We start from the raw sequence: 225,238 nt of genomic DNA, 5'->3' as shown, positions 1-225,238 counted from the left end.
GAGTGCGCGCAATTTCTCCCGGGTGTTTGCCCGTGAGGCGCGCATCACCCCGGCGGAGTTTGTCGAGCGGGCGCGGGTGGATGCGGCGCGGGTGATGCTCGAAAGCAGCCCCGCGCCGCTCAAGACCGTGGCCTACCAATGCGGGTTTCGCGATGCCCAGCACATGCGCAGCGTGTTCAACCGCCGGCTGGGCGTGACGCCGCAGCAGTTCAGGCTTAACTTTGCGGCGCTGGTTTGAGCGTGTCGTAGGCTTCCAGGGCGCGCAGTGAGTAGATATATGCCGCGCCCGCGTTCATGGAAATTGCGGTGGCCAGGGTCGCGGCCACTTCCTCGCGGGTCGCGCCGGCTTTGATCGCCGCATCCGCATGCACGCCGATGCAGCCGTCACAGCGCGTGGTGATAGCCACGGCGATGGAAATCAGCTCACGGGTCTTGGCGTCGAGCACGTTGTTTTCCTCGGCAGCCTCGTCCAACGCCATGTACGCTTTGACCATCTTCGGGTTGCTCTTGCCCAGCGCGCCAAAGGCTTTCTTTACGGTAGGCAGCAAGTCGGACCAGTTATTGAACATTGCGGTAACTCCTGAACAGGTTGGGTGTGAAGCCAGTCTGTGCTGTTCGGGGTTAGGGGCATTGTTCAATCCGCTCATCTTTTTGACCGATGTTCGCAAATGAATTCGATCGACACCCTTATCAAGATGGCCAACCTGCGCGGCAGCCTGGATTTGCGTTGCCAGTTCCAGGGCGACTGGGCGCTGGATCACACGCCGGAGAATTTGGGCGTGGCGCCGTATCACATTGTGCTCAGCGGCACCTGCCGCGCCGAGTTAACGAGTGGGCAGCACGTAACGCTGGGGGAGGGCGATATCCTGCTGATGCCCGGTGGCGCCACCCATTTGTTGCGCAGTCCAGGTTTACGCATCCAGCCGATGCCACCGACGGTGATTGAGGGCGGTTTACTTCCGGTTCATCGCCTGGGTGGCGAACGGGTGGACTTGGACATGCTCTGCGGCAGCTTTCACTACAACCGGCAGTCGTTGTTGTTTGCCGCGTTGCCGGAGTATCTGGTGGTGTCCAGTCGGCAGTGGCAGGGCGATGGGCAATTGGCTGCGTTGATTGCTTTGTTGCGCAGCGAAGCGGATGGGCAACAACTGGGCGCCCGCTCGTTTATCGATGCACTGTCGTCGGCCTTGTTCACCCTGATCCTGCGCACCTGGCTGACCCTTCAGGCGCCGGTGGCCGGCACCTTCGCCTTGCTCGCCGACAAGCGCCTGAGCAAGGCCTGGCAGGCGATGCTGGCCGAGCCCGGCCATGAATGGACCATCGACAGCCTGGCCTTGGTTGCGACGATGTCGCGAGCGACCTTCATGCGTACCTTTGTGAAGGTGGCGGGTGTATCCCCGTGGGTGCTGCTGACCCAGTTGCGTATGGAGTTGGCGTTCAATCTGCTGCACCAGTCACGCCTGAGCCTGATGGATATCGCCGCCCAGGTGGGTTATCAGTCCCAGGCAGCGTTCAGCAAGAAGTTCAAGGAAACCTATGGCGAGGCGCCGGGGCGCCTGAGGGCGCGGTAGCCGTCACAACCAAGATCAAATGGGTGAGCTGGTTTGCCCTGCGATGGTGGTGCGTCAGTCGACAGATGAGTCGACGGACATGGCCTCATCGCAGGCAAGCCAGCTCCCCCATTGACCGGGTTTCCAGGCGGTTATCTGGCAGGCAGTAATTTCAGCGTGCCCCGCGTATTCGCCGTCACTTCCTCATCACTGAAATGCGCCTGCTCGTACCCGCCTTCAATGTAGGTTTCCGCTTGGTCGCCATAGTGCGAGTCAAACGGCACACCGCTTTGCCCCACCGGGTTGATGGTCAGGGCGTGGGCCGGGTCGGCGAAGTCGATCAGGCGGCGGGTCGATGGGCCGTAGGTCACCGGCCATGGCGCGGGGCCAATCATGGCTGTCTGGTTGTTCGGTACTTCGTGGCTGCCAGGGGCGGGGAAGGGGCCGACGTTGAAGACTATATCCAGCGGCTTCTGCATACCCAGCGGGTGGCCGTGGGTCAGGGTGTGCGCCTTGCCCCACTGCCATTGAGTCGGGTCATCACCGAAGGTGGCTTTGAGGTGTGTCAGGCTGTTGTCCCAGGCGAGCTTGACCGTGTCGGCGCGCTTGCCGTTCCACCAGGGCGAGTCCGGCGAGGCGGCCAGGCGTGGCAGGGCGGCATCGATCACCCGCGTAGTCAGCAGGGTCTTGAACATGGCATCGCCCAGTTTCGGGTGGAAGGCCGCGTCGGCGAGGTTGAACAGGAACTGGTTGAACAGCGTGGCGCTGGTGGAATCCAGCGGGTAGTCACCCTTCCAGCTTGCAAGCTGCTCCACCAGTTTCAACTGTGCCGGGTCCTTGACCACCTCGCGCAGCACCGGCAACAGCGGCGCCAGCAGGCGTGGGCCGTAGGCGGTGGTGGTGCCCAACTGCAAGGCCTGGCTGTTGGTCACGTCCCACTTCACGCTTTTGTCGCTCAGTTGCGTGTTCAACTGCTGGCCACGGTCGGCGAGGTTGTAATAACCGGGGATTTCCATGCCGGTGGGCGAGACCGGCTGGGCATTGGCCGACACCACATAACTGCGCGCCGGGTTTTCTTCCTGGGGGTTGGCGCTGAATGGGTAGAAGCCCAGCTTGTCGGCCTGGGCGGTGCTGCCATCGAGAATAAAACCGGCATTCACCCCCGCCGGGCGGATTGGCAACTGCGCCGCCGCCCACCAGCCGATGTCGCCCTTGGCATTCGCCCACACAATGTTCAGGCCCGGCGCCGAGACCTTGGCCGCTGCCGCGCGGGCCTTGGCCAACGTGTCGGCGCGGTTGAGCTGGTAGAAACCTTCAAGGATCGGGTTTTCGGTGTCCAGGAACGCCCACCACATCGCGATCGGCGTCTTGCCGGCATTTTCGCCGAGCACGTCATTGATGATTGGGCCGTGGGGCGATTGGCGCAGCGTCAGCGTCACCGGCGCCTGGCCCTTGACCGCGATCTGCTGCTCGCTGCTGGTCATGTCGACCCATTGGTCGTGGTACCAGACTTGGTTGGGGTTGTCCGGGTTGACCTTTTCGGCGATCAAGTCGAGGTCGTCGTTCTGGAACATGGTCAGGCTCCAGCCGAAATCCAGGTTGTGGCCCAGGAACGCTACCGGCACCAGCGCGTTGTGATAGCCGTAGAGCTCAAAGCCCGGCGCCGACAACTGCGCCTCGTACCACACCGACGGCACCGAGAAGCGAATATGCGGATCGCCCGCCAGCAATGGCTTGCCACTTTTGGTGCGGCTGCCGCTGATGGCCCAGGCGTTGCTGCCTTCGAACTGCGGCAAACCGTTGTCGGCCAGGGCCTGATCGCTCAACGAGGCGAGGGCGCCGAGGGTTTTCCAGTCGCTGGCGGCAAGGTTGAGCGCGCCTTTGGGCTGCCAGTCCAGGTCGAAGACTTTCAGGTAATCGCTGCCCAGTTGGTCGCGTACGTAAGTCAGCAGCGGCTCGGTACGAAATGCGGCGGCAAAGCTGTAGGCCATGTACCCGGCAACGCTGATGGTGTCCTCGGCAGTGAACGGTCGCTTGGCAATGCCCAGCACGTCGAACTCCATCGGGCTGGCGTGGCTGTCCTGATACTGGTTGATCCCGTCCAGATAGGCTTGCAAGGCCTTCCATGCCTTGGAGTCGTGGTCGGTGTGTTCCACGTAACTCAAGGCACGCTCGCGAATACGCAGGCTGCGAAACAGCTTGTCGGTGCTCAGCAGCTTGGGGCCGAGCACTTCAGCCAGTTCACCACGGGCCAGGCGCCGCATGATCTCCATTTGGAACAGCCGGTCCTGGGCATGCACGTAGCCCAGGGCGCGATACAGGTCGGTCTCGTTCTCGGCGCGGATGTGCGGCACGCCACGGTCGTCGTAACGCACCGTGACCGAACCTTGCAGGTTGGCCAGTGTTTCGGTGCCCTGGCGGGTCGGTTGCTTGCTGTAGACATACCAGCCGGCGCCAGCCAAGAGGGCGGCAATCAGCAGAGCGAGCACGGTCAGGCTGCGTTTCATGGACGATCCTTGGTCATTCGCCTTTTAGGTCAACGGAGTCTAATAGGTTTGGTGAGGGCTGAGGGAAATGCTGATAACGCGCCGATGTGCCTCGCCGACAGCCGAGGTTCAAGTGACCGGCAAGTCAAAAGGCTAGTATTGCGTTGTCATCTATGAGCTTTTTTCCATGACTTGCGCCACGCAACCATTGCCAGAACCCAGCCGCGCCGAGGCGACTTACGCGTGCTGCTTGGAAGCGCAATCGCTGATCAAGCGCTTTTTGCAGCACCCGCCGGAGGGCTTCGACGCCCGGCTATCCGAGCAGGGCCTGCCGTATTTTTTCACGCCATTCGACCTGTTGACCACCGCCGACGATGGGTTCGAGCAGCGCGTTCGCAACTGGCCGGGGTATCGGTTTTGGCGTTCGTGGCTGCGTATCGACAGCTGCTTCGTGGGCACTACCGTCAGTGAGTACTCGCCGTTTCCCCAAGGCGTGTCGCCCCAGGACCTCGCGCAGTGGCTGCAATATGAATGTGCACCGCAGCGCAAACTCACCGTGATCAAAGACGTGCCGTGCAACTCGCCGTTGCTCAGCGACGCGGACAACCTTTACGCGCAAGCCTTGATCGACGATTGCACCCGGCGTGGCTTCATCAGCCTGGAAGGCCAGGCGCTGGCCTATGTGCCGATCAACTTCACCAGCATCGACGAATACTTGGCGCGCTTGTCCCACAGCCGTCGGCGCAATATCCGGCGCAAACTGCGCAGTCGTGAAGCGATGCGCGTGGAAGTCCTGGAGACCGGCGATGCGCGCTTCAACGATGACGCCTGGCTCACGCACTTGTACGGGCTGTACAAGGCGGTGTACGACCAGAGCGAGATCCACTTTGACCTGCTCACCCCTGAGTTTTTCCGTGGCTTGTTCCGCGACGCCAGCAGCAATGGGCGCGTGTTCTGCTACTGGCACTGCGATGAACTGATCGGCTACAACCTGTGCTACGTGGAAGGCGACAAGCTGCTCGACAAGTACATCGGCCTCAATTACCCGCTGGCGCTGGAATTCAACCTGTACTTCGTCAGTTGGTTTGTAAACCTTGAGTACGCGCTGGCCAATGGGCTGAAGTTTTACGTGGCTGGCTGGACCGACCCACAGGTCAAGGCCAGCCTTGGCGCCGACTTTACCTTCACCCGCCACCTGGTCTGGGTGCGCAACCCGCTGCTGCGCAAGCTGGGCAGCCGGTTCCGCCATCACTTTGAAAGCGATGCCCAGTGGCAACAGGAGCACACCTCATGAGCCTGGCCCGACCGCCGCTGATTCTGGATTTCGATGGCGCCGTCAGTGACATCCCCGGCGCGACCACCTTAGCGCTACAGGCCTGGCAGGAAAAAATCCGCTTCGGCTGCCGGTGGGCGCAGTTCAAGGCGCTGGAGACGGCCCTGCACGCGCAAATGCCCGGTGACTACGGCTGTGTGTTTACCGGCAGTGGCGACTATCACCACCTCAGCCAGTTGTTGCTGAACCGACTGCCAACGCAGCAGAAGTTCCAGTTGATCATTTGCGACAACCACCCCGACAACATGCGTTACCCGTTCGGCATTCATTGCGGCTCGTGGGTCTATTGGGCCAGCCGCTTGCCGCAGGTCGAGCATGTGCATGTGCTGGGCATCGGCTCGCAGGATATCGGCCTGGGCCACGCCTGGGAGAATCACTGGTCGCCGCTGCTCAAGCGCAAGCTGACCTACTGGAACGTCAACGTCGACACGCGCTGGATGAACTGGGTCGGCGCCGGTCGCAGCAATCGCGCCTTCAGCAACCCGGACGATTTGATGCGCGCGTTCCTGGCGCAGTTTGACCGTTCGCTGCCGGTTTACCTGTCCATCGACAAAGACGTGTTGAGCCCCGAGGTGGTGAACACCAACTGGGACCAGGGCGAGTTTCTGGAGCAGCATTTGAACGACCTGATCAGCGCCTGCCAGGGCCTGATCATCGGCGCGGACATTACTGGCGACGTGTCGGCGTACCACTATGAAAGCAAGTTCAAGCGTTGGTTGAGTGCTTCCGATGGCCAAGAGGCGCTGCCTGAGGCGCAAGTGCAGATTTGGCAACAGCAACAGAACGCGCTGAATGGCCGTTTGGTGGACCGTATCAATCAGGGCTGGCGACAATAACCTTGAGCTGAGCCAGTACCTGTTCGAAGTGTTCGTCCGTCAGCCAATGGCTGTTGCTGATCGACAGTGTGCGGGCGGCGAAGGCTTGGGCCTGGGTAAGGTCGCCGCCTGGCTGCAACAGCGGAGCCGCCGCCGGATAGTCCGGCAAGGTGTGGATAAACAGGCGGGTCACGCCCAGCCCTGAGGTCCACAGCTGCGCCATCGCCGCATCACGTGTCTGTGCAGACGGCATCATCACCATCAAAAAAGGCCAGGTGCCTTGCTGCCCGGGCCGGTCCATTACCACCGAGACGCCGGGCAAGGCATTTAAGCGTGCTGCACGGCGTAAGGCGCGGGTTTGGCCCTGTTGCAAATAATCCGGCAGGCGCGCAAGCGCGGCGGCCCCGACCTTCTGGCGATAGCCGCCGAGACGGTGCAATGGGATGTCGTTAACCGAAAAGTCGTCGCCCACGGCGGCCACTTCATCGCCTTGGGCCAACGCTTTGCGCAGCGCCTTGCCATACACGTAATGCAAGCCACGCGGCTGATAGGCCAGGGCGTAACCCCACAGTTCGGCGCTGCGTTGCAGCTCCCAGCGCAGGCTGAAGGGCAGGTCTTGCCGGCACTGGCGGTGCAGCGCCTGGTGCAACACCGGGTCGCGACTGAACAGCACACCGCCTTCGGCTGTCGTCAGGCCTTTACCCAATGCCAGGCTGAAAAAACCTACGTCGCCTTTGAGCCCAACGCTACGGCCATCGTCAAGGGCGCCCATGGCTTGCGCGGCGTCCTCGATGACTGCCGCACCGACGGCGTCGGCAATACGCTTGGCGGCACCCACATCGGCCACGCGCCCAGCCAGGTGAGTGACCACCACCGCCAGCGTGCTGTCGTCGCACAGGTGCGCCAGTTGCTGTTCATCGAGGTCAATGCTGTTGGGCTGCAAATCACAGGGCACTACTCGCAGCGGCGGGCAGTAATGCGCGGCCAATGCCACCAAGGGGCAGGTGTAGGCGGGCACGATGAGGCGCGTGCGGCCGGGCATACGCTGCTGCAAGGTGCGCAGGGCGATGATCAGCGCAGCGGTGCCGGAGCAGGGCAGCGCCGGCCGTGGAATCGAGAATTGGCGGGCCAGCGAGTCGGCCAGGCCGCCCGAGAAACCGAGTAAATCCCGCCAGCGCAAAGGCAGCCCTGCGGTCGGCGGGATTTCCCATGGGTGTGTCATGACACCGGGGCCTGCGCCGGCTCGACCTCGACCTGTTTGCTCTCTTTGTCTTCGCTGCGCGCCAGGCAGAGGATCCCGGCGATAATCAGCGCGCCACCGATGATTTTAGGCAGGGTCAAGGTGTCATCGAACAGCCACACGGAGATCAGCGTCACACTGATCAACTCCAGGTGGGAAGCCGCAAACGCCGGGCCCACGGGGGCGTATTTGAGCAAGGTCATCCAGGTGAAGAAGGCGCCGATATAGCCCACAAAGGCGCCGTAGATCCACGGTGCGCCAAACACCCGGACCAGCCAGGCGACGTCCATGGTCAGCGGTTCGGCATGCACCGAGGCGAATTTGAAGCTGACCTGCGCCAAAGTGTCGAAAATGATCAGCGCCAGAAAACCCAGGATATAGAAACGTTTCATCATTCAAACCCTACGACAGTCACGCCACAGGCGATCAGCATGATGCCGATCAAGCGCCATTTGCTCAGGTTCTCTTTAAACAGGAAACGCCCGGCAATCATGATCACGACAATATTGATGGAGCCCAACATCACACCAACCGACAGGGGTACGAGTGTCAGGAACGCCAGCCACAACACGAATTCGAAGACATAACAGATCACGCCCAGCCAGATCCACGGACGCTTGAGCATGTGCTTCCAGTGGGCCAGACCGTCATGTTCGGCGCTGGCTGAGGCGGCGGCTTTAAAGGCCAGCTGGCCGGACGTATCAACGATAACGTTGAGCATCCAGAGGATGATGGTTAACTGGCTCATGTATTCCTACGCTTACAATCTCACTGAAAACGTACGATACAGCAGGCTGTGAATCGGGTAATTGGAGTTTGCCAGTTGAACAGCCTGTGTTCAGTTTGACGCCTTGCTCCACGCGCAATAACAGCCCACTGCCAGGGTGTGGGTGGCGTCTACTTCGCGTCCGGCCTCAAGGGCTTGCAGGATCGGCTCAATGAAACTGTTGCTGGAATTACACGTGAGCCCTTCGCTATAGGGCCCGAAATACGCGAGCTTGCCCGTGCGATCCCAAATACCCACGGCAGGCGTGGCCGGTACCTGATCGGCGCCGGGCAAGGCGTTGAGGGTTTTCATCTTGCGCAGGTTGTCGGGCAACTGGCCGTGGCTGCCGGCTTTTTGCAGGGCGTAGAACTCGACGCCTTGGGGCGCGTACTGCTCGATCAACTCGCCCAGGTGCTGTTGGTTGCCGACGTTGCACGGGCAGGCCGGGTCCCAGAAGTGCACCAAGCGGATCGGGCCGGGGCCTGAGAGTTCGGCGGGCAGGCGCAGGGCATCGCCGGAGAAGACGGCCGTGTGTTCGCTGAATGCGCGCAAGTAGCGACCCTGGAACCAGTCATACGCCGCCCACAGCACGCCGGCGCAGATGATCAGGGTCAGGCTGGCGAACAAGGCGGAACGGTAGGGCTGTCGCATTCAGAACTATCCTCACAGGTCGCGTAGCTTGCCATGCTTGCCCGGACAGATGAATATCGCAGCTCGATATTCATCTTCACCGCAAGTCTGGAACCTTTTATGCCTGTCAGCTTTGACCCCGATCATCTGCGTGAAAGCTTGCGGCCACTTGTGGACGCGCAACCGCTCAGCGCCGAGGCGCGGGTCTACCAGCGTTTCTACGGGCTGGACCTGGCCGCGCGCAAAGTACCGGCGGTGAGCCGCCTGGGGTGTTTTGAGGTGGACGGCTTCGAGGTTGTCGCCCAAGTGTGGTGGCCGCCTGTGCCTGTGGCGACAATGTTCATGTTTCACGGCTTCTACGACCATATGGGCCTGTACCGCAACGTGGTGGACTGGGCGCTGGACCAAGGCTTCGTGGTCATCGCCTGCGATTTGCCGGGCCATGGCCTGTCGAGCGGCGCACGTGCCAGCATCGACGATTTTGCGGTGTATCAGGACGTGGTGCAGGCGCTGTTCGCCCAAGCCAAGGCGCTGCAACTGCCACAGCCTTGGCACCTGTTCGGGCAAAGCACGGGCGGCGCGGTGGTGGTGGACCATTTGCTCCATCACGGCGCCGACAGCCCGGCGCAGGGCAAGACCTTCCTGCTGTCACCCTTGGTGCGCCCGCGTGCGTGGGGGTGGTCGCAGGTCAGCTATTACCTGCTGCGGCCCTTCGTCAAAGGCATCGCCCGGCGGTTCAGCGAGAACACCAACGACCCTAAGTTCAAGCCGTTCCTGGAAGCTGACCCGCTGCAGCCGCGCCAGTTGCCCACCGCCTGGGTTGGCGCACTGGCGCGCTGGATCAAACGCATCGAAGCCGCCCCGCGCAGCCCGCGGCGGCCGGTGATTGTGCAGGGTGAGGAAGACATGACGGTGGATTGGCAGCACAACTTGCAGGTGCTGCGGGGCAAGTTTGATCAGCCTGAGGTGTTAATGATCCCGCGTGGCAGGCATCACTTGGCGAATGAGATTGCGCAGATTCGTGAGGAATACTTCAAGTACCTCACCGACCATCTGAAGTAATACGGACTAAATGTGGGAGCAGGCAAGCCAGCTCCCACAATGATTACGGCGCCAGGCTTGAGGTGCTTTGGCCGACCGCCAAGCCTGCGCGAATGGCTGCAAGCGCCGCTTTGTAATACGTCCGACCCTCCGGCGACTCGGCAAACGTGGCGAATTCTTCCAGCTCCGGGTCAGACAAATCCTGATAGACGTACAGCAACGTGTTGTTCAGGTCATTGCCAATCTGCTGCATCAGCCGCTCACGCTGGCCATTCAACATGCCTTGAGCCTGACCACCGCCCAACAGGCCCGGGATCATCTGGCTTAGGCTATCGGCCGCCACACCGGCAATCGCCAAGCTGACTTCCGCGCCGGCTTCACGGGCGGGCAGCGCCTGGGCCAGGTGGCCGATGATCAGGCTGCGGGTGGCGTCGGCTTCGATGTGCGGCAGGCCCTTTGAGTTTTTTGCAAGTTGGTCGCGGCGCGTAGCCAGCAACTCGGCGGCGACAATCTTGCGGCCCAACGGCGATTGGAAAAACGCCAGGGCCGGTTTCGGGTCCGTGAGGTTCTTACGCAATTGCGCTTCGGCGCGTTGGTCCACGGCTTGGGCGGCAAAGCGTTTATTGCTGTTGTCCACCAGCGCCTGGTACACCGCCGGCGGCAGGCTATTGCGGTAGCGTTGCTGGGCGGCACTGAGGGCGTCATTGAAATGCGCACGTTGTTCGGCCCAGCCGGCGACCTTGTACAACTGGTCATGGCCGTCTGCCCACGCGGGCAAAACGCAGAACATCAGCATGGAAAAAAACAAACGACGCATATGGACTCCTGTCAGTCGGCCACTATTGTCCGTGTCGGGCGTAGGATTTGTCGAGAAATCCTATCGGTCACCTGACTAAAGTGTATTCAGACGCTCGGCGGCTCTGTCGGATTCACAGGCGTATGGATACTATGCGCGCCATGCAAATACCCCTTGATCATCCCCTGCTGCAACGCATCGTCGACGACCTGGCCGAAAAAGGTTGGTCGCAGCAGAACGGCTTCCTGCCCCAGGCTCTGACCCTGGAACTGGCGGCTGAGTGCCGTAAACGTGCGGCAGAGGGTGAATTGGCGCCTGCAGCCGTAGGACGCGGCCCGGCCCAGGAGATTCGCGAGGGGATTCGCGGTGACCATATCCAGTGGCTGGAAGAGGGTGATGCCGCAGTCTGCGAGACCTACATGGGCGTGATGGACAGCCTGCGCCAGGCGATGAATCGCGGCCTGTTTCTGGGCCTGGAAGACTTCGAAAGCCATTTCGCGATGTACCCGCCGGGGGCGTTTTACCTCAAGCACGTGGACCGTTTTCGCGACGATGACCGGCGCATGGTCTCGGCCGTGGTGTATTTGAACGATGCCTGGCTGCCCGAGCATGGCGGCCAGTTGCGCATGTACCTCAAGGGCGGCGTCGAACATGACGTGGTGCCCACCGGCGGCAGCCTGGTGGTGTTCCTGTCCGGGGAGGTGCCCCACGAAGTCCTGCCCGCCACGCGCGAACGCCTGTCCCTGACCGGCTGGTTTCGCCGGCGGGGTAACGAGCCTTTTTAACCATGCAAAAGATTCTGATCAGCCGCTGCCTGCTCGGGCACAAGGTGCGCTACGACGGCGGAGCCAGTGGCCCATTTGATCAATTGGCGGCGTGGCAGGCTGAAGGCCGCGTGGTTGCCATCTGCCCGGAAGTGTCGGGCGGTTTGCCCACGCCGCGTCCCTCCGCCGAGATACCGGGCGGGCAGGGCATCGATGTGTGGGAAGGCCGCGCTCAGGTGCTGACCGCAGAGGGCGAAGACTTCAGCGCCGCCTTTCTCGATGGCGCCCGCCAGGCGTTGGCGCTGGTGCAGCGCCATGACATCCGCATCGCCATTCTCAAGGCCAATAGCCCTTCCTGCGGCAACCTGTTGACTTATGACGGCACGTTCACTGGTGTAAAGGTGAGCGGTGAAGGGGTGACGGCGGCGTTGCTCAAGCGTCACGGGGTGTTGGTGTTCAGTGAGCTGGAGCTGTCCGAAGCGGCACGGCATCTCTCAAGCCTTATATAGATCAAAAATGTGGGAGCTGGCTTGCCGGCTATAGCGGTGTGTCAGTCACACATTAGGTGCTGACCCGTCGCTATCGCAGGCAAGCCAGCTTCCACATTGACCGAGTATTTATTCGGCCTTCGTATCGTTCTCAAACCACTTCTGCGCCAGCGCCTTCAGTCGACCATCGGCCTTCACGTGCTGTAATGCCTTGTCCAAGCTGCTTTTGAACGCCGGGTTGCCCTTCTGGAACGGAATCACCAGCTCAGGCTTTTCCCGATAAGGCTCACTGAAATCGAAACGATCCTTCAGCTCGGCAGTCATAGCGATATGGTTGATGGCCACGTCGTACTTGCCGGTTTCCACGCCCGGCAGCAGGTCAGTATCATCGGTGGTGATAAACGAGGGGCGCACGTCCATTTCCTTCGCCAGTTGCTCGCCCAGTTCCACTTCAAAACCGGTGAGCTTGTCGCCGTCCTTGAAGTTGAATGGCGGCGTGTTGGCCTCCAGGGCGATGCGCAGTTCGCCGCGATCAAACACATCATCGATCAATTCGGCGTGAGCCAATGGGCTCAGAAGGGGCAGTAAAAGTACAAGGCCAGGCGAAAAGCGCATGGTCGCTCCTAAAGAATTCGTCTGTGCGAGGCGCCGCTCAGCATCGCTTTGCTATGGTGTTCAGTGCCTTGGACAGCAATTTGTCGCGAAGTTGTCATAACCCTACAGATTTCATAGAAAAACTGGAGAAGCGAATGAAAGCCTTTTTGTCCCGTGCCACCCTGGCCAGCCTGTTGCTGGGTGCTTCGATGCTGGCTACTGCGGCTGACGGTATTCCGCGCAGTGCGCCACCTGAAGGTGCCAAAGTGTTTATCGTGTCGCCAAAAGACGGCGCCACCGTCGATAAAACCTTCACCGTCAAATTCGGCATGGAAGGCCTGCAGTTGGCCCCGGCGACCAGCCAGGACCCAGGCACCGGCCACCACCACCTGCTGATTGACCAGAAAGAGCTGCCGGACGCCAGCGTGCCGATCCCGGCCACCGACACCGTGATCCACTACGGCAAGGCCCAGACCGAAACCCAGCTGACCCTCACCCCAGGCAAGCACACCTTGCAACTGGTAGCTGGCGACAAACTGCACATGCAGTTCAACCCTACTGTAGCCTCGAAAGTGATCACGGTTAACGTTAAGTAAGATTTGTTCAGACAAAAAAATGGGAGACCCCTGCGGGCCTCCCATTTTTTATGCAGCGTTTAAAGCCTTAGAACAATACGCGGCTACGAATCGTGCCGTTGATGTGCTGCAGCTTCTCTTGCGCCAGGTCCGAGTACTCGGCGTCGACGTCGATCACCACGTAGCCGACCTTCTCGTTGGTCTGCAGGAACTGACCGGAGATGTTGATGCCGTTTTCCGCGAAGACCTTGTTGATCTCCATCATCACGCCAGGGATGTTCTGGTGGATGTGCAGCAGGCGGTGCTTGCCAGGGTGAGCCGGCAGCGCCACTTCCGGGAAGTTGACGGAAGACACCGACGTACCGTTGTCGCTGTACTTGACCAGTTTTTCCGACACTTCCAGGCCGATGTTGGCTTGGGCTTCAGCGGTGGAACCGCCGATGTGTGGAGTCAGGATCACGTTGTCCAGGCCACGCAGCGGGCTTTCGAAGATGTCGTCGTTGGAGCGTGGCTCCACCGGGAACACGTCGATCGCGGCGCCGATCAGGTGCTTGTCCTTGATCGCGTCGGCCAGGGCGTCCAACTCAACCACGGTGCCACGTGCAGCGTTGATCAGGATGCCGCCTTTCTTGATGGCGCGGATTTCCTTCTCGCCGATCATCCACTGGGTCTCAGCGGTTTCCGGAACGTGCAGGGTGACGATGTCGGACATGCCCAGCAGCTCGGTCAGGCTCGACACCTGAGTGGCGTTACCCAATGGCAGCTTGGTCAGGGTGTCGTAGAAGAACACCTGCATGCCTAAGCCTTCGGCCAGTACCGACAGTTGAGTGCCGATCGAGCCGTAACCGACGATACCCAGCTTCTTGCCGCGGATTTCGAAAGAGTTGGCCGCGCTTTTGATCCAGCCGCCACGGTGGCAGGAAGCGTTTTTCTCTGGGATACCGCGCAACAGCAGGATGGCCTCGGCCAGCACCAGTTCAGCAACGGAACGGGTGTTGGAGTACGGTGCGTTGAACACCGCGATACCGCGCTCACGTGCAGCGTTAAGGTCGACCTGGTTGGTGCCGATGCAGAAACAGCCGACAGCCACGAGTTTCTTGGCGTGGTCGAAGATCTCTTCGGTCAGCTGAGTGCGGGAGCGAATGCCGATAAAGTGCGCGTCGGCGATCTTTTCCTTTAACTGGGCTTCCGGCAGAGAACTGGTGATGTACTCAATGCTGGAGTACCCAGCGGCTTTCAGTACGTCGACAGCCGATGGGTGGACGCCTTCCAGAAGAAGGAACTTGATCTTGCTCTTATCGAGAGAAGTCTTGCTCATCTGCGTAAACCTGTATCCCGGAGAAAAATGGCAGGGAATCGAGCAGTTAGTGCCTTGAATCAGTGCACAAGAGCTGACCCGGACGGCAGGAAAGCCGTCACCGCAGAACGCCCTTGGGCTCTGTCCTGCGGGGGCGGTATGCTAGCATACGCGCCCCGCTAAACACCTATTCCTGCGACGTGAAGCGTTCTCAGGATGACCATGAATTGTTCGAGAGTTCTGTCGATGACCCATCCTGCCCTGATTGATGAGCTGAAGACCCTGGTTGAGCCTGGCAAAGTGCTGACCGATGCAGACTCCCTGGAGGCTTACGGCAAGGATTGGACCAAGCACTTCGCGCCCGCGCCTAGCGCCATCGTGTTCCCCAAGACCACCGAACAGGTGCAAGCCATCGTGCGTTGGGCCAATGAACACAAGGTGGCACTGGTGCCGTCGGGTGGCCGCACCGGTCTGTCGGCTGCTGCTGTGGCGGCGAATGGCGAAGTGGTCGTGTCGTTCGACTACATGAACCAGATTCTCGGCGTGAACCTCACTGACCGCACCGCCGTGTGCCAGCCGGGCGTGGTCACCAAGCAATTGCAGAACGTCGCCGAAGAGAAAGGCCTGTACTACCCAGTGGACTTCGCTTCGTCGGGTTCGAGCCAGATTGGCGGCAATATCGGTACCAATGCCGGCGGGATCAAGGTGATTCGCTACGGCATGACCCGCAATTGGGTGGCCGGCATGAAAGTGGTCACCGGCAAAGGTGATGTGCTGGAACTGAACCGCGACCTGATCAAGAACGCCACCGGCTACGACATGCGCCAGCTGTTTATCGGCGCCGAAGGCACCCTGGGTTTCGTGGTGGAAGCCACCATGCGCCTGGACCGTGCGCCGAAAAACCTCACCGCCATGGTGCTCGGCACCACTGATTTCGACTCGATCATGCCGGTGCTGCATGCGTTCCAGAGCAAGCTGGACCTGACCGCCTTCGAATTCTTCTCCGACAAAGCCCTGGCCAAAGTCATGGGCCGTGGCGACGTACCCGCGCCGTTCGAAACCGACTGCCCGTTCTACGCGCTGCTGGAATTCGAGGCCACCACCGAAGAAGTTGCCAACCACGCCCTGGAAACCTTCGAGCACTGCGTCGAGCAGGGCTGGGTGCTGGACGGCGTGATGAGCCAAAGCGAAACCCAGCTGCACAACCTGTGGAAACTGCGCGAGTACATCTCCGAGACCATTTCCCACTGGACCCCATACAAGAACGATATTTCGGTCACTGTCTCCAAAGTGCCGGCGTTCTTGAAGGAAATCGACGCGATCGTCGGCGAACACTACCCGGACTTCGAAATTGTCTGGTTCGGCCACATCGGCGACGGCAACCTGCACCTGAACATCCTCAAGCCGGAAAACCTGAGCAAGGACGAGTTCTTCGCCAAATGCGCCACCGTCAACAAGTGGGTGTTCGAAACCGTTCAGAAGTACAACGGCTCGATCTCCGCCGAGCACGGCGTAGGCATGACCAAACGCGATTACCTGACCTACAGCCGCTCACCGGTTGAAATCGAATACATGAAGGCAGTGAAGGCGGTGTTCGACCCTAACGGGATCATGAACCCGGGCAAGATCTTCGCTGTTTAATCGCCCCTGAAGGAGTCGTTCCATGAGCTACCAGCACAAGTATGTCGACGGCACCAACATCCACTTTCCCCTGGGTAAAGTGGTGTGCATCGGGCGTAACTACGCCGAACATGCCAAGGAACTGGACAACCCGGTGCCGACCGAGCCGCTGCTGTTCATCAAGCCGGGCAGCTGCGTGGTCGCACTGGAAGGCGGCTTCACCATCCCTACCGAGCGCGGTTCGGTGCATTACGAAGCGGAAATCGCGGTGTTGATCGGCAAGCCCTTGTCGACCAAACCCAGCCGTGAAGAAGTGCTGGACGCCATCTCCGGCTTCGCCCCGGCCCTGGACCTGACCCTGCGCGACAAGCAGGCCGAGCTGAAAGCCAAAGGCCTGCCGTGGGAAATCGCCAAGTCGTTCGACGGCGCCGCTGTGATTGCCCCGTTTGTGGTGAGTAGCACCTTTGCGGACGTGACCGACATCGGCATCCGCCTGACCATCAACGGCCAAGTGCGCCAGGACGGCAACAGCGCGCAGATGCTAAACCCGATCATCCCGATGATCCAGCACATGGCCGGCTGCTTCTCGCTGCAGGCCGGCGACGTGATCCTCACCGGCACCCCGGCGGGTGTGGGGCCGTTGAATGTTGGGGATGAGCTGGTGCTGGAGCTGGCGGGCGTGAGCCGCTTCGAAAGCAGCGTTCGCTAAAGGCTGGATGCACTTCAAATGTGGGAGCTGGCTTGCCTACGATGCGGACACCTCGGTGTATCAGTGATACTGAGGTGATGCTATCGCAGGCAAGCCAGCTCCCACATTTGATTGAGTACATCCTCAGAATCCCAGGCTTTTGCATTTTTTTCACACACCATCCGGATAATTCCAGCCTCCTGCGCGCAGGCCTGTTGATCCTGTGCTATCACCTAACGCTGACTTTCCGGAAAAGCGCTCAATGGCCGTGACCTTGCCCACCGCGACACCCAAGCCCCGTTCACGTTTTGCCCTGCGCTGGTATTCCTGGCTGTTCCTCGCCGGGGCGATTGTGTATGGCGTTGCCTGGCTCATGCACTGGGACGATCGTGGTGCGCTGTGGGTGGCGGAGCGCTTTGAGACGCCGGCCGAACAACAAGCCAGTGTGTGGCTGCCGGACTATCACGCGGTCATCGACGGCAAGTTGCTGCCCGGCATGGAGAAGGACGAGGCTTCGGACCTGGCCTACAACCCGCAGACCAAAACCCTGTTTTCTGTGATGGGCAAAAACCCGTTCCTGGTTGAGTTGAGCCTGCAAGGCGACGTGCTGCGCAAAATGCCGCTCAATGGCTGGAATAACCCGGAAGGCCTGACGGTGATGGAGAATGGCTTGATGGCCATTGTCGATGAGCGCATGCACACGCTCACCGTGGTGACAGTCGATGCCGGCACTCAACAACTGAACATCGCTGACTTCAAGACCTACGACCTCGGCCCGTCCAAGGACCAGAACAAAGCGTTTGAAGGCATCGCCTGGGACAAGCGCAACCAGCAAATCGTACTCGGCGAAGAGCGCCCACCTGCGCTGTTTACCTGGAAAAGCGATGGCGCCACGCTGACAGGCGACAAGCAAAAAGTCGCCAGCACCGAGTTGGACATGCGCAACCTTTCGGCCCTGGATGTCGACCCGCGCACCGGGCACTTGCTGGTGCTGTCGGCCGACTCCCACCTGTTGCTGGAGCTGGATGCAAAGGGCGAGCAAGTGAGCTTCATGACCCTGCTCGGTGGCTTCAACGGCCTCAAGCACACCATCCCGCGTGCCGAAGGCGTGACCATGGATGAGAGCGGCACGTTGTACATGGTCAGTGAGCCGAACCTGTTTTATCGCTTCGAGAAACAGAAATAACTGACGATTACGTCGGATACAGCGCTAGGAGCGTCATTCGCCAGGCAGTCGGCTGCGTTTAAGTTTAAATTCAGACAGGCGTGATATTCATTCGCCACTTTTTGACGTTGAGCTTGCCTGATGCGCCGACTTACCCGCCCCAAACCCGCGTTTTTTTTGGTGTTGCTGATCGCCTTGGTCACCGGCGCGGTGGTCGCACAGCAATTTCGCTTGTTCGAACGCGCGTGGTTCAACTGGCAGGCGTGGGGCCAGCCCGCCAATGAGCGCTCCATCGGCCTGGCCGATTACCGTGTCAGCCTGGAAGCCAAAGTGATCGAAGGCCTCGACGATGACGTCTCGGCACTCACTTATGACCCGGTGCGCAAAAGCCTGTTTACCGTCACCAACAAAAACGCCGAGCTGGTCGAGCTGTCCCTGGACGGCAAGATCTTGCGGCGCATTGCGCTGGTGGGCTTTGGCGATGCCGAGGCGGTGGAGTTCATCAGCGACAACATCTACGTCATCAGCGATGAAGCCCAGCAGCGGCTGATCAAGGTGCATGTGAATGACGACACCCAGTTCCTTGATGCTGCCGACGCAGAGCAGATGACCTTGGGTGTGCACATCGGCGGTAACAAGGGTTTCGAGGGCCTGGCGTATGACTCGGTAGGTAAACGCCTGTTCGTGGCCAAGGAGCGCGACCCGATGCTGATCTACGAGGTCCACGGTTTTCCGCATTTCAAGCCGGAAAAAACCTACTCGGTGCACGTGATCAACAACCCTAAGCGTGATGCCGGGCTGTTTGTGCGCGACCTGTCGAGCTTGCAATACAACGAGCGCAGCGGGCATTTGCTGGCGCTGTCGGATGAGTCGTTTTTGGTGCTGGAGTTGGACATCGACGGTCGCCCGTTAAGCAGCCTTTCTCTGCTCAACGGGCGCCATGGTCTGCAAAAACGTGTGCCCCAGGCCGAAGGTATCGCCATGGACGATGACGGCAGCTTGTACCTGGTCAGCGAGCCGAACCTGTTTTACGTGTTCAAAAAGCCCTGATCAAAACATCCACTGCACACCCAGCGAATAGCCGGTCTGGCTGCCTTCGGCATGCCCAAGGCGGCTGTTCACCTCGGCGTAAACGCCCAACTGCGGGGTGATCGCCAGTTGGCTGCCGATTTGCGCGCGGCCAAAGCTTTTATCCACTGAACCCAGTTTGGCGGTGCGCGCCTGGCTGTCGGCGTGGGCGGTCAGGTCGAGGTCATCCAGGCGCCCATCTGCCAGCTCCTTGACCCAGGCGATATCGCCGTAAGGCAGCAGGCTCAAGCCATAGGGCAGGGCGACTGCGCCGCGCACGCGCCAACCGAGGCTGGCTTCCAGGGAATCGAAGGCTTGTTCTTCGTACTCAAGCGCGGTGCGCAGGTTTTGTTTCTCGTGGAATTTATCGATGCGGTAATGGCTGTAATCCAGGCCGGCAAACGGCCCGCTCTTGATCGCGCCGAAATCGAAGTCATAGCCGCCAAGCACCCGCGCGCCCAAGGACAGGGCGTCAGTGTTGCCGCTCAGTCGCTGGTTGAGCAGGATCGGGCCGCCATTGGCCTGGATCAGCAGGTTGCGCTTGGCGTCGAAGCGCGTATGGCCGACGCTCAGGTCGCCGGCCAGCCAGCTTGGGCCGCCGTCATTGAGCAAGGCGTAGGCCGCAGCCTGCCAGGTGTCGCTGTCCAGTTTGCCGCGGTGCTCAAGTTTGTCGCGACCATTGAGGTAGCTCAGGCTGGCGCCGATGTTCAGGTTGGAGGTGAGTTGGTAATCGCCCAGCGCATGCACGCCCAGGCGCCGCGCCTCGGGGTTGAGTGGGCTGTCGAAGCCGCTGTCCGGGTTGTATTCGCCGTCCACACCGATTTCGCCATCGAAGCTTCCCACCTCGCGGCTGGCCGCTTGCAAGGTCAGCCAACGGCGATCATGCAGGCGCACCATGGCTTGGTGCTGGCGCTGCAGGTTGTCCTGCATATTGCGCGCAACGGCGCCGCCGGAGGCGGTCGAGGCCATCAGGTCGGCGTTGGTCAGCTCCAGCACCAGGCGGCTGAGCAGGCGCGAATAGTCGCGCAGGCGCTGGTCGATACGCGCCTGGCCGAAGGCGTCGGTGAGTACGGCTTTGTTGTCCTCGGCCGGGTCGTGCCAGGTGGAGCCACCGGGGATTTTCGGGTTGTTGGTCTGGGTGTAGCCGTCCAGGTCGCCCAGCTCCCAGTTGGTGGCTTCTATGTACAGAATCGGAATTTTCAGCGGTTCGAACGGCTCGCCATCGCTGCAGCAACCGGTGCCCTTGGGGTATTGCGGGTCCAGGCCCGGGTTGGTGAACAGCGGGATGTTCAGCTCCTTGGCGATCTGCAAGGCGTGTTCGCGCAATGAGGCCAGCGCGGGGTTGGCGGTGCTGTTCTGGCCGGCGTGGGCGTACATCATGTCGCCGGTGATCAGGCTGTCGAGGTTGATCATCGCCAGCATGTTCGCGCGCTGGCTGGCGCTGAGTGAATCGACGAAGGCCTTGGAGCCGCGTAGGCCTTCTTCTTCGGCGCCGAAGCCGACGATTTGCAGGCCGTTTTCCAACTGCAAGCCGCCGAGGTTCTTCGCCACCTCGGTCAGCACGCTGGCGCCGGAGCCATTGTCGTCCAGGCCTTGCAGGGCCGGGCGGCCGAAGTAGGTATCGAAATGCGCGCCAATCACCACGTACTGCGGTTTGGTGCCGGCGGCGTAGGCCACCACGTTTTGCGAGGCGCGACTGCCGTTGTTCCAGGTGAAATTCTGGCGACTAAGGCTGTAGGCCGAACCCATCTGGCTTTGCATCCAATCCGCGGCGCCGGCGAAATTGGCGGTGCCGCGATACCGGCCGGGGTAGTCGTTGATCAGCTTTTCCAGGGTGGTGTTGGCATGTTGGCCGTAATCGTAGGCCTGGGTGTGTGTCGACAGCAGCGTGCCGACAACGCTGATCGCGAGGGCTAAGGGCTTTATCACAAGGTCGTCCTTGAGGTGATGGGGATGTTCAAGCCCAGACCCATTGCACAATGCGCGCCTCATTCCGTGGGCGACTGCGAAGTGGCGCATTGTTAAACGCGTGGGTCGCTTGGCTGTAATTTGTAACGGATTTGATACTGATTGAGGTGTGAGATGTCGTGACGTGGCGCACGATTTTGGAGGGGGATGCTGCGAAAAGTAGCGTTTTTGTTACATGGATCTTTCGGACAATGGAATCAAATGTGGGAACTGCGGTGCGACGATTCGACTTGCCTGCGATGCGAACGGCTCGGTGTGTCAGTTAAACCGAGGCGATGCTATCGCAGGCAAGTCGAATCGTCGCACCGCAGCTCCCACACAAAGCCAGGCGGTGAGCTTTAGGCCTTGAGGGTTTTCACGCCTTCAGAGGTGCCCAGCAGCAACACATCAGCCGGGCGCGCGGCGAACAAACCGTTAGTCACCACACCGACGATCGCATTGATCTGGGTTTCCAGCTCCACCGGGTTGGTGATCTGCAGGTTGAACACGTCGATGATGATGTTGCCGTTATCGGTCAACACGCCTTCGCGGTACACCGGGTCGCCGCCCAGTTTCACCAGCTCGCGGGCCACGTGGCTGCGGGCCATCCGGATCACTTCCACCGGCAGCGGGAACGCGCCGAGTACCGGCACCAGCTTGCTGGCGTCGGCGATGCAGATAAAGGTCTTGGCCACGGCCGCGACGATCTTCTCGCGGGTCAGGGCTGCGCCGCCGCCTTTGATCAGGTTCAGGTGCTCGTCGCTTTCATCGGCGCCGTCGACGTAGAACTCCAGGTCGCTCACGGTATTGAGCTCGTACACCGGAATGCCATGGCCCTTGAGGCGCGCGGCGGTGGCTTCGGAGCTGGCCACGGCGCCGTCAAACGCGCCCTTGTGCAGGGCCAGCGCATCGATAAAGCAGTTGGCGGTGGAGCCGGTGCCGACGCCGACGATGCTTTTGTCGTCGAGTTTAGGAAGGATTAAATCGACGGCGGCCTGGGCCACTGCCTGTTTGAGTTGATCCTGGGTCATGCGGGCTCCGGAACGGGCGGGGAATTATCGAGGGCGGCGAGTATAACCCAACAAAACCTCGGGATTCGTGTGGTCGCCCGGCTAAACGCTGGGTTAGACTCCTTGGCCCTGCCCAACCCGCCCAGTGATGCTTTCCGATGCTTGAACAGTACGTCAAAAAGATCCTCACCTCGCGCGTTTACGACGTTGCCGTAGAAACCCCCTTGCAGACCGCGCGCCAGCTCTCCGAGCGGCTGGGCAACAAGGTCTGGCTCAAGCGTGAAGACTTGCAGCCGGTGTTCTCGTTCAAGATTCGGGGCGCCTACAACAAGCTGACCCAACTGAGCGCTGAAGAACGCGCGCGCGGCGTGGTCACCGCGTCTGCCGGCAACCACGCCCAAGGCCTGGCCCTGGCGGCCAAGGTGTTGGGGGTCAAGGCCACTATCGTGATGCCCAAGACCACCCCGGAGATCAAGGTCGAAGGCGTGCGTTCGCGTGGCGGCAAAGTGGTGCTGCACGGTGATTCCTTCCCGGAAGCCCTGGCCTACTCGCTGAAACTGGTCGACGAAAAAGGCTACGTTTACATTCACCCCTATGATGATCCGCACACCATTGCCGGGCAGGGCACCGTGGCGATGGAAATTCTGCGCCAGCACCCGGGGCCGCTGGACGCGATTTTCGTACCAGTGGGCGGCGGCGGGCTGATTGCCGGTATTGCGGCGTACGTGAAATACCTGCGCCCGGAGATCAAGATCATCGGCGTTGAGCCGGACGACTCCAACTGCCTGCAAGCCGCCATGGCTGCCGGTGAGCGCGTGGTATTGCCGACCGTCGGTATCTTTGCCGACGGCGTGGCGGTGGCGCAGATCGGCCAGCACACGTTCGACATCTGCAAAGACTATGTGGACGAAGTGATCACCGTCAGCACCGATGAAATCTGCGCGGCGATCAAGGACATCTACGACGACACCCGCTCCATCACCGAGCCGGCGGGCGCATTGGGTGTGGCGGGGATCAAGAAGTATGTCGAGACCCGAGGCATCACCGGGCAAACCCTGGTGGCCATCGACTCCGGTGCCAACGTCAACTTCGACCGCCTGCGCCATGTGGCCGAGCGCGCCGAGCTGGGTGAGGGCCGCGAAGCTATCATCGCCGTGACCATCCCCGAGCAGCCGGGCAGCTTCAAGGCCTTCTGCGAGGCCGTGGGCAAGCGCCAGATCACCGAATTCAACTACCGCTACCACTCCGGCCGCGAGGCGCACATCTTCGTTGGCGTGCAGACTCACCCGGAAAACGACCCGCGCAGCGCGTTGATCGCCAGCCTCACCAGCCAGGGTTTCCCGGTGCTGGACCTGACCGAGAACGAACTGGCCAAGTTGCACATTCGTCATATGGTCGGTGGGCACGCGGCGAAAGTGAGCGACGAGCTGGTATTGCGTTTCGAATTCCCGGAACGCCCGGGCGCGCTGTTCAACTTTCTTAACAAATTGGGCGGGCGCTGGAACATCTCGATGTTCCACTATCGCAACCACGGCGCGGCCGACGGCCGTGTGGTCGCCGGCTTGCAAGTGCCGGCGGACGAGCGCCATTTGGTGCCGGCCGCATTGGCGCAAATCGGCTACCCGTACTGGGATGAAAGCGAAAACCCGGCCTACCAGCTGTTCCTCGGTTGAGCGACTACGCTGACTGAGCGGCCTATAAGGAATCAAGACCATGGAAACGCTGACCACCCTAAAAGTTATCCACATCACCGCCACTGTGTTGCTGTTGCTCTGTGGCCTGGGCCTGGCGGTACTGGCCTGGCGCAAGCGCAGTGCCGGCCCGGCGGTTACCGTGCAACGCCCGTGGGCATTTGTGTGGCTGCTGATGGGGGTATGCATGGTCAGCATGCCATTCACCGGCTGGTGGCTGGCGCATTTGATCGGCTGGCCGCTGGGGCAAACCTGGATTCTGGGCTCCAGCATCCTCTACACCGTGGCGGCGCTGGCCTGGTTCTGGCTGGTGGCACGGCTTAACCGCCTGCGCCTGGGCGGCGGTGGCAGCCTGAATTTCACCCTGGCGCTGGCCGTGGTCAGCCTGGTGGGGTTTGTGGCGATTGCCGGGTTGATGGGCGCCAAGCCGGTCTAAAGGGGCTTCATGAACGTCCTTCTGGTCGGCGCCACAGGGTTTGTGGGCCGCCATCTGTTGCGCGCCTTGCAGCACGCCGGGCACTGCGTGATCGCGACCTCTCGAACGCCTCAACACCAGAGTTGGCCGGGGGTTGAGTGGCGTTCGCTGGACCTGGGCCGCCTGGCTGTCGACCCCGAGCACTTTGTCTTTCCTGAATCTGTTGATTTATTGATCAATGCGGCGGGCCTGCTCAGCGTGGATGTGGCTGAGTTGAGCCGGGTGCAGGATCAGGGCACTCGCGTGCTGTTTGATCTGGCCGCCCAGCGTGGCGTGCGGGTGTTGCAGATTTCCGCCTTGGGCGCTGCGGCGCAATCCGACCTGCCGTTCCTGGCCAGCAAAGGCTTGGCGGATGATTATCTGCTCAGTCTGGGCATAACCGCTGTGGTGCTTCGGCCTTCATTGGTGGTGGGCGCGGGCGGCACCAGCAGTGCGTGGCTGGCCGGGCTTTCGCCTTGGCCGCTGATTCCGCTGCTCGACCTCAAGGCCCAGGTGCAGCCCGTGCATATCGACGATCTGGTCGGTGCGGTAATGGCCCTGCTGCGCCAGTGGCCTGCTGAATCAATGGTGCTGCCGTTGGTGGGGCCCGAGCCGATGCGGCTGTCGCAGGTCGTTGACCACCTGCGCGCGGCTCAAGGCTGGGAGGCGGGCCGCTACATGCAAGTGCCGCTGCTGAGGTTGGGCGGTTGGCTGGGTGATCGCCTGGGCTGGCAGGTTTTGAACCGACAAAGTATCGCCCTGGCGCAACAGGACAATGTGGCCGACCCCGAGGTGCTGGCCTCGGTCTGCGGCTATACCGCCGCGCCGCTGGCCTCGCGCCTGCAGGATTGGCCGAACGCGGCCATCAGCAGCCAGCGCACTGTCCGCCCTCTGATGCTGGCGGTGATGGTGCTGATCTGGCTGGGCACCGCAGCGGTCTGCCTTGGCCCGGGTTACGACTGGGGCCTGCGCATCATGGCCGAGGCGGGCGTGCAAGGTACTTGGGCGACACTCGCTGTTATCGGCGGTTCGGCCTGCGATGCCCTGCTGGGCCTGGGCTTGCTGGTGAAGCGCTGGCGCAGGCAGGCCCTGACCCTGCAACTGCTGCTGATGGCCGGTTACACCGTGTTTATCAGCTTTGTTCTGCCCCATTACTGGTTTGACCCTTATGCCGCCGTCGCCAAGAACCTGGTGCTGATGGTGGCGACTGTATGGCTTCTTTGGACTGAACCTTTTTTTGAATGAGCCTCGTCGATGAGCGCATACCTGCTGCTGAAAACCCTGCATATCCTGTCCTCGACCATTCTATTCGGGTTGGGCGCGGGCTCGGCTTACTATGCCTTGCGCGCCTGGCGCAGCGGCAAGGTTGAAGTCATCGCCGTGACGTTCAAGCACCTGGTGTTCGCTGACTGGGCGTTTACCGCAACCACGGCGGTGTTCCAGCCCTTAAGCGGGGTTGGCTTGATGCACTTGGCGGGTTGGTCGATGCAGCAGAGCTGGCTGCAATGGACCGTCGGCCTGTATTGCCTGGCTGGGGTTTGCTGGTTGCCGGTGGTGTGGTTGCAGATTCGTGTGCACAAGATGGCGGAGCAGGCGTTGCGCGACGGCACGGCGATGCCAATCAAGGCGGCGACCTATATGCGCTGGTGGTTTGGCCTGGGCTGGCCGGCGTTTTTGGCGTTTATGGTGATTTTCTATTTGATGGTGGCTAAGCCGATGTAGGGCTTGGGACTGAGTCGACTTCATCGCAGGCAAGCCAGCTCCCACACTTGAATGTATTCACGAATCTAGGTGTGGGAGCTGGCTTGCCTGCGATGGGGCCATCAGCTTCGCAGTGTTATCACCGGCCAGCCGCGCTTCTGGGCCTCAGCCCGCAAATTCGGATCCGGATCCACCGCCACCGGGTGGGTCACTTGCTCCAGCAGTGGCAAATCATTCATCGAGTCGCTATAGAAATAGCTGTCTTCCAGGCTGTGCCCGGTTTCTTCCAGCCAACGATTCAAGCGCGTCACCTTGCCTTCACGGAAGCACGGCACATCGGTGCTGCGCCCGGTGTAGCGGCCATTTTCCATCTCGCACTCGGTGGCGATCAGGGTATCGACGCCCAGGCGTGCGGCAATTGGCGCGGTGACGAAGCGGTTGGTGGCGGTGATGATCACCAGCTTGTCGCCGGCAGCGCGGTGCTTGGCCAGCAGTTCCACTGCCTGCGGCAGCATGATCGGCTCGATGCAGTCGCGCATGTAGTCGTTGTGCCATTCGTCCAACTGGGCCATCTCGGTGCGGCCGAGGATTTCCAGGCAGAAGTTCAGGTAAGCGGCGTTATCCAGCGTGCCGGCCAGGTAGTCCTGGTAAAACTCGTCGTTGCGGGCCTTGTAGGCCACCGCGTCGAGAATCCCGCGTTCGCAGAGGTAATCGCCCCAGGCGTGATCGCTGTCACCCCCCAGAAGCGTGTTGTCCAAGTCGAATAAAGCCAGGCGCATTGCAGTTACTCGCTGAAAAGTCTGTAAAAAGGCGTCCAGAATACGGTCTTTTCACAAGAGTGCACATAAGGTAAGAAGCCTCGTTGCCGCTGGAACAACCTTTGTGGAACAATGCGGCGACATGCGTTTGCGAGGTTGTTGCCGTGATCGACCCCGATGGTTTCCGTCCTAATGTCGGGATTATTCTTACGAATGATGCCGGACAGGTGCTATGGGCTCGCCGAATCAACCAAGATGCCTGGCAGTTTCCTCAAGGCGGAATCAACCCCGACGAAACCCCTGAAGACGCCTTGTACCGTGAGTTGAACGAAGAAGTCGGCCTTGAGCGTGAAGATGTGCAAATTCTGGCCTGTACGCGGGGCTGGTTGCGCTATCGTTTGCCGCAACGCCTGGTGCGTACCCACAGCCAACCGCTGTGCATCGGCCAGAAGCAGAAATGGTTTCTCCTGCGCCTGATCTCCAACGAGCAGCGGGTGCGGATGGATTTGACCGGTAAACCGGAGTTCGATGGCTGGCGTTGGGTCAGCTATTGGTACCCGTTGGGCCAGGTGGTGACATTCAAGCGCGAGGTTTATCGTCGCGCTCTCAAAGAACTTGCCCCGCGCCTTTTAGCGCGCGACTGACGACGGAGTTCGACCCCGAGCCATGCTCAATACGCTGCGCAAGATCGTCCAGGAAGTTAACTCCGCCAAGGATCTCAAGGCGGCGTTGGGGATTATTGTGTTGCGCGTCAAGGAAGCCATGGGCAGCCAGGTCTGCTCGGTTTACCTGCTGGACCCTGAGACCAACCGTTTTGTGCTGATGGCCACCGAGGGCCTGAACAAGCGCTCCATCGGCAAGGTCAGCATGGCGCCCAATGAAGGTCTGGTGGGCCTGGTGGGGACGCGTGAAGAACCCCTGAACCTTGAAAACGCGGCCGATCACCCGCGTTATCGCTACTTTGCCGAAACCGGTGAAGAGCGCTACGCCTCGTTCCTCGGCGCACCGATCATTCACCACCGCCGCGTTGTCGGCGTGTTGGTCATCCAGCAAAAAGAACGCCGCCAGTTCGATGAAGGTGAAGAAGCCTTCCTCGTGACCATGAGCGCGCAGCTTGCCGGGGTTATTGCTCACGCCGAGGCGACGGGTTCGATTCGCGGCCTGGGGCGCCAGGGTAAGGGCATCCAGGAAGCTAAGTTCGTCGGCGTGCCCGGTTCGCCGGGTGCTGCCGTTGGTACGGCGGTGGTCATGCTGCCACCGGCCGACCTCGATGTGGTGCCGGACAAGACCGTCAACGACATCGACGCTGAAATCAAACTGTTCAAGACTGCCCTGGAAGGCGTGCGCGCCGACATGCGCAACCTCTCGACCAAACTGGCCACGCAACTGCGCCCCGAAGAGCGCGCGCTGTTCGACGTGTACCAGATGATGCTCGACGACGCGTCCCTGGGTAATGAAGTCAAAACCGTGATCAAGACCGGCCAGTGGGCCCAGGGCGCGCTGCGCCAGGTGGTCACCGATCACGTCAACCGTTTCGAATTGATGGACGACGCCTACCTGCGCGAGCGTGCCTCGGACGTCCGTGACCTCGGTCGCCGTCTGTTGGCCTACCTGCAGGAAGACCGCACCACCAACCTGGTCTACCCCGACAACACCATCCTGATCAGTGAAGAGCTGACCGCCACCATGCTTGGCGAAGTGCCGGAAGGCAAACTGGTGGGCTTGGTCTCGGTACTGGGTTCGGGTAACTCCCACGTCGCGATCCTGGCCCGCGCCATGGGCATTCCGACAGTGATGGGCCTGGTCGACCTGCCGTACTCCAAGGTCGACGGCATCGACATGATCGTCGACGGCCATCGCGGTGAAGTCTTCACCAACCCCAGCGAACTGCTGCGCAAGCAATACGCCGAGGTGGTGGAAGAAGAGAAGCAACTCGCGCTGGGCCTCGACTCGCTGCGCGAACTGCCGTGCGTGACCCTCGACGGCCACCGCGTACCGCTGCTGGTCAACACCGGCCTGCTGGCCGATGTGGCCCGCGCGCAACAGCGCGGCGCCGAAGGGGTAGGGCTGTACCGCACCGAAGTGCCGTTCATGATCAACCAACGGTTCCCGAGTGAGAAGGAGCAGCTGGCGATTTATCGCGAGCAACTGTCCGCCTTCCACCCCTTGCCGGTGACGATGCGCAGCCTGGACATCGGCGGCGATAAGTCACTGTCTTACTTCCCGATCAAGGAAGACAACCCCTTCCTTGGCTGGCGCGGCATTCGCGTGACCCTCGACCATCCTGAAATTTTCCTCGTACAGACCCGCGCCATGCTCAAGGCCAGCGAAGGCTTGAATAACCTGCGCATCCTACTGCCGATGATCTCCGGCACCCATGAGCTGGAAGAAGCCCTGCACTTGATCCACCGCGCCTGGGGCGAAGTGCGCGACGAAGGCGCTGACGTGCCGATGCCGCCGATTGGCGTGATGATCGAAATCCCGGCAGCGGTGTACCAGGCTAAAGAGCTGGCGCGGCAGGTGGACTTCCTCTCGGTCGGCTCCAACGACCTGACCCAGTACCTGCTGGCCGTGGACCGCAACAACCCACGGGTGGCCGACCTCTACGACTACCTGCACCCGGCGGTGCTGCAAGCCCTGCAACACGTGGTGCGCGACGCCCATGCCGAAGGCAAGCCGGTGAGCATCTGCGGTGAAATGGCCGGCGACCCGGCGGCGGCGGTGCTGTTGATGGCGATGGGCTTTGACAGCCTGTCGATGAACGCCACCAACTTGCCGAAGGTGAAGTGGATGCTGCGTCAGGTGAATTTGAGCATGGCCAAGGAATTGCTGGCCGAGCTGATGACCATCGACAACCCGCAAGTTATCCACAGCTCGCTGCAATTGGCGCTGAAAAACCTGGGGCTGACGCGGATGATTAACCCGGCTTCGGCGAAAACCCTCTAGACCGAGGCGCGGCCATTGCAGGCAAGCCAGCTCCCACAGGGGAATGCATTCCAAACTGTGGGAGCTGGCTTGCCTGCAATGGCGCCAGTCCAGTCACCGCTAAATGTTGAGTTCGACTTCACCCAGCCGGCCACCCAACGGCCCGAAGCTGCGCTCCACCATCCGCCGTGTACCGTCGGCATTCACAATCAACGCCGTACTCGCCCGCGTCCCGTAACTGGGGCTGGCAATAAACACACTCGACAACAAACTCTCTGTCGCCAGCCCAACGCCGGTGTCCGGCAAGTCGGCAAACGGCGCGGTCTGTGGGTCGCTCAAAATGTCCAGCAAAGCCTCCGGCTGCGGGTTTTCCAGCACATCACTCAACGCCGCCTTGGCCTTGAGCAGCTTCGGCCACGGCGTATCCAGCCCGGCGTTGGATAACCCATACACCCCGGCTTCGAGCCGCGTAGGGTCGGTTTGGTTGGCGTTGTAGTGCCACAGCTCATCTCGTGTGCCAATCAGCAGGTTAAAGCCGGCATATTCGATCGATATTCCGTTAACGTCGGTTAAATAGTCGTCAATCGGTAGCGATCCACTGAGAAAGCGCGCCACCAACTCGCCACGGGACTTGCGTGCGGGCGGCTGGTGCGGGTCGCGGATATTGGTCAGGGCGGCAAAACGCCCGTCGGCGTTCACCCCAAGCCAGGTGCCGCCTGCTTCCTGGTCGCGGCCGGCGTAGATGTGCGGCGCATCCGGCCACTGGGCCAGCGGCAGGCTGGGGCGGGCGTAGAACTCATCACGGTTGGCCGCGACGATCAGCGGTTGGGCATGGCCCGGCCGCCAGGCGAAAACAATCAGGCACATCAGGCGATCCCTTTTGTGTTTTTCTTCACTCTACCCATACAACGGCAGGCGTTCCATCGTATCGAAGTTGGGCGGCACGCCTTCCATCCGTTAACATGCCGGGCTATTAGGCGCGTGTGGACTTCTTAGTTTAAAAGAGCAGCTTAATTTGAAATTGCGGCTGTAACGCAGGCTTAATCGCACACCGGCATGGTCCGGTGCGCCATGACTATTGATTTAACGAGGAGTCGCAATGCTGCCTTACCCGCAGATCAACCCGGTGGCCTTGGCCATCGGTCCGCTGCAAATCCATTGGTACGGGTTGATGTACCTGATCGGCATCGGCGGTGCCTGGCTGCTGGCTTCCCGGCGCCTGAACCGTTTCGACCCGACCTGGACCAAGGAGAAGCTCTCCGACATGGTGTTCTGGATGTCGATGGGCGTGATCGTCGGCGGGCGTCTGGGGTATGTATTGTTCTACGACCTGTCGGCCTATATCGCCAACCCGACACTGATCTTCGAGGTGTGGAAGGGCGGCATGGCATTCCACGGCGGGTTTGTCGGCGTGATGATCGCCGCCTGGTGGTTCGGCCGCCGCAACGGCAAGTCGTTCTTCCAACTGATGGACTTCGTCGCGCCGTTCGTGCCGATTGGCCTGGGTGCCGGGCGCATTGGTAACTTTATCAACGCCGAGTTGTGGGGCAAGCCGACCGACGTGCCGTGGGCGATGGTATTCCCGCCGTTCAGCGACCCGGCGCAATTACCGCGCCATCCGTCGCAGCTCTACCAGTTCGCCCTGGAAGGTGTGGCACTGTTCCTGATTCTTTACATCTTCTCGCGCAAGCCGCGCCCAACCATGGCGGTGTCGGGGATGTTCGCGCTGTTCTACGGGATCTTCCGTTTCATCGTCGAGTTTGTCCGTGTGCCGGATGCACAGCTGGGCTACCTGGCGTGGGGCTGGTTGACCATGGGTCAGATCCTCAGCATGCCGATGATTCTGGCGGGCCTGGGCCTGTTGTGGTGGGCTTACAACCGCCCGCAAGGCATCAAGAACACCGCGCTTTAAATTCGAATGCCGAGGCTTTTGCATAGCCTCGGCTTCAACGATACGGGTACTCACATGAAGCAATATCTCGAACTACTGAACGACGTCGTGACCAATGGATTGACCAAGGGCGATCGCACCGGCACCGGCACCAAGGCCGTGTTTGCCCGTCAGTATCGGCATAACTTGGCCGACGGCTTCCCGCTGCTGACCACCAAGAAGCTTCACTTCAAAAGCATCGCCAACGAACTGATCTGGATGTTGAGCGGCAACACCAACATCAAGTGGCTCAACGAAAATGGCGTAAAAATCTGGGACGAATGGGCCACCGAAGACGGTGACCTGGGGCCGGTGTACGGCGAGCAGTGGACCGCCTGGCCGACCAAAGATGGCGGCAAGATCAACCAGATCGACTACATGGTCGACACGTTGAAGAACAACCCCAACAGCCGTCGCATCCTGTTCCACGGCTGGAACGTCGAATACCTGCCGGACGAAACCAAGAGCCCGCAGGAAAACGCACGCAACGGCAAGCAAGCGCTGCCGCCGTGCCACCTGCTTTACCAGGCGTTCGTGCATGACGGCCATCTGTCGATGCAGTTGTATATCCGCAGCTCCGACGTATTCCTCGGCCTGCCGTACAACACCGCCGCGTTGGCGTTGCTGACCCACATGCTGGCCCAGCAATGCGACCTGATCCCGCACGAGATCATCGTCACCACCGGCGACACCCACGCCTACAGCAACCACATGGAACAGATCCAGACCCAGCTGGCGCGCACGCCGAAGAAGCTGCCGGAATTGGTGATCAAACGCAAACCTGCGTCGATCTACGACTACAAGTTTGAAGACTTCGAAATCGTCGGTTATGACGCTGACCCAAGCATCAAGGCTGACGTGGCTATTTAAAGACGGCCCCTGTCTAAATGTGAGAGCTGGCTTATGTGGGCGCTGGCTTGCCTGCGATAGCGGAGTGTCAGGCGACATCAATGTCGCAGATCCACCGCTATCGCAGGCAAGCCAGCTCCCACAATAGTATTCGGTTACCAAGCTGAATCAGTGCCCGTGGCTCCTGCCCACATGCGAAGGCTCAGCCTCGCTGGCCGCCACACTCCTGCTGACTTCCAACCGCTGCAAAATCCCGCACTGATCCAGGCCCGGCCCACCGCCGCAGCGTTGGCGAAGGTCCAGCAATTGCTCCTGTAACGCCAACAACCCATCGATCCGCGCTTTCACGTGGTGGATATGTTCGTCGATCAACGCATTCACGCTTTCGCACTGGTCCTGAGGGCTGTCGCGTAGCCCGAGCAGGCTGCGGATTTCCTCAAGCGTCATGTCGAGGCTGCGGCAGTTGCGGATAAAGATCAGCCGCTCGGTGTGCGCCTGGGTGTACACGCGGTAGTTGGCATCGGTGCGCGCCGGGGGCGGCAGCAGGCCTTCTTTCTCGTAATAACGGATGGTTTCCACCTGACAGTCGGTCAGTTTGGCCAATTCGCCGATCTTCATCGCAGCAATCTCCAAATGGGTGCTTGACCCTATAGTGGCTACAGGGTCTTTACTTGGCAACAGGCACCTTTACGGACGCGACAGAATGAGCGATTCCATCCACACCCCCAAACCGCATGATCACCCGCACGACCATGATCATGACCATAGCCACGACCACGGCGCCAAACTGACGCCCGTCAAACAGCATGACCATGCCAGCCATGGCGACGCTTGCTGTTCCAGCAAGGTTGCGCCTGCCGTGGTCACGCTGAGCGAAGCCCCGACCGCCGGCTCGCGGCTGAGCACCTTTCGCATCGAAGCCATGGACTGCCCCACCGAGCAGACGCTGATCCAGAACAAACTGGGCAAACTGGCCGGTGTGCAGCAGCTGGAATTCAACCTGATCAACCGCATCCTCGGCGTCACCCATGACCTGCCGAGCACCGCGCCGATCATCGAGGCGATCAAATCCATCGGCATGCAGGCCGACCCCATCGAAGAAGGCACCCCAGCCGCCGCGCCGCCCGCCAAGAAACACTGGTGGCCGCTGGCGCTGTCCGGTGTCGGCGCGTTGGGCGCTGAAGTGCTGCATTTCACCGGCGTAGCCCCGACGTGGGTGATTGCGCTGGTGGCGTTGGTATCGATCCTCAGCGGCGGCCTCACCACCTATAAAAAGGGCTGGATCGCGCTCAAAAACTTCAACCTGAACATCAACGCGCTGATGAGCATCGCGGTGACCGGCGCCGTGCTGATCGGTCAATGGCCGGAAGCGGCGATGGTGATGTTCCTGTTCACCGTGGCTGAATTGATCGAAGCCAAGTCCCTGGACCGTGCGCGCAATGCCATCAGTGGCTTGATGCAGATGACCCCGGAACAGGCCACGGTGCAGCAGGCTGACGGTACTTGGGTCGAAAAAGAAGTTAAAAGCATCGAGCTTGGCGCCATCGTGCGGGTTAAGCCCGGCGAGCGCATTGGCCTGGACGGTGAAGTCACCGCTGGCCAATCCACCATCGACCAAGCGCCGATCACCGGTGAAAGCCTGCCGATTGAAAAGGGCGTGGGCGACAAAGTCTTCGCCGGCACTATCAACCAGGCCGGTTCCCTGGAGTACAAAGTCACCGCAGCGGCGAACAATTCCACCCTGGCGCGCATCATTCACGCCGTGGAACAGGCTCAAGGCGCGCGGGCGCCGACCCAGCGGTTTGTCGACAGCTTCTCGAAGATCTACACCCCAGCCGTCTTCCTGTTTGCTTTGGGCGTGGCGCTCATTCCGCCGCTGTTCATGGCGGGTGCCTGGTTTGACTGGATCTATCGCGCCCTCGTGCTGCTGGTGGTTGCCTGCCCATGTGCGCTGGTGATCTCCACGCCGGTCACCATCGTCAGCGGCCTGGCCGCAGCGGCGCGCAAAGGCATCCTGATCAAAGGTGGCGTGTACCTCGAAGGCGGCTACAAACTCGATTACCTGGCCCTCGACAAGACCGGCACCATCACCCACGGCAAACCGGTGCAGACCGACTACCTGGCACTGTTCCCGACTGTCGAAGACAGCGCACCGTCCTTGGCCGCCAGTTTGGCCGGGCGTTCCGACCACCCGGTGTCGCTGGCCATCGCCAACGCGGCTGTGGATAAAAACCTGCCGACCCACGTTGTGGATAACTTCGAGGCCTTGGCCGGTCGCGGTGTGCGCGGTGATATCAACGGCGAAACCTACCACTTGGGCAACCACCGCTTGGTGGAAGACCTTGGCCTGTGCTCACCTGAGCTGGAAGAAAAGCTCTTCGCCCTGGAAAAACAAGGCAAGTCCGTGGTGTTGCTGCTCGATAAATCCGGCCCGCTGGCGCTGTTCGCCGTCGCCGACACGGTCAAGGACAGTAGCCGCGAAGCCATCCAGCAACTGCACGAGCTGGGCATCAAAACCCTGATGCTCACCGGCGACAACGCCCACACCGCCAAAGCGATTGCCGCCCAGGTCGGCATCGACCAGGCCCAGGGCGACCTGTTGCCCACCGACAAACTGCAAGCCATCGAAACCCTCTACGGCCAAGGCCACCGCGTGGGCATGGTCGGCGACGGTATCAACGACGCTCCGGCGCTGGCCCGCGCCGAGATCGGTTTTGCCATGGCCGCCGCCGGTACCGACACGGCAATCGAGACCGCCGACGTGGCCTTGATGGACGATGATTTGCGCAAGATCCCGGCTTTCATTCGGCTCTCCAGGCAAACGTCGAGTATCCTCAAGCAGAACATCGCCCTGGCGCTGGTGATCAAGGCGATTTTCCTCGCGGTCACCTTCCTCGGCATGGCGACCATGTGGATGGCGGTGTTTGCCGACATGGGCGTGAGCCTGCTGGTGGTGTTCAATGGCCTGCGCCTGTTGCGCAAATAATTGATGTGAGGGTGGTGTGCTGAGTGCCGAGTTGAAGGCGTTTTTTATGGTCGCCCGCCTGGGCAGCATTACTCAGGCGGCGAAAAAACTCGGCCTGAGCCAGCCCACGGTCACCACCCAGATTCGCAACCTGGAAAGCCAGTACGGCGTTGAGCTGTTCTACCGTGGCGGCCGCCGCCTCACCGTCAGCGACGACGGTGCGCGCCTGCTGCCGATGGTCAAGACGCTGTTGCAGCAGGAAGCGGATATCGAGTTTTTCCTGCGCAACAACGGTCAGGTCCAGGGCGCCTTACGGATTGCCGCAACGGCGCCGTACTACATTCTCGACCTGGTCAAAGCCTTCCGCGAGCGCCTGCCCCAAGTGGACGTGTCGGTGGAAATCGGCAACTCCCAGCAGGTGCTCGAAGCGCTGGACGATTACCGCGTCGATGTCGCCGCGTCCTCACAACTGCTGGAAGACCCACGCCTGATCCGCCGCGTACTCGGCACCGATCCCTTGGTGTTGGCGGTGCATCGCAATCACCCTTTGGCCACGCTTGATCATGTGCCACTCAGTGCGTTGGCCGGGCATACCTTGCTGATGCGTGAGGCGGGTTCCACCACACGGCGCCTGACCGAAGAAATGTTGCAAGGCGCGGGTGTGAGCTATGGGCCGCTGCTGGAAATCGGTAGCCGCGAGTCGATCCGCGAGGCGGTGCTGCGCAACATCGGCATCAGCATCATCGCCCGCCAGGAAGTGCCCCATGACCCGCAGCTGCGGGTGCTGACTATCGAAAATGCGCCGCAGATTCCGGAGTATTTGTACTGCCTCAAAGAGCGCAAAGGCGCGCGCCTGCCGGCTGCCTTTCTGGGGTTGGCGCAGGAAATGTCGCCACTCTGAGGTCTTGTTGATCGTTCCCACGCTCCGCGTGGGAATGCCGCCCTGGACGCTCCGCGTCCGCTCTTGGACGTCGTGACGCGGAGCGTCACAAGATGCATACCCACGCAGAGCATGGGAACGATCGGCTATACCCAAATCCACCAATACCACTATCACTCCCTTTTGCCTTCCTGCCACACCAGGGACTCATTGCCCACCTAGCATGGCCTTCATCAGTTTGATGAGGTGCCCCCATGAACACAGCCCTGACCAACCCCGGCGCGCCCATGACGGTGCGCGGTATCCAGAAACGCTTCGGTGCCTTTACCGCGCTGGATAATGTGTCCCTGGACGTCGCCGCCGGCGAGCTGGTGTGCCTGCTGGGCCCGTCCGGCTGCGGCAAAACCACCTTGCTGCGCTGCATCGCCGGCCTGGAACGCCAGGACAGCGGTGAACTTCGCCTCGGCAACCGCGATGTTTCCCTACTGCCGCCCCAAGCGCGGGACTACGGCATTTTGTTCCAGTCCTACGCGCTGTTTCCCAACCTGACTGTCGAAGCGAACATCGGCTACGGCCTCACCGGCAGTGGCCGCGATGAAGTGCGCAAGCGCGTCGGCCAGATGCTTGAACTGGTCGGCCTGCTGGGCAGCGAAAAGAAATTTCCCGGCCAACTCTCTGGCGGCCAACAACAGCGCGTCGCTCTGGCCCGCGCCCTGGCACCGGCGCCTTCGCTGTTACTGCTCGACGAACCCATGTCTGCCCTCGACGCCCGCGTGCGTGAGCACCTGTGCACCGAGCTGCGCCAGCTGCAACGGCGCCTGGGCATCACCACGCTGATGGTCACGCACAACCAGGACGAGGCCATGTTGATGGCCGACCGCATTGCCGTGATGAACAACGGCAAGGTCGAGCAATACGCCACGCCCCAGGAAATCTACGACCGCCCGGCCACGCCGTTTGTGGCGGAGTTTGTCGGCCAGGGCAACTGGCTGCCGTTTAGCCGCAACAGCGCGAGCCATGCCCAGGTCGGCGGGATGAATATGCGCTTGGCCGACGATGCCGGCGTGGCCAAATCCGGGCGCCTGTTCTGCCGCCCTGAAGCCATCAGCGTCAACCCGCCGGTGCATGAAGAAAACCTGTTCCCAGCCAAAATCCGCGAGATCACCTTTCTCGGCAACCGCTGCCGCATGAGCTTTGAACTGGAGCAATTGCCCGGCCACCCGCTGCTGGCCGAACTGGCCCCCGAAGCCATGCCACGCCTGGGCGCCCAGGACATCTGGGTCGCCTTGCCGCCACGCAGCCTCCAGGTGTTTGCCTGAGATGGCGGCTGAAATGACTGTGCCGGTGCCGCGCCAGGCTTCCCGTGCCGAAACAGGTGATCGCATTTTTGTGCTCGGCGGCAAACTGCTGTGGCTGTTGCTGCTGGGTGTCGCCGTATTGTTGCCGTTGCTGGCGATCTTCTGGCGTGGCTTCAGCAGCGATGCCGGGCAGGGCGGTGGCTGGGTGGCGGCACGGGAGCTGGTGACCAGCGCCAACTTCCACTGGTTGCTGGGCAATAGCCTGAAAGTCTCCCTCAGCGTGGCGGCCATTGTCGTACCGCTGGCTTACCTGTTTGCCTACGCCCTGCAACGCACGCTGATTCCCGGCAAGACGATCTGGCGCGGCCTGTCACTGCTGCCACTGATGGCGCCGTCGATGCTGCCGGGTATTGCGCTGGTGTACCTGTTTGGCAACCAAGGCCTGTTGCGCGGGTTGCTCTCGGACAACATCTACGGCTTCTGGGGCATCGTGCTCGGTGAAGTGATCTACACCTTCCCACACGCATTGATGATTTTGCTGTCGGCACTGTCGCTGGCGGATGCGCGGCTTTTTGATGCGGCATCGAGCATGGGCGCCAGCCCCGCGCGTGCGTTTCGCAGCATCACCTGGCCGGCCACGCGCCAGGCAGTGTTCGCCGCGTTTTGCCTGGTGTTTACCCTGACCATCACCGACTTCGGCGTGCCCGTGGTGGTCGGCGGCGATTATCAGGTGCTGGCGCTGGAGGCCTACAAGGCGGTGGTCGGCCAGCAACAGTTTGGTCGCGGCGCATTGATCGGCATGGTCTTGCTGTTGCCGGCGCTGTTCAGCTTTGGCGTCGATGCCTGGTTGCGCCGTCGGCATGGCGACGCCATGAGCGGCCGCGCCCAGGTGTTCCAGCCGGCGCCATCGCGGCTGCGTGATGGCTGCTACCTGGCCATCGTGCTGCTGATTTGCGCGGTGTTGCTGCTGGTATTCGGCATGGCGGTGTATTCCTCGCTGGTGAAGTTCTGGCCGTACAACCTGTCGTTGTCGCTCAACCACTATCAGTTCGAAGACACGGCCGGCGGCGGTTGGCTGGCCTATCGCAACAGCCTGACTATGGCCCTGTGCACAGCGCTGATCGGTAGCGTGCTGATTTTTACCGGCGCCTACCTGATGGAAAAGACCAAGAGCCAGAAAGGCCTCAACCTGGCATTGCGCATGCTCAGCTTTGTGCCGATGGCCGTGCCGGGCCTGGTGCTGGGCCTGGGCTACGTGTTCTTTTTCAACCTCAACGGCAACCCGCTGCACGTGTTCTACGGGACCATGACCTTACTGGTGGTGTGCACCATTGCGCACTATTTGACCACCGCGCAGATGACCGCCACCACGGCGCTGCGCCAGCTTGATAGTGAGTTTGAAGCCGCTGCGCTGTCCCTAAAAGCGCCGCTGTACCGCCACTATCTGCGCGTCACGGTGCCGATCTGTCTGCCGGCGCTGCTGGACATCGTGCGCTACCTGTTTGTGTCGGGGATGACCACCGTGTCCGCCGCGATCTTCCTCTACAGCCCCGACACCATCCTCGCCGCCGTCGCCGTGTTGAACATGGACGACGCCGGCAACGTGGGCGGCGCCGCAGCCATGTCGACCCTGATCCTGTTCACCTCAGCCGGCGTCTCGCTGCTGCTGGCGTGGGCTTCACGCGGCGCACTGCGCCGCTCCCAAGCCTGGCGCCAGACTGCGCCGGGCCAATAACATCCTTGAAGGAGGTGCTCCATGTTCAAGCCCCTGGCGCTGGTCGCTGCCGTACTCACCGCATTCAGCCTGAATGCCTTCGCCAAGACCGAGCTGACCGTGTACACGGCCCTCGAAGCCGAGCAGTTGAGGACCTATAAACAGGCCTTCGAAAAGGCCAACCCCGACATCGAGATCAAGTGGGTGCGCGACTCCACCGGCATCATCACCGCTAAGCTTTTAGCCGAGAAAGACCGCCCGCACGCCGACGTGGTGTGGGGTTTGGCCGCCTCGAGCCTGGCGATCCTCGACCAGCAAGGGATGCTCGATAACTACGCGCCCAAGGATCTGGACAAGATCGGTAAGAACTACCGCGACCCCGCTAACCCGCCAGCCTGGGTCGGCATGGACGTGTGGGCCGCGACCATCTGCTTCAACACTGTCGAAGCCGAGAAACAAGGCTTGAGCAAGCCGGTGAGCTGGCAAGACCTGACCAAGCCTGAGTACAAGGGCAAGATCGTGATGCCCAACCCGGCATCCTCCGGCACCGGTTTCCTGGACGTGAGCGCCTGGTTGCAGACCTTTGGCGAGAAGCAGGGCTGGCAGTACATGGACGACCTGCACCAGAACATCGGCCAGTACGTTCACTCCGGTTCCAAGCCGTGCAAGCTGGCGGCGTCCGGTGAGTTCCCGATTGGCATTTCCTTCGAGTACCCAGCGGTACAACTGAAACGCCAGGGCGCGCCACTGGACATCATCCTGCCCAAAGAAGGCTTGGGCTGGGACATCGAAGCCACCGCCGTGATCAAGGGCACGCCCCGTGCTGATGCGGCGAAAAAACTCGCTGACTTCTCGGCCAGCGCCGCGGCGATGGACCTGTACAAAGAAAACTTCGCTGTGCTTGCCCAGCCGGGTATTTCCAAACCGCAGACCGAGCTGCCGGCCGATTACGAGCAGCGCCTGATCAAGAACGACTTTGTCTGGGCCTCGAAAAACCGCGACAGCATCCTGGCCGAGTGGCGCAAGCGCTATGACGGGAAGTCGGAGAAACAATGACTGATCGTTCCCACGCTCTGCGTGGGAATGCCGCCCTGGACGCTCTGCGTCCGCTCTTGAAGTCTTGACGCAGAGCGTCACCGGATGCATTCCCACGCAGAGCGTGGGAATGAGAGGAATGCATGAGTAGTGATCTCTTAGTTATCGGCGCCGGTATCCTCGGCCTGTCCCACGCCTATGCAGCCGCCAAACGCGGCCTCAAGGTCAAGGTGTTCGAGCGCAGCGCCACGCCGCTGGGCGCCTCGGTGCGCAACTTCGGCCAGGCACTGGTCACTGGCCAGCCGCCGGGGCCGATGCTTGAACTGGCCCAGCAAAGCCGTGATATCTGGGGGCACTGGGCGCAGGTGGCCGGTCTGCCGCTCAAGCGCAATGGCTCGTACCTGTTTGCCCGCACCGAAGCCGAAGAACACTTGCTGGAAGCCTTCTGCGCCGGTCGTGGCCGAGAGCACGGCTACAACGTCGAGTTGCTGCAAGGCGCGGCGATGAAAGATTTGTATGGCGGCCAGTTTCGCCATCACCGCGCGGCGCTGCATGGCAAGGATGATCAGCAGCTGTATTCGCGCGAAGCGATCCCGGCGCTGATCAACTACCTTCGCAGTGAACTGGAGGTGGAGTTTTATTTCTCCACGCTGGTACGCGACGTCGAGCCGGGCCAACTGCACAGCACGGCGGGCAGCTTTCGCGGCGAGCAGATCATTGTCTGCTCCGGGCATGATTACCAAACCCTGTTGGCCGAGGCGATCGGCGCACTCAACCCGAGCATCTGCCGCCTGCAAATGCTGCGCGCCCGGCCAGCGGTTAACCTGAACCTGCAACATGCTTTGCTCACAGGCCTTAGTTGCGTGCATTACGGCGCGTTCGCTGATTTGCCGCAAGCCGCGCCAGTGCAGGCGCAAATCCTGCGCGATGCGCCGCATTTGCAGGAACATGGGATCCACCTGCTGATCAGCCCCACGCCCCACGGTGAGCTGATCATCGGCGATTCACACGACTATGGCAGCGATGCCTCGCCGTTCAACGCCGAGCAGATCGATGACTGGCTGATCGAACTGGCCGAGCAGACGTTGGGGTGCAAGATCCAAGTGGTGGAGCGCTGGCAGGGCGTCTACGGTTCACGCGGGCCGGCGCCGTTTTCATTCCTGCGGGCGGCACCGGGCGTGAGTGCGGCATTGATGCACAGTGGCGTAGGCATGAGCGTGGGACCGGCGATGGCCGAGCGAAATATCACAGCATTGTGGGGATAAGCGCTATGAACCCTGAGCAGGCGATTGCCGAAGTCTTCGGCTTGTACGAGCAGCACGGCACGGCGGATTACATCGGCGAGCCGGTGTCGCAGATCGAACATATGTCCCAGGCCGCGCAGCTTGCTATCGCTGAAGGCTTTGATGATGAAGTGGTGCTGGCGGCGTTTTTCCACGACATCGGCCACCTCTGCGGCCAGGGCGGCGAGAACATGGGCGGTTATGGCGTGGTCAGCCATGAGCGCCTCGGCGCGGACTATTTACGCCGCGCAGGCTTCAGCGAGCGCATGGCCAAACTGGTGGAGTATCACGTGCAAGCCAAGCGCTACCTGACCTTCAGCCAGCCGGACTATTACGCCCGCTTGAGCGAAGCCAGCCGCCGCACCCTGGGTTATCAGGGCGGCGTGATGACGGCCGAAGAGGCCCGCGCCTTCGAGCAAGACCCGCTCTGCCAAGTCAGCCTGCGCATGCGTCACTGGGATGAGCAGGCCAAGCACATGCATGTGCCGGTGCTGGACCTGGAGCCGTTGAAAGCAATGGCACAACGTCTGCTGATAGCCGGCAGCGTGAATTCATACACGCAGCCCGGAAGCGGCGGCTAGCGAGGTTTTCGTCTGGCTCATTACTCTCATGCGACTTCAACCACGCAAGAGAGCATGTGATGCGTTACTTGAAAGCGACCGCACAGGATCGCAGCGGTAATGGAAAGGCCGATATGGTTGTCCTGCAGATTTTTGAGCAGGCTCCCAACGAACCTGACGAGATGATTCACGAGGCGGTGGCGATTGACATCACCGCTGACGGTGCCGCCGATATTCTGCTGCCGGGAGATATCAATCGCGACGGCTGCAAATCGGCCGAAGATAAAACGCTGCTCAAGCGTTTTACCGACACTTACTTGACGTTGAACTGGTTCAATTGTGGCGACACCTGGGCACGGTATATGACGATACGCGTCATGCACACCGCCAAGAACGGTGCGCCCAATGCGATTCAACTCAGCTTTTATGAATGCAGCGCGTCACGGGGAAAACGCACCTTGGTCTACACCGCGTCCGGCTATGACGGCGATAGCGATGGAGTACTGGAGTCATTCACGAACAGCGACGTGGACCGCAACGGCATTGCCGATCACAGCGACAAGGCGGCCATCAAAGCCCTGTGCAATGTGTTCCTGGCGCTCGTGCGAGAGGGTGCGGCTTGGCGTCATTCAGCTCACCACGGTGATGAGTCGCCAATTCCTACCGCCTTGGTAGACGCCGCATGCTAGTGGGCAAATAGGGCTTCAATTAGCGTAGGGGCCTGTTCTTTAAATGAGACACCCCATGCGCTATTTAAAAGCTACCGCTCAGGATCGCCGCAGCCTGCTGCGCAACCCCATACTGGTCTACCGGGCCGCCGGCTACGATGCCGACGGTAACGGCGTATTGGAGTCATTCAGCGCTAACGATGTAGACCGAAACGGCGTCGCTGACAAAGACGACAAAGCGCTGATCCGGTCCATGTGCAACCACTTCCTTGCGTTCAAATGGTATGACGACGCTCCCCCGCGTTTGAGTGAACGCAAACGAGGAGTGGATCAATGCGCTATTTGAAAGTCATTGCCCAGGACCGCACAGACAGTGGGCAGGCCGATGCGGTGTTACTGAACTTCTATGAGCAACGTGACGGTGCGCAAGACGACGTTTTGCTCAACCAAGCTATTGCGACGGCTCGCATCGCGGGCGGCAAGCTGGATTGCACAGTGGGTGATGTAAACAACAACGGCCGTGAAACCTCCGTCGATCAGCGCCTGTTGGACATCTTCGCGAATAACTACCTCAAGTTGAAGTGGCTCAATCAAGGCCATGGTGTGGAACGCTACATGAAGGTCTTTGCCAGGGATCTTCATGCTGACGGCTCGCCCGACTCAGTGCACCTGGAATTACATGAAGGCGAGGGCGCGAGCAGCGGTAAAACCTTGGTCAGTTGGCATGCGGCATTCGACACGGATAACAACGGCTTGCTGGAAAGTATCGTCTACGGTGACGCCGACCAGAACCAGCATGTGGACGCGGCCGACCGGGCTGTCATTCAGTCCTTGGCCAATGTGTTCTTGAAATTCAACTGGAAGTGAAAACGTCCGTCTCAATGGAGAGGAATCAATCAATGCGTTACTTAAACGTTTTCGCACAGGACCGAACAGGGGCTGGCTAGGCGGAGACTGTGTTGCTTCAGTTCTACCAAAGCACGCCGGGTATTCAAGACAGCTTGGTCAATGAAGCCGTGGCTTACGACTTCTCGGCTGACGGAAAAGTCGACTACAGCAGAGGTGGTATGACGCATGACGGCCGGGAAAGCCGCCACGATAAAGTCTTGCTGGACAGGTTTGCCGCGGCCTATTTGAAGCTCAACGGGTTTAGCCCAGGGACTGCATCAACGCGCTACATGAAAATTTATTCCGAAGACTTCTACAAAGACGGTACGCCCGACACCGTGCGCCTGCACGTGCTGGAGCGGGCGGGGATTATCAACCCACCCACGCTGCTCGCCTGGCCCTAGCTGTCAATCTTCATTGAGCTCCTGCGCCAACGCTTGAATCTGCTCCTGGCGCTCAGCTTGGCTCAGCTTTGGCTGCGGGTTGAGGGACGACCACTGCGGATAGGCGCGGGCCTTGTTCAACGCATCCGGCAACTTGCCTTCACGCCAGGTTTTGTCCTGGGGCGTGTCGACCTTGATGCTGTGCATCGCCGCATGGCCGCGCAGGTTGAGCGCTTTGAGCAACTGGCGTTGGCGCAGGGCGAGCAGGCGTAGCACGCTGTCGTCGACGGTCAGCTCGCGGTGGCCCTTGATCTTGCCCAGCAGACGGCTGCCGTAGCTGCGCGCGGTTTGCAGCGCGCCACCGGCAATCGCGCCGGCAATCGCGGCAGCGCCGAGGGTCAGGCCGCCGACCAGCAGGTCCACACCCGCACCGGCGGCCGCGCCTGCAGCAATTCCACCGCCGACACGCACGCCCAGTTGCTTGAGGGTTTGCGGGTTGAACAGGTCATCGCCCCAGCGGCCGTCCAGCAACGGCAAGTCGCTGGCGGCGGCATCCTGTGGGCGGAAACCGAACAGTTTGAGCAGGGCATCCACGCATTTTTGCTCGCGCTGGCGCACAGCTTTGCGTAAATCGCTGATGGCTTGTTGCTCGTCTTCGGTGACCACGCTGCGCCGGCACGCGGCGCAGTCGATCAACAGCTCGGCGATCAACCGTGCAGCGCTTTGTTGGCGGGCGACGCGCTGGGCTTGCTGGTCAATAATCAAGCGTTCCAGCTGCGGCCGTGCGTTTTCCAACAGCAGCGCCAGGCTTTCGTACAGGCGGCGCTCGCCATCCTCCGGCGGCGCCACGCTGTCGAAACGCACCAGTGCGTGCAGGCCGAGGCGGGCCAGGGCTTCGCGCCAGTCCGGCTCGCGGTGGTCGCTGCTCGAGACAAAATTGAGCACCGGCAGCAACGGTTTGCCGCAACTGGCCAGCACCTGCAGCTCGTCGCGGTATTTGGCCAGCACCGGCTCGCGGGCGTCGATCACATACAGGCCAGCGTCGGAGGCCAGCAGTTGGCGCAATACTTTGGCTTCCTGCTCGAAACGCTGGCGCGCTTCGCTGCCCTCCAGAAACCGCGCCAGGCGGGCCGGGCCGTCGAGGCGTTCGCCGGGGCGGTCCAGGCGTTCCAGGTAATCGAGCAGGGCGATGGCGTCTTCCAGGCCGGGCGTGTCGTACAGCTCCAGCAAGGCTTCGCCGTCGACCGACAACCGCGCGCCTTCCACATGCCGCGTGGTGCTGGGGCGATGGGAGACTTCACCGAAACCCACGTCCCGGGTCAGCGTGCGCAGCAGCGAAGTCTTGCCGACATTGGTGTGGCCGACCACGGCGAGTTTCAGCGGTTTAGTCATGACCGGTCTCCAGCCACGTGAGCGGCGCGCAATCGGCGAAGGGCAATTCCAGCTGTTGCAGCGCAGCGTGCCAGTCGCCCAGGCGTTCGGCGTCCAGCGCTTGGCCGGCTGGGGCTTGCAGCAGCCATACGCGGGTGGCCGTGGCGCTGCGCGCGAGCTCGGCGACCAATGCCAGGCTGCCACGGTCGGGCGAACGGCGCGGGTCACAGGCGATGGCCAGGCGCGCAGGCGGGAAGCGCGTGAGTTGTTCCAGCAGTTTGTTGCGCGATTCGCGGCTGTCGAGGATGCCGGCGTTTTTTACGCTGGCCGGCAGTTTGGGTGGCCAGGCGTGCTGGTCGTCCAGTTCGATGGCCACCAGCAGGGCACCGTCGCTCTCCAATTCGCTGACGCCGCCGCTGATGGCGTGCAGTTGCTCGGGGGCGGCATCGCTGACGCCAAGCCGTTCGCTGCTCGGCATCAGGCGTTCGCGCAACTGGCTGTAGCCGGGCAGGTTGAGGTCCAGGCGCAGGGCCGCGCGCCCGCGTTTCCAGCGCCACAAGCACAGCAGGGCGAGGATCAACCGGGGCAGCAGGCCGTAGACCAGCAGCACGCCTACCAGCCAGGCGGCCCAGGCTTGGCGGGCGCTTTCGATATTCAGCGCCGAGTCGCCGCTGGCGCGGATCATCTCGACCGTCGGCACGTTAAAGCCCAGCAACGCAGGCAGGCTGCCCAGGGCTTGGGTCACGGCGACAAAGGTGTCGGCGCCGAGGAGGGTGGTTTCCCACACAAAGCCGTAGCGCCGCGTGGCCAATAGCGTGAGCAGGATCAGCATGGCGCTGAGCAGCGCCAGTAACCACAGGCTATTGACCAGCACCCCCACGGCCCAGCGATTGAGCTTCTGGCGCTGCAATAACAGCAGCAACGCTGGCGCCAATTGCGCGGCCTTGGCATCGCGGGCGAATTTTTCGCTGAGCCACAACCACAGGCGGCCGAGGCTGGCGCTGTGTTCGCCGGCAAACAGCAGGCCCAGGGCCCAGCTGATTAACAGGATCAGATTCAAGCCGAGCAGGCTGCCCAAGGCCCAGAACACGTTAACCGGCGTCAAACCGTTGCCCAGCGCGGCAAACGCCAGGCCGGCGCCACTGATCACCGCGACCACCGCCAGCAGCACCAGCGCCAAGCGGGCGCCTTGCAACCAGCGGGTGAGGGCGGCGGTCAAACCGTCGCGTTCGGCCAAGTGCAGGGCGCGCTGTTGAATGCGCGTTGGCAAGTCGCCACCGGCCGTACGGGCGAGGCGGTTGGCTTCCAGGTCTTCGAGGGGGCCTGCGTGTTCTTCACGCAGGCGCACGGTTTCTGTCAGCCAGAGTGTGTGCAGCGGGGTCAGTGCAGTCACGCGCTATCCTGTTGAGCCAGTGAGGTTGGAGCATAACCGCTGAGTCGCAGCTCTGGTATTCTCGTCGTCATGAAAAAAACTCTCCCTTTAAGCCTGATCGCAGCCCTCGGTGAAAACCGTGTGATCGGCGTCGACAACAGCATGCCCTGGCATTTGCCGGGGGACTTCAAATATTTCAAGGCCACCACACTCGGCAAGCCGATCATCATGGGGCGCAAGACCTGGGATTCCCTGGGCCGACCGTTGCCGGGGCGCCTGAATATCGTGGTTAGCCGTCAGACCGACTTGGCGCTTGAAGGTGCGGAAGTTTTTCCGTCACTCGATACGGCGGTCGAGCGGGCGCAAGCCTGGGCACTGGAACAGGGCGTGGATGAGCTGATGCTGATCGGCGGGGCGCAGTTGTATGCGCAGGGGCTGGAGCAGGCGGATCGCCTGTATTTGACGCGGGTCGCGTTGAGCCCGGAAGGCGATGCGTGGTTTCCCGAGTTTGATGTGAGCCAGTGGAAGCTGGTGTCGAATATCGAGAATGCGGCTGAGGGTGATAAGCCGGCGTATAACTTCGAAGTCTGGGAGAGGAGCAACTGCTAGCTTTAAGCCACAAGCTGCAAGTTAAAGCGAAGTGCTCTTTCTTGCAGCTTGAAGCTTATAGCGTGCAACTCAGCTAGCTAGCTGCACATGCTCATCGGCATTCAACAGCGTTTTATCCGTCTGCCCCATGATCTGGCTGGTAATCGCGCCCGCCGTCATCGAACCGTTCACGTTCAGCGCCGTACGGCCCATGTCGATCAGCGGCTCAACCGAAATCAGCAGCGCCACCAGTGACACCGGCAAGCCCATCGCCGGCAGCACGATCAGCGCGGCAAAGGTTGCACCGCCGCCAACACCGGCCACACCGGCCGAGCTCAAGGTCACAATCGCCACCAAGGTCGCGATCCACAGCGGGTCGAGCGGGTTGATGCCCACGGTCGGGGCAACCATCACCGCCAGCATGGCCGGGTAGAGACCGGCGCAACCGTTCTGGCCGATGGTGGCGCCGAACGAGGCAGCGAAACCGGCGATGGACTGCGGGATACCCAGGCGACGCGTCTGCGCTTCAATGCTCAGCGGGATGGCGGCTGCGCTGGAGCGGCTGGTGAAGGCAAACGTCAGCACTGGCCACACTTTACGGAAGAAGCGCAGCGGGTTGACCCCAGCCAACGACAGCAGCAGGCCATGCACCACAAACATCAGGCCCAACGCCAGGTACGACACCACCACAAAACTGCCGAGCTTAATGATGTCTTGCAGGTTGGAGCCGGCGACTACTTTGGTCATCAGCGCCAAAACACCGTACGGCGTCAGCTTCATTACCAGGCGCACCAGGCGCATCACCCAGGCTTGCAGGGTGTCGATGGCGTTGAGCACTTTTTGGCCTTTTTCCACGTCATCCTTGAGCAGTTGCAGCGCGGCAACCCCTAGGAACGCGGCGAAAATCACCACACTGATGATCGACGTCGGCTTGGCCCGGGCCAGGTCGGCGAAGGGGTTGGCCGGTACGAACGACAGCAGCAACTGCGGGATATTCAGGTCGGCGACCTTGCCTGCGTAATCACTCTGGATCACTTGCAGGCGCGCCATTTCCTGGGTGCCGGCCACCAAGCCTTCGGCGGTGAGGCCGAAAAGGTTGGTCAGGCCGATACCGATCAGCGCCGCAATTGCCGTGGTGAACAGCAGCGTGCCGATGGTCAGGAAGCTGATCTTGCCCAGGGACGAGGCGTTATGCAGGCGCGCTACGGCACTGAGGATAGAGGCGAATACCAGCGGGATCACGATCATTTGCAGCAGTTGCACATAGCCGTTGCCGACCAGATCGAACCAACTGATCGAGGCCTTGAGCACCGGGTTACCGTCGCCATAAATAGTGTGCAACGCCGCGCCAAACAGCACACCAAGCACCAGTGCAAACAGGACCTTTTTAGCGAGGCTCCAGTTGGTGCGACGCGTTTGTGCCAGGCCCAGCAACAGGGCCACGAACACCAGTAAGTTGAGGATCAGGGGCAGATTCATTGAAGCTCCGTTGAGAAGGCAGCCAATCGCGTGAGCCTGCGATTGCGAACCGGAAAGCCTAACAGCTTGAAATATATTGATTTAATACCGATATGGAATGGTGACTGTCGTTTTTGGAATAAGCATTTGACGCTCAGGCACATGCCCTTGGCGCAATCACGACGCAAGCAGTCGCGCTCGGGCGATAACTGTCACACAAATTTGTTAGCGTCGATGTCTTTCACTCAGGGAGAAACGCTTATGAAGTTCGCGCCAACATTACTTGCCGCTGCCTTCTGCTTCGGCCTCGCCAGCCAGGCATTTGCCGCCACCGAGTTGAAGCACTGGCCGGCGCCTGCGGCCGAGCAATTGAACAAGATGATCGCCGCCAACGCCAACAAAGGCAACTTCGCGGTGTTCGACATGGACAACACCAGTTACCGCTATGACCTCGAAGAGTCCCTGCTGCCGTTCCTTGAGAACAAGGGCCTGATCACCCGCGAGACCATGGACCCTTCGCTCAAACTTATGCCCTTCAAAGACACCGCCGAGCACAAAGAAAGCCTGTTCAGCTATTACTACCGCCTCTGTGAAGTCGACGATATGGTCTGCTACCCGTGGGTCGCGCAGATTTTTTCCGGTTTTACCCTCAAGGAACTCAAGGGCTACGTCGACGAGCTGATGGCGTCGGGCAAGCCGGTGCCAGTCACGTATTTTGAAGGTGACGTGGTGAAAAAATCCGAGGTCCAGCCGCCGAAAGTCTTCACCGGCCAGGCTGAGCTGTACAACAAGCTGATGGAAAACGGCATTGAGGTGTATGTGATGACCGCCGCCTCTGAGGAGCTGGTGCGTATGGTCGCCGCCGATCCGAAGTACGGCTACAACGTCAAACCCGAAAACGTTATTGGCGTGAGTACCCTGCTCAAAGACCGCAAGACCGGCGAGCTCACCACCGCGCGCAAACAGATCGCCGCCGGCAAATATGACGAAAAAGCCAACCTCGGCCTGGAGCTGACCCCGTACCTGTGGACCCCGGCGACCTGGATGGCCGGCAAGCACGCGGCGATCCTGACCTACATCGACGAGTGGAAAAAACCGGTGATCGTCGGCGGTGATACACCGACCAGCGACGGCTACATGCTGTTCCACGATGTGGACGTGGCCAAGGGCGGCATCCACCTGTGGATCAACCGCAAGGACAAGTACATGACCCAGCTCAACGGCATGATGGCCAAGCATGCGGCCGCACAGGCCAAGGAAGGGTTGCCGGTGACGGCGGACAAGAACTGGGTGATCGTCAAGCCGGACGAGATTCAGTAAGAGCGAGGTGCCTGCTTCGCGAGCAAGCCCGCTCCCACATTCGACCGCATGCTTATGTTGGAACACGGTCAAGTGTGGGAGCGGGCTTGCTCGCGAAGGCGGTGTGTCAGGCAGTACAGATGTTGACTGGCTAACCGCTATCGCAGGCAAGCCAGTTTCCACATGTAATCTTCAGTGATTTGGCGAGTTAGCCAGGCAAAAAAATGCCCCGCACCTGGCGGGGCATTTTTATGCGCGAGGCTTACAGGCCGTCGAGCATCGCTTTGTTACGCACGGCACCCTTGTCGGCGCTGGTGGCCAGCAACGCGTAAGCCTTCAACGCGGTGGTGACTTTGCGCGGACGCTTTTCCACCGGCTTCCAGCCTTTCTTGTCCTGCTCGACGCGGCGCGCGGCCAGCTCTTCGTCGCTGATCAACAGGTTGATCGAGCGGTTCGGAATGTCGATCAGCACTTTGTCGCCGTCCTGCACCAAACCAATCGCGCCGCCGGCAGCGGCTTCCGGTGAAGCGTGGCCGATGGACAGGCCCGAAGTGCCGCCGGAAAAACGGCCGTCGGTCAGCAAGGCGCAGGCTTTGCCCAGGCCTTTGGATTTCAGGTACGACGTCGGGTAGAGCATCTCTTGCATGCCCGGGCCGCCTTTCGGGCCTTCGTAACGGATGATGACGATGTCGCCTTCTTTCACTTCGTCAGCGAGGATGCCGCGTACCGAGCTGTCCTGGCTTTCGTAGATCTTGGCGCGGCCTTCGAACACGTGGATGGATTCATCCACACCGGCGGTTTTCACCACGCAACCATCCAGGGCGATGTTGCCGTACAGCACGGCCAGGCCGCCTTCTTGCGAGTAGGCATGCTCGACACTGCGGATGCAGCCGTTTTCACGGTCGTCATCGAGGGTGTCCCAACGGGTCGACTGGCTGAACGCCGTCTGGGTTGGAATGCCCCCCGGGCCTGCCTTGAAGAAGGTATGCACGGCTTCGTCGTCAGTCTGGGTGATGTCCCACTTGGCGATGCCTTCGGCCAGGGATTTGCTGTGCACGGTCGGCAGGTCGGTGTGCAACAGGCCGCCACGGGCCAGGGAACCCAGGATCGAGAAGATACCGCCGGCGCGGTGCACGTCTTCCATGTGGTACTTCTGGATGTTCGGCGCGACCTTGCACAGCTGCGGCACGTGGCGGGACAGACGGTCGATGTCGCGCAGGTCGAAGTCGATCTCGGCTTCTTGCGCGGCGGCCAGCAAGTGCAGGATGGTGTTGGTGGAACCGCCCATGGCGATGTCCAGGGTCATGGCGTTTTCGAACGCCTTGAAGTTAGCGATGTTGCGCGGCAACACCGACTCATCGTTCTCGGTGTAGTAGCGCTTGCACAGCTCGACGATGGTGCGGCCGGCCTGCAGGAACAGTTGCTCGCGGTCGCTGTGGGTGGCCAACGTGGAACCGTTGCCCGGCAACGCCAGACCTAAGGCTTCCACCAGGCAGTTCATCGAGTTGGCGGTGAACATGCCGGAGCACGAACCGCAGGTCGGGCAGGCGCTGCGCTCGTATTCCGCGACCTTCTCGTCGGACGCACTGGAATCGGCGGCGATGACCATGGCGTCAACCAGGTCGAGGCCGTGGGAGGCGAGCTTGGTCTTGCCGGCTTCCATCGGGCCGCCGGAGACGAAGATCACCGGGATGTTCAGGCGCAGGGCGGCCATCAGCATGCCAGGGGTGATCTTGTCGCAGTTGGAGATGCACACGATGGCGTCGGCGCAGTGGGCGTTGACCATGTATTCCACGGAGTCGGCGATGATCTCGCGGCTCGGCAGCGAATACAGCATGCCGTCATGGCCCATGGCAATGCCGTCATCCACGGCGATGGTGTTGAATTCTTTCGCTACACCGCCGGCGCGTTCGATCTCGCGGGCGACCAGTTGGCCCAGGTCCTTGAGGTGGACGTGGCCCGGTACGAATTGGGTGAACGAGTTGGCAATCGCGATGATCGGCTTTTTGAAGTCGTCATCTTTCATCCCCGTGGCACGCCACAGTGCGCGCGCGCCGGCCATGTTGCGGCCGTGGGTGGATGTTTTCGAGCGGTAATCGGGCATTGGAGCTCTCCGGGCGGCTAATCAGGTACTAATCAGGTGCTAAAGGGGAAGTGAGCTTCTATTGACGTCTGGAACACTCAGAAAATGGCCGTGTGTCCAAACGTTGCCACTCGCGTCGCGGGATCGCCGCGTGCTTGGGCCTCGAGCTCATAAACCCGCCGGGGGATGACTGGCGATGAATAGGGTCGATTCTACACCGCTGGCGGCGGGAGGGAATGGGCAGGTGCTAGCGTCGGATGCGTGGGATCGCGGTTTTAGACCGTCTGTCGACGCCGGACAAATCTCTCTCGCTGATAAGTCAGGGCCTACAAGGGGCGATATCTAGCGCAATGTAGCTTGTTTAGACTCGCCCGCTTCGGCCTACACATCGCCCTCAAGGAATAGGAATGCCCGGTCCCCATCGTTTTTTAGGATTTTACCTGCTGATCGGCTTGCTCCAGGGGATCGTGTTCTATCTCTTCGACAAGCTTCATACGCTTGGTGTGCCGCTATTGTTTGTCTTCCTTACCCTGGCCTTGGTAGGGGGTACGACCCTGCAATTGCTCGGAGAAAAGGCCCGGCATTGGCGCTCTATGCTGCCTGCGCTGGTGTTCACCCTGTTGATGGGCGCAATAACACTGTGGATCAGTTACCGCGAGTCTGCAGGAGCCGGCGGTGTGAATGTTTTTGTGTGGCTGTTCAGTCTGCTGCCGCTCAGTTACATCGGCGCCAGCTTTTTGTCTGCATGGCCTGTCACCAAGGGGCAACGCTGGCGGTATGAAGACTTGTTTCATCACGCCTGGAACAGCGTGTTCATTGTGCTGGGCGCACTGATCCTGGTGGGTTTGTACGTGTTGTTGGTCACGTTATGGAGCCAACTGTTCCTGATGCTGGGCATCGAATTCTTCAAGCACCACTTCTGGAGCAATGGGTTCATGTCCATCAGCCTGCCGCTGGTGTTCGCGCTGGGCATGCACATGGGCATGCGCAACGAGAAAGTTATCGGCCAGATGCGCAGCATGTTCTTTGGCGTCTGTAGATTGTTATTGCCGATGATTGCACTGATCAGCCTGCTGTTTACGCTGACCTTGCCGTTCACCGGGCTCGGGCAGATCTGGGCAACTGGCTACTCCACGCCGATTCTGCTGGTGCTGGCCGGAGCTCAATTATTCTTGCTCAACGGCGTGTTCCAAGCGGGCGACCAGCCTCGGCCCTATCCGAAATGGCTGACGCACTTTATCGAGTTGAGCCTGCTGTGCCTGCCGATTCTCGCCGGGCTGGCGTTTTACTCAAGCTGGCTGCGTGTAGAGCAATACGCGTTGTCGCCGCAACGCTTTATCGCCCTGGTGCTGGCCTTGCTGTGTGGTGTGTATGGTTTGGCCGCGGTGTGGGCGGTGGCGCTGCGTTCGCCGGTCTGGCTAAACAACTTGCGCCTGACGAACCCGCCATTGGCGCTGCTTTTTTGTGGGCTGCTGGTGTTGATCCATACGCCGTTGCTCGACCCGGTGCGGCTCAGTGTCGACGATCAGGTCCGTCGCTTGCTCGACGGGCGAACCAAGCCTGAGGCGTTTGATGCGCACTACCTGCGCTTTAATCTGGAAAAGGCCGGTGAGGAAGCTTATGCCAAGCTGCGAATTGACTTGGATCAGGAGCGTATTCTGGACCCGGAAGCGCGTCGCTTATTGCGTGAGCGAATGGAGCGTACGGCGTTGAGTTACAGTGAGCGGTATGCCAAGGCAGAGGCCCAACGACTCAAACCAGAGCTGGAGTGGATCGGTCCTCAACCCACAGAAAGCGCGTATTTTGCTGTAGCCAGCGGGTTCGCTGACTCGCCGTGCAGAAACGGCTGTGTGTTATGGGCGGTCGACCTCGACCAGGATGGGCGTGATGAGGTGCTGGTGGTGTCCCGGACCGATCCGGGTCACAACTCCAAGCCGCCGCGCATTTTTGTGCAGGATGATATGGGCAGATGGAACGATCGCGGCCCGATGTTTTGGACGCAACAGCAGGACGGCTATATAGACACCGAGGCGCTGGTTCACGATATCCGTGACGGCAAGGTCTCGCTGGTCCAACCGCGCTACATGCAATTGCAGTCCAGCGACAGGCTATTCACGCCGGTGATTCGCGAGCCTTAGCGGCGCCCGATCCGCCGGTTAGTGAGCAGCCCCCAAAGGCTGAACCCGATGAAGCTGAGGGCGATGGTCATCAGCAAATGGCTGCCAGTCTGCGCAAGGGCGGCGCTGCTGACGGCGGCGGTGAGGAACATGATGCTATTGCCCGCCGATGCCGCCGTTCCCGCGCTGCTCGAAAACAACAGCATCGCGGCCGAAATGGCGGCAGGCCTTACCAGCGTGACCGCCAGGGCGCTGATCAGCATGGGAAGCAGCAGGGTGATGGTCGTTATGGCCTCGTAGTGAATGATCAGCGCCAGCAGCACGCCTGAAACACTGAGCAAGCCGAGGCCGATGTTGATTTGCCGGGACAGTGAGATGCGTTTTTGCAGATACGAAGCCGCCACGCCACCGAGCAGGTAGGCAATGCCGTACACCATCAGCACCAGTGCATATTGGTATTCGGACAGCTTCAACGCATCCATGAAAATCAGCGGCGTTACGCTGATCAAGGCGAAATAGCAGGCGAACACCAGCGCGGCGATCCACCAGTAACGCAGGAAGACGCGGTTGCTGGCGACGGCTTTCAGCGTGCCGATGATCGACACCGGCGCGCGGTGCGGGCTGGCGGACTTGGATGGCAGGATGCAGAACGCATGAATCAACATGCCCAGTGCCATGAGCGCAAAGCCATAGAAGCTGCCCTGCCAGTCGAAGGTGGTTTGCAGCCATGAGCCGATCAGCGGCGAGAGTGCGACAAACGAGCCACTCAGGGTCATGTAGTAGAGGCGCACGCGGGCGCGGTCTTGTTCTTCGAACAGGTCTTCCACCAGTGCGTGGCCCAACACGAAAAAGCCGCAGCCCATGGCCTGCACCGTACGAAACAGCAGGAAGGTCAGGTAGTCAGACGCCAGCGCGCAGCCAATCGCACCGAGGATCGACAGCGTGATGCAGCCGAGCAGGACTTCCTTGCGCCCCCATTTATCCGACAGCGGGCCCGCGACCAGTTGGGAGATAGAAAACACCAGCGTAAATAAGCTGATCGAGAGCGCGATGTCTGCGGTGGGCGTGTCGAACCGGGCAGCCAGAGCAGGGAACGAGGGCAGCAGAATATTGATCGGGAAGAAGCTGATCAGTGAAATGCAGGTGATGAGGATGAAGCGCGAGCGCTGTTGGCGTTTTACGTCGGCACTGGGCTGGGCGTAGGACTCAGACATTGTTTTTGTTTTCCGGAGTAATTCCAGAAACCGATACTAGTCTGCGAAATGTGGAATTCAATCAAAACCGTTGCGAGAAGCTGCCTCCACTTGCATGGCTTGCGGCAATATTTCTGACACAGCACAAAAAATGTGGGAGCTGGCTTGCCTGCGATAGCGGTGCAACAGGTTAAAAGTCTGTACCTGATACACCGCTATCGCGGGCAAGCCCGCTCCCACAGTTTGATCTGCGCTTATGGCTTAGCTATTAGGCAGCAACCGGCACGTAATGCTCTTGATGTAACGCGTCTCGGCAATCGCCGGGTGCACCGGGTGATCCGGGCCCTGGCCGCCGCGTTCGAGCATCTGGATATTGCGGTCCAGGTGGCGGGCGCTGGTCAGCAGGATGTTTTGCAGGTCGTCTTCCGGCAGGTGCATCGAGCACGATGCGCTGACCAGAATGCCGTCCTTGCTGAGCAGGCGCATGGCTTGCTCGTTCAGGCGGCGGTAGGCGCCTTCGCCGTTTTTCATGTCTTTTTTGCGTTTGATGAAGGCCGGTGGGTCGGCGACGATCACGTCGAAGCGTTCTTCGCTGGCTTTCAGTTCTTTCAAGGCTTCGAAGACGTCGCCTTCGATGCAGGTCATTTTCTCGGCAACGCCGTTCAGCGCGGCGTTGCGCTCTACGCCGTCGAGGGCGAAGGCGGAGGCGTCGACGCAGAACACTTCACTGGCGCCGAAGGCCGCGGCTTGCACGCCCCAGCCGCCGATGTAGCTGTAGAGGTCGAGCACGCGTTTGCCTTTGGCATACGGGGCCAGGCGCGCGCGGTTCATGCGGTGGTCGTAGAACCAGCCAGTCTTCTGGCCCTGGATCACCGGGGCTTCGAATTTCACGCCGTTTTCTTCCAGCGCGACCCACTCCGGCACCAGGCCGAACACGGTTTCAACGTAGCGGTTGAGGCCTTCGGCATCGCGCGCGGCGGAGTCGTTCTTGAACAGGATGCCGCTCGGCTTGAGCACTTGGGTCAGGGCGGCGATCACGTCTTCTTTGTGCGCTTCCATGGTCGCCGAAGCGATCTGGACCACCAGGATGTCGCCGAAACGGTCGACTACCAGGCCCGGCAACAGGTCGGAATCGCCGTAGACCAAGCGGTAGAACGGCTTGTCGAACAGGCGATCACGCAGGGACAGGGCGACGTTGATGCGGTGCACCAGCAGCGACTTGTCCAAAGGCAACTTGATGTCGCGCGACAGCAGGCGCGCGCAGATCAGGTTGTTCGGGCTCATGGCCACGATGCCCAGGGTCTTGCCGCCGGCCGCTTCCAGGATAGCCTGGTCGCCCGCCTGGAAGCCGTGAAGTGGGGTGGCGGCCACGTCGATTTCGTTGCTGTAGACCCACAGGTGGCCGTTGCGCAAACGACGATCGGCGTTGGCTTTGAGACGCAGGCTTGGCAGGGACATGACGTCGCTCCGGAAAAAAGAGCGGGAGTATACCTGTTGCGCAGATATTCATGTGGGAGCTGGCTTGCCTGCGATGCAGGCGGCTCGATGTATCTGACGTACGGTGGTGATGCCATCGCAGCGGTGCGGCGACCCGACAAGCCAGCTCCCACATTTGATCCGGTTTCAGTTCGGTTTTTTGAGGTGTCGGTCAGCTTCCCATAGAGGTTAGAATCCCCGCCTAGCCCAGAGTGTGTACTTATGTCCCAAGAGCTTTCCGCCGAACAGATCCAACAGGCCCTGCAAGGCATCAGCGTGCCGCCCCAACCGCAAATCATGGTGGATTTGCAGATGGAGCAGTACATGCCCGACCCGGACCTGGACGTGATCGCGCGGTTGATCTCCCAGGACCCAGGCCTGTCCGGCGCTTTGCTGAAAATCGTCAACTCGTCGTATTACGGGCTGAGCAACAAGATCGCCTCAATCCAGCGCGCGGTGAACCTGCTGGGCAGCCGTTCGATCATCAACCTGATCAACGCCCTGTCGATCAAGGGCGAGATGAGCGATGACACCATCGTCACGCTCAACCGCTTCTGGGACACCGCCCAGGATGTGGCCATGACCTGCCTGACCTTGGCCAAACGCACCGGCTCGCAAGCGGTCGACGAGGCGTATGCCTTAGGCTTGTTCCACGATTGTGGTGTGCCGTTGATGCTCAAGCGCTTCCCCAATTACATGACGGTGCTGGAACAGGCCTACGCCAATGCCGGCCCCGACTGCCGCGTGGTCGATACCGAAAACAACGCCTTCAACACCAACCATGCCGTGGTGGGCTATTACACGGCCAAATCCTGGCGCCTGCCGGAGCATGTGACCGACGCCATCGCCAACCACCACAACGCCCTGGCGATTTTCAGCGATGAGTCGACGCGCAACCCGCAACTGAAAAACCTGCTGGCGATCCTCAAAATGGCTGAGCACATCTGCTCGTCCTATCGCGTGCTGGGTAACCAGACCGTGGACCATGAGTGGAATGCCATCGGCCATCTGGTGCTGGATTACCTGGGCCTGTCGGACTACGACTTCGAAAGCATGAAGTTGTCGATCCGCGAACTGGGCGCGCACTGACCCTTTCTTCACGAGGTACACATGCCCGAGTTACCAGAAGTCGAAACCACCCGGCGCGGTATTGCGCCGCACCTGGAGGGCCAGCGCGTCAGCCGCGTGGTGATACGTGAGCGGCGCCTGCGCTGGCCGATCCCGGAAGACCTCGATGTACGCCTGTCGGGGCAGCGCATTGTGCTGGTGGAACGGCGGGCCAAGTACCTGTTGATCAATGCCGAAGTGGGCACCTTGATCAGCCACTTGGGCATGTCGGGCAACTTGCGTCTGGTGGAAGTCGGCATGCCGGCGGCCAAGCATGAGCATGTGGATATCGAGTTGGAATCCGGCATGGCCCTGCGTTACACCGACCCACGGCGCTTCGGCGCGATGCTGTGGAGCCAGGACCCGCACAACCACGAACTGTTGATTCGCCTGGGCCCGGAGCCGTTGACCGACCTGTTTGATGGCGAGCGCCTGTTCCAGCGGTCCCGTGGCAAGTCGATGGCGGTGAAGCCGTTCATCATGGACAACGCGGTGGTGGTGGGCGTGGGCAATATCTATGCGACGGAAGCGTTGTTTGCCGCCGGGATTGACCCGCGTCGGGCCGCCGGTGGTATTTCACGCGGGCGTTACCTGAAGCTGGCGATCGAAATCAAGCGCGTGCTGGCGGCCGCCATTGAACGTGGCGGCACCACATTGCGGGACTTTATCGGGGGTGATGGGCAGCCGGGGTATTTCCAGCAGGAACTGTTCGTCTATGGCCGGGGCGGCGAGGGGTGCAAGGTTTGCGGGACCGAGTTGCGCAATGTGGTGCTGGGGCAGCGGGCGAGTGTGTTTTGCCCTAAATGTCAGAGCTGATTGCTGTGTGATGGCTGATGCCGCCATCGCAGGCAAGCCAGCTCCCACACTTGAATGTATTCACACGTCTAAATGTGGGAGCTGGCTTGCCTGCGATGAGGCCCTAATGGGCGCCATAAAGCCTCAGGCCTTACCGGTAATCAACCGATATTTCTCCATCAACTGCTCTTCCGTTTCCGGATGGGCTTCATCCAGCGGAATGCAATCCACCGGGCACACTTGCTGGCACTGAGGCTCGTCATAGTGGCCGACGCACTGGGTGCACAGGTTGGGGTCGATCACGTAGATCTCTTCGCCCTGGGAAATCGCAGCGTTCGGGCACTCGGGTTCGCAGACGTCGCAGTTGATGCAATCGTCGGTGATGATCAAGGACATGGAAACTCCTGCCAGGGCTGTCAGCCAGGGCATCTGAAAACTAATGCGCGCAATTGTGCCGCATTGGCGCCCGCAGTGCGAGTGCACATGACCTGAGGTCAACTGGCATGTCTGTGTGGGCGCTCACCTGTGGCGAGCGCTTATTAGGGCAAGCCCGCTCGCCACAACAAGCCCACTCATCAGAAATTACTTCTTGAAGCGCAGCGTCAGCGCATCCGCGACAGCCGGGTGCACGAACTTGGTGATATCCCCGCCCAAAGCGGCAATTTCACGCACCAACGTCGAGGAAATGAACGAATAACGCTCCGACGGCGTGAGAAACAGGCTTTCCACGTCCGGCGCCAGTTGGCGGTTCATGTTGGCCAGCTGGAATTCGTATTCGAAGTCCGATACCGCACGCAGGCCGCGCAGGAATACATTGGCGTTCTGCTCTTTGGCGAAGTGCGCGAGCAAGGTCGAGAAACCCACCACTTCTACGTTGGGCAGGTGCTTGGTGACCTCACGCGCCAGTTCCACGCGCTGTTCCAGGGGAAACAGCGGGTTTTTCTTGGGGCTGGCAGCGACTGCGATGATCACATGGTCGAACAGGCGAGAGGCGCGTTCGACCAGATCGCCATGGCCTTTGGTAATCGGGTCGAAGGTTCCTGGGTACAACACTCGGTTCATCGCGTCGTCCTGGCGGAGTCCGTTGGGGAACCGGATGGTATCGCAGCCATCCCGGTCGGCCAAGTCAACTTATGCAGAAGAAAGCAGTATAGACATGGCGAATACCGTGTTTTTTCACGCTGTTTTCAGACGTTCGGCCAACGCTGTCGCCAGTTGCGCGGTTAATCCATACACCGACAATTGCGGATTAGCCCCAATGCTGGTGGGGAATAACGAGCCGTCGTGGATCGACAGGTTGCGCAGTTGGTGATGGCGACCGAGGCTGTCGGCCACTGCGGTTTTCGGGTCTTCACCCATGGCGCAACCGCCCATCACATGGGCACTGCCCAGCGTGGTTCGGTGCAGTTCCAGGCTCAGGCCGTCAATCAGGTTGCGTGCCTCAGCCAGGGTGTTCACGTAGCGCGCATCGTGATGCAGCGGCTTGACTGACTTGGCGCCCGCCGCGAACTGAATCTCGGCCATGCTGTGGAAGGCACGGCGCAGGCCGTCCCACGCGTAGGGCGAAACCTGGTAGTCGAGCACCGGCGTGCCGTCTGCGCGTAATTCCACTGTGCCGCCGGGGCTGTCGGGGTGGAAACCGTCGCGCAGCAGCGCGAGCATGGCGTGGGTGTGGGGCAATTGGCTCATGTCGAGCGCGTTCCCTGTGCCGTAGCCGCCGAACAGGGTGCTGGCCAATCCCGGGTGTAACGGCGGTGCCTCCAGCTTGTAGGACATTTTGCCGGTGGTACCGTCCTGCCATTGGAAGTGGTCGGAGTAGATCGACTGCGGCGCGCCGTAGAACGGGTTGATCACGTCGTCGAACAAGCCGGCGGAGAAGTTCACCAAGTGCAGGAACGTTCGCTTGCCCAGCCGAGAATGCGGGTCAGGCGCGTCCGAGCGCATCAGCAGCGCCGGGCTGTTGATGCCGCCGCCCGCGAGCACGTAATGCTTGGCCTTGACCGTAATCTTGCGCCCGGTGGGTGCCACGCAGCGTTCGTCCATCGCCACGCATTCCAGGCTGCTGATGGTGTCGCCGCTGAATTTGAGGCGCTCGGCGCGGGCCAGGTACAGCAGCTCGCCGCCCTTTTCCAGGGTGGACGGGATGGTAGTTACCAGCATTGATTGCTTGGCGTTGACCGGGCAGCCCATGCCGCAGTAGCCCAGGTTGAAGCAGCCACGCACGTTGCGTGGGATCACGTGCCAGCTGTAACCGAGTTTTTCGCAGCCTTTGCGGATCACATCATTGTTGGCATTCGGTGGAATGGCCCACGGGGCGATGCCCAGGCGCTGTTCCATCTTCTCGAACCACGGTGCCATTTCGGCGCTGCTGTGGCCTTTTACTGCGTATTCACTGGCCCAGTGGGAAAGAGTGGCGTCGGGTGTACGAAAGCTCGACGTCCAGTTGATCAAGGTGGTGCCGCCTACGGCCCGGCCCTGCAGGATGGTGATCGCGCCGTCCTTGCTCATGCGGCCGATGCCTTCCTGATAGAGGCTGGCGTAGGCCTCGTCTTCGAGCAGCTTGAAGTCGCTGCTGGTCTTGAGCGGGCCTTCTTCGATCAGCAGCACCTTGTAGCCGGCGGCGCTGAGGACCTCGGCGGTGGTGCCGCCACCGGCGCCGCTGCCGATAATTGCCACATCGGCTTCCAGGGTCAGATCGCCGTCAAGGGCAGCGCCATTGTGGGTTTTCCAGCCGCGGGCCAGGCCGTCGCGGAACAGATCGGGTACGGGCATAGGTGTGCACTCTTATTTTTTTGTACGAAGTGGCAACCAATGTGGGAGCTGGCTTACCTGCGATAGCGGTCTGCCTGCCGATCAATTCATCGCTGGCCCGCCGCTATCGCAGGCAAGCCAGCTCCCACCTGTCTGAATGGGTTATCAACGTCAAATTTTGGGTGGCCCGGGGTAGCCGCAATGCGCCCAGGACTGCGGGCGGAAGTACCAAGCCATGATCACCAGCTTGAGCAGCGAGCCCTGGCCCATGCGCAGCAGGTTCAGGTAGCTGTTTTCCCAGCGGTGCAGGAAGTTGCGGATCTGCTCGCTACTGGCGTTTTCCCAACTGCCCCAGATACCGGTCAGTGGGCCGCGGGTGATGCCCATGCTCAATACGTCGAACAGTTGCTGGGTGAGCTTGAACATTTCCGGCGACAGGTGCTGCAGGCTGTAGTCGAGCTTTTTCAGGGTGTCTTCGATCCCGGCGACCACGTCCTGGGCGCTGGCCGCGCCTTCGAGCAGCACGGGGATTACCGCGCGCAAGAACGGTAAGTCACTGCTGCGCAACAGGGCAAAGCCGCTGGCCGGGGTGCTGCTGGAGCAGCCGCTGAGGCTGGCGCCTAGCCCGGCGGTGGCCAGGAATGCGCTGGCGCACAGGCCGATTTTCAGGACGCCGCGCCGCGACAGCGCAGGTGAATCAGTCAGGCTAGGGTTCATTGTTATTGTTACCCCGAGGTTGGCGGAATCAGCGAATAAACAGTTTTTGAATCAACGTCTGGATCGACTTGCCGTAAGGCGGGTAGATCAGCTTTGCCGCGTTCAGGCGCTGTTTCACCAGTACGCCCTTGGCTTTGCTGAACGTGAGGAAGCCTTCATGGCCGTGGTAGTGGCCCATGCCCGAGGGGCCGATGCCGCCAAAGGGCATGTCGTCCTGGGCCACATGCAGCAGGGTGTCGTTCAGGCACACGCCACCGGAGTGGGTTTCATGGAGTACGCGGTTCTGCTCGCCCTTGTTGTAGCCGAAGTAGTACAGGGCCAATGGGCGAGGGCGCTGGTTGATGTAGGCAAACGCCTGGTCAATGCCGCGATACGGCACGATCGGCAGCACCGGGCCGAAGATTTCGTCCTGCATCACGGTCATTTCATCGCTGACATTTAGCAGCAGGCTGTGGGCCATACGCCGTGCCTGGCCTTGGTCGTACAGCGGAATCAGGGTGGCGCCTTTGTCGGTGGCGTCTTTGACGTAGGCATTCAGCCGTGCCTGCTGCCTTTCGTTGATGATGGCGGTGTAGTCCGGGTTGTCGGCCAGGGTCGGATAAAACCCGCGAACGGCTTTGCTGTAGGCCTCGACGAACCCTTCGACGCGATCTTCCGGCACCAGCACGTAGTCCGGCGCTACACAGGTTTGCCCGGCATTCAGGCATTTGCCGAAGGCGATGCGCTCGGCGGCGTCCTTGAGCGGTACGTCGGCGGAGACAATCGCCGGCGACTTGCCGCCCAGCTCCAGCGTAACCGGTGTGAGGTGCTCGGCAGCGGCGCGCATCACGTGCTTGCCGATGCTGGTGGCGCCGGTAAACAGCAGGTGATCGAAGCGCAATTTGGAGAACGCCATGCCCACTTCGGCTTCGCCCAGCACCACGCATACCAAGTCTTCGGGGAAGATTTTCGCCAACAGCGCCTTGAGCAGTTCACCCGTGGCGGGCGTGGATTCGCTGAGCTTGAGCATCACCCGGTTACCGGCCGCCAGAGCGCCGACCAACGGGCCAATGGCCAAATACAGTGGGTAGTTCCACGGCACGATCACCCCAACCACGCCCAGCGGTTGGTAGATGACTTTGGCCGACGCGGGTTGGAAGGCAATGCCTACGGCGCGGCGGGAAGGTTTCATCCAGCCCTTTAGGTGTTTACTGGCGTAGTGAATGCCATGCAAGCTCGGCATCAGTTCGGCGAACAGGGTTTCGTCTGCGCTGCGATGGCTGAAGTCCTGGCTGATCGCGTTGATCAGGGCTTGGCGTTCGTCGCTGAGCAAGTCGCGCAAGGCTTTGAGCCATTGCTGACGCTGCGCCGCCGGCGGCATCGGGTTGGCGGCATAGGCGCGGCGTTGGGCGTCGAACAGGTCCTGGAGTTGATCCAGCGCCTGGGAATCTTGCAGGTAGGCAACGGTGGCAGACATGGTGCAGTTCCCAATTGTTATAGGTCTGCCTGGATTTTTAGAGTCATTGCTCTAAATTGTCAAATGTCATTGCAGCAACAAGCGGATTTATCCAGACAAGGATAGGCCGTAAGATGCCCCATCACGTGTTTAGAAGCTGATCCCCTATGGCACCACGAGTAAAGACCAGCGAGCGCATTGTGCAAACCAGCCTGGAGCTTTTTAACCAGCAGGGCGAGCGCAGCATCAGCACCAACCACATTGCCGCCCACATGGAGATTTCCCCGGGCAACCTGTACTACCACTTCCCCAACAAGCAGGCGATCATCGCCGTGCTGTTTCGCGAATACGAAGTGTTGGTGGACAGTTTCCTGCGCCCGCCTCAAGGCCGTGCGGTAACCGTTGAAGACAAACGCTTCTACCTGCAGGCCGTGCTGGCCGGCATGTGGCGCTACCGTTTCCTGCACCGTGACCTCGAACACCTGCTGGAAAGCGACCCGGAACTGGCCACCGGCTACCGGCGTTTCTCTCAGCGTTGCCTGATCCAGGGCGGCGCTATCTATCAGGGGTTCGTGGATGCCGGCATCCTCAATATGGACCCGATACAAACCGAGGCCCTGACCCTCAATGCCTGGATCATCCTCACTTCCTGGGTGCGTTTCCTGTGCACCACCAATGAAAACTCCACCCATTTGAGCGCCGAGGCGATCAAGCGCGGGGTGTATCAGGTGCTAGTGCTGGAAGCAGGGTTTGTCACGCCCCAGGCGAAAGAGGCGGTGGACGCCTTGTTCAAAGAGTTTTACGTGCCGTTGAACCAGGCACTGGAAGAAGTGAAGTAGGACCTTTCCCGAATGTGTTCACAGGAGTCCGTCATGCCGCTTGCCCAACTGATCAGCCCCCAGCAATTAGCCGAGCGCCAGCAGGCTGCCGGGCTGGTGATCCTGGATTGCCGCTTTGCCTTGGAAGACCCGGACTACGGGCTTTGCAGCTATGCCGAAGGGCATATTGAGGGGGCGCAATACGCTGACCTGGAGCGCCACCTCAGCGGTCCGGTGACCAAAGGCGTGACCGGCCGACACCCATTGCCAGCCGCGGACACGTTCACCGAGCAACTGCGGGCTTGGGGCATCAACGCCGACACCGACATCGTGTTGTATGACGACGGCCCCGGTGCCTATGCCGCCCGCGCCTGGTGGCTGCTGGCCTGGCTGGGCAAGCGTGATGCTGTGTTTATCCTGGACGGTGGCCTCAAGGCCTGGCACGCCGCCGGTTTCCCGCTGAGCCTGGACGCGCCGGTGGTTGAGCCGGGGACGTTTGCCGGTACGCCGGACAATCACTTGGTGCTGGACGCCGAACACCTGCAAAAACGCCTGGGCGAACCGGGCATGACCTTGATTGATGCCCGCGCCCAGGCGCGTTTCCGTGGTGACGTGGAACCTATCGACCCCATCGCCGGGCACATTCCCGGTGCGCAATGTGCGGCGTTCAATGAAAACCTGGGCAGTGATGGCCGCTTTCTTCCGGCTGAGCAGCTCAAGCAGCGCTTCGCCGCGCAGTTGCAGGGCCGTTCGCCGGATGCGCTGGTGGCGTATTGCGGTTCGGGCGTGACGGCGTGTCATAACCTGTTTGCGTTGAGCTTGGCGGGTTATCCGTTGGGCAAGCTGTATGCGGGGTCGTGGAGCGAGTGGATTACTGATCCGGCGCGGGAAATTGCGACCGGCGACTGAGCTGTCAGGCCTGTAAACCCAATCAAAATGTGGGAGCTGGCTTGCCTGCGATGCCGGTGTGTCAGCTAAAAATCGGCTAACTGATAAGCCCGCTCGCCACGAAAGCCCATCTGCTACAGATTTTGCGCTCACCGAAAGTTGTGTAGATACCTATGCGCATCGCAGGCAAGCCCGCTCCCACATTATTTATCGTGTTTCTCCAGTAGCCACTGGGGGATTCGGCGCTCCAGGTAGTAGCTGGGGCGCTTGAGCGAACCATCGACAAACCCCACATGCCCACCCTTGGCCAATAACTCGAACTCGGTGCATTCCGACAATTCACTGGCCTCGGGCAAGCTGTGGGCGAACACGAACGGGTCATCGGCGGCCTGGATAATCAGGGTGGGGGTGCGGATAGCACCCAGGTAATACCGACTGGATGCGCGGCGGTAATAGTCCTCGGCGCTGAGGAAACCGTGCAGCGGCGCGGTCACCCGCCCATCGAAGTCCCAGAACGTGCGCATCTTCTCCAGCGAGCCCAGTGCCTCCAGGGTTTTCAGCCCGTCAGCCTGGCCATCCTGTAAAAAGCGCCGCTGCTTGGCGCGGATATACGCCAGCATCTCGCGCATAAAGTGCTTCTGATAAACCCGCGAAAAGCCCAGCCCGATGCGATCGGCGCATTGATCCAGCCGAAACGGCACCGACACCGCCGCGGCGCCGTGCAACCCCGAGGCCTCGCCGGTTTCCCCCAAATGCTTGAGCAGCACATTGCCGCCCAGGGAATAACCCACTGCGTACAGCGGCGCCAACGGCCGCTTGGCCCGCAGATGGGCAATCGCTGCCGCCAGGTCTTCGCTGGCGCCCGAGTGGTAACTGCGCGCTAGCAGGTTCGGCTCGCCCGAGCACCCGCGCCAGTTCAACGCTGCGCTGGCCCAGCCTTGAGCCGCGAGGGTTTTTTGCAGGCCGGCCACGTAGGGCGAGTTGGATGAACCCGTCAGCCCATGCAGTACCAGCACTAATGGCGCTTGTGCGTCGTGGGGGCCGTGCCAGTCGAGGTCGAGGAAGTCGCCGTCGTCCAGCCACAAGCGTTCGCGTTGGCGTTCGATATGGGTGGTGGTGCGCCACAGCGGCCCCCACAGCGTTTGCAGATGGGGGTTGCCGAGGCCGAAGGCGGGTTTGAACAGGTCGGAAGAAGGGGTCATGTAACTCTCGGTAGCAAGCTCCCTCGCCACAATTGAAGCCAGGCTGAAAGACTAGGCAGCGATTTCGACCAACCGATGCCACAACGCGTAATACACCCGCCCGGACTTCTGCTCCCGGTGCAGGCGCCAGCTGCCCGGCAGGCCGAGGGTAGACGGGGCGGTCTCACTCTCAGTGTAGATCCACGCATCCGCAGCCAGCCACTGTCGCTCTTCCAGCAACGCACACACCGTCGGCAACAGGTTTTGATTGAACGGCGGGTCGAGGAACACCACGTCGTACTCAGTCGCCGCCTGGGTTTCCAGGTAGCGCAGCGCGTCGGCGGTCTGAACCTGGCCGGTGGTGCAACGCAGCGTGCCCAGGTGTTCCTTGAGGCTGGACACCGCCACATTGCTGGCATCCAGCGCCTGGCCCTGGGCCGCGCCACGGGACAGCGCCTCCAGGAACAGCGCGCCGCTGCCGGCGAACGGGTCCAGCACTTTGGCCCCGCCGATGTACGGCGCGAGCCAGTTGAACAGGGTTTCACGCACGCGATCCGGCGTCGGGCGCAGGCCTACGACGTCAGGGAAGCTCAGCTTGCGACTGCCCCATTCACCGCCAATGATGCGCAGTTGGCCCACACCGTTATGCACGTTGTGGACAGGTTTTTTTGGGCGAGATGAACTGGCCATTAATGCTCCGGAACCCCGAGCGGCTGCTCGGCAGGTTTATCAGTGGGGGGCGGTAGTGGCTTTTGCGCAATCGTCGGGCCGGCGGTCACGATGACCATCTTGTCGGCGCTCAAGTGTTTGTTCAATGCAGCCTTGACCTGCTCTACGGTCAGGGCCTGGGATTGTTTCATGAAATCTTCCAGATAGCTCAGCGGCAGGTTGTAGAAACCCATCGCGCCCAGTTGCCCGGCAATATCGGCGTTGCTGGCGGTGGACAGCGGGAAGCTGCCGGCCAGCTCACGCTTGGCGTCATCCAGTTCCTTTTGCGTCGGGCCGGTCTTGAGGTAGTCGGCCAGTACGTCCTCAACCAGGCGCAGGGTGCCGCCGCTCATTTCGGCGCGGGTCTGCAGGTTGATCATGAACGGGCCGCGTACTTGCATCGGCGAGAAACCGGAGTACACGCCATAGGTCAGGCCGCGTTTCTCGCGCACTTCGCTCATCAAGCGGGTGCCGAAACCACCGCCGCCGAGGATCTGGTTGCCCAGGGACAAGGCTGCGTAGTCCGGGTCGGCGCGGTCGATGCCCAGTTGCGCGAACAGCAGGTGCGTCTGCTTGGATGGGAACTCAATATGGCTCAGGCCGGCTTTGGGTTCGGTCGGTTGGGCGATCTTCGCCAGGGCCGGGCCTTTAGGCAGCGATGCGGAGACCTTGGCGGTCATGGCTTCGGCCTCGGCGCGGGTCAGGTCGCCTACAACGGCAATCACCGCGTTACCGGCGGCGTAAGCCTTGGCGTGGAAGGCCTGCAGCTGCGCGAGGGTAATCTTCGGAATGCTTTCAGGCGTGCCTTCGCTCGGGTGAGCGTAAGGGTGGTCGCCGTACAGGCGCTTGAACAGCTCAAGGCTGGCCAGTTTAGCCGGGTTCTGTTTCTGGTATTCAAAACCGGCAAGGATCTGGTTCTTGATCCGCGCCAGGGAGTCGGCCGGGAAGGTCGGCTTGCCGATCACGTCGTCGAACAGCGCCAGGGCTGCGTCGCGCTTGTCGCTGTCACTCAGGCTGCGCAGGGACACCAGCGCCATGTCGCGGTAGGCGCCATTGCCAAAGTCGGCGCCCAGGCTTTCAAAGCCACTGGCGATCTGGCTGACGCCCTTGCCCGGCACACCTTCATTGAGCATGGCGTTGGTCAGCAGGGCCACACCGGGCGTGTTGCCGTCCTGGCTGCTGCCGGCGGCGAACAGAATGCGCACGTCGAACATCGGCAATTCGTGGGCTTCGACGAACAGCACCTTGGCGCCTTCGGCGGTGGTCCAGGTTTGCACGTCGAGCTTGCGGTTGGTCGGCGCCTTGCCGTCCAGCTCCGCCAAAGATTGCAGTTTGCTGGCCGATTGGGCCTTGTCCAGCGCCTGGCTGGCCACGGATTCGCTCGGGCGCAGGAAATACACGGCGCTGGCGGCGATCGCGGTGACGGCGATCAGGGCTGGCAGGATCAGGCGGCTGCTTTTGCGATCACTCATGAGCGGTCTCCTCAGGCAAAACATGGGCGACGCTCAAACGCTCGCGGGTGAAATAAGTACGTGCGGCCTTCTGGATATCTTCCGGGGTCACGCTTTGCAGGTCGGCCAACTCGGTGTCCATCAGTTTCCAGGACAGCCCGACAGTTTCCAGGGAGCCAATGGCCGTGGCCTGGCTGGTGATGGAATCGCGCTGGTAGACCACGCCGGCGATGACCTGGGCGCGGATACGCTCCAGTTCTTCGGTGGTCGGCGGTTTGGCTTTCAATTCGTCCAGCAGGCGCCACAGGCCGGCTTCGGCTTGGGCAATGGTCTTTTTCTTCTGCTGGTTCGGCGTGGCCGTCAGGGTGAACAGGCTGTCACCCCGGGTGTAGGCGTCGTAGCTGGTGGAGGCGGCGGATACCAGCTCTTCACCGCGTTCCAGTTGCTCGGAAATACGTGCACTGTAGCCGCCATCGAGCAGGGCCGAGAGCAGGCGCAGGGCCTGTACCGAGCGTTTGTCTTCGGCGGTGGCCAGGCCTGGCACGTTGAAGCCCAGGATCACGCTCGGCAGTTGGGTCTGCACGTGCAGGGTCAGCAGGCGTTCGCCAGGCTCGGCGAGCTCCAGTGGGATTTTCGCGGGTGGCACATCACGCTTGGGGATTGGGCCGAAATAACGCTGAGCCAGGTTCTTGACCTCATCCGGGGTCACGTCACCGACTACCACCAGCGTGGCGTTGTTCGGTACATACCAGGATTGATACCAGTGGCGCAGCTCTTCGACTTTCATGCGCTCCAGGTCAGCCATCCAGCCGATGGTCGGCGTGTGGTAACCGCTGGCCGGGTAGGCCATGGCCTTGAAGCGCTCGTAGGCCTTGGACATCGGGTTATCGTCGGTGCGCAGGCGGCGCTCCTCCTTGATGACCTCGATCTCGCGGCTGAACTCATCCGCCGGCAGGCGCAGGCTGGCCATACGGTCGGCTTCCAGCTCGAAAGCGACGCCCAGGCGATCACGGGCCAGTACTTGGTAGTAGGCGGTGTAGTCATCGCTGGTGAAGGCGTTTTCTTCGGCGCCTAGGTCGCGCAGGATCAGTGAGGCTTCGCCGGGGCCGACTTTCGCGCTGCCCTTGAACATCATGTGTTCCAGGGCGTGGGACAAACCGGTCTGGCCCGGGGTTTCGTAGCTCGAACCAACCTTGTACCAGACCTGGGAAACCACCACCGGCGCGCGATGATCTTCGCGCACGACCACTTTAAGGCCGTTATCCAGGGTGAATTCATGGGTGGGTTGTGGGTCGGCAGCCAAAGCTGAAAGGGGCAGACAAACTGTGCTGAACAGCAGGCCTGCAGCGCGGCGGGCTAGAGCATTCATTCGTTTTTAAACCTGTTGGGCTGCCCGCTTGGTCTTAGCGTCGGCGGGCGAGGAGGTTAGGGCGTGTCATTCCTCATTACCAGTACCGCGCCGCAGCCTGCTAGTGTGCAGGGCAAGGCGCGAGGAGCGCGATTTGGTTTTTCCAAATAAGCTCCGAGTAACGCAGCCCAGCACACTAACAGGCCCGGCCCTTCGGGTTGTGCCTAAAAGCAAGCCAGGCTGCGTTTGCAGGCCTGGGCAAGGGAAGCACATTCCCGGCGGCCTGCGCCTTGCCTGGCTTGCTTTTAGGCGGCAACGCGGTACTGGTAATGAGGAATGACACGCCCTAGGATACTGATCCGATTTGGACACGGCCACCATGGCGGTCATCTTGTTCCGGATCCAGTCGTAGGAACGTGGAGGTTAAAGGTGTTTTTTCCCGACAATCTTCCACTTTTCGCCGATTTTATCGCTTCAGTCCTTTATTGAAACGATTTGTTGAGGCCTTTATTTACGCCTTACAAAATGTTGCGCATGAACAAGCGAGCGTTAAAGCAGTCTGTTCTGCATCGAATTTATTTACCGAGGCGCCCTGGCGCATCGCTACTTTGAGATAGCCGTCCTCCATGTTTGGTTCCAACGACGACAAGAAGAGCCCAGCTGCCGCTGGCGAGAAAAAAGGCCTGTTCGGATGGCTGCGCAAAAAGCCGCAGGAAACCGTCGTCGAACAGCCGCAGGTTCAACCTGAGCCTATCCCTGAACCGATAGTAGAAGCCGAACCGGTTGCTGAAATCCCGGCGCCGGTGGTGTTGCCGATGGCCGAGCCGGTGTTGCAGCCGGTGGCTGAAGCCGCGCCGGAACCTGAGCCCGAGCACAAGCCGTGGCTTGAGCTGCCGGTGGCCGAAGAGCCCGTAGCGCTGGTTGACGATGTGCAGGCCGAACATGTCGCGCCGCCGATTCCGTCGGTGGTTGAGCCGGTGGAAGTGGTGGTTGAAGCGCTGCCGGTAGTCGAAGTGCCTGCGCCGGTCGCTGTTGAGCCGACGCCTGTGCCTGTCGTCGTGGCCGCGCCTGCCGTTATCGAGCCGCCTGTCGAACAAGAACCGGTCACCGCTGCTGTCGAAACCAGCAAAACCGGCTTCTTCGCGCGCCTCAAGCAGGGCCTGAGCAAGACCAGCGCCAGCATTGGCGAAGGCATGGCCAGCCTGTTCCTGGGCAAGAAGGTCATCGATGACGAGCTGCTGGAAGACATTGAAACCCGCCTGCTGACGGCTGACGTGGGCGTTGAAGCCACCGCCGTGATCATCCAGAGCCTGACCCAGAAGGTCGCACGCAAGCAACTGACCGACGCCGACGCGCTCTACAAATCCCTGCAGGCAGAGCTGGCTGCGATGCTCAAACCGGTAGAAGCCCCGCTGGTGATCACGCCGAACAAGCCGTTTGTGATCCTGGTGGTCGGCGTCAACGGCGCCGGCAAAACCACCACCATCGGCAAGCTGGCCAAAAAGCTGCAGTTGGAAGGCAAGAAAGTCATGCTCGCCGCCGGCGACACCTTCCGCGCCGCTGCCGTGGAGCAACTGCAGGTCTGGGGTGAGCGCAACAAGATCCCGGTGATCGCCCAGCACACCGGCGCCGACTCTGCCTCGGTGATCTTCGACGCCGTGCAAGCCGCCAAGGCGCGCAACATCGACGTGCTGATCGCCGATACCGCCGGTCGCCTGCACACCAAAGACAACTTGATGGAAGAGTTGAAGAAAGTACGCCGCGTGATCAGCAAGCTCGACGCCGAGGCGCCGCATGAAGTCTTGCTGGTGCTTGACGCCGGCACCGGCCAGAACGCCATCAGCCAGGCCAAACAATTCAACCAGACGGTGCAACTGACCGGCCTGGCATTGACTAAGCTCGACGGCACAGCCAAAGGCGGCGTGATCTTCGCCCTGGCTAAACAGTTCGGGTTGCCGATTCGTTACATCGGCGTCGGTGAAGGTATCGACGACCTGCGCACCTTTGAAGCCGAACCCTTTGTACAGGCACTCTTTGCCGAGCGGGAGCGTTCATGATTCGATTCGAACAGGTCGGTAAACGCTATGCCAACGGGCATGTGGGCTTGCATGAGCTGAGCTTTCGAGTGCGTCGCGGCGAATTCTTGTTCGTGACCGGTCACTCGGGCGCGGGCAAAAGTACGCTGTTGCGCCTGCTGCTGGCCATGGAGCGTCCGACCACTGGCAAGTTGCTGCTGGCGGGCCAGGATCTGGCCACTATCAGCAACGCACAGATTCCTTTCCTGCGCCGTCAGATCGGCGTGGTGTTTCAGAACCACCAGTTGCTGTTCGATCGCACGGTGTTCAACAACATTGCCTTGCCGTTGCAGATCCTGGGGCTGTCCAAGGCCGAGATCGTCAAGCGTGTGGATTCGGCGCTGGAGCGCGTGGCGCTGTCGGATAAAACCGATCTGTACCCAGGCGACCTGTCCACCGGCCAGCAACAACGCGTCGGCATTGCCCGCGCCATCGTCCACCGCCCGGCCTTGCTGCTGGCGGACGAACCCACCGGTAACCTCGACCCGCGCCTGGCGGCCGAGATCATGGGCGTGTTCGAAGACATCAACCGCCTGGGCACCAGCGTGCTGATCGCCAGTCACGACCTGGCGTTGATCGCGCGTATGCGCCATCGCATGCTGACCCTGCAACGCGGCCGCCTGATCGGCGACGGGGAGGCCGGCGTATGAGTGCAACACGCAGCCCTAAAGTCTCCGAACGCGTGGCGCCAAAAGCCGCCGACCCGCAACCGCAGAAGAAAAAACGCGATGAAGACGATGGCCCGGATTTCAGCACACTGCTGCGCGCCTGGATCGAAAGCCATCGCGCCAGCCTGCTCGACAGCCTGCGCCGCCTGGCCAAGCAGCCGATTGGCAGCTTTTTCACCTGCCTGGTGATGGCCGTGGCGCTGAGCCTGCCGATGGGTTTGTCGCTGCTGCTTAATAATGTCGAGCGTCTGGGCGGTTCCTGGCAGCGTGCGGCGCAGATTTCGCTGTACCTGAACCTCGACGCCAGCGCCAAAGATGGCGAAAGCTTGCGCGACGACATCAAAAACCTGCCGGGTGTGGCGGACGCCGAATACATCAGCCGCGACCAGGCCCTTGAGGAGTTTCAGCAGCAGTCTGGCCTGGGCGAGGCGCTCAAGGAGCTGCCGCAGAACCCGCTGCCGGGCGTGGTGCTTGTGACGCCGAATGAAGTCGACAAGCCGGCGCTTGAGGCCCTGCGACAAAAACTCGCAGAGATGCCCAAGGTGCAACAGGCGCAACTTGATCTAGTCTGGGTAGAGCGTCTTGCCGCGATTCTCAAGCTGGGCGACCGCTTTGTGTTCGGTTTGACGGTGCTGTTGGTGTCTGCATTACTTTTGGTGATAGGTAATACCATTCGTCTTCATATTGAAAACCGTCGCATCGAGATAGAAGTGATTAAACTGGTCGGCGGCACGGACAGCTATGTGCGTCGTCCTTTTCTGTACATGGGCGCGCTTTATGGCTTTGGTGCCGGGATTTTGTCCTGGGGCGTGCTAGCGTTTGGCCTTGACTGGCTGAACGACGCGGTAGTCGGGCTTGCCGGCTTGTACGGCAGCGATTTCGCCTTGGCCGGCGTGCCGGTTGCCGATGGTTTGTCACTCTTGCTTGGCGCGGTATTGTTGGGGTATATCGGTGCGTGGATTGCGGTCGCTCGTCATTTACGTGAGTTGGCGCCGAAGTAGTTAATGTCAGATTAATGTGGTTTCGTTTGTATTGACCGTATCAGTGGTTTAGGGAACTTGTCCTACGGTTCCCGGTCAATTTTCGCAGTGCTGAACTGCACGAGTTATGTGAGTCGGAGGTTTTTTCGTATGACCACTTCTTTGCAACCTGCTTATGCCTTGGTCCCAGGTGCGAACCTGGAAGCCTATGTGCACACGGTCAACAGCATTCCATTGCTGACGCCCGAGCAGGAGCGTGAACTGGCCGAGAGTCTCTACTATGAGCAGGATTTGGGGGCGGCTCGGCAGATGGTGCTCGCCCACCTGCGTTTTGTCGTACATATCGCCCGTAGCTATAGCGGCTACGGCCTGGCCCAGGCTGACCTGATCCAGGAAGGCAACGTCGGCCTGATGAAGGCTGTAAAACGCTTCAACCCGGAAATGGGTGTGCGTCTGGTGTCGTTTGCTGTGCACTGGATCAAGGCGGAAATCCACGAGTTCATCCTGCGCAACTGGCGCATCGTGAAGGTGGCGACCACCAAGGCCCAGCGCAAACTGTTCTTCAACCTGCGCAGCCAGAAAAAACGCCTGGCGTGGCTGAATAACGAGGAAGTCCACCGTGTGGCCGAAAGCCTCGGTGTGGAGCCGCGTGAAGTGCGCGAGATGGAAAGCCGCCTGACCGGCCATGATATGGCCTTCGACCCGGCCGCAGAAGCGGACGACGACAGCGCCTTCCAATCGCCGGCCAACTACCTGGAAGACCACCGGTACGACCCGGCGCGTCAACTGGAAGACGCCGACTGGAGCGACAACTCCAATCACAACCTGCACGAAGCGTTGGAAGTGTTGGACGACCGCAGCCGTGACATCCTCTACCAGCGCTGGCTGGCAGAAGAAAAAGCCACGCTGCACGACCTGGCGCAGAAGTACAACGTGTCAGCCGAGCGAATTCGTCAGCTTGAGAAAAGCGCGATGAATAAGCTGAAGTTGTCGATCGCTGCTTAAAGGCTGCGAAAAGACAAAAAAATGCCCCGATCGAAAGATCGGGGCATTTTTGTTTGCATTCGAAAATCTCAAGTCCAACTCGGCCAGCTCCCACAGGGGGATGTGGTGTCAGTCGGACCAAGGTGCCTTGCGAGAGTTGTTCAACTCCACCAGATAACCATCCCCGCCCAATTGGCTCATCTGCTGGCGAATCCACGCCGCTCGCCGCGCCACATACGCGGTCGGATGGCTGGCACTCCACACCCGTGGGTTCGGCAACACCGCCGCCAAATAGCTGGCCTGCTGGCGAGAAAGCGCCTTGGCACTCACCCCAAAGTGATGCCGCGCCGCCGCTTCTGCGCCGAAAACACCTTCATCCCACTCCACGCTGTTGAGGTACACCTCAAGAATCCGCTGCTTGGGCCAGAACACTTCGATCAACCCGGTAAACCAAGCCTCCAGGCCTTTGCGCAAGTAACTGCGCCCGGCCCACAGGAACAGGTTCTTCGACACCTGTTGGCTCAACGTGCTGGCGCCGCGAATCGAACCGCCGCGCTCGTTGTGCAGCAGCGCCGCCTGAATCGCGCCAAAATCAAAACCCCAGTGCTGCGGGAAGCGCTGGTCTTCACCGGCCATCACCGCCACTTTGAGGTCATCGGAGATCTCGTCCCACGCCACCCACGTGCGTTGCAGGTCGATCGGCTCGCCGTCGATCCAGGATTCGACCTTGCGCTCCACCATCAGCGCGGTGAACGGTGGCGGCACGACACGAAACAGCAGCACCAGCAGCACACTGCCGATGGCAAACCATTTCACGACTTTGAGAAAACGCTTGAAGAGGAGACGCAGCATAGAGATGGCTTGGCCGAACCCGTTGAGCGGGCCATTATACAGACCCGGCCCTTTGAGTCTGATTGGAGTTCCTCATGCTGCGTAGCTTTCTGATGCTGGCTGCCTTTTTCGGCTTCACCGGCGTCGCCCTCGGCGCCTTTGCTGCTCACGGCCTGAAAAACCGCCTGAGCGCCGAGTACCTGGCGATCTTCCACACCGGCGTGACTTACCAACTGGTGCATGCCCTGGCGCTGTTCGGCGTGGCGTTGTTGGCTGCGCATATTCCTGGCCGACTGATCGGCTGGGCGGGTATCTCCTTTACTGTCGGCATCCTGCTGTTCTCCGGCAGTTTGTATGCGCTGACCCTGACCGGCATCAGCAAACTGGGGATCATCACGCCATTTGGCGGGCTGGCGTTTCTGCTCGGCTGGTTCTTCCTCGGTCTTGCTGCATGGCGCCTGCAGGCCATCTGACCGAGGGGCTTCTGACCAAGGGGCTTGGGCCGACAACCATGATCGGGCTAGAATGCTGGCCCCTAAAAACGATGGCGGCCCGTGGCATGCGCATTCAGTTGAACGGCGAATCCTTTGAACTGCCCGACGGTGAAACCGTTGCGGCCCTGCTGACCCGTCTGGACCTGACCGGGCGTCGCGTCGCAGTGGAGCTCAACCTGGATATCGTCCCGCGTAGCCTGCACGTCGAAACCGCGCTCACCGAAGGTGATCAGGTCGAAGTGGTCCACGCCATCGGTGGCGGCTAGCCGCCCGGCGCTCAAGGGCGCCATCCCGCATTCTGCAGAACCTCACTCCAATTCGAGGATTTCCCATGAGCATCGTTCGTAGCGACAAGCCCTTCGTCCTGGCCGGTCGCACCTACCAGTCCCGTCTGCTGGTCGGCACCGGCAAGTACCGTGACATGGAAGAAACCCGCCTGGCCATCGAAGCCTCGGGTGCCGAGATCGTCACCTTCGCCGTGCGCCGTACCAACCTCGGCCAGATCGAAGGCGAGCCGAACCTGCTCGAAGTGCTGTCGCCGGATCGCTACACTTTCTTGCCGAACACCGCCGGTTGCTACGACGCCATCGAAGCCGTGCGCACTTGCCGCCTGGCCCGTGAGCTGCTCGACGGCCACAACCTGGTGAAGCTGGAAGTGCTGGCCGACCAGAAAACCCTGTTCCCCAACGTGATCGAAACCCTCAAGGCCGCCGAAACGCTGGTCAAGGAAGGTTTCGACGTGATGGTCTACACCAGCGATGACCCGATCATTGCCCGCCAACTGGCGGAAATCGGTTGCATCGCGGTGATGCCGCTGGCTGGTCTGATCGGTTCCGGCCTGGGTATCTGCAATCCGTATAACCTGCAGATCATCCTCGAAGAAGCCAAGATCCCGGTGCTGGTGGATGCGGGCGTGGGCACTGCCTCCGACGCCACCATCGCCATGGAACTGGGCTGCGATGCGGTGCTGATGAACTCGGCCATCGCCCATGCCCAGCAGCCGATCATGATGGCCGAAGCCATGAATCACGCGATCGTCGCAGGCCGCTTGGCCTACCTCGCCGGCCGCATGCCGAAAAAACTGTACGCCAGCGCCTCCTCGCCGCTGGATGGTCTGATCAAGTAAGAGCCATTGATGACTGAATCAAACGAAACGCCGAACACCGTGGAAGAAGGCGACGAGTCCAAGCACCGCCGCATCAAGAGTTTTGTGATGCGCGCCGGTCGCATGACCGAAGGCCAGCAAAAGGGCTTGGAGCAGGGCACGCCGCTGTTCGTATTGCCATTGGCCGACGCGCCGGTGGATTACGACCAGGTGTTCGGCCGTTCGGCCCCGCGTTCCCTCGAAATCGGTTTCGGCATGGGCCACTCCCTGTTGGAAATGGCCGCAGCCTCGCCGGAGCAGGACTTCATCGGTGTGGAAGTACACCGCCCGGGTGTCGGCGCGCTGCTCAACGGCGTGCTCACCCAGGGCCTGACTAACCTGCGGGTCTATGACTGCGACGCGATTGAAGTGCTCAACCGCTGCATCGCCGACAACAGCCTCGACCGCCTGATGCTGTTCTTCCCGGACCCTTGGCACAAATCCCGTCACCACAAGCGCCGTATCGTCCAGGCGTCCTTCGCGGAACTGGTGCGCAGCAAGTTGAAAGTCGGCGGCATCCTGCACATGGCCACCGACTGGGAACCGTACGCGCAATACATGCTGGAAGTGATGAACGTCGCCCCTGGCTACCGCAACCTGGCCGAAGACGGCAAATGCGTGCCACGCCCGGCTGAGCGCCCGATCACCAAGTTCGAACGCCGCGGCGAGCGGTTGGGGCATGGGGTTTGGGATTTGAAGTTCGAGAAATTGGCGTAACTCGCCACTGATTTGAAATGCAATCCAATGTGGGAGCTGGCTTGCCTGCGATGCAGACACCTCGGTGTATCAGTGATACCCAGGTGATGCTATCGCAGGCAAGCCAGCTCCCACATTTGGTTTTGTGTTGGGTTTGGGGTCAGCGGCGGTCTGCGACGACGCCAATCAACACCAGCACCACCACCAACACGGGTGCCAGGCTGTAGTTATTGAACTGGCTCAGGCCCCGCACAATCCACGGTGTGGCATAGATCAACGCCGCACCGCTACCGATCATGCACACCAGCGCCATCAACGGTACGCGCAATGCACCGGCGATGCTGCCCAGTCGCGCCTCAACCCAGCCTTTGATGTCCGCGCCGAACAGCACCAGCAAGCAGCCGACGAGGGCCAGGGAGATTTCCGACAGGTTGCTACGGCTCCAGCGGGAGACGGTGGCGAGCAGGTCGAGTACCAAATCCATTCGATTTCCTTAAGAGCGATCAGCTCAAAAACGTCTGCAACAGGTCATTGAGAAAGAGTTGCCCGCGGTCGGTCGCCGCCAGGCGTGACGGTTCGACCTGCATTAAGCCACTTTGTTCTGCCTCACGGCGGCCTTCGTCCAGGCTCGCCAGATCAAGGCCGGTGCGCTCGGCGTAGAGCTTGGCGTCAACGCCTTCGGTGAGCCGCAATGCGTTCATCAGAAACTCGAACGGCAGTTCTTCGTTGGTCAGTTCTTTCGCCCCTGCCTGGAAGCTTTTGGCCGGGTTGAGGTAGTCCTTCGGTGCGCGGGTCTTCCAGGTGCGCACGATGCGCCCGTCCGGGTGGCTGAGCTTGCCATGGGCACCGGCGCCGATGCCGATAAAATCGCCGAAGCTCCAGTAATTCAGGTTATGCCGCGCCGGGCGACCCGGTTGGGCATAGGCCGACACTTCATATTGCGCGTAACCGTGTTCGGCCAGCAGCGCCTGGCCGGCTTCCTGGATGTCCCACAATGTGTCGTCTTCCGGCAGCGCGGGCGGCTGGTTCCAGAACACGGTGTTGGGTTCCAGGGTCAGTTGGTACCAGGACAAGTGCGTCGGCTTCAGTGCGATAGCCTGGCGCAAGTCGCTCAGGGCATCGTCCAAGGACTGATCGGGCAAGCCGTGCATCAAGTCCAAGTTGAAGTTATCGAACCCGGCCTGGCGCGCCATGCCCGCTGCGCGCACCGCTTCGTCGCCATTGTGAATGCGGCCCAGGGCCTCGAGCTTTTGCTGCTGGAAGCTCTGGATGCCGATGGACAGACGATTGATCCCCAGCTTGCGGTATGCCACGAACTTCTCTTGCTCGAAGGTCCCGGGGTTGGCTTCCAGGGTGATCTCGATGTCGCCGGCAAACGGGATACGCGCTTGCACACCCTTGAGCAAGCGCCCCAGCGCGGTGGCGCTGAACAGGCTCGGCGTGCCGCCACCGAAAAAGATCGAGCTGAGTTCACGGCCGTAAACCGCGTGCAGGTCTTGATCAAGGTCAGCCAGTAACGCGTCCACATACTCTTCTTCCGGCAGCACTTTGCTCGCGGTGTGGGAGTTGAAGTCGCAATAAGGGCATTTGCGCACGCACCACGGGATGTGGATGTACAGCGCCAAGGGCGGCAGCTGGGGCAGGGCCGCCCGAGGTGTTTGCGCGCCGCCGTGGATCAGCGGCTGCGCAGAGGTGTTTTGGGTCATTTCAGGCTCAGGCGTTGGCGCAGCAAATCCATTGCGCGGGCGCGGTGGCTGATCTGGTTCTTGTCGGCCGGGCTCAGTTCGGCGCTGGAGACATTGCGCTCCGGCACCCAGAACAGCGGGTCATAGCCGAAGCCATGCTCGCCACTGGCTGTATGCAGAATGCGCCCGTGCCACAGGCCTTCGCAGAGGATCGGCAACGGGTCATCGGCATGCCGCACCAGTGCCAGCACGCAGACGAACTGCGCGCCACGTTCCGCATCCGGCACGCCCTTGAGGGCGTCCAGCAGCTTGGCGTTGTTGGCCGCGTCACCCTTGCCGTCAGCGTAACGCGCCGAGTAGATGCCCGGCGCGCCGCCGAGGAAATCCACCGCCAGGCCCGAATCATCCGCCAATGCAGGCAAGCCGGAGATACGCGCGGCATTGCGCGCCTTGAGGATGGCGTTTTCGACAAACGACAGGCCGGTTTCTTCAGGCTCCACCTGGCTGAATTCGCCAATCGAGCGCAATTGCACGGATTCACCGAGCATGGCCTGCAATTCTTTGAGTTTGCCGGCGTTATGGCTGGCCAGTACGAGTTGGGTCAGGTTCATTATTCGGCCGGAAACAGTTCTTGGTTGAATTGGAAGCTATGGGCTTTTCCGCCGGTTTCAACGTTGATGGTAAACGTCTTGTATTCACGCTGCGGCACGGAGTAGGGCGCGAGGTAGTTGATTCCGCCTTTCTCGGTGATTTGCTTGAACGTCAATATCTCGGTCTTGCCGCCCAAATCCTTGATGGTGCCGGTCACTTGCGCCGCCACAGGGGTCACGCCCTTGACCACGGTTACATTGATCAAACCTTTGTTCTTGCTGCGCACAACGCCAACTGCCTGGGCGGTTTCCGGTTGCAGGAAGCTGGAGGTGAAGGTGTTGTAATGCACGGTGATATCGCCGAATTCTTTCTGGCGATTACCGTCGATAGTGTCCGCCGCCATGGCGCTGGCGCCCAGGCACGCAGTGAGCAGGAATACAGCCAAACGACTCATGTTCGTCCTCCTTGAAAATGGTTAGACGGCGATTTTGTGGTCTGTGAGGCCAGGACTGCTGACCCGGTAGATACCAATTTCGCCCAATAGGTTGGGCCATAGCTTACTCGCCCAGCCGTGGCGGTGCTGTTGATCGACAGCAAGGCGGTTGATCACCTTGGCTTCACGCTCGCCGCACAAGGCTTCGAAGTCTTCGAAGGTGCAGAAGTGGATGTTCGGCGTGTTGTACCACGTGTACGGCAGGAAATCCGACACCGGCATCCGGCCCTTGGTGGCCAGGTACCAGCGGCAGCGCCAGTGGCCGAAGTTGGGGAAGGTGATGATGCACTGGCGACCCACGCGCAGCATTTCGTCGAGGATGCGGTCCGGGTAGTGCACCGCTTGCAGGGCCTGGGTCATCACCACGATATCGAAGCTGTTGCTGGCAAAGTTGCCCAGACCCTTGTCCAGGTCCTGCTCGATCACGTTGATGCCCTTGGCCACGCACTGGGCGATGTTGTCCGGGTCGTTTTCCAGGCCATAGCCGGTGACTTGCTTGTTGTCGCGCAGCCAGCTCAGCAGTTCGCCATCACCGCAGCCAAGGTCGAGCACGCGGCTGCCGGCGGGGATCCAGTCTTGGATGATTTCCAGGTCGGCTCTCATGGCGTTCTCACAAAGAAATGCGGTTCATGTAGTTGCGAAAGGCCTGCAAGTAACGCGGGATCGGGATCAGGAAGGCGTCGTGGCCTTGCGGAGCATCGATCTCCAGGTAGCAGACGTCTTTCTTGGCGGCCATCAAGGCATCCACCAGTTCCCGCGAGCGGGCCGGCGAGAAGCGCCAGTCGGTAGTGAACGACATCACGCAGAACTTGGCCGTGGCGCCCTCGAAGGTTTTCGCCAAGTCATCGTTGAAGTTGGCGGCCGGGTCGAAATAGTCCAACGCCTTAGTCATCAGCAAGTAGGTATTGGCGTCGAAACGCCCGGAAAACTCCTCGCCCTGATAACGCAGGTAGCTTTCCACCTGAAACTCGACGCTGTGGAAGTCGTAGTTGAGCTTCTCGCTCTTGAGGCCGCGGCCGAATTTCTCGCCCATAGAGTCATCGGACAGGTAAGTGATGTGCCCGACCATTCGCGCCAGCATCAAGCCACGTTTGGGGATCACGCCCGCTTCCTGGAACGAACCACCGTGGAACTCGGGGTCAGTGAGGATCGCCTGGCGTGCCACTTCGTTGAAGGCGATGTTCTGCGCCGAGAGTTTTGGTGCCGAGGCGATGGCCAGGCAATGGCGTACGCGGTCTGGGTAGGTGATGGTCCATTGCAGCGCCTGCATGCCGCCCAGGCTGCCGCCGATCACCGCGGCCCATTGGCCGATGCCCAGCAGGTCAGCCAGGCGCGCCTGGCTGTGCACCCAGTCTTCCACGGTCAGTACCGGGAAATCCGCGCCGAACGGTTTGCCGGTTTCCGGGTTGAGGCTGCTGGGGCCGGTGGAACCATTGCAGCCGCCGAGGTTGTTCAGGCTGACCACAAAGAATTTATTGGTGTCGATGGGTTTGCCGGGGCCGATGCAGCTGTCCCACCAGCCGGGCTTGCGCTCGTCGGCACTGTGGAAACCCGCGGCGTGATGGTGCCCGGATAAGGCGTGGCAGATCAGCACGGCGTTGCTCGCCGTGGCGTTCAGTTGGCCGTAGGTTTCGTAGATCAGGTCATAGGCCGGCAGCGAACGACCGCAGGCCAGGGCCAGCGGTTCGCTGAAGTGCGCCATTTGGGGCACGACCAGTCCAACAGAATCGGGGGGGAAGGCAGTTGGCATCGACCCTGCTCTCGTTTAAATGAGGCGTAAGTCTAAAGACCACTGCACCCAGCGGCAAGCAAAGGCCGGAGGTTTAGAGAACGTTCCTGCGCGGGTGCGCAGGAACGAATCGCCAATCAGATCAAGCTGTACAGCAGCGGCGGCATGCCGGTGAACTCGGCGAGGTAGGGGACTACCCAGATTTGCAGCAACTGCAGCGCGATAAATGCAAAAATCGGCGAGATGTCGAGGCCACCCAGGTTAGGCACCCATCGACGAAACGGCGCAAGTACCGGTTCGGTGATCTGCTTAACCAGCTCGGCACCCGGGCTGCGGCTGTCCGGAGCGACCCAGGACAAAATCACGCTGATGATCATTGACCAGAACAGGATCTTCAAAAATAGCGACAAGATACCAATCAGCGCCCATGGCACCATCAGCACCGTGTCAGGTCGCGAGCCCTTGAGCACTACGACCACCGCGAAAAGTGCCAGCTGCAACAGGAACGCCAACACCAGTGATGACATGTCCAGGCCAAACATGCTCGGCACGATGCGGCGCAGTGGCTTGAGCAGCGGTTGCGTAGCTTTCACCACGAATTGGCACAGCGGGTTATAAAAGTTCGCCCGCACCACCTGCAGGATAAAACGCATCAGCACGATCAGCAGATACAGGCTGCCCAGGGTCTTGATGATGAAAATGACAGCGTCATTGAGTCCGAGCATCATTGTTTCCTTCGTAAGGGGCGACTACTTGCCCAGTTGTTCGGCCATTTCTGCCGAGCGATGCGCGGCGGCGCCGAGGGCTTTTTCCACCAGGGCTTCAAAGCCCCCGGCCTGGAACGATTCGATGGCGGCCTGCGTGGTGCCGCCCGGCGAGGTTACGCGGCGGCGCAACTCGGCGGCGTCCACGTCGCTGCCAACGGCCATCTTCGCAGCGCCCAGCGCGGTTTGCTCAGCCAGTTGCTCAGCCACTTCGTGTGGCAGGCCCAGTTTCACGCCAGCGGCGGTCATGGCTTCGATCAGCAGGAAGAAGTAGGCCGGGCCGCTACCGGAGACGGCGGTGACCGCATCCAGTTGCTGTTCCTGTTCCAGCCACACGGCGATGCCCACGGCAGACAGCAGTTCTTGAGCCTGGTCACGCTGTTCGGCGCTCACTTCGGACGTAGCGTACAAACCACTCACGCCCTGGCGCAGCAGCGCCGGGGTGTTGGGCATGCAACGCACGATCGGCTGGGCGCCCAGCCAGGTGTTCATGCTGGCACAGGTGATACCGGCGGCGATGGAGACCACCAACTGATGCGGCTGCAGGCTCGGGCGCAGGCTCTCACACACCGCCTTCATGGCCTGCGGCTTGACCGCCAGTACGATCACGTCAACGCCTTGGATGGCCTCGGCGTTGTCGGCAAAGGTTTCAATACCGTGCTCGGTGCTGACGCGGGCGCGGGTGTCGGCGCCCGGGTCGCTGGCGCGGATCTGTGTGGCTTCGAGGCCTTTGGCCCGCAGGCCACCGATCAGGCTGGCCGCCATGTTGCCGGCGCCGATAAAGGCAATACGCGTGTTGCTCATGACAGGTCCTTATTCAGAGGAAAGTCAGCCATTTCACGGCTGGCCGTAGTCGCGGGCACCAAACAGGGCGGTACCGATCCGCACCCAGGTAGCGCCTTGGGCGATGGCTGATTCAAGGTCGTGGCTCATGCCCATAGAAAGTGTGTCCAGGCCCAGGTTCAGGCTCGCTTGCAGGTCGCGTACTGTCGCGAAGGGTGCATCCTGCTCGGCACGGTCGTCAGTCGGTTCGGGGATCGCCATCAAACCACGCAACGTCAGGCGCGGCAGGGCGCTGATTGCGTTAGCCAGTGCCGGCAGGTCGGCGGGCGTACAGCCGGACTTGCTGGCTTCGCCACTGACGTTGACCTGAATGCAGATGTTCAGCGGCGGCAGGTCGGCCGGGCGTTGTTCGGACAAACGTTGAGCGATTTTCAAGCGGTCCACGGAATGCACCCAAGCGAAGTTCTCGGCGATCGCACGAGTCTTGTTCGATTGAATGGGGCCGATGAAGTGCCAACTCAAGGGCAGGTCGGTTAATTCGGCCTGTTTGCCCAAGGCTTCCTGCAGGTAGTTCTCGCCAAAATCACGCATTCCGGCGGCATAGGCTTCGCGCACGGCTTGTGCAGGTTTGGTCTTGCTCACGGCCAGCAGGTGAATACTGCTTTCGTCACGTTGCACGGCGTGGGCCGCGGCGCGGATCCGCTCGCTAACCAGGCCAATGTTGTCTGCTATCGTCGACATTCAAGATGCACCCGTGGATATGGAGTCCGCGGCATTCTACTGGAAATGGAAAGCCCTATGGATATCACTGAACTGCTGACGGCCAGCGTGCGCCGTGGCGCCTCCGACCTGCATTTGTCAGCCGGCCTGGCGCCGATGCTGCGCGTCGATGGCGAAGTCTGGCCACTGGAAGGACCGACGCTTTCGCCTACGCAAGTTGCGGACTTACTAAGCCCTTTGCTCAACCAGCACCAACAAAAGGATTTCGAAACATCTCTTGAAACGGATTTTGCCTTCGAACTGCCCGGCGTGGCGCGGTTCCGGGCCAATGTGTTTCAGCAGGACCGCGGCATGGGCGCGGTGTTTCGCACCATCCCCGCTGAGGTGCAGAGCCTTGAAGGCCTCGGGCTGGGCGAGGTGTTCCGGCGTATCGCGCAACTGCCGCGCGGCCTGGTGCTGGTGACCGGGCCGACCGGGTCGGGCAAGTCCACGACATTGGCGGCGATGATCGACTACCTCAACCAGCACCGGCGCCAGCACATCCTCACCCTGGAAGACCCCATCGAATTTATCCACAGCCCGAAAATGGCCCTGATCAACCAGCGGCAGGTACACCGAGATACCCACAGCTTTTCGGCGGCCCTGCGTTCCGCGCTGCGCGAAGACCCAGATGTGATCCTGGTAGGCGAGTTGCGCGACTTGGAAACCATCCGCCTGGCGCTGACGGCCGCTGAGACCGGGCACTTGGTGTTTGGCACCCTGCACACCAACTCGGCGGCAAAGACCGTGGGCCGGTTGGTGGACGTGTTCCCGGTGGGGGAAAAGGCCATGGTGCGCTCGATGCTCTCGGAGTCGCTACAGGCGGTGGTGTCGCAGGTGCTGGTAAAGAAGGTCGGCGGCGGGCGGGTGGCGGCTCACGAGATCATGCTGGGCACGCCAGCCATTCGTAACCTGATCCGCGAGGACAAAGTGGCGCAGATGGTCTCGGCGATTCAGACCGGTGGGGCGTTGGGGATGAAGACGTTGGACATGAGCTTGAAGGCGCTGGTCAGCGAGGGGCTGGTCAGCCGGGAGGAAGCGCGGGGGCAGGCGAGGGTGCCTGGGGATATCTAAAGGACACTGAGATCGCTGTGGGAGATGGCTTGCACGCGATGACGGTGTGTCAGCTTGCAGAGATGTAACCTGTCAGCCCGCTATCGCAGGCAAGCCAGCTCCCACATTTGATTGCATTTCAAATGGGGAGCTCAGTGCCTATTGGCTTAGCGCTGCACAACCCGCAGGTTGCTGTTCTGCTCTTTCGGCAGAACTCGTTTGGCAATCACGTAGTTCTTGTCCCAGAACGGCTTTTTCAGCGTGTCGATGCTCACCGACTTGCCACGACGCGGTGCGTGGATAAAGCGGTCGTTGCCCAGGTAGATGGCAACATGGTTGACCTGGCGGCTCTTCAATTTGAAGAACAACAGGTCGCCCGGTTTCAGGTCTTTGCGATCAACCTTCACGCCGTGGCCGGCGGCCATGGCGTTGGAGGTGCGTGGCAAATCCACCGCTTTGACGTCGTTAAACGCATATTTCACTAAACCACTGCAGTCGAACCCTTTACTTGGGCTGCTGCCGCCCCAACGATAAGGAGTACCGAGCACATTCACGGCGCGGCTCAAAACGTTGCTGCTTTGTTTGGTGTTGACTGCCATCAGGCCAGGAACTGCTTTACCGTTGTGGGCCTTGCTCACGTGAGTCGGGCGGTTGACGGTCAGCTTTACCGATTTGGCAGTGCTTGGCGTGCTGTGAACTTTAGGGGTGAAACCGTTAACGTTAGGAAGACGTTGCTCACGATTGGTGGCGTGGGCGGCCAGTGGCATTAATAGGCAGATGGTCAGCCATGTCTTGAAAAATGGTCGCATTCGGCGTGGCTCTTTTTGGTTTGCGCGCAACTTTATAACAGCTTTTTGTGTCGTTCTAAGGCCGTTTGTCGACTGAACCCTGGGGTCAAATTCAGGAAAAACGCGACGAATTGCCGCTATTGTCCTACAGAGGTCAGGTGGCATAAGGCTTTGCGGGAAGGAAGATACCATTTGCCGTACGTCGGGCGCCCGTAAAAAAGTCACAAAGAAAATGAAAAAATTTATCTATCGAGGCAAAAGAGGTACTCCATGAACACCTATCGACAGGATGTGATGCAGCAGGACACCCACAGCAAGCTGATCGGTTACCTGCTGTGGATTTTCGGTTTTACTGGGGCGCACCGCTTCTATTACGGCAAGCCTGTGACCGGGACAATCTGGTTTTTTACCTTTGGTCTTTTCGGTATTGGCTGGCTGATCGACTTGTTTCTGATCCCCGCCATGGACCGCGAGGCGGACCTGCGGTTTACCGCCGGGCCTATCGAATACAACGTGGCCTGGATACTGTTGGCGTTCCTGGGTGTGTTCGGCTTGCACCGCATGTACCAGGGCAAATGGATCACCGGCCTGATCTACCTGCTGACCGGTGGGTTGTTCCTGATCGGGGTGCTGTATGACTTCTGGACGTTGAATACGCAGATTTCGATCCGCAATGCCGAGCGCAATAACGGGCGATAAATCGCTCAAGTCATACTGATCGTTCCCACGCTCTGCGTGGGAATGCCGCCCTGGACGCTCCGCGTCCGCTCTTAAGGCCATGACGCAGAGCGTCACAGGATGCATTCCCACGCAGAGCGTGGGAACGATCATTTATCAGGCCTGGTAGCTGATCCGCCCATCCACCAAGGTGTACCGCACCGTCGCTGGCAGGCTATGGCCGATGAACGGGCAGTTTTCACCCTTGGACAACCAGTGCTCTCCGGCAACCGTAGAGCTGGCCGGGTCAAACAGCACCAGATCCGCCGCCGAACCCACTGCCAACTTACCCGCCGGCAGGCGCAGGGCCTCAGCCGGACCAGCGCTCAGGCGCGCGAGCAACGTCGGCAGGTCGAGCAAACCGTCTTCCACCAACGTCATCGCCAACGGCAGCAACAACTCAACGCTGCTGATGCCCGGCTCTGTCGCGCCAAACGGCGCCAGCTTGGCGTCACGCTCGTGGGGCTGGTGGTGGCTGGAGATTGCCGACACCACACCCGACTTCACGGCCGCACGCAACCCTTCACGGTCGGCCAGGGTGCGCAGCGGTGGTTGCACGTGGTAGAGGCTGGAGAAGTCGATCAGCGCCTCATCGGTCAAAATCAGCTGGTACAACGCCACGTCCGCCGTCACCCGCATGCCGCGAGCCTGTGCCTGGGCGATTAATGCCACGCCGCGAGCACTGGTCAACTGGCTGAAGTGCGCACGCACGCCGCTTTGTTCCACCAACAGCAGGTCACGGGCCAGGGCCACGGTTTCAGCGGTTTCCGGAATGCCCGGTAGGCCGAGGAAGCTGGCAACGGCGCCTTCATGGGCCAGGCCGCCTTCGGCCAAGTCGCGGTCCTGGGAGTGGAAGATCACTGTCAGGTCGAAAGTGGCCGCGTATTCCAGGGCACGGCACAGCGTGCGCGTGCTGCGAAAGCTTTCCAGGCCATTGCCGAACGCCACGCAGCCGGCGTCGCGCAGGGCGATCAGCTCGGCGAGTTGTTCGCCTTCCAGGCCTTTGCTCAGGGCGCCGATGGGGAACACTTTGCAATTGCCGGCTTCACGGGCGCGGTCGAGGATCAGTTCGGTCACCGCCGAGGTGTCCAGGATTGGCTTGGTGTGCGGCGGGCAGCACAGGCTGGTGACGCCACCGGCAGCGGCGGCGCGGGTTTCACTGGCGATAGTGCCTTTGCGGCTGTAGCCCGGCTCGCGCAGGGCGACGTTCAGGTCCACCAGCCCAGGCGCGGCCACCAGGCCTTTGGCGTCGATCGTCTGGCTGGCGCTGAAGCCCGCAGGCGCGGCGCCGATGGCGATGATCTTGCCGGCTTCCAGATGAAGGTCGGTGACGTGATCCAGGCCACTGGCCGGATCGATGACGCGAGCGCCAAGTATGCTGAGCTTCACTGGGCGTTCTCCTGCTCGAATTGACGTTGCGCGGTTTGCCCGCTCATGGCCATGGACAACACTGCCATGCGCACGGCGATGCCGTAAGTCACCTGATTCAAGATCACCGACTGGTTGCCGTCGGCCACCGCCGACTCAATCTCCACGCCACGGTTGATCGGGCCTGGGTGCATCACGATGGCATCCGGCTTGGCGCCGGCCAAACGCGCGGTGGTCAGGCCAAACAGGCGGTAGAACTCACCTTCGCTCGGCAGCAGGCCACCGGACATGCGCTCGCGTTGCAGGCGCAGCATGATCACCACGTCCACATCCTTAAGGCCTTCGGTCATGTCGGTGTAAACCTTCACGCCGTATTGCTCGATGCCGATGGGCAGCAGGGTTTTCGGCGCGATCACGCGGATGTCCGGGCAGCCCAGGGCTTTGAGGGCCAGCATGTTCGAGCGCGCCACCCGCGAGTGCAGGATGTCGCCGACGATGGCCACCGAGAGGTTTTCAAAGCCACCCTTGTGCCGACGAATTGTCAGCATGTCGAGCATGCCCTGGGTCGGGTGCGCGTGACGGCCGTCGCCGCCATTGATAATCGCCACGTTCGGGCACACGTGCTCGGCGATGAAATGCGCGGCGCCGGAGTCGCCGTGGCGCACCACGAACATGTCGGCGGCCATGGCTTCCAAGTTGCGCAGGGTGTCGAGCAGGGTTTCGCCCTTGCTCGCCGACGAGGTCGACACGTTCAGTGTGATCACGTCGGCCGACAACCGCTGGGCCGCCAGTTCAAAGGTGGTGCGGGTGCGGGTGGAGTTCTCGAAGAACACATTGCAGATGGTCTTGCCGCGCAAAAGCGGGACCTTCTTCACCGCGCGGCCACCGACTTCGAGGAACGAGTCGGCGGTGTCGAGGATTTCGGTCAGCAGTTCGCGGGGCAAACCGTCGAGGGACAGGAAGTGTTGCAACTGGCCCTGAGCATTGAGCTGCAGCGGGCGCTTGGCATCTAGAGGCGTCATCGCGGGGACTCTGTACAAGGCGGTTTAAAGGGCAAGGTCTTGCAGTTCGAGTTCGAGCGGCGTGGGACCTGACAATTTTACCCGTTGGTGGGCTTCCAAGGACAGGGTGGCGCCGACCACATCCGGGCTGATTGGCAATTCGCCGGCCTCCAGGTCCAGCAGGCACACCAAGGTCACGCTGGCCGGGCGGCCGTAGTCGAACAACTCGTTCATGGCGGCGCGGATGGTGCGGCCGCTCATCAACACGTCGTCGATCAGCACCAGGTGTTGGCCTTCGATCTCGAACGGCAGGGCCGAAGGGCGTACTTGCGGGTGCAGGCCGTTCTGGCTGAAGTCGTCGCGGTAGAAGGACACGTCCAGCGTGCCCAGCGGCGAATCACTGCCCAGTTCGTCCAGCAACGCTTGGGCCACCCACACACCGCCAGTGCGAATGCCGATAAAGCGCGGCTCGCTGATGGCACGGTGTTGCAGGTGCGCCTTGAGGCGAATCGCCATTTGGCTGATCAGTTCGGCGGGATTGGGCAGGCTCATGGTGGCTCCTTCAGGGCCTTGCGCAGGCAAGGTCCGGGCTCAAACGTAAAAAGACGCGGCAAGCCGCGTCAGTCAGGATTCAAATAAAGCGGTGTTTTCATCCAGCCAACCCTGCAACAGCAAGGCGGCGGCGATGGCGTCCACGGGGTTGTCGCGGTAGCTGCCTTTCTGCCCACCTCGGTCGCGACGTTCACCCTTGGCTTCAAAGGTGGTCAGGCGCTCGTCGTGGGTATAGAAGGGCAGGTTGTAGCGGCCATTGAGGCGGCGCGCGAACTTTTCGGCGCGCAGGCACATGTCGCTGGGGGTGCCGTCCATGTTCAAGGGCAGGCCGACCACGACGGCATCGGGCTTCCACTCCTTGATCAGGGCTTCGACCTGATTCCAGTCCGGCACGCCGTTCTGGGCTTTCAAGGTGCACAGCTCGCGGGCCTGGCCGGTAATCACCTGGCCGACCGCTACGCCGATCTGTTTGGTGCCGTAGTCAAAACCGAGGATCAAACGCAAGGCCATCAGGCGTGCCCCGCCTGGGTGGTCAGCAGGCTGAGGTTAACCCGCAGCTTGGCCGCCGCCGCTTCCAGGCGCAGTTCGCTGGCCGTGTTGAACAGAATGTCGGCGTCGAACGGGCAGGTCAGCCAGGCATTGCTGGCCAGTTCCGCCTCAAGCTGCCCGGCTTCCCAACCGGCGTAGCCGAGGGTGATCACGCTTTGTTCAGGCCCCACGCCGTCGGCGATGGCGAACAACACGTCCTGGGAGGTGGACAGCGACACACCTTCGAGGTCCACCGTGGCCTGAAACTTGGGCCCGGTGGGGTGCAGCACAAAACCGCGATCGGTCTGCACCGGCCCGCCGATATAGATCGGTACGTTTTGGCAGCGCGCCGGCGGATCGATCTCAGGGCGCAATTGCTCAAGAATGTCCGCCAGGCTCAGCTCTTGCGGGCGGTTCACCACCAACCCCATGGCACCATTGGCCGTGTGCTCGACGATGTAGGTCAAGGTTTGCGCAAAGTTCGGGTCGGCCATATGGGGCATAGCGATCAGGAATTGGTGCTTGAGGTAGGTCGGGCTGACATTTTTCATGTCCGCTAGTGTGGCGTTGGAGGGGCGAACTGACAAGCTGCGGTGGACGCTAATTGTGGGGGGCGGGCTCGCCACAAGGGCCCGCAGCCTTTGGCAGAGCGCAGGAACGATCAGTTACTGGACAGCCGATCACCCCGGGCAAACTTCCAGGTGCGGATGATTTCCAGGCGGTCGATGTCGTTCAGGTCGCCGGTAAACGGTGCAAAAGGTGCGGCCAGGCGCACGATGCGTTGGGCGGCCTGGTCCAGCAACGGTTGGCCGGACGACTCCAGCACCTGCACTTCATATAACGAACCGTCACGGTTGATCGACACCAGTAAGCGCAAATTGCCATAGATCTGCTGGCGCCGGGCTTCGTCCGGGTAGTTGAGGTTGCCGATGCGCTCGACCTTCTTGCGCCACTCGTCCTTATACCAGGCGCCTTTGTCGCGCATGGTCGAGGCGGCATTCAAGCGGTAGATACGCGGGCGCTTGGCGTACAGCTGTTGTTCGTTGGCCAGTTCGGCTTCGAGGCTGGAAATCTGGTCGGAGAGCTGCGAGCTGTCGAAGGTCGGCGCCGGTTTTACTGGCTCGGGTTGCGGCTCGGTCTTGGCTTTCTCGCGCTGGGTCGGGGCTTTTTGCGGTCTCGGCGCGACGGTGGTCACAGCGGCCTTGGGCTCGGCCTGCTTGACCTCGGGCTTGGGCGTGGGCGGCGGGGTGACTTTATTGACCTTATTGTCCTGGAACGGCGCCACTTCGGTGGTCTTGGGCACGGCTTTCTTGTCGAGGGTGCCGCTGCCTTGCTGATTGTCCTGGGCGAGAAAGTCAGCCTTTTCGGGCTTCTTTTCGCTCTTGAACGTGGCGAGGGTGATTTCCAGGGTTTTGGTGATCTGCTTGGGTTCGACGAAGGTGAAGCCCAGGCCGAGCAACAACGCGAGGTGGATCAGGGCTGCCAGGAACAGGGTAAATCCGAGCCGATCAGCCGGGCGCACGCCGCTGTGGGAGAGTTCGGGGGGCAGATCGGGCGGGAGCGTCATGACAAAAAAACCAACATCGCGCGTTTCACAGGTGCCGCATGATAGCGCAATGTTGGTGTGTGTCCGGCTGTTCTATGTCACTTGGCTTGTAGCTTGCGCTCGATGGCCGCCATGAGCATTTCGCCGATGTTCGTGCCAAATGCGTTGTCGATCTCGCGAATACAGGTCGGGCTGGTGACGTTGATTTCGGTGAGGCTCTCACCAATTACGTCAAGTCCTACGAACAGCAGGCCTTTTTCCCGCAGGGTCGGGCCAACCTGAGCGGCGATCCAACGGTCTTTGTCCGACAAAGGCCGTGCCTCACCGCGACCGCCGGCTGCCAGGTTGCCGCGTGTTTCGCCCGCCGCCGGGATACGCGCCAGGCAGTAATCCACCGGCTCGCCGTCGATCATCAGGATGCGCTTGTCGCCGTCCTTGATCGCCGGCAGGTACGCCTGGCCCATGATCTGCTGGGTGCCCAGCGCAGTCAGGGTTTCCAGGATCACCGACAGGTTCGGGTCGCCGGCACGGTGACGGAAGATCGAAGTGCCGCCCATGCCGTCCAGCGGCTTGAGGATCACATCGCCATGTTTGGCGGCGAATTCACGCAGCACATCGGCGCGACGGCTGACCACGGTCGGCGGCGTGCACTGTGGGAAAAGGGTGGCGAACAGCTTTTCATTGCAGTCGCGCAGGCTCTGCGGCTTGTTGACGATCAGCACGCCGGCGCGCTCGGCCTGCTCCAGCAGGTAAGTGGAGTAGACGAACTCCATGTCGAACGGCGGGTCCTTGCGCATCAGGATCACGTCCAGATCGCTCAGCGGGCTGTCGATTTCATCCGCAAGCTCGAACCACTTTTCAGGGTTGGCGAACACCTGCAGCGGGCGCATGCGTGCGCGGGCTTCGCCGTCACCTTGATAAAGGTCGCGCTGCTCCATGTAGAACAGGGTCCAGCCGCGGGCCTGGGCGGCCAGGAGCATGGCCAGCGAGCTGTCCTTTTTATAGGAGATGCTGGCGATAGGGTCCATGACAATGCCGACGCGAACGCTCATGGGGATTTCCTCTAGCAAATTAGGGCGCATAAAAGTGGCGTCAGAGTGGCGCTGCGGCTGTTGTGGGTCAAGGAAAAACCACCTGGCCGGTTGCTCGATAGATTGCGCCCGGAGACTGTGCTAAAAAGACTCCCACGGTGCAGCAGCCCTTGAATTCCAAGGCTTGCAGCGCTCATCCTGTGCAACATCAGGCAGTACACACCGAAAACCGATTCGCTGTGGCGATGGTAGAGCAGATATGGAACAGCATTCCAACGCCTTGAGAGTGATGGTGATCGACGATTCGAAAACGATCCGCCGCACCGCCGAGACCCTGTTGAAGAACGTGGGGTGCGATGTGATCACGGCCATCGACGGTTTCGATGCACTGGCCCGGATTGTTGATCATCACCCGCACATTATCTTTGTCGACATCATGATGCCGCGCCTGGATGGCTATCAAACCTGCGCGCTGGTGAAGAACAACCCGGCGTTCAAGTCGATTCCGGTGATCATGTTGTCCTCCAAGGACGGCCTGTTCGACAAGGCCAAGGGGCGCATCGTTGGTGTCGATCAGTTTTTGACCAAGCCTTTCAGTAAGGAAGAACTGCTGAGTGCGATCAAGGCCTACGTGCCGGGCTTCGCCGCAGTAGAACAAGCACACTGACACCGCCTCACAAGGGCCGGCGTCCACCAATGTAGTGGGGAAAACCATGGCACGTGTTCTGATCGTCGACGATTCGCCGACCGAAATGTACAAACTGACCGGCATGCTGGAAAAGCACGGCCACCAGGTCCTCAAAGCCGAAAACGGCGCGGACGGCGTGGCCCTGGCCCGTCAGGAAAAACCCGACGCCGTGCTGATGGACATCGTGATGCCGGGCCTCAATGGCTTCCAGGCCACCCGCCAGCTGTCCAAGGAGCCGGAAACCAACGGTATCCCGATCATCATCATTACCACCAAGGATCAGGAAACCGACAAAATCTGGGGCGCGCGCCAGGGCGCCAAGGATTACCTGACCAAGCCTGTGGACGAAGAAACCCTGATCGCCACCCTGAACAAGGTGCTGGCCGGCTAACGGCACGCCATCATGACCGAGTCGCAAACCGCCTTCGAGCTGCTGCTGGACATCGACCGCCGCTGCCGCCTGCTGGCCGCCGACCTGCCGTCCCAGGAAACCCGCCTGCAACGTTGGAGCGGGATCGGTTTTCGCCTGGGGCCGTATTGGTATGTGGCGCCGATGGGCGAAGTCGCCGAGGTGTTGCATGAGCCGCGCTGCACCTTGATGCCCGGGGTCAAACCCTGGGTCAAAGGCGTGGCCAACCTGCGCGGGCGCTTGCTGCCGGTGATGGACCTGGGTGGGTTTCTCGAGCTGGGGCAGTCCAAGGCGGGCAAGCAGCGGCGGGTGCTGGTGGTGGAATTCAACGACTTGTTTGTCGGGCTGCTGGTGGACGAGGTGGTGGGCATGCAGCATTTCGCACAAGACGCATTATTAGCGAGCGCCGCGCCCACTGCGCCGTTTATCCAGGGCCAGTTCGACAGCGACCAGCTGTGGCAGGTCTTCAGCCCCTTCGCTTTGGCCCAGGCCCCAGGCTTCATGGATGTTGCCGCATGACCACCGTTACCACGCCCAAACCGCAAGCCGCCTCGCGCAGCCGTTCGCAGATCATCGTGCTGTTTATTGCACTGATCGTGTTCATCATGCTGCTGTTCGCCAACTTCGCGTACCTCAACACCCAGTCCACCTATGACAAGCAGTACATCGGCCACGCCGGTGAGCTGCGCGTGCTGTCCCAGCGCATCGCCAAGAACGCCACCGAAGCCGCCGCCGGCAAGGCTGCCGCGTTCAAGCTGCTGGGCGATGCGCGCAACGATTTCGCCCAACGCTGGGGCTACCTGAAAAAAGGTGATACCGAGACCGGCCTGCCGGCCGCGCCCAGTGCCGTACGCGCCGAGATGCGCGCGGTGCAGACTGACTGGGAAGCGCTGCTGAAAAACACCGACGCGATTCTCGCCAGCGAGCAGACCGTGCTGTCGTTGCACCAAGTGGCCGCCACCCTCGCCGAAACCGTGCCGCAATTGCAGATGGAATCGGAGAAGGTCGTCGACATCCTGCTGCAACGCGGCGCCCCGGCCAGCCAGGTGGCGTTGGCCCAGCGCCAGTCGCTGCTGGCTGAACGCATTCTTGGCGCGGTTAACACCGTGCTGGCCGGTGACGAAACCGCCGTACAGGCTGCCGACGCCTTTGGTCGCGATGCCAACCGCTTCGGCGTGGTACTCAACGGCATGCTCAACGGCAACCCAGGCTTGCGTATCACCCAGGTCGAAGACCACGACGCGCGTGCGCGACTGGCGGAAATCGCCGAGCTGTTCGAGTTTGTCTCCGGCTCCGTGGATGAAATTCTCGAGACCTCGCCGCAGCTGTTCCAGGTGCGCGCTTCAGCGAGCAATATCTTCAACCTGTCGCAAACCCTGCTCGATGAAGCCTCGCACCTGGCCACAGGTTTTGAAAACCTCGCCAGCGGGCGCAGCTTCGACACCATCGGCGGCTATGTGCTGGGCCTGTTGGCACTGGCCTCGATCATCCTGATCGGCCTGGTGATGGTGCGCGAAACCAACCGCCAGTTGCGTGAAACCGCCGAGAAAAACGAGCGCAACCAGAACGCGATCATGCGCCTGCTCGATGAAATCGAAGACCTGGCTGATGGAGACCTGACGGTGACGGCCTCGGTGACTGAAGACTTCACCGGCACCATCGCCGACTCCATCAATTACTCCGTGGACCAGCTGCGCGATCTGGTCGCCACCATCAACCTCACCGCCGGCCAAGTGGCCGGCGCGGTGCAGGAAACGCAGGCCACCGCCATGCACCTGGCACAGGCCTCGGAGCATCAGGCCCAGCAAATTGCCGAAGCGTCTACCGCGATCAACCAGATGGCTCAGTCCATCGACCAGGTATCGGCCAACGCCGCCGAGTCCTCGGCGGTGGCGGAGCGTTCGGTGGAAATCGCCAACAAGGGCAACGAGGTGGTGCACAACACCATCCATGGCATGGACAACATTCGCGAACAGATCCAGGACACCGCCAAGCGCATCAAACGTCTTGGCGAGTCTTCGCAGGAGATTGGCGACATTGTTAGCTTGATTGACGACATTGCCGACCAGACCAACATCCTCGCCCTCAACGCCGCAATCCAGGCGAGCATGGCCGGGGACGCCGGGCGCGGGTTTGCGGTGGTGGCCGACGAAGTGCAGCGGCTGGCCGAGCGTTCATCGGCGGCCACGCGGCAGATTGAAACCTTGGTGCGGGCGATCCAGACCGACACCAATGAGGCAGTTATTTCCATGGAGCAGACCACCACTGAAGTGGTGCGCGGTGCGCGGCTGGCGCAGGACGCCGGGGTGGCGCTGGAAGAGATCGAAGGCGTGTCGAAAACCCTGGCGGCGTTGATCCAGAGTATTTCCAATGCGGCGCAGCAACAGACCTCGTCGGCGGGGCAGATTTCGTTGACCATGAACGTGATTCAGCAGATCACCACGCAGACGTCGTCGGGCTCGACTGCCACGGCGGAAAGCATCGGCAACCTGGCGAAAATGGCCAGTCAGTTGCGCAGGTCGGTGTCAGGTTTCACCCTGCCACCGCCAAAACAGGTAGACGATTGAAAGGCTATCTGGAGAACACCACAGTCCAACTGTGGGAGCTGGCTTGCCTGCGATAGCGGACTGTCAGTTGATACATCTGCAACTGACCCACCGCCATCGCAGGCAAGCCAGCTCCCACAGTGGTTCTCCATTGTTCTTGGCAATACCAGCAATTCACGAATTCTAAGCGGAGCAGTTATGGTTGATCGGCACGACTACGTGGCCCTCGAATGGGTCAAGGGCGACATTGCCGAAACCCTGAAACAGGCCCGTTCGGCGCTGGACGCGTTTGTCGAAACCCGCGACAGCGACGCCATCGCTGAGAGCCTGGCCGGCATCCACCAAGTGCATGGCGCGCTGCAAATGATCGAGTTCTACGGCGCGGCGCTGCTCGCCGAAGAGATCGAAGCACTGGCCCTGGCCCTGCAAGCCGAGCGCGTCGGTCAGCGCGATGAAAGCATCCGCTTGCTGCAACAGGCCCTCGGCCAACTGCCGCTGTACCTCGACCGCGTGCACAGCGCCCGCCGCGACCTGCCGCTGGTGGTGTTGCCGTTGCTCAACGACCTGCGCAGTGCGCGCGGTGAAAGCCTGCTGTCGGAGACCAGCCTGTTCAGCCCGCAACTGTTGTCGATTGCGCCGTTGCCCGATGAGGCCTTGGCCCAGCGCACGCTGCCGGACCTTCACGAGCAGCTGCGCCAGTGGCACCAACTGCTGCTGCAAGCGCTGGCCGGTTTGCTGCGCGAAGACCACGGCCCCAGCAACCTGGAAGACATGGCGCGGGTATTCGCGCGTCTCGAAGCGCTGTGCCAGGGCGCGCCGCTGCTGCCGTTGTGGCAAGTCACCTCGGCACTGGTCGAAGGCATGCTCACCGGTGTGATTGCCAACAGCCCGGCGCTGCGCAGCCTGCTCAAGGCCAGCGGCAAACAACTCAAGCGCCTGCTGGCCCAGGGCATTGGCGGCATCAACCAACCGGCGCCGGATGAACTGCTCAAGAGCCTGCTGTTCTACGTCGCCAAGGTCACCCGGCCGACGCCGCGCATGCAAAGCCTCAAGGAACGCTACGGCCTGGATGAGGCCTTGCCCGACAGCGCCGTGGTCGATGCCGAGCGCGCGCGCTTGGCCGGGCCGGGCCGCAATGCCATGGGCTCGGTGCTCGGTGCCTTGTGCGAGGAACTGGTGCGGGTCAAGGAACGCCTCGACCTGTTCGTGCGCAGCGACCGCCAACACACCCACGACCTCGATGCCTTGCTGGCGCCGCTGCGGCAGATCGCCGATACCTTGGCCGTGCTGGGTTTCGGCCAGCCGCGCAAGGTCATCATCGACCAGCTCGCCGTGGTGCTGAGCCTGGTCCAGGGCCAGCGCGAACCCAATGACGCCGTGCTGATGGACGTCGCCGGCGCCTTGCTCTACGTCGAAGCCACGCTGGCGGGCATGGTCGGCACCGTCGAACCGGAAAGCCGTGAAGAAAGCCGCCTGCCCACCACCGACCTGACCCAGATTCACCAGTTGGTGATCCGCGAATCCTGCCAGTGCTTGCGCCAGGCCAAAGAGCTGGTGATCGACTGCATCGAAGCCGATTGGGACCGCCAGCGCCTGGAGTCGCTGCCGGAACTGCTGAGCCAAGTGCGCGGCGCGTTAGCGATGATCCCGCTGCCACGCGCGGCGAGCCTGATGCGCGGCTGCACCGATTACGTCGATGAACAGTTGATGGCCAGTGATACCGCACCGCCCGAGGCGCAGCTGGCGCACTTTGCCGACGTGATCAGCAGCCTGGAGTACTACCTGGAACGCATGCTCCAGGACCCCGACGCCGCTGGCGAACGGGTGCTGGAATTGGCCACCCAAGGCCTGGCGGCACTCGGCTATTTGCCCGCCGCAAAACCTTGGCGCCAAGCGCTGGTGGCGCCGGATGGCGCGCTGTCCAGCGAGATCACGCCGAGCCAATCACAGTTCGATGCCTTGGCCAGCCCCACTTCGCGCCTGAACCCACCGGCCCTGCAGCGTCCGGGCAGCCTGCTGCCGCCACCCGCTGGCGAAGAGCCCATCGACGATGAACTGCGCGACGTCTTCCTTGAAGAAACCGACGAAGTCCTCGAAGTGCTGCATCGCTATTTGCCCAACAGCGCCGACAAAACCGCTCAAGGCGAAATGCGCCGTGCCTTCCACACCTTGAAAGGCAGTGGCCGTATGGTCCGCGCCCTAGTGCTGGCGGAGTTGGCCTGGGCGGTGGAAAACCTGCTTAACCGCGTGCTCGAACGCAGCGTGACCCTCGGCCCTGACGTGCAACAGGTGCTGGATGAGGCCGTGGCCCTGCTGCCGGAACTGATCGCCGACTTCGCGGCCGACGACCAGCGCCAGCGCAATGAAGTCGACGCCCTGGCGGCCCGTGCACACGCTTTGGCCAGCGGCACCGAGCCGGCCGCAGAGCCCCACGACCCGATGTTGCTGGAGATCTTCCGCAACGAAGCCCAGAGCCACCTGGAAAGCCTCAACCACTTCCTGCAACAGGCCGCCGAACACGTGCCGCTGCAAGTCAGCGATGAACTGCAGCGCGCCCTGCACACCCTCAAGGGCAGCGCCTACATGGCCGGCGTGTTGCCAATTGCTGAACTGGCGCGGCCGCTGGATCACCTGACCCGCGAATACAAAGCCCACCGACTGCCGCTGGACCTGGATGAAGTGGAGCTGCTGCTGGAAGCCGAGGGCCTATTCCAGCGTGGCTTGCGCCAACTCGACAGTGACCCACTGGTGCCGATCAAGGGCGCGCCAGACCTGATCAGCCGCACCCAAAGCCTGCTCGATCAACAGCTGCAAGCCTTGCTCGACGCGCCCAACACCGGGCTTCGCATCAAGCGCGACCCGCAGCTGATTGCCAACTTCCTGGCCCAAGGCATGGACATCCTGCTGGACGCCGAAAGCCTGCTGCGCCGCTGGCAGCAACACCCCGGCGAGCGACAGGAACTGACTGCGCTGCTGGACGAATTGACCACCTTGGGCGAGGGCGCGCACATCGCCGACCTGCACGCCATCGACGCGCTGTGCGAAGCCTTGCTGGATCTGTATGGCGCCGTGGAGGAGAGCAGCCTGGCGGTCAGCGAACGATTTTTCCATGAGGCCGAACAGGCCCATGAAGCGCTGATCAACATGCTCGACCAACTCGCAGCCGGCCAGGAAATCAACCCGGCCCCGGCGCGGGTGCAAGCCCTGCGCGAACTGCTCGATGAAGCCCTCGACCCGTCCGCCACCGGCCTGATCAAAAGCGACGGCAGCCGCGCCCTGAGTATCTGCGAACTGGGCGCCGCCACGGCCCAGTTGGACCAGGACACGGTGATGGACGACGAGATCGTCGAGATCTTCCTGGAAGAGGCGGTGGACATCCTCGACAGCGCCGGGCAGTCGCTCAAACGTTGGTTGTTGGAGCCGGATAGCACCGCACCGTTGTCGTCGTTACATCGGGATTTGCACACCCTCAAGGGCGGCGCGCGCATGGCCGAAATCGGCCCGATTGGCGACCTGGCCCATGAGTTGGAATGCCTTTACGAAGGGTTGGTGGACCGTCGCTACAGCTACTCGACCGAACTGTCCCAAGTGCTGATGGCCAGCCATGAACGGCTGGCCTTGCAGTTGGATGAACTGCAAGACCATCAGCCCCTTAGCGACTCCGGCGACTTGATCGCCCAACTGCGCGAGTTACGCCAGAGCAGCACGCCCGCTACGCCTACCGCTGCACCGGAAGCGGCGACGGCTGATCCTGAATTGCTGGATATCTTCCTCGAAGAAGCCGCCGATATTCTCGACAGCTCAAGCAGCGCTTTGCTGCGCTGGCAGGCCGAGCCGAGCAACCGCCAGGAAGTGGAAACCCTGCTGCGCGACCTGCACACCCTCAAGGGCGGCGCGCGCATGGTCGAGATCGGGCCGATTGGCGATCTGGCCCATGAGTTGGAGTTTCTCTACGAAGGGCTGTCTGCTGGTTTGCTCGCGCCGTCGCCGGAGCTGTTCGCGTTGCTGCAAGGTTGCCATGACCGCCTGGCGCAGATGATCGACGCCGTGGCGGGCGGGGCGCCGGTGGGGTCGGTGGACAAACTCATCGAGCGCATCAAAAGCCTGGTGCACCCCAGCGATGAATCGCTAGCGCCGGTAGCCTTGCCGGCCGGCAAGGCCGAGGCGGCGGTTGATCCCGCCGCCGACATGGTGAAAATCTCCGCCGATTTGCTCGATGACTTGGTCAACCTGGCCGGTGAAACCTCGATCTTCCGTGGCCGTATCGAGCAACAGGTCAACGACGCTCGCGTTGCTCTTAACGAGGTCGAAACCACCATCGAGCGCATGCGCGACCAGCTGCGCCGCCTCGACACCGAAACCCAGGGCCGTATCCTCAGCCGTCAGCAGGCCGAGGCCGAGCGCCTGGGTTACGAAGAGTTCGACCCGCTGGAAATGGACCGCCATTCGCAGTTGCAGCAGTTGTCGCGTGCGCTGTCCGAATCGGCCTCCGACCTGTTGGACCTCAAGGAAACCCTCGACCGCCGCAACCAGGATGCGCACACCCTGTTGCAGCAACAGGCGCGTATCAACACCGAGTTGCAGGAAGGCCTGATGCGCACGCGCATGGTGCCGTTTGAACGCATGCTGCCGCGCCTCAAACGCATCGTGCGCCAGGTGGCGGAGGAGTTGGGCAAGGACGTTGAGTTTGTGGTCGGCAACGCCGAAGGCGAGATGGACCGCAACGTGCTGGAACGCATGGTGGCGCCGCTGGAACATATGCTGCGCAACGCCGTCGACCATGGCCTGGAGTCCCGCGAGGCACGCGTGCTGGCCGGTAAACCAGAGAAGGGCCGTATCAGCCTGGACCTGACCCACGAAGGCGGCGACATCGTCTTCGACATGCGCGACGACGGTGCCGGTGTGCCGCTGGACGCGGTGCGGCGCAAGGCGATCAAGCGCGGCTTGCTCACGCCTGATCAAGACATCAGCGACCGCGACGTGTTGCAGTTCATCCTGCAGCCGGGCTTCTCCACGGCGGAAAAAATCACCCAGATTTCCGGGCGCGGCGTGGGCATGGACGTAGTGCACGAAGAAGTGCGCCAGCTTGGCGGCTCGATGTTCATCGACTCGACGCCGGGCTCGGGCGTGCACTTTCGCATTCGCCTGCCGTTTACCGTGTCGGTCAACCGCGCGCTGATGGTGCAGTGCGCGGACGACCAATACGCGATCCCGCTCAACACCATCGAAGGCTTGGTGCGTGTACTGCCCCACGAGCTGGCCGGGCACTATCAGCAAGACCCACCGCGCTACGAGTACGCCGGCCAGCGCTATGAATTGTTTTACCTGGGCGACTTGCTGCACACCGTCGCCCGGCCGAAACTGCTGGGCCAGTTCCAACCGGTGCCGGTGTTGCTGGTGCAATGCAACGAGCGGCGCGTGGCGGTGCATGTGGATGACATGGCCGGTACGCGCGAGATCGTGGTCAAGGGCTTGGGGCCGCAGTTTGCCGGCGTGCAAGGGTTGTCCGGGGCGACCATTCTGGGCGATGGCCGCGTGGTGCTGATTATCGACTTGCTGGCGCACATCCGCGCACGGCAACCGGCGTTGCCGGCCCAGTCAGTCGACGCGCCGCTGATCCTCAACGACCCGCTGAAAAAGCGCCCGCTGCTGGTGCTGGTGGTGGACGACTCGGTCACCGTGCGCAAAGTCACCAGCCGCCTGCTGGAGCGTAACGGCATGAACGTGCTCACCGCCAAAGACGGCATCGACGCCATCGCACTGCTCGAAGAACACACCCCGGACCTGATGCTGCTCGACATCGAAATGCCGCGCATGGACGGCTTCGAAGTGGCTATCCAGGTGCGCAACGACCCCCGGCTGATGCGCTTGCCGATCATCATGATCACCTCGCGCACTGGCCAGAAACACCGCGACCGTGCCATGGCCATCGGCGTCAACGACTACCTCGGCAAGCCGTACCAAGAGTCGGTGCTGCTGGAAAGCATCGCCTACTGGAGCAAGTCCCATGCTTGATCACCGCACCAGCCAACTCACCGGCCTGCTGCTGCCCCTGGCCGACCGCCACCTGGTGCTGCCCAACGTCGCCATCGCCGAACTGATCGACTACCAACGCGGCGAGCCAGCCAGCGATGCACCGCCGTGGTATCTGCGGCAAGTGACATGGCGCGACCGGCAATTGCCGTTGATCAGCTTTGAAGCGGCGTGCGGTGAGGCCAGCGTGACCGGCGAGCGCTCGCGGATTGTGGTGTTGAACGCGCTGGGTGGGCGGCCGACGTTGAAGTTTATTGCGATGGTGATTCAGGGAATTCCGCGTTCGTACAAGTTGGATAGCCAATTGAGTTACGTCGACGTGCCGCTGTGCCCGCTGGAGCTGGCGGCGGTGCAAGTGGGGGAACATGTGGCGAAGGTGCCTGACCTTATGGGGCTTGAAGCCTTGTTGGTGGAGTCCGGTCTGGCCTGACTGCGATGATCGTTCCTACGCTCCGCGTGGGAATGCATCCCGTGACGCTCCGCGTCACCTTTGTGCTGAACTTGAGCGTTGCACTGTCTGGCGGGACGCGGAGCGTCCCAGGCGGCATTCCCACGCAGAGCGTGGGAACGATCGAATCAAGCTAGGTGGGTTCCTTCGGATTTTTCCCGCAAGATTTCGGGCTGTGCATGAACTTGTTGCGGGTAGTCATGGCGGCTAGTCTTCGTCCCGTCATCGAAAAAACGGTGACACGGACGTGCAAGTCCGAGAAATCTGTTTAGGCGTTCAAGACGCCTAGATTCAAAGGCGTTCCTCAATGATTCGTTTAGGAACCGCACATCATGTCGAATTCGTCCTCGTCCAATATTTTCACCGTTAACCCCGATCAAAACACCGAAGCTCTACTGGTCAACGCCAGCGAAACCTTATCGTCGCTAAACGCCATGACCTGCAATCTTGCCTTCAACCTGGACACCTCCCAGCGCGCAATCATGCTCGGCATTCAGCAAATGGCCGACTTGGGTCAGTTGCTGGTCGATAGAGCGCTGGAACAAGTCAGCCCTGCACCGGAAGGTTAAATCGGTCCCTGTTTGGGACCGCTATCTAACACCCACCACCCAACAAATGTGGGAGCTGGCAAGCCAGCTCCCACATTTTCAGTCTTTGTTTGGCTCAAGCCCGTATTTGCTCATGGTCCGTTACTCCAACCGTAACGATTCAGCGTTGGGCTTGATTGATACCCCCCAATTTCACTCCTAAGGTACAGCCCACGACAGCAAACCCCGTGGAGCGACCATGACAACAACCATCACCCCCGACTCGCGCTGGACGCGGCGGCGCGACGAGAAGCAGCGGCGTCTCGGGCTGGTCAAAAAATACGCAGACGGGGCGGTGTTGCCCAGCGACAAAATCGTCGAGGCCCTGGAAGCCCTGATCCTCCCTGGCGACCGTGTGGTGCTGGAGGGCAATAACCAAAAGCAAGCCGATTTCCTCTCGCGCTCCCTGGCCAAGGCCAACCCGGCCAAGCTCCACGATTTGCACATGATCATGCCCAGTGTCGGCCGCTCCGAGCACTTGGACCTGTTTGAAAAGGGTATCGCGCGCAAGCTGGATTTCTCCTTTGCCGGCACCCAATCCTTGCGCATCAGCCAGTTGCTGGAAGACGGCTTGCTGGAAATCGGCGCGATCCACACCTATATCGAACTCTACGCACGGCTGGTGGTGGATTTGATCCCCAGCGTCGTACTGTCGGCCGGTTTCATGGCCGACCGCGCCGGCAATATCTACACTGGCGCCAGCACCGAAGACACGCCGGCGCTGATCGAGCCTGCCGCGTTCAGCGATGGCATCGTGATCGTGCAGGTCAACCAGTTGGTGGATGACGTCACGGATTTGCCCCGCGTCGACATCCCAGCCAGCTGGGTGGATTTTGTGGTGGTGGCCGACAAGCCGTTCTACATCGAGCCGTTGTTCACCCGCGACCCGCGCCATATCAAGCCGGTGCATGTGCTGATGGCGATGATGGCGATCCGTGGCATCTATGAAAAACACAATGTGCAGTCGCTTAACCACGGCATCGGCTTCAACACGGCCGCTATCGAATTGATCCTGCCGACCTACGGCGAATCCCTCGGTCTTAAAGGTAAAATCTGCCGCAACTGGACCCTCAACCCGCACCCGACACTGATCCCCGCTATCGAAAGCGGCTGGGTGCAAAGCGTGCATTGCTTCGGCACCGAACTGGGCATGGAGAACTACATCGCCGCAAGGCCGGATGTGTTCTTCACCGGCCGTGACGGCTCGATGCGTTCCAACCGGATGTTCTGCCAACTCGCCGGCCAGTACGCGGTGGACCTGTTTATCGGCGCCACCCTGCAAGTGGATGGCGACGGGCATTCCTCCACCGTAACCCGTGGCCGCCTCGCCGGTTTTGGTGGTGCGCCGAACATGGGTCATGACCCGCGCGGCCGTCGCCATGGCACCCCGGCGTGGCTGGATATGCGCCACGATGACGCGCCGCAAGCCTTGCTTGAACGTGGCAAAAAGTTGGTTGTACAAATGGTTGAAACCTTCCAGGAAGGCGGCAAACCTACGTTCGTCGAAACCCTCGACGCAGTGGAAGTGGCGCGCAAAAGCGGCATGCCGCTGGCGCCGATCATGATCTACGGCGACGACGTCACCCACTTGCTCACCGAAGAAGGCATCGCCTACCTGTACAAGGCGCGCTCCTTGGAAGAGCGCCAGGCGATGATCGCCGCCGTGGCAGGCGTCACCGCCATCGGCATGCGCCACAACCCCAAGGACACCGCGCGCATGCGCCGCGAAGGCTTGATCGCCTTGCCCGAAGACCTCGGCATCCGCCGCACCGACGCCACCCGTGAGCTGTTGGCCGCCAAGAGTGTGGCCGACTTGGTGGAGTGGTCCGGTGGCTTGTACAACCCGCCCGCCAAGTTCAGGAGCTGGTAAATGCGCGCGCTCAAATTGCATGAAATAAGCCTCGCTGATCGCCTGGCGGATAGGGCCGTCGATGCGCTGATCGATGAGGCTGACCTGTCGCCCAAACCCGCCTTGGTGGACCGTCGCGGCAACGGCGCCCACAGCGATTTGCACCTGGGCCTGATGCACGCTTCGGCACTGTCACTGTGGCCGATGTTCAAAGAAATGGCGGAAGCCGCGCTTGAATTCGGTGAAGTCGGTTTACCTCTGCGCGAAGCCCTCGGGCGTATCGGTCGTGAAGGTGAACAGGCCATGCTCACCACCACCCACGGCGTGAACACCCATCGCGGCGCGATCTGGGCGCTCGGTTTACTTACCGCTGCCGCCGCCCTGGAGCCACGCGCCGTCACGCTGACGGCGGCCAAACTGGCCCTGCTCAACGACCGCTACGCCCCGCAGCCCCTGAGCCACGGCGCCCACGTTGCGCAACGCTACGGCGCGCGCGGCGCCCGTGAAGAAGCGCAACTGGGCTTCCCGTCGGTGATGCAACGCGGCCTGCCGCAACTGCACAAAAGCCGCCGGCAAAACGCTGGCGAACAGAACGCCCGCCTGGACGCCTTGCTCGCGATCATGACCGACCTGGCCGACACCTGCGTGCTCTACCGCGCAGGCACCGAAGGCTTGCACGCCATGCAACGCGGTGCCCAAGCCGTGCTGGATGCGGGCGGCAGCGCAACCCTCGCCGGCCGGCGCCAACTGCACGCACTCGATCTCCAATTGCTGGCCCTGAATGCCTCCCCCGGCGGCGCCGCCGACCTGTTGGCCGCCTGCCTGTTTATCGACCGCCTCGACGGAGCGTTGTGATGGAAACCTTATCCTTTGAATTTCCCGCCGGGCAGCCGCCCAAGGGCCGTGCGCTGGTGGGGTGTGTCGGCTCCGGCGACCTGGAAGTGCTGCTGGAACCGGGCACGCCCGGCACGCTGACTATCCAGGTGCAGACCTCGGTGAATGGCGCCGAACAACGCTGGCAGCATCTGTTCGAGCGGATCTTCCAGGCGTACACGCCGCCGGCCTTGAAGATTGATATCCACGACTTTGGCGCCACGCCCGGCGTGGTGCGCTTGCGTCTGGAGCAAGGCTTCGAGGAGATCGGCCATGACTGACTTGCTCAACAAACACAGCTTCGTTGAACTGGGCGCACGGCAGCGGGCCAAGGCCTTGCTGGACGCCGGCTCTTATCGCGAACTGATCGACCCCTTTCAACGCGTGATGTCGCCCTGGCTCAGCCGCCAAGGCGTGGTGCCCCAGGCCGATGACGGCGTGGTGATTGCCAAGGGCAACATCGCCGGATTGCCAGTCGTGGTCGCTGCTATCGAAGGCAACTTCCAGGGCGGCAGCCTGGGTGAAGTCGGCGGCGCGAAAATCGCCGGTGCCCTTGAACTGGCGGCTGAAGACAACCGCAAGGGCATCCCGACCCGCGCGGTGCTGTTGCTGGAAACCGGCGGCGTGCGCTTGCAGGAAGCCAACCTCGGCCTGGCGGCGATTGCCGATATCCACGCGGCGATTGTCGACCTGCGTCAGTACCAGCCGGTGATCGGTGTGGTGGCGGGCAGTGTTGGTTGCTTTGGCGGCATGTCCATCGCCGCGGGGTTGTGCAGTTACCTCGTCGTTACCCGCGAAGCGCGCCTGGGCCTTAACGGCCCGCAAGTGATCGAGCAGGAAGCGGGCCTGGACGAATACGACTCTCGCGACCGCCCGTTTATCTGGAGCCTCACCGGAGGCGAGCAACGTTTTAACAGCGGCTTGGCTGACCGTTATGTGGCGGACGATGTGGCGCAGGTGCAACAGACCGTCACCGCGCTGTTGCAACAAGGCTTGCCCGAACATCAGCGCAGCCGTCAGGCCGATGTCTACCTGGCGCGCCTGGCCGAACTCGACGCCACGCCGCAAATCGACGCGGCCACGGTGCGCGACCTGTATCAAGGAGACCGCTCATGAGAGGGTTGCAGTGGTTCAACGCATTGAGCGCCGGCGCCACGCCTGTGGAAGGGCTGCCGGCCTCGCTGAAAGTCGCCGACGGCGTGTTAGGTGAACAAGCCGTGCGCTTCATCGCCGTGGTCACCGACGCGCAAAACCGTTTCCCGCGTGCGCGCAATGGCGAAGTCGGCTTGCTCGAAGGCTGGGGCTTGGCCAAGACCGTGGACGAAGCCATCGCCCGTGGCGACAAGCGCCCGATCATCGCCATCGTCGATGTGCCCAGCCAAGCTTACGGCCGTCGCGAAGAAGCCCTCGGCATCCATCAAGCCCTGGCCGCCGCCGCCGACAGCTACGCCCGCGCTCGGTTGGCCGGCCACCCGGTAATCGCGCTGCTGGTGGGCAAGGCCATGTCCGGGGCGTTTCTCGCCCACGGCTATCAGGCCAACCGGATGATCGCCCTGCGTGACCCCGGCGTGATGGTGCACGCCATGGGCAAGGCCTCGGCGGCGCGGGTGACCCTGCGCAGCGTCGAAGAGCTGGAAGCCCTGGCCGCCAGCGTACCGCCCATGGCCTACGACATCGACAGTTATGCCAGCCTCGGTTTGCTCTGGGAAACGCTGTCGGTCAGGCAGATTGAACAACCCACGGCGGACGATGTGGTGCGGGTCAGTGATTGCTTGCTGCACGCTATCAACGATGTCGCTGGCCCGGATTTAAAAGGACGCCTGGGCGCCACCCATCGCGCCGCTTCCAGCCACGTACGCCAACTGCTGCGGGAGCAGTGGTGAACGCGCACGATTTGCTCTGGGGCATGGCCCCGGCGCATCTGCCCACCGATGCGCCGGCCTGGGCGCTGGATGTGATCAGCGCCGGCCACCCGGTGGTGGTGCGTCGTGCCATCGCCGAGTCGGGCCAGGTGGCGATCGGCGTGCGCGGGCGTTTGCGTGAGCAGCGGTTTGCGGCAGTGATGCCCGTCGCGGCCGTGCAGCGGCGAGTAACGCCGGAGGCTTTGCGTGGGGTGATCTCGCGTCGGGATCTACCGGCGTTGCGCGCGCTCGATCTACTGCGCCCGGTGTTGGCGCAGGAGGCGTGGGGCGTCACAGGCAGCGCGGGTTTCGAGCTGGCCAGCGGAATTGAAGCGCTGCATGAGCAGAGCGACCTGGATTTGATCCTGCGCACGCCCGAGCGGCTGGCGCGCGGCGATGCCGAGGATCTGCTGGCGATACTGGACACCGCACCGTGTGCCGTGGACCTGCAACTGCAAACCCCATTTGGCGCCGTTGCCTTGCGCGAATGGGCCGGCGGCTCACGCCGGGTACTGCTGAAAACCCTCAGCGGCGCGCATTTGGTGGTGGACCCGTGGCAGGCCGTGGCATGAGCAGCCTTCTGGTGTTTCCGGGGCAGGGCGCCCAACGCACGGGCATGCTCCAGGCGCTGGCGGCTGACATTCTGCAAGAAGCCAGTGATGCCTTGGGCGAAGACGTTCGCACGCTCGATTCGGCGCAAGCCTTGGCAAGCACGCGTGCCGTTCAGCTATGCCTGCTGATCGTCGGTGTCGCCCATGCCCGCCAGTTGCAACACACGCCCGATTACGTCGCGGGCCTGTCCATCGGCGCCTACCCGGCGGCGGTGATCGCGGGCGCCCTGGATTTTGCCGACGCAGTAAAACTGGTCAGCCTGCGCGGCGAACTGATGCAAAGCGCTTATCCACAAGGCTTTGGGATGACCGCGATCATCGGCCCGGAGTTATCCACAGTCGAAAATGTGCTCGCCGAAATCCACAGCCCGCAAACCCCGGTGTATTTGGCCAATATCAACGCCGACAACCAAACCGTCATCGCCGGCAGCGACGAGGCAATGAAGCTCGTCGCAGCACGCATCAAAGGCAACGGCGTTGCCAAGCGCCTGGCCGTCAGCGTGCCGTCCCATTGCGCGCTGCTGGAGGCGCCTGCCCAGGCGCTGGCCCAAGCGTTCGTGACGCTCAAAGCGCCGCGTATTACCTACCTGAGCAGCACCCGCGCGCGGCCGATCCACAACCCTGAGCAACTGCGCGACGACCTGGCCTTCAACATGTGCCGCATTGTCGATTGGCGCGGCACCGTGCAGAGCGCCTACGAGCGTGGCGTGCGCTTGCAAATCGAACTGCCGCCGGGCGCGGTGCTGACCGGCCTGTCACGCCGTGTCTTCGAACAAGGCACGGTGATCGCCTGCGAAGGCGCACGCCTGGACACCTTGCAGGCCCTGCTGCAAGAGGAGGAGCGCCGCCACCGATAAAGCATTACCCAAGGCTTTCGAAGCACAAAAACAACAATTTCGATGAAGCACTTTGAGGAAAAACACGATGATTATTTACGGTGTAGCGTTTCTAGCGTTTTGTACGCTGGTGGGGCTGTTTGTGGGCGAGGTGCTGGGTAAGTTACTGGGCATCCCAGCCAACGTTGGTGGCGTGGGTATCGCCATGTTGTTGCTGATCGGCCTGGGCAGTTATTTGCAAAAACGCGGCCTGTTTGTCGGCAAGTCCGAGCAGGGCCTGACGTTCTGGGCGGCGATTTACATTCCTATTGTGGTCGCCATGGCTGCCCAGCAAAACGTCTACGGCGCGATCAAGGGCGGCCCTATGGCGATTCTGGCTGGCACGCTTGCAGTGGTGCTGGGCTTTGCCTTAGTGCCGGTGCTGTCACGCATCGGCAACCGTGAGCCGCGCGCGGTTGTTCCCACCAAAGAAGCCGGGTGATCGTCATGTACGAATCGATGATGAAAGTGATCACCGGCTACGGCCTGATCAGTGGTTTTGCCGTGATCGGCCTGACCATGTGGGTGTCCTACTGGATCTCCAATAACTTTACCAAAGGCCGTCTGCACGGCTCGGCCATCGCTATTTTGCTTGGGCTGGCGCTGTCCTATGTCGGTGGCGCATTTACCGGTGGCTCCAAAGGGGTGGTGGATATTCCGTTGCTGTCGGGCATCGGCCTGTTGGGCGGTGCGATGCTGCGGGACTTTGCGATTGTCGCCACGGCGTTTGGGGTGAGTGTCGATGAGCTCAAACGCGCCGGCTATGCCGGTGTGCTGGCACTGTTTGTCGGCGTGGGTTCATCATTTATCGCCGGGGTCGGCGTGGCCATGGCGTTCGGTTATACCGATGCGGTGAGTCTGACCACGATCGGTGCTGGCGCCGTGACTTATATTGTCGGGCCGGTCACCGGTGCGGCGATTGGCGCCAGCTCCGAGGTGATGGCGCTGTCCATTGCCGCGGGGTTGATCAAGGCGATTCTGGTGATGGTCATGACGCCGTTCGTGGCGCCGTTTATCGGCCTTAACAACCCTCGCAGCGCAGTGATTTTCGGAGGCTTGATGGGTACGTCCAGCGGCGTGGCCGGCGGGTTAGCGGCAACCGATCCGAAACTGGTGCCGTATGGCTGCCTCACAGCCGCGTTTTATACGGCGCTGGGGTGTTTGCTGGGGCCGTCGTTGTTGTTTCTGATCATGCGTGGCTTGGTGGGTTAGCCGCCCCGATTGGCATACATCCGACACTCGGCCAACAGCGCCAGCAAATTCGGGTCGCGCTCCTTGGCCTTCAAAAACGCCACGCCAATATGCTGCTGCAACCGATACCTGGGTTGCAGCGGTATCAGCTTCACGCGGTTCTCATACACCGCCGCAATCCGCCCCGGCAGCAGCGCATAACCCACGCCCGAACTGACCATGCTCAGCAGCGTGAAGATGTCATTGACCTGCATCGCCACCTTCGGCTCAAACCCCGCCTGCTTGAACACCCGGTTGCCATCCTGATGGGTGGCGAAGCCTTGGGTGAGGGTGATGAAGGTCGCGTCGCGCACGTCGGCCAGGTCGATTTCCTGTTCGCGGTCGAAGGGTGAATCGGCCGGCGTGGCGAGGAATATGTCGTCGGTGAATAGCGCGATCTGTTCGCAATCAGGGTCGTTGGCGCGTTCGTCGAGGGAGATCAGGATCGCGTCCACTTCCATGTTCTTGAGCTTGTAGAGCAGGTCGAAGTTGGAGCCCAGGATCAGGTCGATATTAAGTTCGCTGCGACGGATTTTCAGGCCCATGATCAGCTGCGGTACGGTTTTGACCGTCAGCGAATACAGCGAGCCGAGCTTGAAGCGCTCAGCTGAAAAGCCCGCGGCTTCGCGGGTCAGGCGCACGCTGTCGACCACGTCGGCCACCAGCTTTTGCGCGCGTTCCTCCAACACGTAAGCGCTTTCCAGCGGGGTGAGGTTGCGCCCTTCGTGTTTGAACAAGGGGCAGCGCAGCGCGTTTTCCAGCGAGTGGATGGCGCGGTGCACGCTGACGTTGCTGGTTTGCAGCTCGGCGGCGGCGCGGGCCAGGTTGCCGGTGCGCATGAACGCCAGGAAGATCTCGAGCTTCTTGAGGGTGAATTCTTCGTCGATCAGCATGGCCGTGGCTCTTATTTGAATGCCGTCGATTGTGCCTCTAAAACCAGTTTGCTCCCAGCCATGCACTGCACCGCCACTTGGCATAGGCCAAACCTGCGCACGCGGACATCAATGAGGGGAACAGGTACCGCCTGCACACGGTCACAACCGCACCCGCCAAGCTAAGCAGGCGTCGGCCGAAGAGAATGCCGACGTTGGCGAAGTTGGGGCCCAGGCATGAAGCGAATCATCTATCGGCGTATGCGTTTGGGAAAATGAAAAAAAGGTTGTTACCTGCCGAGCCGCCCAGCGCGTCAGAATGCAGGTAGCACAACCAAGTGGTAACCGTTATTCGAGGTGAGTGACACATGTATCACGGGGAACGATTCAACGCCTGGAGCCATTTGTTCGGGGCGGTTGCAGCTTTTGTGGGGGCAGTGTGGATGTTGGTGGTGGCGAGCCTGGACGGCAGCCCCTGGAAGATCGTCAGCGTGGCGATTTATGGCTTTACGCTGCTGGTGCTGTACAGCGCGTCCACCGTGTACCACAGCGTGCGCGGGCGGCGAAAAGCGATCATGCAGAAGGTCGACCACTTTTCGATCTACCTGCTGATCGCCGGCAGCTACACGCCGTTTTGCCTGGTGACGCTGCGCGGGCCGTGGGGGTGGACGCTGTTCGGGATCGTGTGGGGGCTGGCGGTGATTGGCATCCTGCAAGAGATCAAACCGCGCTCCGAGGCGCGCATTCTGTCGATTGTGATCTACGCGGTGATGGGCTGGATCGTGCTGGTGGCGGTCAAGCCGCTGCTTGCCGCGTTGGGTACGGCGGGCTTTGTGTGGCTGGCCTCGGGCGGGGTGTTGTACACCGTGGGCATCATCTTTTTTGCTCTGGAAGATCGTATGCGCCATTCCCATGGGATCTGGCACTTGTTCGTGATCGGCGGCAGCGTGCTGCATTTTGTGGCGATCATGCATTACGTGCTGTAACAGGCAACGCGGTTAAAAAATGTGGGAGCGGGCTTGCTCGCGAATGCGGTGTATCAGTGACGGATGAAGTGGCTGACACGCCGCATTCGCGAGCAAGCCCGCTCCCACATTAGTTTTGTGGTGTTCTCATAAGCGTTCCAGCAGTTCACGCGCGCGCTTGCCGAAAATCTGCAGCAGGTTCGCCAGCATATGCGGCGGCGGTTCATCGGCGCGGGTCAGCGCGTACAGGGTGATCGGCAGCGGTGGGGTAAGCGTACGGATGCAGGTAGTGGCCGTCGACGCGCCGAGGGCGGTGAACGGGTCGATCACGGTCAAACCGGCGCCGGACTCCACCATGGCCCGGGCCAGGGAATAGGTCTGTACGGAAATGGTCACCCGCGGCGGCGGGTCGACATTTTCCAGGTAACTGTCGAGTTTGGCCGCCAACGGGTCGGCGCTGGACAGGCCAATCAACGGCGCCCCCGCCAGATCGGCCAGTGGCAGTGGTTGGTGCAATTGCGCCTGCGGCCAATAGCCTTTTGAAGCCAACGCCACCAACACCCCATTAGCCAACACTTGCGTGGTCAAGCCGGGGTGGCCGGAGAAGTTGAGGGTCAGCGCCAGGTCGATCTCACGCATCAACAGCTTCTGTACCAACTCGCGGCTGTGGTCGCTGGACAGCTCGCAGGCGATGTCCGGGTAGTCGCGCGTCCACTCCAGAATCGCCGGCGGCAGCAGCGACAGGGCCAGCGCCGGAATGGCGCCTATGCGCACGCTCTGGCCTGGCTCGCGGCGCAAGCTCTTGGCCAGGCGCCGCACACCTTGCAGGCTCTGGGTGACTTTCTCGACTTCGCTTTCCAGCGCCAGGGCTTCCGGGGTGGGCTGCAACTTGCCGCGCACGCGCAGAAACAGCGGGAAACCCAATTGCAGCTCGGCGTGCTGCAACACTTTAGTCACCGCCGGTTGCGAGACGTGCAGCAACTGCGCGGCGGCGCTGACCGAGCCGGTTTGGCGAATAGCCTGGAAGATTTCGATATGACGTAAGCGCATGGCACGTCCATAACCTTTGTTTATAGGTGACCCATCTTTATTCATTGTCGCGGGCCTGTCACCTGGCCCTACGCTTGAGGCCTATTCATTCAACGGTAGGGGCGGGCATGGCCAAGCGCATTTGCATCATCGGCGGTGGCGTCATCGGCTTGGCGACTGCCTACGCGCTGGTGCGTGCCGGGCACGCGGTAACGGTGATCGAGGCGCGCGACAGCCTGGGCAGCGAGACCAGTTTCGCCAACGGTGGGCAATTGTCCTACCGCTACGTCGCGCCGTTGGCCGATAAAGGCGTGCCGCTGCAAGCCCTTGGCTGGCTGCTGCGTGGTGATTCGCCGCTGAAGCTGCGCCCGCGCCTCGACCCGCAGCAATGGCGCTGGATGGCGGCGTTTCTCGGCGCCTGCCGTGGCTCGGTGAACCAGCGTAATGCCGCTCACCTGCTGCGCCTGGCGTCCTTGAGCCAGGCCACCTTGCAACAGTGGCGCGAGGATGACCGCCTGGGCGACTTCGACTGGCGGCGCAACGGCAAGCTGGTGACCTTTCGCAGCGCTGGTACTTTCGACAAGGCACGCAGCAAGGTCACCGATATTCTGCAGCAACAGGTGCTGTTGGCCGCCGACTGCGCGCGCCTGGAACCGGCGTTGGCGGGCGGTGATTTTGTCGGTGGCATCTACACGCCCAATGAAGAAGTCGCGGACTGTCATGCCTTCTGCCAGCGGCTGGCCGCGCGGCTTGAGGCCTCGGGGCTTTGCACCTTTTTGCTGGGGCGCAAGGTCACGCAAATCCGCCACGCCGACGGTGCGGTGCAGGCCATCGTGCTCGGCGATGAAGTGCTGCCGGTGGAACACGTGGTACTGGCGGCCGGGCATCGCAGTGCGCAGTTGGGGTTGCCTGGCCTGTCGCTGCCGCTGTATCCGCTCAAGGGCTACAGCCTGAGCGTGCCGATTGGGGCGCAGCACCAGGCGCCGAGCGTGAGCATCACCGACTATGACCGCAAGATTGTTTATGCGCGGATTGGCGAGCAGCTGCGTGTGGCCGCCATGGTCGATATCGTCGGCTTTGACGCGAGCCTTGAGCCCAAGCGCCTGGCGCTGATCAAACGCCAGGCGCTGGAGACGTTTCCCCATGCCGGCGACTACGCCCACGCTGTCGAATGGGCCGGCATGCGCCCCGCCACGCCAACCGGGGTGCCGCTGATTGGCGCCAGTGCTTATCGCAACCTGTGGCTGAACCTGGGCCACGGCGCGCTCGGCTTTACCCTGGCCTGCGGCAGCGGCCAACTGCTGGCCGAGTTGATCGGCCAGCACGTTCCTTCCATTGATATGCAGGGCCTGACGCCCCGCGCCGCTTGAGGATGCAGCCATGACCATCAACCGAATCAGCAGCAATGAGCGCCTATCTGGCGCCGTCACCTTCAAGGACCTGGTGTTTCTTTCGGGCCAGGTGCCGGGTGAGGGCCAGGATGTGGCCACGCAAACCCGCGAAGTATTGGCCAAGATCGATGCATTGCTGGCGCAAGCCGGCAGTGATAAGGATCACCTGCTCAACGCAACGATTTACCTGAAAAACATCGGTGACGGTTTTGCGCCGATGAATGCAGTGTGGGCCGCGTGGCTGTCGCCAGGCATGGCGCCAACGCGCACGACCTTGCAGGCAGAACTGGCGCGCCCGACTGTGCTGGTGGAAATCAGCGTGATTGCTATCCGTAAATAACCGCAAGACCAACGGAGAATAACAATGAAAAAAATCCTGTTGACCGGCTGCACCCTGGGGCTTTTGTTTGGCGCCCAGGTTCAGGCGACTGAAACCCCGCTGGACGGCACGTTGAGCAAGATCGCCAGTGCCAAGTCCATCACCTTGGGTTATCGCGATGCGTCGGTGCCGTTCTCCTACGTTGGGGATCACAGCGGCAAGCCCATGGGCTATTCGGTCGACCTGGCGAGCAAGATCGTCGAGCGTATCCAGCAGAAAACCGGGCTGGCCAACCTCGGCGTGAAGTACAACCTGGTGACTTCCCAAACCCGTATCCCGCTGGTGCAAAACGGCACGGTGGACCTGGAATGCGGCTCCACCGGCGTGACCGCCGAGCGGCAGAAGCAGGTGGCGTTTTCGTACGGGTTTATCTACGTGAAGGGCCAGTTGCTGACCGCCAAGGACAGCGGGATTCAAGGCTTTGAAGACCTCAAAGGCAAGAATGTGGTGACCACCGCCGGCACCACTAACGAACGCTTTCTGAAGAGCTATAACGCCGAACACAAGGCCAATATGTTTGTGATCAGCGCCAAGGACCACGGCGAAGCCTTCAAGATGCTCGAGACCGGACGTGCGGTGGCGTTTTACATGGATGACGCGTTGCTCTACGGCGAGCGCGCCAAGGCGCGTGACCCGCATCGCTGGGTGGTGGTGGGCAAGGAGCAGTCGCGGGAGATCTACAGTTGCATGGTGCGCAAGGACGACCCGCAGTTTCTCGCGGTGGTCAACGAAACACTCGGCGACCTGTATCGCTCCGGGGAGATCAACGGAATTTACCAGCGTTGGTTTGAACAGCCGATTCCGCCCAAGGGCTTGAACCTGGAATTCCCGATGACGGCTGAGTTGAAGGCGATTATTGCCAAGCCGGTCAGTGATCCGGTGGACTGACAGCCCGGTTCAAAATGTGGGAGCAGGCAAGCCAGCTCCCACAGTTGAATGGGGTTCACACGGCAGGACTAGAAGTCGCCCCAGAGTTGCTGTGCGACGGCCAGCGCCACCACTGGCGCTGTTTCAGTGCGCAGCACCCGCGGGCCGAGGCGGGCGGCGTGGAAACCGGCGCCTTGGGCAGTTTGGACTTCGTTATCGGTCAACCCACCTTCAGGCCCGATCAGGAACGCCAGGCTCGCAGGCTTGGCATGGCTGATCATCGGCTCGGCCACTGGGTGCAGCACCAGTTTCAAATCGGCCTCGGCCTGCTTTAACCAGTCCGCCAGCAGCAGCGGCGGGTGAATCACCGGCACCGTTGAGCGCCCGCATTGCTCACACGCACTGATTGCCACCTGGCGCCAGTGCAGCAGGCGTTTGTCGGCGCGTTCGTCCTTGAGGCGTACTTCGCAGCGGTCGCTGAAGATCGGCGTGATTTCATTCACGCCCAGTTCGGTGGCTTTCTGGATCGCCCAATCCATCCGCTCGCCCCGGGACAAGCCCTGGCCGAGGTGGATGTGCAGCGGCGATTCGGTCTGGCCTGCGAAGCTTTCGGTGAGTTGCACGCTGACACGTTTTTTACCAACCTCCAGCAACGTGCCCAAAAACTCCTGGCCGGAGCCGTCAAACAGTTGCACGGCATCGCCTTCGCCCATGCGCAATACGCGGCTGATGTAATGCGCCTGGGCTTCGGGCAGTTCGTGCTCGCCGAGGCTCAGCGGGGTGTCGGTGAAAAAGCGGGACAGTCTCATTTCTGTTCTCTGGAGAAGGTTGTGCACAGCGGACGCGCAGCGTCTTGGGCTGCATTCCCACGCAGAGCGTGGGAAGGATCGTTGGGACCGTCAGCCTGGATCGCGGAAGCCTGGGTGGAAGTCTTTGGGCACCGCAACGCTGACTTTACTGTTGGTGGCGATATCGATGCCTTCGCTGGCCACTTCGGCCAGAAAGTCGATCTGCTCCGGTGTGATCACATACGGCGGCAGGAAATACACCACGCTGCCCAACGGCCGCAACAGTGCGCCGCGCTCCAACGCGTGTTCGAACACCTTCAGGCCACGGCGCTCCTGCCACGGGTAGGCGGTCTTGGTGGCTTTGTCCTGCACCATCTCGATGGCCAGCACCATGCCGGTCTGGCGCACTTCCGACACGTGCGGGTGGTCCACCAGGTGTGCGGTGGCCGTGGCCATGCGCTGGGCCAGGGCCTTGTTATTTTCGATGACGTTGTCTTCTTCGAAAATATCCAGGGTCGCCAGCGCCGCAGCACACGCCAGCGGGTTGCCGGTGTAGCTGTGGGAGTGCAGGAAGGCGCGCAGGGTTGGGTAGTCGTCGTAGAAAGCGTCGTAGACATCGTCGGTGGTGACCACCGCCGCCAGCGGCAAATAGCCGCCGGTGAGGGCCTTGGACAAGCACAGGAAATCCGGGCGGATGCCGGCCTGTTCACAGGCGAACATCGTGCCGGTGCGGCCAAAGCCCACGGCGATTTCGTCGTGTATCAGGTGCACGCCGTATTTGTCGCAGGCTTCGCGCAGCAGCTTGAGGTACACCGGGTGGTACATGCGCATGCCGCCGGCGCCTTGGATCAGCGGTTCGAGGATAACGGCGGCGACGCTGTCGTGGTTCTCGGCCAGGGTCTGTTCCATGGCCAGGAACATGTTGCGCGAGTGCTCTTCCCAGCTCATGCCCTCGGGGCGCAGGTAGCAATCCGGGCTGGGCACTTTAATAGTGTCCAGCAGCAGTGCTTTGTAGGTTTCAGTAAACAGCGGCACGTCGCCCACCGACATCGCGGCGATAGTTTCGCCGTGGTAGCCGTTGGTCAGGGTCACGAAGCGCTTTTTGTTCGGCAGGCCGCGGTTGAGCCAGTAGTGAAAGCTCATCTTCAGCGCGACTTCGATGCACGACGAACCGTTATCGGCATAGAAGCAGCGGGTCAGGCCTTCGGGCGTCATTTTGACCAAGCGCTCGGACAGCTCGATCACCGGCTGGTGGCTGAAACCGGCGAGGATCACGTGTTCCAGCTGATCAACTTGATCTTTGATGCGCTGGTTGATGCGCGGGTTGGCGTGGCCGAACACATTGACCCACCAGGAACTGACGGCGTCGAGGTAGCGCTTGCCTTCGAAGTCTTCCAGCCATACGCCTTCACCGCGTTTGATCGGGATCAGCGGCAATTGCTGGTGGTCTTTCATCTGGGTGCAGGGATGCCACAGCACCGCGAGGTCGCGTTGCATCCACTGGTTGTTCAAGCCCATCGTCTATCTCCTCGAAGCGGTCCTGCGGCCTGCGCAGGTGAAACAATCGCGCAAGCCTATGCAATGGTCGGCTGTGTCACAACCCATTACGGATAAATTCGTAGTAAACGCAGGACGGTCTGTCACGTTTCTTAGCAATAGTCCTTAATCCATTGTTAACGTACTGTGCATAACCTCTTGATCGTATTTCTCGATATTTCAAAGCGAAATTTTGAGCTTTAATTCGATAGGTAAATCGCTAGTCTTGGGCACAGTTCTTACGGGATTTGGAACATGCAGCTACGTAATTCACCGGCCCGCTATGGCTGGGTCAGTATGGTTTTGCACTGGGGTGTGGCCCTGGTGGTGTTCAGTTTGTTCGCCTTGGGCCTGTGGATGGTCGGTCTCGACTACTACAGCGCCTGGCGCAAAGACGCGCCCGACCTGCACAAGAGCATTGGCATCACGCTGTTCGCCATCATGCTGGTGCGCATCGTCTGGCGTCTGGTCAGCCCACCGCCACCACCGCTGGCCAGTTACAGCCGCTTGACCCGCATGGGGGCCGCGTTTGGCCATGTTTTTCTTTATCTCGGGCTGTTTGCCGTGATGATTGCCGGTTACCTGATTTCCACCGCAGACGGTGTCGGTATTCCGGTATTTGGCCTGTTTGAAATCCCTGCCGTGGTTTCCGGGCTACCGGACCAGGCAGACACCGCCGGCGTGGTGCACCTGTACCTCGCCTGGGTGTTGGTGGTCTTCGCCGGTTTGCACGGCGTGGCTGCGTTGAAACACCACTTTATCGATCGTGATGCGACCCTCAACCGAATGCTGGGGCGCAAAGCCTGATGTTCAACCTCGACTCATAAGGAATAGAAAGCATGTTGAAAAAGACTCTCGCTGCTCTGGCACTTGGTACTGCTCTGCTGTCTGCAGGTCAGGTCATGGCCGCTGACTACAAGATCGATAAGGAAGGCCAGCACGCCTTCATCGACTGGAAAATCAGCCACCTTGGCTACAGCTTCATCCACGGTACCTTCAAGGACTGGGATGGTTCGTTCAGCTGGGATGCCGCCAAGCCTGAAGCCAGCAAAATCGCCGTCGACGTGAAAACCGCCAGCCTGTGGTCCAACCACGCAGAGCGTGACAAGCACATCGCCAGCAAAGATTTCCTGGACGTCGCCAAGTTCGCTGATGCCAAGTTCGTGTCTACCGCGGTTAAATCAACCGGCGAAAAAACTGCTGACGTGACCGGCGACCTGACCTTTCATGGCGTGACCAAACCTGTGACCTTCAAGGCCACTTTCAACGGTGAAGGCAAAGACCCATGGGGCGGCGAACGTGCTGGCTTCAACGCCACCACCACGCTGAACCTGAACGACTTCGGCGTCAAAGGCCCAGGCCCGACTTCCCAGACCGTGGACCTGGACATCTCGCTGGAAGGTGTCAAAGCGAAGTAATTACTTTCGCTGCTTCACACTCAAAACGCCGACCTCAGGGTCGGCGTTTTACTGTCTGCCTGCTTATAAACTGGCCTTATAGATCACCACTTGCTCTTTGAGCCAGGTGTGCAGCGAGGTTAACTGCGCTGAATGTTTACTGCCGACCGGCCAGACCAGAAAGTAGCGTGAAGTGTGCACCGGTTCGATATCGGTGAGCCTGACCAAGTCCCCACGTTGAATCAGTGAGTGAGCAATCGAGCGGCGGGTCAGCGCGACGCCGTACCCCAGCCTGACCGCTTCAAGCATCAACGTAGAGTCGGTGAACTCCAGCGAGGCTTGAGGGCGTTGTTCTTCCGCGCCGGCTGCGCCGAGCCAAATTGGCCAGCTTTCACTGGCGTGCAGCAGTGGCTGCTCCAGGATGGCTTGCGCAGTGTCGGGCAACACGCCGTGATTGAAGTCGCGCGCGGCGACCACCAGCAATGAGTCATCCATCAGCGTTTCGCAATGCACATCGGGCCATTGCCCATGGCCGAAGCGGATGGCGCAGTCGAGCGGGCCCTGCCCGAAGCTGGCGAACTCCATGCCCGACTCCAATCTCAGGTGCAGTTCGGGGTGGGCGCTTCTGAAATCATGCAAACGCGGCAGCAACCAATGCATGGCATAGGAGGGCAGCACCGACACGGTCAGTTGCGGGTGCTTGGTCTTCGCCAGGAGCTTTTCCGTGACGCCTGCGATCTCGCCCAGTGCTTGCCTGATCTGGTAGGCATACACACGTCCCTCATCAGTCAGTATCAGGGAGCGTTTGTTGCGCATCACCAAGGCGATACCCAAATACTCCTCGAGAGAGCGAATCTGGTGGCTGACCGCACTGTGGGTCACATGCAGTTCAATCGCTGCCAGGTTCACCTTGCCCAGTCGAGCCAATGCCTCGAATGCACGTAACGCGGCGAGAGGAGGGAGTTTCATTGTGTGAATTCCTTTCACATAAAAACCCAATAATAGCCGCTATACGTGAAATAAAGGGACTAACGATAATGCGCGACCGGTTATTTATTTAAATAGCCCTGTGTTGAAATCGGGAGTTTTGAATCGTGATAGATGAAATTCAGGCGTTTCTGAAAGACTACTTTGATGTGTTGCAAACCCAGGACTTGAACAAGTTCGATCAGGTGTTTCACCGTGGCTGCGTGCTCTATAGCGCGCAGAATGCGGACGTGGTTGTGCGGCCTTTTGCTGAGTATCGCGCCATGGTTCAAGGCCGTAAGTCGCCCTATGAGGGCGGTTTTCCGCAACTTGATGAAGTGCTGATGATTGACGTGATGTCCTCGGAAATGGCCATCGTGAAGGTGCGCCTGCGCTTGTTCAATAATGTAATGGTCGACTATTTGAATCTTATGAAAGTTGAGGGGCGCTGGATGATCTTCGCCAAACTTTTTCATAAGGCGGGTGACGCGACTGAACAATAACTTAACCGCCGGATGCAAAAACGCCCCGATTAATCGGGGCGTTTTTTTTTTGCCGTCTAAAACTCAGCGGTTGCGGGTGAGCAGCGCTGGTTTTTCACCACGAGGGCGGCCTGGCAACTGATCCAGCTGCTCAGGTGTCGGGAAGCGGTCAGCTTTCGACTCCTTGTGGATGATCTTCGGCGCCGGGCCACCGCGCGGGTTCTGCACGGCGGGTTCGGACAGACTCGGCTGCTCATCACGGGCTGGGCGGCGGTTGTTGCTGCGCGAATCGTCGCGACGAGCTTGGCCGTCACGTGGCGCACCGCTACGTGGACCGCTGCGCTTGGCAGGCGGAGTGCCGGTGGTGCCGCCGCTGCTGTTGCGCGGAGCATTCTGACGACCGCCCTGTGGCTGGCCGCCACGTGGAGCGCCGGAACCTGTGCCCGCGCCCGGCGCTGGTGCACCTGGACGACGGCCACGGCCCTGGGCCGGCTTGGCCTGGGGCACGTAGTCGACGCGGTTACCGAAGTTATCCACGTCGTCGTCGAGGAACTCGTCCGGCGCGCGGTCGGCTGTGGCGCGTGGCGGCTGGCTCGGCTGGCGCTGTTCGCGGGCCGGGGTGCCTTCACGGGGCTTTTGCTCACGGGCTGGGCGTTCGCCACGGCCGTTGGTAGGCGCTTTTTCCTTGCCGCCTTTGTCTTTGCCCTTATCGCGACGACCACCGCCACCACCGCCGCCGTTCGGGCCATCGCCCTTCGGACCGCGTGGGTTGCGTGGGTTGCGCACATCCGGACGCTCGCGCACTTCAGGCTTCTCAGCCTCAACGGCGCTTGAGTCGAAGCCCATCAGGTCGCCGTCGGCGATTTTCTGCTTGGTCATGCGCTCGATGCTTTTCAGCAGCTTTTCTTCGTCCGGTGCGACCAGGGAAATGGCCTCGCCCGAACGACCAGCCCGGCCGGTACGGCCGATACGGTGCACATAGTCTTCGTCGACGTTTGGCAGTTCGAAGTTGACCACGTGTGGCAACTGGTCGATATCCAGGCCGCGGGCGGCGATATCGGTGGCAACCAGGATGCGCACTTCACCGGCCTTGAAGTCAGCCAGGGCTTTGGTGCGCGCGTTCTGGCTCTTGTTGCCGTGGATGGCGACGGCGGTGAGGCCGTGCTTGTCCAGGTACTCGGCCAGGCGGTTGGCGCCGTGCTTGGTGCGGGTGAACACCAGCACCTGTTCCCAGGCGCCTGCGGTGATCAGGTGGGCCAGCAGCGAACGCTTGTGGCTGGCGGCCAGGCGGAAGACACGCTGCTCGATACGCTCAACCGTGGTGTTCGGCGGCGTGACTTCAATGCGCTCTGGGTTGTGCAACAACTTGCCCGCCAAAGCGGTGATGTCGTTGGAGAACGTGGCCGAGAACAGCAGGTTCTGACGTTTGGCCGGCAGGCGCGCGAGGACCTTTTTCACGTCATGGACAAAGCCCATGTCGAGCATACGGTCGGCTTCGTCCAGCACGAGGATTTCCACGTGGGACAAGTCAACGCTGCCTTGGCCGCACAGGTCGAGCAAGCGACCCGGGCAGGCGACCAGCACGTCAACACCGCGGGACATGGCCTGGACCTGTGGGTTCATGCCGACGCCGCCGAAGATGCAGGCGCTGACGAACTTCAAGTCGCGGGCATACAGCTTGAAGCTGTCGTGCACTTGGGCAGCGAGTTCGCGGGTAGGGGTCAGGACCAGTACGCGCGGTTGGCGCGGGCCGTGACGCTGGGATTTGTCCGGGTGACCGTTGGGGAACAAGCGCTCCAGAATCGGGAGGGCGAAACCACCGGTTTTACCAGTACCTGTCTGAGCCGCAACCATCAGGTCGCGACCTTGCAACACGGCGGGAATGGCCCGCTGTTGCACCGGAGTAGGCTCGGTATAGCCCGCCGCCTCGATGGCGCGGACTAAAGCCTCGGAGAGACCGAGGGAAGCAAAGGACATGAGTAATCCTGTTTTAGTTAGGGCTTGGCCCAAAGGGATAATCTTGCCGGGCGTGAATGGCGCTTAGGGGAGCGCAACCCCGTCCGGTCCTGCTGCGTCTGGCGGGCACTCCACTGGCTCGCGCGGGCTGAAAGCTGCGCAGTAGCTAGGTTAGGTGCCTTTTTCAAGACCTCAGCGGCCGGGCGTGAGCCTGGCGGAAAGGTCGGAGTATAACAGAGCAATCACGGCGCGCCGCTTTCCTGCTGCTCAACGGTGTGTTCTGAGGCCGTAATCGCTTGAATTCCGCCATATTTGGCGCTCAAGGCGGCGTAGGTGGGCTCTTGTTTAAAGCGCTTGAGCTCGGCGGCGAAGCGTTGCACCAGCAGGTCCATGCCCGCGCCACGGCGCACGGCGAGAAATTGCGGCTGGCGGCTGACCACGAGGGGCGCCTGGCTGACCTTGCCTTCCAGGCCCATGGCCTTGATCACATGCTGGCCGACCCGGCGGTCCGTGATCACCAGATCGACACGCCCCAGCGACAGTTTGCCGAAGTTGGCTTCATGGCTGGGCGCAGGCTCGCGGTTGAACAGGGTGGAGTCGCTGAAGGCGTCGCCATACAGGTAGCCCGGCGAATTGCCGACAGTCAGCCCGCGCAGGTCGTCGAGGGTTTCGGCCGGGTGAGGGCGGTCGTTGGCGTAGAACAGTACGAACTCGACGTCCGACAGCGGCTCGCTGGGGTAAAGCAGCAGGGCGTCGCGCTCATGGCTGTGGAAAATGTCCAGCGCGCCATCGGCGTGGCCTTGCTCGAGCATGGCCAGGCAGCGTTTCCAGGGCAGGAATTGCCACTCCACGTCCACGCCCAGGCGCTGGAACACGATCACCGTGGTTTCATAATCCAGGCCGCGCATGCTGCCGTTATCGTCGTACACATAAGGTGCCCAGGGCTCGGTGACAATGCGCAGTTTCTCGCCGTAAGCGGTGAAGCTCAGGCAAGTAAAAAGCACAGCGGTCAACAGCTTAAGAATGACGGGCATACCCTGAGGTTACGATGCTAGAGCGCTAAAGAGAAGCTCTGGCACGAGCATTTGCGAGCGAGTCGATGCGGCGTATTTAAAACTAAAAGGCCCTCGTATTGACGAGGGCCCTTGAGTAACGGAGCAAGCCTTAGCGCGGCAGTTTGAGGTTGTTCCAGATGGCCAGGCTAGGCTCAGCCTGGTTCAGGGTGTAGAAGTGCAACCCTGGTGCGCCACCTTGCAGCAGTTGTTCGCACATCTGGCTGATAACCTGCTCGCCGAATGCCTGGATGCTCTTGACGTCATCGCCATAGGCTTCCAGTTGCTTGCGCACCCAGCGTGGGATTTCAGCACCGCAAGCGTCGGAGAAGCGCGCCAGCTTGCTGTAGTTGGTGATCGGCATGATGCCCGGCACGATCGGGATGTTCACACCCATGGCCCGTACACGCTCGACGAAGTAGAAGTAGCTGTCGGCGTTGAAGAAGTACTGGGTGATCGCGCTGTTGGCGCCGGCGTTGGCCTTGCGCACGAAGTTCTGCAGATCGTCTTCGAAATTGCGTGCCTGGGGGTGCATCTCCGGGTAAGCCGCCACTTCGATATGGAAGTGATCGCCGCTCTCTTCACGGATGAAACTCACCAGGTCATTGGCGTAGCGCAGCTCGCCGCTGGCCATGCCCATGCCGGACGGCAAGTCACCACGCAGGGCGACGATGCGCTTGATGCCGGCTTGTTTGTACTGGGTCAGCAGGCTGCGCAGGTCGGCCTTGCTGTCGCCTACGCACGACAAGTGCGGAGCGGCGGGAATTTTGACTTCGCTTTCCAGCTGCAACACGGTGTTGATCGTGCGATCACGGGTAGAGCCGCCGGCGCCGTAGGTGCAGGAGAAGAAGTCGGGGTTGTAGCTGGCCAACTGCTTGGCAGTCGCCATCAGTTTTTCATGCCCAGCATCGGTCTTGGTCGGGAAGAACTCGAAGCTGTAGCGACGGTCTTGGGACATGGTCGTACCTATGGAAACTCAGAATACCGGTGTGAGAGCGGGCTTGCCCGCGATGCAGTCACCTCGGTGTTTCAGTCATACCGAGGCGATGCTATCGCAGGCAAGCCAGCGCCCACAAAAGCCAGCTCCCCTATGGAAGCTGGCACTAGGCCGATCAGTAGCGGTAAGCGTGCGGCTTGAACGGACCTTCGACGGTCACGCCGATGTAGTCGGCCTGGGTCTTGGTCAGTTGAGTCACCACGCCGCCGAAGCCGCGGACCATTTCCAGGGCCACTTCTTCGTCGAGTTTCTTCGGCAGCACTTCCACGGTCAGGCGCTCGGCTTTCTGGGCTGGCGACAGGTCGGCGTACTTCTGGTCGAACAGGAAGATTTGCGCCAGTACCTGGTTGGCGAACGAGCCGTCCATGATGCGGCTTGGGTGGCCGGTGGCGTTGCCCAGGTTAACCAGGCGGCCTTCAGCCAGCAGGATCAGGTAGTCGTCGTTCTGTGGGTCGAAATCACCCGCACCGGTACGGTGAACCTTGTGTACCTGTGGCTTCACTTCTTCCCATGCCCAGTTTTTGCGCATGAAAGCGGTGTCGATTTCGTTGTCGAAGTGACCGATGTTGCACACCACGGCGCGCTTTTTCAGGGCCTTGAGCATGTTCGCGTCGCAAACATTGACGTTACCGGTGGTGGTCACGATCAGGTCGATCTTGCCCAGCAGGGCCTTGTCGATGCTGGCTGCAGTGCCGTCGTTGATGCCGTCGATGAACGGCGAAACCACTTCGAAACCGTCCATGCAGGCTTGCATGGCGCAGATCGGGTCAACTTCGGAGACCTTAACGATCATGCCTTCCTGACGCAGGGACTGGGACGAACCCTTGCCCACGTCACCGTAGCCGATCACCAGGGCTTGTTTGCCCGACAGCAGGTGGTCGGTACCGCGCTTGATCGCATCGTTCAGGCTGTGACGGCAGCCGTACTTGTTGTCGTTCTTGCTCTTGGTCACCGAGTCGTTGACGTTGATGGCCGGGATTTTCAGCTCGCCCTTGGCCAGCATGTCCAGCAGGCGGTGCACGCCGGTGGTGGTTTCTTCGGTCACGCCGTGGACGCGGTCGAGAATCTGCGGGTACTTCTTGTGCAGCAGCTCGGTCAGGTCGCCGCCGTCGTCGAGGATCATGTTGGCGTCCCATGGCTTGCCATCTTTCAAGATGGTTTGCTCCAGGCACCACTCGTACTCTTCTTCGGTCTCGCCTTTCCAGGCATAAACCGCGATACCGGCAGCAGCGATAGCGGCAGCGGCCTGGTCTTGAGTCGAGAAAATGTTGCAGGACGACCAACGCACTTCGGCGCCCAGGGCAACCAGGGTTTCGATCAGTACGGCAGTCTGGATGGTCATGTGGATGCAGCCGAGGATCTTCGCGCCTTTGAGCGGAAGCTCTGCGGCGTACTTGCGGCGCAGGCCCATCAAGGCAGGCATTTCGGATTCGGCGATAAAGGTTTCGCGACGGCCCCAGGCAGCGAGGGACATGTCGGCGACTTTGTAGTCGTTGAAATCTGCAGGCGTAATTACAGCGCTCATGAAGAGCCTCCATTCGTAGTGTGCGAATGGGCGCCGTTGTGCGTTTAGTATCCAGCCAGTAACCAGGCTGGACAACGCCCGATCCGAGCCTGACAGGTTGAACCTGCTGCAGCGCCCCTCGGACAGGTGGCGGGAGAACGGAATAGCCGTTCGAAATCGGAGACGATTATAGCTTTCTTTGTCCGGCTAGTGGCAAGCGACAAGCTACAAGCGGCAAGTTAAAACGATTTGGCTTTTACTTGCAGCTTGTCGCTTAAAACTTGAAGCTGGGGCCATTACTCTATCTCCCAAGCACCTCAACCCCGGAGCCCCCATGAACTTCCACACCCGCAAATGGGTAAAACCTGAAGACCTCAACCCCAACGGCACCCTGTTCGGCGGCAGCTTGCTGCGCTGGATCGATGAAGAAGCGGCCATTTATGCGATTGTCCAATTGGGCAACCAGCGGGTGGTGACCAAGTACATCTCCGAAATCAACTTCGTCAGCGCCTCGCGCCAGGGCGATATCATCGAGCTGGGCATCACCGCCACCGAGTTCGGCCGCACCTCGATCACCCTGACCTGCGAAGTGCGCAACAAGATCACCCGCAAGAGCATTTTGACCGTGGAAAAAATGGTCTTCGTCAACCTGGGTGAAGACGGCTTGCCGGCGCCCCACGGCCGTACCGAGATCAAGTACGTGAAAGACCAGTTTCAAGAAGACGGCATCAAAGACTAATCGTGTGGCTGACCAGTGAACGCTCTTGATGGGCGACAGGTCGTACCTGAACAACACCCCCGTTCAGGTACGACCCATGGCCACGCAAGAAGACGGCAAGACCCCCAACTTGTCGCAGGAAGAGCAACACGACGTCGACAAGAACCAGCCGCCTCGCGCGGCAGTGCTGCACGAAATCATCCGTACCCAGGGCGATCAGGAACTGGAGCGCAGCGTCGCCGCTTTATGGTGGTCGGCGTTGGCCGCCGGCCTGACCATGGGCTTGTCGTTGATGGGGATGGGCCTGCTAAATTCACGGCTGCCGGACGGTGAAGGGTTCAAGGTGATTGCCAGCTTCGGTTACTGCGCAGGTTTTCTGGCGGTGATCCTCGCCCGTCAGCAGTTGTTTACCGAAAACACCCTGACGGCCGTGCTGCCGGTAATGAGCAAGCCCACCCTGAGCAATGCCGGGCGATTGCTGCGGTTGTGGACGGTGGTGCTAGTCGGCAACCTGTGCGGCACCTTGCTGGTGGCCTACGTGATGCTGCACTTGCCGATTTTCGACACCAAGACCGACATGGCCTTCCTCGAAATCGGCCGTAAGGTCATGGAAAACGACCCCGGCCAGATGTTCGCCAAGGGCATAATTTCCGGCTGGATGATCGCCACCATGGTGTGGATGATCCCGTCCATGGAAAGCGCGAAGATGTTCATCATCGTCCTGATCACCTACCTGATGGCGCTTGGGGATTTCACCCATATCGTGGTGGGTTCGGCGGAAGTCTCGTACCTGGTATTTGCCGGCGAACTACCGTGGAAGGACTTCTGGCTGATATTTGCCGGGCCGACCCTGGCGGGCAATATCATCGGCGGCAGTTTTATCTTTGCCCTGATCAGCCATGCGCAGATTCGCAGCGAAAGCAGCTTGCCGGGCAAAGCGGCTGCGGACCCGAGGCATCCGCAGCAGATCAACAAGGGTCAGTGAGGCTCAGGCGTGGCCTGGGGCTCGTCCCGGGTCACGCGCTTGACCAGCTTGCCGATGCTCAACCCCTGCAACAGGATCGACGACAGCACCACGATGTAGGTGATGCTCAGCAACAGGTCGCGCTCCGGGCCCAGTGGCAAGGCCAGCGCCAGTGCCACCGAAACCCCGCCGCGCAAGCCGCCCCAGGTGAGGATGCGGATGGTGCCGCGCGGCACTGTGCGCCAGCGGCGCAGCAGCAGGATCGCCGGGGCCACGGTCAGTAGGCGTGAGAGCAAAATCGCCACGGCCAGCAAACTGGCGGCCAAGACGTGCAGCCAGTTGAACGGCAACAGCAACAGCTCCATGCCGATCAGCGCGAACAGCAGGGCGTTGAGCATGTCATCAAGCAATTCCCAGAAGCCGTCCAGATAGCGTCGGGTCATGTCGTTCATCGCCAGCGTGCGGCCCAGGTTGCCGATGATCAGCCCAGCGACCACCATCGCAATCGGCGCTGAGACGTGCAGTTCGGTGGCCATTGCCGAGCCGCCGATCACCAGCGCCAGGGTCAGCATGACTTCGATCTGGTGTTGCTCGATGCTCTTGATCATCAAGTACACCAAGTAGCCGATCAGCCCGCCGAACACCACACCGCCAATCGCCTCATGGGCGAACAGCATGGCGGTGGCGCCCACGGTCGGTGTTTCGCCTAACTGCGCGATGCCCAGCAGCACGGTAAACACCACCACGGCCGTACCGTCGTTGAACAGTGACTCGCCGACAATGGTGGTTTTCAGCGGTTTCGACGCGTTGGCGGTTCGCAGCACACCCAACACCGCAATCGGGTCGGTGGGCGAAATCAGCGCGCCGAACAGCAGGCAGTAGAGGAAGCTCACGTGCCAGCCAAACAGGGCAAAGATGTAGTACGCCAAGCTGCCGATTACCACGGTGGCAATCAACACGCCGAAGGTCGCCAGCAGGCCGATGGGCCAGCGGTAACTGCGCAGGTCGTTCAAGTTGACGTGCAAGGCGCCGGCGAACAGCAGGAACGACAGCATCCAATTCATCAGCAGGTCGCCGAAGTCGATCTGGCCGATTAACTGCTGGATACGTTCTTCCAGGCCTGGGTAGCCGATAAAACTCAGGCCTTGCAGGAGCAGCGAGAACAGCAGGGCCGTGACCATCACACCGATGGTGGGCGGCAGGCCGATAAAACGGAAGTTCACATACGTGAGCAGGGTGGTGAGGCAAATGAAGGCGGCGACAAGTTCAAGCATCCGGGGTCCTTGGAAGGTGGAGTGAGCGTTAGTTAATGGGTGGATGGACCGCAGCAGTGGCGGGAGGTTGCAAGCCATGGGGCAGAAGGCCGGTAGAACCTTTTGCGGTGGCGTGGTTCATAGCGGTTAAGTGCGGCGTGGCATTTTTAGTGCTAAAACTCTAACCGCTGGCTAAAACTACAAAAGGAATCAGTAATGACGGTGGCTTTCTGGTGTGTGTTGATCGCAATTTTCCTGCCTTACCTGTGCACGGGTGTGGCCAAGTTCAGCGGCGGCAAGTTCGGCCCACGCCAGAACCACGACCCCCGCGGCTTCCTGGCCACGCTCGAGGGGTTCGCCAAACGCGCCCACAATGCGCAACTCAACAGCTTTGAAGTGACACCTGCGTTTTCGGCGGCGGTGATCATTGCGCACCTGGCCGGCACGGCCTCGCTGGTTACCATCAATGTGCTGGCGGTGTTGTTTATCACCAGCCGCTTGCTGTACGTCATTTGCTACCTGGCGGACTGGGCGATGCTGCGCTCGCTGGTGTGGGCGGTGGGCATGGCGTTGATTGCGAGTTTCTTTTTTGTCTCGATCTAAGGCTTAACGCAGCGAGCGGGCTTGTTTGTGGCGAGCGGGCTCGCCACAGCAAGCCCGCTCCCACACTTGATCTTCAGGTTCCGGCAGGCGCATCCGGCACCTGCGGCAACGCCGCGCCCTTCGGCCACAACATCCAGATCTGCCCCTGCTGCTTCATATTCCCGGCCAATTCCCCCGCCGCATCGCCGGTGCCCCAGAACAAGTCCGCGCGCACTTCGCCGATGATTGCCCCGCCGGTGTCTTGGGCGGCCACAGGTCGGGCAATCGGCGAGCCGTCAGGTTTGGTGGTCGACAACCATAGCAGGCTGCCGAGCGGGATCACTTTGCGGTCCACCGCCACGCTGTAGCCGGCCGTCAACGGCACATTCAGCGAGCCGCGTGGGCCTTCATTGCTGTCCGGGCGGGCACTGAAGAATACGTAGCTGGGGTTGCTCGCCAGCAGTTCGGGGATGCGCTGCGGATGTGCCTTGGCCCACGCACTGATCGCACCCATGGTCACGTCTTCTTTCTTCAGTTCGCCTTGCTCCACCAGCCAGCGGCCGATCGGGCGGTAAGGGTGGCCGTTCTGGTCGCCATAACCCACGCGCAGTTGGCGCCCGCTTGCCAGTTGAATGCGGCCCGAGCCTTGGATCTGCAGGAATTGCAGGTCCATCGGGTTGGTCAGCCAGGCAATCGGCTTGGCGCTGGAGCCTTGGCCGTTGATGGTGTTGGCGTCGTCATAAGGTTTGAGCACACGGCCTTCGAGGCGACCGCGCAGGCGCTTGCCCTTGAGTTCCGGGTAGATGCTTTCCAGGTTGACGATGATCAAGTCATCCGGCACGCCATACACCGGCACATGGGCAGTGGCGGTTTCGGTCAGGCTGCCGGGGTACACCGGTTCGTAGTAGCCGGTGATCAAGCCGTTGGGCGTGTTATCGGCCGAACGCAGGCCGAACACATCCAGGCGCTCTTTGAGGAAGCTGCGCACCGCCGGGGCATTACCCGGCACGGTCGCCGCCGCCGCACATGTCGCGCCCCAGGTCGGATCAGCCTTGAGGCGTTGGCAAGCGCTGCGCCAGGATTCAAACCCGGCCAACAGGTCGCTGTCGGAAACAGCCGGCAGCGCGTCCCACGGTGCATTTACATAGGTGGCGACGGCATGAGGTTTAACGGTTTCATCTTTGCCGGCGTCTTTGCCGCCATCGCAACCGGCCAGCAGTGCAATCATCGGCAGAGCCCAGGCCAGGCGGCGGCTCCAAGGTTTCAAGGTGACATTCATACACGCAATTCCTGAAGCGATTGCCCGTGCCGTAGCGCTTTTGGGCAACCCTTATTAATAATAGGGCTATTGGCCTTTACGGGCGGGGCGAGGATACTGGCCGCCGTTTTCCGTGACCTTGAAGCCATGATGACCTTTAAAAAACTGACCCTGGTATTGCTGGCCTGCCTGACCTTGTCCGCCTGTGGCGGTGTTGATCCGAACTCGCCCTTGGGTCAGCGCAAGGCGATTTTCAAACAGATGCTCAAGACCGGCGAAGACCTGGGCGGCATGTTGCGTGGGCGTCTGCCGTTCGACGGCGCGAAGTTCGCCGAAGGCGCGGTCAAGCTCGATGCGTTGTCCCACGAACCGTGGAAACATTTCCCGAGCGTGCGCGAAGAAGATCACACCAGCGCCAAGGACAACGTGTGGCAGCAACAGGCACGTTTCCAGGAACTGGCCCGAAACCTTGAAACGGCCACCGGTGAATTGGTGATCGCAAGCCAGGTGCAGCCTTACAAGGCCAGCAATCTGGGGCCTGCGGTGCAGAAAGTCGAAGATGCCTGCACGGCTTGCCATAAACAGTTTCGGGACCACTGACCGGGCTTACTGGTCGAGTTCTTCGACGGCGTCCTGCAGTTCTTTGCGCGACTGGGCGAGCTTGTCTTTGCGCTTGTTGATCTTGTCCGCATCGCCCTTTTTCATGGCTTTGTCGAGGTCGGCCTGACGGCGGCTGACTTCGTGCTTGGCGTCGAGCACTTTGTTTTCACGCTCTTTACGCAAGGACGCGTCGGTGCAATGGGCGGTGACTTCACTCAGGGCTTTTTCCAGGCCTGCCTGTTGTTCGCTGTTGCCATGGGCCTTGGCTTGCTCGATCTGGGTGCTGATGGCTTGGCGCTTGGCGGCGCAGCCGGCCAGGGGTTGTGCATCTTCAGCGGCCAGCAGTGGCGTAGTCATGAAGCTTGCGACGGTGAGCAAGGCAAGCGGGGCAAGGAATTTCATGTGAGGCTCCAGAAACGCAATTAAATGGCAGGGTGAATTCTGCCGAGGGTTAGAGGTGGCAAGGCCGGGTTTAAAACCCTTCAACCCCCGCCACGCGTAATGTTTCAGCCAAAGCCTGTACCTGCGGGTCGCGAAAAAAAGCGCTCAGTTGCGCTGCGCGGCCCGGGCCGATGCCGTCGGTAGCCAGCCAGGCCTGGGTGTCTTTGGCGACCAGGCTCTGCCAGCCGCCAGCCAGGTCGTTACGTGCCGAAGGCGGTACGCCCAGGGCTTTGAGCCATTGTGCAAAGGGCCGTTGCCGCGCGCTTTGAAGGCTGTTGAGCAATCGCGCACGGCTGCGATCACCGAAGCCCTCAATGTTAGCAAGCTCTGCCGCATCCAGGGTCAACCAATCGAGAATGCCTACGATTAGACCCGCCTGGATCAAGGCGTTCCAGGTCTCGCGGCCGATATGCGGCAAGGACAAGCCCTGGCTGCCGCTTAACCAGGCCAGGCGCGCCAGCAATTGTTCCTCACAACCGGGGTCCAGTTGCCAGCAGCTCAACGCGTGAAAGTCCCGTGCATCGGGCGCTTGGACCTGCACCCTGGTTTCATTGCGCAGGATCACCTGCTCCAACTGTGGGATCACTTGGCCGGCAAGGCTGATGGACACCTGATCGCCGGGCCGGATATCCAGCGTTTGCCAGCGTTTCAGCGAGCCGACGCTGACGCGGCTGATTTGCCGATCGTCCAGTTGTACCGGCTCCAGTTCCAGGATAGGTGTAATGCGCCCGGTGCGGCCGATCTTGAACTGTACCTTGCGCACCAGCGCCAGCGCCTTGGCGGCCGGGTACTTCCAGGCGACCGCCCAGTAAGGCGTGCTGGCTTGCCAGCGTTTGGCGGGTGCGCGCAACGCTTGGTGCAATACCACGCCATCGCTGGCGAAAGGCAGTGGGTGGTTGTACCAGTACGTGCGCCAGTGCGCGGCATCGGTGATGTTTTGGATAGGCTGGCTGTAGCGACGGCTGTCGGTAAAGCCCCAGCGCGCCAAGGTGTCCAGGCGCTCGGTGAAGTCGGTTGGGCCGTCAGGCCAGGCCCAGACGAATAAGCCGATCCTCGCGGCCTCGGTATCGCTCAGCTGCCGGCGGTTCATCAAGCCGGCCACTTTGCTGCGTGCATTCAGCCCGCCATCGGTTGACTGCACATGATCGTCGAGGCGCCAGTAGAGTTCGCCTTGCAGCACCAGGTTGATGGGCTCAGGCAGTTGCTGGAGGATGCCGGGGATCTGCCGTGCGGCAGTTGACCAGTCCTGGCCGAGCAGGCCATTACCTCGGCTGATAAGTCGGCTCAACCGGCCCTGGCGATAGACCAATGTCACTGCAACGCCGTCGACCTTGGGTTGAACCCACACGTCTCGGCGTGTCCTGAGCCAGTCATCGACTGCCTGCTCATTCAACAGCTTTTCCAGACCGGTATGAGCGACCGGGTGCGGTTGCGTACCCCGTGAACTCGCCAGAGGGTTGTCAGCCGCCTTTGGCGTTTGGGTGAAACATTGGCGCCAGTGAGCCAGGCGCAGGCGGGCCTGATCGTAGAGCTCGTCGCTGACCGGGGATTGGCCAAGTCGGTGATAGCTGTCATCCCACAGCTTGATCTGTTCAGCCAGAGTGTCGACCTGTGAGCGGGCTTCTTCGGGGCATTCTTCGGCCCACGCCAAAAAAGGTAGGGCGCTGAGTAAAAGCGTAATCAGTAAACGCACGATGAGCATCCTTGCTCGAGAAGGGTGCCCAGCCTAAGTGATCCACACCGCCATAAAAAAGCCCCGCCAGTGCGGGGCTTTTTACCGGGTGTTTCAGATTACTTGAACAGACCGCCCAGTGCTTTCACGGTGTCGTTCTTATCGGCCTTAGCTTCCTGTGTTTGCTGCTTGGCGTCGACTTTGGCTTGGGTTTCAGCAAGTTTGTTGCAACCTTTGTTGACCTGGTCCTGCGCTGCTTTAAACGCCTTCACTTTCAGGGTGTCGTTCGCGGCTTCGGCGGCATCGATCTTGGTTTGCAGGTCTTTGGCTTGCTGCTGGCAGTTGCCGGAGTTGCCGCCCAATTGGGAGCTCAGGGCGCCACTCAATGCGCTCAGGTCGGCGGCATGCGCCGGCAGGGTGAACAGGCTGAGCAGAAGGGCGGCAGGGGCGAGCGTGGAAATGCGCATGAAAACCTCAATGTTCGATTGCCTGCGCGTTTATCTGTCCCGGGCTGGCGCAGGGCAATATCCAAGTAAGGTGAAGGGCCCGAGAGGGCGCGGATTCTAGAGGGCCATTATTTGGCCTGCAAGCATTGGATCCAAAAACATGAGCGTCGCCGGTTAATCATCCGGCAATAAAAAAGCCCCGCCGGTAAACCGACAGGGCTTTGTGTACCGCGAGCGATTACAGACCGGCAGCCGTGCGCAGGTCGTTGGCGCGGTCGGTTTTTTCCCAGGTAAACGTGGTGAAGGTGTCGTCGCCGACAGTCTTCTGTGCAGGCGTGCGACCGAAGTGGCCGTAGGCTGCAGTTTCCTGGTACATCGGGTGCAGCAGGTCGAGCATGGTGGTGATCGCGTAAGGACGCAGGTCGAAGATCTCACGCACCAGCTTGACGATCTTGTCATCGCTGATCTTGCCGGTGCCGAAGGTATTCAGCGAGATCGACGTAGGCTGGGCCACGCCGATAGCGTAGGAAACCTGGATTTCGCAACGCTCGGCCAGGCCGGCCGCGACGATGTTCTTGGCCACGTAACGACCGGCGTACGCCGCCGAGCGGTCAACCTTGGACGGGTCTTTACCCGAGAACGCGCCACCGCCGTGACGGGCCATGCCGCCGTAGCTGTCGACGATGATCTTGCGGCCGGTCAAACCGCAGTCGCCCACTGGGCCGCCGATGATGAACTGACCGGTCGGGTTGATGTGGAACTGGGTGTCTTTGCTCAGCAGTTCGGCAGGCAGTACGTGCTTGACGATCAGCTCCATGACGCCTTCGCGCAGGTCGGCGTAGGAAACATCCGGGTTGTGCTGGGTCGACAGCACAACCGCGTCGATACCCACGACTTTGCCGCCTTCGTAACGGCAGGTTACTTGGGACTTGGCGTCCGGGCGCAGCCATGGCAGCAGGCCGGATTTACGCGCTTCGGCTTGGCGCTGCACCAACTGGTGCGAGAAGGTGATCGGCGCCGGCATCAGTACATCAGTTTCGTTGCTGGCGTAGCCGAACATCAGGCCCTGGTCGCCGGCACCCTGATCTTCAGGCTTGGCACGGTCCACACCTTGGTTGATGTCGGGCGACTGCTTGCCGATGATGTTCATCACGCCGCAGGTCGCGCCGTCGAAGCCGACGTCGGAGCTGTTGTAGCCAATGTCAGTGATCACGTCACGGACGATCTGTTCCAGGTCGACCCAGGCGGTGGTGGTGACTTCGCCGGCGATGATCGCCACGCCCGTTTTCACCAGAGTCTCGCACGCCACACGGGCGAACTTGTCTTCAGCAATGATGGCGTCCAGCACCGCGTCAGAAATCTGGTCGGCGATTTTGTCCGGATGCCCTTCAGACACGGACTCGGAGGTGAAAAGGGAGTATTCGCTCATCTCGATGTTTTCCTGATATTTACCGATGGTGAGTGTCGCCAGCCGGCCGCTGAAAATGGCGGACCTGAATCTGGAAACCATTACGTAAACCTACATAGAGGCTTTCCCCGGGAACGAGTCCCGCAGCGGTGGCCCAACGGGCCAGATCGTCCTGTTCAAAACCCAACCAGAGATCACCGCAGGCCTCCTTGGCCCAACTCTGGTTGTGGCTGCATAAATCTGTGACCAGCAGGCTACCGCCGGGTTGCAGCAAATTTGCCATCTGCTTGAGGGCGTCGGCAGGGGCGGCGAAATGGTGCAAGACCATGTTCAGCACCACGCAATCGGCCCGCAGGCTGGTGTCATTCAACGCGTCCGCCAGCTGCAGGCTGACGTTGCCCAGTGCTTCGCGCTCACAGAGCTGGCGCGCCAGTTCGAGCATCGCCGGGCTGTTATCCAGCGCGGTGACGTGCGCAAAGCGGCGTGCCAGTTCTGGCAGGAAACCGCCATCACCAGGGCCGACTTCCAGCGCCGTGGCCTCATCACTGAAGCCTAGCTTGTCCAACAGTGCCAGTACGCTTTCGCGGTACTGCGGCAACCCTGCGATCAAGTCCTGCTGGGCGCGAAACTTCTCGGCGACCCGTGAGAAAAAGTCCTGGCTGGCAGCGGCGCGTTGCCCGTGGACTTGGCTGATGCGCGACTGCACTTCAGTCGGCAGGCTCAAGTTGTCCACTTCTTCGAGCAGGGCGGTGTGCAGCTTGCCGCCGAGCAGTTCAGTGTGGGGCAGGGCGCGGCGGTAAAAAATCGCATTGCCTTCACGGCGAGTAGCCACCAGATCGGCCTGGGCCAAGACCTTGAGGTGGTGGCTCATGCCGGACTGGCCGATGGCGAAGATCTGCGCCAGTTCCAATACACCGAAAGAGTCGTTGGCCAGTGCGCGCAATACGTTCAGGCGCAACGGATCACCAGCGGCCTTGCACAAGGCAGCCAGCTCATCGCCGTCGTCGGAACGTAGGGAGGGCACGGGTAGGTTCATAAGGCCAGCAGTCTAGTGACGGGTGGAACTCCCCGCAAGACCAATATCAAAAAGTTTTGATATTGGTCGATAATCGGTAGTTATGAGCAGCCGCTATAACCTTTAGACGAAGCCGGGGCGCTTTTCTGCAAGGGAATGCCGGGCAAACCGCAGGAAAAACACCTACAAGTGACTATCTATCATTGCCCGCAGGCGGTGGCTGAGGGAAAATGCCGGTCCTTTTTTCCGTTTCTTTTATTCAACCCCCTAGGAGATCAGCGATGCCCAGCCGTCGTGAGCGTGCCAACGCCATTCGTGCCCTCAGCATGGATGCCGTGCAAAAAGCCAACAGCGGCCATCCCGGTGCCCCGATGGGCATGGCGGATATCGCCGAGGTACTTTGGCGTGACTACCTGAAACACAACCCGAGCAACCCGTCGTTCGCCGACCGTGACCGCTTCGTGCTGTCCAACGGCCATGGCTCGATGCTGATCTATTCGCTGCTGCACCTGACCGGCTACGACGTCACCATTGATGACCTCAAGAGCTTCCGCCAGCTGCACAGCCGCACCCCGGGCCACCCGGAATTCGGCTACACCCCAGGCGTCGAGACCACGACCGGTCCCCTGGGCCAAGGCCTGGCCAACGCCGTGGGCTTCGCCCTGGCTGAAAAAGTATTGGGCGCGCAGTTCAACCGCCCTGGCCACAACATCGTCGACCACCACACCTACGTGTTCCTGGGTGATGGCTGCATGATGGAAGGCATTTCCCACGAAGTCGCTTCCCTGGCCGGCACCCTTGGCCTGGGCAAGCTGATCGCTTTCTACGATGACAACGGCATCTCCATCGACGGCGAAGTCGAAGGCTGGTTCACCGACGACACCCCGAAGCGTTTCGAAGCCTACAACTGGCAGGTGATCCGCAACGTCGACGGCCACGATCCGGAAGAGATCAAGACCGCCATCGACACCGCGCGCAAAAGCGAGCAGCCGACCCTGATCTGCTGCAAGACCACCATCGGCTTCGGCTCGCCGAACAAGCAAGGTAAAGAAGACTGCCACGGCGCCCCACTGGGTGACGCGGAAATCGCCCTGACCCGCGAAGCACTGAAGTGGAACCACGGCCCGTTCGAAATCCCGGCTGACATCTACGCCGAGTGGAGCGCCAAGGAAAAAGGCCTGGCGACCGAAGCCGAGTGGGACCAGCGTTTTGCTGCCTACTCCGCCGAATTCCCGGAACTGGCCAACGAACTGGTGCGCCGCCTGGCCGGTGACCTGCCTGCCGACTTCTCGGAAAAAGCCTCGGCCTACATCGCCGAAGTCGCGGCCAAGGGCGAGACCATCGCCAGCCGTAAAGCCAGCCAGAACACCCTGAACGCCTTTGGCCCATTGCTGCCGGAAATTCTTGGCGGTTCGGCTGACCTGGCCGGTTCCAACCTGACCCTGTGGAAAGGTTGCAAAGGTGTCTCGGCTGAAGACGCCAGCGGCAACTACATGTACTACGGCGTGCGCGAGTTCGGCATGAGCGCCATCATGAACGGCGTGTCCCTGCACGGCGGCCTGGTGCCGTACGGCGCAACCTTCCTGATGTTCATGGAATACGCACGTAACGCCGTACGTATGGCCGCGCTGATGAAGAAGCGTGTTATCCATGTGTACACCCACGACTCCATCGGCCTGGGCGAAGACGGCCCGACGCACCAGCCGGTCGAGCAACTGACCAGCCTGCGCACCACGCCGAACCTGGATTGCTGGCGCCCAGCCGACGCGGTCGAATCCGCCGTGGCCTGGAAGCACGCCATCGAGCGTAAGGACGGCCCTTCGGCGCTGATCTTCTCGCGCCAGAACCTGCAGCACCAAGTGCGTACCGACGCGCAGATCGCTGCGATCAGCCGTGGTGGCTACGTGCTCAAGGACTGCGTTGGCGAGCCGGAGCTGATCCTGATCTCCACCGGTTCCGAAGTGGGCCTGACCGTTCAGGCGTACGACAAGCTGACTGCCCAGGGCCGTAACGTGCGCGTTGTGTCCATGCCGTGCACCAGCCTGTTCGAAGCCCAGGATGCTGACTACAAGCAATCGGTTCTGCCGTTGCAGGTCAGTGCGCGTATCGCCATCGAAGCGGCTCACGCCGACTACTGGTACAAGTACGTGGGCCTGGAAGGCCGCGTGATCGGCATGACCACCTACGGTGAGTCGGCGCCGGCGCCAGCGTTGTTCGAAGAGTTCGGCTTCACCCTGGAAAACATCCTGGGTCAGGCTGAAGAGCTGCTGGAAGACTAAGTCAGTCTGCGTTGTTTGCACTGGCGCTATCGCGGGCAAGCCCGCTCCCACATTTGATCTCGGTCTAAGGTGGGGGCGGGCTTGCCCGCGATGGCGTCAGAACATTCAACTCCGAACTAACATTGATCGAGAACCCCATGCCCCAACCGCGTCCCTACAAAGTTGCACTCAACGGCTACGGCCGCATTGGTCGTTGCGTCTTGCGTGCTCTGTTCGAGCGAGGGGCGGCGGCCGGGTTTGAAATTGTGGCGATCAACGATTTGGCCGACATGGCCAGCATCGAATACCTGACACGCTTTGACTCCACCCACGGCCGGTTCCCCGGCGAAGTGCGGGTTGAAGGCGATTGTCTGCATATCAATGGCGACTGCGTGAAAGTCTTGCGCAGTGCCACCCCCGAGGGCATCGACTGGGCGGCGCTGGGCGTCGACCTGGTGTTGGAATGCTCCGGTGCTTACCACACCCGTGCCGATGGCCAGCGTTTTCTCGACGCCGGCGCACCGCGTGTGTTGTTTTCCCAGCCGATGGCCAGCGAGGCGGATGTCGACGCCACCATCGTCTACGGCATCAACCAGGATTGCCTGACCGGCGCCGAGCTGCTGGTGTCCAACGCCTCCTGCACCACCAATTGCAGCGTGCCGCTGTTGCGCCTGCTGGATCAGGCGATCGGCCTGGATTACGTGTCGATCACCACGATTCACTCGGCGATGAACGACCAGCCGGTCATCGACGCCTATCACCACGAAGACCTGCGCCGCACACGCTCGGCGTTCCAGTCGGTGATTCCGGTGTCTACCGGCCTGGCTCGCGGCATCGAAAGATTGTTACCGGAACTTGCCGGGCGAATTCAGGCCAAAGCCGTACGCGTGCCGACAGTGAACGTGTCGTGCCTGGATATCACCATGCAAACTGTCAGTGACACCGATGCCACTGAGGTCAACCGGATACTGCGCGACGCCGCCACCAGCGGCCCGCTCAAGGGGCTTTTGGCCTACACCGAGTTGCCGCACGCCAGTTGTGATTTCAACCATGACCCGCATTCGGCCATTGTCGATGCCAGCCAGACCCGCGTTTCCGGCCCACGGCTGGTGAACATCCTGGCTTGGTTCGACAACGAATGGGGGTTTGCCAACCGAATGCTGGATGTTGCCGAACATTATCTGCACATCGCCTCTGCTAAATCAGCCCTTTAAATCAGCCAATTCAGGAACTGCGACCCATGACCGTGTTGAAGATGACCGACCTCGATCTGCAAGGTAAGCGCGTACTGATTCGCGAAGACCTCAACGTCCCAGTCAAGGACGGTGTTGTCACCAGCGATGCGCGAATCCTGGCCTCGCTGCCGACCATCAAGCTGGCCCTGGAAAAAGGCGCGGCCGTGATGGTCTGCTCCCACCTGGGTCGCCCGACCGAAGGTGAGTTTTCCGCCGAAAACAGCCTCAAGCCGGTCGCTGACTACCTGAGCAAGGCCTTGGGCCGCGATGTGCCGCTGGTGGTTGACTACCTGGGTGGCGTCGACGTTAAGCCTGGCGACATCGTGTTGTTCGAAAACGTGCGCTTCAACAAGGGCGAGAAAAAGAACAGCGACGAACTGGCCCAGCAATACGCGGCCCTGTGCGACGTGTTCGTGATGGACGCCTTCGGCACCGCGCACCGCGCTGAAGGCTCGACCCACGGCGTGGCCAAGTTCGCCAAAGTCGCCGCTGCTGGCCCACTGCTGGCTGCTGAACTGGATGCACTGGGCAAAGCCCTGGGCGCTCCGGCCCAGCCAATGGCCGCCATCGTTGCCGGTTCCAAAGTCTCCACCAAGCTGGACGTGCTCAACAGCCTGAGCCAGATCTGCAACCAGCTGATCGTCGGCGGCGGCATTGCCAACACCTTCCTGGCGGCTGCCGGCCACCCGGTGGGCAAGTCACTGTACGAACCGGACCTGCTCGACACCGCCCGCGCCATCGCTGCCAAAGTCAGCGTACCGCTGCCGGTGGACGTGGTGGTTGCCAAGGAATTTGCTGAAAGCGCCGCAGCCACCGTCAAGCTCATCGCTGACGTGGCGGCCGACGACATGATCCTGGACATCGGCCCGCAAACCGCAGCCAATTTCGCTGAGTTGCTGAAGTCGTCCAAGACCATTTTGTGGAACGGCCCGGTTGGCGTGTTCGAGTTCGATCAGTTCGGCAACGGCACCAAAGTACTGGCGCACGCCATTGCTGAAAGCTCGGCCTTCTCCATCGCCGGTGGTGGCGACACCCTGGCGGCCATCGATAAATATGGCGTTGCTGACCAAATCTCCTACATTTCTACCGGTGGCGGCGCGTTCCTCGAATTCGTCGAAGGCAAAGTTCTGCCAGCCGTTGAAGTGCTGGAAACCCGAGCCAAAGGCTAAGGCTCGTGATCCGGAAAAGGAGCATTCCCATGATCAAGTCGTTGGCACTGGTGATCGCAGCGGGCCTGTTGGCCGGCTGCGGCAGCACGCCAAGCGCTAAGCCTGCGGGCGCAGAGTCTGCGCCGGGGCAGAAAAAGAGCTGCTACCAGGCTGACTGGCAAGCCGAAACCATGCCGGTGATCAACAAGCGCATCGGCAACGAACGGCTGGAGCAATACGGCGCCGCGCCCAACGGTCAGGAACAGGGTTGCCCCTGACGGGTCTGATCAACTAACCGACAGCAGTGGCGGCCCTTGGGCCGTCGTTCGAGGATTGGCAATGAAAGGCGTTTTCGCCCTGGCAGCCCTGGCTTTATTGGCCGGTTGCAGCAACATGAACATGTTCAACAAGGCAGAGCCTGCCGACAAGTGGACCACTTGGACCTGCGACAGCAAGGCCGAGGTCAACTGGCGCTTTGCCAACCAGGCTCGTTCCGAAGTGGATGTACGCCTCGGCGGTTCGGACCAGGTTTACCGTCTTAAAGAAGACGTTGCCGCCTCGGGCGTGCTGTACAGCAACGACCAGTTGGCGTTTCACACAAAAGGTGAAGAAGGCCTGATTTACTGGGTCGCCACCGATGATTTGATCGGGCGAGGCTGCAAAGCTCAGTGAGAACACTATCTCAAGATAAATGAGATCTAAATGTGGGAGCTGGCTTGCCTGCGATTGCGGTGGGTCAGCAAAACAAATGTTGTCTGATCTGCCCCTATCGCAGGCAAGCCAGCTCCCACATTGATCGGCTTTTTCAGTGGCGTTAGCACACGGCCATGCCAGCAATAACGATTCAGCAGGCCAAGCCTTAACCCCTTGATCTGCAATAACTTGAATAGCAGCCGCCGCTACGGCAGGCTTGCACGATTAACGACCCTCGATCGGGAGAGACAACACAATGGCACTTATCAGCATGCGTCAAATGCTGGACCACGCAGCCGAGTTCGGCTACGGCGTCCCAGCTTTTAACGTCAACAACCTTGAGCAGATGCGCGCCATCATGGAAGCCGCTGACAAGACCGACTCCCCAGTGATCGTCCAGGCTTCGGCCGGTGCCCGCAAATACGCTGGCGCGCCTTTCCTGCGTCACCTGATCCTCGCCGCGATCGAAGAATTCCCGCACATCCCGGTGTGCATGCACCAGGACCACGGCACCAGCCCTGACGTGTGCCAGCGCTCCATCCAACTGGGCTTCAGCTCTGTGATGATGGACGGCTCCCTCGGCGAAGACGGCAAGACCCCAACCGACTACGAGTACAACGTACGCGTTACCCAACAAACCGTGGCCATGGCTCACGCCTGCGGCGTTTCGGTTGAAGGCGAACTGGGCTGCCTGGGTTCGTTGGAAACCGGTATGGCCGGCGAAGAAGACGGTATCGGCGCCGAAGGCGTGCTGGATCACAGCCAGATGCTGACCGACCCGGAAGAAGCCGCTGACTTCGTCAAGAAGACCCAGGTGGACGCCCTGGCCATCGCCATCGGCACCAGCCACGGCGCCTACAAGTTCACCAAGCCGCCTACCGGCGACGTGCTGGCTATCGACCGTATCAAGGAAATCCACAAACGCATCCCGAACACACACCTGGTGATGCACGGTTCTTCCTCGGTACCGCAAGAGTGGCTGGCGATCATCAACCAGTACGGCGGCGACATCAAAGAAACCTACGGCGTACCGGTTGAAGAAATTGTCGAAGGCATCAAGTACGGCGTGCGCAAGGTCAACATCGACACCGACCTGCGCCTGGCGTCCACCGGTGCGATGCGTCGCCTGATGGCTACCAACCCGAGCGAATTTGACCCACGTAAATTCTTCGGCGCCACCGTGACCGCGATGCGTGATGTATGTATCGCGCGTTATGAAGCGTTTGGTACGGCCGGTAATGCTTCGAAGATCAAGCCGATCTCCTTGGAAGCGATGTACCAGCGTTACCTCAAAGGTGAGTTGAACGCTAAGGTGAACTGAGCCTAAGGCGTTTGAAAAGAAGCCCGCAGCGATGCGGGCTTTTTTGTTGCTGGGATTTGATCAGGCCGCGTCAGGTGTATCGAAGCCGCGGTGCTCAATCACCCGGAACACATCACTCACGTCCTGCACCAGAATGCGCGCGGTGTTGGCCACGTTGTTCAGGTCGCGCTCGGCGAAGTCCGGCAGGCTGGAGCAGGCGATCAGGTTGAGGTGTTCGAGGGCGGCGTTGAGGCGTTCGCGCAGGCAGGCGTGGAGTTCAAGCAGTGGGGCGTCGCTGTCGATTAACAGTACGGGGTAATCGGTTGCGGTTTCGGTGCATGGGGTGAAGCGGCGGGGTGGCAGTTGTGGCGTCATGGCAAATATTCCTCGTATCTAAAAAGGACTACCGCCGTTCGCTGCGAAACGAATGGGTGGCAGCTGTGTGCGGGTTCGCAGACCGAGGATACGAGGAACCCGGCAGACCCGAAGGTCTCCCACACACAGCCACCATAAAATAAACGCCGGGCGCCGAAGCGTCGTCGTTGCATTCATGCTGCTTGGTTACACACGTATCGTTAGGGCTGCGAAACCCTATCGCCAGGCAATGCCAGCGACGGGGGGAACTATAAGCGCCGATCTGGCTTGCCGCAACGGTCGTGTAGGACGAGCACTTAACCCTCAACCGACGCAGGGCAACTGTGGGAGCCGGGCTTGCCCGCGATGGCGGTGTGTCAGCCGCCGCAAAGACTGGCTGATCCACCGCCATCGCGGGCAAGCCGGGCTACCACAGGGACTGGCGGTGCGTTTAAGAGGTTGGATCACCCCATGAATTGTCCTTGGGTTTGCCGGACATTACCTACGAATCGAAACGCTCCTGAGTTGTTTGCAGTCGGAACTGTCCTGAATACTAATAAGTTGATGTTCCGGCGGCGCTACAGCCTTTCTGTTTTATTGGTAGGTCATTGAAAGTGCGCTTTTATCGGCCTTGGATCATTTAAGGTGAGGCCTTGATGATGTTCAATGATGGAGCGTTGATGATGGGTTTTATTAAAGCCGCTGGCGTTATTCTGGCGTTGGCAGCCGCAGGGTCTTTTGCATGCGCGGAAAGTCGGATATTTACCGCCTCTATTGATGATAAAGGCCAGGTCACTGCGCAATCGCCCCAGTGGCTGAAAGAGGTAAAGTTGACTGCGCAGCCTGATTACTTTTCGGAGTACAAAGTCCGCTTCGTGCCCGGCGTCTTTAAACAGCCGCCACGCTTCTGTTCGGTCTCGGTAACCGATGTCAGTACCACTGAGCATGTGTTCTATGGTCATGCGAAGTTGGGCAGTGTGCCCGCGATCAACTACGTGAATGTCTTGACCCTCAAGGTGGGCGATAATAACCCTGCCGGTGATTCATCGATGGGCTTCATGTTGATATGCATTGAATAACTTTCTGTCACTGGCAGGCGTTGGTAGGGCTTCCTTTAGGAGGAGGGTAGGTCACTAAAAACGTGGCTGCCATGCGCTTATTATTTGGTTTTATCAACTGTCAAACTTACCAGTTGTTTTTCAGTGCCGGGTCTCTATGTTCATCGTGTAAACCACCCTGGTTTAAGCATGGTCGCAAGGTGAGGTGCAGGATGCCGCCCAGATATCGCGTACTTTCAGTAGCGCTTGACGGATATTATTCGGACTTTTTTACGGACAGGCTTGAAGATGAGCTGGGCTTTGATCCAGTTAATCCAGCAAACGTTGCCTACGCCAAATATAATAAGCCCTATGCTCGATTTCAATATTTGGGCGGCTTTGGTCTGGCGGTACCCGCCACTGCATTGCCCGTTACGCCACAGCCTGGCGATAAGTGGGACGTTGATATTCAAAATTTAACAACGGGTAGTCCTTCGGCGGTTTTTAATTATTCATACACCTTTTTGTCGGGCAGTGTGGGCCGGTCACTGCGTACATTGGTGGGTATGCCCGCTATGCAAGTGCTCGGTCCGGGCCTAATTGAAATCAACGCTTCATTCACATCAAACGCCGCCAATACGGTCTATATTTTCCAGCCTAAACAGATAACGTTGGTAGCGCCGTAATGATAACGTTCAGGCTAACAAACCATTACGTAGAGATACATCGACCTGTTGGAACTTGGCTGCTTACGTAATGCGAACCCCTATGGGGGCGATGAAAGCCCGCCCCACAGTTGGTCGGCTATGCAATGATCATTGGGTTCAAAGGTTGAGGCTTATGTCGATTGAAGCCTGGCTTACTCGTGATCAATATCCAACTTCGCAAATGTCACCCGCGCGCCTTCTTTATTGTCCCCACTGTTGTCTTGCACATACGCCCCCGCCTTGAAATACAACGGTTTGGCGCCCCACGCGGCACCGATGCGTTCATTCCACTGCCCGTCAGCGGCCTCCACACTCAGCAAGCCGGCCTTATTGAGGTTGATCACATAGGTAAAGCTCTTCTCCAGCGGCACATTGGAGGCCACGATAACCACGCGGCCTTCGTCTTCATCCGGGCGCATGCGCACCTTGGCGATGATGTTGCCAGTCTGGGTTTTTTCCTTGAATTGGTATTCCAGTTTGATCAGCGGTTTTTGGCTGTCATAGGCGTGGATCTGGCCGATCACGACTTTGCCGGAAGAGGGCACCTGATTGACGGCCAGGGTTGCGCGCAGGAAGTTGTCGGCGTCGGGGTAGGTCCAGTTACGCAAACGCCCGTCGGCGTAGGTTTCGCGCAGTTCGCTGCGCGGGTAAACGGCGTTTTCGGTGCGGGTACCGGTCACCGGTGTCCAGAATTGCACGTTGCTGCCTTCGGCCTGGAAATACTGATCCTTGAAGCCGCTAAGCAGTTTCGGCGTGTCGATGGTCGCGGGCGGCGAGCCGACCGGAATGCTCAGGTTCCAGGTGGAAAGGTCGATCATGGTGTTGGCCTTTTACAGAGGGTGAAGGCTTTGGCCCGAGGGCCTTGCAGGTTCTTTATAGGCGGTGATCGTCCGGTTGTTAAACGATTACTGGCAATTTATTGGCGTCAGAGGAGTGCCAAAAAGCCATGTTTCCCATGAACCGTGGCCTGTAGGGCTTGACCGTTAGTCGGCTTCCAGGGCTTTGGCGCAATGATGGCACCCACGTCACTTCTGCTTTTTTGGAACCGGGGCTAGAGTGAGGCCTCATTGTTTGTCCGGTTTTTATATCAGAAGTGACCGGTGCAGCCCCTCAAGGAAGAGACGTAGCATGGATTGCGCTCCACACCCAGGCGATGGCAGTTCGGTACTCTTGGTGGTAGATGACTACCCGGAGAACCTCGTCAGCATGCGTGCGCTTTTGCAGCGTGAAGATTGGCACGTGATGACTGCAGCGTCGGGGCTTGAAGCCTTGGAGCTGCTGCTGGCGCACGAAATCGACCTGGTGTTGCTGGATGTGCGCATGCCCGGCATGGACGGCTTCGAAGTCGCCCGCCTGATGCGCGGCAGCCAACGTACGCGCATGACGCCGATTATCTTCCTGACCGCCCACGCCCAATCGCCCGCCGCGGTGCTGGAAGGCTATGCCAGCGGCGCCATCGATTACCTGTTTAAACCGTTTGACCCGCATATTCTCAAGCCCAAGGTGCAAGCCCTGCTGGAGCACCAGCGTAACCGCCGGGCCTTGCAGCGCTTGAGCCATGACCTGGAATCCGCGCGAGCCTTCAATGCCTCGGTACTGGACAACGCCGCCGAAGGCATCCTGGTGGTGGGCGAGGGCAGTGTGATTGAGTACGCCAACCCGGCAGTTTCGCGGCTGCTTAACGCCACGATGGCGGAGTTGCAGGGCGAGAGCTTCCTGAGTTTCTTGCAAAAGCCCCATGTGCCCGCCTGGCTGGGCTTCCCGATGTACGAGGCGTATCGCAAGGGTGAGACGTGGCGCCAGCACGACGCCATTTTGCGCACCGGGCGCGGCCAGCAGGTGCCGGTGGCGTTGTCCTGCGCGCCCTTGCCCGCCGAGCAGAAGGCCATGGTGGTGACGGTGCTGGACATGTCCGAGGTGCGCCACCTGCATCAGCAACTGGAGTTCCAGGCGGTGACCGACCCGTTGACCGGGCTGCTGAACCGGCGTGGCTTCCACCAGGCGGTGGAGAACATGCTGCTGCGCAGCGAGCGTAACGAGTTGTCGCTGGTGTTGCTCTACCTGGACCTCGACGGTTTCAAGCGGGTCAACGACTCGTTGGGCCACGATGCTGGGGATCGGGTGCTGCGCTGGGTCTCGGAGCAGATGCAGGCGTGTCTGCGTTCCTACGACATTCTCGGGCGCATGGGCGGGGATGAATTCACTGCATTGTTAGAGCTGGAGTTCCCGGAGCAGGCGGCGAAAATTTCGGAAAAACTGATCGAGCGCGTGTCTGTGTGCCAGCAGGTCGACGGTTTGGATGTAATGCTCGGTGTCAGTATCGGCATTGCGACCTTCCCGGACTGCGGCTCGGATTTGAACGGCCTGCTGCGCGCGGCGGACATCGCCATGTACGAAGCCAAGCGCGCGGGGCGTCAGCAATATCGCTATTACGATCAGGAAATGAACGGCCGCGCCCGCTCGCGCCTGATGCTTGAAGACAGCGTGCGTACCGCGATTCAGAACAAGGACTTCACTTTGGTGTACCAGCCCCAGGTGTCGCTGGAGGACGGGCGTTTGCGCGGCGTCGAGGCGCTGCTGCGCTGGCAGCACCCGAGTGTCGGCGATGTGCCGCCGGGCCTGTTTTTGCCGCTGTTGGAAGAGGCGCGGCTGATCAGCCAGTTGAGCGCCTGGATCTACCAGCAAGTCGCCGCCCAACGGCAAGCCTGGCAAGCGAGTTTCCATGAAGAGCTGGTGCTGAGCGTGAGCTTGAGCAGCAGCCAGTTCAACATGCCCAACCTGGCCAGCCAGCTGCAGCAGGTACTCGACCGACATGGGTTGCAGGGGCGGCAGTTGGAGGTGGAAATCAGTGAAGACAGCCTGATGAGTAACCTTGAAGAAACCAACAAGCAGTTCAAATTATTGCGTCAGGTCGGCGTGCGTATCGCGCTGGATGACTTTGGTTTGGGGCAGTGTTCCCTGGCCCACCTGCGTGACCTGGAGTTCGACACGCTCAAGCTGGACCCACAACTGGTGGCGCGCCTGCCGGGCTCGATGCGGGACGCGGCCATGGCCCGTAGCATCATCCAGCTGTGCGGGCATTTTGATGTGCTGGTGATCGCCGAGGGCGTGGATACCCTCGAACAGTCGCAGTGGCTCAAGGCCAATGGTTGCTCATTTATCCAGGGGCCGTGGGCGGCGCAGCTGCTGCGGCCTGAGGAAATGGCCGATTGGTCCCACCCTGGGCCGCTTTGAATTCGCTACACTGGCGGCCATTCGAACCTTGTTGCTGAACTCATGACCGCGCTGAAATACCTCCAGGCCTACCCCGCAGCTCTTCAGGAACAAGTGCGCCAGATGATCGCCAAGGACCAGTTGGGCGCCTATCTGGAACAACGTTACCCCGAACGCCATGCGGTGCAGAGTGACAAGGCGTTGTACAGCTACGCCCTGGCCTTGAAGCAGGAACACCTGCGTAACGCGCCGGCCATCGACAAAGTGCTGTTCGACAACCGCCTGGACCTGACTCACCGCGCGTTGGGCCTGCACACCACGATTTCACGGGTGCAGGGTGGCAACCTCAAATCCAAGAAAGAGATTCGTATTGCCGCACTGTTCAAGGAGGCGGCGCCGGAGTTTCTGCGCATGATCGTGGTGCACGAGCTGGCGCACTTCAAGGAATCGGACCACAACAAGGCGTTCTACAAACTCTGCGAATACATGATGCCCGGCTACCATCAGGTGGAATTCGACCTGCGGGTGTACCTCACGTATCGCGACTTGCAGGGCAAGCCCTAACCTCAGTAGGCGATCAAGCATGGACGTGAGCAAGACCAAAAGCAGTTTCTACCGCCGCCTGTATGTGGCGTACCTGATCGACAGCGGGCAAGCCAGCAGCGTCCCGGCGTTGACCGACGCCACCGGCATGCCTCGGCGCACGGCGCAGGACACGATTGCCGCGCTGGCCGACCTGGATATCGTGTGCGAGTTCGAGCAGGAAGACGGTGCGCGCAACCATGCCGGGCACTATCGGATTCGCAGTTGGGGGGCGATTGATCGGAAGTGGATCGAGGCGAACCTGGCGGGGATCAAGCAGGTGTTGGGTTATCCCTGAATGTGGCGGTGATTGGGCTGACGCTTTCGCGAGCAAGCCCGCTCCCACATTCGACCGCGTTTCAAAGGGTGTACACGGTTAAATGCGGGAGCGGGCTTGCTCGCGAAAAGGGGCTCAAGCGCGCCGCATACCAATATGTGGAATATCATCTTCCAAATATTGCTCACCCTCCACCACAAACCCATACCGCGCGTAATACCCCTGCAAGTGCGCCTGGGCTGACAGAAAGATCGGCGTCTCAGGCCAGATATCTTCAATGCGCTTGAGGGCCTCTTCCATCATCTGATGGCCCAGCCCGGTGCCGCGTGCCACTGGCGCGACGATCACGCGGCCGATCACCACATCATCGTCCTGGGTCTGCGGGTCCAGCAGGCGCAGGTAGGCCACCAGTTCGTCATCTTTCCAGGCCATCAAGTGGTGGGTATCGCCCGAAAGGTCCTGCCCGTCGAGGTCCAGGTAAACGCACTGCTGTTCAACGACAAAGACCTCGCTGCGCAGACGCAGAATGGCGTACAGCTGTTCCTTGCCTAAGTCATCGTGATGCTTGCAGACCCAATCAACCGTCATGGTGTGCTCTCTCAATTAATGGCTGTTGCCGATAGTAAGCGCGACGGGCCCCCCTGTCTAAATTCGTCATTTTTGTGAATGGCGTCAATTTGCCATCATTCAGTGCAATCCCCGCTGAGTTCTTTGTGTAATCTGCAATACAGGCTCATTGATGAGCTACTGTTATCAGGCCACTGCCTGCCCGCCAAGGACTTTAAGCATGCCGCGATTTTCTCGTGCCGTTGCTTTGATAGGAGTGTTGCTGCTGACCACGCCTGCGGTCGCACAACGTCTGCGCCTGGTAGCGGATGCCTGGCCCCCGTTCACCGATGCCACCTTGGTCAACGGTGGGTTGGCCACCGATATCGTCAGCACCGCCTTGGCTCGCGCCGGCTACGCCAGTGATTTCGAACAGGTGCCCTGGGCGCGAGCGCTGATGGGCGTGGGCGACGGGCGTTATGACGTGCTGGTCAATGCCTGGTACGACGATTCACGCACGCAATTGGGGCAGTTTTCCGCGGAATACCTGTTGAACCGTGTGCGCTTTATCAAGCGCCGCGACGATCCCATCGATTATCAGAGCCTGAAACAACTGCACGACCAGCCCATCGCGGTGGTGCGCGGTTATGCCTACTCGGCGGCCTTCGACCAGGATGCGCAGTTGCAGAAAGTGCCGGTGCATAACTTTGCCATGGCCGTGCGCATGCTCGCGGCGCAGCGCGTAAAGCTGACGCTGGAAGATGAATATGTTGCGCGCTATTACCTGGCGCGCGAATCGCCCCGGGTGCGCAATACGGTGGAGTTTTTACCCAAGCCGCTGAGTGAGAACAGCCTGCATATTCTGGTCAGCCTGAAGAACCCTGAGCATGAGCAAATTGTCGCCAGTTTCGACCGGGAGATTGCCAAGATGAAGGTCGATGGCAGTTATGCGCGGTTGATGAAGGCGCACGGGATGTAGGGTGCTTGAGGGCCACATCGCGGGCAAGCCCGGCTCCCACAGGTAACCGCATTCCAATGTGGGAGCTGGCTTGCCTGCGATAGCGATTTAGGCCGCGCTGGTATCTTTGATCAGGTGCGCCGCCAACGTGCGCAATGGCCCCAACTGCCGGCAGATCAACGCCAACTGGGTCTGCACCAACCGTTGCCCTTCATCAATCTCATCCGGCATCTGTTCCAGCTCCGCCGCCAACGCTTCCTCAGCATCGCTCTGAATCGCAACCGGCTGCTTGTTGGCCAGCCCCGTGGCGATCTCGTCGATGCTCGCCGCCAGGCTGTTACCGGCGCCGTCGATCAAATGTTCACGCACCTCGGCCGGCAGTTGCGTCTCGCGGTGCGCGCCCAGCCCCGACAGGTAACTGAGCAAGGTGTGCGACAGCACCAGGAAACGGAAGCCTACGTCAGCCTCTTTGCGAAAGTGCCCCGGCTCCATCAGCATATTTGCCAGCGTGGTGGACAGCGCCGCGTCGGCGTTGTGGGCGTTGCGCCGGGCCAAGCGGTAGGCCAGGTCGTCGCTCTTGCCCGCGGCGTATTGCTGCATGATCTGGCGCAGGTAGATGCTGTTGCAGGTCAGGGTGTTGGCCAGCACCTTGTTCAGGCGGCGGCCTTGCCAGTCTGGCAAGAACAGGAACACCGCGAGGCCCGCGATCAGGCTGCCGAGCAGGGTATCGAACAGCCGTGGCAGGAACAGCCCGTAGCCATCACCCACTTGGTTGAAGCAGAACAACACCATCAAGGTGATCGCCGCCGTGGCCAAGGTGTAGCGGGTGGTGCGGTTGATAAAGAACACCAGCCCTGCGGCGATGGCGAACAGCGATTGCACCACGGGGCTTGGGAACAGGTCGAACAGCGCCCAGGCCACGGTCAAACCGATGGCGGTGCCGATGATCCGCTGGCCGAGCTTGCGCCGGGTGGCGCCGTAGTTGGGCTGGCAGACGAACAGGGTGGTGAGGATGATCCAATAACCCTGGGAGGCGTGAATCGCATGCAAGGTGCCGTAGCCGATGGTTAACGCCAGGGCCAGGCGCAAGGCATGGCGGAACAGCAGCGAGGTCGGCGTCAGTTGCGTGCGCAGGCGCGTCCACATTTCCTTGAGGTTGCGCGGGGCGCGGTCCAGCAGGTTGCTGTCGGTGGCGTCGGCGAGTGCGTCGGGGTTGCTGGCGTCGCCGAGCAGGCGGTCGAGTGTCGACAGGTTGGCCGCCAGGGCGCGCAATGAGCGCAGCAGGCCGCGCCAGGCCGGGTTGCTCTGGACGCGCAGGTGTTCCAGCGAGGCATTCAGGTCGCCGAGGGCTTCGGCGAAGCTGTCGTCGTAAATGAACGGCTGGCGCAGTTGAATCGACTCGCCCAAGGTCTGGCAGGCCTTGCCTTGCTGGCGCAACAGGCGCTGGCAGCGGAACAGCACGTCGCTGTGGAAGAAGGCATCGGCCAAGGCGTTATACGGGTAGTGAGACGAGCTGGCGCGTTCGTGGATGTCCTGGGCCAGGAAATACAGCTTCAGGTAGCGGCTGACCTTGGAGCCTGGGCGGCCATTACCGACGCGGTGCAGGATGATTTCCTTCGCCGCATTCAGCGCCGCCACCACCCGGCCATTTTGCTGGGCCAGTTCCAGGCGGCGCGCTTCTACGTCCAGCTGACGGATCGGTTCGAACAGCGATGATTTGAGCTTGAGGTAACGCCCCAGCTCGCGAAACAGCCGCGCCAGGCTTTGCTGCACTGGCTGGTTGGAAAACAGCGCCTGCCACAGCACCGACAGCACGCCATACCACGCGGCACCGGCCACCAGCAGCAGCGGTTCATGCCAGAAATCAGACACGGCACCACCGCGCTGGTCCACACCGATCATGGTGTACACCGACAGAATCAGCGTCGCCGAGGCAATCGCACCATAGCGCTCGCCCAGCGCCCCGAGCATGGTCAGGCAGAAACTGGCCAGGGCCAGAGCGATCGCGAAGATCCAGGGGTAAGGGAACAGCAGTTCCACCGACAGCGCGGCGATGCTGAAACACACCAGCGTCACCGCCAGGGCATTGAGGCGGCCTTGCCAACTGTCATCGGTCTCGGCCAGGGCGCTGGCGATGATCCCCAGGAACAGCGGGATGAGCAGCGTCATTTCATCCTGATACCAGCACAGCGCCATGCTGCCGGTGAGGGCGATGAATACCCGCACGCTGTAACTGAATTTATCCAGCGCCCACAGGCGCCGCATGGACTGCTTGAACGAGGTCGATGACATGAAGTCTGGTGTCTTCCGGGACGATGCCGTTAAATTGAGCTATCAAGGACGCCACGGCAAGCGTAGCGATCACATCAATTGCGCAAAATAACTTCCAAGCACACCACAAAAGCAATGTGGGAGCTGGCTTGCCTGCGCTAGCGATGTTGGATTCACCACCGCTATCGCAGGCAAGCCAGCTCCCACATTTTGACCGCGTACACCTTTAGGCGTATTGCGCAGCCGCGTAGCCCGAAGCCCACGCCCACTGGAAGTTGAACCCACCCAAGTGGCCGGTCACATCCAGCACTTCACCGATGAAGTACAACCCCGGGCTTTTCAGCGACTCCATGGTCTTGGACGACACTTCGCGCGTATCCACCCCACCCAACGTCACCTCGGCCGTGCGATAGCCTTCAGTGCCGGCCGGCACCAGTTGCCAGCTGCCGAGTTTTTGCGCGATATCGGCGATTTCGGCGTGGGTGTACTGCTTCATCGGCTTGGACACAAACCAGGTTTCCGCCAGCAGGTTGGCCATCTTCTTGGTGAAGATCTCACCCAGCAGGGTTTTCAACTCGCTATTGGGGCGCTCGACCTGTTGCTGTTGCAGCCAGGCGTGGGCGTCGTGGTCGGGCAGCAGGTTGATTTCCACGGTGTCGCCGGTTTCCCAGTACGAGGAGATCTGCAGAATCGCCGGCCCGCTCAGGCCGCGGTGGGTAAACAGGATGTTCTCGCGAAAGCTTTGGTCGTTGCAGCTGACCAGGCAGTCCACCGAGGTGCCGGACAGCTCGCCACACAAGTCCTTGAGCTGGTCGGTGATGGTGAACGGCACCAATCCTGCGCGGGTCGGCAGCAGTTCATGGCCGAACTGCTTGGCCACTTGATAACCAAACCCGGTAGCGCCCAAGGTCGGGATCGACAGGCCGCCCGTGGCAATTACCAAAGACTCGCAGCGCAGTTCACCCAACGTTGTTTGCAACTGATAACCGGCGTCCAGCTTGGCAATCTCCTGGACCGACGTGTCCAAGTGCATGCTCACGCCAACTTGAATGCATTCATCCAGCAGCATGCCGAGGATGTCGCTGGATTTGTTATCGCAGAACAGTTGGCCGAGCTTCTTCTCGTGGTACGGCACGCCGTGCTTGGCCACCAGCCCTATGAAATCCCACTGGGTGTAGCGGGCCAGGGCGGACTTGCAGAAGTGGGCGTTGTGCGAGAGGAAGTTGGCAGGCTCGGTGTACATATTGGTGAAATTGCAGCGGCCACCGCCGGACATCAGGATCTTTTTGCCGGCCTTGTTCGCGTGGTCGATCAACATCACCTTGCGCCCACGCCCGGCGGCGGTCAGCGCGCACATCAAACCTGCGGCGCCGGCGCCAATGATCACAACTTCGGTCGAGCGCAAAACGGTGTCCTCATACAAATTCTGAATTGGAATACAGTCAAATGTGGGAGCGGGCTTGTGTGGGAGCCGGGCTTGCCCGCGATGCAGGCACCTCGGTATGTCAGGTACACCGAGGTGATGCTATCGCAGGCAAGCCAGCTCCCACACAAGCCCGCTCCCACATTTAGATCTCTGTATAGCTTGAGATCTTTACAGGATCCGCACGCGCAACGAACGGCCTTTGATCTTGCCGTCATTCAAGCGCTGCAGCGCCTGCTTGGCGATCCCGCGCTCCACGGCCACGAAGGCCTGGAAGTCAAAGATCGCGATCTTGCCGACCTGGGCACCGGGGATGCCGGCATCACCGGTCAAGGCGCCGAGGATGTCGCCCGGGCGAACCTTGTCTTTACGGCCGGCGGCGATGCACAGGGTGCTCATCACCGGCAGCAACGGGCCGCCGCTCTGAGGCTTGAGGTTGTCCAACTGGTCCCAGTTCAACGGCGATTTGTGCAGCTGCTCGATGGCCTGGGCGCGGTGCGCTTCGGACGGCGCCACCAAGCTGATGGCGAGGCCGGTCTCACCGGCGCGGCCAGTACGGCCTACACGGTGAATGTGGATTTCCGAGTCACGGGCCAGTTCGACGTTGATCACCATGTCCAGCGAGTCAATGTCCAAACCACGCGCGGCCACGTCGGTGGCTACCAGTACCGAGGTACTGCGGTTGGCGAACATCGCCAGTACCTGGTCGCGGTCGCGCTGTTCCAGGTCGCCATGCAGGCCGACGGCGGAAATGCCCTTGGACGTCAGGTGGTCCACAGTTTCCTGCACTTGCTGCTTGGTGAAGCAGAACGCCACGCAAGAGGCTGGACGGAAATGCGCCAGTACCTTGGTCACGGCGTCCATGCGCTCTTCCGGAGAAATCTCGTAGAAGCGCTGCTCGATCTGGTCGTCGGAGTGGAACGCTTCGGCCTTCACTTGCTGCGGCGCGCGCATGAATTTCGAGGCCAGCTGCTTGATGCTCACCGGGTAGGTGGCCGAGAACAGCAGGGTCTGGCGGCGCGCCGGGGTCTTGCTGATGATGTCTTCGATGGCGTCGTAGAAGCCCATGTCGAGCATGCGGTCGGCTTCGTCGAGGATCAGCGTGTTCAAGCCGTCCAGCACCAGCGAACCTTTGCGCAGGTGCTGCTGGATGCGGCCCGGGGTGCCGACGATGACGTGGGCGCCGTGTTCCAGCGAGGCGATCTGCGGGCCGAGGGACACGCCGCCACACAGGGTCAGCACCTTGATGTTGTCTTCGGCACGCGCCAGGCGACGGATTTCCTTGGCGACTTGGTCGGCCAGCTCACGCGTCGGGCACATCACCAGGGCCTGGCAGCCGAAGTAGCGCGGGTTGATCGGGTTCAACAGGCCGATGCCGAAGGCGGCGGTCTTGCCGCTGCCGGTCTTGGCCTGGGCAATCAGGTCCAGCCCTTTGAGGATCACCGGCAAGCTTTGCGCCTGGATCTGCGTCATCTCGACATAACCCAGCGAGTCGAGGTTAGCCAGCATGGCGGCGGAGAGCGGCAAAGTATTAAAAGCGGTGGCGATGGTAGTCACGGGACTGGCTCTGCAAAACAAAATGTCGCGCAGTGTACCAGTCTCGTGGGAATTTCCCTGCAAGTTCTAGACGAGAAGCCTGTTAATGCTCGATGTCGTGCTCGCGGCTGACCACGCGTTTGCCGTCCGTTGGCGACAGTTGCAGGAAGATCGCCGCCGCCAGCATGGCCATGATGCCCACGGTGAGGAAGGTCAACTGGAATGCGCCGAGCACGCTTTCCACGCCATCGTTACCGGCCTCAGCGGTAAAGCCGCCGAGCAACGCACCGGCACAGGCCACGCCCAGGCTCAGGGACAATTGCGCTACCACTGAGAGCAAACTGTTGCCGCTGCTGGCCTGGGCGTCGTCGAGGTCGATCAGGGTGACGGTGTTCATCGCGGTGAACTGCAAGGAGTTGATCGCCCCCAGTACCGCCAGCATCCCCAGTAGAAGCGGATAAGGCGTGTGCTCGCTGACCAAGCCCATGCTCGCCAGCATGATACCCAGTGCCAGCGTATTGCCGGTCAGCACGATGCGGTATCCCAGGCGCTCGATCAGTGGCCGGGCGACTGACTTGGCAAACATCGCCGCCGCCGCCAGCGGCAGCATGCTCATCCCGGCTTGCGATGGCGAGTACCCCAGCGCCACCTGCAACAGCAGTGGCACCAGAAACGGCAGGGCGCCGCTGCCGAGGCGCGCAAACAGGTTGCCGAGAATGCCCACGGCAAAGGTGCGGGTCTTGAACAGCACCGGCGAGAACAGCGGATTATCGATATGCCCGGCGCGCAGCCAGTACGCCGCCAGGCACGCCAGCCCGCCGAACAGCAGCAACATCACGCGCAAATGCGGCAGGTGCAGTTCGCCCAAGCCTTCCATGGCGATGGTGATCAGCACCATCGCCGCACCAAACAGCACAAACCCCACGCTGTCGAAACGTGTGCGCTCGCTGCCGCGCAGGTCGGGGATGAGTTTCCACACGGCGTAGCAACCGATCATGCCCACCGGCAGGTTGATCAGGAAGATCCAGTGCCAAGTCAGGTATTGCACCATCCAGCCGCCCAGGGTCGGGCCGAGCAACGGGCCAAGCAGGCCGGGGATGGTAATAAAGCCCATGATCCGCACGAGTTCGGAGCGCGGATAAGCGCGTAAGACGACCAGGCGCCCCACCGGCAGCATCAGCGCACCGCCCAAGCCCTGGATGACCCGCGCGCCCACCAGCATGGTCAAGCTGCTGGACAGGGCGCACAGCAACGAGCCGATGCTGAACAGCATGATCGCGCCAAAGAAGATTTTCTTGGTGCCGAAGCGGTCGGCGACCCAGCCCGACGCAGGGATCAGCAAGGCGACGGTGAGCATGTAGGCGATCACCACCCCTTGCATGCGCAGCGGGTTTTCCGCGAGGTCCCGGGCCATAGCCGGCAGTGCCGTGTTGAGAATCGTCCCATCCAGCGACTGCATGAAGAAGGCAATCGCCACCACCCAGGGGAGCCAGCGGGCGGTCTTGGCATCGAGAGGGGCACGATTGGGCATGAGCTACCTTTTTGTTAGCAGGCTATGTGTCGGCGATTATGCGCCTTCCGTTACTCCTTTTCCCACTGGCGGTTCGTCTAAGTCTGACAATGTCGCGTGCTCTCCGACGAGGAAATCCAACAGCGCTCGGTGCACCGCCAGCGCCGCCTCGCGGGACTCAAGGTCGAGTAAGTGGCCGGTGTGTTCGGCGACGGCGAAGCTGCTGCGACCGACGTACTTTTTGAACAGTTGGGCTTCGGCAGCTGGGGTGTACTCATCCAACGTACCGTTGAGGAAATGCACCGGGGTTTCGATCTGCGCGAGCGCCGGCAGGTAGTTGCCATCGCCCAGGCCCAGCACCTGGTGGATATGAAAGCGCGCTTGGCGGTACTCGTTGGTGGCCATGCTCGACAGGTGCCGGTGGTTATTGCGCTTGAGGCGGGGCGAGAGGTATTTGCCGACTGTTTCGTTGAGCAAATGGCCGACGGCGGACTTGTCATCGGCCTCAATTAGCACGCGCACGCGCTCCACATAATCGAGCATGGCCTGGTTGAGGTTGGGTGCCAGGGCCATCACCACCGAGCTTTCGATGGAGGGCGGGTTGTGCGCCAGGGTCAGCAATGTGGAGATGCCGCCCCACGAGGCTGATACCAAGTGGTTGACCTGGAAGCGCTCCACCAGCGCGCGCAGGATCTGCACCTCGTCGTCCTTGGTCACCAGGTCAAGGTCGGTGTTGTGCTCGCGCGAAAGGCCGGAGAACGGCAGGTCGAACAGCAGCACGTTGAAGTGTTCCGCCAGGCATTTGCTGGTGCGGGCGAAGGAGCGGGTGGTGGACAGCGCTCCGTTGACCATCAGCACTGTTTTTTTTTCCGGATGCTCTTGTGAATGCTTACCTAGCTGCTCTACGTGCACGTTGTAGTGCTTGTAAAGCTTTTCAATGACAAAACTTCCATGGTCCATGTCAACGCTCCAGCTTGCCCAATCCAGGCAAGGTCATGCATCACGTGCGGGCACGTGGGGTTGGTGGCGGGATGCCACTAACCGTTATAACGAGGTTTTTTGCGGGCGACAACCGGCCGCATGGGGAGAAGTGTGAGATGGGATTTTGCGGTAGGAAGGGGTGAAGCGGGGGGGGCAGAAACGAACATAGAACAGTGTGGGAGCTGGCTTGCCTGCGATGGCATCACGGCGGTCCTACTGACACACCGAGGTATCTACATCGCAGGCAAACCAGCTCCCACATAAGCCAGTTGCCACATTGGGTTTTGTGTTTACAGGGTGAGGGTCAGGCGTTTTACCAACGCGCCCGGCAACAGATTGGACGCCGTATTGCGCTGGCTGTACGTACTGGCCGACAACAACAGCTCCCGCTCAGCGGTCAGCGCTTCAAGCTGCGAACCGAGCAGGCTATAGACGCTGTCATCAAAACGCATGGTGCTCACCGGCGCCTTGATCTCGCCGTCTTCCACCCAGAACGTGGCGAAGCGCGTCATCCCGGTCAGGCGTGCTGCGGGCAAGTCCGAGTAGTTCAAATACCACAGGTTGCTGATGTACAGCCCAGTGCCCAACTGCTTGAGGATATCGGCCTGGGCCAAGCTGCCTGCCGCCATCTGCAAGGCGCTGGGCGACTCGTCGCTGCTGGCGCCGTTGGTGCTCAGGCCGTATTCGGCGGCGCTGCGCGAGTTGATCAACTGGCCGCAGGCGGTGCCCGCGTTAATCAGCGTGACATCCCCGCGCGGGTAGCCTTCGGTGGAAAACGCCTGGCTCAGCGAGCCGCTGATCTGCTCATCGACTTTTACCAATGGGCTCAACGACTGCTCACCGGCATACAGCTTTTGTAGCGAGCTGCCTTTGCTGGCGATGGCCTGGGCGGAAAACCCGCCCCAGGTGATGATGCCGATGATTTCTTCCAACGCTGCCGGGGCGAGGTAGGCGCGGTATTGGCCGGGGGCCAGGTTGTGCAAAGGGCGACCCAGAAATTCCAACTGTTCGCGCGCTTGCTGCAAGCGTGCGGCAAACTCGGCGCTGTTCCAGGTGTGCCCGGCGTAGCTGGCTTTAACCGCTTCGCCATTGGCGTGGAACAGGCTGAAATCGAAATTGAAGCTGTTGGCCTGATGCCAGCCAAACGCGCCGTCCGAACTGGCGAAGCCACGGCTGATCGGGCCTGCGGCATAGAAGCCGACCAAGTCCACGCCGGCGGCGGCCTGGCTGATGTCTTCCAGCACCTGGGCCAGTTCCGGTAAGGGCCGAAGCTGCTCGTTGTGGCTTTGCCAGGCGTTGTGATTAAGCAGCAAATACGGATCTTGCGGCAGCAAGGGCAAGGTTTCGCGCAATTGTTGCAGGCCATCGGCGAGGCGCTGGCGGTCCAGTTCCGGGGAGCCTGCCAAGGTAATGCGGAGGTCCGCATGGCGGCCGTCGTTGATCAGCTTGAGGTTCAGGCTGGCCTGTTGCACCTGGCCGGCTTGGCGTACCTGAGCGTGGTTGAAGCGCACGAACTCGGAGGATTCGTCCGCATAACCCAAGTGAAACTGTTCCTTGTCGGTGACGGCCTGCTTGAGCCATTGCACCAGTGCCTTAAAGTTGTTCATCAGGCATCTCCCCCAAATACGTCGACATCACTGAATACACACGCAGGTGACGCGTGGCCCACGCGGATCACTTGGTTAGGTTCGCCTTTGCCGCAGTTCGGCGTGCCCAATACCTTAAAGGTGCTGGCATCGCCGACGGCGCTGAGCTTGCGCCAGAACTGCGCGGAAATGGCACGGTAGTTGGGGTTTTTCACCACGCCTTTGAGCTCGCCGTTTTCGATCAGTTGGCCCCACTCGCAGCCGAACTGGAATTTATTGCGCGCGTCATCAATGGACCAGGAGCGGTTAGTACTCATCAGAATGCCGTGCTCGATACCGCTGATCAGCTCGGCCTGAGTCTTGTCGCCGGCCTCGATGTTCAGGTTGGCCATACGGTCGATCGGCGCGCGGTTCCAGCTGCACGCGCGGCTGTTGGCGACGCCGCCCAGGCCTGAGCGAAATTGCGACAGCGCGCCGCCCAATGGCTTGAGCAGCAGGCCGTCACGGATCAGGAACTGCTTGGTGGCGCGGGTGCCGTCGTCGTCATGGCTGTAGCTGGCGAGCTGCTCGGGGATGTCCGGGTCGAAGGTCACGTTGAGCAACGGCGAGCCGTATTGCAGGTGGCCGAAGTCGCTGGCTTTCACAAAGCTGGTGCCGGCGTAATTGCGCTCATCGCCCAGGATGCGGTCCAGTTCCAGCGGGTGGCCGATGGACTCGTGGATCTGCAGGATCATCTGGTCGGGCATCAGCAGCAGGTCGCGCGGGCCGTGGGGTGTGTTTGGCGCGAGCAACAGTTGCAGGGCTTCATCGGCCACTGTGCGGGCGGCGCCGGCCAGGCCGAAGCGGCGAATCACGTTCGCGCTGCCTTGCTGGCCGAAGTTGGTGCCGCCCAGGGTGCGAGTCTGGCTGTCGTTGCCGTCGAACGCGGTGACGCTCAGGCCCGGGTAGACGAAGCGCTGGGCCTGACGCAGCTCGGCACCGGCACTGTTGAGGTAGATCTGTTCCACGTGGGTGGTGCCCAGGCTGACTTCCCAGCTGACCAGGCGTTCGTCCTTGGGCACGCTGGCGGACTCATCGCCCAACAGTTGGTAGCAGTCGCTTAAGGAGGGGAAGGGCTGGTCAAGGTCAGGCGACAGGTAGTCGGCAACGTCGCTGGCCACCGGCTGCGTGTGCAGGTCGAGCAGGGCGTGGGGCAATATCCGCTGGGCTTGCTGTTCAGCGCGCTCAAGGGCGGCTTGCAGGCCGGCCAGGGAGATGTCGTGGGTGGCGGCGTAGGCTTCCACGCCATTGAGGCGCACGGTGAGCATGGCGCCCTCATCGTGGTTCAGGTGTGGCGGCTCGGCGACGTTCTTGCGTACCGACAGGTATTGGCCGGATTCGCGCACGTAACGCAGCGAGAAGAATTCGGCGCGGGTGCGCAGGGCACTGAAGTGCTTTTTGAGTGTGGCGTGTTGGTCGAACATGGGGCCTTCCTTGTGGGCGGCTCATCGCGGGCAGGCAACAGATTAGGCCTGGGGCGGGGAGGTGATCAAGGAAAGTGTAGGGCGGGGAACTTGCGGTGTGGGGTCGGGCCTCATCGCGGGCAAGCCCGGTTCCCACAGTTGACCGAGTTGTTCAGATGAACTCGGTCAACTGTGGGAGCTGGCTTGCCTGCGATACAGGCACCGCGGTGCGTCAGTTACTGCGCGGTAGGGCCTACTTCACGCATCGGCTTGCCACGCACCGGCGCATCGCCGGCCACGTAGTAGTCGGCGGTGCTGCGCGGCAGCGGCTTGCGGCCACGGATCTTGTCGGCGATTTTCTCGGCGATCATGATCGTCGGCGCGTTGAGGTTACCGGTGGTGATGATCGGCATGATCGACGCATCGACCACACGCAAGCCCTGCATGCCATGCACGCGGCCTTCGCCATCCACTACAGCCATCTCGTCGTCGCCCATCTTGCACGAGCAGGACGGGTGGAACGCGGTTTCGGCGTGTTCGCGGATGAACTTGTCCAGCTGCTCATCGGTTTGCACGTCAATACCCGGGCTGATTTCGCGGCCACGGTATTGGTCCAGTGCCGGCTGCTGCATGATTTCGCGGGTCAGGCGGATGCCGTCGCGAAATTCCTGCCAGTCTTGCTCGGTGGCCATGTAGTTGAAGAGGATGCTCGGGTAGTCCCGTGGGTTCTTCGACTTCAATTGCACGCGGCCACGGCTTGGCGAACGCATGGAACCCATGTGCGCCTGGAAACCGTGCTCTTTCACACCGTTGCTGCCGTTGTAGTTAATCGCGACCGGCAGGAAGTGGTACTGGATGTTCGGCCAATCGAATTCTTCACGGGTACGGATAAAACCGCCCGCTTCGAACTGGTTGCTGGCGCCGATGCCGGTGCCGTTGAACAGCCATTCGGCACCAATGGCCGGCTGGTTGTACCAGAGCAGCGACGGGTACAGCGACACCGGTTGGGTGCAGGCGTATTGCAGGTACAGCTCAAGGTGGTCCTGCAGGTTTTCGCCGACGCCTGGCAGGTCGTGGACCACCGGGATGTCGAGGCTTTCCAGCAGTTTGGCCGGGCCCACACCGGAGCGTTGCAGCAGTTGCGGCGAAGCGATTGCGCCGCTGCACACCAGCACTTCTTTACGCGCACGGGCTTCAACGCGCTCTTCGGCGGCGCCGATCAGGTAGCGCACGCCAACGGCACGCTTGCCTTCGAACAGCACTTTGTCGGTCAGGGCGTGGGTGACGATGGTCAGGGTCGAACGCTTTTTAGCCGTGTCCAGGTAACCGCGAGCGGTGCTGGCGCGACGGCCTTTAGGCGTGACGGTACGGTCCATCGGGCCGAAGCCTTCTTGCTGGTAGCCGTTCAAGTCGTTGGTGCGCGGGTAACCGGCTTGTACGCCAGCTTCAACCATCGCGTGGAACAGCGGGTTGTTGCCGGCTTTAGGCGTGGTCACGCTGACCGGGCCGTCGCCACCGTGGTAGTCGTTGGGGCCGATGTCGCGGGTTTCGGCCTTACGGAAATACGGCAGGCAGTCGAGGTAGGACCAGTTTTCCAGGCCTGGCAGTTTCGACCAGTTGTCGTAGTCCATCGCGTTGCCGCGGATGTAGCACATGCCGTTGATCAGCGAGGAACCGCCGAGGCCCTTGCCGCGACCGCATTCCATCCGGCGGCCGTCCATATGTGGCTCTGGGTCGGTTTCGTAGGCCCAGTTGTAGCGGCGGCCTTGCAGCGGGAACGCCAGGGCGGCCGGCATTTGGGTACGGAAGTCGAAACGGTAGTCTGGGCCACCGGCTTCCAGCAGCAAAACAGTGACGCCTTCGTCTTCGGTCAGACGGGTCGCCAGGGTGTTACCGGCGGAGCCGGCACCCACAATGATGTAATCGTATTCTTGGGACATAATGCGCCCTCGTAAAAGTTGGTTCAGGCTGTTTTTTGTGGCGAGGGGGCTTTTCCCCCGTTCGACTGCGCAGCAGTCGCAAATTCAGCGATCGAGTTCTATCTGAAAGACTGCGGTGGCTGGAATGGGGCTGCTTCGCAGCCCAACGCGGGGCAAGCCCGCTCGCCACAGAGGCCAATCCGCTTGGCTTTAGAACACCGAGGCGTAGTCGCCCAGCTCTACCTGTACCGATTTGATGCGGGTGAAGTTGTTCAGCGAGCTGATGCCGTTCTCACGGCCCACACCGGATTGCTTGTAGCCACCGACCGGCATCTTGGCGTCGGATTCGCCCCAGGCGTTGATCCAGCAGATACCCGCTTCCAGCTGATGAATCACGCGGTGAGCGCGGTTCAGGTCTTTGGTGACCAAGCCGGCAGCGAGGCCGAAGTCAGTGTCGTTGGCGCGGCGGATCACTTCTTCTTCGGTCTCGTAAGTGAGGATGCTCATCACTGGGCCGAAGATTTCTTCACGGACGATGGTCATTTCGTCGGTGCAATCGGTGAACACGGTCGGGGCCACGTAGGCGCCTTTGGCGAATGCACCGTCGGTCAGACGGTCGCCGCCGCACAGGACGCGGGCGCCTTCTTCCTTACCTTTGGCGATGTAGCCGAGCACGCTTTCCATGTGGGCGAAGCTGACCAGCGGGCCGAAGTTGGTGTTCTCGTCTTGCGGGTCGCCAACGCGAATGCGCGCAACACGCTCAACGATCTTGGCTTCGAAGGCTGCTTGCAGGTGCTTAGGCACGAACACGCGAGTGCCGTTGGTGCAGACCTGACCGGAGCTGTAGAAGTTGGCCATCATCGCGATGTCGGCCGCACGATCCAGGTCGGCGTCTTCGAACACGATCAGTGGCGACTTGCCGCCCAGTTCCATGGTCACTTCTTTGAGCGAGGAGCTCGAAGCGCTGGCCATGACTTTCTTGCCGGTGTCGGTGCCGCCGGTGAACGAGACTTTCTCGATGCGCGGGTGCTCGGTCAGCCAAGTGCCGACTTCACGGCCGCTGCCGGTCAGGACGTTGAACACGCCATCCGGAACGCCGGCTGCGGTGTAGATTTCAGCCAGTTTCAGGGTGGTCAGCGAGGTGACTTCGCTCGGCTTGAAGATCATCGCGTTACCGGCGGCCAGGGCCGGTGCGGATTTCCACAGGGCGATCTGGATCGGGTAGTTCCACGCGCCGATACCGGCAACCACGCCCAGCGGCTCGCGGCGGGTGTAGACGAACGAAGTGTCGCGCAGTGGGATCTGCTCGCCTTCGATGGCTGGCACCAGGCCTGCGTAGTATTCCAGCACGTCAGCGCCGGTGACGATGTCGACGTATTGGGTTTCGGAGAAGGCTTTACCGGTGTCCAGGGTTTCCAGCGCGGCCAGCTCGTCGTTGCGCTCACGCAGGATGTCGACGGCACGGCGGAGGATGCGCGAACGCTCCATGGCGGTCATCGCAGCCCAGATTTTCTGGCCTTTTTCAGCGCTGACCACGGCACGTTCAACGTCTTCCTTCGTGGCACGTTGCACTTGGGCGAGAACTTCACCGTTAGCCGGGTTGATGGCTTCGAAGGTGGCATCGCTGCCAGCGTCGCTGTAGCCGCCGTCAATGTAGAGTTTTTGCAGTTCGAAACGGGCCATAAAGTCCTCGCAAGTGCATAAGTGGTTGGCGTTACCCGCCGCCAGTGGGCCATGGTGTTCTGGCAACACTGAGCGGCAGACGTTCAGGGGTTGAGCGGTTATGTGTGCTCTAACTCACCTGCTTGGCCAATTGGAAATCCATGTATTCGTAAGCGATCCGTTGCGCCTGCTCCGTGTCGAAAGCGTCTCCCGACAGGGCGCCGCGCAACCACAAACCGTCGATCAGGGCCGCCAGGCCTCTGGCTGCTTTGCGTGCGTGCGGCAGCGGTAGCACTCGGCGGAACTGGCAGCACAGGTTGGAATACAGACGTTGATCGTTGATCCGCTGCAACCTGTGCAATGACGGGTGATGCATGCTGGTGGCCCAGAAGGCCAGCCAGGTTTTCATTGCCGGTCCGTTGACCTGGCTGGCGTCGAAGTTGCCCTCGATGATCACCCGAAGGTGTGCCCGTGGGCTGTCGTCCTTCAGCGCAAGCCTGCGTTCGTGGACGTTCTCGATCAGCACATTCATCAAGTACCGCATCGTTGCGGCGATCAGGCCGTTCTTGTCCTGAAAGTAGTGACTGATGATGCCGTTCGAGACACCGGCCAAACGGGCGATCAGCGCAATGCTGGCATCTCCCATCCCAACCTGATCGATGGCCGTCAAGGTGGCTTCGATCAACTGCTGGCGGCGTATGGGTTGCATACCGACCTTGGGCATGTAGCACCTCTCCTTAGGCCTGCCGGTGGGCGATAAACGTCCGTCGGCTTGAAGGCCAGTCTATTTTGTTTTGATTGAACGTTCAATCAACAAAGAATAAGATCTGCGACAAATGGTCGCTCCCTACAGATATTTCCTACCTGTGAGCAGCAGCCTCTGACACCTGCAAAAATACTTGAAACCGGCCATATCAGGGCCTGCCACCGCTTCGGCGGGGCTCAAGAATTTTCGGGGTGTCTTTATAACACCCGTCCGTCGACTGCCGAAAAATCGATGTCCCGGGATAACCGTTGCCTTGTGTTTCTCTCTCGCACTGCCCGGAGCATCTGCGCCATGAGTTCTGCCTCTCTTATAAAGACCCCACCGGAAAAGGTCCGGGTCAACGGTTGGGTGTTCTACACCTCCACCGCGCTCATTCTGTTGTTGACCGCCATTCTGATCATCGCCCCGCAGGAGGCCGGGCGCATGCTCGGCGTAGCACAGGCTTGGCTTTCCAAAAGCTTTGGCTGGTACTACATGGTGGTCATCGCCGCTTACCTGGTGTTTGTGGTCGGCCTGGCGTTTTCGTCCTACGGTAAATTGAAACTGGGCAGCAAGGACGACACCCCGGACTTCAGCTACGGCGCCTGGGCCGGCATGTTGTTCTCGTCGGGTATCGGCATCTCGCTGCTGTACTTCGGCGCCTCGGAACCGTTGGACCACTACTTCAACCCGCCCGAAGGCGCGGCTGCCAGTAATGGTGCGGCACGCCAGGCGCTGCAGTTGACCTTCCTGCACTGGGGCCTGCATGGCTGGGCGATCTATGCTTTGGTGGGCCTGGCCGTGGCGTACTTCGCCTACCGTCACAACCAGCCGCTGGCCTTGCGTTCGGCGCTGTACCCGCTGGTAGGCGAGCGTTGGGTGAAAGGCGCGGCCGGCCACGCGGTTGACGGTTTCGGCATGTTCGTGACCTTGCTGGGCCTGGTGACGAACCTGGGGATTGGTGCGATGCAAGTGTCGTCCGGGTTGGAAAACCTGTTCGGCATGGAGCACAACAACACCAACCTGCTGATCGTGATCATCGTGATGAGCACCGTGGCGACCATCGCCGCCGTGTCGGGTGTGGAAAACGGCATTCGCCGCCTGTCCAACCTCAACATTGTGCTGTTCAGCGGCTTGCTGATTTTCGTGCTGTTGTTCGGCCCGACGCTGCACCTGCTCAATGGCTTGGTGCAGAACACGGGTGATTATCTCAACGGCATCGTGCTGAAGACTTTCGACCTGTATGTGTACGAAGGCGACGCCGACAAGACCGAGCGTTGGATGGGCCTGTGGACCCTGTTCTACTGGGCCTGGTGGATTTCCTGGGCGCCATTCGTAGGCATGTTCATCGCGCGTATTTCCCGTGGTCGCACCGTGCGTGAACTGGTGGCCGGCGTGCTGCTGATCCCGCTGGGCTTCACCTTGGCGTGGTTGTCGATCTTCGGTAACTCGGCCCTGGACCTGGCGCTCAACCACGGTGCCGTCGAGTTGGGCAAGACGGCGCTGGAACAACCGTCGATGGCCATCTACCAATTGCTGGAGCATTACCCAGCGTCGAAAATCGTCATCGGTGTGTCGATCTTCGTGGGCTTTGTGTTGTTCTTGACCCCGGCGGATTCCGGCGCGGTGATGATGGCCAACCTTTCCTGCAAAGGCGGCAATGTGGATGAAGATGCGCCGCACTGGTTGCGTATCTTCTGGTCGGCCGTGATCACCCTGGTGACCATCGGCCTGTTGTTTGCTGGCAACTTCGAAGCCATGCAAACCATGGTGGTGCTGGCGGGGCTGCCGTTCTCGGTGGTGCTGATTTTGTTCATGTTCGGTTTGCACAAGGCGATGCGCCAGGATGTGGCCATCGAACAGGAGCAGGCGCAATTGGCCGAACGTGGCCGCCGTGGTTTCAGCGAGCGCTTGACCGCCCTGGACCTGCAACCGAGCCAGGCCACCGTGCAGCGCTTTATGGACAAGCACGTAACGCCGGCGCTGGAAGAAGCGGCGGTTGCGTTGCGTGATCAAGGGCTGGAAGTGCAGACCTTGTTGGGCAAATCCAAGCGTTGCATCGGTGTGCGCATCGAGATGGAAGAGGGCAACCCGTTTGTCTATGAAGTGAGCCTGGATGCTTATTCGGCGGCACCGAGCGACTTGCCCGAAGAAGAGCGCACGCGTTACTACCGGGCCGAGGTCTACCTGCACAACGGACCTCAGGAATACGACCTGATGGGCTTTGCCCAGGAACAGATCACCCGGGACGTGCTCGACCAGTTTGAAAGCCATCGGCAGCTCCTTGGCCGTGTCTATAGCTGATAGTTGAGTTTGAATGATCATTCCCACGCTCCGCGTGGGAATGCATCTTGTGACGCTCTGCGTCACGACTTAAGAGCGTCCAGGGCGGCATTCCCACGCAGAGCGTGGGAACGATCAAGCGACTAGCCCAGGTTCTTGCCCAGCAGGGCATGGTAAAGCTCACTGTCCCCCAAGATCCCCACCACCTGGTGGTTGCTGTCATGCAACACCAACTTATTCCCGGTGTGATAACGAATCTGCAACGCATCGCGCATGCCGATATTCGAGTCCACCAGCGTCGGCACACGGCCCAAACCTTCTACCGGTTGCCCTGGTGCCCAGTTCTGCAGGTTCATCACCGCGCCATTCTGGCGGGCACCCTTGATGGTGTTGCCTTCTGCCAGGTCCAGCCACGAATCGCCGCCCGGGTCCAGGCACACTGAACCGTTGATGCGTTTGCAGTTGTCCAGGGTGCGCATCAGGCTGCGACCGCACAATACGTTCAGCGGGTTGGTATGCGCGACGAAGGTGCGCACATAGTCGTCCGCCGGGTTCAGCACGATCTCTTCCGGCACGCTGTACTGGATGATCTTGCCGTCTTTCATGATCGCGATGCGGCTGCCGAGTTTCAGTGCCTCATCCAGGTCGTGGCTCACGAACACGATGGTCTTGCTCAGCTTGCGTTGCAGCTCCAGCAGTTCATCTTGCAGGCCTTGGCGGATCAGCGGGTCGAGGGCGGAGAAGGGTTCGTCCATCAGCAGGATATCGGCGTCCATCGCCAGCGCGCGGGCCAGGCCGACGCGTTGCTGCATGCCGCCGGACAGCTCGTCGGGCTTCTTGTTGCGCCATTGGGCCAGGCCCACCAGCTCGAGTTTTTCATCCACCAGCGCGCGCCGTTCTTTCTCGGGGCGGCCCTGCATCTCAAGGCCAAAGCTGATGTTTTCGCGCACCGTCAGCCAGGGCATCAGGGCGAACTTCTGGAACACCATGGCGATGCGCTTGGTGCGCATCATTTTCAGCTCCGCAGGCGTGCAGGACGCGATGTCGATCTGGCGCCCTTCATGCTCCACAAACAGCTGGCCACGGCTCACGGTGTTGAGGCCGTTGATACAGCGCAGCAAGCTCGACTTGCCGGAGCCCGACAGGCCCATCAGCACGCAGATCTCGCCTTTCTCCACGTCCAGGCTGGCTTTTTCAACGCCGACAATCTGCCCGGTCTTTTTCAGGATCTCGTTGCGGTGCATGCCCTGGTCGAGCAGCTTGAGCGCTTCGCGCGGGTCTTTGGAGAAGATCACATCGACATTGTCGAATCGGATAATGCTCATGCATCACCCCCTACTTTGGCGTCGGGTTGTTTGCAGATGCGGTCGAGCATGATCGCCAGCAATACGATTGCCAGGCCGGCTTCAAAGCCCAGGGCGATGTCGGCGGTGTTCAGTGCGTTGACCACTGGCTTGCCGAGGCCGTCGGCGCCTACCAGGGCCGCGATCACCACCATCGACAACGACAGCATGATGCATTGGGTAATGCCGGCGGCAATGCTCGGCATAGCGTGGGGCAGTTCAATCCGTGAGAGCAACTGGCGGCGCGAGCAGCCAAAGGCCTTGCCGGCGTCCATTAACTCTTGCGGCACATCGCGGATACCCAGGTAAGTCAGACGGATAGGTGCGGCAATCGCGAACACCACCGTGGAAATCAGCCCGGGCACCACACCCAGCCCGAAGAGGGTCAGGGTAGGGATGAGGTAGACGAAGGTCGGTACGGTCTGCATCAGATCGAGCACCGGCCGCATCAGGGTGTAGAACATGGGTTTGTGCGCGGCAACAATGCCCAGTGGCACACCGATGACCACGCAGACCAGGGTGGCGAACAGCACCTGGGCGAGGGTCTCCATGGTTTCCTGCCAGTACCCAAGGTTCAGGATCAGCAGGAAGGAGGCAATGACAAATACCGTCAGGCCCCATTTACGTTGAATAAAGTGAGCGAGTAGCGCAATCAGACCGATCAATGCCAGCGGATTGAACCAGGTCAGCGCAAACGTCACGCCGTGGATCATCGTTTCCAGAGTCGATGCGATTGCGTCGAAGTAGTTGGCACCGTGTTGGGTCAACCATTCGACGAAGGCAGCGATGTACTGGCCTAGTGGGAGTTTATGTTCAGTCAGCATGGTAGTGAATGTCCACATGCGAAGGGGAAAACATCCCAGGCCAGCGCACCGGCCTGGGGTCAGCGGGTGCTAGTTGGCGAGATACGCTTTTACGGCCTCCAGCCCAGGTTTGCCGTCAACCGTAGTCACACCGGCGAGCCAGGTGTCGAGCACTTGCGGGTTCTTCTGCAGCCAGGCCTTGGCCGCGGCGTCGGGCTTCATCTTGTCGTCTAGGACGTTACCCATCAGGGTGCTTTCCATGTTCAACGTGAACGCCAGGTTTTTCAGCAGTTGGCCAACGTTGCTGCATTCCTGGGTGTAGCCCTTGCGGGTGTTGGTGTAGATGGTGGCCTGGCCGTAGTTGGGGCCGAACGAATCGTCACCGCCGGTCAGGTACTTCATCTTGAAGCGGGTGTTCATCGGGTGCGGTTCCCAGCCAAGGAACACGATGGCCTGGCCGCGCTTGGTGGCCCGTTCGACCTGGGAGAGCATCCCGGCTTCGCTGGATTCCACGATCTTGAAGCCCGCGTCTTTCAAACCGAACTGGTTCTTGTCGATCACGGTCTGGATGGTGCGGTTGCCGTCGTTACCCGGCTCGATGCCGTAGATCTTGCCGCCTAGCTCATCCTTGAATTTGGCGATATCGGCGAAGTCTTTCAGGCCCTTGTCATACAGCGCCTCGGGGACCGCCAGGGTGTACTTGGCGTTTTCCAGGTTGGCGCGCACGGTTTCCACGGTGCCGGCATCACGGTACTGCTTGATGTCGTTTTCCATGGTCGGCATCCAGTTGCCGAGGAAGATGTCCATGTTTTTGCCGTCGGCCAGCGACTTGTAGGTCACAGGTACCGAAATCATCGTGGTGCGCGGCTTGTAGCCTAGGCCCTTGAGGATTTCGCTGGTGGTCGCGGTGGTGACGGTAATGTCGGTCCAGCCGACATCGGAGAAGTTAACGGTCTTGCACTGTTCCGGTTCTGCAGCGTTTGCCAGGACTGGCAGACTCAGCATGGCGGCCAACAACAACGAGGGTGAACCTTTCATCGGGGTAGACTCCTGTGTCTTTTTTCTGGCGGCTTTCGCCGCGCTTTATAAGTGTTGCGGTTGGGGCGTGCGATGAAGCGCCGGCACGGTGCCTTGCCATCGAGTCGAGACTGATCATGTACCAGTGAAAATCTGACGCCTACAGGGGGCGTCGTATCCAGTACAGGGATGGTCGTATCCAGTGTCGGTGACGTCGCTTACAGATTTTTCCGAAGGCAAAACTGCAGTTTTTATCGATCTGCACCGCTAAAAACGGCCAAAACGCTTGATCGCACGGGAGCGACGCTGTTGAGCATGGGTGCGTCGGTGTGAGACGCCGTGAGGGCGGATAAAAGCTTGATGATGCCGCCATCTGGGCGATCTGAGCGTAGCAGCTTGTTCATGCCTAGCCTGCTCACCGAGGAGTTTCACGGCAATGGCTATCAGCGTTTTCGACCTGTTCAAGATCGGCATCGGGCCTTCTAGTTCTCACACCGTCGGCCCCATGCGCGCCGCAGCGTTGTTCGTCCAAGCATTACGTGAACGTGAACTGTTGGAACAAGTCAGGCGCGTCGAAGTTCAGCTGTATGGCTCATTGTCGGCCACCGGCATCGGCCACGGCAGCGACACCGCCACCATCATGGGCCTGATGGGCGAGTGGCCGGACGCTATCGACCCGACGCAAATTGGCCTGCGTATTCACACCCTGCGCGAGACCGACACACTGTTGCTCGACGGCCGCCTGCCGGTGCCCTTCATCTGGGCGCGCGACATGCGCCTGCTCGACGAAAACCTGCCGTTCCACCCCAACGCCATGACCCTGGTGGTGTTTGGCGATGATGGCGAGTTGCACCGCGATACCTACTATTCGGTCGGTGGCGGTTTTGTGGTGGACCACGCCCAGGCGCAAAGCGGCGTGGCCGATATGGACCGCACCGAGCTGCCGTATGATTTTTCCAGCGCGGTGGAGCTGTTGCAGCTGTGCAAGACCCACAACCTGCGCGTGGCCGAGTTGATGCTGGCGAATGAAAAGACTTGGCGCAGCGAGGAAGAAATCCGCAGCGGCCTGATGAAGCTCTGGCGCGCCATGCAAGATTGCGTGGAGCAGGGCCTCAAGCACGAGGGCATCTTGCCCGGCGGCTTGAACGTGCGGCGTCGCGCCGCCAAATTGCACCGCAGCTTGCAGGAGTTGGGCAAGCCAAATGTGATTGGCTCGACCTTGAGTGCGATGGAGTGGGTCAACCTGTTCGCCCTGGCGGTGAATGAAGAAAACGCCGCCGGCGGGCGCATGGTCACCGCACCGACGAATGGCGCGGCGGGGATCATCCCGGCGGTGCTGCACTACTTTATGAAGTTCAGCGACGAAGTGACTGAAGCCAACGTGGTCGACTATTTGCTCAGCGCGGCGGCCGTGGGAATTTTGTGTAAAAAGAATGCCTCGATTTCCGGCGCCGAAGTCGGCTGCCAAGGCGAAGTTGGTTCGGCCTGCGCCATGGCCGCAGCCGGGTTGGCCGAAATCCTCGGTGCCACGCCGGAGCAGCTGTGCAACGCCGCCGAAATCGGCCTGGAACATAACCTCGGCCTGACCTGCGACCCGGTGGGCGGGCTGGTGCAAGTGCCGTGCATCGAGCGCAATGCGATTGCAGCGGTGAAAGCGATCAACGCGGCGCAGATGGCGCTGCGCGGCGATGGCCAGCACTTTATCTCCCTGGACCGGGTGATCCGTACCATGCGCGATACCGGCGCAGACATGCATGACAAGTACAAGGAAACATCGCGGGGTGGGTTGGCGGTAAGTGCGGTGGAGTGTTGAGCGCTTTCTTCGGGTGAGCGGCTTGTTGTGGCAAGCCCGCTCGCCACAATTGATTGGCAAACTGCTCATAAAGTGAACACCCGGATTCAAAAGCGCCACCTTTTAGCGCGTCGCAAACAGATAAGTAGCTCCAGAACGAATTCCCGCCCGACCACCCGTCACCCGTGCGTGCGGTGACAGACTCTTCCTACGCCCGCAAAGCGCCTTCCCACAAGTGCTACCGATCTGCTCACACCCCGTGAGCAGGCGCACGCCAGCGTCCTTTTCGAGGCATATCCCGCACTTCCTGCGCGGGCTTAAATAGACGCGTCATCAGGTCGTTTTCAGGAGTTATTGAATGCCCATTCAATTTTAGGCATGGCATTTGCTCTATCTATTCAAAGCCTCTCCTTTCCAGGGCGAGCGCAATAACAAGAGCCTCGCCTGAGGCCATCACCCGCTTTGTGTGAGGAGATACCGCGATGACGTCGTTCAACTCAGGGGCCCAACCCCAGAACCGTGCGCCTCAATCCATCGGCTTTTTGCTGCTGGACAATTTCACGCTGATTTCCCTGGCGTCCGCAGTGGAACCGCTGCGCATGGCCAACCAGTTGTCCGGCCGGGAGCTGTATCGCTGGTCAACCCTGAGTGTCGACGGCAACCAAGTGTGGGCCAGCGATGGTCTGCAAATCACCCCCGATGCCTCCATGCACAAAGCCCCGGCCCTGGACACTGTGATTGTGTGCGGCGGCGTGGGTATCCAGCGCACTGTTACCCGTGAACACGTGTCGTGGCTGCAAAGCCAGGCGCGCCAGTCGCGTCGCCTCGGCGCCGTGTGCACTGGCAGTTGGGCCCTGGCCTGCGCCGGTTTGCTCGACGGTTTCGATTGCAGCGTGCACTGGGAATGCCTGGCGTCGATGCAGGAAGCGTTCCCGCGTGTCGCCATGAGCACACGCCTGTTCACCCTTGACCGCAACCGCTTCACCAGCTCGGGCGGCACCGCGCCGCTGGACATGATGCTGCACCTGATCAGCCGCGACCACGGCCGTGAATTGTCGGCAGCGATCTCCGAGATGTTTGTGTACGAACGCATCCGCAACGAACAGGATCACCAGCGTGTGCCGCTCAAACACATGCTCGGCACCAACCAGCCGAAACTGCAGGAAATCGTCGCGCTGATGGAAGCCAACCTGGAAGAGCCGATCGACCTGGACGAGCTGGCGGTGTACGTCGCCGTGTCGCGTCGCCAGTTGGAGCGGCTGTTCCAGAAATACCTGCACTGCTCGCCGTCGCGTTATTACTTAAAGCTGCGCTTGATCCGTGCACGGCAACTGCTCAAGCAAACGCCGATGTCGATCATCGAAGTGGCCTCGGTGTGCGGGTTTGTGTCCACGCCGCACTTCTCCAAGTGCTACCGCGAATACTTCGGCATACCGCCACGGGATGAACGCGTAGGTTCCAACACCACCCAGCAAGTGGCGATGATGCCGATTCCGCAGGCGCTGGTGTTGTCACCGTTGTCGGGGCCGATGTCGGCGTTGAGTCAGGCCAGGAATGAGTCGACTTTCGCGAGTGTAAGGCTCTAGACCGAAGGTACTTCATCGCAGGCAAGCCAGTTCCCACATTTTGATCTGTGAATACATTCAAATGTGGGGGCTGGCTTGCCTGCGATAGCGATCTATCAGACGCCAGAGTTCTGCTTGAACTGCCCCAACGCCGGCAACAACTGCTTATCGATCGCCTGGCGCACAGCCGGCAAGATCGTCGCGCTGCCGGTGTACATCTGTTCCACCATGCCCTTGAGCGCCTTGGCCCGCGCGGCACTCAAGCCGCGCACCGCACACTCGCAAGCCTGCTCGGCGGTGGCGCCGCTGGACACTTCAAAACCCAGTGAGCGCAGTTGGCCCAGCAAGTCATCCTGGTCAATCAAATCCGCGTGCATCATGACGTTCATCCTGGTGTAGGGAGCGGGGACTGACTGGGATTCTGGTAGGCCCTCGGCCGGTCGGCAAGGGCAGATTCAACGAATGGCTCAGATGGCTATGAACAGGTCGTTTTCGGGTCATTTACCGACACAAGTAATAGGCACACTGAACGCCAGGCACGCACCTTGAAGGTTTGGTCACCCTCGGGATGTCACGCTCACACCAAGCACTCTGCCCCGATCCAGTCACGGCTGGATCGGGGCTTTTTTTGCCTGGGGTTTGTGGTGAGTTCACGGGCCCCCTCGCAGGCAAGCCAGCTCCCACATTTTGGCTTGTGAACGCAGTCAAATGTGTGAGCTGGCTTGCCTGCGAGGGGCGCGCCGCGGTCTACCGCTGCAACACCAGAATCCGTGAGAGCAACTCATCCCGGTCGATGTAACAACCCTGAAAGTGCCGCGCTCCGGAAGCCGGGTCAAACGCATTGCGCGCATGCAACGTGCGGCGGTTATCAAAGCACCACAACTCGCCCGGATTCAAACGCTTGACCAACCGAAACCGCTCCTCCCGCGTCATCGCAATAAAGCGCCGATACGCGCGATACAACAACGGCATCTGTTCCACCGGCGCCTCGAATGGCCCACGCAGAAAGTTGGCCATGCGGATCTCCGCCACTTCACCCAAGGCATCCAGCGCAATGATCGGCGCGAGGCGGCGATAGTCGCTGTGACGGTCCTTGTTGCGAAACTCCACTGGTATTTCACACAGCGCGCGAAACGCCTCGGGGTCTTCGCTGCGCAGCGCATTGGCGATGGCGAACCCATCGACAAAAATGCTCTCGCCGCCCGTGGCCTCGTTCACCAGGCAGTGCAAAAACTGCAGCCCCGGTTGCAGCTCCCGCGTCGGCAAATCGCTGTGCAATGGCAGGTTGAAAGCGGTGTAGGCATTGCTGTCGGCATCGGCCTTGGATTGCACGTTGAACAGCACGCCGAAGTTGCTCTCACGGATAAACGAAATACGCTTGGCGATCAGCGCCAGGGAGCCGGGTTCGGTGGGTACGCCACGGATTTGCGTGAGGCCGCCGTCACGCAAGGCCAGCAACCATTGCAGCAGGACCTTGGGGTCTTCCATCACCGCCGCGTAGTCGAAAATCGGCAGCGTGAAGTGCTGGTCCCACAGCAGGGATTTGGGTTTCGCCGCACGGCGCTCAGCGCGGGATTCATCGTCGTAGGCGTGCGCCCGCAGCCAGCCGGGATCGTACTGGCTCAGGTGGCCGCCGTTCCATTCCACACTCAGCAAGCCCTGATCAATGCGCGCGCTGACGGCGCTGAGATGTTCATCCACATCGACAATCTCCAGCACCTGCTCACGGGTCACGCTGTACACGCACTCCGCGCACGGGCAGTTGTCCCGCAGCCACTGATGATGAAACGGGCTCACCCGGCCATCGGCCCAATGCACACGAAGCTGATCCTCCAGCACCTGCACCTCGGCGAGGTCGCAGATCGTTGGGTAAGTACGAAAGTCGGCAACAGCGGCTGCAGTGCGCATGACGGCTCCTTAGGTTTTTTTGGGCGGCAAACCGATCACACGGCCGAGGAGGGCAGGCCTTGGCAGGTCGGCCTGCGCAGCGCGGATAGCGATGAGTTTTTCCAGGGTGGCCGCGGTGAACGGCGCCGAATGCGGGCCGGCGAGGTCGACGTGCAGCAGCATCTGTTCGTTGCCGGCCAGTTCTTTTTCATCGCCCGCTAAATGCAGGCTGTGATACAGGTGCAGGCGCTTGGCATCGTGGGCGATCAGTTGGGTGTGCACCTCTACCTCGGCACCGAGTTTTACCTCGTGCAGGTAGTTGAGGTGCAGTTCCAGGGTGAACAATGAATTGCCGCTGGCCTCGCGGTTTTCACTGTCCAAACCCAGGGTGTCCATCAGCGCGTCGGTGGCGTAGCTGAAGATCAGCAGGTAGAACGCATCGCGCAGATGGCCGTTGTAATCCACCCAGTCGGGGAGGATTTTTGTGGTGTAAGTCGTCAGTGCAGGCATCACATAAATTCCGGCTATGTACTCGGTCAAATGTGGGAGCTGGCTTGCCTGCGATAGCCATGTACGACTCACCGCCGCTATCGCAGGCAAGCCAGCTCCCACAGGAAATCAACAGCGGTTACTCAGCGAAGCTCATGCCGTGTTTGGCTTTGGTGGTTTTCACCGCTTCAAGCACCGCCAACAGGCAATCATCACGATAGCGTTCCAGCGCCGAAATGCTGTGCTTGCCCAACTGCTCGCTGGTGCCATCGACCACATCATCAATCAACTTGTCAGTCAATTCCGGCGCCGGCAGGTACGTCCACGGCAACTGCAGCGCCGGGCCGAACTGCGCCATGAAATGCCGCATCCCGGCATCACCGCCGGCCAGGGTGTAGGTTAGGAAGGTGCCCATGAACGACCAGCGCAAGCCGGCGCCAAAACGGATGGCGTCATCGATCTCTCCGGTGGTCGCCACGCCGTCGTTGACCAAGTGCAGCGCCTCACGCCACAGCGCTTCAAGCAGGCGGTCTGCGATAAACCCCGGCACTTCCTTACGCACATGCAACGGGCGCATGCCGAGGGATTCATACACCTTGATCGCCGCCTGAACAGCCTCCGGCGCGGTATTTTTGCCGCCCACCACTTCCACCAGCGGCAACAGGTAAACCGGGTTAAACGGGTGGCCGACCACGCAGCGTTCCGGGTGGGTGGAACCCTCGTAGAACTCGCTTGGCAACAGGCCCGAGGTACTCGAACCAATCAGCGCATTCGGCTTGGCCGCCGCGCTGATCTTGCTGTGCAACTCCAGTTTCAGCTCCAGGCGTTCCGGGGCGCTTTCCTGGATGAAGTCGGCGTCTTTCACACACGCTTCAATGGTGGCGACAAAGCGCAGGCGGTCCTGGGATGCACCCGGTGCCAGGCCTTGTTTTTCCAAAGCGCCCCAGGCGTTGGCGACGCGTTTGCGCAGGGCCGCTTCGGCGCCGGGCGCCGGGTCCCAGGCGACTACATCCAGGCCGTGGGCCAGGGCGCGGGATACCCAGCCGCTGCCGATGACGCCGCTGCCGAGGGCGGCGAAGGTTTTGATTTCGGTGATAAAGCTCATAGTGACGATCCTGAAAAGTCCGGTGATTCAATGTGGGAGCTGGCTTGCCTGCGATAGCGGTGTGTCAGTTGGAGTATCCGGTGCAGGTGTACCGCCATCGCGGGCAAGCCCGGCTCCCACAGGGTTCAGCGGTGGTTGGAAAAATTAGCCGCGCTTGGTCAGGCCCATCTTGACTCGGCCTTCCGCCGGGCTCATGACCCGCGCGCCCAGGCGGCTGAGGATTTCACTCGCCCGCTCCACGAGCTGGCCGTTGGTGGCGAGCACGCCTTTGTCCAGCCACAGGTTGTCCTCCAGACCGACCCGTACGTTGCCGCCCAGCAGCACCGCTTGCGCCGCCATCGGCATTTGCATGCGGCCGATACCGAAGCCGGCCCACACCGCGTCGGCGGGCAGGTTGTCGACCATGGCTTTCATCGTGGTGGTGTCAGCCGGTGCGCCCCATGGGATGCCCAGGCACAGTTGGAACAACGGGTTGTCGAGCAGGCCTTCCTTGATCATCTGCTTGGCGAACCACAGGTGGCCGGTGTCGAAAATTTCCAGCTCGGCCTTAACGCCCAGTTCCTGAATGCGCTTGGCGCCAGCGCGCAGTTGGGCTGGGGTGGATACGTAAATGGTGTCGCCATCGCCGAAGTTCAGGGTGCCGCAGTCCAGGGTGCAGATTTCCGGCAGCAGCGCTTCCACGTGGGCCAGGCGGGTCAGCGGGCCGACTAGGTCGGTGTTGGGGCCGAACTCCATCGGGTTCTCGCCACCGCCGATTTCCAGGTCGCCACCCATGCCAGCGGTGAGGTTGACGATGATGTCGATATCGGCCTCGCGGATGCGCTCCATCACCTCGCGGTACAGCGCGACGTCGCGGCTGAACTTGCCGGTTTCGGGGTCACGCACGTGGCAGTGCACCACGGTCGCGCCAGCCTTGGCGGCTTCCACGGCGGCAGCGGCGATTTGTTTGGGAGTGACCGGCACGTGTGGGCTTCTGCCGGTCGTGTCGCCAGCACCGGTGAGTGCGCAGGTGATGATGACGTCGTGGTTCATGAGTCGGTTCCTTACAGGCGAGCGTAGTGATGCCGCTCGCAGCCAACAGCGGCTGCGACACGGTGATTCGGATCAGGTTATTTGCGGGTCAATTGCAGGTTGGCCGCAGCCGGTTTGCCGTCGAAGGTGGTCACGCCTTCAAGCCAGCGCTGCTGGTCTTGCGGGTGGTCCTTGAGCCACTGCTTGGCGGACTCGAGCGCGTCTTTGTGATCCAGCAACGGCTGCATCATTCGGCTCTCGTCGGCGGCGGTGAAGGTCAGGTTGGTCAGCAGCTTGTGCACGTTCGGGCATTGTTCGGCGTAGGTCGGCGAGGTGACGCTCCACACCGTGGCCATGCCTTCGTTCGGGCCCAGGGCGTCGTCGCTGCCGGTGAGGTAAGTCATCGCCACGTTGACGTTCATTGGGTGCGGCGCCCAGCCGAAGAACACCACGGCTTCCTTGCGGCGTACCGCACGGTCGACAGCGGCGAGCATGCCGGCTTCGCTGGATTCCACCAGTTGGAATTTGCCCAGGCCGAACTGGTTCTTGGCGATCATCGCCTTGATCTGGGTGTTGGCGCCCGAGCCTGGCTCGATGCCGTAGATCTTGGCGCCCAGTTCTTTCTCAAACTTGGCGATGTCGGCAAAGGTTTTCAGGCCCTTGTCCGCCAGGTAAGTCGGCACGGCGAGAGTGGCGCGCGCGTCTTCCAGGCTGGGTTTTTCGAGGACTTTGACTTGCTTGGCGTCGACGAACGGCGTGATGGTCTGGGTCATCAGCGGGTTCCAGTAGCCCAGGAACAGGTCCAGGCGCTGGTCACGGATGCCAGCGAAGATGATTTGCTGGGACGCGCTGGTTTGTTTGGTCTTGTAGCCGAGGCCGTCGAGCAACACTTGGGTCATGGCGCTGGTCGCGATCACGTCGGTCCAGTTCACCACGCCCATGCGCACGTTTTGGCAAGACGCCGCATCGGCTGCCATCACGTGGGTGCTCAAAATGGCGCTGGCGCTGAGTGCAAGCACGCAGCGGCTGATCAGTCGGTTCATGGTGGATCCCTCGGCAGGTCGTTATTGTGGGGGCCGGCGTCTTTGTGCACCGTCGGATCAAGGTACGCAGCTTAAAGGGCGGCAAAGCGCACGGCGGCGACCAGCTCTTGCACTGCAGCGACCTGTGCTCTTGAATGGCCTGTTGAACTGGCGTATCACAGTGACCACGCTGCCCGTCCTACGAGAGCGCCACCATGTCCCAGGATTTCTACTTTCTGCTGATGCCGGGTTTCTCGGCCATCGGCTTTATCTCCGCGCTGGAACCGCTGCGCGTGGCAAACCGCTTTCGCGGCGAGCTGTACCGCTGGCATGTACTCAGCGCCGACGGCGGCGCGGTGCTGGCGAGCAATGGCATGTCGGTCAATGCCGACGCCGCACTGGAACCGCTGAAAAAAGGCGCGACGCTGATGGTGGTCGCCGGCTTCGAACCCTTGAAGTTCACCACGCCCGCGCTGGAACACTGGCTGCGCCGGCTCGACCACGATGGCGTCACCCTCGGCGCCATCGACACCGGCGCCTGTGTGCTCGCCGAAGCCGGTTTGCTCGACGGCCACCGCCTGACCCTGCACTGGGAAGCCATCGATGCCTTCAAGGAATCTTATCCACAGCTCACCGTGACCCAGGAGCTGTTCGAAATCGACCGTCGCCGCATCACCTGCGCCGGCGGCACCGCCTCCATCGACCTGATGCTCGACCTGATCGCACAGGCTCATGGCCCCGACTTGGCGATCCAAGTCTCCGAACAATTCGTGCTCGGGCGAATCCGCCCACGCAAAGACCACCAGCGCATGCAGATCGCCACGCGCTACGGCATCAACAATAAGAAGTTGGTGCAGGTCATCGGCGAAATGGAGCAACACACCGAGCCGCCGCTGAGCACCTTGGCATTGGCCGATGCGATCAAGGTGACGCGGCGCCAGTTGGAGCGGCTGTTTCGTCTGCACTTGAACGACACGCCGAGCAACTTCTACCTCGGCCTGCGCCTGGAAAAAGCCCGGCAGCTATTGCGACAGAGCGATATGAGTGTGCTGGAGGTGAGTATCGCGTGCGGGTTTGAGTCGCCGTCTTACTTCACCCGTAGCTATCGAGCGCGGTTTGCCAAATGCCCGAGGGAGGATCGGCGACGGGAGGTGGTTTGACGGGCAATTATAGTCAATTATACTCGTCACTATAATTTATAGTCCTTTCCATAATTGAGTATAAAAGTATGTCGAAGAACAGCGGCTTCGTGTTCCGCCGCCCCGCCCTGGCAAGCAGCATTGCTGACGGATTGGTGGGGGCCGGTATTCAGGATTTTACGTCCGGCCTGTTCCTTGCGGCGCCGCGTCGCACCGGCAAAAGCACCTTTTTGCGCGAAGACCTGATCCCCGAGTGCCAACTGCGGGGTTGGTTGGCGGTGTATGTCGATCTCTGGGCGGACAAAGAGAAAGATCCCGCTGAGTTGATCGCCAGCGCTATTGCCGCTGCTCTGGTGCCCTATGAAAAAGGCATTCGCAAACTGGCCAAGAATATTGGAATCGAGAAACTCAGCTTTCTGCGTACCCTCTCCTGGGACTTTACCAAGCCACAATTGCCCGTCGGCGCCACGCTGACCCAAGCCTTGGAATTGCTCCACAGCGCGGCGGAAAAACCCGTGGTGCTGGTGATTGACGAAGCGCAGCACGCCTTAACCACCGAGTCCGGTATCAACGCGATGTTCGCGTTGAAGGCCGCCCGGGATCAGCTCAATCAAGGTCGTGACGAGGAAGGCAGTGGCTTGCGCCTGGTGTTTACCGGCTCCAACCGCGACAAGCTGGCTCACTTGGTGTTGGGCAAAAGCCAGCCATTCTTCGGCTCCAGCATCACGCCGTTCCCCTTGCTCGGCAAAGAGTTTACCCAGGCCTATACCCTGCACCTCAACGCGCATTTGGCCAAAACCAATCAATTCAACGCCGCCGACATTGATGAGGCATTCGAGTTGGTAGGCCGCCGCCCCGAGATGCTGCGCACCATCATCGGTGAAGTGGCGCTGGAGCTGGGCGAGGCAAGCAATTTGGGCCAACTGCTGCACAGCCGTGCCGAACTGCTGCGTGCGGGCGTGTGGACCGAATTTGAAAGCGCCTGGAACAACCTCACCATCCCCCAGCGCGCCGTGTTGGAAGTGATGGTGGAGCGTTCGCAACACAACCAACCGTTCGCGCCGTTTACCGACAGCACCCTGACGGCAGTCAGCAAAGCGCTGGAAGACATGGGCAGCGACGTGGTGCCAGGCACCCAGACCATTCAGGCCTGCATCGATGCGTTGCGCGACAAGGAGCTGGTGTGGAAGTCGAGCCGGGGCGGCTATGCCCTGGAAGACAAAACGTTCGGCGATTGGCTGCAGCACAAGAACCGCACAAGGATTTAAACGCAACAAGGTTCAAAGGTGGGAGCTGGCTTGCCTGCGATAGCCATAGATCAGGCAGTACAGCGTTCTCTGGCAGACCGCTATCGCAGGCAAGCCAGCTCCCACATTGATCTTCGGTGTGGCCTATTTCTTTACCAGCGCCGAACACGCCGCCTTAAAGGCCTCATGCTGATACTTGTTCAGCGAGGCCGGCAGGGGAAAATCGTGCTTCTTGTTCTGCGCATTAATGGTCTGTGGCGACAACAACGTCACCTCAACCCCCTCCAGCAACTGAAACACTCCTTCAATCTTGAACGTGGTCGGGCCACCGGCGAACTCGCCTTTCTTGCTGCGCTTCTTGATCGCGATGCGGGTGATGGCGTTTGCCTGTACAAACGCTTTCACTTGGGCGGCGAAGGCTTTGACGTTGGCCGCCTCATCGTCGTCTTCCAGGGCGATTTTCTTGGTGGCCACCGTGATGTGGGTCAGCGCCTGGTTGTCCAGGGAGGCGACGGCGATGATGGCTTCGCTGCCTTTGATTTCGATGCCGCAGATAGTCATGAAAGGCCTTGGTTGGGAAAGAGGGAGTGGAAAAAGGATTGTCACCTATCTACTCCCAGATGCACTACCGCTTCTATAGCGTAAGGTCGTCACGGCCTACAATTTTGAAGTGTCCGTCGTTGATCACCAGGATGCTTCCATCCGGGTTGGTGGACTTGAAGCTGAAGGTTCCTTCGACAGTCTCGAGTGCGTCATTGAAAGCCACGTTGATGAAACCGGAGTCTGCGTCATGGGTGTAGAAAACCGATTCGTCGTTTTCTGCCAATAATTGCCAATAAACGGCACTTACCTTCTTATCTTCAATCGTGTGTTTACCGTCGGTGAGCGTGCTGAGAAAGGTGATTTCGACGCCGTGAATCATGTCGGGCAAGTGCTGCAGCACCGAGAGCGTCATACGCATTTGTCGGTCGGTCGTGTAGTAGTCCCGTGCGAAATTGATGCCTTCGGCCGTTAACGTCAGGGAAGGGGACGTTCCAATGTTGGCGCTCAGATTGCCCTGGGATGGGGTTGTATAGATTTGAGGAATGACGTGTCGAGTCAGCATGATCAGCTCCTTGGAGTAGCTCCTTGATGATCGGATAATCCGTATCACCGGCTAAACTTAGGCGCTGCCTGGCACATCGTAAACTGTGAGAGTTGACAGTTGACATGTGCCTGGCAATTAAAATGACAGCGCATTTTGTATGCGCTTATTCCTGCCCAATCGACTCCAAAAACTCCGACCGCTCGTCGCTCATCCGCGCCAGGCAATCATTCTGTTGAATCGCATACTCCTTGCTACCGTTCACCGCCGGGAAGGTGTCCACTGCACAATCGGCATCGCGCAATTTTTCCCATTTCTGCTGGGCATCCTTCAGACGAGCGGTAATGTCGGCCAGTTGCGACTTGTTGCTGCCATAGGTCGAACCCATGCGTTCCAGCAGGCCTTGATAGTTATCCTTGAGCAATTGCTCGGCGGTGGTTTTGTTATAGGTGGCGCATTCCAGGGTTTGCTTGTCGTTCTCGATGCCATCGCACGGCGTGCTGTCGGTGTCTTCGGCCGCGTGGACGCCGGTTGCGATGAGTGCCAAAGCCAGGAAAATCGATTTCATTGCGCCGTCTCATATCAGGTGATACGGAATTCTGGCTCAAGCGTCAGACAAAGAACAGTCGTCAGTCGGACGTGTCATGTAGGCCTTTGTCGCGGATTGACGCTTTCGGCAATTCCCCTGTCGTTTTTGCACCCGGTTCGTTCAGCCCCTGGGCATATGCTGGCCCCAAAGCGCCGGCAGACGATTCGGCGCACGAATCGCCAAAAAGGGGACAGCCTGATGAGCCCAGCCGAACTGCACGCCGACAGCATCGTTATCGACGGGCTGATCATTGCCAAGTGGAACCGCGACCTGTTCGAGGACATGCGCAAAGGTGGGCTGACCGCCGCCAACTGCACCGTGTCGGTGTGGGAAGGCTTCCAGGCCACGATCAATAACATCGTGGCCAGCCAGACCCTGATCCGTGAAAACAGCGATTTGGTGATCCCGGTGAAAACCACCGCCGACATCCGCAAAGCCAAGGAACAGGGCAAGACCGGCATCATCTTCGGCTTTCAGAACGCCCATGCGTTTGAAGACCAGCTCGGCTATGTGGAGATCTTCAAGCAGCTCGGCGTGGGCGTGGTGCAGATGTGCTACAACACCCAGAACCTGGTCGGCACCGGTTGCTACGAGCGTGACGGCGGCCTGTCGGGCTTTGGCCGTGAGGTTGTCGGTGAGATGAACCGCGTCGGCATCATGTGCGACCTGTCCCACGTCGGTTCCAAGACCAGCGAAGAAGTCATCCTCGAATCGAAAAAACCGGTGTGCTATTCCCACTGCCTGCCGTCCGGCCTTAAAGAACACCCGCGCAACAAGTCCGATGAAGAGCTGAAGTTCATCGCCGACCACGGCGGTTTTGTCGGTGTGACCATGTTTGCGCCGTTCCTGGCCAAAGGCATCGATTCGACCATCGACGACTACGCCGAAGCCATCGAATACACCATGAACATCGTCGGCGAGGACGCCATTGGCATCGGCACCGACTTCACCCAGGGCCATGGCCAGGATTTCTTCGAAATGCTGACCCATGACAAGGGCTACGCCCGCCGCCTGACCAGCTTCGGCAAGATCATCAACCCGCTGGGCATCCGCACCGTGGGCGAGTTCCCCAACCTCACCGAGACCCTGCTCAAGCGCGGCCACAGCGAGCGCGTGGTGCGCAAGATCATGGGTGAAAACTGGGTCAATGTCCTCAAGGACGTTTGGGGCGAATAAGCCAACCTCTCTTTTCCTCCGGCCATCTGTGCCGGGGGCATCAAAACGAATTTTTTGGAGTTAAGTTTCCATGGCCAAGATCGCCCCGCAATTGCCAATCGAAGTCGACAGTGAAACCGGTGTCTGGACCTCCGACGCCCTGCCGATGCTGTATGTGCCACGCCATTTCTTCGTCAACAATCACATGGGGATTGAAGAAGTATTGGGCGCCGACGCCTACGCCGAAATCCTCTACAAGGCCGGCTACAAATCCGCTTGGCACTGGTGTGAAAAAGAAGCTGAATGCCACGGCCTGGAAGGCGTTGCGGTGTTTGAGCACTACATGAAGCGCCTGTCGCAGCGCGGCTGGGGCCTGTTCAAGATCCAGGACATCGACCTCGACAAAGGCACCGCCAGCGTCAAGCTCGAGCACTCGGCGTTTGTCTACGTGTATGGCAAGGTCGGACGCAAGGTCGACTACATGTTCACCGGCTGGTTTGCCGGCGCCATGGACCAGATTCTGCAGGCGCGTGGCAGCAAGATCCGCACGGTGGCCGAGCAAGTCTACGGCGGCTCCGAAGAAGGCCACGACGACGGCCTATTCACCGTTAAGCCGTTGTAAGTCGAGGACCCTGCCATGGCTTTCGAAGCAATGTTCGCACCGATCCAGATCGGCAAACTGACCATCCGCAACCGCGTGCTCAGTACCGCCCACGCCGAGGTGTATGCCACCGACGGCGGCATGACCACCGACCGCTATGTGAAGTACTACGAAGAGAAAGCCAAGGGCGGGATTGGCCTGGCGATCTGCGGCGGGTCTTCCAGTGTGGCCATCGACAGCCCGCAAGGCTGGTGGAAATCGGTGAACCTGGCCGACGACCGGATCATCCCGCACTTCCAGAACCTGGCCGATGCCATGCACAAGCATGGCGCCAAGATCATGATCCAGATTACCCACATGGGCCGTCGCTCGCGCTGGGACGGCGAGCATTGGCCGACCCTGCTGTCGCCGTCGGGCATCCGTGAGCCGGTGCACCGTGCGACCTGCAAAACCATCGAGCCGGAAGAAATCTGGCGCGTGATCGGCAACTACGCCAGCGCCGCCGCGCGGGCCAAAGCCGGTGGCCTGGATGGCGTGGAGCTGTCGGCGGTGCACCAGCACATGATCGACCAGTTCTGGAGCCCACGGGTCAACAAGCGCACCGACGAATGGGGCGGCAGCTTTGAAAACCGCATGCGCTTCGGCTTGGAAGTCCTGAAGGCTGTGCGCAAGGAAGTCGGCCCGGATTTCTGCGTGGGCATCCGCCTGTGCGGCGATGAATTCCACCCGGACGGCTTGTCCCACGAGGACATGAAACAGATCGCCAAGTATTACGACAACACCGGCATGTTGGACTTTATCGGCGTGGTGGGCTCGGGTTGCGACACCCATAACACTTTGGCCAACGTGATCCCAAACATGAGTTACCCGCCGGAGCCGTTCCTGCACTTGGCAGCCGGTATCAAGGAAGTGGTCAAGTCGCCGGTGCTGCACGCGCAGAACATCAAGGACCCGAACCAGGCCACGCGCATTCTGGAAGGCGGCTACGTAGACATGGTCGGCATGACCCGTGCGCACATCGCCGACCCACACCTTATCGCCAAGATCAAGATGGGCCAGATCGACCAGATCAAGCAGTGCGTCGGCGCCAACTACTGCATCGACCGCCAGTACCAAGGGCTGGACGTGCTGTGCATCCAGAACGCCGCGACCTCGCGTGAGTACATGGGCGTGCCGCACATCATTGAGAAATCCACCGGGCCCAAACGCAAGGTCGTGGTGGTCGGTGCCGGCCCGGCCGGGATGGAAGCTGCGCGCGTCGCCGCCGAGCGTGGCCATGACGTGACGCTGTTCGAGAAGAAAGACTTTATCGGTGGGCAAATCACCACCGCCTCGAAAGCCCCACAACGTGACCAGATCGCCGGCATCACGCGCTGGTTCCAGCTGGAACTGGCACGCCTGAACGTCGACCTGCGCCTGGGCGTGGCGGCGAATGCCGAAGCGATCCTCGATCTGCGCCCGGATGTCGTGGTGCTGGCTGTCGGCGGGCATCCATTCCTGGAGCAGAACGAACACTGGGGCGCGGCGCAAGGCCTGGTGGTCAGCAGTTGGGACGTGCTCGACGGCAAAGTCGCGCCGGGCAAGAACGTGCTGGTGTACGACACCATCTGCGAGTTCACCGGCATGTCGGTGGCGGACTTTTTGGCGGACAAGGGCAGCCAGGTCGAAATCGTCACCGACGACATCAAGCCGGGCGTGGCCGTCGGCGGTACGTCGTTCCCGACCTACTACCGCAGCATGTACCCCAAGGAAGTGATCATGACCGGCGACATGATGCTGGAAAAGGTCTACCGCGAAGGCGACAAGCTGGTGGCGGTGCTGGAGAACGAATACACCGGCGCCAAAGAGGAGCGAGTGGTGGACCAGGTGGTGGTGGAAAACGGCGTGCGCCCGGACGAGGAGATCTACTACGCCCTCAAACCCGGTTCGCGCAACAAGGGCCAGATGGACATCGAAGCCCTGTTCGCGATCAAGCCACAGCCGTGCCTGAGCGAGCCGGGTGAGGGGTACTTGCTGTTCCGCATTGGTGACTGTGTGGCGCAACGTAATACCCACGCCGCCATCTATGACGCCCTGCGCCTGTGCAAGGATTTCTGACCCAACAGGAACGCGATCAATGTGGGAGCCAGCTTTTCTGTGGGAGCCGGGCTTGCCCGCGATGCAGGCAACTCGGTCTATAGGAAGACCGCGTTGATGCCATCGCAGGCAAGCCAGCTCCCACACAAGCCAGCTCTCACATTGAACCGATTCCCATGCAAGACCTGTGTGGTCTTCGGGAGCTTCACCATGTTGAACACCTTGCTGCCTGTTCTCTTGTTTGCCGCCCTGGGCCTTGCCGTCTTGGGCGCCCTGCGCCGGGCAGCCATGTGGCGCCGTGGCCGCGCCTCCAAAGTCGACCTGCTTGGCGGCCTGCTGGCCATGCCCAAGCGCTACATGGTCGACCTGCACCACGTGGTCGCCCGCGACAAATACATTGCTAACACCCACGTCGCTACCGCGCTGGGCTTTGTGCTGTCGGCGCTGTTGGCGATTCTGGTGCACGGTTTCGGCCTGCATAACCGCGTCCTCGGCTATGCCTTGCTGCTGGCCTCGGTGCTGATGTTTGTCGGCGCCACGTTCGTTTACCTGCGGCGGCGTAACCCGCCGTCACGTCTGTCGAAAGGCCCGTGGATGCGCCTGCCGAAAAGCCTGATGGCGTTCTCGGTGAGTTTCTTCCTGGTGACCTTGCCGGTGGCCGGGGTTCTGCCAGCCGACTTCGGCGGCTGGTTGCTGGCCGCCTTGTTGAGCCTGGGCGTGCTGTGGGGCGTGTCGGAAATGTTCTTCGGCATGACCTGGGGCGGCCCGATGAAACACGCCTTCGCCGGTGCCCTGCACCTGGCCTGGCACCGCCGTGCCGAACGTTTTGGTGGCGGCCGTTCCACCGGGTTGAAGCCGCTGGACTTGAGCGATAAAACCGCGCCGCTGGGCGTGGAAAAACCCAAGGATTTCACCTGGAACCAACTGCTCGGCTTCGACGCCTGCGTGCAGTGCGGCAAGTGCGAAGCCGCGTGCCCGGCGTTCGCCGCCGGCCAGCCGCTGAACCCGAAAAAGCTGATCCAGGACATGGTGGTCGGCCTGGCCGGTGGCACCGACGCCAAGTTCGCCGGCAGCCCGTATCCAGGCAAGGTTATTGGCGAACACAGCGGCAACCCGCACCAGCCGATCGTCAACGGCCTGGTGGATGCTGAAACCCTGTGGTCGTGCACCACCTGCCGCGCCTGCGTGGAAGAGTGTCCGATGATGATCGAGCACGTGGACGCCATCGTCGACATGCGCCGCTACCTCACCCTGGAAAAAGGCGCGACCCCGAACAAGGGCGCCGAAGTCCTGGAAAACCTGATCGCCACCGACAACCCTGGCGGCTTCGCACCGGGCGGTCGCCTGAACTGGGCGGCGGATTTGAACCTGCCGTTGTTCAGTGAAAAAGGCAGCGCCGATGTGTTGTTCTGGGTCGGCGACGGCGCCTTCGACATGCGCAACCAGCGTACCCTGCGCGCCTTCGTCAAAGTGCTGAAGGCGGCCAAGGTCGACTTTGCCGTACTCGGCCTTGAAGAGCGCGACAGCGGCGATGTCGCGCGCCGCCTGGGCGATGAAGCCACGTTCCAACTGCTGGCCGCGCGCAATATCCAGACGTTGGCCAAGTACAGCTTCAAGCGCATTGTCACCTGCGACCCGCACAGCTTCCACGTACTGAAAAACGAGTACGGCGCCTTCAACGGCAATTACCTGGTGCAGCATCACAGCACCTTTATGGCCGAGCTGATCGGCGACGGCGCGTTGAACCTGGGCCAGCACAAGGGCAACAGCGTGACGTATCACGACCCTTGCTACCTGGGCCGTTACAACGGCGAATACGAGGCCCCGCGCCAAGTGCTGCGCGCGCTGGGCATCGAGGTCAAGGAGATGCAACGCTCGGGCTTCCGTTCTCGCTGCTGCGGTGGCGGTGGCGGTGCGCCGATCACTGACATTCCCGGCAAGCAACGTATTCCCGATATGCGCATGGAAGACATCCGCGAAACCGGCGCCGAGCTGGTGGCTGTGGGTTGTCCACAGTGCACAGCGATGCTTGAGGGTGTGGTTGAACCGCGCCCATTGATCAAGGACATCGCCGAGTTGGTGGCCGACGCGTTGCTGGAAGACGCCGCCCCGGCCAAGACCCTGAAACGTGAACCTGCGCAGGTGCATTGATGAGCGACATTATCCGCCGCGACCCACGGGCCGAATGGATCGCCCGTAACCGCCTGCACCCGCTGCATGCGGCGATGCAGCCGGTGCAACACAGCTGGATGGGGCCAAACGGCGTCATTCGCAAAAACGTGCATGGCGTCGGTTTTATCGGCCCCAACGGCATCAAACGCATTGACCGCAGCGGCGCCCAGCAGGGCGGCGCGGCCAAACGCACAGGGGCGGTGCAAGTGCAGTTGCCGCTGCATCAGGTGCCTGCGCCGGCGTTCTACATCAACGTGGTGCCGGACATGGTCGGCGGCCGCCTGAGCAGCCACGACCGCGACTTGCTCGGTTTGGCGCGGCAACTCGCCGGCAGCGACGGCGCGGTGTTGGCCGTGGTGTTCGGCGAATACAAAGAAAGTGCGTTCGCCACGGCGGGCGTTGATCGCCTGCTGGTGTTGGAAGGCCATGAATTCGACGGTTATTCACCGGAGCAACGCGTGCAAGGCCTGCGGGCTGTGGATAACCAGTTCAACCCGCGCCATTGGCTGCTGCCGGATAGCCGCAGCGGTGGTGGCGAGTTGGGTCGGCGTTTTGCCGCGAGCCTCAAGGAGCGCCCGGCCACGCGAGTCTGGCAGATCAAGGGCGAGGCGTGTATCGGCCGCGCCGGTGCGGGCCAGGAAGATTTGGCCCGGCCATTGCCGCGCCTGATCCTGGCGGCAGTGGAATGCGCCGAACCGGTCAGCGAAACACGCCATGAAGTATTGCCCGTGGAGTTATCCACAGCCTTGGCGCGCAGCTTGCCGCGTATCGAAGACCTCGGTGCCGTGGCGGTGGACCCCGGCGCGATTCCTATGGCCGAGGCGGAGTTTATTTTCTCCGGCGGCAACGGCGTGAAGGACTGGGCCCTGTTCCATCAGACCGCCGCGGCCCTGGGCGCCACCGAAGGCGCCTCGCGGGTGGCGGTGGATGATGGCTTTATGGCGCGTGATCGCCAGGTTGGCGCCAGCGGCACCTGGGTCACGGCGCGGGTTTACGTGGCCGTGGGGATTTCCGGGGCGATCCAGCACCTGCAAGGCATCGGTGCCTGCGACAAAGTGGTGGCAATCAACCTCGACCCGGGCTGCGACATGATCAAACGTGCCGACCTGTCGGTGATCGGCGACAGCGCCGCGATACTGCAAGCCTTGATCGCTGCGGTCGAGGCCCACCGCAACGGCGCCAAGCGCGATGCGGCTTAAGGACATGACCATGACGACACATGTAATCAGCTTGGTGTCCATCGGCGCCCACCCTACTTCAGGCCGCCCACGCCGCGCCGAGCAAGATGCTCGCGCTGTCGAGCTGGGCTTGCAGATGGCTGGGGATAAGTTGCAGGTGCTGCATGCGGGCAACATTCACGAGCCTACGTTACGCAGCTACCTGGGCATGGGCTTGCCGCAGTTGCACGTGCTGGAGCAGCCGGCAGGTTCTGATGCCTTGCCGGTGCTCAGTGAATACCTGCGTGACGCCGGCGCCCAGGTGGTGCTCACCGGCAGCCAGGCGGAAACCGGCGAGGGCTCTGGCATGTTGCCGTTCCTGCTGGCCGAACAACTGGGCTGGCCGCTGATTGTCGGGCTGGCGCAGGTGGAGTCCATCGATGGCGGTGTGGCCCATGTGCTGCAAGCCTTGCCGCGCGGGCAGCGGCGGCGCTTGAAGGTGCGCTTGCCGTTTCTGGCCACGGTGGATAACGCTGCGCCCAAGCCACGGCAAAGCGCCTACGGCCCTGCGCAACGAGGCGAGCTGGCCGCCCATGAGGTCGAGATTGAGCAAGACGAGTTATTCACAGGTGCGCTGCTGCAACCCGCCAAGCCACGGCCTAAGCGCCTCAAGGTGATCAAGGCCAAGAGCGGCGCCGACCGCATGAAGGCCGCCACGGCCAAGGCCAGCGGCGGCGGTGGGCAAGTGCTCAAGGGCCTCAGCCCCGAGGCGGGCGCCGAAGCAATCCTCAAGCTGCTCATCGAAGAAGGCGTCGTGCGCTAACCCAAGGTGGGAGGAGGCCAGTGTGGAAGCTGGCTTGCCTGCATTGTGGGCAAGCCCGGCTCCCACAGAAAAGCCAGCAGCCAGACTGTTTTTGCGGCGCGCGTGCAGGTTTACCCACAATCCCTGTTGACCCGTCTGTGGATAACCTGTTCGCGGTTGTCCACAGCCCCGGTAAATCAAGCCCTGCAGCCCTCTGTACGAAAAACAACCAGGCTAACTGACGGTTTTTGCTTGGGTTTTTCCACATCTTAAGCCATCGCCCAGTTCAGACTTGCCCCCAAAGTCTGTTGGCGCTTCTGTGGATAAGATGTTCGCTATCATCTGCAGCTCATATAAATAAAGGCTTTCACTGGGTTGATCAAAATATGATCAATTGGTCTTATTTGCCGAAGAAAAACCCTGAATGGCCCGATTTGTGAAGCTTTGACGCGGTTTTCCACAGCGTTGGTAAAGTTGCCCCCAAAGTCTGTTGGTGCTTCTGTGGATAAGGTGTTTGCGTACTGCTACAGGCCACGTGAATAGAGGCTTTCAGAGACTTGGTTAATAAATGATCAGGCGTAGAAAAAATCGCAAGCTTTGAATAAGTCACGGATTTTCTTCATTTAATTTCGGGAGGAAGGTGTACTTGCCCACAATTACTGTGGGTGGCTTTGTGGATAAGTTGTTGGGCGAAGGCTGGAGGGCAGGTTATTAGGGGCCTGTAAAAGGTTTGATCGAAATTTGAACAATGGTGATAGCCAATGTGGGAGCTGGCTTGCCTGCGATGGCATCACCCCAGTGCAACTGAGGCTCCGAGGTGTCCGCATCGTAGGTAAGCCAGCTCCCACACAAGCCCCATATTGATGATCTGTGGGGTGTCAGTTATTCGTGTACGGCCACACCTTTGAGATACGGCGCCGGCGCCGCGCCCAGGTTGCTCAGCATCCGCTCGCTGTACCAATCCACAAAATTCACCACGCCAAACTCATAGGTCTTGGAGTACGGCCCTGGCTGGTAAGCGGTGGAGTTGATCCCGCGCTGGTTTTCTTCGGCCAGTCGACGGTCCTGGTCGTTGGTGGCGTCCCACACTTTGCGCATGCGCTCCACGTCATAGTCCACGCCTTCGACGGCGTCCTTGTGCACGATCCACTTGGTGGTGACCATGGTTTCCTGTGCGCTGATCGGCCACACGGTGAACACGATGATGTGATCGCCCATGCAGTGGTTCCAGGAGTGCGGCAAGTGCAGGATGCGCATCGAGCCCAGGTCCGGGTTCTTGATGCGGCCCATCAGCTTGTTGCAGCCTTGTTTGCCGTCGAGGGTCATCGACACCGTGCCCTTGAGCAGCGGCATGCGCACGATACGGTTACGCAGGCCGAAGCTGGCGTGGGCGTAAGGGATTTTTTCCGCGTCCCAGGCGGCGGCCGACGCCGCGACGTGGTCCTTGAAGGCCTGGTCGGCGCGCGGGTCGGTGACGTCGTCCCATTCCAGCAGGGTTTTCAACAGTTCCGGGTGCGACGCGTTGCAGTGGTAGCACTCGCGGTTATTTTCCAGCACCAGTTTCCAGTTGGCTTTTTCAAACAAGGTGGTCTGGATCGCCACCTTGGTGTTTTCCATGTCGTAGGGTTCCATGTAGTGGTTCAGCGTCGACAGGAAGTCATCGATGGCCGGCGGGTTCTCGGCCAGGCTGATGAAAATGTAGCCGCCGGCGGTCTTCACGTTCACGGGTTTCAAGCCGTACTGCTTCATGTCGAAGTCGGCGCCCATCTCGGTGCCGGCGAACAGCAGGCGGCCGTCCAGTTCGTAGGTCCACTGGTGGTAGTGGCAGACCAGTTTGGCAACCTTGCCCTTGTCGCTGGTGCACAAGCGCGAACCACGGTGGCGGCACACGTTGTGGAACGCATGCACCACGCCTTCGGCGCCACGGATCACGATGATCGGGTTCTTGCCCACTTGCAGGGTCAGGTAGTTGCCCTTGGTGGGGATCTCGCAGGTCATGCCGGCGATCAACCACTCTTTCTGGAAAATCTCCTGCATGTCGATGTCAAACAGCCGCTCGTCAGAGTAAAACGGCTGCGGCAGCGAAAAGGTGCGCTCGCGCTCTTGCAGCATGTGCGCGGTGGCCTTGCGTGCGGGTCCCAGCGGATCGCCCAAGCTTAAGGTTGCGGTGACGTCCATCGTGTGTGTCCTCAGGGCCATTCTGTGTGGCCGGCGAATAGTGGCTACGGTTGTTGCTGTGCAAGGCGTAAAGAAAGTGTCTTTGTTGGGAGTGAGTGTGGGCCCGGCAAAGGCCAGAACCTTGTCCATTAACGACATGGCCCACTCTGATCCCGACGCGCAACCCCCGTGATATGGGGGCTGGTCGCGATAAGTATGTGAATGTCGCAGATAGGTAAATGGGTGGTTCTCGCGTTACGCAGAATCGCCACCATAAGGCCGAATATCGGCGGTGGAGAACAGCATGTCCAACAGCTTCCTGAATCCGGTAACTACCCAGACCTGGGCCAATGGTCGGCACATCGTCCGTTGCGTCAAAGTCATCCAGGAAACCTGGGACGTGCGCACCTTCTGCTTTATGGCCGACCAGCCGATCCTGTTCTTTTTCAAGCCGGGGCAATTCGTCACCCTGGAGCTGGAAATCGATGGCCAGCCGATCATGCGTTCCTACACCATTTCCAGTTCGCCGTCGGTGCCGTACAGCTTTTCGGTGACGATCAAGCGTGTGCCGGGTGGCAAGGTCTCCAACTGGCTGCACGACACCCTGCACGAAGGGCAGGAGCTGGCGGTGCACGGGCCGGTCGGGTTGTTTAATGCCATCGACTTCAGTAACCCCAAAGTCCTCTACCTCAGCGGCGGCGTCGGCATCACGCCGGTGATGTCCATGGCGCGTTGGTATTACGACACCAACGCCAACGTCGACATGACCTTTATCCACAGCGCGCGCTCGCCCAAAGACATCATTTACCACCGTGAGCTGGAACACATGGCGTCGCGGATCGACAACTTCAGCCTGCACCTGATCTGCGAGAAGCACGGCCTGGGCGAGCCCTGGGCCGGTTATCGCGGCTACCTGAACCACAAGATGCTCGAACTGATGGTGCCGGACTTCCTCGAGCGCGAAGTGTTTTGCTGCGGCCCTACGCCGTACATGAACGCGGTGAAGCGCCTGCTGGAAGTGGCGGGCTTCGACATGGCGCGTTACCACGAGGAATCCTTCGGCGCCACGCCTCCCGAGGCGCGTGCCGACGCGGTGGAACAGGCCGAGCAAGCCGCCGACGCCCCGGAAATCGACTTGGCGGATTTGCATCAGGTGGAGTTCATTGCCTCGGGCAAAAGCATCCGTGTGGCCCCGGGCGAAACCGTCCACGCTGCTGCCGCCAAGCTTGGCCTGCTGATCCCCAAGGCCTGCGGCATGGGCATTTGCGGTACGTGCAAGGTGATGAAGCTGGGCGGGGAGGTCGAGATGGAGCACAACGGCGGTATCACCGAAGAAGACGAGGCCGAGGGTTACATCCTGTCGTGCTGCAGCGTGCCGAAGGGTGATGTGCGTATCGAGTTCTGAAAGATCGTTGAAAGATCGTTCCCACGCGGAGCGTGGGAACGATCATCAGTACCACTGTTGTATGTCTATTAAACCCTCACTTCCTGCGTAATTACGGGCGCTGGAATATCGCCAGTGCTCGGCCAAGTCCACATATCCTCGCTTTACTGGGTTGCAATGGATGTAATCAAGTTTTTGGCGCATCACTGTCTCGCTGTACACCAATTCGGCATGTGAGCCTTCCTGCCAAAGCTGATAAACCCGATCTGCCTTGTGTGCTCGTTTGCTGAAGCGCAGGCGTTGTAACACCCGCTCGGCACCTTTGCTTTGCAGGTCATCAATGATGGTACGAGCGGTGAAGGATTTGAATTGACTGACGCACTTGCGCAGGTCCGGCGCTTGGGCGACGAAGTGCAGGTGGTTTTCGAGAATGACGTAGCCAAATAGGCTTAGCGCATGGTGCTTTTGCTGATATCGCCAACAATCCAAGAGATGGCCCACGAGGTAGTCGCGGGTAAACAGCGGTAGCCACTCCATGACAGTGCACGTTAGGAAGTGCGGTTTTTCGGGTTCGGTGATGACGTAGCGGCTTCTACCCATCTATTCGTCCTTGAATGGAGGTGTGGCGTGGACGCGGAGCGTCCCAGGAGGCATTCCCACGCGGAGCGTGGGAACGATCACTACGATGCGACGCGCTCCTTAGTCGTTAGCGGGTGTAGATCTGGATGGAGAACTGATCGCCGGAAGCTGTCAATTCGAAGGCTTTTTCATAGATGGTCAGGGTTCTCGAAGGCTCCCTGATGGTGTCACCGACGTTTGCCAGTTTCCTGAACTCGTCCCAACTTACGAACGTGTCGTTCAGGCTGCCGTCTTGTCGTGCGTTCATGGCGTAGCATTGAGCTTCCATGGTCTAACCCTCTGCTGGATTTCCGTTTCCGGCCGATTATTCGGCAGGCAGTTGTTCCCGAAAGGTGGCCGCTGCAGCGGCCTTTTCCTTCCGAGTTCCAGTAGGCTAGTCGATGAAAATAGGGTTAGATCCTGTCGGAAACACCAAATAACAGTCTCGGCAATCCGCCAGTATTCGTCACGCCTAGGCGCCCATCACTTTCCTAATATCCGCAGCTAATTCTCTTACGCGTTCTTCCTCGGTATCCCACGCACACATGAAGCGCGCGCCGCCTTTGCCGATGAAGGTGTAGAAACGCCAGCCCTTGGCCGTCAGCGCCTCGATGGCCGCTTCAGAGAGCTGTAGGAACACGCCATTGGCCTGTACCGGGAACATTAATTCCACGCCGGGAATATCCGCCACCAGGCTGCTGAGCAGTTGTGCGCAATGGTTGGCGTGGCGTGCGTGTTTGAGCCAGGCGTCGTTTTCCAGCAAGCCCACCCACGGCGCCGAGAGAAAGCGCATTTTCGACGCCAACTGGCCGGCCTGTTTACAGCGGTAGTCGAAGTCTTCGGCCAGTTTGTGGTTGAAGAACAGGATGGCTTCACCCACCGCCATGCCGTTTTTCGTACCGCCGAAGCACAGCACGTCCACGCCGGCTTTCCAGGTCAGGTCGGCTGGGGAGCAGCCGAGGAACGCGCAGGCGTTGGAGAAGCGCGCGCCGTCCATGTGCAGGTTTAGCCCCAGTTCTTTGCAGGTGACGCTGATCGCGCGGATGTCTTCTGGGGTGTACACGCTGCCGACTTCGGTGGCTTGGGTCAGGGTGACCACGCGTGGTTTGGGGTAGTGGATATCCTGGCGCTTGAGGGCGATCTCGCGGATCGACTCCGGGGTCAGCTTGCCGTTTTCGGTGCGCGCGGTGAGCAGCTTGGAACCGTTGGAGAAGAACTCCGGTGCGCCACATTCGTCGGTTTCGACGTGGGCGGTTTCCGAGCAAATCACGCTATGGTAGCTCTGGCACAGCGAGGACAATGCCAAGGAGTTGGCGGCGGTGCCGTTGAAGGCGAAGAACACTTCGCAGTCGGTTTCGAACAGGTTACGGAAACCGTCGGCGGCGCGGTGGGTCCATTCATCATCGCCGTAGGCGCGTTGATGGCCTTGGTTGGCGAGTTCCATGGCGGCCCAGGCTTCCGGGCAGATGCCGGAATAATTGTCGCTGGCGAATTGTTGGCTCTTGTCGGTCATGGCCCATTCCTGTGGTCGATGTTGGTGCGCACTGTACCCAAGATTGTCTGAGGTGCGCACGCACTGTAAATGCAAAGTCACTGGGGAATTATGCACGGTACACAAACGTTGCCTGTCGGACGCGTCCGCGATGGCGCCCTGGATTTGCTCAAGTGGCTGGCACTGCTGAGCATGGTGCTCGACCATTTGCGTTATGTCGGTTTGAACCTGGATGGCCTGTATGTACCCGGCCGCCTGGCGTTTCCCTGGTTTTGCCTGGCGATTGCGGCCAATTTGCACCGAGTCAGGCATGCGCCCGTAACCGGCCAATGGCGATACCTGGGCTGGCTGCTGCTGTTCAGTGTGATCAGCGAAGTGCCCTATCGAATGTTTATCGATGATGCCGATACGTTGAACGTATTACCGACCTTGGCGCTGGGCTTGCTGGTTGCCCGAGGATGGCAGCATAAAGCGCTTTTTGATCGAGGATTGGCGCTGATCGCCCTCATGATCGCCGGTGTGTTTTCCACGCACCTGATGTTCGGTTTCTTCGGTGTCTTGCTGCCGCTGGCGATGCTGCTGGTGTTCAGCCGCCGATGGTATTTCAGCGTGTTGCCGGGTTTGGTCTGTGTGGCTGCCAACCAATGGCAGATTCTGCTCAATAGCGGCACGCTGGTCGCGATACTTGGGCTGGCGGCTTGCCTGCTCGCGCCGTTGGCGGGATTGCTGCTTTTGCGATACGCCAAACACGCCTCTGCACCCGCCATGCACCGCTGGGCCTATGCGCTGTACCCGCTGCATTTTTTACTGCTGTTGTTGGTGCGCAAAGCCATTGGCTGAGCACGCGTGAAGCCAGCGAGGAGGAAACGGGTGAGCCGCGTAAAACTCGCGCATTTTTTGTACGTCGCGTTCGAACCAGTCCCGTAGCCATTGGCAATATTGCAGTGAGATAGCCTGCCTATGCGCTGGGGTGGCATGTTCATCGACAATGCAGCGCGCGGCCATCATTCCCGACATCAAGGCCTTGAGTACCCCGTGAGAAGCCCCCGGGTCCAGCACGGCAGCCGCGTCGCCTATGATGAAGTAGCCATTACCGGCCGCTTGTTCGCAGATTCTCCAGGTGACATCGGCACCCTGGATCGCGCCCTCGCACACCAGTTGTTCAAAACAACCCGGTACCGCTGACGCCTTGGGGGCTTTATCTTGCGCAAAGTGCAGTCGTGTCCAGTGATAAAGCCCTTGGCCTATGTGAGCCGTCCAGTACCAGCCTGATCGGTCAGCGAAGATACCAAGAGCGCGCTCGTCGACCGTTCCGCGCTTATAGCCATACAGGGCCGTCAGTGCGGGTGAGTAGCGACGTGTTGCCAGCCCCAGTTGGCGTGCCAGCCAGCCATGAGCACCGCTGGCATTGATAAGGTGCCTGCAAAACAATTGCTCAGTCTGGGTACGAATACCAACAACGCGATCGTTTTCCACCAACAACTGCTTTGCCTGGCAGGGTTGCAGGGCATGCACGCCCAATGCGATCGCTCTGTCCAACAGCAACTCATCCAGCGTAGCCCTTGGAATCTGAAACCCTCGCCACGGGCCATTTGCGTCTTCCCCGAAGGGCACAAAGCGCCGGTCTTTATCCCACTTCACCCAGGCACCCTCAGGGCGGATGAAGGTATCACCGCCCACTTTTTCAGCCACACCCAACTGCTGGAGCAGCGGTTCTATGCCCGGGTGCAATGTTTCACCTGGGCGATGGCGGGGAAACAACAGGCGCTCAACAAGGGCTACTTTCAGGCCCTGTTGAGCGCAAGAAATAGCGGCCGAACAACCCGCCGGGCCGGCGCCTAGGATGATGACGTCATATGTGTTCATTGAGTCTGGCCTGGATCTCTCTAAACGCGTTGCCAAGGTTTAATACCTTGCTGGCGCAAGATAACGTTCGGCCATACGAAGTAAGTAAAACTCTCGGTCAGTTTGAGACGTACTTGGTCGAACGCCGGTGATTGTGCAGGGAGAAAGCGGAACAGTTCAAGCCGATAACCTGGGCCATATGACGTCGCTGGCAAGTCTGTGTTTGCCGTGACTACTGCGTAGTCGACAGGCATTGCAGGGTTGAACGAGTCGATAAACCAATCCCTTGCGGTGCTTCCCAATGAACGTCTGACTCGCCGCCAGGCATCAACGCGACGTTGATATTCCTGTGAATCGACTTTACCCGTCAGCGCCAGTGAGAACGTCGCGTTTAGCGCGTTTTCCACGTAATCGGTGTAGTGGTAAGTCTCGTAGGCCCTATGTGTCGCGCCATTGGAGATATAGCTTTTCGCAGCGGGTACGCCATCCCAGGGTAATCCGGTTTTCTTGCCGATTTCCTGATCCAACATCGGCTTGACGGTCGGCCCGGCTCTGCCTCCCGGTTCATAGGATTGCGCTGAGTCCGGCGCAACGGCGGGCCAGAAGGAACTCAGGGCTGCGCAAAGTTTGGCATCTTCGGGAAATGGGCTACCCAGTCTGTAAGAGGCCAGGTGCGTAACGTCGTCCAATTCAGAGATGCCAACGTCCCATCCAGGTGCGAATACCCCGGCTCCTGCATCAGTCAGATGCGAGGCACACTTTGCTGATGCGACATTCGGTGTCAGGGGTGTAGCAGGGGCGGGCGAGGTATTAAGCTGGGCGACAATTGCAGTCATGCTGACGTCGGTGCTGGAAAAAGACTCCGGGAAAGACTGGATATTGGCCGCGAAACGAGAGTCGGACAGGCACCTCGGTCGTACGGAAAAGACCGTGAACTGAGAGGCTGCATCCATGCTTTCAAGCCATTCCAGCAGGTGCCGCTGGTCGCACAAAGGGTAAAAGTCAGGTGCGCAGATCAGCGAATACGCGGCCACACGTTGTGGAATCGCGGGGTCCAGCGCCGCGCAATGGGCTTTAATCCCGCCATCGCCAGTGAAGTCCAGATAGTGCAGGGCCTTGAAATTGCCCTTCCTCAATTCGCCAAGCATGTCTGGCCGCCGATTCAGATTGATCACGTTCCCCGTGTCATCGACTTTATGACGAATGTGCACAAATTCCGGCGCATTCCCGTCAATTGCCAAGCTGGAAATCAGAATTCCAGGATTGGCAGGCACATTGAACGTCAACGGTTTGCCCAGGTATTGGGCAGCCTCCGTCAGGCGTTTATGGGGTATGGCAGACATGAGTCCGGGGCCATACGCTTGTTCAGGGAGCCAGTCTGCGAGACCTTCAGTCATGACGAAGGGCGGTTGGCTGATATCGGGTTCGCCCCAGCCCGAACCCGCCCCTAATTCCAAGTGTATGCGGCGTAACTTCTCGTTTTTATGCTGCGCCTGGAGGTTAACCGCCAGCGTCATGCCGGCGATGCACTCGTTGCCGCTGAACAGTTTATGCAGTGGCACCCAGAAATCATTGGCTGCGTCATTTGCCCCAAAACGCATGGGGCCGAAACTGGCGCGGTCGCCTTTAAGCTGCACCGCAACATAAGCACTGTAGCGCGCCGGCAAGACGCGAATAGCGTGGTTTTCCCCTTCTACAAAAGGCAGGAAACCCCTGCTTTTTTCATCGTACAGCGGGGCCGCAGTACCGACTCGTGTTATGCCGGTGCGGGAAAAACACAGATCGGCATGCGCCTTATGCACAGTGTCCGGTGCTGTGCGGTATTCGAGTGCGAAAACCACCACCGCCATGGGCCTGCCATTGGCGCGCGCCTGCAACTGCGCAAGGCTGGGCGCCTGTCTGGCATAAACATAGTTGAGGACGGTTTCAAGTTCTGCCGGCGTGGGGTACGCCTGGAGCGGGTTGCCCCTGGCATCGGTTGTCACGTTGGCATTTGCCAGTGCGTGGTACAGCAGGCTATGTGCGGGTTTGCCAGGCTCAATACCGCGGGTTCCGGCCAAGGCAAAGTCTTCAAAACCTGGAAGTGTTCGGTTTGGGGTCAGCGTTTTACCCAGTTCGGCTTCAAGGCTGGGCGCCAGGATGTCGAGACCATGGCCAAGCAACAAATTTTGCCAGCCATGGGGCGCCAGGCGTTTGCAGATATCAATAACTTGGTTAAGTAGAGCCATGTTGGCATTCCTCGACGTAGCAGGGCGTTCAATCTTTTCGATTGAACCGTGAACGCGTCGAATGCATGAACTGGCGCTTTTGATTGGCAAGCGTAGCTATCTTTTTGTGTTTTGTGCGACTAGGCCGGTTTTTTTGCGTTCCCCGCGCCCTGTGTGACGTGAGCAATCTCAGCGCTTTGTTCGCCTGCACGTCAGGCCATGTCGTAAACGCACCTTTGCGTGGCGTCCGTAGGCATTTGACCTGTCTGCGCCAGCCCTACCATCGCATCAAAGGGCCCTGCACGGGCCTTAACAATACGAAAGGCTGGGAGAGACGCGATGTTCAGCAAAAAAGACCAGATCCAGGGATATGACGACGCCTTGCTGGCGGCGATGAATGCCGAGGAGCAGCGTCAAGAAGATCATATCGAGCTGATCGCGTCAGAGAACTACACCAGCAAACGCGTGATGGAAGCCCAGGGCAGTGGCCTGACCAACAAATACGCCGAAGGCTACCCGGGCAAGCGCTACTACGGTGGCTGCGAGCACGTGGACAAGGTTGAAGCCCTGGCCATCGAGCGCGCCAAGCAACTGTTCGGCGCCGATTACGCCAACGTGCAGCCGCACTCCGGTTCGTCCGCCAACAGCGCGGTGTACCTGGCGCTGCTGAACGCCGGCGACACCATCCTTGGCATGAGCCTGGCCCACGGCGGTCACTTGACCCACGGCGCCAAAGTGTCGTCCTCGGGCAAGCTGTACAACGCAGTGCAGTACGGCATCAACACCGACACCGGCCTGATCGACTACGACGAAGTTGAGCGCCTGGCGGTGGAGCACAAGCCGAAGATGGTGGTGGCCGGTTTCTCCGCTTACTCCAAAACCCTGGATTTCCCACGTTTTCGCGCGATTGCCGACAAGGTTGGTGCGCTGCTGTTCGTCGACATGGCCCACGTCGCCGGCCTGGTGGCTGCTGGTTTGTACCCGAACCCGCTGCCTTACGCTGATGTGGTCACCACCACCACCCACAAGACCCTGCGCGGTCCCCGTGGCGGTTTGATCCTGGCCAAGGCCAACGAAGAGATTGAGAAAAAACTCAACTCTGCGGTGTTCCCCGGTGCCCAGGGTGGCCCGCTGATGCACGTGATCGCCGGCAAGGCCGTGTGCTTCAAGGAAGCGGCAGAGCCGGGCTTCAAGGTTTATCAACAACAGGTGATCGACAACGCCCAGGCCATGGCCAGCGTGTTTATCAAGCGTGGCTACGATGTGGTGTCCGGCGGCACCGATAACCACCTGTTCCTGGTCAGCCTGATTCGCCAGGGCCTCACCGGCAAAGAGGCGGACGCCGCCCTCGGTCGCGCCCACATCACCGTCAACAAGAACGCCGTGCCGAATGACCCGCAGTCGCCGTTCGTGACCTCGGGCCTGCGTATCGGCACCCCGGCGGTGACCACACGTGGCTTCAAAGTACCGCAGTGCATTGAGCTGGCTGGCTGGATCTGCGACATCCTCGATAACCTCGGCGACGCCGATGTCGAGGCCAACGTGGCCAAGCACGTGTCTGCCCTGTGCGCTGATTTCCCGGTTTATCGCTGAGCGCGGTTTTGGAGTAATGACTATGCAACGCTACTCGGGCTTCGGCCTCTTCAAGCACTCACTCAGCCACCACGAAAACTGGCAGAAGATGTGGCGCACCCCCACGCCGAAAAAAGTCTACGACGTGGTCATCGTCGGCGGCGGCGGGCATGGTCTGGCGACCGCCTATTACCTGGCCAAAGAGCACGGCATCACCAACGTGGCCGTGGTCGAGAAAGGCTGGCTGGGCGGCGGTAACACCGCGCGCAACACCACCATCGTGCGCTCCAACTACCTGTGGGACGAGTCAGCGCACCTGTACGAACACGCGATGAAACTATGGGAAGGCCTGTCCCAAGACCTGAACTACAACGTGATGTTCTCCCAGCGTGGCGTCTACAACCTGTGCCACACCCTGCAAGACATCCGTGATTCCGAGCGCCGCGTGAGCGCCAACCGCCTCAATGGCGTGGATGGCGAACTGCTCAACGCCAAACAAGTGGCCGACGAGATCCCGTACCTCGACTGTTCGAAAAACACCCGTTACCCCGTCCTTGGCGCCACCGTGCAACGTCGCGGCGGCGTGGCCCGTCACGATGCCGTGGCCTGGGGCTTTGCCCGCGCGGCTGACGCACTCGGCGTGGACTTGATCCAGCAGACCGAAGTGATCGGTTTCCGCAAGGAAAACGGCGTGTGCATCGGCGTCGAAACCAACAAGGGCTTTATCGGCGCCAAGCGCGTCGGTGTGGTCACCGCCGGTAACTCCGGGCACATGGCTTCGCTCGCCGGTTTCCGCCTGCCGATCGAATCCCACCCGCTGCAAGCGTTGGTGTCGGAGCCGATCAAGCCGATTATCGACAGCGTGATCATGTCCAACGCCGTGCACGGCTACATCAGCCAGTCGGACAAAGGCGACTTGGTGATCGGTGCCGGTATCGACGGTTATAACGGTTATGGCCAACGCGGCTCGTACCCGGTGATCGAACACACCATCCAGGCCATCGTCGAGATGTTCCCGGTGCTGTCGCGCGTGCGCATGAACCGCCAGTGGGGCGGCATCGTCGATACCACGCCGGACGCCTGCCCGATCATCTCCAAAACCCCAGTGCCGAACATGTTCTTCAACTGCGGTTGGGGCACCGGTGGCTTCAAGGCCACGCCGGGCTCAGGCAACGTATTTGCCGCCAGCCTCGCCAAGGGTGAAATGCACCCGTTGGCCGCACCTTTCTCCATCGACCGTTTCCACAACGGTGCGTTGATCGACGAACACGGCGCTGCGGCCGTCGCCCACTAGCTCTCGGCGTATCAAGAGGAGAAATACCCTATGTTGCATATCTTCTGTCCTCACTGTGGCGAACTGCGCTCCGAAGAGGAATTCCACGCGTCCGGCCAAGCGCACATCCCGCGCCCGCTGGACCCGAACGCCTGCACCGACGAGCAGTGGGGCGACTACATGTTCTTTCGCGATAACCCACGAGGCCTGCACCACGAACTGTGGATTCACGCCGCCGGTTGCCGCCAGTATTTCAACGCCACCCGCGACACGCTGACCTACGAAATTCTTGAAACCTACAAGATAGGCACCAAGCCGCAATTCACCGCCAAGGCTTCTGGAGAGAAGGTATGAGCCAGATCAATCGCCTGTCCAACGGTGGCCGCATCGACCGTAATAAAGCCCTGACGTTTACCTTCAACGGCCAGAGCTACAAAGGCTTTGAGGGCGACACGCTTGCCGCTGCCTTGCTGGCCAACGGCGTCGACATCATCGGCCGTAGCTTCAAGTATTCGCGCCCACGCGGCATCTTTGCCGCCGGTGCCGAAGAGCCGAACGCGGTGCTGCAGATCGGCGCCACCGAAGCCACCCAGATTCCCAACGTGCGCGCCACGCAACAGGCGCTGTACCAAGGCTTGGTCGCCACCAGCACCAACGGCTGGCCGAGCGTGAACAACGACATGATGGGCATTCTCGGCAAGGTCGGCGGCAAGCTGATGCCGCCGGGTTTCTACTACAAAACCTTCATGTACCCGCAATCGTTCTGGATGACCTACGAGAAGTACATCCGTAAGGCCGCAGGCCTTGGCCGCTCGCCGACCGAGAACGACCCGGACACCTACGACAACTTCAACCGTCACTGCGACGTGCTGATCGTCGGCGCCGGCCCTGCCGGGCTGTCGGCAGCCTTGGCGGCTGCGCGCAGTGGCGCGCGGGTGATCATTGCCGATGAGCAGGAAGAATTCGGCGGCTCTTTGCTGGACTCCCGCGAAAGCCTCGACGGCAAGCCGGCCACCGAGTGGGTCGCCAGTGTGATCGCAGAACTCAACGCCCTGCCGGACGTGGTGCTGCTGCCTCGCGCCACCGTCAACGGTTACCACGACCATAACTTCCTGACCATCCACGAGCGCCTCACCGATCACCTCGGTGACCGTGCGCCGATTGGCGTGGTGCGTCAGCGTATCCACCGTGTGCGCGCCAAGCGCGTAGTGCTGGCGACCGGCGCGTGCGAGCGCCCGCTGGTGTACGGCAACAACGACGTGCCGGGCAACATGCTCGCTGGCGCCGTCTCCACTTACGTGCGCCGCTACGGCGTGGCGCCGGGCAAAAAACTGGTGCTGTCGACCAACAACGACCACGCCTACCGCGTAGCGCTGGACTGGTTCGACGCAGGTCTTACCGTGGTGGCCGTGGCCGATGCGCGCCACAACCCACGCGGCGCGCTGGTGGAAGAAGCGCGCGCCAAAGGCATTCGTATCCTCACCGGCAGCGCCGTGATCGAAGCCCGTGGCAGCAAACACGTGACCGGCGCCCGCGTGGCGGCCATCGACGTCAACGCGCATAAAGTCACCAGCCCCGGCGAGTGGCTGGAGTGCGACCTGGTCGCCAGCTCCGGCGGCTACAGCCCGGTGGTTCACTTGGCTTCGCACTTGGGCGGCAAGCCGACTTGGCGTGAAGACATTCTCGGTTTCGTACCGGGCGAAGCACCGCAGAAACGCGTGTGCGTCGGTGGCATCAACGGCGTCTACGGCCTTGGCGATTCCCTGGCGGATGGTTTTGAAGGCGGCGTGCGCGCGGCCAGCGAAGCCGGTTTCACGCCGGTGGAAGGCACGCTGCCCAAAGCCTTGAGCCGTCTAGAAGAGCCGACGTTGGCGCTGTTCCAAGTGCCTCACGAGAAAGCTACCGCACGGGCGCCCAAGCAATTTGTCGACCTGCAAAACGACGTGACCGCCGCCGCCATCGAACTGGCGACCCGCGAAGGTTTCGAGTCGGTCGAACACGTCAAACGTTACACCGCGCTGGGCTTCGGCACCGACCAGGGCAAGCTCGGTAACGTCAACGGCCTGGCCATCGCGGCCCGCTCGCTGAACGTGACCATCCCGCAGATGGGCACCACCATGTTCCGTCCCAACTACACGCCGGTGACCTTCGGCGCAGTCGCGGGCCGCCACTGTGGGCATATCTTCGAGCCGGTGCGCTACACCGCGCTGCAAGCCTGGCACGTGAAAAACGGCGCCGAGTTTGAAGACGTCGGCCAGTGGAAACGCCCATGGTATTTCCCGCGTAACGGTGAAGACCTGCACGCGGCGGTGAAACGCGAATGCCTGGCTGTGCGCGACAGCGTCGGCCTACTGGATGCGTCGACCCTCGGCAAGATCGACATTCAAGGCCCGGATGCCCGTGAGTTCCTCAACCGCATCTACAGCAACGCCTGGACCAAGCTCGACGTGGGCAAGGCGCGCTACGGCCTGATGTGCAAGGAAGACGGCATGGTCTTCGACGACGGCGTAACCGCCTGCCTCGCCGACAACCACTTCCTGATGACCACCACCACCGGCGGCGCGGCGCGTGTACTCCAGTGGCTGGAAATCTACCAACAGACCGAATGGCCGGACCTCAAGGTGTACTTCACCTCGGTCACCGACCACTGGGCGACCATGACCTTGTCCGGCCCCAACAGCCGCAAGCTGTTGGCCGAAGTCACTGACATCGACCTGGACAAGGACGGCTTCCCGTTCATGACCTGGAAAGAAGGCTTGGTCGGCGGCGTACCGGCGCGGGTGTTCCGTATCTCGTTCACCGGTGAGCTGTCGTACGAAGTCAACGTGCAGGCCGACTACGCCATGGGCGTGCTTGAACAGATCGTTGAGGCCGGCAAGAAATACAACCTGACGCCGTACGGCACCGAAACCATGCACGTACTGCGCGCCGAGAAGGGCTTCATCATCGTCGGCCAAGACACCGACGGCTCGATGACCCCGGACGACCTGAACATGGGCTGGTGCGTAGGCCGCACCAAACCGTTCTCGTGGATCGGCTGGCGCGGGATGAATCGCGAAGACTGCGTGCGTGAAGAGCGTAAGCAGTTGGTGGGCTTGAAGCCGATTGATCCGACGGTGTGGCTGCCGGAAGGCGCGCAGTTGGTGTTCGATCCGAAGCAGACGATCCCGATGAAGATGGTCGGCCACGTGACCTCAAGCTATGCGCATAACTCGCTGGGTTATTCGTTTGCGATGGCGGTGGTGAAGGGCGGCTTGAAGCGCATCGGTGAGCGGGTGTTTTCGCCGCAAGCGGATGGCAGCGTGATCGAGGCGCAGATTGTGTCTTCGGTGTTCTTTGATCCGAAAGGTGAGCGGCAGAACATCTGACACCTGATCGTTCCCATGCTTCGCGTGGGAATGCATCCCGGGGCGCTCCGCGCCCCAAAAGCGGACGCAGAGCGTCCATGGCGGCATTCCCACGCAGAGCGTGGGAACGATCAAATTAGGAAAGGTGCTTTATGACAGCAGCCAATGTTTACCAGCAACGCCCCACGTCCGGCGCCAAGGCCGAGTCGTCGCTGCACCATGCCGATCTCGCCAGCCTGGTCGGCAAGGGCCGCAAGAACGCCGGCGTGACCGTGCGCGAAAAGAAACTTCTCGGCCACCTGACAATCCGTGGCGATGGCCACGATGCGGCCTTCGCTGCCGGCGTGCACAAAGCCCTGGGCATCGAACTGCCTGGCGCCCTGCAAGTCATCGTCAAAGGCGAAACCAGCCTGCAATGGCTCGGCCCGGACGAGTGGCTGTTGATCGTGCCAAGCGGTGAAGAATTCGCCGCCGAACAAAACCTGCGTGCCGCCCTGGGCGACCTGCATATCCAGATCGTCAACGTCAGCGGCGGCCAGCAGATCCTCGAGCTTAGCGGCCCGAACGTGCGCGACGTGCTGATGAAGTCCACCAGCTACGACGTGCACCCCAACAACTTCCCGGTGGGCAAGGCGGTGGGCACGGTGTTCGCCAAGTCGCAGCTGGTGATCCGCCACACTGCTGAAGACACCTGGGAGCTGTTGATCCGTCGCAGCTTCTCGGACTACTGGTGGTTGTGGTTGCAGGATGCCTCGGCCGAGTTCGGCCTGAATGTCGTCGCATAACGATCATTCCCACGCTCTGCGTGGGAATGCATCCCAGGACGCTCCGCGTCCCAAGAGCGTCCATGGCGGCATTCCCACGCAGAGCGTGGGAACGATCAACGAAGGCCTGAGGATTCACTATGAGCCGCGCACCTGATACATGGATTTTGACCGCCGACTGCCCCAGCGTGCTCGGCACGGTGGACGCGGTCACCCGCTACCTGTTCGAACAGGGCTGCTACGTCACCGAACACCACTCGTTCGATGATCGCCTCTCGGGCCGCTTTTTTATCCGCGTGGAATTCCGTCAGCCCGACGGTTTCGACGAGCAGGCTTTGCGCGATGGCTTGGCCACACGCGGCGAAGCCTTCGGCATGGTCTTCGAGCTGACGGCGCCGAACTACCGGCCAAAAGTGGTGATCATGGTCTCCAAGGCCGACCACTGTCTCAACGACCTGCTGTACCGCCAGCGCATCGGCCAACTGTCGATGGACGTGGTCGCGGTGGTGTCCAATCACCCTGATCTCAAACCCTTGGCCGACTGGCACCAGATTCCCTACTACCATTTCCCCCTCGACCCCAACGACAAGCCGTCCCAGGAGCGTCAGGTGTGGCAAGTGATTGAAGAGACCGGCGCTGAACTGGTGATCCTTGCGCGCTACATGCAAGTGCTGTCGCCGGAGCTGTGCCGCAAGCTGGATGGCAAGGCCATCAACATCCACCACTCGTTACTGCCGGGGTTCAAGGGCGCCAAGCCGTATCACCAGGCGTACAACAAGGGTGTGAAGTTGGTCGGCGCCACCGCGCATTACATCAACAACGACCTGGACGAAGGCCCGATCATCGCCCAAGGCGTGGAGGTGGTGGATCACAGCCACTATCCCGAGGATTTGATTGCCAAGGGGCGCGATATCGAAGGGCTGACATTGGCCCGGGCCGTTGGGTATCACATAGAGCGCAGGGTGTTTCTCAATGCCAATCGCACGGTCGTTCTTTAGATCGCTATCGCAGGCGAGCCAGCTCCCACATTTGAATGTGTTCACAAATCAAAAGGTGGGAGCGGGCTTGCCCGCGATGAGGCCATCAGCAACAACGCACAAACAGCATCTGTACCCGAGCATTTTACGCGCTGCCTGCCTGGGCAACGCGGTTCCATAAAAACAACAGCGAGGTGAAAGCATGTCTGGTAATCGTGGTGTCGTGTATCTCGGCAACGGCAAGGTCGAAGTACAGAAAATCGACTATCCCAAAATGCAGGACCCCCGTGGCAGGAAGATTGAACACGGCGTCATCCTGCGCGTGGTCTCCACCAACATCTGCGGCTCCGACCAACACATGGTGCGCGGCCGCACCACTGCCCAGACCGGCCTGGTGCTCGGTCACGAAATCACCGGCGAAGTCATCGAGAAGGGCAGCGACGTAGAGAACCTGAAAATCGGCGACTTGGTCTCGGTGCCGTTCAACGTCGCATGCGGCCGCTGCCGCTCCTGCAAAGAACAACACACCGGCGTGTGCCTGACCGTTAACCCGGCGCGTGCCGGTGGCGCCTATGGCTACGTCGACATGGGCGACTGGACCGGTGGCCAGGCCGAATACGTACTGGTGCCGTACGCCGACTTCAACCTGCTGAAACTGCCGGACCGCGACAAGGCCATGGAGAAAATCCGCGACCTGACCTGCCTCTCCGACATCCTGCCCACCGGCTACCACGGCGCCGTCACCGCTGGCGTTGGCCCAGGCAGCACGGTTTACATTGCCGGTGCTGGCCCGGTCGGCCTGGCCGCTGCCGCGTCCGCACGCCTGCTCGGCGCGGCGGTGGTGATCATTGGCGACGTCAACTCCATCCGCCTGGCCCACGCCAAGGCGCAAGGGTTTGAAGTGGTTGACCTGTCCACCGACACCCCGCTGCACGAACAGATCGCCGCGTTGCTGGGCGAGCCAGAAGTGGACTGCGCCGTTGACTGCGTGGGCTTCGAAGCGCGTGGCCACGGGCATGACGGCGCCAAGGCCGAAGCCCCGGCCACCGTGCTCAACTCGCTGATGGGCGTGGTGCGTGTGGCAGGCAAAATCGGTATTCCTGGCCTATACGTCACCGAAGACCCAGGCGCGGTCGATGCCGCCGCGAAAATGGGCAGCCTGAGCATTCGCTTTGGTCTGGGCTGGGCTAAATCCCACAGCTTCCACACCGGGCAAACGCCGGTGATGAAGTACAACCGCCAGCTGATGCAGGCGATTATGTGGGACCGCATCAACATTGCTGAAATCGTCGGTGTGCAGGTGATCAGCCTGGATGATGCGCCACGTGGGTATGGCGAGTTTGATGCGGGCGTGCCGAAGAAGTTTGTGATTGATCCGCACAAGTTGTTCAGTGCGGCGTAACTATCGGAGAAGCAAGAGGAGAGATGATCGCTTCATTTCTCCTTTTGCTGTAAACAGCGATGGGGGCGTATCTGGTGTGATTAGCTAAGTCTTGATTTCTATCTTTTATCCTCCATTCGCCTCCCTCTCTTGCTTCTCAAACTCCGCTTTCTCTCGTTCGAATTCGTCTGATGTAACGCAGCTAAATGTGTCTCTCGGATCAGTGTATTTTTTCTTCAGTATTTCAATCGCCTCGGCCTCGCTGTTTGCAACGACATCCTCTTTTTGCACGTTGCGGTAGCCGGTTGTTGTCCCAATAGTGCAATTGTATTCGCGCTCGCTCATCTCAATCATCCTTGTGCGTGTTCGGCTTTTTATGGCTTCCAGAGAGAGTGTGTTTGATATTTTATTTGTGTGTACCTGTTAGATTTCACAGTTTTTTATAGGTGTTCGAAATATTAATGCGAGGTTTTTTTCTTAAAGGATCTATGCGGGTGCTTTGTTAAAGGTAGAAGTGATTAGGTCGTTTTTGCCTGGGCGATCTGGGCACCGTTATCAAAAAAATCAGCAGATGAACTGGGTGCTTGGACGATGCGTCCCATGGTGATGGCGAGTTTGATGCGGGTGTGCCGAAGAAGTGTGTGATTGATCCGCTTAAGAAGCTGAGTGACGCGTAAAGCCAAAGCTGAAAAAATGGCGACCCTGGAGTTTGCCCGTGAGTCGCCCATTGTGTACGTTCAGTGTCCCCAGGTCAGGTTTAAATTGTTTATACTGCCGAAGGTTCTGAAGAGCGTTGCTGCAGGTCGTGTTGAATCGGAGTGTTGGATTTAATTTCGTTGTAATTGCTCTAACTTTACTTGGAGATATATCTTCTTTTGTGGATCCGTCTCAGTCTTTAATTGTTCTTCAATCTCTGCTTTGCGTTTATTTTCCTCTGCTTCCCCCCGAGAAAGTGCAGCTAATAACATCGCAGGAGTCGTTGTACTTTTGCTTCATCTTCTCAAGCGCTGCAGCCTCGCTATTTGCATTTAGACTCTCATATATTACGTTGCGATAGCCAGTTGTTGTACCTATGCGGAAACTAAAATTATAATCTTTCATTGCGGCATTCCTCATGTTTTCTTGGTGGTGGGCTTACAGGGTGATGTTATTAGGAAAACGTATTATGTGTAGCTGTTGGTGCTAACAGGTTGTTGTGTTTTTTAGAAAAAAATTTATTGAAGAAGTATTTTGCTTGTCTCATTTAAGATACTTGAAATGGTGTAAGTTCAAAGAAAAAGCACGGCGCCCGATGGGCCGCCCTTGCTATTTATTTGAACGTACAGGCTGTCGGGTCTGTAGACGTGCAGTACGTGTTTTCAGTGCCGGCGGAGTTGGTAACGACAGTCCTGTTAATGGTCTCGGTCAACCAATTGCCTTTGTCTGGCTTAGGCAGCGTAGTGTATCGCTTGGAAAGCCGGACGCGATCAGGCGGTGAGCCGGCTTTGCTGCCACCAGCGCCAACATAATCGCATTTGACAAACGAGACGATAGAGCCCGCTGTATCTTTTGGGTCTTCTCCATGCGTGCCAATTTTGCGTTGCGACAGGGTCGCTCGTTCAAACTTTAAGGTGGGGCTCAAGTACGATCGATTTTCGTCGTTTCCGCTGTCCTCGTTATTGCCTTTAAACTCGCCCGCTGTGTATACGACCTCGCCGCCACTTTCACTTGCCGTAATCTGGCTCTCTGGCGCACAACTTTCAGCGAATGCGCAAGTGCTACCAATTAGGGTCGCCAAGGTAATGACAACTTTCAAACATTGAGAGCTAAGAGTTGATCGTTTTGTTGTGCTTAGGCATTTCATGAGTAGGTACCCTGTGTGTTGGTTCAAGACTGAATATTCAGTGATGATCAGGGGGGACGGATACTGTTAGAAACAACAGTTTTTTAGAATTGTTCGTGCTTAGTCGCCTTATTGTTTGTTGCGATAAACTATAAAGACGTGCGGTGAGAGGGGCCACGTGCTGTACAGAAAGGGCTACCCATAGGTCGCCCTTTTTTGCATCTGGGTGTTTAGGCCTGCAACCGCCGGCTGATCACATCCAGCAGGTCGCACCCGTCCCGCAAGGGAATGGCGCAGAGCAGGGCGAAGTCCTGGAGGACGAGATTGTCGATGTGCAGGCCCTCACGAAACGCGAGGTTTTCCATGACTTGTGTCACCGCGCGGATGCGGTAGACCGCGGCGTCGTGGAGGACGTCGAGCGGGACTTGGGTGTCGATGAGCAGGGAAGGGGTGGTGCTGTCGTGGCCGGTGAGCGGCATGTATCGGTTCATGTTTTAAAACCCATTCAAGTAGAGGTGGGCTACACACTTATTCGTCGCCAAACGAATTGGGTGGCAGCTGTACGCAGGTTGGCGAACCGGGAATGGAACCGGCAGACCCGAAGGTCTCCCGCGCACAGCCACCATGAAAGCAGCTATTGCGGACGCAAAAGAACCTGCAAAAAAGCAGAAGCTTTTGCACCATTCACCCGAGTCGCCAAACCCGTGTCGCCATGTGGACGACCGCCGAACTATAAGCGCCATCCGTCGCCAGGAGCAAGTCGCCTGGGCGATGATGATCAACTGCGGGTCACCGATGGGTGAATGAGCACTTGGTGGCGTCAGAGTCTTCGCAATAGGTGCCTTTCCAGTAACCAATAGGCGTGAGGTTCCACTCCTCGACGGATTTGAGCGTGACCGAAAGCTGTGCGTCATTACCCATTGGACCCTTGTAGGTGCAGGTGACGGCTTCGTTTTGTGCATCGTAACGGGCATCGTGAAACGTCGAGTCATTGAGGTAGGAGGCGGTAGCTGACGGGTTTTTGCCGGTCCAGGTAAGCCCGCCCGGCTGTGAGGCTTCATAGCTATAACCGCCACCGGCCATCGCGGTTTGATGGATGCTCTGGATCGGTGGGCAAGTTGCGGTCGCCGCGATGGCATTTGCTACCAGCCCTGTCATTGCAGACAAGCCCGCAAGCAGTGCGCGCTTCATAAATGTCTTCCGGTGGGGAGCAGATGTTTCATGCTGCGGGTGATACAGAGTGTTGGCTACTGTTATAAATGACAGTTCTTTAGCGTATTTACTTCTTGTAGAGGCACTGGTTATTTCAAAGCTGCCCAGCCGATGAAGATCAAATGTGGGAGCTGGCTTGCCTGCGATTGCGGTCGGCCAGTCAACCTGTCTCTGGCTGACCCACCGCTATCGCAGGCAAGCCAGCTCCCACAGGGATTATGGGGTGTCAGCGAGAGGCCAGTGCGCCTTGATAGAGCACCGGTCCGGTGGGTTGGCCTGTCGGCGAGCCGCCTGCAGGCTCCAGGCTGACGGCGAGGGTCAGCGGTGCGGCCAACAATGCTTGCTGTTCCTTGCTCAACTGGATTCGGCCTTTACCCGAGCTGGGCACCAACCCCAGAGAAATCGGTTTGCCGCCGGGCGCAATGGCCCATAGTTCCAGTGCGCGCGCCGGCTCAACCGCCGCCAACGTCAACGGCTCAACTTGCAGGTGATCGCCAAATGCCTGGATCTGCAACGCCGGTTGTTGGTTAGCCGCGATCAGCGTGGCGTTGTACTCTGCGCCGATATCACGCTGATAAAGCACACCCACCAGCACTGCGACGACCACCGCGCAGGCAGCCGCTAGCACACGAAAGCTCATCCAGAACGGTTTCTTCGCCGGCACATGCAGCACCTGCGGCTCAATCCGCGCTTTGATGCCTGCCCACACGTGATCGGGCACCGGCCGCTCGGGCAGGGCGCCGGTCAGGCTGGCGAGCGCATCCTGCCAATGACCGAGTTCGACGCGCAGTGCGGCGTCTTCCAATAACAGGGCGTCGAAGCGCCGACGAGCGGTCGCAGGCATTAGCCCAATGGCGTAATCGGCGGCCAGGGCGCGGCGCAGGGCGGTGGTTTGGTAGTTCATGATTCAAGGCACCTGCGCAGGCGCTCCATGCCGCGGCGAATCCAGGATTTGACCGAGCCCAAAGGCGCCGCCAAATGTTCGGCTAACTCCGAGCACGACAGGCCTTGGAAGTAAGCCACGGTGACTGATTGGCGCTGCATGCCGTCGAGCGTGTCGAGGCAGCGGTTGAGGGCGCGCGCTTCGCGTTCGTTGTTGAGTTGCTCGTGGGCGCTGGGGCTGTCGTCGAGCAGGGCGTCCTGCTGGCCGTCGGCCAAGGGCTGTTCGCGGTGTTTGCGCAATTGGTCGATGGCCAGGTTGCGGGTGATGTTGACCATCCACGTCATGGGCGCCGCCAGGTGTGCTTCGTAGCGTGAGGCGTTGTACCAGATACGCACGAAGGCTTCCTGCAGTACCTCTTCGGCCAGGTCGGCGCGGCCCATGAAGCGCAATGCAACACCGTGAAGACGTGGCGAAACGCTGCGGTAAAGGGTTTCGAACGCCTGGCGGTTGCCCAGGGCGCACTGGGCCAGCAAGGGCCGCAATAGATCAGCATCGTTGATGGAAATAGGGCTTCTCCAGGCTCTCGAACGAGGGCGACGGGACTGCGCACGGTAGGCAGAGGGTAGACCAGCTTGAGCATTCATTCCATCCAACTCCGGGCGGCGCATGTTCGATATACGCGCGGGCGGGTGATTTGGATGCAGCTTTTTCTGAACTAATCTCTAGGTGGGAACATTCCTTCTGGACCGTCAGTCCAACGCCTGCTTTTAGCTCCTACATTCAGAGGTTGTCTTGATGAAGATTTCACGCGGTTTTGCCCTGTCCTGCCTGATGACCGTGGCTGCCAGCCCGGTATTTGCCGCAGGTTTCAGCCTCGGTGATGTGGCCAATGCCGTCTCCGGCGCTCAGGGCAGCAATAACAAGGCGGCTGCCGCAGCGCCGAGTTCCCAGACCGCCGGCCTGCTGAGCGCCCTGACGTCGCAACTGAACGTCACCCCCGAACAAGCCGTCGGCGGCACCGGCGCCATGCTGGGGCTGGCCAAAAATAAACTGAGCGGCACCGATTATTCGCAACTGGGCAAGAGCGTGCCCGGCTTGGATCAACTGTCGGGGAGCAACTCCCTGGGCAGCCTTGGCGCCTTGAGCGGGATGCTCGGCCAGAGCGGCGGCAGCAAGACCAGCGGCCTGGACGGCTTGCTGGGTAACGTCAAGAACACCAGCGACCTGAACACCGCGTTCAGCGCGCTGGGCATGGATAACAGCATGATCGGCAAGTTTGCGCCGGTGATCCTGCAATACCTGGGTGGTCAGGGCGCTAACGAGTCGGTGCTGGGCAAACTGGCCTCGGCCTGGGGCACTGGCAGCTAAATACGTTCCGCGCGCAGTTGAGCGATGCGCGCGTCCTTCTCCCTCCAGAGCTGGTTCACCCAGTTCTGGACGGTCTGGCGAAAGGCCGGATCATTCTCGTAATCGCCCTGCCACAACGCCGGGTCCAGCTCGCGGGTGCGGATATCAATGATCACTTTTGGCACCGCGCCGCTGATCAAATCCCAGAAACCCGGAATCTTTTGCTGCTGCTTTTGAGATGGATAGACCACGGTCACATCAAGCACCGCGTCCAGCTGTTCCCCCATTGCCGCCAACACAAACGCCACGCCGCCCGCCTTGGGCTTGAGCAACCGGGCAAACGGCGACGCCTGCTGCTTGTGTTTGGCCGCGCTGAACCGCGTGCCTTCCAGGTAATTGACCACCGTCACCGGCTGGCGCTTGAACAGCTCGCAGGCCTCTTTGGTGATTTTCAGGTCCTGGCCTGCCAGTTCCGGGTGCTTGGCCAGGAATGCCTTGGTGTAGCGCTTCATGAACGGGTAATCCAGCGCCCACCAGGCCAGGCCGAGGAAGGGCACCCAGATCAGCTCCTTTTTCAGGAAGAATTTAAAAAACGGCGTGCGCCGGTTGAGCGCCTGGATCAGGGCCGGAATGTCGACCCAGGATTGGTGGTTGCTGATCACCAGATAGGACGTGTCACCGCGCAGGTCGCCGCCGCCGCGGATCTCCCATTGGGTTGGGATGCACAGCGAAAAGATCAGCTTGTCGATTTCTGCCCAGGTTTCGGCGATCCACATCACCGCCCAGGAGGCATAGTCGCGATAGCGACCGGGGGCCACCAGCTTGAGCAGGGCAAACACCATCAACGGGCCGAACAGCACCAGGGTGTTGAGCAATAACAGCAGTGTGACGAAACAGCCGGTGAGCAGGCGGCGCATAAGTAACTCTTGGAATCCTGTGGGCGGGCCATGATAAGCAAGCTGAGTCTAGAGGCCAAATCGCAAATCGCCGCACGAATGTTTCACAATGTGAAGGCTATGCTGATCGTTCCCACGCTCTGCGTGGGAATGCCGCCAGTGACGCTCTGCGTCAAGACTTTAAAAGCAGACGCAGAGCGTCCAAAGCTGCATCCCCACGCAGAGCGTGGGAACGAGCTGCTGATGGCGGGGCTAACTAAGTGCTGCTTTTGCGGTCTAGAATCCGCCTACTTCTTTCGAGGAAATCACTTCGTGAAATTGCTCCTTGCTGCGTTCGCCCTGGTGGCTCTGCCGGTCATGGCTGCCGAACCGACCCTCTACGGTCGCTACGAATACATCCAGCTGCCGGAGATCGGCGAAACCTTCAAGGCCAAGATGGACACCGGCGCACTGACGGCTTCGCTGTCGGCCCGTGACATCGAGACCTTCACCCGCGATGGCGACGACTGGGTGCGCTTCCGCCTCGGCGGCAAGGACACCACCAACAAGGTCTACGAACACAAAGTCTCGCGCATCAGCAAGATCAAGAGCCGCGCCGACGAAGATGAGGACAAGGACGAAGCCACCGTGGCCAAGCGCCCGGTCATCGACCTGGAGATGTGCCTGGGCAACGTCAAACGCACCGTGGAGGTCAACCTCACCGACCGCAGCAGCTTCAACTACCCGCTGCTGATCGGCGCCAAAGCTCTGCGTGAATTCGGCGCAGCGGTAAACCCGGCACGTCGTTACACTGCTGACAAACCGGACTGCTGACGGACCCACATGCCGCATATCCTGATTGTCGAAGACGAAGCGGCGATAGCCGACACGCTGATTTTCGCCCTGCAAGGCGAAGGCTTTACCACCACCTGGCTGAGCCTCGGCCAGGAGGCGCTGGCCCACCAACGCCAGGCGCCGGCGGACCTGATCATCCTCGACATCGGCCTGCCCGACATCAGCGGCTTTGAAACCTGCAAGCAATTGCGCCGTTTCAGCGAAGTGCCGGTGATGTTCCTCAGTGCGCGGGATGCCGAAATTGATCGGGTGGTGGGCCTGGAGATCGGCGCCGACGATTACGTGGTCAAACCGTTCAGCCCACGGGAAGTGGCGGCGCGGGTACGGGCGATCCTCAAGCGCGTCGGCCCAGGTGTTGCGCCCAGCGTGTTTCAGGTGGACCTGGAGCGCATGCAGATCCATTATCGCGGCCAGCCTTTGAGCCTGACCCGTCATGAGTTCCGCCTGTTGCAAAGCCTGCTCGAGCAACCCGAGCGCGTATTCAGCCGCGAGCAATTGCTCGATGCGGTGGGCGTGCCCGCCGACGCTGGCTACGAGCGCAATATCGACAGCCATATCAAAAGCCTGCGCAGCAAACTGCGTAGCGTGGCCGCCGATGCCGAGCCGATCCAGACCCATCGTGGCCTGGGCTACAGCTATAGCCCGAGCCACAGCTGATGCGCCTGGGGCTGCGGATTTTCCTGGTGTACGCGCTGTTTATCGGCCTGACCGGCTACTTCGTGCTCAACACGGTGATGAAGGAAATCCGCCCCGGCGTGCGCCAGTCCACCGAAGAAACCCTGGTGGATACCGCCAACCTGCTGGCTGAAATCCTACGGCTGGACGTCAAGAACGGCACCCTTGGGCAGAGCCACTGGCCAGAGTTGCTCAAGGCCTATGGCAACCGCCAACCGGGCGCGACCATCTGGGGCCTGCCGAAAAACCAGGTCAACCACCGTATCTACGTGACCGACGCCAAGGGCATCGTGTTGCTCGACTCGACGGGCGAAGCGGTGGGCCAGGACTACTCCAAGTGGAACGACGTGTACCTGACCCTGCGCGGTGAGTACGGCGCCCGTTCGACCAAAAGCGAACTGGATGACCCCAACTCGTCGGTGATGCACGTGGGCGCGCCGATCCGCGACAACGGCCAGATCATCGGCGTAGTCACTGTGGCCAAGCCCAACAGCTCGTTGCAGCCCTATGTCGACCGCACCGAGCATCGCCTGCTGTGGTACGGCGCAGGGTTGGTGATTCTCGGCCTGCTGCTCGGCGCGCTGTTGTCTTGGTGGCTGAGCGTTGCGCTGCACCGGCTCACGGCGTATGCGCAGGCCGTTAGCGAAGGCCGGCGTGCCGAGTTGCCGCATTACCGTGGCGGCGAGCTCAAGCAGCTGTCCACCGCTGTGGAGCACATGCGCACGCAGCTGGAAGGCAAGGCCTACGTCGAGCATTACGTGCACACCCTGACCCACGAATTGAAAAGCCCGCTGGCGGCAATTCGTGGCGCGGCGGAGTTGTTGCAGGGTGACATGACCCGCGAGCAGCAGCAGCGTTTCGTCGGCAATATCGACAGTGAAAGTGCGCGCTTGCAGCAGTTGATCGAGCGCCTGCTGAACCTGGCCCAAGTGGAACAGCGCCAGGGTTTGGAAGAACAAATCAGCATGCCGTTGGCCGCCTTGGTCGACGAGGTGCTCAAGGCCCAATGCGCGCGAATCGAAGGCGCCGGTTTACACATCGAACAGGCGATTACCGCGGATGTGAAAGTGTTCGGCGAGCCTTTCCTGCTGCGCCAGGCCTTGGGCAATCTGCTGGATAACGCCCTGGACTTCACGCCACCCGGTGGCACGTTGAGGTTCAGTGCGCACACCCATCACAACGACGTGCAGGTGAGCCTGTTCAACCAGGCCGCGCCGATTCCCGACTACGCCTTGCCGCGCCTGAGTGAGCGTTTTTACTCCCTGCCACGCCCGACCAGCGGGCGCAAAAGCACCGGCCTTGGCCTCAACTTTGTCGAAGAAGTGGTGAAACTGCACGGCGGCGCCCTGCAGATCGGCAATGTGCAAGGCGGCGTGCAAGTGGTGCTGCATCTCCACACAGTCTCCACATTGCCCACATAAATCTCCCATACGCGCGGTTCACGCTCTGCCCATCAAAACAGGGAGAGACCCATGAACCGCAGCTTGCTTTTCAAACTTGGCGCGATTGCGCTGCTGATCCTGCTGTTGCTGATTCCGTTGCTGATGATCAACGGCATCATCAGCGACCGCCAGCAGATGCGCGATGGCGTATTGATGGACATCGCCCGCAGCTCAAGCTACAGCCAGCGCCTCACCGGCCCGGTGATGGTAGTGCCCTATCGCAAGACCGTCCGTGAGTGGAAGCTCAATGAAAAGCTCAACGAACGCTACGAGCAAGTCAGTGAAGTGCGCGGTCGTCTGTATTTCTTGCCGGAGCAGTTTGAACTCGACGGCAAGGTGCAAACCGAGCTGCGCTCGCGGGGCATTTACCAGGCGCGGCTGTTCCATGCAGACAACCGCATCAGTGGGCGTTTTGAGCTGCCTGCGCAGTTGGGCATCACGGAAAACTTTGCCGATTATCGTTTTGAACCGGCGTATTTGGCTGTGGGTATCAGTGACATTCGCGGCATCGAAAATGCGCTGAAGCTGGAACTCGGCAGCCAACGCCTGGAGTTCGCGCCCGGTTCTCAAGTGGCCTGGCTGGGCGAGGGCGTGCACGTGATGCTGCCCGAGCAAGACAGCAAAAAACCAGCCCCGTTTGACTTCGCCTTTGACCTGCGCCTGCAAGGCACCGAGCAGATGCAAGTGGTGCCGGTGGGCAAGACCAGCCAGGTGAAACTGGCGTCGAACTGGCCGCACCCAAGCTTTGTCGGCAACTTTTTGCCAGCTCAGCGTGAGGTCACGGCTCAAGGCTTTAGCGCCCATTGGCAGACCACGTTCTTCGCCACCAACCTGGAAGAAACCCTGCGCGGCTGCGAGTGGGACAAGGTGTGTGACGACTTCAACAGCCGCAGCTTCGGCGTGCGCTTTATCGACCCGGTGGACCAGTACCTCAAGAGCGACCGCGCGATCAAATATGCGCTGCTGTTTATCGCCCTGACGTTCGCCGGCTTCTTTCTGTTCGAGGTGCTCAAAAACCTGGCGGTGCACCCGATTCAATACGCGTTGGTGGGCTTTGCCCTGGCGTTCTTTTACCTGCTGTTGTTGTCGTTGTCCGAGCACATTGGCTTTGGCCTGGCGTACCTGTTGTCGGCGAGTGCCTGTGTGTTGTTGATTGGGTTTTACGTGTGCCATGTGCTGCGCAGCATCGCCCATGGCCTGGGCTTTTCGGCAGGGTTGGCGGCGTTGTATGGCTTGTTGTACGGGCTGTTGAGCGCCGAGGATTACGCGCTGCTGATGGGCTCGCTGTTGCTGTTCGGCCTGCTGGGCACGGTGATGGTGCTGACGCGCAAGCTGGATTGGTATGGCGTGGGCAAGCGCAAGGTGCAGTTTGATCTGGAGGAGGTGCAATGATCGGGTTGCGCGAAGATCAGCAGGTGAGGGCGCAGCTGATAGGCAAAATTAACGCGCTGTTTTTTGTGGTAAATGGGCTCCCTGTGGCGAGCCCGCTCGCCACAATAAGCCCGCTTGCCACAGGTAGCGGGCTTGCCTCAAGGCAGGCTAGACCGGCGGCTGGGTCTCAAACATCGACGGCCGCTGGCTGACCTCGGCGTACCAATCGGCAAGCTTGGGGTTAGCCGTGCGCCATTGCAGGTCAGGGTGGCGGAAGTCCAGGTAACCCAGCGCGCAGGCCACGCTGATGGAGGCGATGTCGAAGCGGCTGGCCAGCTCGGCAATCGCCTCTTTCTCCAACTCGGCGACGGCGCGGCGGATTTTGTTGCGCTGCTCATCGAGCCATTGGGCCCAGTGCTTTTCTGCCGGGCGCATGGCGGTTTCGTAACGCACCAGCACGGCGGCATCCATGATGCCGTCGGCCATCGAGGCCAGGGTCAGGCGGCGCCACCGGGCGGAACCGTCGCGCGGTATCAGCGGGTTGCCGACATGCTGGTGGTCCAGGTAGTCGAGGATCACCCGGCTGTCGTGCAGCACCGAACCGTCGGCCAGGCGCAGGGCCGGGATCTTGCCCACGGGGTTTTCGCGAGCCAGCTGCGCATCCGGGTTGACCGGCGTCGGCATGCAGCCGTGCAGTGCCACACGGTCCTGCTGGCCGGTCTCGATCAGCAGCACGCGGACTTTGCGAACAAAGGGTGAGGCCGGGTTGTGAAACAAGGTCATGCTGGGCGCGGACATGGGCATTCCTCGAAATGGGCAGTGGCTAGCCTAGAGGGTTGCTCGGTGGCTGGCGAGTGGTGGGTGGGTGTTTTTGGCGGCCTCATCGCAGGCAAGCCAGCTCCCACAAGGGGAATGCATTTCAAGGTGGGAGCTGGCTTGCCTGCGATAGCGCCCTCAGCCGCGCCGCTTAAATAACGCCCAAACACCAATGACAGCAGGAACCCCCAACCCCACCCAACTGAGCGAATCCCACAGCCCATCCCCCAGCAACGCGGCAAACAACCCGGCCGCGCTGAGCACGCCAATCCCCAGCGGTATGCCAAACACCTTCCAGAAATTCGACTGGCGCGGCTTCATACCTGGGCCGCCTTGCGCCGCACGATCCACAGGTACACGCCGCTGCCCAGCATGATGATGGTCAGCACATCCAACAGCGCCCAGAGGATCTTCATCGGCATGCCGCCGTAGTCACCGAAGTGCAACGGCTGGGACATGCCCATGGCGTCCATGTACCACGGCCGCTCGGCGATAGCGGTGACGGCCAGGGTGCTGGCGTCGATCAGCACCGGCGTGAGCAAGTGCGAGGTCAGGTGCGTGCTGCCCTTCATGAACACGGCGTAATGGTGCTCACTGGAAAAGCGCGTGCCGGGGAAGGCGATAAAGTCTGGCTGCATGCCGGGCGCGGCCTTGGCGGCGATGCTCAGCAGCTCGGTAGCCGGTGCACGCAAGGTCAGCGGCGGCGCGTTTTTGTACGGTTCGATCATGGCGCTGAGGCTGTCCTGGCGCCACGCGGCGATGATCAGGTCGGCGCAGGCACTGATTACGCCGGTCACGCCCACCACCAGCGCCCAGGTCAGTGTGACCACGCCGATCAGGTTGTGCAGGTCAAGCCAGCGCAGGCGAGTGGATTTGTCCTGGCGCACAGTGGCGAACTTCACGCGGCGCATGAACGGCAGGTACAGCACCGTGCCGGAAACAATCGCCACCACAAACAGAAGGCCCATGAACGCCAACAGCAACTTGCCCGGCAGGCCGGCAAACATGTCCACATGCAGGCGCAGCAGGAACAGCGTCAGCCCGCCATTGGCCGCCGGCGTTTCCACGGCTTCGCCAGTGCGCGCATCGAGCATGAAGGTGTGGGACGCGTTGGGTTCGGTGCCGGCCGTCGCGGCCATGATCGCGATCACGCCGTTCTTGTCGTCCTCGTCCCACGCCAGGTATTGCATCGCCTCACCCGGGCGATGCGCCTGGGCTTTGGCCACCAGTTGCTCAAGGTTCGGCTGTGGGGTGTTGGCAGGCATCTGCTGGAGTTCGGGCTCGTTGCCCAGCAGGTGATCGATCTCGTGATGAAACACCAACGGCAGGCCGGTGAGGGCGA

Annotated in this window: 215 protein-coding genes, 1 pseudogene and 1 riboswitch (2 of these 217 only partly in view); of the genes and pseudogenes, 113 read left to right on the top strand and 103 right to left on the bottom strand. The window is 60.7% G+C overall.

All coding sequences use genetic code 11. The features are described from left to right. Positions 1–238: the final stretch of a GlxA family transcriptional regulator gene (locus tag ACI77I_RS01310; protein WP_406996829.1), read on the top strand. 728 nt of this gene lie to the left of the window's left edge; 238 of the gene's 966 nt are visible here — the last part of the coding sequence; the start codon falls outside the window, past its left edge; it ends in the stop codon at positions 236–238. Here ACI77I_RS01310 and ACI77I_RS01305 read toward each other — a convergent pair. Continuing rightward, entirely contained in the window at positions 216–569 is a 354-nt protein-coding gene (locus ACI77I_RS01305) for a carboxymuconolactone decarboxylase family protein (protein ID WP_083356232.1), read from the bottom strand. The two genes, ACI77I_RS01310 and ACI77I_RS01305, sit on opposite strands and share 23 nt — an antisense overlap. 99 nt (positions 570–668) lie before the next feature. Here ACI77I_RS01305 and ACI77I_RS01300 point away from each other — a divergent pair, with 99 nt between their 5' ends. After that, positions 669–1,571 (top strand): AraC family transcriptional regulator, encoded by a 903-nt coding sequence (locus ACI77I_RS01300; protein ID WP_406996828.1) that lies wholly within the window; start codon positions 669–671, stop codon positions 1,569–1,571. Positions 1,572–1,702: 131 nt separating this feature from the next. Here ACI77I_RS01300 and ACI77I_RS01295 read toward each other — a convergent pair whose 3' ends face one another. Beyond that, entirely contained in the window at positions 1,703–4,057 is a 2,355-nt protein-coding gene (locus ACI77I_RS01295; protein ID WP_406996827.1) for a penicillin acylase family protein, read from the bottom strand. Between the two features lie 166 nt (positions 4,058–4,223). On the opposite strand from ACI77I_RS01295, the gene ACI77I_RS01290 reads away from it, so the two are divergent. Continuing rightward, entirely contained in the window at positions 4,224–5,330 is a 1,107-nt protein-coding gene (locus ACI77I_RS01290) for a GNAT family N-acetyltransferase (RefSeq protein ID WP_406996826.1), read from the top strand. Then, positions 5,327–6,205, top strand: a complete 879-nt coding sequence (locus ACI77I_RS01285; RefSeq protein WP_406996825.1) for a hypothetical protein — start codon at positions 5,327–5,329, stop codon at positions 6,203–6,205. Before ACI77I_RS01290 ends, ACI77I_RS01285 begins: the two co-directional genes overlap by 4 nt. Here the strand turns inward: ACI77I_RS01285 and ACI77I_RS01280 are convergent. From ACI77I_RS01280 to ACI77I_RS01265, 4 genes are all read right to left on the bottom strand, one after another. Next, positions 6,183–7,406, bottom strand: a complete 1,224-nt coding sequence (locus ACI77I_RS01280) for a DegT/DnrJ/EryC1/StrS family aminotransferase (protein WP_406996824.1) — start codon at positions 7,404–7,406, stop codon at positions 6,183–6,185. The genes ACI77I_RS01285 and ACI77I_RS01280 overlap by 23 nt on opposite strands. Beyond that, positions 7,403–7,816 carry a multidrug efflux SMR transporter gene (locus ACI77I_RS01275; RefSeq protein ID WP_094949225.1) on the bottom strand — a complete coding sequence of 138 codons (414 nt, stop codon included), beginning with the start codon at positions 7,814–7,816 and terminating at the stop codon, positions 7,403–7,405. The genes ACI77I_RS01280 and ACI77I_RS01275 overlap by 4 nt, the downstream gene beginning before the upstream one ends. Beyond that, positions 7,816–8,172: an EamA family transporter gene (locus ACI77I_RS01270; protein WP_094949224.1), complete on the bottom strand. Its 357-nt coding sequence runs from the start codon at positions 8,170–8,172 to the stop codon at positions 7,816–7,818. Before ACI77I_RS01270 ends, ACI77I_RS01275 begins: the two co-directional genes overlap by 1 nt. 90 nt (positions 8,173–8,262) lie before the next feature. Beyond that, positions 8,263–8,841 (bottom strand): DUF6436 domain-containing protein, encoded by a 579-nt coding sequence (locus ACI77I_RS01265; RefSeq protein WP_094949223.1) that lies wholly within the window; start codon positions 8,839–8,841, stop codon positions 8,263–8,265. Positions 8,842–8,940: 99 nt separating this feature from the next. Between ACI77I_RS01265 and ACI77I_RS01260 the strand changes: the two genes are divergently transcribed. After that, entirely contained in the window at positions 8,941–9,882 is a 942-nt protein-coding gene (locus ACI77I_RS01260) for an alpha/beta hydrolase (RefSeq protein WP_242153357.1), read from the top strand. Between the two features lie 43 nt (positions 9,883–9,925). Here the strand turns inward: ACI77I_RS01260 and ACI77I_RS01255 are convergent, their stop codons facing one another. Then, entirely contained in the window at positions 9,926–10,678 is a 753-nt protein-coding gene (locus ACI77I_RS01255; protein ID WP_406996823.1) for a DUF2059 domain-containing protein, read from the bottom strand. A 131-nt stretch (positions 10,679–10,809) separates the two neighbouring features. Between ACI77I_RS01255 and ACI77I_RS01250 the strand changes: the two genes are divergently transcribed. After that, complete coding sequence (locus ACI77I_RS01250) at positions 10,810–11,442, top strand: 2OG-Fe(II) oxygenase (protein ID WP_094949220.1); 633 nt, start codon at positions 10,810–10,812, stop codon at positions 11,440–11,442. A gap of 2 nt (positions 11,443–11,444) precedes the next feature. Beyond that, the gene (locus ACI77I_RS01245) at positions 11,445–11,930 is read left to right on the top strand and encodes a DUF523 domain-containing protein (protein WP_094949219.1); all 486 of its coding nucleotides are present in this window, start codon (positions 11,445–11,447) and stop codon (positions 11,928–11,930) included. Positions 11,931–12,038: 108 nt separating this feature from the next. On the opposite strand, the gene ACI77I_RS01240 is transcribed toward ACI77I_RS01245, so the two are convergent. Next, on the bottom strand, positions 12,039–12,524 hold the full coding sequence (locus ACI77I_RS01240) for a transporter substrate-binding domain-containing protein (RefSeq protein WP_094949218.1): 486 nt from the start codon (positions 12,522–12,524) through the stop codon (positions 12,039–12,041). Positions 12,525–12,658: 134 nt separating this feature from the next. Between ACI77I_RS01240 and ACI77I_RS01235 the strand changes: the two genes are divergently transcribed. After that, complete coding sequence (locus ACI77I_RS01235; protein ID WP_094949217.1) at positions 12,659–13,099, top strand: DUF4399 domain-containing protein; 441 nt, start codon at positions 12,659–12,661, stop codon at positions 13,097–13,099. Between the two features lie 67 nt (positions 13,100–13,166). On the opposite strand, the gene serA is transcribed toward ACI77I_RS01235, so the two are convergent. Next, complete coding sequence (gene serA, locus ACI77I_RS01230) at positions 13,167–14,396, bottom strand: phosphoglycerate dehydrogenase (protein ID WP_010167810.1); 1,230 nt, start codon at positions 14,394–14,396, stop codon at positions 13,167–13,169. A 225-nt stretch (positions 14,397–14,621) separates the two neighbouring features. Between serA and ACI77I_RS01225 the strand changes: the two genes are divergently transcribed. From ACI77I_RS01225 to ACI77I_RS01210, 4 genes are all read left to right on the top strand, one after another. Beyond that, the gene (locus tag ACI77I_RS01225; protein ID WP_094949216.1) at positions 14,622–16,016 is read left to right on the top strand and encodes an FAD-binding oxidoreductase; all 1,395 of its coding nucleotides are present in this window, start codon (positions 14,622–14,624) and stop codon (positions 16,014–16,016) included. A gap of 22 nt (positions 16,017–16,038) precedes the next feature. Continuing rightward, on the top strand, positions 16,039–16,704 hold the full coding sequence (locus ACI77I_RS01220; RefSeq protein WP_094949215.1) for a fumarylacetoacetate hydrolase family protein: 666 nt from the start codon (positions 16,039–16,041) through the stop codon (positions 16,702–16,704). A gap of 241 nt (positions 16,705–16,945) precedes the next feature. Beyond that, positions 16,946–17,869, top strand: coding sequence for an SdiA-regulated domain-containing protein (locus tag ACI77I_RS01215; protein WP_406996822.1), 924 nt, complete (start codon positions 16,946–16,948; stop codon positions 17,867–17,869). Between the two features lie 120 nt (positions 17,870–17,989). Beyond that, positions 17,990–18,898, top strand: a complete 909-nt coding sequence (locus ACI77I_RS01210) for an SdiA-regulated domain-containing protein (RefSeq protein ID WP_094949212.1) — start codon at positions 17,990–17,992, stop codon at positions 18,896–18,898. Here the strand turns inward: ACI77I_RS01210 and ACI77I_RS01205 are convergent, their stop codons facing one another. Together ACI77I_RS01205 and rpiA are read right to left on the bottom strand one after the other, a co-directional pair. Continuing rightward, the gene (locus ACI77I_RS01205; protein ID WP_406996821.1) at positions 18,899–20,845 is read right to left on the bottom strand and encodes an autotransporter domain-containing protein; all 1,947 of its coding nucleotides are present in this window, start codon (positions 20,843–20,845) and stop codon (positions 18,899–18,901) included. Between the two features lie 377 nt (positions 20,846–21,222). Continuing rightward, positions 21,223–21,894 (bottom strand): ribose-5-phosphate isomerase RpiA, encoded by a 672-nt coding sequence (rpiA, locus tag ACI77I_RS01200; protein ID WP_406996820.1) that lies wholly within the window; start codon positions 21,892–21,894, stop codon positions 21,223–21,225. A gap of 137 nt (positions 21,895–22,031) precedes the next feature. On the opposite strand from rpiA, the gene ilvA reads away from it, so the two are divergent. From ilvA to ACI77I_RS01180, 4 genes are read left to right on the top strand one after another with little or no spacing between them, the layout of a single operon-like run. Next, entirely contained in the window at positions 22,032–23,546 is a 1,515-nt protein-coding gene (ilvA, locus tag ACI77I_RS01195; RefSeq protein WP_094949209.1) for a threonine ammonia-lyase, biosynthetic, read from the top strand. A gap of 40 nt (positions 23,547–23,586) precedes the next feature. Beyond that, on the top strand, positions 23,587–24,000 hold the full coding sequence (locus ACI77I_RS01190; protein ID WP_242153343.1) for a DUF2269 family protein: 414 nt from the start codon (positions 23,587–23,589) through the stop codon (positions 23,998–24,000). Between the two features lie 9 nt (positions 24,001–24,009). After that, positions 24,010–25,263, top strand: coding sequence for an SDR family oxidoreductase (locus ACI77I_RS01185; protein ID WP_406996819.1), 1,254 nt, complete (start codon positions 24,010–24,012; stop codon positions 25,261–25,263). A gap of 9 nt (positions 25,264–25,272) precedes the next feature. Next, complete coding sequence (locus ACI77I_RS01180; protein ID WP_242153337.1) at positions 25,273–25,740, top strand: DUF2269 domain-containing protein; 468 nt, start codon at positions 25,273–25,275, stop codon at positions 25,738–25,740. Positions 25,741–25,841: 101 nt separating this feature from the next. Here ACI77I_RS01180 and ACI77I_RS01175 read toward each other — a convergent pair whose 3' ends face one another. Beyond that, on the bottom strand, positions 25,842–26,498 hold the full coding sequence (locus ACI77I_RS01175) for an HAD family phosphatase (RefSeq protein WP_094949205.1): 657 nt from the start codon (positions 26,496–26,498) through the stop codon (positions 25,842–25,844). A 143-nt stretch (positions 26,499–26,641) separates the two neighbouring features. On the opposite strand from ACI77I_RS01175, the gene ACI77I_RS01170 reads away from it, so the two are divergent. Both ACI77I_RS01170 and ptsP read left to right on the top strand, forming a co-directional pair. Then, entirely contained in the window at positions 26,642–27,121 is a 480-nt protein-coding gene (locus ACI77I_RS01170) for an RNA pyrophosphohydrolase (RefSeq protein ID WP_003176750.1), read from the top strand. Positions 27,122–27,143: 22 nt separating this feature from the next. After that, positions 27,144–29,423 (top strand): phosphoenolpyruvate--protein phosphotransferase, encoded by a 2,280-nt coding sequence (ptsP, locus tag ACI77I_RS01165; protein WP_094949204.1) that lies wholly within the window; start codon positions 27,144–27,146, stop codon positions 29,421–29,423. A gap of 99 nt (positions 29,424–29,522) precedes the next feature. Here ptsP and ACI77I_RS01160 read toward each other — a convergent pair whose 3' ends face one another. After that, complete coding sequence (locus ACI77I_RS01160; protein ID WP_406996818.1) at positions 29,523–30,269, bottom strand: NRDE family protein; 747 nt, start codon at positions 30,267–30,269, stop codon at positions 29,523–29,525. 232 nt (positions 30,270–30,501) lie between these two features. Here ACI77I_RS01160 and lgt point away from each other — a divergent pair, with 232 nt between their 5' ends. Next, entirely contained in the window at positions 30,502–31,314 is an 813-nt protein-coding gene (lgt, locus tag ACI77I_RS01155; protein WP_094949202.1) for a prolipoprotein diacylglyceryl transferase, read from the top strand. Between the two features lie 54 nt (positions 31,315–31,368). After that, on the top strand, positions 31,369–32,202 hold the full coding sequence (locus tag ACI77I_RS01150; protein WP_094949201.1) for a thymidylate synthase: 834 nt from the start codon (positions 31,369–31,371) through the stop codon (positions 32,200–32,202). 147 nt (positions 32,203–32,349) lie between these two features. Here the strand turns inward: ACI77I_RS01150 and cadR are convergent, their stop codons facing one another. After that, positions 32,350–32,799 carry a Cd(II)/Pb(II)-responsive transcriptional regulator gene (gene cadR, locus ACI77I_RS01145; RefSeq protein WP_406996817.1) on the bottom strand — a complete coding sequence of 150 codons (450 nt, stop codon included), beginning with the start codon at positions 32,797–32,799 and terminating at the stop codon, positions 32,350–32,352. 85 nt (positions 32,800–32,884) lie between these two features. On the opposite strand from cadR, the gene ACI77I_RS01140 reads away from it, so the two are divergent. From ACI77I_RS01140 to ACI77I_RS01090, 11 genes are all read left to right on the top strand, one after another. Beyond that, the gene (locus tag ACI77I_RS01140; protein ID WP_242153325.1) at positions 32,885–35,167 is read left to right on the top strand and encodes a heavy metal translocating P-type ATPase; all 2,283 of its coding nucleotides are present in this window, start codon (positions 32,885–32,887) and stop codon (positions 35,165–35,167) included. A 16-nt stretch (positions 35,168–35,183) separates the two neighbouring features. Beyond that, the gene (locus ACI77I_RS01135; RefSeq protein ID WP_094949198.1) at positions 35,184–36,047 is read left to right on the top strand and encodes a LysR family transcriptional regulator; all 864 of its coding nucleotides are present in this window, start codon (positions 35,184–35,186) and stop codon (positions 36,045–36,047) included. A 233-nt stretch (positions 36,048–36,280) separates the two neighbouring features. Continuing rightward, on the top strand, positions 36,281–37,345 hold the full coding sequence (locus ACI77I_RS01130; RefSeq protein WP_094949197.1) for a putative 2-aminoethylphosphonate ABC transporter ATP-binding protein: 1,065 nt from the start codon (positions 36,281–36,283) through the stop codon (positions 37,343–37,345). 1 nt (position 37,346) lies between these two features. Further along, complete coding sequence (locus ACI77I_RS01125; protein WP_263274156.1) at positions 37,347–39,059, top strand: putative 2-aminoethylphosphonate ABC transporter permease subunit; 1,713 nt, start codon at positions 37,347–37,349, stop codon at positions 39,057–39,059. 21 nt (positions 39,060–39,080) lie between these two features. Beyond that, entirely contained in the window at positions 39,081–40,094 is a 1,014-nt protein-coding gene (locus ACI77I_RS01120) for a putative 2-aminoethylphosphonate ABC transporter substrate-binding protein (RefSeq protein WP_406996816.1), read from the top strand. Positions 40,095–40,216: 122 nt separating this feature from the next. Continuing rightward, the gene (locus ACI77I_RS01115) at positions 40,217–41,338 is read left to right on the top strand and encodes a TIGR03364 family FAD-dependent oxidoreductase (protein ID WP_242153315.1); all 1,122 of its coding nucleotides are present in this window, start codon (positions 40,217–40,219) and stop codon (positions 41,336–41,338) included. A gap of 5 nt (positions 41,339–41,343) precedes the next feature. Then, complete coding sequence (locus ACI77I_RS01110) at positions 41,344–41,937, top strand: phosphonate degradation HD-domain oxygenase (RefSeq protein ID WP_094949192.1); 594 nt, start codon at positions 41,344–41,346, stop codon at positions 41,935–41,937. 59 nt (positions 41,938–41,996) lie between these two features. Next, a complete protein-coding gene (locus ACI77I_RS01105; protein ID WP_242153312.1) occupies positions 41,997–42,605 on the top strand; it encodes a hypothetical protein in 609 nt (202 codons plus the stop codon). A 55-nt stretch (positions 42,606–42,660) separates the two neighbouring features. Continuing rightward, complete coding sequence (locus tag ACI77I_RS01100) at positions 42,661–42,930, top strand: hypothetical protein (RefSeq protein WP_406996815.1); 270 nt, start codon at positions 42,661–42,663, stop codon at positions 42,928–42,930. Then, a complete protein-coding gene (locus ACI77I_RS01095; protein ID WP_406996814.1) occupies positions 42,918–43,451 on the top strand; it encodes a hypothetical protein in 534 nt (177 codons plus the stop codon). Before ACI77I_RS01100 ends, ACI77I_RS01095 begins: the two co-directional genes overlap by 13 nt. Positions 43,452–43,543: 92 nt before the next feature. After that, positions 43,544–43,876 (top strand): hypothetical protein, encoded by a 333-nt coding sequence (locus ACI77I_RS01090; RefSeq protein WP_176462892.1) that lies wholly within the window; start codon positions 43,544–43,546, stop codon positions 43,874–43,876. Between the two features lie 3 nt (positions 43,877–43,879). On the opposite strand, the gene ACI77I_RS01085 is transcribed toward ACI77I_RS01090, so the two are convergent. Both ACI77I_RS01085 and ACI77I_RS01080 read right to left on the bottom strand, forming a co-directional pair. Then, positions 43,880–45,247, bottom strand: a complete 1,368-nt coding sequence (locus ACI77I_RS01085; protein WP_094949190.1) for a DUF3482 domain-containing protein — start codon at positions 45,245–45,247, stop codon at positions 43,880–43,882. Beyond that, complete coding sequence (locus ACI77I_RS01080) at positions 45,240–46,619, bottom strand: DUF2868 domain-containing protein (RefSeq protein ID WP_406996813.1); 1,380 nt, start codon at positions 46,617–46,619, stop codon at positions 45,240–45,242. Before ACI77I_RS01080 ends, ACI77I_RS01085 begins: the two co-directional genes overlap by 8 nt. Before the next feature lie 69 nt (positions 46,620–46,688). On the opposite strand from ACI77I_RS01080, the gene ACI77I_RS01075 reads away from it, so the two are divergent. Further along, positions 46,689–47,207 (top strand): dihydrofolate reductase, encoded by a 519-nt coding sequence (locus ACI77I_RS01075; protein WP_242153297.1) that lies wholly within the window; start codon positions 46,689–46,691, stop codon positions 47,205–47,207. A gap of 69 nt (positions 47,208–47,276) precedes the next feature. Here the strand turns inward: ACI77I_RS01075 and ACI77I_RS01070 are convergent, their stop codons facing one another. Then, positions 47,277–48,665 carry an L-cystine transporter gene (locus tag ACI77I_RS01070; RefSeq protein ID WP_263274151.1) on the bottom strand — a complete coding sequence of 463 codons (1,389 nt, stop codon included), beginning with the start codon at positions 48,663–48,665 and terminating at the stop codon, positions 47,277–47,279. Positions 48,666–48,905: 240 nt separating this feature from the next. On the opposite strand from ACI77I_RS01070, the gene ACI77I_RS01065 reads away from it, so the two are divergent. Beyond that, positions 48,906–49,964, top strand: a complete 1,059-nt coding sequence (locus tag ACI77I_RS01065) for a phosphorylcholine phosphatase (RefSeq protein ID WP_094949186.1) — start codon at positions 48,906–48,908, stop codon at positions 49,962–49,964. Positions 49,965–50,205: 241 nt separating this feature from the next. Here the strand turns inward: ACI77I_RS01065 and ilvD are convergent, their stop codons facing one another. Then, complete coding sequence (gene ilvD, locus ACI77I_RS01060) at positions 50,206–52,047, bottom strand: dihydroxy-acid dehydratase (RefSeq protein ID WP_094949185.1); 1,842 nt, start codon at positions 52,045–52,047, stop codon at positions 50,206–50,208. Between the two features lie 386 nt (positions 52,048–52,433). Between ilvD and ACI77I_RS01055 the strand changes: the two genes are divergently transcribed. After that, positions 52,434–54,164, top strand: coding sequence for a DUF4153 domain-containing protein (locus tag ACI77I_RS01055; protein WP_406996812.1), 1,731 nt, complete (start codon positions 52,434–52,436; stop codon positions 54,162–54,164). Here ACI77I_RS01055 and ACI77I_RS01050 read toward each other — a convergent pair. Further along, entirely contained in the window at positions 54,161–55,357 is a 1,197-nt protein-coding gene (locus ACI77I_RS01050) for an MFS transporter (protein ID WP_406996811.1), read from the bottom strand. The genes ACI77I_RS01055 and ACI77I_RS01050 overlap by 4 nt on opposite strands. A 240-nt stretch (positions 55,358–55,597) precedes the next feature. Beyond that, positions 55,598–56,794: a class I SAM-dependent rRNA methyltransferase gene (locus ACI77I_RS01045; protein ID WP_003213799.1), complete on the bottom strand. Its 1,197-nt coding sequence runs from the start codon at positions 56,792–56,794 to the stop codon at positions 55,598–55,600. A gap of 294 nt (positions 56,795–57,088) precedes the next feature. Here ACI77I_RS01045 and ACI77I_RS01040 point away from each other — a divergent pair, with 294 nt between their 5' ends. Both ACI77I_RS01040 and mutM read left to right on the top strand, forming a co-directional pair. Then, positions 57,089–57,901: an HDOD domain-containing protein gene (locus ACI77I_RS01040; RefSeq protein ID WP_176462894.1), complete on the top strand. Its 813-nt coding sequence runs from the start codon at positions 57,089–57,091 to the stop codon at positions 57,899–57,901. 21 nt (positions 57,902–57,922) lie between these two features. Beyond that, entirely contained in the window at positions 57,923–58,735 is an 813-nt protein-coding gene (mutM, locus tag ACI77I_RS01035; protein ID WP_406996810.1) for a bifunctional DNA-formamidopyrimidine glycosylase/DNA-(apurinic or apyrimidinic site) lyase, read from the top strand. 123 nt (positions 58,736–58,858) lie between these two features. On the opposite strand, the gene ACI77I_RS01030 is transcribed toward mutM, so the two are convergent. The 5 genes from ACI77I_RS01030 to ACI77I_RS01010 form a co-directional block, all read right to left on the bottom strand. After that, positions 58,859–59,110, bottom strand: a complete 252-nt coding sequence (locus tag ACI77I_RS01030; protein WP_003213796.1) for a YfhL family 4Fe-4S dicluster ferredoxin — start codon at positions 59,108–59,110, stop codon at positions 58,859–58,861. A gap of 186 nt (positions 59,111–59,296) precedes the next feature. Further along, positions 59,297–59,776 carry a pantetheine-phosphate adenylyltransferase gene (gene coaD, locus ACI77I_RS01025; RefSeq protein ID WP_003176711.1) on the bottom strand — a complete coding sequence of 160 codons (480 nt, stop codon included), beginning with the start codon at positions 59,774–59,776 and terminating at the stop codon, positions 59,297–59,299. A gap of 114 nt (positions 59,777–59,890) precedes the next feature. Beyond that, complete coding sequence (locus ACI77I_RS01020; protein ID WP_406996809.1) at positions 59,891–61,486, bottom strand: GMC family oxidoreductase N-terminal domain-containing protein; 1,596 nt, start codon at positions 61,484–61,486, stop codon at positions 59,891–59,893. Between the two features lie 150 nt (positions 61,487–61,636). Then, positions 61,637–62,182, bottom strand: coding sequence for a twin-arginine translocation pathway signal protein (locus tag ACI77I_RS01015; protein ID WP_094949179.1), 546 nt, complete (start codon positions 62,180–62,182; stop codon positions 61,637–61,639). 28 nt (positions 62,183–62,210) lie between these two features. After that, on the bottom strand, positions 62,211–63,638 hold the full coding sequence (locus ACI77I_RS01010; RefSeq protein ID WP_094949178.1) for a coniferyl aldehyde dehydrogenase: 1,428 nt from the start codon (positions 63,636–63,638) through the stop codon (positions 62,211–62,213). A gap of 146 nt (positions 63,639–63,784) precedes the next feature. Here ACI77I_RS01010 and ACI77I_RS01005 point away from each other — a divergent pair, with 146 nt between their 5' ends. Then, a complete protein-coding gene (locus tag ACI77I_RS01005) occupies positions 63,785–64,456 on the top strand; it encodes a TetR/AcrR family transcriptional regulator (RefSeq protein WP_094949177.1) in 672 nt (223 codons plus the stop codon). A 33-nt stretch (positions 64,457–64,489) separates the two neighbouring features. Next, positions 64,490–65,344 carry a sulfurtransferase gene (locus ACI77I_RS01000; protein WP_094949176.1) on the top strand — a complete coding sequence of 285 codons (855 nt, stop codon included), beginning with the start codon at positions 64,490–64,492 and terminating at the stop codon, positions 65,342–65,344. Between the two features lie 182 nt (positions 65,345–65,526). On the opposite strand, the gene ACI77I_RS00995 is transcribed toward ACI77I_RS01000, so the two are convergent. Genes ACI77I_RS00995 through ACI77I_RS00980 form a run of 4 tightly spaced genes read right to left on the bottom strand, consistent with a single transcriptional unit; the run spans position 65,527 to position 70,032 of the window. Then, a complete protein-coding gene (locus ACI77I_RS00995; protein WP_094949175.1) occupies positions 65,527–66,525 on the bottom strand; it encodes a hydrolase in 999 nt (332 codons plus the stop codon). 51 nt (positions 66,526–66,576) lie between these two features. Beyond that, positions 66,577–67,194 carry a 16S rRNA (guanine(966)-N(2))-methyltransferase RsmD gene (gene rsmD / locus ACI77I_RS00990; RefSeq protein WP_094949174.1) on the bottom strand — a complete coding sequence of 206 codons (618 nt, stop codon included), beginning with the start codon at positions 67,192–67,194 and terminating at the stop codon, positions 66,577–66,579. Next, complete coding sequence (locus tag ACI77I_RS00985) at positions 67,194–68,684, bottom strand: pitrilysin family protein (protein ID WP_094949173.1); 1,491 nt, start codon at positions 68,682–68,684, stop codon at positions 67,194–67,196. Before ACI77I_RS00985 ends, rsmD begins: the two co-directional genes overlap by 1 nt. After that, a complete protein-coding gene (locus tag ACI77I_RS00980; RefSeq protein ID WP_094949172.1) occupies positions 68,677–70,032 on the bottom strand; it encodes a pitrilysin family protein in 1,356 nt (451 codons plus the stop codon). Before ACI77I_RS00980 ends, ACI77I_RS00985 begins: the two co-directional genes overlap by 8 nt. Before the next feature lie 605 nt (positions 70,033–70,637). Here ACI77I_RS00980 and ftsY point away from each other — a divergent pair. The 4 genes from ftsY (at position 70,638) to rpoH (ending at position 74,739) form a co-directional block, all read left to right on the top strand. After that, positions 70,638–72,068, top strand: coding sequence for a signal recognition particle-docking protein FtsY (gene ftsY, locus ACI77I_RS00975; RefSeq protein WP_406996808.1), 1,431 nt, complete (start codon positions 70,638–70,640; stop codon positions 72,066–72,068). Next, positions 72,065–72,736 carry a cell division ATP-binding protein FtsE gene (ftsE, locus tag ACI77I_RS00970; RefSeq protein WP_003213784.1) on the top strand — a complete coding sequence of 224 codons (672 nt, stop codon included), beginning with the start codon at positions 72,065–72,067 and terminating at the stop codon, positions 72,734–72,736. The genes ftsY and ftsE overlap by 4 nt, the downstream gene beginning before the upstream one ends. Beyond that, positions 72,733–73,755 (top strand): permease-like cell division protein FtsX, encoded by a 1,023-nt coding sequence (ftsX, locus tag ACI77I_RS00965; protein WP_094949170.1) that lies wholly within the window; start codon positions 72,733–72,735, stop codon positions 73,753–73,755. The genes ftsE and ftsX overlap by 4 nt, the downstream gene beginning before the upstream one ends. 129 nt (positions 73,756–73,884) lie before the next feature. Next, a complete protein-coding gene (rpoH, locus tag ACI77I_RS00960) occupies positions 73,885–74,739 on the top strand; it encodes an RNA polymerase sigma factor RpoH (RefSeq protein WP_003176698.1) in 855 nt (284 codons plus the stop codon). A gap of 108 nt (positions 74,740–74,847) precedes the next feature. Here rpoH and mtgA read toward each other — a convergent pair whose 3' ends face one another. Continuing rightward, the gene (gene mtgA, locus ACI77I_RS00955; protein ID WP_094949169.1) at positions 74,848–75,570 is read right to left on the bottom strand and encodes a monofunctional biosynthetic peptidoglycan transglycosylase; all 723 of its coding nucleotides are present in this window, start codon (positions 75,568–75,570) and stop codon (positions 74,848–74,850) included. A gap of 74 nt (positions 75,571–75,644) precedes the next feature. On the opposite strand from mtgA, the gene ACI77I_RS00950 reads away from it, so the two are divergent. The 4 genes from ACI77I_RS00950 to trmB all read left to right on the top strand — a co-directional run bounded on the left by ACI77I_RS00950 (position 75,645) and on the right by trmB (position 77,904). Beyond that, on the top strand, positions 75,645–76,022 hold the full coding sequence (locus tag ACI77I_RS00950; RefSeq protein WP_406996807.1) for a DUF423 domain-containing protein: 378 nt from the start codon (positions 75,645–75,647) through the stop codon (positions 76,020–76,022). Between the two features lie 86 nt (positions 76,023–76,108). Beyond that, positions 76,109–76,309 (top strand): sulfur carrier protein ThiS, encoded by a 201-nt coding sequence (gene thiS / locus ACI77I_RS00945; protein ID WP_176462891.1) that lies wholly within the window; start codon positions 76,109–76,111, stop codon positions 76,307–76,309. A gap of 65 nt (positions 76,310–76,374) precedes the next feature. Further along, positions 76,375–77,169 carry a thiazole synthase gene (locus tag ACI77I_RS00940; RefSeq protein ID WP_015886353.1) on the top strand — a complete coding sequence of 265 codons (795 nt, stop codon included), beginning with the start codon at positions 76,375–76,377 and terminating at the stop codon, positions 77,167–77,169. Between the two features lie 9 nt (positions 77,170–77,178). Next, positions 77,179–77,904 carry a tRNA (guanosine(46)-N7)-methyltransferase TrmB gene (trmB, locus tag ACI77I_RS00935; protein WP_406996806.1) on the top strand — a complete coding sequence of 242 codons (726 nt, stop codon included), beginning with the start codon at positions 77,179–77,181 and terminating at the stop codon, positions 77,902–77,904. A 139-nt stretch (positions 77,905–78,043) separates the two neighbouring features. Here trmB and ACI77I_RS00930 read toward each other — a convergent pair whose 3' ends face one another. The 9 genes from ACI77I_RS00930 to ACI77I_RS00890 all read right to left on the bottom strand — a co-directional run bounded on the left by ACI77I_RS00930 (position 78,044) and on the right by ACI77I_RS00890 (position 84,669). Beyond that, positions 78,044–78,367, bottom strand: coding sequence for a DUF3392 domain-containing protein (locus ACI77I_RS00930; RefSeq protein ID WP_016972961.1), 324 nt, complete (start codon positions 78,365–78,367; stop codon positions 78,044–78,046). A 19-nt stretch (positions 78,368–78,386) separates the two neighbouring features. Continuing rightward, complete coding sequence (hemW, locus tag ACI77I_RS00925) at positions 78,387–79,589, bottom strand: radical SAM family heme chaperone HemW (RefSeq protein ID WP_406996805.1); 1,203 nt, start codon at positions 79,587–79,589, stop codon at positions 78,387–78,389. Then, the gene (gene rdgB / locus ACI77I_RS00920) at positions 79,586–80,182 is read right to left on the bottom strand and encodes an RdgB/HAM1 family non-canonical purine NTP pyrophosphatase (RefSeq protein WP_094949163.1); all 597 of its coding nucleotides are present in this window, start codon (positions 80,180–80,182) and stop codon (positions 79,586–79,588) included. The genes hemW and rdgB overlap by 4 nt, the downstream gene beginning before the upstream one ends. Next, entirely contained in the window at positions 80,179–80,613 is a 435-nt protein-coding gene (locus ACI77I_RS00915; protein ID WP_094949162.1) for a DUF4426 domain-containing protein, read from the bottom strand. The genes rdgB and ACI77I_RS00915 overlap by 4 nt, the downstream gene beginning before the upstream one ends. Before the next feature lie 21 nt (positions 80,614–80,634). Beyond that, positions 80,635–81,255, bottom strand: coding sequence for a methionine biosynthesis protein MetW (metW, locus tag ACI77I_RS00910; RefSeq protein WP_016972957.1), 621 nt, complete (start codon positions 81,253–81,255; stop codon positions 80,635–80,637). Positions 81,256–81,262: 7 nt separating this feature from the next. Next, the gene (locus ACI77I_RS00905) at positions 81,263–82,402 is read right to left on the bottom strand and encodes a homoserine O-acetyltransferase (protein WP_094949161.1); all 1,140 of its coding nucleotides are present in this window, start codon (positions 82,400–82,402) and stop codon (positions 81,263–81,265) included. A 116-nt stretch (positions 82,403–82,518) separates the two neighbouring features. Next, entirely contained in the window at positions 82,519–83,106 is a 588-nt protein-coding gene (locus tag ACI77I_RS00900; RefSeq protein WP_406996804.1) for a YggT family protein, read from the bottom strand. A 24-nt stretch (positions 83,107–83,130) separates the two neighbouring features. Next, a complete protein-coding gene (proC, locus tag ACI77I_RS00895) occupies positions 83,131–83,949 on the bottom strand; it encodes a pyrroline-5-carboxylate reductase (protein WP_094949159.1) in 819 nt (272 codons plus the stop codon). 33 nt (positions 83,950–83,982) lie between these two features. Continuing rightward, the gene (locus ACI77I_RS00890) at positions 83,983–84,669 is read right to left on the bottom strand and encodes a YggS family pyridoxal phosphate-dependent enzyme (protein ID WP_406996803.1); all 687 of its coding nucleotides are present in this window, start codon (positions 84,667–84,669) and stop codon (positions 83,983–83,985) included. A gap of 57 nt (positions 84,670–84,726) precedes the next feature. Between ACI77I_RS00890 and ACI77I_RS00885 the strand changes: the two genes are divergently transcribed. Then, positions 84,727–85,761, top strand: a complete 1,035-nt coding sequence (locus tag ACI77I_RS00885) for a type IV pilus twitching motility protein PilT (RefSeq protein WP_406996802.1) — start codon at positions 84,727–84,729, stop codon at positions 85,759–85,761. A gap of 146 nt (positions 85,762–85,907) precedes the next feature. Here ACI77I_RS00885 and ACI77I_RS00880 read toward each other — a convergent pair whose 3' ends face one another. Next, positions 85,908–86,549: a C40 family peptidase gene (locus tag ACI77I_RS00880; protein WP_094949156.1), complete on the bottom strand. Its 642-nt coding sequence runs from the start codon at positions 86,547–86,549 to the stop codon at positions 85,908–85,910. 249 nt (positions 86,550–86,798) lie between these two features. Here ACI77I_RS00880 and ACI77I_RS00875 point away from each other — a divergent pair, with 249 nt between their 5' ends. Next, positions 86,799–87,227: an NINE protein gene (locus ACI77I_RS00875; RefSeq protein WP_242153247.1), complete on the top strand. Its 429-nt coding sequence runs from the start codon at positions 86,799–86,801 to the stop codon at positions 87,225–87,227. 135 nt (positions 87,228–87,362) lie between these two features. Here the strand turns inward: ACI77I_RS00875 and ACI77I_RS00870 are convergent, their stop codons facing one another. The 7 genes from ACI77I_RS00870 to gshB all read right to left on the bottom strand — a co-directional run bounded on the left by ACI77I_RS00870 (position 87,363) and on the right by gshB (position 93,292). After that, positions 87,363–88,634, bottom strand: a complete 1,272-nt coding sequence (locus ACI77I_RS00870; RefSeq protein ID WP_094949155.1) for a dihydroorotase — start codon at positions 88,632–88,634, stop codon at positions 87,363–87,365. Next, positions 88,631–89,635: an aspartate carbamoyltransferase catalytic subunit gene (locus ACI77I_RS00865; RefSeq protein ID WP_094949154.1), complete on the bottom strand. Its 1,005-nt coding sequence runs from the start codon at positions 89,633–89,635 to the stop codon at positions 88,631–88,633. The genes ACI77I_RS00870 and ACI77I_RS00865 overlap by 4 nt, the downstream gene beginning before the upstream one ends. A 24-nt stretch (positions 89,636–89,659) precedes the next feature. Continuing rightward, positions 89,660–90,166 (bottom strand): bifunctional pyr operon transcriptional regulator/uracil phosphoribosyltransferase PyrR, encoded by a 507-nt coding sequence (gene pyrR, locus ACI77I_RS00860; RefSeq protein WP_094949153.1) that lies wholly within the window; start codon positions 90,164–90,166, stop codon positions 89,660–89,662. A 72-nt stretch (positions 90,167–90,238) separates the two neighbouring features. Beyond that, positions 90,239–90,676: a Holliday junction resolvase RuvX gene (gene ruvX / locus ACI77I_RS00855; protein ID WP_003195067.1), complete on the bottom strand. Its 438-nt coding sequence runs from the start codon at positions 90,674–90,676 to the stop codon at positions 90,239–90,241. After that, complete coding sequence (locus ACI77I_RS00850) at positions 90,676–91,245, bottom strand: YqgE/AlgH family protein (RefSeq protein WP_094949152.1); 570 nt, start codon at positions 91,243–91,245, stop codon at positions 90,676–90,678. Before ACI77I_RS00850 ends, ruvX begins: the two co-directional genes overlap by 1 nt. Positions 91,246–91,355: 110 nt before the next feature. Beyond that, entirely contained in the window at positions 91,356–92,261 is a 906-nt protein-coding gene (locus ACI77I_RS00845; protein ID WP_242153244.1) for an energy transducer TonB, read from the bottom strand. Positions 92,262–92,338: 77 nt separating this feature from the next. Continuing rightward, positions 92,339–93,292: a glutathione synthase gene (gshB, locus tag ACI77I_RS00840; RefSeq protein WP_094949150.1), complete on the bottom strand. Its 954-nt coding sequence runs from the start codon at positions 93,290–93,292 to the stop codon at positions 92,339–92,341. 238 nt (positions 93,293–93,530) lie between these two features. On the opposite strand from gshB, the gene pilG reads away from it, so the two are divergent. The 16 genes from pilG (at position 93,531) to madM (ending at position 111,303) form a co-directional block, all read left to right on the top strand. Further along, positions 93,531–93,938, top strand: a complete 408-nt coding sequence (gene pilG / locus ACI77I_RS00835; protein ID WP_003176671.1) for a twitching motility response regulator PilG — start codon at positions 93,531–93,533, stop codon at positions 93,936–93,938. 46 nt (positions 93,939–93,984) lie between these two features. Continuing rightward, on the top strand, positions 93,985–94,350 hold the full coding sequence (gene pilH / locus ACI77I_RS00830; protein ID WP_014720320.1) for a twitching motility response regulator PilH: 366 nt from the start codon (positions 93,985–93,987) through the stop codon (positions 94,348–94,350). 12 nt (positions 94,351–94,362) lie between these two features. After that, the gene (locus ACI77I_RS00825; protein ID WP_094949149.1) at positions 94,363–94,887 is read left to right on the top strand and encodes a chemotaxis protein CheW; all 525 of its coding nucleotides are present in this window, start codon (positions 94,363–94,365) and stop codon (positions 94,885–94,887) included. Further along, positions 94,884–96,935, top strand: a complete 2,052-nt coding sequence (locus ACI77I_RS00820; protein ID WP_094949148.1) for a methyl-accepting chemotaxis protein — start codon at positions 94,884–94,886, stop codon at positions 96,933–96,935. Before ACI77I_RS00825 ends, ACI77I_RS00820 begins: the two co-directional genes overlap by 4 nt. Positions 96,936–97,112: 177 nt before the next feature. Further along, positions 97,113–102,929: an Hpt domain-containing protein gene (locus ACI77I_RS00815; protein WP_406996801.1), complete on the top strand. Its 5,817-nt coding sequence runs from the start codon at positions 97,113–97,115 to the stop codon at positions 102,927–102,929. After that, complete coding sequence (locus ACI77I_RS00810) at positions 102,922–103,377, top strand: chemotaxis protein CheW (protein WP_083356317.1); 456 nt, start codon at positions 102,922–102,924, stop codon at positions 103,375–103,377. The genes ACI77I_RS00815 and ACI77I_RS00810 overlap by 8 nt, the downstream gene beginning before the upstream one ends. A gap of 350 nt (positions 103,378–103,727) precedes the next feature. After that, the gene (locus tag ACI77I_RS00805) at positions 103,728–103,964 is read left to right on the top strand and encodes a DUF6124 family protein (protein ID WP_406996800.1); all 237 of its coding nucleotides are present in this window, start codon (positions 103,728–103,730) and stop codon (positions 103,962–103,964) included. 217 nt (positions 103,965–104,181) lie between these two features. After that, positions 104,182–105,852, top strand: coding sequence for a malonate decarboxylase subunit alpha (mdcA, locus tag ACI77I_RS00800; protein ID WP_406996799.1), 1,671 nt, complete (start codon positions 104,182–104,184; stop codon positions 105,850–105,852). Continuing rightward, positions 105,853–106,686, top strand: a complete 834-nt coding sequence (locus ACI77I_RS00795) for a triphosphoribosyl-dephospho-CoA synthase (protein WP_406996798.1) — start codon at positions 105,853–105,855, stop codon at positions 106,684–106,686. Then, positions 106,686–106,985: a malonate decarboxylase subunit delta gene (locus ACI77I_RS00790; RefSeq protein WP_094949142.1), complete on the top strand. Its 300-nt coding sequence runs from the start codon at positions 106,686–106,688 to the stop codon at positions 106,983–106,985. Before ACI77I_RS00795 ends, ACI77I_RS00790 begins: the two co-directional genes overlap by 1 nt. Beyond that, on the top strand, positions 106,978–107,820 hold the full coding sequence (locus ACI77I_RS00785) for a biotin-independent malonate decarboxylase subunit beta (protein WP_094949141.1): 843 nt from the start codon (positions 106,978–106,980) through the stop codon (positions 107,818–107,820). Before ACI77I_RS00790 ends, ACI77I_RS00785 begins: the two co-directional genes overlap by 8 nt. Further along, the gene (mdcE, locus tag ACI77I_RS00780) at positions 107,817–108,587 is read left to right on the top strand and encodes a biotin-independent malonate decarboxylase subunit gamma (RefSeq protein ID WP_406996797.1); all 771 of its coding nucleotides are present in this window, start codon (positions 107,817–107,819) and stop codon (positions 108,585–108,587) included. The genes ACI77I_RS00785 and mdcE overlap by 4 nt, the downstream gene beginning before the upstream one ends. Further along, entirely contained in the window at positions 108,581–109,177 is a 597-nt protein-coding gene (locus ACI77I_RS00775) for a malonate decarboxylase holo-ACP synthase (protein WP_094949139.1), read from the top strand. Before mdcE ends, ACI77I_RS00775 begins: the two co-directional genes overlap by 7 nt. After that, positions 109,174–110,073 carry a malonate decarboxylase subunit epsilon gene (gene mdcH / locus ACI77I_RS00770; protein WP_406996796.1) on the top strand — a complete coding sequence of 300 codons (900 nt, stop codon included), beginning with the start codon at positions 109,174–109,176 and terminating at the stop codon, positions 110,071–110,073. Before ACI77I_RS00775 ends, mdcH begins: the two co-directional genes overlap by 4 nt. A 67-nt stretch (positions 110,074–110,140) precedes the next feature. Next, positions 110,141–110,533, top strand: a complete 393-nt coding sequence (gene madL / locus ACI77I_RS00765; protein ID WP_083356328.1) for a malonate transporter subunit MadL — start codon at positions 110,141–110,143, stop codon at positions 110,531–110,533. A 5-nt stretch (positions 110,534–110,538) separates the two neighbouring features. Further along, on the top strand, positions 110,539–111,303 hold the full coding sequence (gene madM, locus ACI77I_RS00760; protein WP_094949235.1) for a malonate transporter subunit MadM: 765 nt from the start codon (positions 110,539–110,541) through the stop codon (positions 111,301–111,303). Here madM and ACI77I_RS00755 read toward each other — a convergent pair. Next, entirely contained in the window at positions 111,300–112,214 is a 915-nt protein-coding gene (locus ACI77I_RS00755; protein WP_094949136.1) for a LysR substrate-binding domain-containing protein, read from the bottom strand. The two genes, madM and ACI77I_RS00755, sit on opposite strands and share 4 nt — an antisense overlap. Before the next feature lie 347 nt (positions 112,215–112,561). On the opposite strand from ACI77I_RS00755, the gene ACI77I_RS00750 reads away from it, so the two are divergent. Further along, positions 112,562–113,179: a hemolysin III family protein gene (locus tag ACI77I_RS00750; protein ID WP_094949135.1), complete on the top strand. Its 618-nt coding sequence runs from the start codon at positions 112,562–112,564 to the stop codon at positions 113,177–113,179. A gap of 126 nt (positions 113,180–113,305) precedes the next feature. On the opposite strand, the gene ACI77I_RS00745 is transcribed toward ACI77I_RS00750, so the two are convergent. Further along, entirely contained in the window at positions 113,306–114,208 is a 903-nt protein-coding gene (locus ACI77I_RS00745) for a LysR family transcriptional regulator (RefSeq protein WP_094949134.1), read from the bottom strand. Positions 114,209–114,291: 83 nt separating this feature from the next. Between ACI77I_RS00745 and ACI77I_RS00740 the strand changes: the two genes are divergently transcribed. From ACI77I_RS00740 to ACI77I_RS00730, 3 genes are read left to right on the top strand one after another with little or no spacing between them, the layout of a single operon-like run. Further along, positions 114,292–115,557, top strand: coding sequence for a D-amino acid dehydrogenase (locus tag ACI77I_RS00740; protein ID WP_406996931.1), 1,266 nt, complete (start codon positions 114,292–114,294; stop codon positions 115,555–115,557). Between the two features lie 10 nt (positions 115,558–115,567). Further along, a complete protein-coding gene (locus tag ACI77I_RS00735) occupies positions 115,568–115,918 on the top strand; it encodes a RidA family protein (protein ID WP_094949132.1) in 351 nt (116 codons plus the stop codon). Between the two features lie 24 nt (positions 115,919–115,942). Continuing rightward, positions 115,943–116,845, top strand: a complete 903-nt coding sequence (locus ACI77I_RS00730) for a transporter substrate-binding domain-containing protein (RefSeq protein ID WP_094949131.1) — start codon at positions 115,943–115,945, stop codon at positions 116,843–116,845. A 68-nt stretch (positions 116,846–116,913) separates the two neighbouring features. On the opposite strand, the gene ACI77I_RS00725 is transcribed toward ACI77I_RS00730, so the two are convergent. Together ACI77I_RS00725 and ACI77I_RS00720 are read right to left on the bottom strand one after the other, a co-directional pair. Beyond that, positions 116,914–117,633, bottom strand: a complete 720-nt coding sequence (locus ACI77I_RS00725; protein ID WP_406996795.1) for a 16S rRNA (uracil(1498)-N(3))-methyltransferase — start codon at positions 117,631–117,633, stop codon at positions 116,914–116,916. A 90-nt stretch (positions 117,634–117,723) separates the two neighbouring features. Beyond that, the gene (locus ACI77I_RS00720) at positions 117,724–119,130 is read right to left on the bottom strand and encodes an adenosylmethionine--8-amino-7-oxononanoate transaminase (protein ID WP_242153210.1); all 1,407 of its coding nucleotides are present in this window, start codon (positions 119,128–119,130) and stop codon (positions 117,724–117,726) included. Between the two features lie 273 nt (positions 119,131–119,403). Between ACI77I_RS00720 and ACI77I_RS00715 the strand changes: the two genes are divergently transcribed. Next, on the top strand, positions 119,404–119,955 hold the full coding sequence (locus ACI77I_RS00715; protein WP_094949128.1) for a cytochrome b: 552 nt from the start codon (positions 119,404–119,406) through the stop codon (positions 119,953–119,955). Positions 119,956–119,987: 32 nt separating this feature from the next. Then, entirely contained in the window at positions 119,988–120,566 is a 579-nt protein-coding gene (locus ACI77I_RS00710) for a YceI family protein (protein ID WP_094949127.1), read from the top strand. A gap of 63 nt (positions 120,567–120,629) precedes the next feature. Here ACI77I_RS00710 and ACI77I_RS00705 read toward each other — a convergent pair whose 3' ends face one another. Next, positions 120,630–121,514: a LysR substrate-binding domain-containing protein gene (locus ACI77I_RS00705; RefSeq protein ID WP_094949126.1), complete on the bottom strand. Its 885-nt coding sequence runs from the start codon at positions 121,512–121,514 to the stop codon at positions 120,630–120,632. A 125-nt stretch (positions 121,515–121,639) separates the two neighbouring features. Between ACI77I_RS00705 and ACI77I_RS00700 the strand changes: the two genes are divergently transcribed. Beyond that, positions 121,640–122,014, top strand: coding sequence for a nuclear transport factor 2 family protein (locus tag ACI77I_RS00700; RefSeq protein WP_218193655.1), 375 nt, complete (start codon positions 121,640–121,642; stop codon positions 122,012–122,014). A 63-nt stretch (positions 122,015–122,077) separates the two neighbouring features. On the opposite strand, the gene ACI77I_RS00695 is transcribed toward ACI77I_RS00700, so the two are convergent. From ACI77I_RS00695 to ahcY, 4 genes are all read right to left on the bottom strand, one after another. Beyond that, entirely contained in the window at positions 122,078–123,970 is a 1,893-nt protein-coding gene (locus ACI77I_RS00695) for a DEAD/DEAH box helicase (protein WP_094949124.1), read from the bottom strand. Positions 123,971–124,191: 221 nt separating this feature from the next. Next, the gene (locus ACI77I_RS00690) at positions 124,192–124,983 is read right to left on the bottom strand and encodes an ABC transporter substrate-binding protein (protein ID WP_094949123.1); all 792 of its coding nucleotides are present in this window, start codon (positions 124,981–124,983) and stop codon (positions 124,192–124,194) included. A gap of 130 nt (positions 124,984–125,113) precedes the next feature. Further along, the gene (gene metF, locus ACI77I_RS00685; protein WP_242153206.1) at positions 125,114–125,959 is read right to left on the bottom strand and encodes a methylenetetrahydrofolate reductase [NAD(P)H]; all 846 of its coding nucleotides are present in this window, start codon (positions 125,957–125,959) and stop codon (positions 125,114–125,116) included. Between the two features lie 154 nt (positions 125,960–126,113). Then, positions 126,114–127,523, bottom strand: coding sequence for an adenosylhomocysteinase (gene ahcY / locus ACI77I_RS00680; protein WP_094949121.1), 1,410 nt, complete (start codon positions 127,521–127,523; stop codon positions 126,114–126,116). A gap of 21 nt (positions 127,524–127,544) precedes the next feature. Then, a riboswitch (S-adenosyl-L-homocysteine riboswitch) is annotated at positions 127,545–127,649 on the bottom strand. A gap of 187 nt (positions 127,650–127,836) precedes the next feature. Here ahcY and ACI77I_RS00675 point away from each other — a divergent pair. Beyond that, positions 127,837–128,241, top strand: coding sequence for an acyl-CoA thioesterase (locus ACI77I_RS00675; protein WP_064454506.1), 405 nt, complete (start codon positions 127,837–127,839; stop codon positions 128,239–128,241). 76 nt (positions 128,242–128,317) lie between these two features. Continuing rightward, complete coding sequence (locus tag ACI77I_RS00670; RefSeq protein ID WP_094949120.1) at positions 128,318–129,205, top strand: formate/nitrite transporter family protein; 888 nt, start codon at positions 128,318–128,320, stop codon at positions 129,203–129,205. Here ACI77I_RS00670 and ACI77I_RS00665 read toward each other — a convergent pair. Next, entirely contained in the window at positions 129,199–130,458 is a 1,260-nt protein-coding gene (locus ACI77I_RS00665; protein WP_094949119.1) for a sodium:proton antiporter, read from the bottom strand. The genes ACI77I_RS00670 and ACI77I_RS00665 overlap by 7 nt on opposite strands. 195 nt (positions 130,459–130,653) lie before the next feature. Between ACI77I_RS00665 and ACI77I_RS00660 the strand changes: the two genes are divergently transcribed. Further along, the gene (locus ACI77I_RS00660) at positions 130,654–131,040 is read left to right on the top strand and encodes an MAPEG family protein (RefSeq protein WP_094949118.1); all 387 of its coding nucleotides are present in this window, start codon (positions 130,654–130,656) and stop codon (positions 131,038–131,040) included. Positions 131,041–131,113: 73 nt separating this feature from the next. Here the strand turns inward: ACI77I_RS00660 and ACI77I_RS00655 are convergent, their stop codons facing one another. Beyond that, positions 131,114–132,298: a murein transglycosylase A gene (locus ACI77I_RS00655; protein WP_242153203.1), complete on the bottom strand. Its 1,185-nt coding sequence runs from the start codon at positions 132,296–132,298 to the stop codon at positions 131,114–131,116. A 129-nt stretch (positions 132,299–132,427) separates the two neighbouring features. Between ACI77I_RS00655 and ACI77I_RS00650 the strand changes: the two genes are divergently transcribed. Further along, on the top strand, positions 132,428–132,877 hold the full coding sequence (locus tag ACI77I_RS00650; RefSeq protein ID WP_263274132.1) for a cytochrome c: 450 nt from the start codon (positions 132,428–132,430) through the stop codon (positions 132,875–132,877). A gap of 6 nt (positions 132,878–132,883) precedes the next feature. Here ACI77I_RS00650 and ACI77I_RS00645 read toward each other — a convergent pair whose 3' ends face one another. The 5 genes from ACI77I_RS00645 to ACI77I_RS00625 all read right to left on the bottom strand — a co-directional run bounded on the left by ACI77I_RS00645 (position 132,884) and on the right by ACI77I_RS00625 (position 137,880). Continuing rightward, the gene (locus ACI77I_RS00645; RefSeq protein ID WP_094949115.1) at positions 132,884–133,279 is read right to left on the bottom strand and encodes a DUF1090 domain-containing protein; all 396 of its coding nucleotides are present in this window, start codon (positions 133,277–133,279) and stop codon (positions 132,884–132,886) included. A 70-nt stretch (positions 133,280–133,349) separates the two neighbouring features. Next, entirely contained in the window at positions 133,350–135,020 is a 1,671-nt protein-coding gene (gene ligB / locus ACI77I_RS00640; protein WP_406996794.1) for an NAD-dependent DNA ligase LigB, read from the bottom strand. 89 nt (positions 135,021–135,109) lie between these two features. Next, positions 135,110–135,457 carry a DUF1090 family protein gene (locus ACI77I_RS00635; RefSeq protein WP_094949114.1) on the bottom strand — a complete coding sequence of 116 codons (348 nt, stop codon included), beginning with the start codon at positions 135,455–135,457 and terminating at the stop codon, positions 135,110–135,112. Positions 135,458–135,674: 217 nt separating this feature from the next. Next, positions 135,675–136,865 carry a methionine adenosyltransferase gene (gene metK / locus ACI77I_RS00630; protein WP_083356355.1) on the bottom strand — a complete coding sequence of 397 codons (1,191 nt, stop codon included), beginning with the start codon at positions 136,863–136,865 and terminating at the stop codon, positions 135,675–135,677. A 19-nt stretch (positions 136,866–136,884) separates the two neighbouring features. After that, positions 136,885–137,880, bottom strand: a complete 996-nt coding sequence (locus ACI77I_RS00625; protein ID WP_242153192.1) for a metalloregulator ArsR/SmtB family transcription factor — start codon at positions 137,878–137,880, stop codon at positions 136,885–136,887. A gap of 260 nt (positions 137,881–138,140) precedes the next feature. On the opposite strand from ACI77I_RS00625, the gene tkt reads away from it, so the two are divergent. The 6 genes from tkt (at position 138,141) to fba (ending at position 144,514) form a co-directional block, all read left to right on the top strand. After that, positions 138,141–140,138, top strand: a complete 1,998-nt coding sequence (gene tkt, locus ACI77I_RS00620; protein WP_094949112.1) for a transketolase — start codon at positions 138,141–138,143, stop codon at positions 140,136–140,138. A gap of 137 nt (positions 140,139–140,275) precedes the next feature. After that, positions 140,276–141,331: an erythrose-4-phosphate dehydrogenase gene (epd, locus tag ACI77I_RS00615; RefSeq protein WP_242153189.1), complete on the top strand. Its 1,056-nt coding sequence runs from the start codon at positions 140,276–140,278 to the stop codon at positions 141,329–141,331. A gap of 26 nt (positions 141,332–141,357) precedes the next feature. Next, a complete protein-coding gene (locus tag ACI77I_RS00610; RefSeq protein WP_242153186.1) occupies positions 141,358–142,521 on the top strand; it encodes a phosphoglycerate kinase in 1,164 nt (387 codons plus the stop codon). A gap of 29 nt (positions 142,522–142,550) precedes the next feature. Further along, positions 142,551–142,778: a hypothetical protein gene (locus ACI77I_RS00605; RefSeq protein WP_094949109.1), complete on the top strand. Its 228-nt coding sequence runs from the start codon at positions 142,551–142,553 to the stop codon at positions 142,776–142,778. A gap of 61 nt (positions 142,779–142,839) precedes the next feature. Continuing rightward, positions 142,840–143,172, top strand: a complete 333-nt coding sequence (locus ACI77I_RS00600) for an MliC family protein (RefSeq protein WP_094949108.1) — start codon at positions 142,840–142,842, stop codon at positions 143,170–143,172. Between the two features lie 277 nt (positions 143,173–143,449). Beyond that, on the top strand, positions 143,450–144,514 hold the full coding sequence (fba, locus tag ACI77I_RS00595) for a class II fructose-bisphosphate aldolase (protein ID WP_003177554.1): 1,065 nt from the start codon (positions 143,450–143,452) through the stop codon (positions 144,512–144,514). Positions 144,515–144,574: 60 nt separating this feature from the next. Here fba and ACI77I_RS00590 read toward each other — a convergent pair whose 3' ends face one another. Further along, positions 144,575–144,868, bottom strand: a complete 294-nt coding sequence (locus ACI77I_RS00590) for a fructose-bisphosphate aldolase (protein WP_406996793.1) — start codon at positions 144,866–144,868, stop codon at positions 144,575–144,577. A gap of 635 nt (positions 144,869–145,503) precedes the next feature. Here ACI77I_RS00590 and ACI77I_RS00585 point away from each other — a divergent pair. Further along, positions 145,504–145,926 carry a hypothetical protein gene (locus ACI77I_RS00585; protein ID WP_406996792.1) on the top strand — a complete coding sequence of 141 codons (423 nt, stop codon included), beginning with the start codon at positions 145,504–145,506 and terminating at the stop codon, positions 145,924–145,926. A 191-nt stretch (positions 145,927–146,117) separates the two neighbouring features. Next, positions 146,118–146,570 (top strand): hypothetical protein, encoded by a 453-nt coding sequence (locus ACI77I_RS00580; protein ID WP_406996791.1) that lies wholly within the window; start codon positions 146,118–146,120, stop codon positions 146,568–146,570. Positions 146,571–146,743: 173 nt separating this feature from the next. On the opposite strand, the gene ACI77I_RS00575 is transcribed toward ACI77I_RS00580, so the two are convergent. Then, positions 146,744–147,409: a polysaccharide lyase family 7 protein gene (locus tag ACI77I_RS00575; protein ID WP_406996790.1), complete on the bottom strand. Its 666-nt coding sequence runs from the start codon at positions 147,407–147,409 to the stop codon at positions 146,744–146,746. 310 nt (positions 147,410–147,719) lie between these two features. Here ACI77I_RS00575 and ACI77I_RS00570 point away from each other — a divergent pair, with 310 nt between their 5' ends. The 3 genes from ACI77I_RS00570 to ACI77I_RS00560 are packed head-to-tail and all read left to right on the top strand — an operon-like array spanning position 147,720 to position 150,684. Continuing rightward, on the top strand, positions 147,720–149,825 hold the full coding sequence (locus tag ACI77I_RS00570; RefSeq protein ID WP_406996789.1) for a putative bifunctional diguanylate cyclase/phosphodiesterase: 2,106 nt from the start codon (positions 147,720–147,722) through the stop codon (positions 149,823–149,825). Between the two features lie 42 nt (positions 149,826–149,867). Further along, positions 149,868–150,368: a M48 family metallopeptidase gene (locus ACI77I_RS00565; protein WP_094949103.1), complete on the top strand. Its 501-nt coding sequence runs from the start codon at positions 149,868–149,870 to the stop codon at positions 150,366–150,368. A gap of 19 nt (positions 150,369–150,387) precedes the next feature. Further along, entirely contained in the window at positions 150,388–150,684 is a 297-nt protein-coding gene (locus ACI77I_RS00560) for a helix-turn-helix domain-containing protein (protein ID WP_094949102.1), read from the top strand. A gap of 114 nt (positions 150,685–150,798) precedes the next feature. Here ACI77I_RS00560 and ACI77I_RS00555 read toward each other — a convergent pair whose 3' ends face one another. Next, positions 150,799–151,251 carry a GNAT family N-acetyltransferase gene (locus ACI77I_RS00555; protein ID WP_094949101.1) on the bottom strand — a complete coding sequence of 151 codons (453 nt, stop codon included), beginning with the start codon at positions 151,249–151,251 and terminating at the stop codon, positions 150,799–150,801. Positions 151,252–151,450: 199 nt separating this feature from the next. Between ACI77I_RS00555 and ACI77I_RS00550 the strand changes: the two genes are divergently transcribed. Continuing rightward, complete coding sequence (locus ACI77I_RS00550) at positions 151,451–152,188, top strand: substrate-binding periplasmic protein (protein WP_406996788.1); 738 nt, start codon at positions 151,451–151,453, stop codon at positions 152,186–152,188. An 87-nt stretch (positions 152,189–152,275) separates the two neighbouring features. On the opposite strand, the gene yccS is transcribed toward ACI77I_RS00550, so the two are convergent. From yccS to betI, 10 genes are all read right to left on the bottom strand, one after another. Continuing rightward, the gene (gene yccS, locus ACI77I_RS00545) at positions 152,276–154,459 is read right to left on the bottom strand and encodes a YccS family putative transporter (protein WP_094949099.1); all 2,184 of its coding nucleotides are present in this window, start codon (positions 154,457–154,459) and stop codon (positions 152,276–152,278) included. A 205-nt stretch (positions 154,460–154,664) separates the two neighbouring features. Further along, entirely contained in the window at positions 154,665–155,843 is a 1,179-nt protein-coding gene (locus ACI77I_RS00540; protein WP_094949551.1) for an NAD(P)/FAD-dependent oxidoreductase, read from the bottom strand. Between the two features lie 189 nt (positions 155,844–156,032). Further along, a complete protein-coding gene (gene dbpA, locus ACI77I_RS00535) occupies positions 156,033–157,370 on the bottom strand; it encodes an ATP-dependent RNA helicase DbpA (protein WP_406996930.1) in 1,338 nt (445 codons plus the stop codon). A 130-nt stretch (positions 157,371–157,500) separates the two neighbouring features. Beyond that, on the bottom strand, positions 157,501–158,928 hold the full coding sequence (gene mdtD / locus ACI77I_RS00530) for a multidrug transporter subunit MdtD (RefSeq protein WP_263274123.1): 1,428 nt from the start codon (positions 158,926–158,928) through the stop codon (positions 157,501–157,503). 36 nt (positions 158,929–158,964) lie between these two features. Then, on the bottom strand, positions 158,965–159,867 hold the full coding sequence (locus ACI77I_RS00525) for an alpha/beta fold hydrolase (protein ID WP_094949549.1): 903 nt from the start codon (positions 159,865–159,867) through the stop codon (positions 158,965–158,967). A 311-nt stretch (positions 159,868–160,178) separates the two neighbouring features. Beyond that, positions 160,179–161,495 carry a TldD/PmbA family protein gene (locus ACI77I_RS00520; protein WP_406996787.1) on the bottom strand — a complete coding sequence of 439 codons (1,317 nt, stop codon included), beginning with the start codon at positions 161,493–161,495 and terminating at the stop codon, positions 160,179–160,181. Continuing rightward, positions 161,495–162,937: a TldD/PmbA family protein gene (locus ACI77I_RS00515; protein WP_406990892.1), complete on the bottom strand. Its 1,443-nt coding sequence runs from the start codon at positions 162,935–162,937 to the stop codon at positions 161,495–161,497. Before ACI77I_RS00515 ends, ACI77I_RS00520 begins: the two co-directional genes overlap by 1 nt. Before the next feature lie 215 nt (positions 162,938–163,152). Then, entirely contained in the window at positions 163,153–164,856 is a 1,704-nt protein-coding gene (gene betA / locus ACI77I_RS00510) for a choline dehydrogenase (RefSeq protein ID WP_406996786.1), read from the bottom strand. 189 nt (positions 164,857–165,045) lie between these two features. Beyond that, a complete protein-coding gene (betB, locus tag ACI77I_RS00505) occupies positions 165,046–166,518 on the bottom strand; it encodes a betaine-aldehyde dehydrogenase (RefSeq protein ID WP_094949545.1) in 1,473 nt (490 codons plus the stop codon). A 109-nt stretch (positions 166,519–166,627) separates the two neighbouring features. Then, a complete protein-coding gene (gene betI, locus ACI77I_RS00500; protein ID WP_010207128.1) occupies positions 166,628–167,221 on the bottom strand; it encodes a transcriptional regulator BetI in 594 nt (197 codons plus the stop codon). 390 nt (positions 167,222–167,611) lie between these two features. Here betI and ACI77I_RS00495 point away from each other — a divergent pair, with 390 nt between their 5' ends. Next, positions 167,612–169,546, top strand: coding sequence for a BCCT family transporter (locus ACI77I_RS00495; protein ID WP_406996929.1), 1,935 nt, complete (start codon positions 167,612–167,614; stop codon positions 169,544–169,546). 122 nt (positions 169,547–169,668) lie between these two features. Here the strand turns inward: ACI77I_RS00495 and choV are convergent, their stop codons facing one another. From choV to ACI77I_RS00480, 3 genes are all read right to left on the bottom strand, one after another. After that, positions 169,669–170,850, bottom strand: coding sequence for a choline ABC transporter ATP-binding protein (choV, locus tag ACI77I_RS00490; protein WP_094949543.1), 1,182 nt, complete (start codon positions 170,848–170,850; stop codon positions 169,669–169,671). Beyond that, positions 170,847–171,692: a choline ABC transporter permease subunit gene (gene choW, locus ACI77I_RS00485; protein ID WP_242153165.1), complete on the bottom strand. Its 846-nt coding sequence runs from the start codon at positions 171,690–171,692 to the stop codon at positions 170,847–170,849. Before choW ends, choV begins: the two co-directional genes overlap by 4 nt. 69 nt (positions 171,693–171,761) lie before the next feature. Further along, positions 171,762–172,709 carry a choline ABC transporter substrate-binding protein gene (locus ACI77I_RS00480; protein ID WP_406996785.1) on the bottom strand — a complete coding sequence of 316 codons (948 nt, stop codon included), beginning with the start codon at positions 172,707–172,709 and terminating at the stop codon, positions 171,762–171,764. 415 nt (positions 172,710–173,124) lie between these two features. Here ACI77I_RS00480 and ACI77I_RS00475 point away from each other — a divergent pair, with 415 nt between their 5' ends. Further along, a complete protein-coding gene (locus ACI77I_RS00475; RefSeq protein WP_406996784.1) occupies positions 173,125–174,501 on the top strand; it encodes an L-serine ammonia-lyase in 1,377 nt (458 codons plus the stop codon). A gap of 461 nt (positions 174,502–174,962) precedes the next feature. Beyond that, positions 174,963–176,066, top strand: coding sequence for a GlxA family transcriptional regulator (locus tag ACI77I_RS00470; protein WP_094949539.1), 1,104 nt, complete (start codon positions 174,963–174,965; stop codon positions 176,064–176,066). A gap of 95 nt (positions 176,067–176,161) precedes the next feature. On the opposite strand, the gene ACI77I_RS00465 is transcribed toward ACI77I_RS00470, so the two are convergent. The 6 genes from ACI77I_RS00465 to ACI77I_RS00440 all read right to left on the bottom strand — a co-directional run bounded on the left by ACI77I_RS00465 (position 176,162) and on the right by ACI77I_RS00440 (position 181,580). Further along, on the bottom strand, positions 176,162–176,425 hold the full coding sequence (locus ACI77I_RS00465; protein ID WP_083356383.1) for a hypothetical protein: 264 nt from the start codon (positions 176,423–176,425) through the stop codon (positions 176,162–176,164). A gap of 367 nt (positions 176,426–176,792) precedes the next feature. Then, the gene (locus ACI77I_RS00460) at positions 176,793–177,953 is read right to left on the bottom strand and encodes a gamma-butyrobetaine dioxygenase (protein WP_406996783.1); all 1,161 of its coding nucleotides are present in this window, start codon (positions 177,951–177,953) and stop codon (positions 176,793–176,795) included. A 9-nt stretch (positions 177,954–177,962) separates the two neighbouring features. After that, on the bottom strand, positions 177,963–178,442 hold the full coding sequence (locus ACI77I_RS00455) for a thioesterase family protein (protein ID WP_406996782.1): 480 nt from the start codon (positions 178,440–178,442) through the stop codon (positions 177,963–177,965). Between the two features lie 118 nt (positions 178,443–178,560). Further along, on the bottom strand, positions 178,561–179,526 hold the full coding sequence (locus ACI77I_RS00450) for an L-carnitine dehydrogenase (RefSeq protein WP_094949536.1): 966 nt from the start codon (positions 179,524–179,526) through the stop codon (positions 178,561–178,563). A gap of 144 nt (positions 179,527–179,670) precedes the next feature. Then, positions 179,671–180,558 (bottom strand): 3-keto-5-aminohexanoate cleavage protein, encoded by an 888-nt coding sequence (locus ACI77I_RS00445; RefSeq protein WP_094949535.1) that lies wholly within the window; start codon positions 180,556–180,558, stop codon positions 179,671–179,673. A gap of 77 nt (positions 180,559–180,635) precedes the next feature. Beyond that, a complete protein-coding gene (locus tag ACI77I_RS00440) occupies positions 180,636–181,580 on the bottom strand; it encodes a choline ABC transporter substrate-binding protein (RefSeq protein ID WP_406996781.1) in 945 nt (314 codons plus the stop codon). 194 nt (positions 181,581–181,774) lie between these two features. Between ACI77I_RS00440 and ACI77I_RS00435 the strand changes: the two genes are divergently transcribed. Together ACI77I_RS00435 and ACI77I_RS00430 are read left to right on the top strand one after the other, a co-directional pair. Continuing rightward, a complete protein-coding gene (locus tag ACI77I_RS00435) occupies positions 181,775–182,719 on the top strand; it encodes a GlxA family transcriptional regulator (RefSeq protein WP_094949533.1) in 945 nt (314 codons plus the stop codon). Between the two features lie 68 nt (positions 182,720–182,787). Continuing rightward, positions 182,788–183,966, top strand: a complete 1,179-nt coding sequence (locus ACI77I_RS00430; protein WP_406996780.1) for an AAA family ATPase — start codon at positions 182,788–182,790, stop codon at positions 183,964–183,966. Between the two features lie 123 nt (positions 183,967–184,089). Here ACI77I_RS00430 and ACI77I_RS00425 read toward each other — a convergent pair whose 3' ends face one another. From ACI77I_RS00425 to ACI77I_RS00415, 3 genes are all read right to left on the bottom strand, one after another. Beyond that, the gene (locus tag ACI77I_RS00425; protein ID WP_242153139.1) at positions 184,090–184,506 is read right to left on the bottom strand and encodes a DUF3010 family protein; all 417 of its coding nucleotides are present in this window, start codon (positions 184,504–184,506) and stop codon (positions 184,090–184,092) included. A 73-nt stretch (positions 184,507–184,579) separates the two neighbouring features. Next, complete coding sequence (locus ACI77I_RS00420) at positions 184,580–185,050, bottom strand: hypothetical protein (protein WP_094949530.1); 471 nt, start codon at positions 185,048–185,050, stop codon at positions 184,580–184,582. A gap of 145 nt (positions 185,051–185,195) precedes the next feature. Continuing rightward, on the bottom strand, positions 185,196–185,597 hold the full coding sequence (locus ACI77I_RS00415; RefSeq protein WP_094949529.1) for a lysozyme inhibitor LprI family protein: 402 nt from the start codon (positions 185,595–185,597) through the stop codon (positions 185,196–185,198). 219 nt (positions 185,598–185,816) lie between these two features. Here ACI77I_RS00415 and ACI77I_RS00410 point away from each other — a divergent pair, with 219 nt between their 5' ends. The 6 genes from ACI77I_RS00410 to ACI77I_RS00385 all read left to right on the top strand — a co-directional run bounded on the left by ACI77I_RS00410 (position 185,817) and on the right by ACI77I_RS00385 (position 193,602). Continuing rightward, positions 185,817–186,794 carry a dipeptidase gene (locus ACI77I_RS00410; protein ID WP_016972866.1) on the top strand — a complete coding sequence of 326 codons (978 nt, stop codon included), beginning with the start codon at positions 185,817–185,819 and terminating at the stop codon, positions 186,792–186,794. Between the two features lie 70 nt (positions 186,795–186,864). Then, positions 186,865–187,395, top strand: a complete 531-nt coding sequence (locus ACI77I_RS00405; protein ID WP_008033249.1) for a DUF5943 domain-containing protein — start codon at positions 186,865–186,867, stop codon at positions 187,393–187,395. Positions 187,396–187,410: 15 nt separating this feature from the next. After that, on the top strand, positions 187,411–189,471 hold the full coding sequence (gene dgcA, locus ACI77I_RS00400) for a dimethylglycine demethylation protein DgcA (protein ID WP_406996779.1): 2,061 nt from the start codon (positions 187,411–187,413) through the stop codon (positions 189,469–189,471). A gap of 189 nt (positions 189,472–189,660) precedes the next feature. Beyond that, the gene (gene dgcB, locus ACI77I_RS00395) at positions 189,661–191,601 is read left to right on the top strand and encodes a dimethylglycine demethylation protein DgcB (protein WP_263274108.1); all 1,941 of its coding nucleotides are present in this window, start codon (positions 189,661–189,663) and stop codon (positions 191,599–191,601) included. Then, positions 191,601–192,821 (top strand): electron transfer flavoprotein subunit alpha/FixB family protein, encoded by a 1,221-nt coding sequence (locus tag ACI77I_RS00390; protein ID WP_406996778.1) that lies wholly within the window; start codon positions 191,601–191,603, stop codon positions 192,819–192,821. Before dgcB ends, ACI77I_RS00390 begins: the two co-directional genes overlap by 1 nt. A 10-nt stretch (positions 192,822–192,831) precedes the next feature. Further along, positions 192,832–193,602 carry an electron transfer flavoprotein subunit beta gene (locus ACI77I_RS00385; RefSeq protein WP_094949525.1) on the top strand — a complete coding sequence of 257 codons (771 nt, stop codon included), beginning with the start codon at positions 192,832–192,834 and terminating at the stop codon, positions 193,600–193,602. A gap of 861 nt (positions 193,603–194,463) precedes the next feature. On the opposite strand, the gene gbcA is transcribed toward ACI77I_RS00385, so the two are convergent. Then, positions 194,464–195,759, bottom strand: coding sequence for a glycine-betaine demethylase subunit GbcA (gbcA, locus tag ACI77I_RS00380; RefSeq protein ID WP_406996777.1), 1,296 nt, complete (start codon positions 195,757–195,759; stop codon positions 194,464–194,466). 283 nt (positions 195,760–196,042) lie between these two features. Between gbcA and gbcB the strand changes: the two genes are divergently transcribed. After that, positions 196,043–197,143 (top strand): glycine-betaine demethylase subunit GbcB, encoded by a 1,101-nt coding sequence (gene gbcB / locus ACI77I_RS00375; protein WP_094949523.1) that lies wholly within the window; start codon positions 196,043–196,045, stop codon positions 197,141–197,143. 45 nt (positions 197,144–197,188) lie between these two features. Here the strand turns inward: gbcB and ACI77I_RS00370 are convergent, their stop codons facing one another. The 3 genes from ACI77I_RS00370 to ACI77I_RS00360 all read right to left on the bottom strand — a co-directional run bounded on the left by ACI77I_RS00370 (position 197,189) and on the right by ACI77I_RS00360 (position 199,253). Continuing rightward, positions 197,189–197,722: an REP-associated tyrosine transposase gene (locus ACI77I_RS00370; RefSeq protein ID WP_094949522.1), complete on the bottom strand. Its 534-nt coding sequence runs from the start codon at positions 197,720–197,722 to the stop codon at positions 197,189–197,191. 106 nt (positions 197,723–197,828) lie between these two features. Further along, entirely contained in the window at positions 197,829–198,008 is a 180-nt protein-coding gene (locus ACI77I_RS00365) for a hypothetical protein (protein WP_242153129.1), read from the bottom strand. A gap of 204 nt (positions 198,009–198,212) precedes the next feature. After that, complete coding sequence (locus ACI77I_RS00360) at positions 198,213–199,253, bottom strand: low specificity L-threonine aldolase (protein ID WP_406996776.1); 1,041 nt, start codon at positions 199,251–199,253, stop codon at positions 198,213–198,215. Positions 199,254–199,343: 90 nt separating this feature from the next. Between ACI77I_RS00360 and ACI77I_RS00355 the strand changes: the two genes are divergently transcribed. Continuing rightward, complete coding sequence (locus ACI77I_RS00355; RefSeq protein WP_406996775.1) at positions 199,344–200,072, top strand: TraX family protein; 729 nt, start codon at positions 199,344–199,346, stop codon at positions 200,070–200,072. Here ACI77I_RS00355 and ACI77I_RS00350 read toward each other — a convergent pair. Then, positions 200,037–201,098 (bottom strand): NAD(P)/FAD-dependent oxidoreductase, encoded by a 1,062-nt coding sequence (locus ACI77I_RS00350; RefSeq protein ID WP_406996774.1) that lies wholly within the window; start codon positions 201,096–201,098, stop codon positions 200,037–200,039. The genes ACI77I_RS00355 and ACI77I_RS00350 overlap by 36 nt on opposite strands. Before the next feature lie 20 nt (positions 201,099–201,118). After that, positions 201,119–203,305 (bottom strand): hypothetical protein, encoded by a 2,187-nt coding sequence (locus tag ACI77I_RS00345; protein WP_406996773.1) that lies wholly within the window; start codon positions 203,303–203,305, stop codon positions 201,119–201,121. Between the two features lie 318 nt (positions 203,306–203,623). Between ACI77I_RS00345 and glyA the strand changes: the two genes are divergently transcribed. From glyA to fdhA, 7 genes are all read left to right on the top strand, one after another. Beyond that, positions 203,624–204,877, top strand: coding sequence for a serine hydroxymethyltransferase (gene glyA / locus ACI77I_RS00340; RefSeq protein WP_094949516.1), 1,254 nt, complete (start codon positions 203,624–203,626; stop codon positions 204,875–204,877). A 22-nt stretch (positions 204,878–204,899) separates the two neighbouring features. Continuing rightward, a complete protein-coding gene (locus ACI77I_RS00335; protein WP_010207084.1) occupies positions 204,900–206,150 on the top strand; it encodes a sarcosine oxidase subunit beta in 1,251 nt (416 codons plus the stop codon). A 30-nt stretch (positions 206,151–206,180) separates the two neighbouring features. Next, positions 206,181–206,483 (top strand): sarcosine oxidase subunit delta, encoded by a 303-nt coding sequence (locus tag ACI77I_RS00330; protein ID WP_083356404.1) that lies wholly within the window; start codon positions 206,181–206,183, stop codon positions 206,481–206,483. Continuing rightward, positions 206,480–209,497, top strand: coding sequence for a sarcosine oxidase subunit alpha (locus ACI77I_RS00325; RefSeq protein ID WP_406996772.1), 3,018 nt, complete (start codon positions 206,480–206,482; stop codon positions 209,495–209,497). The genes ACI77I_RS00330 and ACI77I_RS00325 overlap by 4 nt, the downstream gene beginning before the upstream one ends. Before the next feature lie 131 nt (positions 209,498–209,628). Then, positions 209,629–210,261: a sarcosine oxidase subunit gamma gene (locus ACI77I_RS00320; RefSeq protein ID WP_242153116.1), complete on the top strand. Its 633-nt coding sequence runs from the start codon at positions 209,629–209,631 to the stop codon at positions 210,259–210,261. 119 nt (positions 210,262–210,380) lie between these two features. Beyond that, on the top strand, positions 210,381–211,238 hold the full coding sequence (purU, locus tag ACI77I_RS00315) for a formyltetrahydrofolate deformylase (protein WP_406996771.1): 858 nt from the start codon (positions 210,381–210,383) through the stop codon (positions 211,236–211,238). Between the two features lie 181 nt (positions 211,239–211,419). Next, positions 211,420–212,619, top strand: a complete 1,200-nt coding sequence (gene fdhA / locus ACI77I_RS00310; protein ID WP_094949511.1) for a formaldehyde dehydrogenase, glutathione-independent — start codon at positions 211,420–211,422, stop codon at positions 212,617–212,619. 105 nt (positions 212,620–212,724) lie between these two features. Here fdhA and ACI77I_RS00305 read toward each other — a convergent pair whose 3' ends face one another. Beyond that, a complete protein-coding gene (locus tag ACI77I_RS00305) occupies positions 212,725–212,943 on the bottom strand; it encodes a hypothetical protein (protein ID WP_242153109.1) in 219 nt (72 codons plus the stop codon). 239 nt (positions 212,944–213,182) lie between these two features. On the opposite strand from ACI77I_RS00305, the pseudogene ACI77I_RS00300 reads away from it, so the two are divergent. After that, a pseudogene (locus ACI77I_RS00300) lies at positions 213,183–213,275 on the top strand (formaldehyde dehydrogenase); the annotation flags it as partial. Positions 213,276–214,650: 1,375 nt separating this feature from the next. On the opposite strand, the gene ACI77I_RS00295 reads toward ACI77I_RS00300, so the two are convergent. The 4 genes from ACI77I_RS00295 to ACI77I_RS00280 form a co-directional block, all read right to left on the bottom strand. Then, complete coding sequence (locus ACI77I_RS00295) at positions 214,651–214,899, bottom strand: hypothetical protein (protein ID WP_094949508.1); 249 nt, start codon at positions 214,897–214,899, stop codon at positions 214,651–214,653. A gap of 310 nt (positions 214,900–215,209) precedes the next feature. Next, the gene (locus ACI77I_RS00290) at positions 215,210–215,611 is read right to left on the bottom strand and encodes a hypothetical protein (RefSeq protein WP_406996770.1); all 402 of its coding nucleotides are present in this window, start codon (positions 215,609–215,611) and stop codon (positions 215,210–215,212) included. A gap of 247 nt (positions 215,612–215,858) precedes the next feature. After that, complete coding sequence (locus tag ACI77I_RS00285) at positions 215,859–216,536, bottom strand: anti-sigma factor domain-containing protein (RefSeq protein ID WP_406996769.1); 678 nt, start codon at positions 216,534–216,536, stop codon at positions 215,859–215,861. After that, positions 216,533–217,159, bottom strand: a complete 627-nt coding sequence (locus ACI77I_RS00280; RefSeq protein ID WP_094949505.1) for a sigma-70 family RNA polymerase sigma factor — start codon at positions 217,157–217,159, stop codon at positions 216,533–216,535. Before ACI77I_RS00280 ends, ACI77I_RS00285 begins: the two co-directional genes overlap by 4 nt. A gap of 151 nt (positions 217,160–217,310) precedes the next feature. Here ACI77I_RS00280 and ACI77I_RS00275 point away from each other — a divergent pair, with 151 nt between their 5' ends. Beyond that, complete coding sequence (locus ACI77I_RS00275) at positions 217,311–217,883, top strand: DUF2780 domain-containing protein (RefSeq protein ID WP_242153090.1); 573 nt, start codon at positions 217,311–217,313, stop codon at positions 217,881–217,883. On the opposite strand, the gene ACI77I_RS00270 is transcribed toward ACI77I_RS00275, so the two are convergent. Then, positions 217,880–218,779, bottom strand: coding sequence for an acyltransferase (locus tag ACI77I_RS00270; RefSeq protein ID WP_094949503.1), 900 nt, complete (start codon positions 218,777–218,779; stop codon positions 217,880–217,882). The genes ACI77I_RS00275 and ACI77I_RS00270 overlap by 4 nt on opposite strands. A gap of 291 nt (positions 218,780–219,070) precedes the next feature. Here ACI77I_RS00270 and ACI77I_RS00265 point away from each other — a divergent pair, with 291 nt between their 5' ends. The 4 genes from ACI77I_RS00265 to creD are packed head-to-tail and all read left to right on the top strand — an operon-like array spanning position 219,071 to position 223,101. Then, a complete protein-coding gene (locus tag ACI77I_RS00265) occupies positions 219,071–219,571 on the top strand; it encodes an ATP-dependent zinc protease (RefSeq protein WP_094949502.1) in 501 nt (166 codons plus the stop codon). A 9-nt stretch (positions 219,572–219,580) separates the two neighbouring features. Continuing rightward, positions 219,581–220,249, top strand: coding sequence for a two-component system response regulator CreB (gene creB / locus ACI77I_RS00260; RefSeq protein WP_406996768.1), 669 nt, complete (start codon positions 219,581–219,583; stop codon positions 220,247–220,249). After that, a complete protein-coding gene (gene creC, locus ACI77I_RS00255) occupies positions 220,249–221,688 on the top strand; it encodes a two-component system sensor histidine kinase CreC (RefSeq protein WP_406996767.1) in 1,440 nt (479 codons plus the stop codon). The genes creB and creC overlap by 1 nt, the downstream gene beginning before the upstream one ends. A gap of 51 nt (positions 221,689–221,739) precedes the next feature. Continuing rightward, on the top strand, positions 221,740–223,101 hold the full coding sequence (gene creD / locus ACI77I_RS00250) for a cell envelope integrity protein CreD (protein ID WP_094949499.1): 1,362 nt from the start codon (positions 221,740–221,742) through the stop codon (positions 223,099–223,101). 147 nt (positions 223,102–223,248) lie between these two features. Here the strand turns inward: creD and ACI77I_RS00245 are convergent, their stop codons facing one another. The 3 genes from ACI77I_RS00245 to ACI77I_RS00235 all read right to left on the bottom strand — a co-directional run. Continuing rightward, entirely contained in the window at positions 223,249–223,878 is a 630-nt protein-coding gene (locus ACI77I_RS00245; RefSeq protein WP_094949498.1) for a glutathione S-transferase, read from the bottom strand. 156 nt (positions 223,879–224,034) lie between these two features. Then, positions 224,035–224,217, bottom strand: coding sequence for a hypothetical protein (locus ACI77I_RS00240; RefSeq protein ID WP_094949497.1), 183 nt, complete (start codon positions 224,215–224,217; stop codon positions 224,035–224,037). After that, positions 224,214–225,238, bottom strand: partial view of a PepSY-associated TM helix domain-containing protein gene (locus ACI77I_RS00235; protein ID WP_406996766.1) — the 3' portion only. Its footprint extends 79 nt past the window's final position; 1,025 of the gene's 1,104 nt are visible here — the last part of the coding sequence; its start codon lies beyond the right edge, outside the window — the gene reads right to left on this strand; the stop codon is at positions 224,214–224,216. The genes ACI77I_RS00240 and ACI77I_RS00235 overlap by 4 nt, the downstream gene beginning before the upstream one ends.

The sequence above is a fragment of the Pseudomonas sp. D47 genome (assembly GCF_045447305.1).
GTDB lineage: Bacteria > Pseudomonadota > Gammaproteobacteria > Pseudomonadales > Pseudomonadaceae > Aquipseudomonas.
Note: the sequence above shows the minus strand (reverse complement) of the source record. Positions and strands in the feature narration are given on the sequence as shown.

Bases quoted from the DNA above. Each gene is read 5' to 3' on its own strand.
- ACI77I_RS01305 (WP_083356232.1), bottom strand. From the start codon at position 569: ATGTTCAATAACTGGTCCGACTTGCTGCCTACCGTAAAGAAAGCCTTT.
- ACI77I_RS01300 (WP_406996828.1), top strand. From the start codon at position 669: ATGAATTCGATCGACACCCTTATCAAGATGGCCAACCTGCGCGGCAGC.
- ACI77I_RS01295 (WP_406996827.1), bottom strand. From the start codon at position 4,057: ATGAAACGCAGCCTGACCGTGCTCGCTCTGCTGATTGCCGCCCTCTTG.
- ACI77I_RS01290 (WP_406996826.1), top strand. From the start codon at position 4,224: ATGACTTGCGCCACGCAACCATTGCCAGAACCCAGCCGCGCCGAGGCG.
- ACI77I_RS01285 (WP_406996825.1), top strand. From the start codon at position 5,327: ATGAGCCTGGCCCGACCGCCGCTGATTCTGGATTTCGATGGCGCCGTC.
- ACI77I_RS01280 (WP_406996824.1), bottom strand. From the start codon at position 7,406: ATGACACACCCATGGGAAATCCCGCCGACCGCAGGGCTGCCTTTGCGC.
- ACI77I_RS01275 (WP_094949225.1), bottom strand. From the start codon at position 7,816: ATGAAACGTTTCTATATCCTGGGTTTTCTGGCGCTGATCATTTTCGAC.
- ACI77I_RS01270 (WP_094949224.1), bottom strand. From the start codon at position 8,172: ATGAGCCAGTTAACCATCATCCTCTGGATGCTCAACGTTATCGTTGAT.
- ACI77I_RS01265 (WP_094949223.1), bottom strand. From the start codon at position 8,841: ATGCGACAGCCCTACCGTTCCGCCTTGTTCGCCAGCCTGACCCTGATC.
- ACI77I_RS01260 (WP_242153357.1), top strand. From the start codon at position 8,941: ATGCCTGTCAGCTTTGACCCCGATCATCTGCGTGAAAGCTTGCGGCCA.
- ACI77I_RS01255 (WP_406996823.1), bottom strand. From the start codon at position 10,678: ATGCGTCGTTTGTTTTTTTCCATGCTGATGTTCTGCGTTTTGCCCGCG.
- ACI77I_RS01250 (WP_094949220.1), top strand. From the start codon at position 10,810: ATGCGCGCCATGCAAATACCCCTTGATCATCCCCTGCTGCAACGCATC.
- ACI77I_RS01245 (WP_094949219.1), top strand. From the start codon at position 11,445: ATGCAAAAGATTCTGATCAGCCGCTGCCTGCTCGGGCACAAGGTGCGC.
- ACI77I_RS01240 (WP_094949218.1), bottom strand. From the start codon at position 12,524: ATGCGCTTTTCGCCTGGCCTTGTACTTTTACTGCCCCTTCTGAGCCCA.
- ACI77I_RS01235 (WP_094949217.1), top strand. From the start codon at position 12,659: ATGAAAGCCTTTTTGTCCCGTGCCACCCTGGCCAGCCTGTTGCTGGGT.
- serA (WP_010167810.1), bottom strand. From the start codon at position 14,396: ATGAGCAAGACTTCTCTCGATAAGAGCAAGATCAAGTTCCTTCTTCTG.
- ACI77I_RS01225 (WP_094949216.1), top strand. From the start codon at position 14,622: ATGACCCATCCTGCCCTGATTGATGAGCTGAAGACCCTGGTTGAGCCT.
- ACI77I_RS01220 (WP_094949215.1), top strand. From the start codon at position 16,039: ATGAGCTACCAGCACAAGTATGTCGACGGCACCAACATCCACTTTCCC.
- ACI77I_RS01215 (WP_406996822.1), top strand. From the start codon at position 16,946: ATGGCCGTGACCTTGCCCACCGCGACACCCAAGCCCCGTTCACGTTTT.
- ACI77I_RS01210 (WP_094949212.1), top strand. From the start codon at position 17,990: ATGCGCCGACTTACCCGCCCCAAACCCGCGTTTTTTTTGGTGTTGCTG.
- rpiA (WP_406996820.1), bottom strand. From the start codon at position 21,894: ATGACCCAGGATCAACTCAAACAGGCAGTGGCCCAGGCCGCCGTCGAT.
- ilvA (WP_094949209.1), top strand. From the start codon at position 22,032: ATGCTTGAACAGTACGTCAAAAAGATCCTCACCTCGCGCGTTTACGAC.
- ACI77I_RS01190 (WP_242153343.1), top strand. From the start codon at position 23,587: ATGGAAACGCTGACCACCCTAAAAGTTATCCACATCACCGCCACTGTG.
- ACI77I_RS01185 (WP_406996819.1), top strand. From the start codon at position 24,010: ATGAACGTCCTTCTGGTCGGCGCCACAGGGTTTGTGGGCCGCCATCTG.
- ACI77I_RS01180 (WP_242153337.1), top strand. From the start codon at position 25,273: ATGAGCGCATACCTGCTGCTGAAAACCCTGCATATCCTGTCCTCGACC.
- ACI77I_RS01175 (WP_094949205.1), bottom strand. From the start codon at position 26,498: ATGCGCCTGGCTTTATTCGACTTGGACAACACGCTTCTGGGGGGTGAC.
- ptsP (WP_094949204.1), top strand. From the start codon at position 27,144: ATGCTCAATACGCTGCGCAAGATCGTCCAGGAAGTTAACTCCGCCAAG.
- ACI77I_RS01160 (WP_406996818.1), bottom strand. From the start codon at position 30,269: ATGTGCCTGATTGTTTTCGCCTGGCGGCCGGGCCATGCCCAACCGCTG.
- lgt (WP_094949202.1), top strand. From the start codon at position 30,502: ATGCTGCCTTACCCGCAGATCAACCCGGTGGCCTTGGCCATCGGTCCG.
- ACI77I_RS01150 (WP_094949201.1), top strand. From the start codon at position 31,369: ATGAAGCAATATCTCGAACTACTGAACGACGTCGTGACCAATGGATTG.
- cadR (WP_406996817.1), bottom strand. From the start codon at position 32,799: ATGAAGATCGGCGAATTGGCCAAACTGACCGACTGTCAGGTGGAAACC.
- ACI77I_RS01140 (WP_242153325.1), top strand. From the start codon at position 32,885: ATGAGCGATTCCATCCACACCCCCAAACCGCATGATCACCCGCACGAC.
- ACI77I_RS01130 (WP_094949197.1), top strand. From the start codon at position 36,281: ATGAACACAGCCCTGACCAACCCCGGCGCGCCCATGACGGTGCGCGGT.
- ACI77I_RS01125 (WP_263274156.1), top strand. From the start codon at position 37,347: ATGGCGGCTGAAATGACTGTGCCGGTGCCGCGCCAGGCTTCCCGTGCC.
- ACI77I_RS01120 (WP_406996816.1), top strand. From the start codon at position 39,081: ATGTTCAAGCCCCTGGCGCTGGTCGCTGCCGTACTCACCGCATTCAGC.
- ACI77I_RS01115 (WP_242153315.1), top strand. From the start codon at position 40,217: ATGAGTAGTGATCTCTTAGTTATCGGCGCCGGTATCCTCGGCCTGTCC.
- ACI77I_RS01110 (WP_094949192.1), top strand. From the start codon at position 41,344: ATGAACCCTGAGCAGGCGATTGCCGAAGTCTTCGGCTTGTACGAGCAG.
- ACI77I_RS01105 (WP_242153312.1), top strand. From the start codon at position 41,997: ATGCGTTACTTGAAAGCGACCGCACAGGATCGCAGCGGTAATGGAAAG.
- ACI77I_RS01100 (WP_406996815.1), top strand. From the start codon at position 42,661: ATGCGCTATTTAAAAGCTACCGCTCAGGATCGCCGCAGCCTGCTGCGC.
- ACI77I_RS01095 (WP_406996814.1), top strand. From the start codon at position 42,918: ATGCGCTATTTGAAAGTCATTGCCCAGGACCGCACAGACAGTGGGCAG.
- ACI77I_RS01085 (WP_094949190.1), bottom strand. From the start codon at position 45,247: ATGACTAAACCGCTGAAACTCGCCGTGGTCGGCCACACCAATGTCGGC.
- ACI77I_RS01075 (WP_242153297.1), top strand. From the start codon at position 46,689: ATGAAAAAAACTCTCCCTTTAAGCCTGATCGCAGCCCTCGGTGAAAAC.
- ACI77I_RS01070 (WP_263274151.1), bottom strand. From the start codon at position 48,665: ATGAATCTGCCCCTGATCCTCAACTTACTGGTGTTCGTGGCCCTGTTG.
- ACI77I_RS01065 (WP_094949186.1), top strand. From the start codon at position 48,906: ATGAAGTTCGCGCCAACATTACTTGCCGCTGCCTTCTGCTTCGGCCTC.
- ilvD (WP_094949185.1), bottom strand. From the start codon at position 52,047: ATGCCCGATTACCGCTCGAAAACATCCACCCACGGCCGCAACATGGCC.
- ACI77I_RS01055 (WP_406996812.1), top strand. From the start codon at position 52,434: ATGCCCGGTCCCCATCGTTTTTTAGGATTTTACCTGCTGATCGGCTTG.
- ACI77I_RS01050 (WP_406996811.1), bottom strand. From the start codon at position 55,357: ATGTCTGAGTCCTACGCCCAGCCCAGTGCCGACGTAAAACGCCAACAG.
- ACI77I_RS01045 (WP_003213799.1), bottom strand. From the start codon at position 56,794: ATGTCCCTGCCAAGCCTGCGTCTCAAAGCCAACGCCGATCGTCGTTTG.
- mutM (WP_406996810.1), top strand. From the start codon at position 57,923: ATGCCCGAGTTACCAGAAGTCGAAACCACCCGGCGCGGTATTGCGCCG.
- ACI77I_RS01030 (WP_003213796.1), bottom strand. From the start codon at position 59,110: ATGTCCTTGATCATCACCGACGATTGCATCAACTGCGACGTCTGCGAA.
- coaD (WP_003176711.1), bottom strand. From the start codon at position 59,776: ATGAACCGAGTGTTGTACCCAGGAACCTTCGACCCGATTACCAAAGGC.
- ACI77I_RS01020 (WP_406996809.1), bottom strand. From the start codon at position 61,486: ATGCCCGTACCCGATCTGTTCCGCGACGGCCTGGCCCGCGGCTGGAAA.
- ACI77I_RS01015 (WP_094949179.1), bottom strand. From the start codon at position 62,182: ATGAACCCTAGCCTGACTGATTCACCTGCGCTGTCGCGGCGCGGCGTC.
- ACI77I_RS01010 (WP_094949178.1), bottom strand. From the start codon at position 63,638: ATGTCTGCCACCGTTGCCTACCTGCAAGATTCCCAGGCGCTGGATCAA.
- ACI77I_RS01005 (WP_094949177.1), top strand. From the start codon at position 63,785: ATGGCACCACGAGTAAAGACCAGCGAGCGCATTGTGCAAACCAGCCTG.
- ACI77I_RS01000 (WP_094949176.1), top strand. From the start codon at position 64,490: ATGCCGCTTGCCCAACTGATCAGCCCCCAGCAATTAGCCGAGCGCCAG.
- ACI77I_RS00995 (WP_094949175.1), bottom strand. From the start codon at position 66,525: ATGACCCCTTCTTCCGACCTGTTCAAACCCGCCTTCGGCCTCGGCAAC.
- rsmD (WP_094949174.1), bottom strand. From the start codon at position 67,194: ATGGCCAGTTCATCTCGCCCAAAAAAACCTGTCCACAACGTGCATAAC.
- ACI77I_RS00985 (WP_094949173.1), bottom strand. From the start codon at position 68,684: ATGAGTGATCGCAAAAGCAGCCGCCTGATCCTGCCAGCCCTGATCGCC.
- ACI77I_RS00980 (WP_094949172.1), bottom strand. From the start codon at position 70,032: ATGAATGCTCTAGCCCGCCGCGCTGCAGGCCTGCTGTTCAGCACAGTT.
- ftsY (WP_406996808.1), top strand. From the start codon at position 70,638: ATGTTTGGTTCCAACGACGACAAGAAGAGCCCAGCTGCCGCTGGCGAG.
- ftsE (WP_003213784.1), top strand. From the start codon at position 72,065: ATGATTCGATTCGAACAGGTCGGTAAACGCTATGCCAACGGGCATGTG.
- ftsX (WP_094949170.1), top strand. From the start codon at position 72,733: ATGAGTGCAACACGCAGCCCTAAAGTCTCCGAACGCGTGGCGCCAAAA.
- rpoH (WP_003176698.1), top strand. From the start codon at position 73,885: ATGACCACTTCTTTGCAACCTGCTTATGCCTTGGTCCCAGGTGCGAAC.
- mtgA (WP_094949169.1), bottom strand. From the start codon at position 75,570: ATGCTGCGTCTCCTCTTCAAGCGTTTTCTCAAAGTCGTGAAATGGTTT.
- ACI77I_RS00950 (WP_406996807.1), top strand. From the start codon at position 75,645: ATGCTGCGTAGCTTTCTGATGCTGGCTGCCTTTTTCGGCTTCACCGGC.
- thiS (WP_176462891.1), top strand. From the start codon at position 76,109: ATGCGCATTCAGTTGAACGGCGAATCCTTTGAACTGCCCGACGGTGAA.
- ACI77I_RS00940 (WP_015886353.1), top strand. From the start codon at position 76,375: ATGAGCATCGTTCGTAGCGACAAGCCCTTCGTCCTGGCCGGTCGCACC.
- trmB (WP_406996806.1), top strand. From the start codon at position 77,179: ATGACTGAATCAAACGAAACGCCGAACACCGTGGAAGAAGGCGACGAG.
- ACI77I_RS00930 (WP_016972961.1), bottom strand. From the start codon at position 78,367: ATGGATTTGGTACTCGACCTGCTCGCCACCGTCTCCCGCTGGAGCCGT.
- hemW (WP_406996805.1), bottom strand. From the start codon at position 79,589: ATGACCCAAAACACCTCTGCGCAGCCGCTGATCCACGGCGGCGCGCAA.
- ACI77I_RS00915 (WP_094949162.1), bottom strand. From the start codon at position 80,613: ATGAGTCGTTTGGCTGTATTCCTGCTCACTGCGTGCCTGGGCGCCAGC.
- metW (WP_016972957.1), bottom strand. From the start codon at position 81,255: ATGAGAGCCGACCTGGAAATCATCCAAGACTGGATCCCCGCCGGCAGC.
- ACI77I_RS00905 (WP_094949161.1), bottom strand. From the start codon at position 82,402: ATGCCAACTGCCTTCCCCCCCGATTCTGTTGGACTGGTCGTGCCCCAA.
- ACI77I_RS00900 (WP_406996804.1), bottom strand. From the start codon at position 83,106: ATGCTCGGACTCAATGACGCTGTCATTTTCATCATCAAGACCCTGGGC.
- proC (WP_094949159.1), bottom strand. From the start codon at position 83,949: ATGAGCAACACGCGTATTGCCTTTATCGGCGCCGGCAACATGGCGGCC.
- ACI77I_RS00890 (WP_406996803.1), bottom strand. From the start codon at position 84,669: ATGTCGACGATAGCAGACAACATTGGCCTGGTTAGCGAGCGGATCCGC.
- ACI77I_RS00885 (WP_406996802.1), top strand. From the start codon at position 84,727: ATGGATATCACTGAACTGCTGACGGCCAGCGTGCGCCGTGGCGCCTCC.
- ACI77I_RS00880 (WP_094949156.1), bottom strand. From the start codon at position 86,549: ATGCGACCATTTTTCAAGACATGGCTGACCATCTGCCTATTAATGCCA.
- ACI77I_RS00875 (WP_242153247.1), top strand. From the start codon at position 86,799: ATGAACACCTATCGACAGGATGTGATGCAGCAGGACACCCACAGCAAG.
- ACI77I_RS00865 (WP_094949154.1), bottom strand. From the start codon at position 89,635: ATGACGCCTCTAGATGCCAAGCGCCCGCTGCAGCTCAATGCTCAGGGC.
- pyrR (WP_094949153.1), bottom strand. From the start codon at position 90,166: ATGAGCCTGCCCAATCCCGCCGAACTGATCAGCCAAATGGCGATTCGC.
- ruvX (WP_003195067.1), bottom strand. From the start codon at position 90,676: ATGGCCTTGCGTTTGATCCTCGGTTTTGACTACGGCACCAAACAGATC.
- ACI77I_RS00850 (WP_094949152.1), bottom strand. From the start codon at position 91,245: ATGAAAAATGTCAGCCCGACCTACCTCAAGCACCAATTCCTGATCGCT.
- ACI77I_RS00845 (WP_242153244.1), bottom strand. From the start codon at position 92,261: ATGACGCTCCCGCCCGATCTGCCCCCCGAACTCTCCCACAGCGGCGTG.
- gshB (WP_094949150.1), bottom strand. From the start codon at position 93,292: ATGAGCGTTCGCGTCGGCATTGTCATGGACCCTATCGCCAGCATCTCC.
- pilG (WP_003176671.1), top strand. From the start codon at position 93,531: ATGGAACAGCATTCCAACGCCTTGAGAGTGATGGTGATCGACGATTCG.
- pilH (WP_014720320.1), top strand. From the start codon at position 93,985: ATGGCACGTGTTCTGATCGTCGACGATTCGCCGACCGAAATGTACAAA.
- ACI77I_RS00825 (WP_094949149.1), top strand. From the start codon at position 94,363: ATGACCGAGTCGCAAACCGCCTTCGAGCTGCTGCTGGACATCGACCGC.
- ACI77I_RS00820 (WP_094949148.1), top strand. From the start codon at position 94,884: ATGACCACCGTTACCACGCCCAAACCGCAAGCCGCCTCGCGCAGCCGT.
- ACI77I_RS00815 (WP_406996801.1), top strand. From the start codon at position 97,113: ATGGTTGATCGGCACGACTACGTGGCCCTCGAATGGGTCAAGGGCGAC.
- ACI77I_RS00810 (WP_083356317.1), top strand. From the start codon at position 102,922: ATGCTTGATCACCGCACCAGCCAACTCACCGGCCTGCTGCTGCCCCTG.
- ACI77I_RS00805 (WP_406996800.1), top strand. From the start codon at position 103,728: ATGTCGAATTCGTCCTCGTCCAATATTTTCACCGTTAACCCCGATCAA.
- mdcA (WP_406996799.1), top strand. From the start codon at position 104,182: ATGACAACAACCATCACCCCCGACTCGCGCTGGACGCGGCGGCGCGAC.
- ACI77I_RS00795 (WP_406996798.1), top strand. From the start codon at position 105,853: ATGCGCGCGCTCAAATTGCATGAAATAAGCCTCGCTGATCGCCTGGCG.
- ACI77I_RS00790 (WP_094949142.1), top strand. From the start codon at position 106,686: ATGGAAACCTTATCCTTTGAATTTCCCGCCGGGCAGCCGCCCAAGGGC.
- ACI77I_RS00785 (WP_094949141.1), top strand. From the start codon at position 106,978: ATGACTGACTTGCTCAACAAACACAGCTTCGTTGAACTGGGCGCACGG.
- mdcE (WP_406996797.1), top strand. From the start codon at position 107,817: ATGAGAGGGTTGCAGTGGTTCAACGCATTGAGCGCCGGCGCCACGCCT.
- mdcH (WP_406996796.1), top strand. From the start codon at position 109,174: ATGAGCAGCCTTCTGGTGTTTCCGGGGCAGGGCGCCCAACGCACGGGC.
- madL (WP_083356328.1), top strand. From the start codon at position 110,141: ATGATTATTTACGGTGTAGCGTTTCTAGCGTTTTGTACGCTGGTGGGG.
- madM (WP_094949235.1), top strand. From the start codon at position 110,539: ATGTACGAATCGATGATGAAAGTGATCACCGGCTACGGCCTGATCAGT.
- ACI77I_RS00755 (WP_094949136.1), bottom strand. From the start codon at position 112,214: ATGCTGATCGACGAAGAATTCACCCTCAAGAAGCTCGAGATCTTCCTG.
- ACI77I_RS00750 (WP_094949135.1), top strand. From the start codon at position 112,562: ATGTATCACGGGGAACGATTCAACGCCTGGAGCCATTTGTTCGGGGCG.
- ACI77I_RS00745 (WP_094949134.1), bottom strand. From the start codon at position 114,208: ATGCGCTTACGTCATATCGAAATCTTCCAGGCTATTCGCCAAACCGGC.
- ACI77I_RS00735 (WP_094949132.1), top strand. From the start codon at position 115,568: ATGACCATCAACCGAATCAGCAGCAATGAGCGCCTATCTGGCGCCGTC.
- ACI77I_RS00730 (WP_094949131.1), top strand. From the start codon at position 115,943: ATGAAAAAAATCCTGTTGACCGGCTGCACCCTGGGGCTTTTGTTTGGC.
- ACI77I_RS00725 (WP_406996795.1), bottom strand. From the start codon at position 117,633: ATGAGACTGTCCCGCTTTTTCACCGACACCCCGCTGAGCCTCGGCGAG.
- ACI77I_RS00720 (WP_242153210.1), bottom strand. From the start codon at position 119,130: ATGGGCTTGAACAACCAGTGGATGCAACGCGACCTCGCGGTGCTGTGG.
- ACI77I_RS00715 (WP_094949128.1), top strand. From the start codon at position 119,404: ATGCAGCTACGTAATTCACCGGCCCGCTATGGCTGGGTCAGTATGGTT.
- ACI77I_RS00710 (WP_094949127.1), top strand. From the start codon at position 119,988: ATGTTGAAAAAGACTCTCGCTGCTCTGGCACTTGGTACTGCTCTGCTG.
- ACI77I_RS00705 (WP_094949126.1), bottom strand. From the start codon at position 121,514: ATGAAACTCCCTCCTCTCGCCGCGTTACGTGCATTCGAGGCATTGGCT.
- ACI77I_RS00695 (WP_094949124.1), bottom strand. From the start codon at position 123,970: ATGTCCTTTGCTTCCCTCGGTCTCTCCGAGGCTTTAGTCCGCGCCATC.
- ACI77I_RS00690 (WP_094949123.1), bottom strand. From the start codon at position 124,983: ATGCCCGTCATTCTTAAGCTGTTGACCGCTGTGCTTTTTACTTGCCTG.
- metF (WP_242153206.1), bottom strand. From the start codon at position 125,959: ATGTCCCAAGACCGTCGCTACAGCTTCGAGTTCTTCCCGACCAAGACC.
- ahcY (WP_094949121.1), bottom strand. From the start codon at position 127,523: ATGAGCGCTGTAATTACGCCTGCAGATTTCAACGACTACAAAGTCGCC.
- ACI77I_RS00675 (WP_064454506.1), top strand. From the start codon at position 127,837: ATGAACTTCCACACCCGCAAATGGGTAAAACCTGAAGACCTCAACCCC.
- ACI77I_RS00670 (WP_094949120.1), top strand. From the start codon at position 128,318: ATGGCCACGCAAGAAGACGGCAAGACCCCCAACTTGTCGCAGGAAGAG.
- ACI77I_RS00665 (WP_094949119.1), bottom strand. From the start codon at position 130,458: ATGCTTGAACTTGTCGCCGCCTTCATTTGCCTCACCACCCTGCTCACG.
- ACI77I_RS00660 (WP_094949118.1), top strand. From the start codon at position 130,654: ATGACGGTGGCTTTCTGGTGTGTGTTGATCGCAATTTTCCTGCCTTAC.
- ACI77I_RS00655 (WP_242153203.1), bottom strand. From the start codon at position 132,298: ATGAATGTCACCTTGAAACCTTGGAGCCGCCGCCTGGCCTGGGCTCTG.
- ACI77I_RS00650 (WP_263274132.1), top strand. From the start codon at position 132,428: ATGACCTTTAAAAAACTGACCCTGGTATTGCTGGCCTGCCTGACCTTG.
- ACI77I_RS00645 (WP_094949115.1), bottom strand. From the start codon at position 133,279: ATGAAATTCCTTGCCCCGCTTGCCTTGCTCACCGTCGCAAGCTTCATG.
- ligB (WP_406996794.1), bottom strand. From the start codon at position 135,020: ATGCTCATCGTGCGTTTACTGATTACGCTTTTACTCAGCGCCCTACCT.
- ACI77I_RS00635 (WP_094949114.1), bottom strand. From the start codon at position 135,457: ATGCGCATTTCCACGCTCGCCCCTGCCGCCCTTCTGCTCAGCCTGTTC.
- metK (WP_083356355.1), bottom strand. From the start codon at position 136,865: ATGAGCGAATACTCCCTTTTCACCTCCGAGTCCGTGTCTGAAGGGCAT.
- ACI77I_RS00625 (WP_242153192.1), bottom strand. From the start codon at position 137,880: ATGAACCTACCCGTGCCCTCCCTACGTTCCGACGACGGCGATGAGCTG.
- tkt (WP_094949112.1), top strand. From the start codon at position 138,141: ATGCCCAGCCGTCGTGAGCGTGCCAACGCCATTCGTGCCCTCAGCATG.
- epd (WP_242153189.1), top strand. From the start codon at position 140,276: ATGCCCCAACCGCGTCCCTACAAAGTTGCACTCAACGGCTACGGCCGC.
- ACI77I_RS00610 (WP_242153186.1), top strand. From the start codon at position 141,358: ATGACCGTGTTGAAGATGACCGACCTCGATCTGCAAGGTAAGCGCGTA.
- ACI77I_RS00605 (WP_094949109.1), top strand. From the start codon at position 142,551: ATGATCAAGTCGTTGGCACTGGTGATCGCAGCGGGCCTGTTGGCCGGC.
- ACI77I_RS00600 (WP_094949108.1), top strand. From the start codon at position 142,840: ATGAAAGGCGTTTTCGCCCTGGCAGCCCTGGCTTTATTGGCCGGTTGC.
- fba (WP_003177554.1), top strand. From the start codon at position 143,450: ATGGCACTTATCAGCATGCGTCAAATGCTGGACCACGCAGCCGAGTTC.
- ACI77I_RS00590 (WP_406996793.1), bottom strand. From the start codon at position 144,868: ATGACGCCACAACTGCCACCCCGCCGCTTCACCCCATGCACCGAAACC.
- ACI77I_RS00585 (WP_406996792.1), top strand. From the start codon at position 145,504: ATGATGTTCAATGATGGAGCGTTGATGATGGGTTTTATTAAAGCCGCT.
- ACI77I_RS00580 (WP_406996791.1), top strand. From the start codon at position 146,118: ATGCCGCCCAGATATCGCGTACTTTCAGTAGCGCTTGACGGATATTAT.
- ACI77I_RS00575 (WP_406996790.1), bottom strand. From the start codon at position 147,409: ATGATCGACCTTTCCACCTGGAACCTGAGCATTCCGGTCGGCTCGCCG.
- ACI77I_RS00570 (WP_406996789.1), top strand. From the start codon at position 147,720: ATGGATTGCGCTCCACACCCAGGCGATGGCAGTTCGGTACTCTTGGTG.
- ACI77I_RS00565 (WP_094949103.1), top strand. From the start codon at position 149,868: ATGACCGCGCTGAAATACCTCCAGGCCTACCCCGCAGCTCTTCAGGAA.
- ACI77I_RS00560 (WP_094949102.1), top strand. From the start codon at position 150,388: ATGGACGTGAGCAAGACCAAAAGCAGTTTCTACCGCCGCCTGTATGTG.
- ACI77I_RS00555 (WP_094949101.1), bottom strand. From the start codon at position 151,251: ATGACGGTTGATTGGGTCTGCAAGCATCACGATGACTTAGGCAAGGAA.
- ACI77I_RS00550 (WP_406996788.1), top strand. From the start codon at position 151,451: ATGCCGCGATTTTCTCGTGCCGTTGCTTTGATAGGAGTGTTGCTGCTG.
- yccS (WP_094949099.1), bottom strand. From the start codon at position 154,459: ATGTCATCGACCTCGTTCAAGCAGTCCATGCGGCGCCTGTGGGCGCTG.
- dbpA (WP_406996930.1), bottom strand. From the start codon at position 157,370: ATGCTGGCTAACCTCGACTCGCTGGGTTATGTCGAGATGACGCAGATC.
- mdtD (WP_263274123.1), bottom strand. From the start codon at position 158,928: ATGCCCAATCGTGCCCCTCTCGATGCCAAGACCGCCCGCTGGCTCCCC.
- ACI77I_RS00525 (WP_094949549.1), bottom strand. From the start codon at position 159,867: ATGGACCATGGAAGTTTTGTCATTGAAAAGCTTTACAAGCACTACAAC.
- ACI77I_RS00520 (WP_406996787.1), bottom strand. From the start codon at position 161,495: ATGAACAACTTTAAGGCACTGGTGCAATGGCTCAAGCAGGCCGTCACC.
- ACI77I_RS00515 (WP_406990892.1), bottom strand. From the start codon at position 162,937: ATGTTCGACCAACACGCCACACTCAAAAAGCACTTCAGTGCCCTGCGC.
- betA (WP_406996786.1), bottom strand. From the start codon at position 164,856: ATGTCCCAAGAATACGATTACATCATTGTGGGTGCCGGCTCCGCCGGT.
- betB (WP_094949545.1), bottom strand. From the start codon at position 166,518: ATGGCCCGTTTCGAACTGCAAAAACTCTACATTGACGGCGGCTACAGC.
- betI (WP_010207128.1), bottom strand. From the start codon at position 167,221: ATGCCCAAGGTCGGTATGCAACCCATACGCCGCCAGCAGTTGATCGAA.
- choV (WP_094949543.1), bottom strand. From the start codon at position 170,850: ATGAGCATTATCCGATTCGACAATGTCGATGTGATCTTCTCCAAAGAC.
- choW (WP_242153165.1), bottom strand. From the start codon at position 171,692: ATGCTGACTGAACATAAACTCCCACTAGGCCAGTACATCGCTGCCTTC.
- ACI77I_RS00480 (WP_406996785.1), bottom strand. From the start codon at position 172,709: ATGAAAGGTTCACCCTCGTTGTTGTTGGCCGCCATGCTGAGTCTGCCA.
- ACI77I_RS00475 (WP_406996784.1), top strand. From the start codon at position 173,125: ATGGCTATCAGCGTTTTCGACCTGTTCAAGATCGGCATCGGGCCTTCT.
- ACI77I_RS00470 (WP_094949539.1), top strand. From the start codon at position 174,963: ATGACGTCGTTCAACTCAGGGGCCCAACCCCAGAACCGTGCGCCTCAA.
- ACI77I_RS00465 (WP_083356383.1), bottom strand. From the start codon at position 176,425: ATGATGCACGCGGATTTGATTGACCAGGATGACTTGCTGGGCCAACTG.
- ACI77I_RS00460 (WP_406996783.1), bottom strand. From the start codon at position 177,953: ATGCGCACTGCAGCCGCTGTTGCCGACTTTCGTACTTACCCAACGATC.
- ACI77I_RS00455 (WP_406996782.1), bottom strand. From the start codon at position 178,442: ATGCCTGCACTGACGACTTACACCACAAAAATCCTCCCCGACTGGGTG.
- ACI77I_RS00450 (WP_094949536.1), bottom strand. From the start codon at position 179,526: ATGAGCTTTATCACCGAAATCAAAACCTTCGCCGCCCTCGGCAGCGGC.
- ACI77I_RS00445 (WP_094949535.1), bottom strand. From the start codon at position 180,558: ATGAACCACGACGTCATCATCACCTGCGCACTCACCGGTGCTGGCGAC.
- ACI77I_RS00440 (WP_406996781.1), bottom strand. From the start codon at position 181,580: ATGAACCGACTGATCAGCCGCTGCGTGCTTGCACTCAGCGCCAGCGCC.
- ACI77I_RS00435 (WP_094949533.1), top strand. From the start codon at position 181,775: ATGTCCCAGGATTTCTACTTTCTGCTGATGCCGGGTTTCTCGGCCATC.
- ACI77I_RS00430 (WP_406996780.1), top strand. From the start codon at position 182,788: ATGTCGAAGAACAGCGGCTTCGTGTTCCGCCGCCCCGCCCTGGCAAGC.
- ACI77I_RS00425 (WP_242153139.1), bottom strand. From the start codon at position 184,506: ATGACTATCTGCGGCATCGAAATCAAAGGCAGCGAAGCCATCATCGCC.
- ACI77I_RS00420 (WP_094949530.1), bottom strand. From the start codon at position 185,050: ATGCTGACTCGACACGTCATTCCTCAAATCTATACAACCCCATCCCAG.
- ACI77I_RS00415 (WP_094949529.1), bottom strand. From the start codon at position 185,597: ATGAAATCGATTTTCCTGGCTTTGGCACTCATCGCAACCGGCGTCCAC.
- ACI77I_RS00410 (WP_016972866.1), top strand. From the start codon at position 185,817: ATGAGCCCAGCCGAACTGCACGCCGACAGCATCGTTATCGACGGGCTG.
- ACI77I_RS00405 (WP_008033249.1), top strand. From the start codon at position 186,865: ATGGCCAAGATCGCCCCGCAATTGCCAATCGAAGTCGACAGTGAAACC.
- dgcA (WP_406996779.1), top strand. From the start codon at position 187,411: ATGGCTTTCGAAGCAATGTTCGCACCGATCCAGATCGGCAAACTGACC.
- dgcB (WP_263274108.1), top strand. From the start codon at position 189,661: ATGTTGAACACCTTGCTGCCTGTTCTCTTGTTTGCCGCCCTGGGCCTT.
- ACI77I_RS00390 (WP_406996778.1), top strand. From the start codon at position 191,601: ATGAGCGACATTATCCGCCGCGACCCACGGGCCGAATGGATCGCCCGT.
- ACI77I_RS00385 (WP_094949525.1), top strand. From the start codon at position 192,832: ATGACGACACATGTAATCAGCTTGGTGTCCATCGGCGCCCACCCTACT.
- gbcA (WP_406996777.1), bottom strand. From the start codon at position 195,759: ATGGACGTCACCGCAACCTTAAGCTTGGGCGATCCGCTGGGACCCGCA.
- gbcB (WP_094949523.1), top strand. From the start codon at position 196,043: ATGTCCAACAGCTTCCTGAATCCGGTAACTACCCAGACCTGGGCCAAT.
- ACI77I_RS00370 (WP_094949522.1), bottom strand. From the start codon at position 197,722: ATGGGTAGAAGCCGCTACGTCATCACCGAACCCGAAAAACCGCACTTC.
- ACI77I_RS00365 (WP_242153129.1), bottom strand. From the start codon at position 198,008: ATGAACGCACGACAAGACGGCAGCCTGAACGACACGTTCGTAAGTTGG.
- ACI77I_RS00360 (WP_406996776.1), bottom strand. From the start codon at position 199,253: ATGACCGACAAGAGCCAACAATTCGCCAGCGACAATTATTCCGGCATC.
- ACI77I_RS00355 (WP_406996775.1), top strand. From the start codon at position 199,344: ATGCACGGTACACAAACGTTGCCTGTCGGACGCGTCCGCGATGGCGCC.
- ACI77I_RS00350 (WP_406996774.1), bottom strand. From the start codon at position 201,098: ATGAACACATATGACGTCATCATCCTAGGCGCCGGCCCGGCGGGTTGT.
- ACI77I_RS00345 (WP_406996773.1), bottom strand. From the start codon at position 203,305: ATGGCTCTACTTAACCAAGTTATTGATATCTGCAAACGCCTGGCGCCC.
- glyA (WP_094949516.1), top strand. From the start codon at position 203,624: ATGTTCAGCAAAAAAGACCAGATCCAGGGATATGACGACGCCTTGCTG.
- ACI77I_RS00335 (WP_010207084.1), top strand. From the start codon at position 204,900: ATGCAACGCTACTCGGGCTTCGGCCTCTTCAAGCACTCACTCAGCCAC.
- ACI77I_RS00330 (WP_083356404.1), top strand. From the start codon at position 206,181: ATGTTGCATATCTTCTGTCCTCACTGTGGCGAACTGCGCTCCGAAGAG.
- ACI77I_RS00325 (WP_406996772.1), top strand. From the start codon at position 206,480: ATGAGCCAGATCAATCGCCTGTCCAACGGTGGCCGCATCGACCGTAAT.
- ACI77I_RS00320 (WP_242153116.1), top strand. From the start codon at position 209,629: ATGACAGCAGCCAATGTTTACCAGCAACGCCCCACGTCCGGCGCCAAG.
- purU (WP_406996771.1), top strand. From the start codon at position 210,381: ATGAGCCGCGCACCTGATACATGGATTTTGACCGCCGACTGCCCCAGC.
- fdhA (WP_094949511.1), top strand. From the start codon at position 211,420: ATGTCTGGTAATCGTGGTGTCGTGTATCTCGGCAACGGCAAGGTCGAA.
- ACI77I_RS00305 (WP_242153109.1), bottom strand. From the start codon at position 212,943: ATGAGCGAGCGCGAATACAATTGCACTATTGGGACAACAACCGGCTAC.
- ACI77I_RS00295 (WP_094949508.1), bottom strand. From the start codon at position 214,899: ATGCCGCTCACCGGCCACGACAGCACCACCCCTTCCCTGCTCATCGAC.
- ACI77I_RS00290 (WP_406996770.1), bottom strand. From the start codon at position 215,611: ATGAAGCGCGCACTGCTTGCGGGCTTGTCTGCAATGACAGGGCTGGTA.
- ACI77I_RS00285 (WP_406996769.1), bottom strand. From the start codon at position 216,536: ATGAACTACCAAACCACCGCCCTGCGCCGCGCCCTGGCCGCCGATTAC.
- ACI77I_RS00280 (WP_094949505.1), bottom strand. From the start codon at position 217,159: ATGAATGCTCAAGCTGGTCTACCCTCTGCCTACCGTGCGCAGTCCCGT.
- ACI77I_RS00275 (WP_242153090.1), top strand. From the start codon at position 217,311: ATGAAGATTTCACGCGGTTTTGCCCTGTCCTGCCTGATGACCGTGGCT.
- ACI77I_RS00270 (WP_094949503.1), bottom strand. From the start codon at position 218,779: ATGCGCCGCCTGCTCACCGGCTGTTTCGTCACACTGCTGTTATTGCTC.
- creB (WP_406996768.1), top strand. From the start codon at position 219,581: ATGCCGCATATCCTGATTGTCGAAGACGAAGCGGCGATAGCCGACACG.
- creC (WP_406996767.1), top strand. From the start codon at position 220,249: ATGCGCCTGGGGCTGCGGATTTTCCTGGTGTACGCGCTGTTTATCGGC.
- creD (WP_094949499.1), top strand. From the start codon at position 221,740: ATGAACCGCAGCTTGCTTTTCAAACTTGGCGCGATTGCGCTGCTGATC.
- ACI77I_RS00245 (WP_094949498.1), bottom strand. From the start codon at position 223,878: ATGTCCGCGCCCAGCATGACCTTGTTTCACAACCCGGCCTCACCCTTT.
- ACI77I_RS00240 (WP_094949497.1), bottom strand. From the start codon at position 224,217: ATGAAGCCGCGCCAGTCGAATTTCTGGAAGGTGTTTGGCATACCGCTG.